This window comes from Pantoea sp. MHSD4, assembly GCF_021043305.1.
Taxonomy (GTDB): domain Bacteria; phylum Pseudomonadota; class Gammaproteobacteria; order Enterobacterales; family Enterobacteriaceae; genus Pantoea; species Pantoea eucalypti.
On record NZ_JAJNDH010000004.1, the window covers coordinates 228,200 to 458,406 of the forward strand.

Sequence of the window (230,207 nt, forward strand, 5' to 3'; positions counted from 1 at the left end):
AGAAGATGGTATCCGGCTGGCGCGTCGCAGCAGCGGCGGTGGCGCGGTATTTCACGACCTCGGCAACTGCTGTTTTACCTTCATGGCTGGCAAGCCGGAGTATGATAAAAGCGTCTCGACCGCCATTATCCTGCGTGCACTTAACGCGCTGGATGTCCCGGCGGAAGCGTCCGGACGTAACGATTTAGTGGTCAACACCGCTGAGGGACTGCGTAAAATCTCCGGTTCTGCCTACCGCGAAACACCGGACCGCGGTTTTCATCACGGCACTATCCTGATGGATGCCGATCTAAGCAGGCTGGCGGACTACCTTAATCCTGATGTGAAAAAATTGCAGGCCAAAGGGATTACGTCGGTCCGCGCAAGGGTAACCAATCTGGCAGAATTAGCACCGGGTATCAGCTATCAGGCGATCTGCTCAGCAGTGACTGACGCCTTTTTCGATCATTACGGAGAACGTTGTGAACCAGAGATGATTTCGCCTGAAGCCTTGCCCGACCTGCCGGGTTTCACAGAACAGTTCGCGCGGCAGAGTAGCTGGGCGTGGAATTTCGGTCAGGCACCTGACTTCTCGCATCTGCTTGACCAGCGTTTTGCCTGGGGCGGTGTGGAAATCCACTTCGATGTTGAACGTGGCGTGATCACTCGTTGTCAGATTTTCAGCGACAGTCTCAATCCTGCGCCGCTTGAAGCACTGGCGCAACGGATGCAAAACGTCACTTACCGCCCAGACGCCCTTGAACCGGTACTGAGTCAGCTGGTTGCGGATTTCCCGTTGCAACAGGCAGAGCTGACAGAATTGCAGCACTGGCTGGTCGCCAGCCTACGCTGAACAGTTGTTTTCATTTGCCCGTTTAGAAATCTGTCGCGGGCCATCTTCTCCTTAACAGCATTCCGTAAAAGACAAACGCAAAAAACCCGCACAAGGCGGGTTTTTATTAATTATCAATTTCAGGCTTATCTGCTCAGGCTGTTGCCGTCATCGCTATTGTAAGCGTTATTGATAACTAAGGCTTACATAGGGACTACGTTTGCCGCTGAAGGACCTTTAGCGCCGTTTTCAATCGTGAATTCGACCTGCTGGCCTTCGTCCAGAGTTTTATAATCGTTGCTCTGGATTGCAGAGAAATGTACGAATACATCTTTGCTGCCATCCTGAGGAGAGATAAAACCGAAACCTTTACCAGCGTCAAACCATTTTACTAAACCAGTCATTTTATTAGACATCGATATTTCCTTAATTTATGAGCCACTACGTGGCGAAGATGGCCTGTCTTTCAGAAGGTAACTTACCAGGCTTTTAGGAGGAGACTCACAAAGAAGGGGTATCTTGAGATATCGCTTGCACTGAGGACTGCTTTACTAAAACTGCTTTGATAAGGTCTGTGTTCCAAACCGATGACGCTATTAAGCCACGCTTTACCTATTTTAGCAAACATTGTTTTAATTTATTTTTAACATCCAGACGTCCGGAGCCCTTATAGTGTTCGGTCTCGTTTGATCCTGTCCGTTATTATTGCTTTCATTAACTGCTTATTTAACGCACAACGAATGAAGCAGCATAAAAAATAAACATTTATTGATTAAGCCGTAATAAAACGCAAAAAACCCGCACAAGGCGGGTTTTATTAATTATCAATTTCAGGCTTATCTGCTCAGGCTGTTGCCGTCGTAGCGATTATAAGCATCATTGATAATCAGGGCTTACATAGGGACTACGTTTGCCGCTGAAGGACCTTTAGCGCCGTTTTCAATTGTGAATTCGACCTGCTGGCCTTCGTCCAGAGTTTTATAATCATTGCTCTGGATTGCAGAGAAATGTACGAATACATCTTTGCTGCCGTCCTGAGGAGAGATAAAACCGAAACCTTTACCAGCGTCAAACCATTTTACTAAACCAGTCATTTTATTAGACATCGATATTTCCTTAATTTATGAGCCACTACGTGGCGAAGATGGCCTGTCTTTCAGAAGGTAACTTACCAGGCTTTTAGGAGGAGACTCACAAAGAAGGGGTATCTTGAGATATCGCTTACACTGAGGACTGCTTTACTAAAACTGCTTTGATAAGGTCTGTGTTCCAAACCGATGACGCTATTAAGCCAGACCTTATCGACTATAGCAAACATTATTTTAATTTACTTTTAACATCCAGACGTCCGGACCGCCTTTATTGATTTTCTTAGCCTTTTGAAATTTTCAGTCAGGCAGAATGATAATCTTCATTGAACGATCAGAGTAAAAGGCCTTGCTGACAATCAATGTTGAAAAATGATACGAGTAATAGTGTGAATAACGCGCAGCGATAAAATGTATCGCTGCGCCCTCTTCTCTTTATATCAGGCCAGTTGTGTCTGCTGACGGGCAGCATGTCTCGCTGTCATGACAAACACCATAAGACCGGCAACACCCAGCGCAACGCCCACCCAGGCGGTAGAGATCCAGCCGTAGCCAAGCGACACCGTCAGACCACCGAGATACGCGCCCATGGCATTAGCAATGTTTAGCGCCGAGTGGTTCATTGCGGCAGCCAGGGTTTGCGAGTCATTGGCGACATCCATCAGGCGAATCTGCAGCGACGGCAGCAACACCGAACAGGTGCCGATCAGGAAGGTCGCCAGCAGTCCGGTCGCCACATGCTGAACCAGCACCGGGAAGGCCAGCATTACCAGCACGTTCCATAACAGCGTCCAGCCAATAATATTCAGTACCGAACCATCCGCCAGACGGCCGCCGACCAGATTACCGATGATCATCCCCAGACCGAATGCCACCATCGCCCAGGGTATTAACGAGGGTGAGATGCCGGCAATATTAATTAGTGTCGGTGCGATATAACTAAAGATCGCGAACATTCCGCCAAAGCCTACCGCGCCCACCAGCAGGGTCAGCAGCACCTGTGGGTTTTTCAGCGCGCCCAGTTCCCTAAGCGGATGCGCATCTGCATCCCCTGCGACATAAGGAACATAACGACCAATCAGCAGGCAGGTCAGCAGACCAATCGCGCCCACAAAGGTGAACACCACATGCCAGCTGAAAAGTTGTCCTATCCAGGAGCCCAGCGGCACGCCGATCAGGGTCGCTACCGTCAGTCCCAGCATCAGGGACGCCAGCGCGCGGCCACGTCGCGCAATGGGTACCAGCGATGCCGCCACCAGCGAAGCCACACCGAAGTAGGCGCCGTGCGGCAAGCCTGTGAGGAAACGCGCAACAAGCAGACCGTGATAGCTATCAGCCATCGCGCTGGCGACATTACCGATGCTGAACAGCGCCATCAGGATCAGCAGCAGTGATTTACGCGCCATCCGCGCCGCCAGTACCGCAATAAACGGTGCACCTACCACCACGCCCAGCGCGTAACTGGCAATGGCGTTACCTGCCTGCGGCTCAGTGATTGCCAGAGAGCGTGAAACATCCGGCAGCAGGCCCATCATGATGAACTCACCCGTCCCGATGCCAAAGCCGCCCAGCGCAAGGGCCAGTAATGCCCAGCGGACAAAACCGGCATCGTCGGTTTTATGATTTTTTCTTAACAAAATTGATTCCCAATGGCCTGAACTGAAAAAAACGGAAGTGAGCCGGAGGGAGAAAGCAGAACATGTTCCCGTCCGGATAGAGCAGTCAGACTATAAAAAGGAAGAACGTGCTTAGCAACCCATTTTGTGATCTGGATCACTAAAAGCATTCAGTGGCGTGCAATGCCTGCTTTGCAGATTGGAACCAGACCGCCGGGAACACGTTCATGATTCGAAGGTCATTCAGGCCTGGAGAGCCCATAATTGCTTTACAGGCCAGTCATTGCGTGCCTGTATTCACCCGCCGGCCAATGTCTTTCAGCTGGGAGTATTTCTCCAGCAGCTGTGGACCATCATCCAGGCTCATGGCAAACATCCACATATAGGTCATCACCGAATAGATGTGACCCGCATCAGTGCCGCCACGGCTGGACATCACTGCAATGGTGGCAGCAAACAGCAGCGCCGCCACGCTGCCAATCGCCAGATAACCGTACGCTTCCCTGTCGGAGAGGCGGATGCGCAGGCTGGCCAGCACGCCATAGTGACGGCCAAGTGACGCGGCGTTCGCATTGCTGACAAAGCTCACCTCTTTCTCCAGCCGGTTATTCAGACGACCAAACAACGCGTCGTTTTTACGGGTAAACCCCGGCAGAAAACAGGCAAAGAACAGCAGGATCGCCAGACAGCCTGCGCCGGTCCAGAACTCGATAGCCAGCAGCATCACGGCGGCACCGGTCATCGACGCCAGCGAGGTTATCAGCACTGGAAGATGTTTCTCAAAAAAGTCGACAAATTCACGTGACAACGCCACCCGCGCGGCAATCGTTGAAGCGCTCTGGTTTTCGCTGCGCTGCGCCACGATCACCGGCACGGCCAGTTCAGCGTAGATGCGGGCAAAGGTGCGGGTATCCACACTGCGTCTTGCTGCGCCAATGGCCCACATAGTAAAGACCATCGCGGCATAGAGCACTGCATGCCAGGTCCTGCCGGAGATAATCGCATTGATCGCGAAGCCTGCCAGCAGCGGATAGAGGAGATACATGACATTCTCCGCCACCACCAGTAGCAGCGTGAGGAACAGCTTGCGGCTATGGCGACGGCCAAGCATTTTTATTGTCAGAATAGCGCTGCGGGGAGCCGCAACAGGAAGGATAGTTTTTGAGGAATGCATAGTTTCTGTTTCTGATATAGTTATTATTGAGCGGTCGCTCAAGTACAAAAAGCAGTCTATTTGAGCAACCGCTCAAAGTCAATGTAGCCATTATCGGGAGAATAATGAAAGAGTCAGCTGAAGCATTGAGCACCAGGATACTGGATGCGGCGATAGTCCTGTTTATTGAAAAAGGGATTGAAAAAGTGACTACCCGGGAGCTCACCGAATCAATGGGTATCTCACGCAGTCATATCTACCACTATTTCAGTAACTGGCAGACACTCTGCCTGGCGGCGCTGGAGCGCTTCATGCAGGTGGATTTTGAAACGTTTGCTGACTCCCTGAAAATGCTCACACCCCGCCAGCGGCTGGCAACGCTTATAGAAAGCCATCTGCCGAGCGCACCGGATGCAACCTGGCAACTCTATGCGTCGTTCTGGCAGACGGCTGCACATAACGAAGCCTATGCGGCGCTGGCCGATGAGATGACGGATGCCTGGCAGGGTTTGATGGAAGCGATTATTCGTGACGGCGTCACGGATGGGACATTGCAGTGCAGTAACGTGCCCCGTACCGCCAGACAGATCAGCGCCATGCTCAACGGCTATGCCGACCTGCTGACCATCAATCCTTCTGAAAAAAAAGCACGCGAAGCACTGGCAGACTTAAATCAATTTATTGATGCTGTCCTGTCATAAACCCGATTAACCGGTTTATTAGCGAGACGGCACCGACCAGATATTAATTAAATGTTAATAAAAGGTTTATTATTTTAATTAGTCGGCGGTTTATTGCTGCTATAAATGCAGCTTCCGCAGTCAAACAGACTTATACCTTTTCTGTCTGATAAGGCCTCTTCTTGATAGCGTTTTTACCCGGAAACAGCTGTTTACACAGATTATTATCATTGACTTAGCGCAACCGGAGTCAGGTAAGCTGGTGTTTTTACGCCAGTTATTGGAAAGCAGCTAACGAAGCGGCAAGAATAGATGCGCTCAGAATCCCACCAAATGATTGATTCCTATAGTAAAGAATCCGATATCTGATGATGAAATTAAACATTGAGTCGGACCTTAAAAACACCTATATTGGCCGCGCTTTTACATAGCCACCCATTTTAATTCATTTATTCAACAGTGACGCTACGCCCGTCCCGGTTGTAGGAGAGATATGATGACGGATAAAGTCCGTATTGATAGTTTGAATGCACAGAACGCAAACGCTACCAACGAAACGTATTTAGCCCGTCAGGCTGAATTTGAATCAAACGTTCGCAGTTATCCTCGTAAATTGCCATTCGCAATTGCGAAAGCTCAGGGTGTCTGGATTACAGATGTCGAGAATAATCAGTATCTCGACTGTCTTGCAGGTGCAGGAACGCTGGCGCTGGGACATAACCATCCCGATGTTTTGCAGAGCATTCAACATGTCATTACCAGCGGCTTGCCGTTACATACTCTTGATTTAACTACGCCTTTAAAAGATGAGTTCTCTGAGTACCTGCTCTCCTTATTACCGGGCCAGGGCAAAGAGTACTGCCTGCAGTTTACTGGCCCGTCCGGCGCAGATGCCGTTGAAGCGGCGCTGAAACTGGCGAAAAAGCACACCGGTCGTTCCGGCATTATCAGCTTCTCCGGTGCCTATCACGGTATGACCCACGGCGCGCTGTCGGTCACCGGCAACCTGTCTCCGAAAGAAGCCGTTGATGGCATGATGCCGGAAGTGCAGTTCATGCCTTATCCGCACCTTTACCGCTGCCCGCTGGGCATTGGTGGTGAAGCGGGCGTAAAAGCACTGACTTACTACTTCGAAAACCTGATTAATGACGTTGAGAGTGGCGTTCGCAAACCCGCTGCCGTCATTCTGGAAGCGGTTCAGGGTGAAGGCGGTGTTAACCCGGCGCCAGCGGAATGGCTGCAGCGTATCCGCAAAGTCACCAAAGAGCATGGCATTCTGCTGATCATTGACGAAGTCCAGGCGGGTATTGCCCGTACCGGTAAATTCTTCGCCTTTGAACACGCGGGTATTGAGCCAGACATCATTGTGATGTCCAAAGCGGTCGGTGGTGGTCTGCCACTGGCGGTACTCGGCATTAAGAAAGAGTTCGATGCCTGGTCACCAGGTCACCACACCGGCACCTTCCGTGGTAACCAGCTGGCAATGGCCACCGGCCTGACGACCCTGAAACTGCTGAAAGATAATAACATCGCTGACAAAGTCGCGGCACAGGGCGAATGGCTGAAAGGCAAACTGGGCGAGCTGCAGCAGCGCTATCCGGTCATCGGCAATGTGCGCGGTCTGGGTCTGATGATCGGTATTGAGCTGGTGAAACCCGATGAGCCTGCTGACCACATGGGCAGCTTCCCGGCAGACGGCGAGCTTTCTGCGCTGGTTCAGAAGAAATGCTTCGAGAACGGCCTGATTCTGGAGCGTGGCGGACGTCACGGCAGCGTATTACGTCTGCTGCCTTCCCTGCTGATCACGGATGCAGAACTTGACGTGTTCATGGATAAATTTGAAAACGCCCTGCTGTCAGCTGGCGTGAAACCAGTTTGAGTGGAGTGAATGCAATGTCCCGGTTAAACCCGATTCTGGCGGCCTCAGTACAGAGTACTGAGGCCTACCAGCAGGCGATTGCCCAGAGTAGCGCGGCTGTCGTTAAGTGGCTGGAACAACCTGAGATGTATCAGGGAAAAACCGTCGCAGAGCTGCGCGAGCGCATCACGCTGGACTTCAATCCTCAGGGCCTGGGCAACCAGGCCGCGATTGAACGCGCCATTGAGTACTTCCTCAAAGATAGCCTGTCGGTGCATCACCCGCAGTGTGTGGCGCACCTGCACTGTCCGAGCCTGGTTATCAGCCAGGCGGCGGAAGTGCTGATCAACGCCACCAACCAGAGCATGGATTCATGGGATCAGGCACCGTCTGCCACCCTGATTGAAATGAAGCTGATTGAGTGGCTGCGCACCCAGGTGGGTTATCAGCCCGGCGACGCGGGTGTCTTCACCAGCGGCGGTACACAGAGCAATCTGATGGGGCTGATGCTGGCACGTGACGCCTGGTTTGCCCGCCAGGGACATTCGGTACAGCAGGATGGCTTAACCGGCGACCTGAAGAAGATTAAAGTCTTCTGCTCAGAAAACGCACACTTCTCCGTACAGAAGAACATGGCGCTGCTGGGTCTGGGTTATCAGTCCGTCACGCAGGTAAAATGTGACCGCTTTGCCCGCATGGACATGGATGACCTGCGCCACAAGCTGGCCGCATCCAAAGCCAACGGCGAAAACATTCTGGCGATCGTTGCCACAGCCGGCACCACCGATGCGGGTGCGATCGATCCGCTGCGTGAGATCGCGGCGCTGGCGGCGGAAGAGAACATCTGGGTGCACGTCGATGCGGCCTGGGGTGGCGCACTGCTGCTCTCAGAAAAATATCGCGATTATCTGGATGGCATTGAGCTGGTCGACTCCATCACCCTGGACTTCCACAAGCAGTTCTTCCAGACCATCAGTTGTGGCGCTTTCCTGCTGAAGGAAGCACGTCATTATGAGCTGATGCGCTACCAGGCGGCCTACCTGAACTCTGAGTTCGATGAAGCGCAGGGCGTGCCGAATCTGGTGTCCAAATCGCTGCAGACCACCCGCCGTTTTGATGCACTGAAACTGTGGATGGGCCTGGAAGCGCTGGGTCAGAAGCAGTATGCCGAAATCATCGATCACGGTGTGACGCTGGCGCAGCAGGTTGCTCAGTACGTTGATGAACAACCTGCGCTGGAGCTGGTGATGAAACCGCAACTGGCCAGCGTGCTGTTCCGCTATCGTCCGGCGCATCTGGCGCACTTCAGCAGTGCGGATATCGCCCTGTTGAACCAGCGTATCGGTGATGCTCTGCTGGAGTCAGGCCGCGCTAACGTTGGCGTGACCGAGCACGATGGCGTGACCTGCCTGAAAATGACGCTGCTGAACCCGACAGTGACGCTGGATGATATCAAAGTGTTGCTGACACTGGTGGAAACCACGGCACAAAAGCTGGTGTAATTTCCCCGCAACCCGCAGTCCGTCGCATCAAACAAAACCAGCCGCCAGGCTGGTTTTTTCGTTCAGGCAGCTCTGTTTTCCAGTCCCAGCTTTTCAGCCAGCCGATGCACGGCAGAAGCCAAAAGGTACTCCTCTGCGATCTCCGAAAATTCCGACCAATGCTGGCTCAGAAACCAGGCCACGACTTCGCTTTCCTCTTGTGACAATTCCATATCGTCTCCCGTTAGAATCAGGAAAGTATGGTTGGCGATATATATCGGGACATCAAGCGCGTATTGCCGGATGAGCGACAGAATCGGGTCCCATTTGACCCAACATACAGCCAGGCACTGATGCAGACCTGGACGATTGCCAGATGCCCTGCCCCTGGTCTGTCTCAGCGCGCGGGTGGCTCATCCAGCATCCGCAGATGGTCATCTTTATTGAGCGTCATCAGAGCCACAATACTTACCAGTGCTGTCGCCATCACATACCAGGCGGGAATATCGGGGTTACCCGTCTCCTTAATCAGTCCGGTGATGATTAATCCTGCGCAGCCGGAAAACACCGCATTGGAGAGTGAATAGGCCAGCCCAAGCCCGGTATAGCGCACCCGCGTCGGAAACATTTCGGACAGCATCGCGGGTCCTGGCCCGGCGAGCAATCCGACTACCCCGCCCGCGATAAACACCACCAGCGCTTTTAGCAGCAATCCGGCGCTCTCTGACTGCAACACGTTTAACAGCGGCAGAGAAAGTACCAGCAGCAGTACCGCCGCCGAGACCATGACTGCCCGTCGCCCAATCCTGTCGCTCAGCATTCCGGCCGGAATAATCGTTGCGGCAAAGCCGAGGTTGGATATCACCGCAATCAGCAGCGCCTGGTTAAAGCCAGTATGCAGCGATGCCTGCAGATAAGTCGGCATGATCACCAGCCAGGTATAGCCCGCCGCCGACCACACCATCAGCCGGCAGATACCCAGCAGAATCGTTTTCAGTGTGTCACCCAGGCTGGCGTCGATTTTTGCTACAGGTTGCGCCTGCTGCTGAATAAATGCCGGCGTCTCCTCCATCTGAACCCGCAGCCAGAGCGCCAGAACGCCCAGTGGCAGCGCGACAAAGAACGGAATGCGCCAGCCCCAGCTCAGCATCTGCTCCGGCGTCAGCAGCACCGAGAGCAGCGCGACAATGCCCGCGCCTGCCAGCAAACCCAGCGCCACGGTAAAGGATTGCCATGCGCCATACAGACCCCGCTTACCGCGCGGCGCAAACTCGGTCATCAGTGAAACTGCCCCGCCATACTCGCCACCCGCGAATAGCCCCTGCAGGATGCGCAGACCGGTCACGATCAGCGGCGCCAGAATACCCAACCGGGCGTAGGTGGGAACCAGACCAATAGCCGCCGTCGCCAGCGTCATCATGATCAACACAAAGATCAGTACAGGTTTGCGCCCGATGTGGTCGCCCATACGGCCAAAGATGATCGCACCCAGCGGACGGAAGAAAAAAGCGATGGCGAATGAGGCATAGGTCAGCAGCAGCCCGGTCAGCGCGGATTCCCCTTCCAGCCGGAAGAAGTTCTGCGCAATAACGGTAGCCAGAAAGCCATAAACCGCGAACTCATACCATTCAATGAAATTTCCTACCGAACCGGCAAGCAGAGCACGTTTACGGCTGGCAGAGCTGAGCAGATTTCCAACGGGTCCGGACATGAGCGACGTTCCTTTCTAGAGCATCATCAGTTGCTTATGATTAGCACAATCACTGCATGCCTGCGCGCTCTTCTGCCCGTCACGTTAACCCGAACACATAAAAGCAGCGATGATGCGCCGCGGGTGAGCTTTTTCACCTTCAGTCCTTGCACAACCGCTTTACGATTGTCAGGATGTGCGGCATTGACTGAATCAGGCGGATAGACGATGAACGCACACACCTCAAAAGATCCTCTGCATGGCGTAACGCTGGAGATGCAGATTAACAGTTTAGTCGCGCAGTATGGCTGGGAGGAGCTGGGAAAACGGATCAACATTAACTGCTTTAAAAGCGATCCCAGCGTTAAATCGAGCCTGAAGTTTTTACGTCGTACCCCCTGGGCGCGGGCTGAAGTCGAAGCGCTTTATCTCGACTCGTTAAGTGCGCAACCGGCAGCGCGTGAAGAACCGTCAGACGCGGATCAGGCCCCTGCTGAAGATCCCTGGGGAAACTGGCGCGACAAAACGCCGGAGTAATACCGATCAGGCGGCAATAAAAAAGCCCGCACAGGTTAACCTGTGCGGGCTTTTTTTACGTCAGGTCGCTGTTACAGCGCCATATCGTGTTTCGCTGAAGGCGCAGCCTTCTCAGGCTGTGCGGCCGGCGCATCTGTGGTTTTGCCTTCCATGTTGATCACGGGCGGCGTGGTCAGTTGCAGAGTCTGAGCGGTCTCATTCCAGACCTGCTGCAGCAACGGCACGTTGTCATTCAGTTTCTGACCGTATCCTGGGATCATCTTGTGGATCTTCGCCTGCCATTCCGGTGACTTGAACTCTTCCGGGAACAGTTTCTGCATCACGCTCAGGGAGATAGGCGCTGCGGTTGAGGCACCAGGAGATGCACCCAACAGTGCCGCCACGGTTTTCTGCTGATCGGTCACAATTTCTGTACCCAGTTTCAGCACGCCACCTTTATCAGCATCTTTCTTGATGATCTGCACACGCTGACCGGCCTGAATCAGTTTCCAGTCCTCTTTCTTCGCGTCCGGATAGTATTCCTGCAGTGCTTTAAAGCGATCTTCATCACTCAGCATGACCTGTCCGATCAGGTATTTCACCAGGTCGAAGTTATCCATACCCACATCGGTCATCGGCACGATGTTATGAGTCGAGGTAGTGCTCAGCAGATCAAACAGCGAACCGTTTTTCAGGAACTTGGTGGAGAAGGTCGCAAACGGTCCAAACAGCACGACGCGTTTGCCGTCCAGATAACGGGTATCCAGATGCGGAACCGACATCGGCGGTGCACCGGTTGACGCCTGACCATAGACTTTCGCCAGGTGACGATCGGCAATCGCCTTGTTTTCAGTCACCAGGAATGATCCGCCTACCGGGAAGCCCGCATAGTTATCCGCTTCCGGGATACCGGTCTTCTGCAGTAATTTCAGCGCACCACCACCCGCACCGATAAAGACATATTTCGCGTCAACAGCACGTTCGTTGCCGTTTTTAGCGTCTTTAATGGTGACGTGCCAGGAGTTGTCGCCGTTACGTTTGAAGTCGGTAACTTCAGAAGAGGTTTCAAGACGGAAGTTATCGTTCTTTTTCAGGCTGCCGATCAACTGACGGGTAATTTCACCGTAGTTAACATCGGTGCCAACTGGCGTCCAGGTTGCGGCCACTTTCTGCTGTGGATCGCGACCTTCCATGACCAGTGGTGCCCACTGCTCGATCTGCTTGTGATCGGTAGAGAACTTCATGCCCTGGAACAGCGCCGTTTTCTGCAACGCCGCATAGCGTTTGGTCAGGAAGTCGACGTTGTCGCCCCAGACGAAGCTCATGTGTGGCGTTGAGTTAATGAAAGAGCGCGGATCGTGCATTACGCCCTCTTTAACCTGTGAGCTCCAGAACTGGCGAGAAATCATGAACGCTTCGTTAATTTCCAGCGCTTTAGAGACGTCGATAGAACCGTCTTTACGCTCAGGCGTATAGTTCAGTTCCATGTTGGCAGAGTGACCTGTACCGGCATTGTTCCAGCCGTTAGAGGATTCTAGTGCCACGCCATCCAGCTTCTCAACCATGATCTGTTTCCAGCCAGGCTGCAGCTCTTCCAGCATGGTGCCCATTGAGGCGCTCATAATGCCGCCGCCAATTAACAGGACGTCAGTTTTTTCTGGTGAGGTTTCAGCGTGAAGGGCTGAAGAAACTAACAAGGCCGCGAGGGAAAGAGTGGGAATAACTTTCTTTGAATTCATCATTTTAATCTACAGCTCAGACGGTACTGGTTAAAAAAAGTCCTCAAAGTTTAAAATAATGTTATTTGTGAGTTAATGTGAAAATAGTTATAAAATTAAAAATAGCAATTTAGCCTTATTTTAATTACAAAAGGCTTACTGAATTGCTCACATATTTTAACCACACATTAAGGGTGTCCTTTGAATTATACAATCCCCTAACACAAATATTGTTTGAGTGCGACTGCCCACGCGCAGGCCGCTAAAACTGTACTGATGCGGTGAGTTAGCGTATGTTTCCTGGCGATCTCCCATCCGTGCTGGACATTCATGAAAAGCCAAACACAGAATCGATATGCCGTGCCGAAACGACCAATGAAACTCAGTACTCTGACCACCCTGATGATGACCGCCGTTATCATCACGGTATTGGTCGCTGTCCATGTGCTCTATTTCGTTCAGATTGATAACTTTGCTCAGTCGCATCTCAAAGACAAGGCGATGGCAGTGGCTCGCACGCTGGCAGACACGCCTGAAGTTCAGCGTGGTTTGTTGTTGCCGGACGGCAGCAGTCAGATTCAGCCGCTGGCTGAAGCGGCCCGCAAGCGTAACGGTCTCCTGTTCGTGGTGGTCACGGATATGCAGGGTATTCGCTTTTCACATCCCAATGCGGCGGTGATTGGCAAACACTTTGTCGGCAATGATATCTATCCCACGCTGGACGGACGGGAAAATGTCGCCGTCAATCATGGCGTACTGGTGGAGGCACTGCGGGTATTTACGCCCGTTTATAACGCACAGCATCAGCAGATTGGCGTCGTGGCGATCGGCATCGCACTGAATGATGTGGCGGCCCAGATTGCTAAAAGCCGCTGGAATATCGTCTGGACAGTCCTGTTTGGTGGTCTGGCAGGCCTGCTGGGTATGCTTATTCTGGTCAGGCGACTAAAAACCATCTTACTGGGGCTGGAGCCGCACGAAATTTCCAGCCTGTTTGAGCAGCGTCAGGCCATTCTGAATTCCATTAAAGAGGGTGTGATTGCAGTAGACGATCAGTCGCGCGTCAGCCTGATCAACCACGCGGCTCAGCAATTGTTACATGAGACGACCCGCAAGATGCCGTCAAGCGGCGATTTGATTGCAGAAGAGAGTGTGATGCATCGTCATCAGCAGGATGCACTGCATGCAGGTAAAGCCTGGTACGACCAGGAGTTGACGCTGGGTAACCGAATCCTGATCAGCAACACCGTGCCTGTTCGCAGTCGCGACCGCATAATTGGCGCGGTGACCACCTTCAGGGACAAGACGGAGATTAGCCAGCTGATGCAGCGGCTGGACGGCATGGTAAACTATGTGGATGCATTACGTGAGCGGTCCCATGAGTTCATGAACAAGCTGCATGTGATTCTGGGCCTGCTGCACATGAAAAATTATGCGCAGATGGAAGAGTACATCCTGAAAACGGCTAACGCCTATCAGACTGAAATCGGTTCACTGCTGCAAAAGATTAAGTCGCCGATCATTGCCGGCTTCCTGCTCAGTAAAATCAACCGGGTGACCGATGAAGGCCATCAGCTGATTATTGATGAAGCGAGTTTTCTGCCTGACTGCGGCAGCGAGGAGCAGAACGCGGTTCTGATTACCGTACTGGGCAATTTAATTGAAAACTCGCTCGAGGCGCTGGACCCGGAAACTGAAGGGGAAATTCACCTCATGCTGCACTATCAGAACGGCTGGCTGGCCTGCGAAGTGAGTGATGATGGGCCGGGCATTGACGGCAACCAGCTCAGCACCATTTTTGAGCGCGGTGTTTCATCAAAAGGCGACGATCGTGGTGTCGGATTATTTCTGGTGAAGCAGCAGACCGAAAGCCTGGGCGGCAACGTCAGTGTCGAATCGGAACCGGGTGTATTTACCCAATTCTTGGTACAACTTCCGTGGGAGAGAGGAATGATTACCCAATGATCAATGTGTTAGTTGTCGACGATGATGCGATGGTAGCCGAACTTAATCGCTGCTATATCGGGCAGATCCCAGGCTTCATGTGCTGTGGCACCGCCTCGACCTTACAGCAGGCAAAAGAGCTGCTGGCTCAGGACGAGCCACAGGTTGATTTAATCCTGCTGGATATTTATATGCAGCAGGAAAACGGCCTCGACCTGCTCCCGGAACTGCGCAGTGCCGGACGTCCGGTCGATGTGATTATCATCTCGTCAGCCGCCGATGCCGCCACCATCAAAACCTCGCTCAACTATGGCGTAGTGGATTATCTGATCAAGCCGTTTCAGTTTGCCCGCTTTGAAGAGGCGCTGACCGGCTGGCGACAGAAAAAATCGCTGATGGATAACCACCAGTTCTATCAGCAGTCGGACGTTGATCAGCTGTTGCATGGAAATCCGCCAGGCGCCAGCGAGCAGAAACGCCTGCCGAAAGGATTAACGCCGCAGACGCTGCGCACCCTCTGTCTGTGGATCGATTCGCATCCTGGCACCGAGTTCTCTACCGATGAGCTGGCAACGGAAGTGAATATCTCTCGCGTCTCCTGCCGCAAATACCTGATTTGGCTGGCGCAGATTAATATTCTGTTCACCAGTATTCACTATGGTGTCACGGGCCGTCCGGTTTACCGCTACCGCCTGCAGCCGGAGTATCACACCTTACTCAAACAGTACTGTCAGTGAACCAGCCGGTACCCGGTGTCCAGTAACTGAAACGAAAAGTGACGTTGTGACGAGCAGATGATCTGCCTGTCACGGGTCACAAAGATCGCTTCAATGCCCGGTTTATCTGCCAGGCAGGCCATGCCCTTTTCGACACCTAAGCCATAGAGCAGTGTCGTGTAGATGTCACCATCCAGTGATCGTTCAGAGATCACCGTGACGCTCATCAGCTCGGTATCCAGTGGATATCCGCTGTGCGGATTGAGGATGTGGTGATAACAGATGCCATCCAGCTCGAAATAGCGCTCATAGACACCCGACGTCACCACCGAGCGGTTGTTCACGCCAATCACGCCAATCAGCTCATCGGCCTCACCAAAAGGTTTTTTCAGGCCAATTGCCCAGCCCGCCTCTTCGGGCGGCGCGCCCACCGTCTGCACGTTCCCGCCCAGATTAATCAGCGCACTGCTAACCTGCTGCTGGCGCAAAAACGCCTGTACTACGTCGGCAATATAGCCCTTGGCGATGGCACCCAGATCAATCTCCATTCCCGGCCGGGCGAGCATGACACTGCGACTTGTGGCATCAAGGATGACGTCATGGGGATTCGTCAGCGCCATGCGCATCTGAAGATCGGTTTCTGACGGGACGCTGTGTCCCTGAAAACCGATTTTCCAGCACTTCACCAGCGGCCCGATAGCAAGATTAAACAGGCTGTCCGGCAGCAGGCTGACGGCATGTGCGCAGGCGATCAAATCAAAGACTGGCTGGCTGACGACCACAGGATGCTGACCGGCCGCGTGATTAACGGCCATCACTTCAGACGCCGCGCGATTCACCGTGAAAAGGTTCTCCTGCTGTTTGATCAGGCGGAAAACCTGAGCGGCCAGCGTCTGGTTGTCTTCGAAGAGCTTCAGCAGAATGGGCGAACCCATTAAAACAGCGGAGTAAGCATAGACACGCGCATCAGTTAACATAGGCGACTCTGCTTTGAATAGGAAAAGACCGGCACCCGCAGGTGCGGATGCCGGAGACTGCCGTTAACGTCGGGCGTAAGCGGCGGCGTTACCACCCGCCAGAATACCGAAGATGATGATATCTGCCACGGCGTTACCGCCGATACGGTTCGCGCCGTGGATGCCGCCAACCACTTCACCACACGCCCAGGCACCGTTGATCACCTGCTTCTGGCTGTCCAGCACCGCTGTAGTGGTGTCGATAGTGACGCCGCCCATGGTGTGGTGGACGCCCGGAGCAACACGAATCGCGTAGAACGGCGCTTCACTCAGCGGATGACGCAGCGCGGTCTGACGACCAAAGTCTTCATCCTTCTGCATAATGACGAAGTTGTTGTAACGGGCCAGCGTTGCTTCCAGGGTGTGATGCTCACTCATGTTGAGTTTCACCGCCAGTTCCGCCACGGTTGGCGCGCTGATGACAAAGCCTTTGGCGATGTATTCATCAGCCGCTTTGTTGTTCATACGCACCTGCTCATCAAACACAATCCAGGCACTCTTTTCTGGCAGCGCGATGATTTGTGCGGAAACTTTGTCGCGGGTTTCCATTTCGTTGTAGAAACGTTCGCCCGCCTGGCTGACCAGGATGGCGCCGCCGCCGCGAATGGATTCGGAGACAAGATAAGAGGTGGTCTGCTCAACCGTTGGGTGAATCTGGATTTCACCCATATCCACGGTGCCGGCACCAATTTTTTCCAGCATCGCAATACCGCTGCCGGTGGCGCCTTTATGGTTGGTCGTCACGAAGCCATCGAGTTCAGGACGGTATTTCACCACCAGCTCACGGTTAGCACTGAATCCTCCGGTCGCCACAATCACGCTTTTGGCGTTCAGAATACGGCTGTCGTTGTACTCATCAACCACTTTCACGCCCGCGACTGCGCCATTCTCATAGAGGATCTCGGCGACGGAGGTTTCCAGCAGGACTTCAATGTTGCGGCTGTTGATATTTTTTACCAGGCCGCTAATCAGGAACCCACCCACCGCTGAGCGGTCAGCCGGACGGTGCGTACGGTCGATGCTCATCCCGCCGGTAATAGTGATGTCGTTAAGCTCAATGCCTTTATCCGCCAGCCACTCAATTGCTTCAGGTGCCAGGTCAACAAACTCACGCAACAGCACCGGATTGTTTTTGAACTGACCGCCTTTCAGCGTCTCTTCATAGAACAACTCTTTGCTGTCTTCAATGCCTTTGAGTTTCTGGAAGCGGGTTTCAGCGGCGTTCATGCCTACTGACGCTTTAATCGTGTTGCCGCCAATGGTCGGCATCTTCTCGATGATCACCACGCGCGCGCCTTCATCGTGCGCCTGAATCGCCGCCGCCAGACCGGCACCGCCGCTACCCACAATCACCACATCGTAATTCTGTGGTGCGTTAGGGTTACCGCCTTCCTCGATCACGTGTTGCTTGCTGGAGGTGGTCATCGCGCGTGAAACCGCTTTTTTAAGCGCCTCACTCTGAGTGGTTGCACCGGTAATCGCATCAACGTGTGGGCTGTTCGCCACCAGAATGCGGCTACGCAGGCTTTCAAAGGTGGTGGTGAAGTCCACATCCAGCGTGTCATCCGGCACCAGCGAGATGTCGGTGATACGGTCGGTATCCAGCGTGACGTTGATTTTCAGCTTCAGCGCTTCGGCTTCAACTTTTTCCTGATAGACGCCCGCTTTGTATTTACGGCCTGATTCGCTGGTGTCGCGGATCATCGCATCGACCAGCGAGAAGCGCCACAGCGGTTCAGGGATCTGCAGTTCTTCGCGTTTGTTGCTGTCGATGTAGAGCTCAAGGTGTTCATTGTTGATGATGCGATCGGTCCAGTTCGGATAGGCGATACAGGCTTTACCAATCGCGACCAGATCGTAGCCTTTCTCCAGCGCCAGCTCCGCATCCGCTTTGTTCACCACGCCGCCGACACCGATTACCGGTACTTTTGCCAGCGCAGGTGAGCGCATCGCGACGAATTTCTCAATCAGCGGCGTCGGGTCCTGAGTATCGACAATCGACGGACGCAGCAGCTGGCCGACAGAGAAGTGAACGTAATCGAGTCCACGCGCGGCCAGTTTTTCCAGCAGATAAAGCGTGTCATCAAAACGGATGCCGGGGACTTCGATCTCTTCCGGCGAGAAGCGATAGCCGATAATGAACGAGTTATGCGCGAAGCGCTCCGCCATCTTATGGGTGATTTCCAGCACTTCCAGCGGGAAACGCGCGCGGTTATCGCGGCTGCCGCCCCACTTGTCATCGCGCTGGTTAGAGTTGGGTGAATAGAACTGCTGAATCAGGTAAGTGTTGGCACCATGAATTTCGACACCGTCGAAACCGGCCTTGATGGCGCGGTTTACTGCGTCACCAAATTTGGTGATCATGGTATCGACCTCTTCAGCGCTCAGCGCGAGAGGCTGCGTTGCCCCTTCACGAGGCGCCGCGATGGCGCTGGGCGCAACCGGTGTTTTTCCGCCAATCAGTTCTGGCTCAACCATACGGCCGCCGTGATAGATCTGCAGAATGGCGGTTGAGCCTTCAGATTTAATTGCGTCCGCAATACGTTTGAGTCCGGGAATTTTATTGTCGCTGTCGATAGCAATGGCACCTGGAAATGCCGGGCCACGGTTATCAATAAAACAGCACTCTACAATCACCGTACCGATGCTACCCGCGCGGGCGCGATAGTATTCGACCAGCTCGCTGGTGACCGTGCCGTCGTAAAAACCGGTACAGGTGGTCATCGGAGCCATGACCAGCCGGTTTTTTAAAACAGCGCCATTGGGCAGGGTAAGTGGATTAAGAAGGGGAGTGAGAGATTTCATTGCGATAAACTCCAAAATTTAAAAAGTCTGGAAATTTTTAGCGGACGCAAATTATCGCTTAATTAAGTGGTCCGATGTCATAACGTTAATATACTCTTTTCTTTGCTTTCTTAAGCGATAACTTTACTTTTATAACTTTTAAACGATTTTTATTTTTTATTTGCCGGGAAAGTAAAACGAAGTTATATTAATTGTTAACTATCAGTTACCAAAAATCAACCATTCATTTACACAACAAATAAGTTAATTAAAATCATAGCGTTATGGAAAAAACATTTGCTTTACAGAGTCATTTTGTTGTTGATCAGCTTCACAGAGTCGTCAAATCCCTGACGCAGTAAAAATAAATTAATAATAAATGTTAAAAAACGGGAATAATGAATTAATTTCTTTGATCTGGATCAAAATTCTTATTTCTGGAAATCGCATTATATTTACATGGATTTAAAATCGCTGCTCATTATCACAGCAGCAGATTAAAAAAAATCAGTGCATCGCGGTTTATTCACACTATTAAGAATATAAAAGAAAGTCATCAGTGAAGGTCCGGGGCGCAAATCGCATTCTTATTAACTTGCAGATAAAACACTATGAAAACACTCTCAGCTGTTACTGAACCCCCAAAAGCCGATCCTGTGGCGGCGGGTAAAAAGAAAGCTATCATGCTGGCGCTGCCGGTAATCGTTGCCGTACTGCTGTTGCTTGTTCCCACCCCAGCCGGACTCGAACCCTACGCCTGGCACTTTTTCGCCATTTTCGTGGGCGTGATTGTCGGGTTGATTTTTGAGCCTCTGCCAGGTGCCGTGATCGGTCTGACTGGCGTGGTGGTCATCGCGCTGTTCAGCCAGTTTCTGCTCTTCAGCCCTGCTGAACTGGCTAACCCGAAATTTAAAGTCGCCAGTGAGTCCTTTAAGTGGGCGGTCAGCGGTTTTGGCAACTCTACAGTCTGGCTCATCTTCGGTGCCTTTATGTTCGCCGCAGGTTATGACAAAACGCAGTTCGGGCGTCGCCTTGCGCTGATTCTGGTGAAATATCTGGGTCGCCGGAGCCTGACGCTGGGTTATGCCATCACCTTTGCTGACCTGTTACTGGCACCCTTTACCCCGTCAAACACCGCGCGCAGTGGCGGCACGATTTACCCGATTATTGCTAACCTGCCGCCGCTGTATGGTTCTAAGCCTAATGACCCAAGCGCCCGTAAAATCGGCTCTTACCTGATGTGGGTCGCGATTACCGCAGCCTGTATCACCAGTTCAATGTTCCTCTCTGCACTGGCTCCTAACCTGCTGGCGCTGGCGCTGGTGAAAAGCATCATCGGTTTTGATATTTCATGGGGCATGTGGTTCCTGGCCTTCCTGCCACTGGGCTTGCTGCTGATTCTGACCATGCCGCTACTGGCTTACTGGTTCTACCCACCTGAAGTCAAAATCAACGATGAAGTGCCAAAATGGGCTATTGCTGAACTGGAAAAACTGGGCCGACTGACGCGCAACGAAATCCTGCTGCTGGTGTTTGTGGTCTGTGCCCTGCTGATGTGGATTTTCGCCACCTCGTGGATTGAGCCCGCGATGGCGGCGTTACTGGTTGTCGTGCTGATGCTGTGGACCGGCGTCCTGAACTGGAACGACATCACCAGTAATAAACCGGCCTGGAACACCTTTGCCTGGTTCGCGACCCTGGTTGCGCTGGCGGATGGCCTGACCCGTGTCGGATTCATCACCTGGTTAGGTAAAGAGGGTGGCATGCTACTGCAGGGTTATGACCCGCAGGTTTCAGCCGTGGTGCTGTTGATCGCCTTCTTCCTGCTGCACTACCTCTTTGCCAGCACCACCGCGCACACTACCGCGCTGTTACCGGCCATGCTGACCATCGCAGCATCAATCCCAGGCATCAATATGCCCGTCTTCTGCCTGATGCTGTGTACCTCTTTGGGTGTGATGGGCATCATCACGCCATACGGCACTGGCCCAAGTCCGATTTACTACGGTAGCGGCTATCTGCCTACCAAAGATTACTGGCGTCTGGGTACTATCTTCGGTGCCATCTTCTTAGGTTCGATGATGCTGATTGCTTATCCGTGGATGGTGTGGATGTTCTGACGGATACAACATGCAGATCAACGCGTTATAAGATACCATTCCAGCACTTCCTCACCGCACCCACGGTGAGGAAGCATAATAAACGATTAATTCGCCTATGATGTTGTGCCCCGCAGCCTGCACGCGGAGGTTCAGCCGGTCATTAAGTGAGAAAAAATGTCGAACAAACCTTTTGTCTATCAGAACCCTTTTCCGCTGTCCCACGAAGATACTGAATACTATTTGCTGAGTCGCGAGCATGTCTCCGTCGCCGAGTTTGAGGGTCAGGAGATCCTGAAAGTTGACCCGCAGGCACTGACGCTGCTGAGTCAGCAGGCTTTCCACGACGCCTCTTTCATGCTGCGTCCGGCCCACCAGCAGCAGGTTGCCTCCATCCTTGATGACCCGGAAGCCAGCGACAATGACAAATATGTGGCTCTGCAGTTTTTAAGAAACTCTGAAATTGCTGCCAAAGGCGTGCTGCCTACCTGTCAGGATACCGGCACCGCGATCATCATGGGCAAAAAGGGCCAGCGCGTCTGGACCGGCGGTGGCGATGAAGCCGCGCTGTCACTGGGTATCTACAACACTTATATTGAAGATAACCTGCGCTATTCACAGAATGCCGCGCTGGATATGTATAAAGAGGTGAATACCGGCACTAACCTTCCTGCGCAGATCGACCTCTACAGCGTTGATGGCGATGAGTACAAGTTCCTCTGTATCGCTAAAGGCGGCGGCTCCGCCAACAAAACTTATCTCTATCAGGAAACCAAAGCGCTGCTGAGCCCAGGCAAACTGAAAAATTACCTGGTGGACAAAATGCGTACCCTCGGCACCGCTGCCTGCCCGCCATACCATATCGCGTTTGTTATCGGCGGCACCTCGGCAGAGAGCACACTGAAAACCGTGAAGCTCGCCTCAACACACTACTACGATGGCTTACCGACCGAGGGCAACGAGCATGGTCAGGCATTTCGTGATGTGCAACTCGAGCAGGAATTGCTGAAAGCAGCGCAGGACCTTGGCCTTGGTGCGCAGTTTGGTGGCAAGTACTTCGCCCACGACATCCGCGTGGTGCGTCTGCCGCGTCACGGCGCGTCCTGCCCGATCGGCATGGGCGTTTCCTGCTCGGCTGACCGCAATATCAAAGCGAAGATTAACCGCGAAGGTATCTGGATTGAGAAGCTGGAATCAAATCCAGGCCGTCTGATTCCGGAAGCGCTGCGTCAGCAGGGCGAAGGTGAAGTGTTGCAGGTGAATCTTAACCGTCCAATGGAAGAGATTCTGGCCCAGCTCTCCGCGTATCCGGTTTCTACCCGCCTCTCACTGACCGGCACCATTATCGTGGCGCGTGATATCGCACATGCCAAACTCAAAGAGCGCATCGATAATGGCGAAGGATTGCCGCAGTACATCAAAGATCACCCGGTCTATTACGCCGGTCCGGCTAAAACGCCTGAAGGTTACGCGTCCGGTTCACTCGGACCGACGACAGCCGGACGCATGGATTCCTATGTGGACTTGCTGCAAGCCCACGGCGGCAGCAAAATCATGCTGGCAAAAGGTAACCGCAGTCAGCAGGTGACGGATGCCTGCCATAAACATGGCGGCTTTTACCTGGGCAGCATCGGTGGTCCGGCCGCGGTGCTGGCGCAGCAGAGCATCAAGAGTCTGGAATGCGTGGAGTATCCTGAGCTGGGAATGGAAGCGATCTGGAAAATCGAGGTGGAGAATTTCCCTGCCTTTATCCTGGTCGATGATAAAGGTAATGACTTCTTCCAGCACATTGAGCGTGCGCACTGCGCTAAATGCGTGAAGTAATACCTGCGTCAGCTAAGCAAAAAGCCCCTGATTCGGGGCTTTTTTGTTGATTAAAGTAAGGGCTATTGGCTGTCAGAGAGTCTGCGCAGGGAGCACGGTCAGAGGAGGAAAGCATCCCTTACCAGGGACGGTGCGGACCGAGGGTGTCATGGATGACGGCTTTTGCGTCTTTCCAAACTGACCGCGTTCCCTGAGCAGGCTCGACCCAGCAACAACCCTATCTTTCTATCCCCGCTGCAACCGCTGCAACGCCACATCAATCTGCACATCACCCTGGGTGAGTTCAATTATCTGATATTTAATCGCCGGATTCTCAATCAACCCGACCAGCGTCGCCGCCACATCTTCACGCGGGATTTCCCCATACGGAATAGCGAGATCAGCATGCACCCGCCCTGTCCCGGCTTCATCGGTCAGCGTACCCGGCCGCAGGATCACCCACTCCAGCTTGCTCGCCACCAGCACGGCATCCGCCAGACGTTTCACCCGCATGTAATTCTCAAAACCCTCTGATGGCGTTTTACCACGGCCTGCATCCGGAAACGCCGAGACCAGCAGGAAGCGCGAGACACCCGCCTGCTCTGCTGCGGCTACCGCCAGCTTCAACCCTTCACCGTCAATAGCATTGGTCAACTCGATCCCAGCACCGCCGGCACCCGCGGTGAAAACAACCACTTCGTGACCCGTCATTAAACCGGACAGTGCCGTCACGCTGAGTTGCTGAATATCACACGCAACAGGCTTCGCGCCTGCGGCCTGAAGAGTTTCAGCCTGTTCCGGTTTACGGTGCAGCGCCGTGACCGCATGGTTTCTGCTGCTCAGCTGACGCGTCAGCTTTTGGCCAACCTTGCCCGCCGCCCCGATAATGAAACATGTTGTCATCGATCTGTTCCTCCATTCACTGATTCAGTGCCTGAGTATAGTCTCTGCCAGAAACGAAACAGGCGCCTGATGCGGCGCCTGCTGGGTTATTCCGGAATCACTTTTTCCGCTTTCAGCTTATCAAACAGCTGAGTAAAAGAGTCGAGCGTGCTGCGATAGCCGGTAAAGCCCGCTTTGCGGCTCTTACTCATATCAGTAAAAGCTTCCATCGGGCGGCCCAGGTCTGCATCGGTGTGCCACCATGAAGCCAGCTTAGTCACATCTGCCTCACGCAACTGATTCTGCTCTGCAATCGCCTGCCATGCACTGGCGGCTTCCTGCATACGATTTTCCAGCGGCATCATCTGCGCCGGGTACTCCGCAGCTTCAATACCGAAATAGTCTGCCAGTTTTGGCCACATCCAGTTCCAGCGGAAGACGTCGCCGTTTACGGCATTGAAATCCTCATTTGCGCCATTTGGTGAAGTGGCAGCCCAGTGCAGCTGCTCAGCCAGCAGGCCCGCATCGGTCATATCCACAATACCGCTCCACTGCTCAGGCGAGCCTGGGAAGATAAAGGGCCAGCCCTTCTCTTTGCACAACGTCGCGTAAACCGCCAGCGTCTGCCCCATATTCATCGCGTTACCTACGGCATGACCGATGATGGTATGCGGACGGTGAACGCTCCAGCGATAGTCATACTTCTCAGCGCCCGCGAACACTTCATCTTCCTGCGCGTAATAGAAGTTATCGACTGGCTGACGACCCTGCTCTTCGCGGAACGGCGTCACCGGCACCGCCCCTTTGCCGTAAGCTTCAAACGGACCCAGATAATGCTTCAGTCCGGTGACCAGTGCCACGTGTGAACCCTTCAGGCGATCGCCGAGTGCTTCAATCACATTGCGCACCATGCCGCCATTAACGCGGATGTTCTCTTTCTCATTTTCCTGACGCGCCCAGACGCTGAAGAAAAGCGCATCCGGTTTTACCTCTTTCAGTGCGTCACGAACGGCGTCAGCGTCGGTCAGATCGGCTGTCAGACTGGCTGCGCCTTCAGGAACCGCACCGCGTCCGCGTGAAAGACCGGTAACCTGCCAGCCTTCTGTTTGTAATTTCTCTGCCAGTGCGCGACCAATGACACCGCTGATGCCAACAATCAAAGCGTGCTTTTTCATTTGATTTCTCCTCGTTTTGCGTAATTCTAAGCCTAATAGAGAATTCAGTTCTTATCTCTGGCATTTATTCACAGCATTCTTAACCTGAGTTCATCAATCAATGCACGATCATCGCCTCAAAGATATTCTGCCGTTTGTTGCCAGCGTCGAGTGCGGCAGCTTTACCGCCGCGGCTGAGCGGCTGCATGTGACCGGTTCGGCAGTCAGTAAAAGCGTCAGCCGCCTGGAGACGCGACTGGGCTCGCGGCTGCTGGAACGCACCACGCGAAGCCTGCACCTCACCGACGCGGGCAGCGCCTATTATCAGACCTGCCTGCGCATCCTGGAGGATCTGGCCGAAGCCGAGGCAGTGCTGGCGGCGCAGCGCATCATTCCGTCCGGTCGTCTGCGTCTGGCGGTGCCCACGACCTATGGCCGTCTCAACGTCATGCCGCTCTTGATGCCATTTTGCCAGCAGCACCCGGAACTGGCGCTGAGCCTGAGTTTGTCCGATCGCTTTGTGGACCTGTTTGAGGAAGGCGTGGATGTGGCAGTACGGATCGGCGGTGCGCCTGACCTCCCTGCGTCCCTGGGATGGCGCAATATGGGCCGCGAGCAGATGCAGTTCTGTGCCTCTCCTGCTTATCTGGACCGTGAAGGTCGTCCGGAGAATGAGGCGGCGCTGCTGAATCATCCCGCCATCCTTTATGAGCGCGTGGATGGCTCGACCAAACCCTGGCTGTTCACCACTGAAGATGGTCAGCCACACTGGCGCGAGGTGCCGTTCAGGCTGGCAGTGGGCGACGTTGATGCGCAACTGCAGGCGGTCATCGCCGGACTGGGTGTGGCCCAGATGCCTTCATGGCTGATTCAGCGCGCCGTAGCAGCCGGCGAACTGGAGATTATCCTGCCGCAGTTACAACCTGACGGGCTGACGCTAAGCGTGGTATGGCCACGGCGTAAACAGTTTCTGCCAAAAGTAGACGCGCTGTTATCCGCATTAAATGCACTCACCATCCGCTAACCTCAACATTCCCCTTTCTTCTGGTCAGGATATTTCATCCTGACCCTGATTCGTCACACTCTGCTTTCCCGAAATTATTCCCATTTCGCCCTGACAAAAACATCGCTTTTTTATTAACGTGAATATGAACCCTCTTTAATCTAACGATTTTTATTACGCCCTGATGGAATCCAATCAAAATAAAAAAGGCGAAAGGGTTGAGCTCACATAATGAAAACTAAGTTTCAAATATAATTTAACCCGAAATAAAAATATCAGTAGGGTGATGGCTTCTTCATGTTCTGACGTTTTGTCTTTGCCGTAATGACCAGGAGTATTCATGGAAAAAGAACTTTATATTTCGTCGAACCCGGCCTCCGGTCCCAATAGCGCCACCCGCACCGAGCCTTTTGTGAAGATTATTGCGTTGGTTGCCACTTTAGGTGGGTTGCTATTTGGTTATGACACCGGTGTGGTCTCGGGTGCGCTGCTATTTATGCGTGGCGATCTGCATCTCACACCGTTTACAACGGGACTGGTGACCAGCTCCCTGCTGTTTGGCGCGGCCTTCGGCGCACTGGCGGCCGGCCATCTGGCAGATGGCCTGGGCAGACGACGCATTATCATCGCACTGGCGCTGATTTTTGCTCTGGGTGCGGTGGGATCAGCCCTGGCACCGGACGTCACCTGGATGATCGCCTCGCGTCTGTTCCTGGGCTTTGCCGTGGGCGGCGCGGCAGCCACCGTGCCGGTCTACATCGCGGAAATCGCACCCGCTAACAAACGCGGCCAGCTGGTTACCCTGCAGGAGCTGATGATTGTCAGCGGTCAGTTGCTGGCCTACATCTCAAACGCCACGTTTAACGACATCTGGGGCGGTGAAAACACCTGGCGCTGGATGCTCGCGCTATCGATTGTTCCCGCCGTTCTGCTCTGGATCGGCATGATATTTATGCCAGAAACCCCACGCTGGCACGTGATGAAAGGCCGCAGTCAGGCCGCCCGTGAGGTGCTGGAAAAGACCCGCGCCGCTGAAGATGTTGAGTGGGAACTGGAGGAGATTGAGGAAACCATCGAAGAGAACCGCCAGCGTGGCAAAGGCCGCCTGCGCGATCTTGCGACGCCCTGGCTGATGAAAATTTTCCTGCTGGGCGTGGGCATCGCCGCCATTCAGCAGCTGACCGGCGTCAATACCATCATGTATTACGCGCCGACCATGCTGACCGCTGCCGGACTGAGCAATGATGCGGCGCTGTTTGCCACCATCGCCAATGGCGTGATTTCGGTGGTGATGACGCTGGTCGGTATCTGGTTAATCGGCAAAGTGGGCCGTCGCCCTCTGGTGTTAATTGGACAGATGGGCTGCACCTGCTGCCTTTTCTTTATCGGCCTGGTCTGCTGGCTGATGCCGGAATACCTCAATGGAACCGTCAATCTGCTGCGGGCGTATCTGGTGCTGGCGGGCATGCTGATGTTTCTGTGCTTTCAGCAGGGCGCGTTGTCACCGGTGACCTGGTTACTGCTGTCAGAAATCTTCCCCGCCCGAATGCGCGGCATCTGTATGGGCGGCGCGGTCTTCTCACTGTGGATCGCTAATTTTGCCATCTCTATGGCCTTCCCGCTGTTATTAGCCGCATTTGGTCTGGCTGGTGCCTTCTTCATATTCGCGGCCATCGGCATCGGCGGTTCTGTTTTTGTTGTGAAGTTTATTCCCGAGACCCGGGGAAGAAGTCTTGAGCAGGTTGAGCACTATTTCTATGCGTTTTATAACGGCAAAAAATAGTGCCTGCTGCGCAGTAAAAAAATAACGGCCCGCGTCATGACGCTGACGACCCGATTGCTATTAACACCGACACCCTACGTTCAAGGAAATTGTTATGAGCCTGAATATTCCCAACGCGCGCTTTTGCATCAACCGTAAAATAGCGCCCAGCCTCACCCTTCCGCAATTTTTTAACCTCGTCAGCCAGCTGGGTATTCATAATGTCGAGCTGCGTAATGATATGCCCAGCGGACGCGTTACCGACGATCTCAGCGGTGACGACGTCAGGGCCCTGGCGCGTGAGTCAGGTATTCGTATTGTCACCATCAATGCGCTCTATCCGTTTAACCAGCTGAATGAAGAGGTACTACAGCGCGCCCGCCAGTTATTAAGCGATGCACAGGCAGTTGGCGCGGAATCGCTGGTGCTCTGTCCGCTCAATGACGGTACGCCCATCAGCGCAGCCGATACCGTCGCTGCACTGAAAACCCTGGCACCGCTGTTCGCCGACGCAGGTATTCAGGGACTGGTAGAACCGCTGGGCTTTCCTCAGAGCTCACTACGTTCGGCAACTCAGGCGCAGACACTGATTCATGAAGCAGGCGTGCCGTTCAGATTACTGATCGATACCTTCCATCATCATCTGTTTGAGGATGCGGAAAAGACCTTTGAACAGGAGATCGATATCGGTCAGATCGGGCTGGTTCACCTCTCCGGCGTCACTGACCCGCGCCCGGTCAGCCAGCTCACCGACGAAGAGCGCATCATGCTCAGCGCGGACGACCGCCTGCACAGTAAGCAACAGGTTGAGCGGCTGGAGAAGATGGGCTACAGCGGCCTTTACGCTTTTGAACCTTTCTCGTCGGTAATGAACAGCTGGCAGGAAGCGGACATCACCCGCGAAATACGCGACAGCATTCGTTTGTTAAATCACTCAGCTTAAAGGATTCATCATGACAATTAACATTGGTGTTATCGGCACCGGCGCAATCGGCCGCGAACATATCCGTCGTTGCAGCACAGTGTTACAGAATGCGCGCGTGGTGGCGCTCAACGACATCAACCGCGACAACTGCCAGCAGATTGTGAATGAGCTGACGCCGGAAGCACGCATTTATGACAATGCGCTGGATCTCATTAACGATCCGCTGGTGAATGCGGTGCTGGTCACCTCCTGGGGTCCGACACATGAAGCCTTTGTGCTGGCCTGTATCGAAGCGGGCAAAGCGGTGTTCTGCGAAAAACCGCTGGCGGTCACCGCTCAGGGCTGTATGAATATTGTTGAAGCGGAGATTCAGGCGGGACGGCAGCTGGTGCAGGTCGGCTTTATGCGCCCTTATGATAGCGGCTACCGTGCGCTAAAAGCGGTCATCGACAGCGGTGAGATTGGTGAACCGCTGATGCTGCATTGCGCACACCGTAATCCGGAAGTGGGTGACAGTTACACCACCGACATGGCAATCACCGATACGCTTATCCACGAACTCGATGTGCTGCGCTGGCTGCTGAATGATGACTACGCCAGCGTACAGGTGATCTTCCCACGCAAAACCCGCAAGGCATCGTCACATCTGCGCGATCCACAAATCGTGCTGCTGGAGACAGCCAAAGGCGCGCGTATTGATGTCGAAATCTTTGTGAACTGTGAATATGGCTACGACATTCAGTGTGAAGTGGTGGGTGAACGCGGCGTTGCCCGCCTGCCGGAGCCCGTTTCTGTGCAGACACGCAGCGCGGCAAAACTCTCGACTACCATTTTGACCGACTGGAAAAAACGCTTTATCGATGCCTATGACGTGGAGCTACAGGCGTTTATCAACAACGTCATCAGCGGTGAGATGACGGGGCCCTCGGCGTGGGATGGTTACGCGGCGGCAGTCGCGGCCGATGCCTGTGTCGCGGCACAAACCTCTGGCGAGATTGTGCCGGTTAAGATGTCGGTTAAACCGGCGTTTTATCGCTGATAAAAACAACGCATGGCGGAGTCCGCCGTGCGTTCATCTTTTCCCATGGTCAGCGCATGGTCACGCGCAGGTAAATCCGACGACAAAGCAGGTGTTGGCTGCTGGTTTATCATGGTGCTGTGATCACAATGGCCACGCGGCGGTTTTGCGCACGCCCTTGCGCGCTGTTGTTGCTGGTAACCGGAGCACTCATCCCCAATCCACGCGTAACAATATTTCCACGGGGTATCGACGCACCTTCCGCCCACTGTGCCGCTACGGCATTCGCTCTTTTCAACGACAGCTGCTGGTTATAATCGGGTTTGCCATAATTGTCAGTGTGCCCATCGATGCGCACATGCTCAATACCGGTCGATGCCAGGTTTTTCGCCATCCCCTGAATATTACTTTTGCTTGAGGGAGTCAGTTCTGATTCGTTAACACCAAACAGGATTTTATCGGATAATCCCAACCCCCAGCCTTCACTATTTCGGGTAAATCCAGCACTTTTCATCGCGGCGATTTGTGCCTCACTAAAATGCTCTTTAGACTGACAACCCACCAAAGCCAGAGTCAGGAGCATCAGGGAAATATTCTTTTTCATATTCACGTCTCGTTCACGCCTTCATTAAACTTTATTTTTTCGCTTATTCTTATACATATTCATATCAGCACGTTCGAGGATCGATTCAACCGTATCACCCTGTTGTGACCACGCATATCCGATGGTCATTGAGGTTTTTATCGGCAAACCTTCTGCAATACTGATTTCTTCGCTGATGGCATCATGAATGTTCTGCATGAGTTGCTGCAATTGCTCATCACGGGTCCGGCTGCTCACCAGCATGGCAAATTCATCTCCGCCTAATCGGGCAACCAGATCCTGTTCAGATGCCTGTGATAAAAGGCGCGATCCTATCGCTTTCAATACCTCATCCCCGGCGGCATGTCCCCAGTTATCATTAATGCTCTTAAAACGATCGCCATCGAGGAATAACAGCGCAAAGCGCTCATTGGCAGATTGCAGAGCGAGGAGTTGTGTCAGCCGGGCGGAAAATGCAGTGCGGTTGGCAAGGCCGGTCAGCGGGTCTTCCAGCGCTTTAGCGGCCAGCGAGCGATTATCACGCATAAGCGAAGCCTTCAGCGATTGCATTTCCTTAAGCAGTGAATTCAGATCGTCTGAAAAGAGCTGAAACTCTTTAATTGGGCCACCCTGAATTCGCAGTGAAAAATCACCAGAATGAATCACATAGTGAATTGAGCTGGTAATGGTGCGCAGTGTTGCAACCATACCCCGATGCAGAAATTCACTCAGCAGAAGCGAGATAACCAGCACACAAAGCATGCCGCTGCTAAGAATCATAAATGAGTAACGAAGGAAGTTTAACGCGCCGGTCACCGTGCCTTCCAGCGTCAACGTCCCGACGACAGCATCAGCATGAATGATATTGACGTTAAGCGGTTTGATATAAATCCACTCGCGCAGTAAGCGTGAATACCAACCCGACGGTTCCTGTTGTGCATTCCACTGAACCAGAACAATGTGATCACGGGTAACCAGCTTCGCGGAAGCGAACATGCCTTCATTGCCAAGCCGTTCGATTTTATTACGTGCGTCGTAGCTGTCGGCAAAAACGGTAGCCGCAGTTAGCGTAGTACTTAGCGTCGAACCGATTAATTCGAGATTTCGTTTCTCATATTTTTTAATAAACAGCAGCGACGTTGATGAGAGCAATAACCAGCACAGCAGGAGTATCACTGCAGCGTTGATGGTGCTTATCTTCCGCAGTTTATTGCGGATGGACGATTTATCATGTCTTAATTTATCAAATTTCATCTTATTCGCCTCCCTCGCGGGAGAGCAAAAGCACATCAGGACTCACCCTGACACCGCTTCTGGCAAGGGAATCGAGGTTAACGGAAAAATGCGTATGATTAGGCTGAAAAATCATGCAAAACGCGGCACCCACCGTACACTCCGCATTATTCTCCGCGAGGCTAAGAACGGCCCTTCCCGTAAAATGCTGCAGAGAGTCAACCTGCTGCTGGGGCGTCTGATCGCCGAAATAAACAGCATCGCATCGGTGCATACTGAAGTCGTTAACAGAAGCAAGATACACAACAGTAAATGTCGCGGTTGAAGACGCAGGATTTTCCGGTAAAGAGAGATGTCGCGCTGAAGATAAAACACATAATTCTGGTCGTTTCACACCCGGCCAGTGGGTGAAACTGATAATACCACTGACAATGCGATTAGCTTTGCCATCCTGTATTTCGGCCCAGGCTAAATGAGGAATGACGATGAGCAGAAGAAACGTCAGGGCGATTGTGCAGATGTGTCGTAGCAGAAGCAGTAAAGCGACATGGTGATGGGTTTGATATTTATCTATCATACTGCGTTCCAGTAATACTACACACGGCAGGAAACCTGAATAAACGTCGAAATGTTAGCACAGCAGCAGTTACAAATGTTAACAAACTTCAATCACTATAATTTATAGCGGCCCTGATATTTATCTCAGCTTACACGCTCATTTGCGATTTTATCATCAGATTAAGCAAACCATCAGAAAAAGCGCAGCGTGACCTGCACGATTAAGCTTTTCCTTTGCCTCGTCTCTTCGTATCTGGCGTAAATATCGCGCATGTAATCAGTCAAAATAGGGTTTTAAAATGTCTTCTGTCCAGTGCATAAAAGCCCTGATACGCCGCGACAGATTGCGGCGGTGCGCGACCACAAATACGCGCTAAGCGGCTCGGGACGCAGATCGGGAAGCACTTCAACCAGTTCACCACAGCACACTCCCGCTCTGCTTTACTCTTCCAGACCTTGTCAGGCGCCTTTAACCGGCGTCGGTTTCCTGTGCGGGTTTTACATCAGAACAGCCTTCTGCCTGGGCAATTTTCAACAATCGATGAATAATCGCCCGCTATTCTCAGACATAGCCCATCATTTTTAACAGCGCCTGCACCTGATCCATTGCCTCGCTGCGATGAGAGACGCCCAGTTTTTGGTAGAGATTACGGATATGCGTTTTGATGGTGGTGGATGCCACCGCCAGTTCCCCGGCGATTTGATCGTTGCTGTATCCTGAATAGATCAGGCCCAGCACCTGCCACTCACGCTGCGTCAGTGGACTGGTACGTATCAGTTCCGGCACGTCAGGATGGTTGAGCAACCGGCTGACAAAACCTTCATCGAAATGGGCAAACTTATGTCGATGATATTTATTAATTTCAAGCAGGATGCGGCGGGCGCGGTGACTGTCCAGCTCATTCAGGGTATTTAGCTGAATCAGCTGCCGCAGTTGTTGCGCCATCATCTCGCCTTCAATGACAAAATGGCTGATAAATCCGGTGCTGCGTGCCAGTTTCAGCGCCTCAATCAGCACACGCTGCGCCTCCGCTTTGCGGTCAGTCTGCCAGTAGATCTGATTCAGCAGCAGCAGATTACGGTTTAAATCGCTCATCAGGCGCAGGGCACGGGCGTTCTCATTCAGTTCCTCCAGCACCACTTCTGCCTGGCTGACATCACCCAGCAGGATCTGTGCACGGGCAATGTTACGCCACTGTCCCTGCAGGAAATGGTTGTTAGCGAAAGCGGGTTTGGGTGTCTGCCGCATCCAGTCGCGTGCGTTCTGGCTGTCGCCGGTCATCTGCCAGTAGATCACCCGAACCTTATCGGCATTGGCGATCCAGTCACTGTGCCAGTTGCCGTTGTTCAGCAGGTTTTCCAGACGGTTCAGGTAGCTGCGGGCGTTATCAATGTTGCCGCGCGCCAGTGAGCACTGTACCAGCAGTCCCAGACACTGAATCTGCTGTTGCGGCTGGTAACCGTTCAGCACGTTGATCCCTTCGCGCGCCGCCTGCTCTGCCTCTTCCAGTCGGCCCCAGGCCCATAACAGCTGAGCGCGAATGCGCAGCAGAAACTCATGCAGCGGGAACTGCGCCAGATGCTGCTCTTCCACCAGCACAAAGGCGCGGCTCTGGATCTCATAGGCGGCCTGCAAAAAGCCCTGAGCAAACAGAATCTCGCTCTGTTGAATCATGCTCCAGAGCGCGTAGTGCCAAACCTCATCGCGACGCGCCATCTGTTCGGTCTGACGCATCAGCTTGAGTGAATCGTCCAGCTCGCCTTTGCAGTGCATCACTTCGCCATGTACTGAGGTCGCCACAATACGGCTGTAGTGACGGCTGGCTGGCAGGGTGTCGAGCGCCACTTTCGCCAGCCGCTCCGCTTCGTCGGTATTGCCATCGTTGATCGCAACCTGGGCGCGCAACGCATTAAATTCACCGCGCAGAGCGGCATCAATCTCGCAGCGGCTGGCCTGTTCAAAACGTGCCAGCAGACTATCGACTTCAGAAAAGCGATGCTGGGTCTGCATCAGCCACGCCTGCAGCAGCACCAGCATAGGATTCTCCAGCATCATCTCCCACGGCAGCGCTTTCAGGGAGTTCTCCAGTAACGGCAGTTCGCTCTGATTAAACAGCGTCCAGGCGTGCTTCAGCAGCACATCCCGCAGCATGCTCGCGTCACCGGAGGCGAGCGCGTGGTGAATCGCCTCGCCAGGAAACCCCTGCGCCATCCAGCTTTCAGCCGCAGCCCGATGCAGCGCAGGCAGCTCTGCGGCCAGCTCCCACTGACAGCGCTGACGCAGAAAGTTCCCAAACAGCGGATGGTAGCTGAACCAGCAGCCGGAATCGTCCATGCGCTGCAGAAATAACCCCTGACGTTCAATCTCCTCCAGCCGCATCTGGCCGTTATCTTCGTGGGTTACGCAGGTTATCAGCTCATCGTTCATTGAACGCAGCAGCGCAGTTTTGAGTAAGAAATGGCGGGTGGAGAGATCGACATTATCCAGCACCTCTTCCACCAGATAGTCAGAGAGATGGCTGGCATTAATACCTGAAAGCCGCCGGGCTGAATGCTGCGCAGAGCTGGCACCCTGTCGTGCCGACAGCACGATCAGTTGCAGTGCCGTCGCCCAGCCTGCGACATCATCACAAAGGCGGCTGCTCTCGTCGCTTTCCAGCGGCGCCGCCAGACGGCAGTCAAAGAACTGGCGCGCTTCCTGATGTGTAAATGCGAGCTGCTGGCTGCCCAGTTCAATCAGTTGCTCACGCACCCGCAGGTTAGCGATACCCAGCTGCGGCAGGTTACGCGACATCAGAATCAGCGTCAGATTCTCCGGCTGATGACGCAGGAAAAAGCGCATCGCGTCATGAATGACCGGATTGGTGATGAGATGGTAGTCATCAACGATCAGCCACAACGGCTGCTGCCACTCCACCAGTTCGATAAAAAGCTGAGAAAACAGCGCATTGAGATTCACATATTGCCGCTTCTGCGCCAGCAGCTCAGTGCGTGGACAGCCGCCGTGAGTGGCCTGTTGCAGTGCAGCTATCAGGTAATCGACAAAGCGCTCCGGCTGATTATCGCCCTCGTCTAAAGAAACCCAGCCCAGATCGCTTTTGCCCGCTGCCCACTGCGACACCAGTGTGGTTTTGCCGTAGCCCGCCGGACTGGTGACCAGCACCAGCCGATAGTTACCGGCAGCAGTGAGTTTTTGCAGCAATCTTTCACGGATGACGGTGCCATCAAGACGGACCGGGCGGCTGAGTTTGGCGGGTATTAACATGGGCGCGCGTTTCTCCATTCGTCGAGCGCATCATTATTTTACGCTTCGTAATTATTCCTTACACAGGTTCAGCATTTCGTCTGATGAATGCAAGCAAACCCATTAACTAAACTTTACAAAAGCGTGCGCAATCACACTCCTGCGTCGATTTAGGAATAGCCTCATTCTCTCCACCCTCCCTATCCTCCTGCCCTAATCCTTTTCGGGAGGATGAGTGATGATTTCCGCCCGGGCACACTGTCACCACATTGCCCCATTTTCTTTTTTTCAGGACATCAATCATGACACAGCCCGATTTTAACCCGACTCAGTTTACTGCTGCCCTGACCCGTCAGTGGCAGCGTTTTGGCCTGCACGACGCGCAGGAGATGAACCCGTCGCAGTGGTGGCAGGCCCTCAGCGGTGCACTGGCCGATATGCTGGCGGCGCAGCCAGCTTGCCCGGCTACAACTGAACTGCGCCATGTAAACTATCTGTCGATGGAGTTTTTGATGGGTCGCCTGACCGGCAACAATCTGCTGAATCTGGGCTGGTATGACGCGGTGAATGATGCGCTGGCCGCCTGGAATGTCTCACTCACCGACGTGCTGGAAAACGAAACCGATCCTGCGCTGGGCAATGGCGGTCTGGGTCGCCTGGCGGCCTGTTTTCTGGATTCCATGGCAAATGTGGGTCAGCCTGCGACGGGCTATGGTCTGAACTATCAATATGGTCTTTTCCGCCAGCGTTTCGAACAGGGCGCGCAGATTGAAGGGCCGGATGACTGGCAGCGCGATCGCTATCCGTGGTTTAACCATAACGCCGCGCTGAACGTGCGCGTCGGTCTGGGCGGTAAAGTGATCAGTGTCGAAGGTGAGCCGCAGTGGCAACCGGCAGTTGAACTGGTCGGGGAGGCCTGGGATCTACCGGTAGTAGGTTATGAGAATGGCATCAGCCAGCCACTGCGTTTATGGCAGGCGAAACATGATCAGCCGTTCAACCTCAGCCGCTTTAACGACGGCGATTTTTTGCGTGCGGAGCAACAGGGCATTGATGCAGAAAAACTCACCAAAGTGCTCTACCCCAATGACAATCATCAGAACGGTAAAAAACTGCGTCTGATGCAGCAATATTTCCAGTGCGCCTGTGCGCTGGCTGACATTCTGCGTCGTCATCATCTGGCCGGACGCAACATCGAAACCCTGGCTGACCATGAAGTGATCCAGCTTAACGACACCCATCCGACGCTGGCGATCCCGGAACTGATGCGTCTGCTGCTGGATGAGCATCAGCTTAGCTGGGATCGCGCCTGGCAGATCACCCAGCACACCTTTGCCTACACCAACCATACGCTGATGCCGGAAGCGCTGGAATGCTGGGATGTGCGACTGGTGCGCAGCCTGCTACCGCGCCATATGATGATCATTAATACCCTGAACGCGCAGCTGAAAACGGCAGTCACCGCACGCTGGCCGGATGATGACGCAAAGTGGGCAAAACTGGCACTGGTGCACAATAACCAGCTCCGCATGGCCAACCTTTGCGTCACCAGTGGCTTCGCGGTCAATGGTGTGGCGGCGCTGCACTCGAAACTGGTGGTGCAGGACCTCTTCCCGGAATATCACCAGATGTGGCCGGAAAAATTCCATAACGTGACCAATGGCATTACACCGCGCCGCTGGATTAATCAGTGCAACCCGGCGCTGAGTGCGTTGATTAGCCGAACGCTGCAAAAGCCCTGGCTGAACGATCTCGATGCCCTGCAGGGACTGGAAGCCTTTGCGGATGACGCCGTGTTCCACGCGGAGTATCGCGCCATCAAGCAGCAGAACAAAGTCGCGCTGGCGCAGTGGGTCAAACAACGGACCGGCATTGAGATCAACCCCACCGCGCTGTTTGATGTACAGATTAAGCGCCTGCATGAGTACAAACGTCAGCATCTGAGCCTGCTGCACATTATTGCGCTGTGGCAGACGCTGGTCACCGATCCCCAGGCGAACCGTGCACCGCGCGTGGTGCTGTTTGGTGCCAAAGCCGCGCCGGGCTATGCGCTGGCGAAAAACATCATCTACGCCATCAACAAAGTGGCCGAAGTGATCAATCAGGATCCGCGGATCGGCGACCGCCTGAAGGTGGTGTTTATTCCCGATTACAACGTCTCCGTCGCCGAGCGCCTGATTCCGTCCGCCGACCTTTCTGAACAAATTTCTACTGCCGGTAAAGAGGCCTCCGGCACCGGCAACATGAAGCTGGCGCTTAACGGTGCGCTGACCATCGGCACACTGGATGGGGCAAACGTCGAGATCGCCGAACAGGTCGGCAGCGAAAATATCTTTATCTTTGGGCATACCGTGGAACAGGTGGTGGCGTTAAAAACGGGCGGCTATGCCCCGGATCAGTGGCGCAAAAAAGATCCACAGCTCAATCAGGTGTTACAAGCGCTTGAAGATGGCACCTTCAGTCAGGGCGACCTCCACGCTTTTGACGCGATGCTGCACAGTCTCGGCCCGGAAGGCGGCGATCCGTATCTGGTGCTGGCTGACTTCCAGCCCTACCTGGATGCGCAGGCGCAGGTTGAACGGCTGTGGAGCGATCAGGAGGCCTGGACGCGTGCCACTATCCTCAATACCGCACGCTGTGGCATGTTCAGCTCTGATCGGGCGATCCGCGATTACCAGAAGCGCATCTGGCAAGCGAAACGCTAAGGAAAGCCATGAAAACAGAACCGGTTATGGATGATTTTTCTCTGGCAGGCATCGCTGCTGAGTATATCAATGCGCACGGCAAGCCACAGGCGATCCCGACCCTGACCCGCCAGCGTTTGCTGGCGGTGATGCAGACTCCCCATCCGCTGAGCACGCCGCTGCCACCGGCGGTGATTTTCCGCAGCGGCGATCTGCTGAGCCTGTCGCCTCAGCTGAGTGACGATGCACACTGGCATCTCACCCACGAGTCGGGTGAGATGAGCTCAGGTCGCTGCCAGCCTGCCCAGCCACTGCATCTGCCGCCGCTGCCCGAAGGCTATCATCAGCTGACGCTGCAACAGGGCACGCAGCAGTGGTCGTGCCGGGTGATTATCGCCCCGGCCCGCTGCTATGAACCGCCGGCACTGTTGAAGGGTGAATCATTGTGGGGCGCCTGCGTGCAGCTCTACACCCTGCGTTCTGCGCAGAACTGGGGCATTGGCGACTTTGGCGACCTGCGCCGGATGCTGCCAGACGTTGCGGCACGCGGCGGCGCGTTTATCGGCCTTAACCCTATCCATGCGCTGTTTCCCTCCAGCCCGGAAAACGCCAGCCCTTACAGCCCCTCGTCCCGGCGCTGGCTCAATGTGCTTTACATTGATGTGGCCGCGGTCACTGACTTTCAGTTGAGCGCGGTCGCGCAAACCTGGTGGCAACTGCCCGAAACGCAGCAGACGCTGGCGCAGGCTCGCGCAACTGAATGGGTCGATTATGCCGCGGTAACCCGGCTGAAAATTCAGGCGCTGAGCCTGGCGTGGCCGCAGTTTATCCAGCGTGATGCCGCTGATCCTGAGGTGCAGGCGTTTAATGCGTTTATCCAGGAAGGTGGCGAAAGCCTGCAGCATCAGGCGCTGTTTGATGCGCTGCATGCCGACCAGATGGCGCAGGATAGCGGGCGCTGGGGCTGGCCGGTCTGGCCGGAGGCGCTACAGCATCCTGGCAGCCCTGCGGTGCAGACCTTTTTAAAACAGCATCAGGATCAGGTGCGCTTCTGGCTCTGGCTGCAGTGGCTGGCCGCGCAGCAGTTTGAAAACTGCTGGAACAGCTGCCAGCAGCAGCAGATGCCCATCGGACTGTACCGCGATCTGGCGGTGGGCGTCGCGCAGGGTGGCGCAGAGACCTGGAGTGAGCGGGATCTTTACTGCATGAAGGCCAGCATCGGTGCACCGCCTGATATTCTCGGCCCACGCGGTCAGGATTGGGGGTTGCCGCCCATGGATCCGCAGGTGATGCGTCAGCGTGCCTGGGAGCCGTGGATTGCCCTGCTGCGCGCCAATATGCGCCACTGCGGCGCACTGCGTATTGATCATGTGATGGCGCTAATGCGGCTGTGGTGGATTCCCGCTGGCGAAGGCGCGAGGCACGGGGCGTATGTGCACTACCCGATTGACGATCTGCTGGCGATTCTGGCGCTGGAAAGCCAGCGTCATCGCTGCATGGTGATTGGCGAAGATCTCGGCACCGTTCCGGAAGCGATTGTCGATAAGCTGAGGGATGGGGGCGTTTACTCCTACAAGGTGCTCTGGTTTGAACAGACCTCAGAAGCCGGTTTTAGACCGCCCGCCAGCTGGCCACGGCAGGCGATGGCCGTTGCCACCACACACGATCTCCCGACACTGCGCGGCTGGTGGCAAAGTGACGATCTGACAACTGGCGCACAACTTGGTCTTTATCCGGACAAAGTGGTGCTGGCCGGACTGTATCAGGAACGAACGAGGGCGAAACAGGCGCTGCTGAACAGTCTGCATCGCGTGGGCGCGCTGCCGAAACGTGCCGGACGTGATGCACGCCGTACCGGTATGAGCAAAGCATTAAACCGGGCGATGCAGCGTTATCTGGCCGACAGTCACAGCGCTCTGCTGGGACTGCAACCGGAGGACTGGCTGGATATGGCCGCGCCGGTGAACATTCCCGGTACCAGCGACGAATACCCAAACTGGCGACGCAAGCTGAGCGTGCCGCTGGAAACGCTGTTCAGTAATTCGGAGACCGAAAGGTTGTTGCGCGATTTGACGGCGCGACGGAAGCGGTCAGTGCGTGGTTGAAGATTAACGCGTGACTCAGACGCGTGTCTGACGCCGCCTGATTTACATAATTTTCAATTATTACAGCGTGCGGGCCGCCAACGGCTCGCACGCTGCTATTTTACTCAGCGCCTTTCATCAGAGATGAATTACCCATGAGCAAGGCGTCTGAAAACACAAACAGGATCGTGGTCAGGATTTATGACACTTACGAGTTTGTATTATCCCAATCCTGAGATTGCTTTAACAGCAATGCCCAGTCGTCTGGTGGGTAGCCGTTATGCAACATTCCTGAAAATACCTTATAAGCGTCACGTTTACTGCCATAGGCACGTTTGGTCTCGGCGTCATTCATCCATGCAAGGATAATGGTTTTATGTTGTTCGCTGAATCTAAAGAACAAACGATACTGCATTAAAAACTTCGCACGGAACCAATGCTTATTTTGTTCTCCCAGCGTATCGCCCTGGCGAAACTTTGCATGATGTGAATCGGCGCAAATCTCACTATTGATAACTTTAAACACCGCGGCTAAAAGCTTAGTCGTCGCTTTTCGCTGGTAACTTTCAGGATATTTAGCCCTGAGTGACTCCACTTCATTGGTCAGCGCAATCAGCTGTGATTCAAAACAGGGATGAACATAAACGTGCCATCCATTCATAACCGTGCCATCTTCCATACCTGATTACTCATCGTCCATGAGTGGAGCATCCAAATCAACGTCCATACCTTCGGTCAACGAAGTAATGCGAGTTAATAATCCTCGATCCAGCGTTTTGATATTTGAAGGCGTGTTGCACATATCAGCAGCAAGAAAACTCAGAAAGCTCGCCATCACCGGATCATCATCAGTCACCGTTTCCTGACGGGTAATAAGGACTTTGCCGCCAGGCAGAACAGCGTATTCGATATTCTCACCAGGTTGCAGATTCATCGCATCACGAACTGCGGCAGGGATCGTGGTCTGGCTGCGGGCTGTCAGTTTTGATGTAGCGCGCAGAGAGATGTTGGTATGAGTCAGCGTTCCCATTTCAGATTCTCATCAGGAAAAACAAGATAACGCAACAGTAATGCAAGTGCATTGGCAATGCAAATGCATTGATCGCGACAACCACGACTGTTTTGTTACTCAGTCACCATTAAAAGTTTCTGATTACTCTTTTCCGTATCGCCTGAAAAGTGACACCCTGTTTTACTTCCTGCCAGATATCACACTCTTCGCGGCTGATATGCACAGGAGCAGAAATACTCCGACGGGTGATAACCCAGGTTCACCCGCCATCACGATACCCATGATTTCAGAAAGATATTTCGGGCCTGAGTTGCCATGTAACTTCGCCTGAAATGGCCAGAAAATTCATCCCTGAAACAGCTCAGGAAGCCTATATTCATCGAACGCTATTGCCCACAGCCTGACTTACGCAATGCGTAAAGCCACACAAAAAAAACTGCAATCAGGATCTCCACAACAAAAAAAGGTGCGCCGCAGCGCACCAGATGGGACAACATCAATAGCGTCGGGGCAGCTTCACCCCTTGCCTTTAACACTACTGATAAAGGTCTGCCGTGCAGAGGTGGAACCCAGCCGCTCGGCTTCATCCAGCAGTTTCAGCGCCTTGTCGATATTGCCGCTGTTCACCGCCTGGGTGATCTTCTGGTTAAAGTAACTCTCGGTGTCGCTCATGATCGGTTCCGCACGGGCTTTTGGCGCGGGCGCTGCAGCCGGTGCAGGCGCTGGTGCTGCGCTGTACGCTGCCGCAGGTGCAGTATTGCCGACGGTGACGGCACTCGCGCCGGATGAACCAAACAGCGGTCCGACAAGAATCGAGGAGCCGGAACTGGTCTGCATCTTCAGCTTGATCGTGCCTTCGCGGCTGTGGCTGGCGACCGGATCGGGAATATCCGGCACGGCATGGCCAGTGCCCTCTGCGTAGGCCTTGGCTGGATCGAGCAGCGTGGTGGTCTGGGTCAGATCGCTGTCGGTGGTAAACACCAGCAGGTAGATTTTTTGCTGACCCAGCGCCGGGGTCAATTTCATCACCCCTTCCAGCCGATCTGCCGCCATTACGCCCGGCTTCTGATAAGTGAAATAGCGGCTGGGGAACCAGGCCGCAGGACGCAGGTTTTCATCCAGCACCAGCACGTTCGGTGCGAAAACCTTACCGTTTGCCACTTCACTGCTCAGCGTCAGCGTCAGTTCGCCGATATTTGCCGGCAGACTGTAAGCCGCGACCGGCCCGGCAATGTGAGGTGCATTCAGCGTCTGTCCACTGTTGGCGAGTTTTGTAGTCTGCGTCTGAGAGGCCGCCAGCGGCTGCCAGCTCAGGCGTTGGAGGGATTCAGGTGCGACGACCGGTGCAGAAGAGAGATCCTGCGGCACCAGATTGACCTCCGCCAGGGCGGGAAGCGCATGTCCTGTCAGTAACGCCGCACTCAGGCAGAGTGCAGCCAGCTTTTTCATTTTCATTATGCGTACCTTATTGCAGGTCGCGGCGTGAACCAGGCAATGGCACACCGCGACCAAAGTGATCCATCAGGCGCAGGGGCGCGCCAGTCAGAACAGGGATTGGTTTACCACCAGATTTCCATCTGCGCGCCGAAGGTCACTTCGTCATCTTTACCACGGCTGTTGGTCAGGATGCCGTTGCCGGTAGAGTCCGCAGAGGCGAAGGAGGTGAGATCGCCCGAGGCATCTTTGTTGTAGCCCCACTTCTCATCCCATTTGGCGTAGGTTGCGAACAGACGCAGCGCCGGACGTGACCAGATGCTGTCACCGGCCTGCCACTGCTGTGCCAGTGTCACTTTGTACTGGCCGTTGCGCTCATTAGCCTGCTGCGATTTTACGTTGTCATAGCCCAGTTCCAGCAATGTGCTCATGATCGGCGTCCATTTGTACATCGGGCGCACACCTACGGTGTACCAGTCGGTACCCCGGTTATTGTCCAGATCGATGTTCTGGTACATAGCGACATACATCAGGTCCCAGCGTTCTGCCAGCGAAATGGCACCGTGGTCAAGCACGCGGTACATCTTGCCGTTGTTATTGAGGTTGGTGCCCTGCGGCACGCCTTTGCCCTGCGAAGTCATCGCATCTGTTGCGTATTGCAGCACAAACTTGTTGTAACCTTTCAGCATGCTCTGGGTATGTTCAGCCGTGAACATCCAGCCATCTTTCGATGCGCCATCTTCGATGCGGTAGCCGTCACGGGCATTGGCACGACCATAATCGACCCCCAGTTCCAGCACGCCGTTCGGGTTGGTTTCCAGTCCGGCCAGACGCACATCAAACACATCGTTGGCGGTGCTGGTCGCGAAGTCACGGATACGGTCGCTGGAGAACGTGTACGAGCCGCCCGCTTCAGACGAACGGGTTGCGGCGAAAGAGAGTTTACCGAAGCCGAGATCCACATCTTCCAGACCGGCGCCCGGACCCGAGATATCCCAGTAGTAGAAGTCGATCATGTGGACGTCATGACGCTGATAGAAACGCTTACCGGCCCAGATGGTCGACCCTGGCAGCGAATCAATCAGGTTTTTACCTTTGACGTTAGCCTCACGGAAAGCGGGTGAGGTCGCTTCCCAGTCATTCTGCTGCGCCACGGAGTAAGCCACGTTGGTGTCGAAATAGAAGCTCTTGTCGCCCTCTTTCCACACTTCCTGGCCTAATTTCAGTTCAGCGTAGGTTTCACATTCATTGCCCAGACGGTACTTACTTTGGGCGCCAGTGGCCTGGAAACATTGCTGTTCGCCACCGCTACCCGTCCAGCCAATGCCGGAACGGGCGTAACCGGTAAAATCAACCGCCATCGTTGGGGCGGAGAGGGTGCCCACCGCGACGGCAACGGCAATGGGAAGTTTGCGCAGAGTTAACATTTTCTATCTCCTGAGGTCATTGCTTTTATTGTTTTTGGCAGGGCTATACACCCGGCTCCTGATAAAGCCTGCGGCACGCGCTCCCGTCCTCACGGAACAGGTGACAACGCTCGGGCGGCAGGCCAATACCGAGGATGGCGCCCTCTTTCACCAGCACGACGTCCTCCTGGCGGTAGACCAGGTTTTGACGGATAGCGGGAATCTCGATGTGGATCTGTGTTTCATGCCCCAGCTGTTCCACCACCTGCACTTCCCCTTCCAGGGTGACGTCGGCGATATCGCTTGAGAGCAGATGTTCAGGGCGAATGCCCAGTGACATATTGCTGCCAACCTGTACACCGGCGCTGTCAACCGGCAGCCAGACCAGTTGCTGATTCGGCAGTCGTACCTGAACCTGATCGATGGCGGTGGCGGTCACTTTGACCGGCAGGAAGTTCATTTTGGGTGAGCCGATAAATCCGGCGACAAAGCGGTTAGCGGGATAGTGGTAAAGCTCAAGCGGTTTGCCGACCTGCGCAATGCGCCCGGCATCGAGCACCACGATCTTGTCAGCCAGCGTCATCGCTTCGATCTGATCGTGGGTCACATAAATCATGGTGCGTTTCAGGCGCTTATGCAGACGGGAGATCTCAATGCGCATCTGGACGCGCAGCGCGGCGTCCAGGTTTGACAGCGGTTCATCCAGCAGGAAGACGCGGGGTTCGGCCACCAGCGTACGGCCAATTGCCACGCGCTGACGCTGCCCACCGGAAAGGGCCTTAGGCCGGCGATCAAGCAGATGCGCCAGCTGAAGGATCTCTGCCACCTGATTGACGCGCTGATGGATCTCCGCTTTTTTCACTCCGGCCAGCTTCAGGCCAAAAGACATATTTTCCGCCACGGAGAGGTGTGGATAGAGCGCATAGGATTGAAACACCATGCCAATGCCGCGTTCAGCAGGTGGCACTTCATTCATTCGCTGGTCGCCGATTAACAGCTCGCCGCTGGTGATGGTTTCCAGACCGGCAATCATGCGCAGCAGTGTCGATTTTCCACAGCCTGATGGGCCGACGAATACAACAAATTCCCCTTCACGAATAGTGAGATCGATATCTTTCGACACCACTGTTTCGCCCCAGGCTTTCGTGACATTGCGTAACACAACGCTCGCCATGATCCCTTCCCTCTTAGCTGCATAATCGTGTCTGCTCAGCGGCAGACGGGTTCCGGGGCTCACTATGCGAGAGGAAACAATCGGTAACATCCTCCGCCGTAACGCAAACTGCTGGGGGAGGAGTCGGGAGGAGGAGAAACACGGGCTGACGCGTCAGCCCGCGCCTTGCCACGCTTTTTTGTGATCGCTAACGCAGACCCGAAGATTGTTTTGCCGCTTAAGCACCCGCTTAAGGCGCTTTTTGCCAGTGAGATCACAGAGGCAGGCTGAGGGGCGTAGAGCGGAGGAGGATGAGATGCCGGTATGGATACGCACAATGATGCCGACAGAGCATTCACCACTTCCGCTAACAGGATGGATTTATGACGACGAAAACCGGAGCACGCATTCTGGCCCTTTCTGCCCTCTCTGCTGTGCTCTTTTCAGCAAGCGCAATGGCAAAAATTGAGGAAGGTAAACTGGTCATCTGGATTAACGGTGACAAGGGCTACAACGGCCTTGCCGAAGTGGGTAAGAAATTTGAGCAGGAGACCGGCATCAAAGTCACGGTCGAACACCCTGACAAAATGGAGGAGAAGTATCCGCAGGTTGCGGCGACCGGCGATGGCCCGGACATCATTTTCTGGGCACACGATCGTTTCGGCGGCTACGCGCAGTCGGGCCTGCTGGCGGAGGTCACGCCGGATGCCAGCTTCCGCGAGAAGATCTTCCCGTTCACCTGGGACGCGGTACGCTTCGACGGCAAGCTGATTGGCTATCCGATCTCGGTTGAGGCGCTGTCACTGATCTACAACAAAAAGCTGCTGCCGAACCCGCCGAAAACCTGGGAAGAGATTGCCGGTCTTGATAAGCAACTGCGCGCCAAAGGCAAGAGCGCGATTATGTTCAACCTGCAGGAACCCTACTTCACCTGGCCACTGCTGGCCGCGGGCGGTGCCTACGCCTTTAAACTCACCGACGGACACTATGACGTGAAGGATGTCGGCGTCGATAACGCCGGCGCGAAAGCGGGCATGCAGTTCCTGGTCGATCAGGTCAAAGCCAAAACGCTGAATGCGGACACTGACTACTCCATCGCTGAGGCCGCCTTTAACAAAGGCGAAACCGCCATGACCATTAATGGTCCGTGGGCGTGGGGCAACCTGGACAAGAGCGGCATCGACTATGGCGTCACTGAACTGCCCACGCTGAAGGGCAAACCGTCGAAAGCCTTTGTCGGTGTGCTGAGTGCCGGGATCAACGCCGCCAGTCCAAACAAAGAGCTGGCGAAAGAGTTCCTGGAGAACTATCTGCTGACCGATTCAGGACTGGAAACGGTTAATAATGACAAGCCGCTGGGTGCCGTGGCGCTGAAATCCTACCAGCAGACGCTGGAAAAAGATCCGCGTATCGCCGCCACCATGAGCAACGCTAAACAGGGCGACATCATGCCAAACATCCCGCAGATGGCGGCCTTCTGGTACGCGATGCGCACCGCCACGCTGAATGCACTGGGCGGTCGTCAGAGTGTTGACGCCGCGCTTAAAGATGCCCAGGCCCGCCTGAAGAAGTAATAATCCCATGCCGGGGTTATCCCCGGCTTGAGTGACCGTTAAGGAAAACCGCATCATGTCAGGAAAACCGAAAACGCACAGTCTGTTGCTGAAAGGCGTTCTCATCGGAATCGGCTGTCTGCTGGTCGGCTATCTGCTGATACTGATGTACGCGCAGGGTGAATATCTGTTTGCGTTGCTGACGCTGATCCTCAGTGCAACCGGGCTGTGGATTTTTGCTAATCGTCGCGCCTATGCGTGGCGTTATGTCTATCCCGGCGTGGCAGGAATGTCGCTGTTTGTGCTGTTCCCCCTCGCCTGCACCATCGCTATCGCTTTTACCAACTACAGTAGCACTAACCAGCTCACCTTTGAGCGGGCGCAGCAGGTACTGCTGGGCCGCACATTCCAGGCGGGTGAAGCAGTGAGTTTCTCACTGTTTCCGGCTGGCGATCGCTGGCAGTTGGTGCTGAACGATGGCAAAGCAGACTTTGTCTCGCCGCCGTTTCAGTTTGGCCCGGAACAGACGCTGAAAATGGCCCCGGCGACCCCACCCGCTGGCGAACGGGCGACCTTAAGAGTAATCACCACTAACCGTCAGGCGCTGAGCCAGATCCGTGCAGAACTGCCGGATGGCCGTCAGCTGCGGATGAGTTCGCTGCGTCAGTTCTCCGGCACCCAGCCACTCTATCGGGTTGGCGCGCAGGATGAGCTAATTAACCAGCAAAGCGGCACGCATTACCGTGCCAATCCGCGGACCGGCTTCTATCAGGCCGTTAACGCGGACAATAAGTGGGACAACGAAACGTTAAGCCCTGGCTTTACCGTGAATACTGGCTGGAAAAACTTTGTGCGGGTGTTTACTGATGAAGGGATTCAGAAGCCGTTCCTGGCGATATTTGGCTGGACGCTGCTCTTCTCGCTGATCACCGTGGTGCTGACCGTCGCCGTAGGCATGGTGCTGGCCTGTCTGGTCCAGTGGGAGGCGCTGCGCGGCAAAGCCATTTACCGCGTGATGCTGATTCTGCCCTATGCCGTTCCGGCGTTTATCTCAATTTTGATTTTCAAAGGGCTGTTTAACCAGAGTTTTGGTGAGATCAACGTGATGCTCAGCGCGCTGTTTGGCGTGAAGCCCGCGTGGTTCAGCGATCCGACGCTAGCGCGCACCATGCTGATTATCGTGAATACCTGGCTCGGCTACCCCTACATGATGATCCTCTGCATGGGACTGCTGAAAGCAATTCCCGATGATCTCTATGAAGCCTCGGCGATGGACGGAGCAGGACCGCTGCAGAACTTCTTCCTGATTACGCTGCCGCTGTTGCTGAAGCCGTTGATGCCGCTGATGATTGCCAGCTTTGCCTTCAATTTTAATAACTTTGTGCTGGTACAGTTATTGACCAACGGCGGACCGGATCGTCTTGGCACGACCACGCCAGCCGGTTATACCGATTTGCTGGTGAACTACACCTGGCGCATCGCCTTTGAGGGCGGCGGCGGGCAGGACTTTGGTCTGGCGGCTGCCATCGCCACGCTGATCTTCCTGCTGGTGGGTGCGCTGGCAGTGATTAACCTGAAAGCCTCGCGGATGAAGTTCGACTAAGGAGTTGTTATGGCTATGGTACAACCCAAATCACAACGGCTGCGTCTGTTCACCACGCATCTGCTGCTGCTGGTATTTATTGCGGCGATACTCTTCCCGCTGCTGATGGTGATCGCAATTTCACTGCGATCCGGTAACTTCGCCACCGGCAGCCTAATCCCGGAACAGATCTCCTGGGAGCACTGGCGGCTGGCGCTGGGTTTCAGCGTTGAACATGCGGATGGAAGCGTGACACCGCCGCCCTTTCCGGTGCTGTTATGGTTATGGAACTCGATCAAGATTGCTGCAATCAGCGCGCTAGGCATCGTGGCACTTTCGACCACCTGCGCCTATGCGTTTGCGCGTATGCGCTTTGCCGGTCGTGCCAGCCTGCTGAAAGGGATGCTGATATTCCAGATGTTCCCGGCGGTTTTGTCACTGGTGGCGCTCTATGCGCTTTTTGATCGGCTCGGTCAGTATCTGCCGTTTATCGGGCTGAATACCCATGGTGGCGTAATCTTCGCCTATATGGGCGGCATCGCGCTGCATGTCTGGACGATTAAAGGGTATTTCGAAACCATCGACGGATCACTGGAAGAGGCCGCCGCGCTGGATGGCGCAACGCCATGGCAGGCGTTCCGGCTGGTGCTGCTGCCGCTGTCAGTGCCGATTCTGGCGGTGGTGTTTATTCTGGCGTTTATCGCAGCGGTCACTGAAGTGCCGGTTGCTTCGCTGCTGCTGCGCGACGTCAACAGCTACACCCTTGCGGTCGGGATGCAACAGTATCTCAATCCGCAGAACTATTTGTGGGGAGACTTTGCCGCCGCGGCGGTGCTCTCCGCGATTCCGATCACCCTGGTGTTCCTGCTGGCGCAGCGCTGGCTGGTAAGCGGTTTAACCGCAGGCGGGGTTAAAGGCTAAACGATCATCATTGTACGTTGCCACTGCTTACACAACGCCTGTTGTGGTTGAATGATTCGGCGGCCTGCGGGCCGCCTTTTTTATCCTACGCTGACTCCGATGCACTACTGCCAGTCACCAGCGCGACGACCATGGCCGTTATTGCCTGCTCGCCTTCCGGCTTAGCGACATCGCCACGTGTCACGGCGGCGGCGATAGCATCCGCGCCCCCCAGCAAGCCCCACATGCCTGCTTCCGCAATACCTTTGCTGCCCGTAAAAGGAGCAAACCAGTGCTGACAACGGGCGATAAAGTCGAGCTGATAATGACGTTTGACGGCGGCCAGTTCCGGTGAGGTGCTGAGTGCTGACAGCAACTCTGGAATCTCACGTCCTTCTGTCATCACACAATCCACATAACAGGCGGCCAGCACTTCCGCTTTTTGCTGCATCACCATCGGCGCAGCATTCATCGCCGCGTCCATTCGCTCGGTCTGGCGACGATCAAAATCGTCATACAACGCTGCCAGCAATCCATGACGGGTGGTGAAATGATCGTAAACCACCGGTTTACTGACGCCCGCCGCTTCGCCGACCCGTGCCAGCGTCAGCGCTTCGCTGCCTTCGGTTTGCAAAATCTGCCACGCGACATCCGACAACTGCCTGCGTCGGGCCTCACGTGACAGTCGTTTCCGCGGTACTTTCTCAACGGTCATGTTTTTCCTGATGGGGGAACAGACGCTGGCCCAACGCCTGCGCCAGCTGATAGTGTGACTCAGGATAACCCTCATCGCCGCTTAGCAACAGTTCACTGGTCACCACCGGCGCGCCACAGTAGTCAAAAATGCCGTGATCAATCTGATTTCGCATGCTGCCGAAATAGCCCCGCCGCAGAAAAGTTCGCGTATCCGCGCCCCCGATTGCAATCAGATGCACAGGAAGATGATTGAGGCGCTTCACTATCCGACCCTCCTGTTCATCAAAGGCCCATCCGGCAATGAAAACCCGATCTATCCAGCCTTTGAGCTGGGCAGGAAATGACCACCAGTAAACTGGATAGACCAGCACCAGCGCATCAGCGCGATTTAACCGCTGCTGTTCAGCCAGCACATCCGGCGATGCCTCCGCCTGGCCGTTGAAATGCCGGTGGTCGGTGAGCGTGAAACGCGGATCAAATCCTTCAGCTGCCAGATCGGCTTTTTCAGCCGTGTGCTGGCCGGTCGAGATAATGCCCTGCGCCAGCTGGTCCGCCACGCGGTGGGTATGCGCATCCTGATTGGGATGAGAAGTCACTATTAATGCATGCATCGTCGTCACCTTACCTGTTCAGCCATTAAGCTACCAAAGGTAAGTTACTATTGGTAGGTTATCAAGCGCCGCTGTTTACTCTTTTTGCAGACCGCATTTCAGGTTAAACGCACCTGATGCCGGAAGGGCCCGCACAACATGGTCTGAACACAGGCGGGATAAAATGCTGCCTTCCTGTTCACCGTTAAAAACAATCTGCAGAGCTCTGTGCCAGCGTCAGATATAAAACCTACCGACGATAAGCCAGTGAGCGCACCAGCCGGTCGCCGAGTTTCTGAATCAGCATCACCAGTGCCAGCAGCACCACAATGGTGGCCGTCATGATCTGGTTGTCGAAGCGCTGATAACCGTAACGAATCGCCAGATCACCCAGTCCGCCGCCACCGACCACGCCCGCCATCGCCGAGAAGCCAATCAGCATCACAATCGTCAGGGTAACGCCCGCCACCAGTGCGGGTAGCGCTTCCGGCAGCAGAACCCGACTGACGATATGCCACAGCGTGCCGCCCATTGATACCACCGCTTCTATTCGGCCGCGATCGACCTCATCCAGCGCGTTCTCCACAATGCGGGCAAAGAAAGGAAACGCACCCAGCGTAATCGGCACAATGGCGGCAGTGCTGCCCAGCGTGGTGCCGACCAGCAGACGGGTAAAGGGGATCAGCGCAATCAGCAGCACCACAAACGGCAACGCGCGTCCGGTATTGACCAGCGTATTCAGCAGCAGTGAAATCCCACGATTGGGCAGAATGCCTTTTGGCCGGGTCAGAAACAGCAGTACGCCCACCGGCAGGCCTAGCGCGACCGTGAAAAGTGCCGCCAGCAGCACCATATAGAGTGTTTCACCAGTGGCATTCAGCAGCAGTTCCTGGAACCGCTCACTACTCATGCTACGCATCGGGTTAATGCCTCATGCTGATATTTTTTGATAAACGCCCGGTCTGCTTCGCCATCCCTCAGCAGCATTTTGCGCAGGCGTCCCTCTTCACGTCCCATGATCTGGCTAAGGCTGCCGCTTTCAACCAGCTGGCCATTCTCAAGCAGTGCCGCGCCGTCACAAATCCGCTTCACCACCGCCATTTCATGGGTGATCAACACAATGGTGATGTTGAGCTGCTGCTGAATGTCGGCAAGCAAATCGAGAATCGAGGTGGTGGTTTCGGGGTCCAGCGCGCTGGTGGCCTCATCACACAGCAGATAACGGGGTCGGGCGGCCAGCGCACGGGCGATGCCGACACGCTGTTTCTGCCCACCTGAGAGTTGCGACGGCCAGGCTTTGCCAGACGATTCCAGCCCCACCAGCTTCAGCAACGAGGCCACACGCTGGCGCCGCTCCGCCGCTCGCAACCCGGCAATCTCCAGCGCCAGATCGACGTTGTCCTGTACATTGCGCGAATGCAGCAGATTGAAGTGCTGGAAGATCATCCCCATCTGCTGTCGCTGCTGACGCAGTTGCGCCAGGCACATCGCGGCGAGATCCTGTCCGTCAATCTCAATCTGACCGCTGGAAGGGCTTTCCAGCCGGTTCAGGCAGCGTAGCAGCGTGCTTTTACCCGCCCCGCTTCGTCCGAGGATGCCAAAGATGGTGCCCTCTTCGATGGTGAGTGAGATGTCGTCCAGAGCTGGCGCAGGTGCGCCAGCGTAATGTTTACTGAGATGGCTGATTTTAATCATGCTGCTCGTCCGCAACCGGAATCACAGAGCCCTGATAATTTTTACGGATAAATTCCGCCACCTGCGGCGAGCGCAGATCTTTTGCCAGCTGTAACACGCGCGGATCTTTAGCCCGTTCAGGCGTGGTCACCAGCAGGTTGGCGTAAGGGTTATGGGCCGCGGACTCCAGACCCAGCGCATCTTTCGCGGGCGTCAGCCCGGCTTCCAGCGCGTAGTTGCCATTAATCACGGCGGCATCCACATCATCCAGCGAGCGCGGCAGCTGTGGCGACTCAATCTCAACGATTTTAATATTCTTCGGGTTTTCACTGATATCTTTCGGCGTCACCAGCGTCGAACCCGCCTCGCCCTTCGCGCTTAGCTTGATCACGCCTTTATCCTGCAACAGCCACAGTGCACGGCTCAGGTTGGTGGTGTTATTCGGTACCGCAATGCTGGCACCCTCTGGCAGCGCCGCCAGTGATTTCACCTTGCGCGAGTAAATTCCCAGCGGCTCAATATGCACGCTGGCAACGACGGCAAAGGTTTTACCCAGCGCTTTCTCCTGATCTTTCAGATAAGGCAGATGCTGGAAGTAGTTGGCATCCACATCTCCGGCGGCCAGCAGTTCATTGGCATTCACGCCGCCGCTCAGCTCGACAATTTTGATATCCAGTTTAGGATCCAGAGTTTTGACATACTCCAGGATTTCCGCGTGCGGCAGGGGATCAGCCGCCACGCGCAGCGGTGCAGCCTGTAAGCTTTGAGCAATCAGCAGTGAAAGACCGGCCAGGGCCAGAAAGCGCTTTTTAATCATCATTTATCTCTTATCGTTATCAGTGAGTGTTATGTTCGGGATAGAAACGCCGCGCGACGTCCGGATGCGAACGCAGCCGGCCCTTGAGGTAGTTCCAGCCCACTTCGCGCAGCAGTGGGTTAAGCGGATCGCTGCCCGGTCCCTGCGCCAGCCGAGCCAGCTGAGGAGGCAGTTGATAGACTGGCACCACCGCATCCAGCTGGGCACCCAGGAAGAAGGCGATGGATAAGCGCTCGCTGCTTTGAGGTGGCGAGACCACGCGATGCACCGTCGCGCGCAGGTAGCCGTTGGTCGCCAGCTCCAGCAGTTCGCCAATGTTCACCACAAAGGTACCCGGCAGCGGCGACGCATCGATCCAGTTGTCCGGTGTCACTTCAACCTGCAGGCCCGGCTGGTCATCCTGCAACAGCATGGTCAGGAAGCCGGAATCTTTATGCGCGCCAACACCCTGGCGTGATTCGCCCTCGGTGCGGCCCGGGTAACGAATCAGTTTGATATGTTCGTTGGGATAGTCGCCGTAGAGGTTGTCGAAAGCGTTGCGCGGCAGATTAAGTGCCTGGGCAAAGGCGCGCAGTAACGCCAGCGCTACCTCTGTCATCTGCTGCTGCCAGCGGGTGACCACGGTTTGCAGTTCAGGTAAGCCTTCAGGCCACTGATTCGGCCCCTGCATCCGTTGCCAGGTGGGGGAATCGGCAGTAACGGGCAGCGCTTCCCGTTCCGCACCAATATCGAACTGCTCACGATAGTCGGGCTGGCTGCGGGTTATTTCCACGCCCGCCAGGTTATAACCACGAAAATGAGGCGAGTTAGCCATCGCTACTGCGGATTTTTCCGCCTGTGGCAGGGCAAAAAATTTCCGCGCGACGTCCTGAACCTCATCTGATAATTCACGGTCGATGCCGTGATTGATTAAATAGAAGAAACCGACATCACGCGCGGCCTGGCTTAACTTTTCCAGCACCTGTTGCTGCTGCTGTTGATTACCTGACAATAATGCGAAATCGATGACCGGCAATTCTGCTGTTGTTAACGCGCTCATGAGAGAGACTCTGTTGGCATGGAATAGCCTTACACTGCCATTCCCTTTATGCGTTAACTACCAACTAATCCTGCTATGGATATGCGGTGGATGGAAATATACCACCACCCCATAGCCATCCCTGCCGCAGATTACTCTGCACGCGAGATCCTCTTTTTCGGCAGTCATTGTGGCGAAAACAGCCATAAACAGATCCACACATAAAAAGAGCTATTAACAGGCAATATTTCCAAATATTTATGGCCGTAAGCACTCAGGAGTCAGAGCGCCGTGCTGAATTATCTTTCAAAGCTAGTTTTTTCGGCTGAAAACTTGCAAAACCTTACAATCGTGGTCTATGGTTAACCGGCTGCGGCTTTTGCCGCTTCACTTAAAATTTTTCGGCTTCTTATAGCTTTCATTTCCACGGTTTCTTCTGAACATTGTTTGCGGCTGCGAAAGCTATAAGACTCCTTCATTGATGCACCTGAGGAGAATATGGACACCAGAAACTCATCGTCTGAACACCCAAAGAAACATTTCTGGAACAGGAAGCCTAAAGAGCTGACTGTCGACGACATTACCGTGATCGATAACGACATGCTGAAGCGTGCGGTTGGCGCAGCGGCATTAGGTAATGCGATGGAATGGTTCGACTTCGGGGTATACAGCTATCTCGCCGTGATCATCGGCAAAGTCTTTTTCCCTGATGCCAACAACGCGGTTCAGTTGATTGCCACCTTTGGTACGTTCGCAGCGGCCTTCCTGGTGCGTCCGATTGGTGGCCTGGTATTCGGGCCGCTGGGTGACCGTATCGGCCGACAGAAAGTACTGGCGATGACAATGATCATGATGTCGATCGGGACATTCTGTATTGGTCTGATCCCGGCATACTCTTCAATCGGCATCATGGCACCCATTCTGCTGCTGGTGGCCCGCCTGATTCAGGGCTTCTCGACCGGGGGTGAATATGGCGGTGCCGCGACCTTTATCGCCGAGTACTCCACCGATAAACGCCGTGGCTTTATGGGCAGCTTCCTGGAATTCGGGACCATTGGCGGCTATCTGATGGGTGCCAGCCTGGTGACGGTCATGACGACCGTGATGTCCAATGAGGCCATGATGTCCTGGGGCTGGCGCGTGCCGTTCTTTATCGCCGCGCCGCTGGGCCTGTTTGGTCTCTATGTGCGACTGAAGCTGGAAGAGACGCCAGCATTCCAGCAGCATATGGAAAAACAGGAAGCGCTGGAGCAGAGCAAACCGCGTCTGACACTGATGCAGATGCTGAGCAAATACCGTGCGCCGATGATGAAGTGTATTGGTCTGGTGCTGCTGTTTAACGTTTCTAACTATATGCTGACGTCGTACATGCCGAGCTACCTGACCGGGATACTGGGTCTGCCAGAGTTAAGTGGCCTGCTTCTGGTGATGGTGGCGATGTTTGTGATGATGCCGCTGACGCTGCTTTGGGGTCGCTGGACTGACCGTATTGGTCGTCGTCCGGTAATTGCCTTTGGTGCGGTGGGCCTGATTCTCCTCGCTATCCCAAGCTTTATGCTGATCGGGTCCGGGAATATGTGGGCGGTATTTGGCGGACTCATGATTCTGGGTGTGTTGCATACCTGCTTCAGCGGCACCATGCCTTCGACGCTGCCAGCCCTGTTCACCACCGATATCCGTTACAGTGCGCTGGCCATTGGCTTTAACCTGTCAGTTTCCCTGTTTGGTGGTACCACACCGCTGATTACCGCATGGCTGGTGGATACCACTAAAAACACGATGATGCCGGCCTACTACATGATGGGCGCGGGTATCATTGGCCTGCTGACTATTCTGACCGTTCGCGAGACGGCCCGTCAGCCGCTGACCGGTTCTTCCCCTGCGGTGGCGACTAAGGCAGAAGCACATCGATTAATCGACAAGCTGCGCAAACGAAATAAACCCGCCGCGACAGCGGGTAAATAAGTGTTCTGACACCCTGCTCTGCAGGGTGTTTTTTTATCTGCGACCGGACGCTCCGCCCACCTTATTTAACCGCCCTTACGCGTGCCACAAGCGTTTCTTTATTCCGGGTGCAGATTATTCATTACTGAAGCGGCCCACTGTGCTGGCCGCCCCCAGCGCATGGCCTTTCAGTTGCGTGACCAACTCTGCCTGGGTTAACCCCGCTTTCAGCTGCCCCACCGGTAAATCGGTGGCGATCAGCACAAAGTTATAGTGATGCAGACCACTGCCTGCTGGCGGGCAAGGCCCGTAATAATGCAGCGTGCCTGGCGTATTTTTTCCACCGGTATAATCCTTGCCCTTTGTCAGCGCCCCCTGCGCAAACGACGTGCGGCTGGCAGGGATGTTATAGGCCACCATGTGCGTGACCCCCAGCCCTTTGGCCCCGACCGGATCGGTCATCAGCAGCGCAAAACTGCGGGTTCCCGCAGGCGCAGCAGACCAGTTGAGTTGAGGAGAAATATTCTCACCGGTACAGGAAGGGTTACTTTTATTGGCACCGGCAAACTTTTTATCCAGTAGCGCATTATCACTGAAGTCTTGTGATTGCAGCGTAAACACCGACGCCGCCAGCGTAGTCATTGGCAAAACGGCCAGCACCGTCGCGCAGAGTAATTTTTTCACCAGCTACTCCTTATCAGATTAATCAAGAGATTATGTCCCGGATGGATTGCGTCACTGCCTGTTTACTATAACGGCTTTAATACGATTGACCCGACTGACCGCCCGTTCAGGAGTAAGAAAACGGCAAATCTATGATCTCCGTCGCGCTGGCTGATAGTGCTGACGCGTTGCCCTATGGCGTATTACCCGATATAAGTTAACTCCTCTGGCTGAAGTTTCGCCTGAATCATCGTCACTGTCACCGATAAGTGGACACTATGCAGATTGAAGACCTTCGGATTTACGTTGCCGTGATGCATGCTGGCAACTTTACTGCAGCGGCTGAGCATCTGATGTTATCGAAACAGTATGTCAGCCGCCGCATGGCCGCGCTGGAGGCGTCATTGGGAGTACGACTGCTGATACGCAATACCCGTAAGCTGTCTGTAACCGATGCAGGTTTATTGTTCGCGCAACATGCTCAGCGCATTCTGGATGAGATTCAGGAAGCAGAGCTGGCAGTGTCTGAGCAGCAGCAGGCGCTGCGTGGCACCTTCCGCATTAATATGCCGATGTCCTTTGGTATGAGCCACCTGTCGCCGCTGATCGCCGAGTTCCTCAGCCACCACCCGGCATTGCAGTTTCAGATTGAGCTGGCGGATCGCTATGCGGATGTCATTGGCGAAGGCGTGGACATGGCGATACGCATCGGCACCCTGGCGGACTCAACGCTGATTGCCCGTCCGCTGGGCGAGCTGAAGCGGGTTATCTGCTGCAGCCCCCGCTATCTGGAACGTGCAGGCACACCGCAGCAGCCAGAAGCCCTGCTGCAACACGCCTGTCTGCGCTACGGACGTGAAGGTCAGAATGGCTGGGAATTGCAGGTGAATGGTAAACCGAAGTGGCTGGCGGTGCAGGGGCCGATGGTGAGTAACAATGGTGAGGTCCTGCGTGATGCCGCACTGGCAGGCTTAGGACTGGTATTGTTACCCGCCTTTATCGTTGAGACTGCCCTGCAACGCGGTGAACTGGTGACCGTGCTGGACGACTATCTGCCGTCCCCGCTCTCACTAAATGCGGTTTACCCGCAGCACCGTCAGCGCAGCGAAGTAAACCGCCAGTTACTAGCCTTTCTTCAGAGGCGTTTGGCGCCATAGGTGTGCCGGAAAGTTTAAAGCTGTTTTAACGCTGCAAACACTCTGGCCACCGCGACGGCACCCGGATCGGACACGCCGTTGAGGTTAGCACTGTTAAGATAAGATGATCGGCCCGCTTTTGCTTTCCCCATGCTGGCGGTTGCATCACTGCCCTGCTGTGCCGCATCAGCCGCATCAGTCAGCGATTTACCCGCCACCAGCGCTTCGATGGCCGGTTGCAGCGCATCAATCAGCGTGCGATCCCCGGGTTGTGCCCCGCCATACTGTTTCATCTTGTCCAGACCCTGCAGCAAGGCTGCGGGCAGTGCACCACCTTCCGCCAGCTGCTGCGCGGCAGCGGTGAAAAAGATCGCCATCAGCACGCCGCTGGAGCCGCCCATCACCGTCGCCAGTCGTTCACCCGTCACCGCGAGCAGATCCGGTAAGGCATTTAACGGCAGCTTGTTATCCGCACATTCACGCTGGATCTGACGCGCACCTGCAGCAAAGGTCGAGCCGGTATCGCCATCGCCCACCTGGGCATCCAGTTTATTCAGCTCGCTTTCGCTGGCGATCAGGGTTGAACAGATGCTGTCAACGAAAGCCGCCACCGTCGGGTTATCAGAGGGTTGGGCCGTCTGTGCTGTTGCCTCTCTGGGGGCAATAACAGGCTGCAGAGGCGCAATTTTAACAGCCGGAACCCAGCCGCTGACCTCTACCGGCGCGCAGATTGCCTCCTCGAACAGCGGTGTCAACGTCATGGAGGTGACGGAAAAGCCTTTCATGTCCAGCGCGGTCATCAGCGGAGCCGGGCCAATCAGATAATCACTGCCCCGGCTGAGCGGCGACTCAATCAGGTCCCGCGTTACCAGACTCATCTCCAGCGCGGACATGCCACCAAGATTATTGACTAACAGCGCGCGTGGCTGATCGTTGTCCGGCACCACTTTCTCCAGCAGATGCTGCACAATCTGCTGACTGTTTTGCGTCTGCATTACGTCAACACCCGGTTCGCCGTGAATCCCCAGCCCCATTTCAACGCTGCCGTCTGGCACCCGCTGGCCGGTCTGCTCATCCGGCAGATGGCAGCTTGAGAGCGCAACGCCCATAGTGGCGATAGCACGACTGGCTGACTCTGCTGCCTCGGTCACCGCCGCCAGGTCATCCCCCCTTTCTGCGACGAAGCCCGCCACTTTATGCACCAGCAACGTGCCCGCTACGCCGCGTGGCTGAGGGTTATCGGGCAACGCAACATCATCACCGACAATCACCATAGTGACGCTGAATCCCGCTTTACGCGCTTTTTCTGCTGCCAGACCGAAGTTGAGTCGATCCCCGGTGTAGTTTTTCACAATCAGCAGACATCCTGCCTCACCGGTAATATTGATGATGGCGTTGTAAACCGCGTCCACGCTGGGAGAAGCAAACACATCGCCACAGACGGCCGCCGTCAGCATCCCTTTGCCGATAAAACCGACATGCGCCGGTTCATGGCCTGAACCGCCACCGGAAATCAGCGCGACCTGCTGTTTTTGCCAGTCATTACGCATCACGATGCGAATGCGCGGATCGACCTGCAACCGGACCAGATTGCGCCACGGGCTGGCGTAAATCATGCCATCTAACGCGCTGTCGACGAGATCATCCTTTTTATTCATTACGAATCGGGTCATGTATTCTTTCCTCATAGGCATGCGGGTTTGCTGATGAAGCAGTGTTACATACCACTGACGACTGTGAGAAATCCATCAACAGGTCTATAGCCTGATTTCAGACATACCGCACGAAAACCAGCGGGCACAGGCGCAGCGATTTTTACTAATTGATTGATTTTTATCAAATGTCTTTACCTGAAAGTGAGAGGGTCTGCGCAGAACATCCACCGGAGATCACGGATGTTAAAAATCCATTTGTTAACAGAGGATGTTTTAATGACCCAACGTATGATTCTCAATGAAACCGCCTGGTTTGGTGCTGGTGCTTTGCGCCATTTGCCGGAAGAGGTACAACGTCGCGGGATGCGAAAAGCACTGATCGTTACTGACAAAGCGCTGGTCGCGGCGGGTGCGCTGAAACGGGTGACTGATCTGCTGGCGCACCATCAGCTTGACTGGGCGGTGTATGATGAGGTGGTGCCGAATCCTACCATTCGGGTTGTGCAGAAGGGTGTTGCGGTGTTCAGAGAGTCAGATGCCGACTACCTGATAGCCATCGGTGGCGGCTCACCACAGGATACCAGCAAGGCGATCGGCATTATTATTAATAACCCTGAGTTTGAAGATGTCCGCAGTCTGGAAGGCGCCAGCCCCACCCGCCATCCGTGTGTGCCAATCATCGCCATCCCGACCACGGCAGGCACAGCCGCAGAAGTGACGATTAATTACGTCATTACTGATGAAGAGAAGCGCCGTAAGTTTGTCTGTGTCGATCCTCATGACATTCCGAAAGTGGCGATCATTGATGCGGAGATGATGGCGAGCATGCCAGCTTCGCTGAAGGCTGCGACGGGTATTGATGCCTTAACCCATGCCATTGAAGGCTACATCACACGCGGCGCCTGGCCCCTGACCGATATGCTGCACCTCAAAGCCATTGAGATTATCAGCCAGTCACTGCGCAAATCGGTGGCAGGAAATATTGAGGCGGTTGAGCAGATGGCGCTGGGACAATATGTGGCCGGTATGGGTTTCTCCAATGTCGGCCTTGGTCTGGTGCATGGCATGGCACACCCGCTTGGCGCGTTTTATAACGTCCCGCACGGTGTAGCGAACGCTATTCTGCTGCCGCAGGTGATGGCGTGGAATGCCTCCTGCACAGGCGAAAAATATCGCGATGTTGCCCGCGCAATGGGTGTAAAACAGGTCGAGTCATTATCGCTGGATCAGGCGCGGGAAGCGGCGGTCGCCGCGGTTCGTCAGCTCTGTCGCGATGTGGGTATTCCCCGCTCGCTGCGTGAAGTGGGCTTAAAAGAAGTGGATATCCCAGCACTGGCACAGGCGGCGCTGGATGATGTCTGCACTGGCGGCAACCCACGGACTCCGGACCTGGAGGAAGTGATGGCGTTATATCACCAGAGTTAAGTCACACCCCTTGGCGCTGTAATATATTGCCCGCACTCGCTGGCGGGCTTTTTACATCCTGCAAACGAATAACAGAGAAGTATTCGCCAGCGGTTGTAGGAATGCATTTGCGGCGGCAGCAAAGGTTTTAGCGGCATTTTTCGGCCGGGTTTCAGCCTGAAATCGCCTGATGTGATAGTTCAGTTCAGAGTCCGAATTGCGCGCTTAATCCATGATTTCTTTAGATCCTAAACCGCGCACCTCTTGATCTGGATCACAAAAATCCGCATCATGCGCAGCGAAAACCTTAATGACGCTGCGGAGATTACGATGACACTGTACCAGGGAATGCTCATTTTCTATGCTGTTGTTGCACTGGTCGCTACGCTGATCACGTTCTTCATCGCAAAAGATAAGCTGAGTATCAAACTGCTGAGCGCCTTTTTAGTCGGTGCGACCTGGCCGATGAGTTTTCCTGTCGCCCTGATGTTTGCGCTGTTTTAATTGACAGAATCTCCTTAGCGACCACACTAAGGTAAGACGTCCCTGACCTGCAAACCTGCGATCACCGACGTAACTTTGTTCGTGACGGTTAATAAGGAGCGGCTATGCGCGTTGTCAGTGTGATGATTCTGGTTTCACTTCTTAGTGCATGTAGCGCCAGCGCCCCGTGGCACGCTGAAAAACAGGTTCCCGCAGCCGAAACCCGTCAGCAGACCTGCCAGCCCGGCACCAATCCCAGCCAGAATGACTGCGGTCACTTCCCTGAACCTGAATTTCACTGATCGGTAAAACGGCCAACAGTGCTGCGAGATCGCATTTGCGCTATCTCATAGCATTACAAGGCTTTACACTCCCCTAACCGGTCAGTAGAGTAGCGCCCAGACATCAATTCTGATGCGTAAGCGTTAACGTCAAGCAACGCCCCCGCAGCACTGCTGCCTGTGATGATCCCTGCCATGATGCCTGTACAACACGCCGCTAAATCTCCTACTGCGTTTTCAAGCGCTACGTTTTTTTTGTTCGTCCTGCTGCTTACTGCCGCGAACCTTCGCGCACCTATTACTGTCGCTGGCCCGGTATTGCAGGATATTCGTCAGACGTTTGGACTCACTGCCGGTGAAGCGGGCCTGTTTAATTTTATTCCACTTATCCTCTTTGCCCTGCTCGCCCCACCCGCCGCCTGGCTGGGAAATCAGCTTGGGCTGGAGCGGAGTTTGTGGGGTGCGCTGTGTCTGATCACGGCCGGTTCACTGTTGCGCTGGCACCCCGCCGAAGCAGCACTGTGGGGGGGAACGCTGCTGCTTAGCGCAGGCATTGCCGCCGCCAACGTGTTGTTGCCGCCACTGATTAAACGCGATTTCACCGCCCACACCGCTAAATATATTGGTCTCTATGCTGCAACGATGTCGATCACTGCCAGCCTGGCTTCAGGCATTGCCGTGCCGCTGAGCCAGCTTTCATCGGCCGGCTGGCGACTCTCATTGGTCGTCTGGGCACTGCCCGGGCTGGTGGCGCTGATTGTCTGGCTGCCGCTGTTGCGTCAGCGGCAGTCAACAGTCGCGGCAACCGATGCGCCCGTCGCGTATCGTCATCCCTGGAAATCAGCCGGGGGCTGGCAGATTGCGCTGTTTATGGCGCTGCAGTCGCTGGCATTTTTATACCCTGATCGACTGGTTTGCTATCTTTGCTCAGGACAATGGCTTCAGTCAGACCCGTGCGGGCTGGCTGCTATTCTGGTATCAGGCGATTGCGATCATTGCCAATCTGGGCTGTATGGTGGTTCTGAAGCGGGTTAAAGACGCCCGGCTCACTGCATTTATTGCCTCATCGGGTATTTTCCTTGGCATGCTGGGTTTGATGCTTAATCCGCATTGGGCCGCCATCTGGCTGACTCTGGCTGGACTGGGCGCGGGCGCATCGCTGGTGCTTTGCCTCTCGCTGTTTAATCTGCGAGCCACTCATCACCGCCAGGCCTCGCAACTGTCGGGCATGGCGCAGTGTGTGGGTTATGCACTGGCGGCATTTGGCCCTTTGTTTTTCGGCGTGCTCCATGAGCAGAGCGGTAACTGGACGCTGCCTTTCGGTGTACTGGCCCTGCTGAGCCTGCTACAGATGCTGCTGGCTCCGCTGGCAGCGCAGTCAAAACCTATCAGCTGAACCTGCGGCCCAGCCGCTATCAATTAATGATTCGCTGGTCGCGGATGCGGACAGCAAGAATCGACGGGAGAAGGTAAGTGTCTGAACTGAATAATGCTCTGCTGCAGGCGATCCTGGACCAGGTACGTCCGCTGGTCCATCAGGGAAAGGTGGCTGACTATATTCCTGCGCTGGCGGATGTGGCGGCCGACAATCTGGCGATTGCGGTTTGCCTGCGTGACGGCACGCTCTTTCAGGCAGGTGATGCTGAGACGCGCTTTTCGATTCAGTCGATCTCAAAGGCGCTCTCACTCACTGTGGCACTGACGCGCTATGACGACAGCGAAATCTGGCAGCGGGTCGGCAAAGAGCCCTCAGGTCAGCCTTTTAATTCGCTGGTGCAGCTTGAGCTGGAACAGGGTAAGCCGCGTAACCCTTTCATCAATGCCGGTGCACTGGTGATTTGCGATCTGCTGGAAACCCGTCTGACCGCACCACGGCAGCGAATGCTGGAAATTGTGCGTCAGCTCAGTCAGCAGCCCGATATTAATTATGATCGCCATGTTGCCCGTTCTGAATTTGAACACTCGGCCCGTAATGCAGCCATCGCCTGGTTAATGAAGTCGTTTGGTAATTTTGATAATGATGTCACCAGCGTGATGCAGACCTATTTCCACTATTGCTCACTTTCAATGAACTGCATTGAGCTGGCCCGCACCTTTATCTACCTGGCGAATCAGGGAAAAACGCTGGATGGCAGTCAGATGATCACGCCACGTCAGGCCCGACAGATAAACGCACTGATGATCACCAGCGGGATGTACGATGGCGCAGGCGAGTTCGCATGGCGCGTCGGAATGCCAGCTAAGTCAGGTGTGGGGGGTGGAATTATTGCTATCATTCCCGGCGAGATGAGCATCGCCGTCTGGTCACCTGGGCTGGACAGCGCGGGTAATTCACTGGCGGGAACCGCTGTGCTGGAATTGCTGACTGATAAGCTGGGGCGCTCGATATTTTGATGCTGAGCGAGAATATTTAGCTCGCCGTCATAAAACACGGCGTAATTTCAGGATGTTGGGAAAGCCGTCTGATTTGAAGGGTGCCGCGCACTGGCGATGTGAGGCACCAGTAATTATCAGAGTGCAAAAAATATCTTAGTGTGAAATTTGTGTCAGATCGTCTTCATTCAGACCGGTCATCTGCATAACCGTGTTGCGATCCATACCATTCATCAGCAGGTTACGCGCAATTCTCAGGCTCGCGCCACGAACACCTTCTTTTCGTCCCTGTTCGATGCCCTGTTCAATACCCTGTTCGATGCCTTTCTCAAGACCTATCTGCTCAAGCTGTTGTGCAATAGTCATAAGTGCGTTCTCGTGTTGGGGCACACGCCGTGCCAGCTCCCGTACAAAGGCTTTGGCGTCTGATGTTTCGCCCGCCTGTACCATGTAGTGTACCAGCGATATCACCTGTGATGAAGAGTGATCGCCTGCCATCAAAATGGATACCAGCCTGTCCATCAGCTCTGTCAGATCTCGCTGCCGGATGTGCTTTTGCAACAGGGTCAGAGCCGCCATGTTGCGGTGTTGCATGATCTCATCGTCAGGAATCACCGTGACATCGATCAGCGGAAAACTGTGGCTGTAAAGCCTGTCCGCCAGCACCGGGTCATCAAACTCATCCAGCCACCGGGTCGAATAGGGATAGGGCGTGCGTCTGCCGGTGTAAAACAGGATGGGTATCACCAGCGGCAATGTCTTATGCCCGGCTTCCAGATGGCGCTGCATAGCTGCCACTGCATAGCGCATCAGCCGAAATGCCATGTGTTTGTCAGGTGCTGACTGATGCTCAATAAGTACATGGATATATCCATCGCCAGCGGTTGTTTTAAGACTGTAAAGCACGTCGCTGAAGTACTGCCGAAGGTCATCCTCCACAAACGACCCCGACTCCAGCTTCAGGGTGCTGAGATCACAGCGTACGCGCAGCTCCGGCGGCAGGTGCAGCGCCATAAAATCCCGGGCAATATCCGGCTGAGTCAGAAATTGCCGGAATGTCGCATCATGAGGTGTGGGTGTGCTGTTCTTCTTTTTCACTGGCCAGAATCCTTTCTGTTCCTGAAGCGCTTACAACGGCTGAGTCAGCCAGTAAAAGGCGCTAATTCCTGTCGCGCACGCACGTTTAGTCACTGATGGAGATAACGAAACTAATAGCCTGATTAATAACCACTGTAAAACGTGTCACCTGAATTCTACGAGGTTGCTCTGAATATCAACGCATGTCAGACATTAAAACTATTTCCGCAAGGCCCGACTCACCACATTAACCGGCTCGCCCTGCATAAAGGCCGCGATATTGGCCATCACGCCAGTCACCAGATTCTCCACACCGCTGCGACTCGCCCAGGCAATGTGCGGCGTCAGCAGCAGAGTTGGCAGATCCGCCAGCAGCGGATTGTCGGGCGCGGGCGGCTCGCTGCTCAGCACATCCAGCGCCGCGCCCCCAATGACACCCTGTTTTAACGCCTTAGCGAGGTCGGCTTCGTTAATCAGTCCGCCGCGCGCGGTATTGATTAGCAGCGTATGCGGTTTCATTTTCTCCAGCGCCTGACGATCGATCATCTGACGAGTGCTGTCACTCAACGGGCAGTGAAGCGAAATAATATCGCTTGTCGCGAGCATCTGTTCGAAGCTGACATAACCCTCACGCACCCTGTCACTGCCTTTACGCTCGGCATACTGCACCTGCATACCCAGCGCCTTAGCCAGCCTGCCGACCGCCTGGCCAATGTCGCCCTTGCCCACGATACCCAGCATTGCGCCGCCAATATCCCCTATCGGCTGACGATGCAGACAGAAGTGCTGAGCCTGCGGCCAGTCGATGCGGGTATTGCTGGCGTAAGCCATCATCTGACGGCGCAGGGCAAAAATCGCGGCGATAACCGCCTCTGAAACGCTCTGGGTGGAGTAACCAGGAACATTACTGACCACAATACCGCGTGTATGACAGGCATCGAGATCAATACAGTCATATCCGGTCGCCGCGACACAAATAAAGCGCAGATCGGGTAAGAGTTTTAAGGTGTCGGCACGCAACGGCACTTTATTGGTGATCGCGACCGTGGCGCCCGTAAGCGCCGACACGATTTCACTGACCGAAGTCTGTGCACGAATTTCCCAGTCAGCATTCTGCTTTCCGGTCGGCAGTGAAACAGGCAGCGTGTCGCCATCCAGCATGACAATTTTCATTCTTAGTCCTTTATGGGTTCGGTTTAACTGCAGCCGAAACATTAATGTTATTTGTATGTGTTCTGGTGGTAACAACTACGTTAAATGATGCTGAAATTAAAGTGAATATGTTCAAAGAGTGCGAATTTTCTCGCTACAGAAGCCACTTTATTTAACCCTTTTATCCCCTTCGCGTTACACTGCCGCCCTGAATTCTGACCCCAAATGCCTGTTAAAATCATGCAGAGATCTGACATCCGACAGCGACTCACAGCCGGTATTGCGATACTGGCCGTGCTGCTGTTGTTTGTTGCCCCGATGATCTCTAAAAATCTGGCTGAACATCGCGCCATGATGCAGGATGCCTCTGCCATGAGCGCAGAGATGCCCATGATGGATCATCACAGCGAGATGGCGATGGCGGATCACGGGATGATGATGGGTTCGGGCTTTGCCTGTGGTTACTGCGATTTGCTGGTTCATGTGCCGCTGATGCTATGGGTCTTTATCCCGTTCATCTGGTGGATGTGCCTGATAAGCCGCGCCCCGCCTCCTTCTGCCATTAATCCGCCGCAATGGCGACGATTACTGCGCCTTCACCGACCGCGTGCGCCACCCTGTTTTGCGTCACACCGACTGCTAACTGATTCGATTGCGTGACAACGTCACCAGATCGCCTTTGTCTTTTGAAAAGTGTGGAATGCTATGTCCTCTAATCGGGAAATGTCCCCTGCACCACGCGGCACTGTTTTTAACCTGTTTCGCCGCCTGCATTTTTATATTGGCCTGTTTATTGCGCCGTTTATTTTCGTCGCCGCTCTCACCGGTACGCTCTACGTTCTTACGCCGCAGCTGGAACAGGCGATTTACCACGATGCCCTGACCACTGACGCGCAGGGTGTCGCACAACCGCTGTCAGCTCAGATTGCCGCTGCCCGTGCCCGTGCCGGTGAGTCCGCGCGCATTTACGCCGTGCGTCCCGCACCAGGCCCGCTGGATACAACCCGGGTGCAGTTTGCTGAGCCTCAGTTGGGTCCATCTGAGTCGCGCTCGCTGTTTATCGATCCCTACACCCTGCAGGTGAAAGGCGATATGACGGTCTATGGCACCAGCGGTGTGTTGCCGCTGCGAATGTGGCTGGATCAGCTGCATCGCGGCCTGTTGCTGGGAGATTTTGGTCGCAATTACAGTGAACTGGCGGCTTCGTGGCTGTGGGTCGCCGCGCTGGGTGGACTCGTTTTATGGGCCGGCACGCGGCCACCACGACACCGTAAAAAAGCGCTGAGTGGCTTTGCAGCAACGCGTCACTGGCACGTCACGCTGGGTCTGATTCTGGCCATCGGCCTGGTGTTCTTTTCAGTCACGGGGCTGACCTGGTCACAGTGGGCGGGCAACAACATTGATAAGATGCGCAGCGACTTCGGCTGGACAACGCCGCAGGTTAACACCGCGCTGAATGGTAACGTTCCTGCCGAAGCCGCCGATCCCCATGCTGACCATCGCGGTGCGATGGAAGGAATGACGATGTCCGGGATGACCATGCCAGCGAAAACCGCGCCGCCGGTGATCCTGAATCAGCCGAATGCCAGCTGGGATCAGGCCCTGGCGGCTGCACGTCAGGCCGGACTTCACGCCACAAAACTGGAACTGCGCCAGCCTAAGAACGCTGAACAGGCATGGACAGTGTCAGAGATTGATCGCAGCTGGCCGAGCCAGGTCGATGCAGTTTCCATCAATCCGGTTAATTTCAGCGTGGTCGATCGCGTTGAGTTCGCCAGCTTCCCGCTGGTGGCGAAACTGACCCGCTGGGGCGTGGATGCCCATATGGGCGTGCTGTTTGGCCTGCCCAACCAGCTGATTCTGGCGCTGTTTGGCTTTGGTCTCTGCACAATGATTGTGCTGGGCTACCGCATGTGGTGGATACGTCGCCCGGCTGTTCCTCAGCTCAGCCCATCGCAGACGCTGTTGTCCGCCTGGCTGTCACTGCCGCGCTACGCACAGGGTACCAGTCTGATTGTCATGCTGGCCCTGGGCTATGCCCTGCCCGTTATGGGTGTCAGCCTGATAGTGCTGATTTTGCTGGATATTCAGCGCTGGCGCAGTGCGCAGCGAGCCGCTATCGTTCAGGTGGAAATCGCCCCGGATAAGCAGTCGCCGCTGGCTATCGTTCAGTCGCGCTTCGCCGGTAAACGTAAAGAGATGCGTTATTTTCTGCGCAGCGTCACGGTGCTGGCGCTGATTGTCATCTCGGTAATGGCAAATGCGATGATTGGTGGCGTGATTGATCAGTATCAGATCCCTTTCAGCCACTGGTCACTGACTATGTATATCACTCAGGCGATGATGATCCTGCTCTACTCCACCGTCTTTACCGGGCTGTTGTCGATTCCACTCTGGTATTTCTTTCTGGGTGAAAGTGACGAACAGGGCAAGTAGGCTGCCAGCACGGCAAATTGTCTATTATTCAAAATAACTGACGAAGCCGGGCAAATCCCCCGGCTTCTCATTTTACGTCTGAGGTCTATGATCGTTGTTATTGGTCACTTTATTTAAGAGCTAATCATGAACATTGTGCGAGCAAATCCTGAGCAACTTTTTGAGTACGGTCCTTTCACCGTTCGTCGCCAGCGGCCCGGCGCTGCCCTGAGCCCGCTGATCAGTGTTGACCTGATGTCGTTAAAACTGGATGCCCGGATTCCGATGCAGCAGCATCAGAATGAAGAAGTGTTCACTTACCTTTGGCGCGGTTCGATGCAACATCAGGACAGCAACGGCGAGCGCACACAGCTCTCTGCAAAGAAAGTGATGGTGGTCAATGCGGGTGAAGGTGTTCAGTACGAAGAGTCGGTGCCGCTGTATGAAGCGGAGTTGTTGCAGGCTGTGATTCGGCCTTCACAGCCGGGCGGGGAAGCGATGACTCAGGTGCTGGAACGCGACCAGGGCATTATGACCAACGGCTGGACCGAACTGGCCGGGCCAGAAACGTCTGACGCGCCACTGGAACTGCGCCAGGAGGTCTATATCTACGACACGCTGCTGGCGCGCAACCATACGCTCAATGTGCCTTCAATGCCGGGATTTGTCGCTTATCTCACCGTGCTTGAAGGCATTATCCGCGTGGGCGATCACCGTCTGGGTCGTGGAGACGCAGTCAGCGGGCTGGATGACACCATTGAAATCGTGGGCGACCGTGAGGCTAATCTGGTCTGTTTCCTGGTGAAGCCCGATAATTTTGCATAAGAAAGCGCGGGACTATCCCCGCGCTGATTAAAGCGTTTTACGTTGCTGCCTCGCCTGAACCCGTTTATAGGCATGATCAAACTGACAGACATCGTCGCGCAGCCAGTGACGCTGCGTCAGCGGGGCATCATCCAGCGCCTGTGGCAGCGGCACGCCTCCCAGCGATCCCCGACAGCAAAAGGCGCGCGCCAGCGTTGGAGTTGCGATGCCAATATAACGGGCAAATTCAGGTAGCGTCATCAGTGTTGTACTCATTTCACACCTCCAGTAATCAGATCTTCCCCGCTATTTTGACTCCAGTTATTAAATGCCTTTATTGATCTGAAACATAGATGTGATACTAATCTTCTGCCTGCTGATGAGTTAGCTGGCCTACCGTAAACCAAAAAGAAGTGAGGACCCTGTGCGCCATTATGGATTGATGATAGCCCTTCTTTTTTCGGGTTTCGCCACTGCCCACACCCTGAAAACGGGTTTTCCTGTCCCCACCGTCTATGTCGCCGACAAAGGCGAAATGGTGCTGAAACAGGGCGACATTCATTATCAGCGCTGGAACAGTCAGACTCTGACCGGAAAAGTGCGTCTGGTGATTCATGTGGCGGGTCGTCTCTCTGCGAAAGATCAGAGCGAGCCTTTAATCAATGCCATTCAGCAGGCCCGACTGCCGCGAGACCGTTTCCAGACCACCACCATCGTCAATACTGACGATGCTCTGCCCGGCAGTGCCATTTTTGTAGTGCGCAGCATTGCGTCCAGTAAAAAGGCTGACCCATGGCAGCAATTCATTATCGACAGCAGTGGCGTTACCGCTCACAGCTGGCATCTTCTGCCGGAAAACGCGTCAGTGGCCGTCATTGATCCGAAGGGAATTGTGCGTTTCGCCAAAGATGGCGCATTATCTGACGAGGATGTCGCCAGCGTGATAAAAACGCTGCGCGCATTACTGGGTTGATTCAGGCAGAATGCCCCGTTAATTATCGACGTTAAATACGGAATGCTGCTGAATTTACCGACATTTTTATCTCTGTGAACTACGCTTAGTTGTAATGGAATTACCCGCCGTTCTTTGAAAACCTGCCCACTATGCAAGGGCAGTCGGGGACGATTATTGAAGATGGCATCGAAGAATTTCGACCTGCTGTGACTTCCTCTGTAGATAAGGACAGCCATGATGACGGTCTGTGCAGAACAACACGTCAATTTCAACCGCAGTGAGGCTGCGAGCCTGTTGAACGAGATTGAGCAACGGCTCGACCAGCTTTTACCGGTTGAAAGTGAACGTGACCTGGTCGGCGCTGCAATGCGCGACGGTGCGCTGGCACCGGGAAAGCGTATTCGTCCACTGCTGCTACTGCTGGCCGCGCGCGATCTCGGTTGCGACGTCACGCCCGCCGGTTTGCTTGATCTCGCCTGTGCAGTGGAGATGGTCCATGCCGCCTCCCTGATTCTGGATGACATGCCCTGCATGGATGATGCGCAGTTGCGTCGTGGACGGCCGACCATTCACTGTCAGTATGGCGAACATGTGGCGATTCTGGCCGCGGTTGCACTGCTGAGTAAGGCATTTGGCGTGGTCGCCATGGCAGAAGGCTTAACAGCGGCCGCACGAGCAGACGCCGTCGCGGAGTTATCCCATGCGGTCGGTATGCAGGGACTGGTGCAGGGTCAATTCAAAGATCTCTCAGAGGGTGACAAACCACGCAGTGCTGATGCCATTCTGATGACCAATCACTATAAAACCAGCACGCTGTTCTGCGCCTCAATGCAGATGGCCTCCATTGTGGCAGAAGCGTCTGCAGAGACCCGCGAAGAGCTGCACCGTTTTTCACTGAATCTCGGTCAGGCTTTCCAGTTGCTGGACGATCTTACCGACGGCATGGCCGATACCGGCAAAGATACCCATCAGGATGAGGGTAAATCGACGCTGGTGAATCTGCTTGGGCCTCAGGCAGTGGAAACGCGACTGCGAGACCATCTGCGTTGCGCCAGCGAGCATCTGCTCTCGGCCTGTCAGGACGGTTATTCCACACATCATTTTGTTCAGGCCTGGTTTGAGAAAAAACTCGCTGCCGTCAGTTAAGGATGCTGCATGAGCCACTACGCGGTCATCGCACCGCCCTTTTATAGCCATGTGCAGGCGCTTCAGCATCTTAGCCAGGCTTTAATCGCGCGCGGACACCAGATTACCTTTATCCAGCAGACGGACGTCAGCGCGCTTCTCACTGACCGGCGAATTGGCTTTTTCCCGCTGGGCTTAGCCTCGCATCCCGCGGGCAGTCTGGCGCATACCCTGCAGCTGGCGGCGCATCCTCTTGGCCCGTCGATGCTGAAACTGATCAATGAGATGGCGCGCAGCACCGATATGCTCTGTCGCGAATTGCCGGTGGTGCTGAACACGCTGGCGATCGATGGCGTCATCGTCGATCAGATGGAACCTGCCGGTGCATTAGCAGCAGAGTTTCTGAATCTGCCTTTCGTTTCGGTTGCCTGTGCGCTGCCGCTAAACCGTGAGGCCGATTTTCCGCTGGCCGTGATGCCATTTGACTATGCAGGGACAGATCAGGCGCGCGAACGCTATCGCACCAGTGAAAAAATCTACGACTGGCTGATGCGGCGTCACGATCGGGTGATCGCCCGCAATGCTCATGCAATGGGATTAGCACCGCGCGAAAAACTGCATCACTGTTTTTCACCGCTGGCACAGATCAGCCAGCTTATCCCGGCACTCGATTTTCCCCGCCAGACCCTGCCCGACCATTTCCACGCGGTTGGACCTCTGCGCGCTGCGGAATCGTCATCGGCTGCGTCGAAGACACGCTATTTCACGCAGGACGACAAACCGAAGGTTTTTGCTTCACTCGGCACCCTGCAGGGTCATCGCTACGGCCTGTTTAAAACCATCGTCCGTGCCTGTCAGGAGATTGACGCGCAGTTATTGCTGGCGCATTGCGGTCGCCTGTCACCGTTTCAGGCGGAGAAACTCGCGCAGGCCAGCCATGTTCAGGTGGTCGATTTTGCCGATCAGGCAGCGGCTCTGGCGCAGGCCGATCTGGCCATCACCCACGGCGGGATGAACACGGTGCTGGATGCAGTTAACCACCTGACGCCGCTTCTGGCGATCCCGCTGGCCTTTGATCAGCCAGGCGTTGCGGCCAGAGTGGTCTGGCACGGTATCGGACGTCGCGCATCACGCTTTACCACCAGCCACTCAATGGCCCGCCAGCTCCAGACCTTGCTGGCAGATGAGAGTTACGTTGAGCAGATGAAAACGCTGCGCACCGCCCTTCGTCAGGCGGGCGGGACAACACTGGCAGCGGACATTGTCGAACAGGCGATTCTGACCCGTAAACCGGTGCTTAAGAGGAGAGATTATGCCGCGGTATGATCTTATTCTGGTGGGTGCGGGACTGGCAAACGGCCTGATTGCTTTGCGCCTGCGTCAGCAGCGGCCGTCCCTGCGCATTCTCTTAATTGATGCCGAAAATGAGCCAGGCGCGCATCACACCTGGTCATTTCATGCGGAAGATCTGACTGAAACACAGCATCACTGGATTGCGCCACTGGTCGTTCATCACTGGCCCGGTTATGAAGTGCGCTTTCCTCAACGACATCGTTCCCTGAACAGTGGCTATTTTTGCGTGACCGCAGAGCGTTTTGCGCAGGTCATTCGTGACAGATTTGCGTCGGATCTGCTGCTGAACACCAGAGTGGCGAACATCGCTTCACGCTCGGTCACGCTGGAGGATGGCCGCGTACTGGACACTGACGCGGTGATCGATGGTCGTGGCTATCAGTCCGATACCGCGTTGCGTATGGGCTTCCAGTCGTTCGTCGGGCAGGAGTGGCAGCTCAGTGAACCACACGGACTGACTGAACCGATCATCATGGATGCAACGGTGGATCAGCAGGCAGGCTATCGTTTTGTCTACAGCCTGCCGTTTTCTGCCGATACAGTGCTGATTGAAGATACCCACTATATTGATCACGCCACGCTGGAAGGCGATCGCGCCCGTCAGAATATCCGTGACTATGCCGCACAGCAGGGCTGGAAACTGAACCAGCTACTGCGAGAAGAGCAAGGTGCGTTACCGATTACACTGACCGGCGACGTGGGTGCCTTCTGGCAGAAACGCGATTTGCCCTGCAGCGGGCTGCGTGCCGGGTTATTTCACCCTACCACTGGCTACTCTCTGCCACTGGCGGTCTCGCTGGCTGACCGGCTGGCTCAGATGCAGACATTTACCTCTGAAACCCTGCACGCCACCATTGCGCATTTCGCCAGTCAGGCCTGGCAGCAGCAGCGCTTCTTCCGCATGCTAAACCGGATGCTGTTTCTCGCGGGTCCGGCTGACCAGCGCTGGCAGGTTATGCAACGTTTTTACGGACTTCCCGAAGGTCTGATCGCCCGTTTTTATGCGGGAAAACTCACTATGTCTGATCGGCTGCGTATCCTAAGCGGCAAGCCACCGGTTCCCGTACTGGCGGCATTACAGGCTATTATGACTCCTCACCGTCAACAGGCGATGCAATGAATAGAACGACAGTAATTGGCGCAGGCTTTGGTGGTCTGGCTCTGGCCATTCGCCTTCAGGCGTCCGGTATTCCCACCCGACTGCTGGAACAGCGTGACAAGCCAGGCGGCCGGGCTTATGTCTATGAGGATCAGGGCTACACCTTTGATGCCGGTCCGACGGTGATTACCGATCCGAGCGCCATTGAAGAGCTGTTCACGCTGGCGGGCAAAAAGCTCTCTGACTATGTCGAGCTGATGCCGGTAAAGCCGTTTTATCGCCTCTGCTGGGAGTCTGGCAAGGTATTCAGTTATGACAACGATCAGCCAGCGCTGGAAGCACAGATTGCCGCGTTTAACCCGCGTGATGTTGAAGGCTATCGGCGCTTTCTTGACTATTCCCGTGCGGTGTTTGCAGAAGGCTATCTGAAACTCGGCACTGTGCCGTTTCTCTCTTTCCGCGACATGTTGCGTGCTGCACCTCAGCTGGCAAAATTACAGGCGTGGCGCAGTGTTTACAGCAAAGTGGCAAGCTACATTGAAGATGAACATCTTCGTCAGGCATTCTCTTTTCACTCGCTATTGGTGGGCGGAAATCCCTTTGCCACGTCGTCAATTTACACCCTGATTCATGCACTGGAACGTGAATGGGGCGTCTGGTTCCCACGCGGCGGCACTGGCGCGCTGGTTCAGGGCATGGTGAAACTGTTTGAGGATCTGGGTGGGGAAGTAGAGCTGAATGCCAGCGTTGCCCGTCTGGAGACGCTGGAAAATAAAATTACCGCCGTGCATCTGGATGACGGGCGGGTATTCCCGACCCGTGCGGTCGCCTCTAACGCGGATGTGGTTCACACGTATAGTGAATTACTGAGCCAGCATCCGGCATCTGTGGCGCAGGGGAAAACCCTGCAAAATAAGCGCATGAGTAACTCGCTGTTTGTGATCTATTTTGGCCTGAATCATCATCATGATCAGCTGGCGCACCATACGGTTTGCTTTGGTCCGCGCTACCGCGAATTAATTGATGAGATCTTCAACAAAGACGCGCTGGCAGAGGACTTCTCACTCTATCTGCATGCGCCCTGCGTGACCGATCCGTCACTGGCACCTGAAGGCTGCGGCAGCTATTACGTGCTGGCGCCCGTGCCGCATCTCGGCACCGCCGATATCGACTGGAGTGTTGAAGGTCCGCGCCTGCGCGATCGTATCTTCGACTATCTGGAGCAGCACTATATGCCGGGCCTGCGCAGTCAGCTCGTGACGCACCGCATCTTCACGCCGTTTGATTTTCGCGATGAGCTGAATGCGTATCAGGGCTCGGCGTTCTCGGTGGAGCCGATCCTGACGCAGAGCGCCTGGTTCCGGCCGCACAACCGCGATAAGACGATCAAAAATCTCTATCTGGTCGGTGCAGGCACCCATCCGGGCGCGGGTATTCCGGGCGTCATTGGTTCGGCCAAAGCCACTGCAGGATTAATGCTGGAGGATTTGGCTTGAACAGTCCGTCACTGCTCGACCATGCCGTAGAAACCATGGAAGTGGGTTCAAAAAGCTTCGCCACGGCATCGAAGCTTTTTGATGCCAAAACACGACGCAGTGTGCTGATGCTCTACGCCTGGTGTCGGCACTGTGACGACGTGATTGACGATCAGGTGCTGGGCTTCAGTAACAATACGCCGTCGCTGCAATCTGCGGAACAGCGCCTGGCGCAGCTGGAGATGAAAACGCGTCAGGCCTATGCCGGATCACAGATGCATGAACCTGCCTTTGCGGCCTTTCAGGAGGTGGCGATGGCGCATGACATTCTGCCTGCTTATGCCTTTGATCATCTTGCAGGTTTTGCGATGGATGTTCGCGAGACACGCTATCAGACGCTGGATGATACGCTGCGCTACTGTTATCACGTGGCGGGCGTGGTGGGTCTGATGATGGCGCAGATTATGGGCGTGCGAGACAATGCCACGCTGGATCGTGCCTGTGATCTCGGGCTGGCATTTCAGCTGACCAATATTGCGCGCGATATCGTTGAAGATGCTGAAGCGGGACGCTGCTATTTGCCCGCCGAGTGGCTGACTGAAGCGGGTCTGACACGAGAGACGCTGGCTGACCCGCATAATCGCCAGGCACTGAGTCGCGTGGCCCGTCGGCTGGTAGAGACGGCCGAGCCCTATTACCAGTCGTCGTTAGCCGGACTGCCCGGTTTGCCTCTGCGCTCAGCGTGGGCGATTGCTACTGCTAAACAGGTGTATCGTAAAATCGGGATGAAAGTTGTTCAGGCGGGTTCACAGGCGTGGGATCAACGCCAGTCCACCAGCACACCCGAGAAACTGGCTATGCTGGTGGCGGCATCAGGTCAGGCGGTTACTTCCCGGATGGCGCATCCTGCTCCACGTCCCGCTTACCTCTGGCAGCGCCCCGTTTAACACCGTGACGTTCCCGCAGCGTCGCCTGCAGTTTTGACAACGGCGGCGCATAAAGGAAACCAAACGAGACGCAGTCCTCTTTGCCACGTACAGCATGATGCATGCGGTGCGCCATATAAAGTCTGCGCAGATAACCCCGGCGCGGAACATAGCGGAACGGCCAGCGTTGATGAACCAGGCCATCATGCACGATAAAATAGAGCAAACCGTAAAGCGTCATCCCCGCGCCAATCCACTGCAACGGCCAGACACCTGTGCTGCCCAGATAAATGAGCAAAATCGACAGGCAGGCGAATACCACTGCATAAAGGTCGTTAACCTCAAACCAGCCTTTATGGGGTTCATGATGAGACAAATGCCAGCCCCAACCCCAGCCGTGCATAATATATTTGTGCGCCAGTGCAGCCGTTATCTCCATACCGATAACGGTGACCAGAACAATCAGGGCATTCCAAATCCACAACATAGTTTCTCCCGAGCATGCATCCTGCAAAGTGGCGCAGAGGTTCAATTTTAACAGAAGTTGGGGAAAACCGCGTTCAGGAGATAAACAGAGGATAACGGGAACGGGGCGGGCACCTTCGTGCGTGAAATATCTTTCAGGTTAAATCGTGATCCATTGGTGTGCGAAACGCGTGACGTGCAGCAACCATTAACTGACTGGCGGTTACCGTGGCGGGCAATCGCATTAAAATTTTACTCGCCTGCCAGTAACATAAGACCATGACCTCATCCTCCTCTTTTTCTGCCAGTTCATGCAATCGGGCGCGGAGTGACAACACATTGATACTCTGCTGCTCGTCCAGCATGTCTGAGATCGTCTGGTTAATGACGCGATGCAGAGTTTTCCAGGTGAGATCGGTATGCAAAATTAACCTCTTTTAACGCTTATCGGCTCGGGGCAGGCGATCAGCAGGAAAGTCGCAGAGATGGCTTCATCATGCAGATAGCAAACTCTGCGGGTAACTATAGCGCTCTTCAGTTCAGCTGACGATAAAGAGTCAGATAATGAGAATGCTAATGCCTTTAATTCTAGCGATCAATGGACCTGCCTGTCTCCTGTTACGCGCCAGTCAGTGATTGATTGATTGCTGATTTTTGTAACAATTGCGGCTGATTCTCAACTGGCTGAAATAAAGAGGATTTGCCAGAGTAAATGTCTTACCTTCCTGTTTATCTTTTAGGAGTGACCGATGTATCAGCATGCTGATGTCCTGGTGTGGGGCCATGGCCCCGAAGTGTTTGAAGTTTTCCTGGAACCTACCTGTCCTTTTTCGGTGCGTGCATTCAATAAATTAGACGCATTACTGGCGCACGCAGGTGAAGATAAAATCACCGTGAAGATCCGGCTGCAATCTCAGCCATGGCATCTTTATTCCGGGCTGATTGTCCGCTATATCCTTGCCGCCGCCTGCGAAAGTAAAGACGCAGCGAAGAAGGTGATGCAGGCGGTGGCCGATCATCGTGAAGAGTTCGAATTCACCGACCACTGCACCGGCCCGAATCGCGATACCACGCCAAACCAGATTCTGGACCGTCTTAAAGCGTACAGTGGCGTAGATGCCAGCGCCGCGTTTGATCAGCCTGACCTGCAGAACGCGATTAAATGGCACTGCAAGTATGCCCGTCAGAATGGTATCCACGTTTCCCCGACCTTTATGGTCAATGGTCTGGTACAACCTGAAATCAGCAGTGGTGACGACATCGAACATTGGTCGAGCTTTCTGATGCGTTAGTTTTACGTGCGCGGCCGCCGTTGCCGCGCCAGGCTTTAAACCACCGCTAAGAGAGCCAGTACGCCATCTCTTTCAATGTCCTGATAATTATGCCTGTTTTCCCGTAAGCAGGCCGGGTAAGCTGTACGGCTATTAGCAGCGTTTGAGCCGTTGCTACATCCTCTAAACGGCGCCGCTGGCCTGCAGTTATGCTGGTCAGGCGCTTATTTCACTAAGGATTTGCAGATGACAATGACGCTTGAACAGATACAGGACAAATATCCGGGTGCATTTACAGATGCATTTGGTGATTCTCCGGAATTAGCCAGCGAGCTTGCAACGCTGATTATTGCCGGAAAGAAGGTGGCTACCTGCGGTTCATTGCGGAGCTGGCAGGAGCAGGATGCCTTGCCTCAGCCGGGCGGTTACAGCATTCTTCTGAACGGCGAAAAGCAGCCGGTGTGTGTTATCCGCACCACCGGACTATTCCTGACGCGCTTTGACCGCGTGACGCCAGAGATGGCGATGCTGGAGGGTGAAGGCGATCTCAGCCTCGACTACTGGCGACAGGAACATCAGCGCTATTTCGAACGTGAAGGCTATTTCCACAGCGAAATGGAGCTGATCTTCGAGACGTTCCAGCTGGTCGAGGTGATTTAAACCCGCCTCCTACAGCGTATTCGCTGCCATCAGCGCCAGCCGCGTAACGCCCCGCGCGGCAAGGTTATCCGCCGCCTGGGCGGCGCGCATGCCACTGGCGCACACCAGCACCACGCGCTGATCGGATGGCGGCTGCCAGGCTGCTATCTGCTGCGGCAGAATCCGTAACACCCTATCAGCCACACTTTCAGACGCCTCCTCCAGACTACGCAACTCCACAACGCAGTCATCATCCCTGAGCATCAGACGATCGATAAAAGGCGTGCCAGGCGTGTCCGGCTCAGGTGCATCATCGAAGCGAAACTGCCTGATGTGCCAGTCCACAAAGTCACACTGGATCATGCAGCCAAGCGGCGATGGCATCAGCCTGAGTAATACACTCAGTGCCATCTGTGCCTGCATTGCACCCAGCGTCGCCACCGCAGGTCCCATTACGCCAGCGGTATTGCAGTTACCCGAGGCCACGGGCAACTGCGGGAACACTGCGCGATAGCCGGGCGCACCGCCGCAGAATCCGCCGACATACCCTTTACGCCCCAGCACCGAGGCGCAGATCAGCGGCAGGTCGCGCGGATAGCAGGCGTCAGAAAGCTGATAAGTAATGGCGAAGTTATCCGCCGCATCCACCACCAGATCGATTCCCTCCAGCGCCTGCGGTAGCTGACTGGCGCTCAGCAGGTGTGAATGCGCCTCGACAAGGCAGTCAGGATTTCGCTGCGCCAGCGCACGCTGCGCACAGTGTGCTTTAAGCTCGCCCACATCGCCGACACCAAACAACGTCTGCCGGTGAAGATTGTGCAGTTCAACACGATCGCCATCGTAAAGACGAATAAATCCCACGCCCGCACCTGCCAGTAACGGCAGCAGGGTGGCGCTGAGGCCGCCCGCGCCCACCACCAGCACGCTTGCCCTGGCCAGCCGCTGCTGCCCCGCTTCGCCAATTTCAGGCAACATGGTCTGTCGCTGATAACGCGCCATTGTCTCTCCTCAGAACTCTGCCAGACCAAAAATGGGCGTAGAGGCAGAGGCCATATCACGCTGCTCCATCAGGCCCGCCTGGAATCCCTGATGTCCACCATAAATCGCAGCAGCAAACGCACCGGCCATCCGCACCGGATCGCCTGCTTTTGCCACCGCTGTGTTGAGCAGCACACCGTCGAAACCCATCTCCATAGCCTGCGCCGCCTGACCGGGTGAGCCGATACCTGCGTCGATAATCAGCGGCACATCTTTAAACCACGCACGCATCGTGCGCAGCCCTTCGATATTGCGCAGCCCCTGACCGGAGCCAATTGGCGCGCCCCAGGGCATCAGCACTTCGCAACCCGCTTCCAGCAATTTTTCACCGACAATCAGATCTTCGGTGGTATAGGGAAAAACCTGGAAACCGTCAGCACAGAGGATGCGGGCGGCTTCAACCAGTGCAAAAGGATCGGGTTGCAGCGTGTCAGCATGGCCGATCACTTCCAGTTTGATCCATGGCGTGTCGAACAGTTCACGCGCCATTTGCGCCGTTGTCACGGCTTCTTTTACCGTGTGGCAACCGGCTGTATTCGGCAGAATGCGCTTGTTGAGCTGTTGCAGTAGCGTGCGGAAGGCACCCCCTTCGCTGCCCTCCCGTCGAAGGCTGACAGTAATGATTTCTGCACCTGAGGCGTCGATCGCCTGCTGCAGAATGTCGGGAGACGGATAGCCAGCAGTACCCAGAAGAAAGCGGGATTGCGGCGCAAATTGATAGAACATCATTAACCTCCCTGCATCGGTGACAGGATTTCCAGCTGATTACCCGCCTCAAGTTGCTGGCTGGCATACCGGCTTCGCGGCACAAACTCACCGTTCAGCGCGGCGGCGACGGAGCGCGGGTCGATCTGCTGCTCCTGCAGCAGTTCCGCCAGCGTGCCTGCATCGGTTTCAATCGTGCGTCCATTAAGTTGAACTCGCATGAGTCATCTCCTGAGTCAGTTGCAGCATGAGGTTTTCAGCCATGATCGGAGCCAGCAAAAAGCCATGGCGATACAGCCCATTGAGCGAAAAACGGCCATTCTCAAAACGAACCTCCGGCAGGTTCTGTTGATAGGCAGGGCGCAGGCCGGTGCCGCTCTCCACAATCCGCGCTTCAGCCAGCGCCGGATGCAGACTGTAAGCGGCGCTTAGCAACTCCATCATGGCTCTGGCGCTAATCGGACTGCTGTCGTGACTTTCGACCATGGTGGCACCCAGCATGAAGTGCCCTTCTGCTCGGGGCACCAGATAGCAGGGAAAGCGAGGATGCAGCAGCCGGACAGGACGGGAGAGCTGAACGTCATGCGTCTGGAGGATCAGCATTTCACCCCGTACGGCGCGCAGCTCGGGCTGCTGATCCGCGGCGTGAATGCCACGGCAGTCAATGATGGTGCCGGTGGGTTCACCACTGTGTAAGGGCACGCCAGCCTGTTGTAATTTGTCACGCAGTTGCTGCAACGCCAGGCGGGGATCGAGATGCGCCTCCGCCGCAAAATACAGACCACGGGCAAAGCGATTTTCCAGCGCCGGTTCGATATCACCCGGTACGACCCACTCATGTTTTTCCGTCATGCTGGCGAAGCGCGTCAGTTCGCGGCTATCACGCGGCGGCGCAACCACCAGCGTACCCTGCTGTTCCACGCCATCAACACGTTGCGACCACCAGCCTGCAGCGTGCTGGCCCCAATCGATCACCTGCTGAGGCGCGCTTTCCGCTTCGCACCAGGGCGCGAGCATGCCACCCGCCCAGTGTGAGGCGGCACGACAGTCAGGCTGCGTAATGATTTCGACGGTTTCGCCCCGCTCCATCAGCAGTGTGGCGACGCACAGCCCGGCCACGCCACTGCCAAGCACCGACCAGCGGCTCATGATGTCCACCGGCGAGGAAGAGAGAGATTCTGGATGAGATATTTCACTTTGGCCTCGTTATACGTTAACGAAGACCCGTGATACGGAGGGAAAAGGCAGAGGCGTCGTGCATGCGCCCCTGCGGCAAGTATCTGATGCGATACCCGTCTTCCTACGCCAGTATCAACTGGGTCAGGTTCTAAGGGTCGCTAAGCCGCGCGATGCGCTATTAGCCTCTCAGTCTCTCTGGCGAGACTCCCCTGACGGGTTTAGTTGTAAGTGAAGCGGGCAGCTTCGTCAAGCGCGCACAGGATGGCTGCTAAGAATTTTAGGGGACAGGCAAGGTTTTGCGCCAGAGTCAAATGCAATGCGTTAGCAGTAGGCAATGAGAGGGTGTTTAAACTGCAGTCGCCTTACAGCGCCTGCAGTGATTGTGTCAGCACGTCGGTGATTTCACGAATACGCGGTTCAGCACGACGATAATAGGTCCATTTGCCCACTTTGCTGGCTTCGACCAGCCCGGCACTGTGAAGTGCTTTCAGGCATAACGACGTGGCGGGCTGTGATAAGCCCGCCTTGTCCTGTATGAGGCTGGCACAGACGCCATACTGATCGAAGGGATAGAGCTGGGTATAGCCCGCAAACGCTTCTTCAGGATGCTTAAGCCACTTCAGCACTGCCACTCGGGTTGGATTGGACAGTAACTTCAGGGCATTTTCGGGGGACATGCCGCCTCACAGAGTATCAGGATTGAAAAACAGGATAGTCAGTATAACCCTTCTCCGTGCCGCCATACAGAGAGGCGTGGTCGACCTCATTCAGCGGATGACCTGATTTAATGCGTGCAGGCAAATCAGGATTAGCGATAAATGAACGACCAAAACCAAACAGATCGCCCCAGCCTTTTTCCAGTACATGCTGCGCTTTTTCAGCCGTGTAACGACCGGAATAGATGATCGGAGAGCGGAATGTTTCCCTCAATGCGACGCGGAAACTCTCGGGCATGTCCGGGCTATTATCCCAGTCCGCTTCGGCAATGGAGAGATAGCCGACTTCCAGCTCATTCAGCAGTTGCGCAGCACGGATGTAGGTGGCATGGGGATCGCTTTCAACCAGACCGAGATAAACGCGCTCTTCGTCAGTACTCGAAAACAGAGGGGCAAACCGAACGCCCACGCGATGGCTGCCAAAGACCGAGCTGACCGCCTCAACGACTTCACGCAGGAAGCGCAGACGATTCTCCGCTGAGCCACCATATTCATCCGTACGCAGATTAGTATGCTCTGAAATAAACTGGTTAATCAGATAGCCGTTAGCGGAATGCAGTTCCACGCCGTCGAAACCGGCTGCTTTGGCGTTCTCCGCTGCCTGTCGGTAAAGCGCAACGATCTCTTTAACTTCCTCTGTGGTCAGTGCCCGTGGCTCGCTGGGTGCGGTCAGTATCCCCGCGCCTGGCCCGGTTTCAATAAATACCCGGACGTTATCGGCTGCGATGGCTGAAGGCGCTACCGGTGGCTGTTTACCTGGCTGAAGTTCATTGTGTGACACGCGGCCAACATGCCAGAGCTGGCAGAAAATGGTGGCACCTTCCTGATGTACCGCCTCTGTAACCTTTTTCCAGCCCGCGATTTGCGCGTCGCTATGGATCCCCGGCGTCCATGCATAGCCCTGCCCGCGAGGCTCAATCTGGGTGCCTTCAGTGACCATCAGTCCCGCACCGGCACGCTGACGGTAGTATTCCACCATCATATCGCCGGGAATATTGCCCGGCTGTTCACTGCGGCAACGCGTCAGCGGCGGCAGGACAATGCGGTTTCGAAGTTTGAGATCGCCCAGGTTCAGGGGGGTAAAAAGTGACGGCATAACAAAAAGTCCTCTGATGTGTGAAGAGGCGCCATTATATTTACACATTTAAATTTGTAAATGTGTAATCTGTGCTTTTTGTTCCCGAACCTTTACTATTGGTGGCGTTATTACACGCTTTTTACCCGTTGAATCTCATCATTGCGGTATGCGGATGGCTTTCAGAGCTGTACTCATTTATCTTTTTCCTGACAGGATAATTCCCGGAAAATATTGTGACCACACTACTTTCTTTAGACGCGCTCGGACCGCGCATTTGTATTATGGGCCCGTCGAACAGCGGAAAATCGACTTTAGCGGACGCTATCTCCCACAAAACAGCATTACCTGCCATTCATCTGGATCAACTTCACCATCTTCCGGGAAGCCAATGGATTCCAAGAGCACCGGCTGAATTTCTCCGCTTGCACGCTGCCGCGGTGAGTCAGGAAAAATGGGTTATGGATGGGAATTACACAAAATGTATTGAAGAACGTCTCGCGCGCGCCACCGGATTCATTCTTCTGGATGTAAAAGTGCCAGTGGCGCTGTTTCGGTATATTCGCAGATGCTACTCATTCACGCCGCGAGTTGGCGGTCTCGGAATACGCAAAGAGCATGTAACCCTGGATATGCTGAAATATATTATCCTTACTGCCCCAAAGAACAGAAAGCGCCATAAGAAACTTTATGACCATGTCAGACTGCCTAAGCTTCTGCTGCATTCTTCAACTGATGTGAATGCCTGTCTGAAATACTGGGGCTTAACGTTTACGAATAACTGACCATGGCTGCTGTTATTAATCCAGTAACGTTAAGCTCGCCAATAGTGCATTCAGCGACTCAACAGGCCCGGCATGATTTGTCTCTGAACGGGTTGTGTCCCAGGGCATCGCGTCATCGGTACAGTAGTCTCCGATGCACTGCATATCGGCAGGTTCATTGAGTAAACCCACCGGGATCCAGATATAGGGCCTGTCACGCAGCGCGTTAGGTACGGTCGAACCACAGCTGGAACAAAAATCGTTGCGATAACCGGTCGGTTTACGCCAGGAAGCGAGCTGGCTTTCACCGGATAGCCAGCTAAAGTCTGTCTCATTCACCAGCGTTGCAAGATTGTAGCCGGTTCCGCTTTGCTTTCTGCAGAGTGAACAGTGGCACCGATAAAAGTGCCTGGGTGTAATCGATAGTTCAAAAGTCACGGTTCCGCAGAGACATGCGCCTTGCATTTTTTTGCCTTGTAAGTGGGGATTCTGAAATTACCCGATCATTTCAGGTTTTAAGCCAGAAGCAAAATTCTATCACTCATCATTAAAGGTCACGAGTTGCGGCTGAATATCAGTTTTAACCCTGCCAGACCAAAGCAGCAGGCTAACAGCGCATCGAGTTCCCGACGAATCCGACGGTAAAAGGCGCTCATGACGGCAGTTGAGAACAGCAGAGCATATCCGCCGAAGACAAACATGCAAATGGCCGCACAGCCGCAGATAATAATCGGTAGCGTTGACGCCATCCCCTCCGGCTTCAGTGCAAATGACATGATGGCTACCCAGGTGAGAATCGCTTTAGGATTGCCGATATGCATCAGTATTCCCTGCCGGAAAAGTCTGCCATAAGCTACACGATCATCGCTGGCGGTAAAGTCACTGGCTTCCGTGCGACGTAATGCTGATTTGCCCGCTTTAAAGGCCAGCCAGAGCAGATACAAGCCACCGCCGATTTTTAACGCAATCAGTAACTGGGCGAAGGTTGCCAGCACGGTCAGCACACCGCAGGCGGCAAGCAGCGCCCAGATCATTGAACCACTCATGACACCCGCCGCCAGCGCCAGTGCGGCACCTCTGCCCTTTTTCATTGCCGTGCCCATTATGGCCATATTGCTCGGCCCGGGACTGGCCGTGGCGACAAGATAGGTGGTGAATATCAGGACTAACTCGTGTGAAAGCGCCATCATTGCCTCGGTGATGCGTGGTTATCCGTCTGTTATATCGGCTGGTGTATGAATTTACAATTCATTCACACGATGTCGTTCAGCCTCCAAAGGATGTCCGCCATCACATGCGCGCGTTAACTTTCAGGCAGTGATAGTCATGGATGTTTGCGGTCATCCAGACGCAACTGCATAAATGTCAGATCCAGCCAGCGCCCGAATTTATTGCCGACTTCTTTCATGGTGCCCGCCTCCGTGAAGCCCAGCTTTTTATGCAGTGTGATTGACGCTACATTTTCCGATTCAATGCCCGCCACCATCACGTGCTTTTTGCTCTTACAGGCAAGCTGAATTAACGTCCGCATCAGGGCATCACCTATGCCTTGTCCCCGCGCGTGATTATGAACATAAACAGAGTGTTCAACGGTGTGGCGATATCCATCCCAGGGCCGCCAGTCACCGAATGAGGCATATCCCAGCACGCTTTCATCGTTGTCCGTTGCCACTATCACAGGAAAACCCGCCTGCTGACGACTGTGTATCCATGCGATGCGGTTCGCGACATCTACCCTGCTTTCATTCCAGATAGCCGTGGTGTTAAGCACCGCATCGTTATAAATCTCAGCAATCACATCAGCATCACTTTCAATAGCCGCACGAATAATCATGGTAGACACCCCTTTGCCCATTCACTAAAGTAGATGAATTGTACACAATGATAGTTATCCATTATGTTAGATGAAATGTCCAGTAAAGAAGATAGCCTGAATATCCGGATCGGATTAAAGGTTAAAGATGAAAGAGAAAGACGCGGCTGGTCACTGACTGACCTTGCAGGTCACTCCGGTGTATCGCGGGCGATGATCCACAAAATTGAGCGTGGAGAGAGCAGCCCGACGGCAGTGCTGTTAGCGCGGCTTTCGGGCTCTTTTGACATGAGCATCTCGCAGCTTCTGGCCCAGACCGAAGTTCAGACAGGAACGCTGGTCAGGCACGAAAATCAGCCGGTATGGCAGGATCCTGAAACCGGCTATTTGCGTCGGCACGTTTCACCGGGTGAGATGCCGGTCGATCTGGTCAGTGTCGAACTGCCCGCCAATACCGCTGTGCCGATGCCCGCTATCTCGTATATTTCGAGACGTCAGCTGATATGGGTACTGGAAGGGTCATTGACCTTCGAAGCGGGCTCCAGCACGTATGAAATGGCGGCTGGCGATTGTCTGGAACTGGGCGATCCGGCTGATTGTGTCTTCAGAAATAACACCAGCAAGGCGTGTCGATACGCTGTGATCGTCCTGCGGCCAGTCTGATCCGTTTATTGGCAGACATCCATGCTTGATGATGTATTTACACCGCGCTGTATCTGAACGGATTATCGCTGTTTAGCCGTGGTTATTTAACGATTATTCCCGGCATAGATATCAGGCCGCGTCATCGTCCAGATATAGTTCTCCCGGTTAGCCTTTTGGTCTGATTTTTTCTTGTCGGTACTGATCAGATAATGGTTATGGCGCCACTCAAATATTGTATTCATCTTCGATCCTTTTACCTGATGATTGACTGAAAATATCAGCTTTAACAACAGATATAACATGACGATATGAGTAAGGGATCAGGTAAGAAGATATTTTAACGATGAGGCTGGCGGGAAAAGAGAAGGTGCAGAAGATAGGTAGTAGCGTAATTTTAATGCTGACACGTATCCCTGTGCAAACCCACTCCCAGCACAGGGAATACTACTCAGTCCGGCTTTTGGTTTCTCACTAGCGAATCGCCAGCCGGACTGAGCCTGCTCAGGAAAAGTTTATTTTCCCAGAATCTCTCTGCGGACAATCTCTGCGCCGGCACTCAACGCATGCAGTTTGCCATTGGCCACCTGACGCGGCAGCGGGATCATGCCGCAGTTGGTAGAAGGATAGAGATTTTCAGCATCCACAAACTGCAGCGCCTTGCGCAGCGTGTTTGCCACTGCTTCAGGTGTCTCAATTTCATGGGTTGCCACGTCGATAGCACCGACCATGACTTTTTTACCGCGAATCAGCTCGATCAGGTCCATCGGAACGCGCGAGTTCTGACACTCCAGTGAAACGATATCGATAGCCGAACGCTGAAGTTTTGGGAATACCTCTTCATACTGACGCCACTCTGTACCCAGCGTTTTCTTCCAGTCGGTATTCGCCTTAATGCCGTAGCCATAACAGATATGAACGGCGGTTTCGCATTTCAGACCTTCGATGGCACGCTCTAACGCAGCAATACCCCAGTCATTCACCTCATCGAAGAAGACGTTAAACGCAGGCTCATCAAACTGAATGATATCCACGCCTGCTGCTTCTAACTCTTTGGCTTCCTGATTCAGGATTTTTGCGAATTCCCAGGCCAGCTTTTCACGACTTTTGTAGTGATTGTCATACAGGGTATCGATCATCGTCATTGGCCCCGGCAACGCCCACTTAATAGGACGATCGGTCAGTTTGCGCAGGATTTTCGCATCTTCAACAAACACAGGCTTCTGACGTGAGACTTCACCCACCACGGTCGGAACGCTCGCGTCGTAACGATTACGGATGCGGACCACTTCGCGCTTTTCAAAATCCACACCGCTGAGGTGCTCAATAAACGTCGTCACGAAGTGCTGACGGGTTTGCTCGCCATCACTGACGATATCAATACCGGCACGAACCTGATCGTCCAGACACAGACGCAGCGCATCTCTTTTGCCGTCAACTAACTCATCATCCTGCAATTTCCAGGGTGACCAGAGCACCTCTGGCTGCGCAATCCATGAAGGTTTAGGCAGGCTGCCCGCGGTGGATGTCGGTAATAAGGTTTTCATAGCAGGTGACCTTCTGGTTTTAATTAATCAAAGAACGAATTCAGCAGACCATTGTGCGAGAAGTGTCTGATTAGGCTTGATGAAATGCGCCTCAGTAAACCTGCCCTGCTCGACGGCCAGTCGGCTGCGCTCTTCGCGATCGTAAACAATACGGGTTAATGAATAATCCTGATGCTGCAGCGTGGGCTGATAGCACTGTCCGGCTGCAGAATTGGCGTTATAAATTTCCGGGCGATAGATTTTCTGGAACGTTTCCATCGTACTGATGGTGCTGATCAGCTCAAGATTGGTGTAATCGCTGAGCAGGTCGCCATGGAAGTAGAAGGCCAGCGGCGCAACACTGCCCTGCGGCATAAAGAAACGCACTTTCAGACCCATTTTTCCGAAGTAAACGTCAGTCAGGGAAGGCGCATCCTGCTGATATTCGATGCCCAGTACCGGATGATGGTTACCGGTGCGCACGTAGGTGTTTTTGCTCGACACGCTCAGGCAGATAACCGGCGATTTACTGAAGCTCTCTTTATAGGCCGCTGAATTTACAAAGCTTTTAAAAATATTGCCGTGCAGCTGACCAAAATCATCCGGCAGACTGAATTCTGACTGGCCTCTATTGTGCTCTGCAAGCACGACACTGAAATCATAATCACGCACATAGGATGAGAAGTTATTGCCGACAATCCCTTCAATGCGCTGACCGGTTTGATGATCCACGATGTGCGTTTTAAGAATTTCAATCGCCGGGAACAGCTCGTCGGAACTTTCCGGGCGAAGATTCAGCTCAGCAGAAATAATCTCAAGTTCAACAGAATAGCGATCGCTTTTAGGATTGTCCCAGTGCGCCAGCGCGTTGAAACGATTGTCGATCATCGCCAGGGCGTTGTGCAGATTTTCCTGACGTTTTTCGCCGCGCGCTAAATTAGCGAAGTTAGTCGTCGCCCGCGTATTTTTCGAAGGATTATAGTTTTCGTCGAAACGAATGCGCTTGAGGGTAAAGGCTAAATTGTTCATCGCTATCGGGTATCCTGGTCGCTGAGATGAATGGTTGTTTTAAGGGTTTTTCCAGCGTTACTATCCCTTTACAAGCATTCATATGACTCAAAGTTATTAACAATTCTTACTTTATGCCTCAACGCCGGGTTGAAAAAAAGTGATTAAATTTCAACGAACATGAAGGAAATTCATGTTGAGGTCGGGAAGTGGGGATTTTTTCATGACAAGAGCGAGGTTTTAAACGCCGGCGGGTTAAATCCGTGCATAAAAGCCTCGCTGCAGGCGGGTTAAGCTGACCGCTAAATTTTATAAAAATTATCGCACATCACTTTGTGCGCGCCTGATTTAATCGAAAGCCTGCTGGCCACCTCTTTCATCAGTTTACCCAACCCACCGTCACACGTTGTCTGCGTCAGGCGTGATGCGGGCCCGGTCAGTGCCAGCGCCGCAATCAGTTTGTCACCTTCGCCAAACACCGGTACTGAGAACGCCGCGATATGCGGATCGCGTATACCTGACGTGAACAGGGGAAGCATAGGCGCAGTGTCAAACAGAGGTTCATTCAGACCCCAGTAGCGAAGCACCTGTCCGATAGCAGAATTATCCAGCGGCAGAAAGGTGCCCGGCAGGCGCGTTTCGCGTAAACCTTCCGACGGCTCGGCTCTGAAAAGGCAGAGTCGTTGCTCATTTTCCATCACATACCATGAGGCACTTTCGCCCGTCGCGGTCGCCAGTGCATGCAGTTCAGGCTGAACAATACTCGCCAGATGGAAGGACTGCTCATAGAGCTTGCCCAGATAAAGCAGTCTGGGCCCCAGAGTGTAAACGCCATTGTCGCGGCGAATCACATAGTTCATGCGCTCAAGTGAGTTCATCAGGCGATAAACCGTCGTTTTATGGTAGCCCGACAGCTGCGCCAGGGCGGTAAGCGTCAGCGACTCCTCGCCAGGTTTGAAACAATCCAGCAGCGCCAGCGCTTTTTCTACGGCAATTACGCCTTCATTCCCCATCGGTACGTCCTCCTGTGTGCGACGGCAGGCAGTTTACCGCGCAATTTGTGATTCACATCGTATTTACATCACAAATGAACGCTTAACACTGGTGCGATCGGAATTAACATAGATATAGTTGTTTTATATTGTACAACTTGATTGCACCTGGTAAAACAAACGAGGAATGATTTATGCCTAATGCAGAGAATACCTTTATCAATCGCGATATTGTCCGTGTCGCGCCAGAGCTCGTAAAACAGGCTGCGCAGTATCAGGCAGCGATACTCGCTGATGTTGCCGGACGACGTGGAACGCTGCATGGTCGCGTTAAACCTGTCTCCCCGACGATGAAAGTCGCCGGACCGGCAATTACCGTTGAAGTCAGGCCAGGCGATAACCTCGCCATTCACGCCGCACTGGCAATTGCTCAGCCAGGTGATGTGATTGTTGTCGATGGCAAAGGCGATATCAGCTGTGCCTTAATCGGGGAAATTATGTCCACTCAGGCTGAAGCGTCTGGTATCGCCGGAATCATTATTGATGGTGCGGTGCGTGATGCCGATTCACTGAGCGCAAACGGATTCCCGGTTTTCTCTGCAGGCTTGAATCCCTGCGGCCCGACTAAATCTGTTGCGGGACGCGTTAACTTCCCTGTTTCTGTGGCGGGCGCAGCCATTCAGCCAGGCGATCTTGTCATTGGTGATATTGATGGCGTCGTGGTTCTGCCGCGTGAAGCCGTTCCCGAGCTGCTCGAACTGGCACAGAAAAAACTGGATTTTGAGACCGGCCGCATTGCAGCCATTCGTGATGGCGACCTGCGCGCACCCTGGTTAGAGAAATCGCTTCAAATCGCAGGCATGCTGCACGAGGGGGAGACACTGTGATGACAACATCATCTTCCGTCATTCTGGTGACCGGCAACGATCTGGCACCGCAGGCGCTGAATCTGCTGACTGAATTCCGCATCGTTTATGCTGGCAACCAACCTGACGAAGACACGCTGTTCCAGCTCTGCCAGCAGCATAACCCTGTGGGGATTATCGTCCGCTACGGTAAAATCAACGCCCGCATCATGGATGCCGCACCTGCCCTGCGGGTGATTTCCAAACATGGCAGCGGCATTGACGTTATTGATCAAAAAGCAGCGGCAGAACGCCATATCAGTGTCCAGTCCGCGCCGGGTGCCAACGCAGCGGCCGTGGCCGAGCATACCTGGGCGCTGATTCTGGCCTGCGCCAAATCGGTGATAACGCTGGATCAGCGTATGCGTCACGGATACTGGGATAAATCCACCCATAAGTCCATTGAGCTGGAAGGCAGAACACTGGGACTGGTGGGGCTGGGCGCAATTGGTGGTCGCGTTGCCCGCATTGGCCGGGCTTTTGGCATGAAGGTTCTCGCCTATGATCCTTTTGCCAAAACCTTCCCTGATGAGTGTGAGTCCTCCTCACTTGACGATTTGCTGCAACAGTCTGACGTCATTTCGCTGCACTGCCCGCTCACCGAACAGACGCGCCAGATGATTAACGCTGAGAAACTGGCGTTGTTTAAAAAAGGCGCCATTCTGGTGAACACCGCACGCGGCGGACTCATTGATGATGACGCGCTGAGCGCGGCGCTGAAGAATGGCACCGTGGCCTGGGCCGCACTGGACAGTTTCCACTCAGAACCCCTCACGGCACCACATATCTGGCAGAATGTTGAGAACGTAATTCTGTCGCCACACATCGGCGGCGTCAGTGATAACTCTTACGTGAAGATGGGCACTGTTGCAGCACGTAACATTCTGGATGTTCTGGCGGTAACGCTTAAGGAAGGAAGTCCAGCAGCGTAATTCTGAGTGTCAAAGATTAGACATGACTCACTCAGTGCTGTATCTCATACTGAAGGCACTCATTAGATTCAGCTAAAAGGACGATAAGGATGATTTCTAAGGAAAACGCAGAGCACTATGTATGGGGTGAAGAATGCGACGGCTGGAATCTGTTAAATCGTCAGGACATGCTGGTCATTCATGAAAAGATGCCGCCAGGCACGTCTGAAAAACGTCACTGGCACGCCGTCTCAAGACAATTTTTCTTTGTACTCAGTGGTGTTCTTACCATGGAGTCAGAGGGTGAGAAACATGACATCAAGGCTCAGCAAGGACTCGAAATCCCTCCGGGAGCAAAGCATCAGGCCAGAAATGACACCGGGTTTCCGGTGGAATTTCTTGTGATTTCGCATCCATCAACCCGTGGCGATCGTGCTGACCTCCCTGAAAACGGCTGACAACTCATGAAAGCGTGCTATCGATTATCTTCTCTTCAGGTCAGCGTTGTGAGGATCTGATTAATCTTCAGTAGCCAGTGTTCTCAGGGAGTCACCCTGCAGAGAATAACTCACGATACTGTCGTTGATCTTTCCGCCAAGTGACTGGTAAAAACGGTTTGCCCGATGGTTGGATTTTTCCGCGTTCCAGCTCAGGCTGAGACACGCCTGCTTAAGGGCAAGTTGCGCCATAAACTGCATGAGTGATTTACCAATCCCTTTGCCTCTCTCATGTTGAGAGACGAAAAGTTCTTTGATGTGAAACTCACCGCTATACCGTGGAGAAGGATAAAGAATAGTGCAACAGGCCAGCCCAACGATGTGGGTACCACAGCGCGCCCTGATAACCTGTGTGCCAGAGAGTGTGCTGAACAGTTGAGTATGAAGATAGTTTTTCAACAGTGACTCATGAATAATTCCTTTACCGTAATAATATTCTTCCATTTCAGTAAAAATGTTCACCATTGATTCCCATTCCTCTGGAGGACACAGTTCTGCAGTTACTTCCACACCTATTCCTTTTTAACAATTAAACATCCCGGTCATGGGAAGGTGTCCTTATTAAGCCGTACACCCTTCCCGTAAACCTGATTAATGAGAATACACCGCAATATGCAGAGACGTTCATTCCACCCGAGGAATCACGTTACTGACCCATTTAATTTTATCACGGCATGAGGGTGTTATTGACAGCATAAATCCTGCACTTCACATTCGCGGTATGCTCATGCATCTGACAGTTGCTAAGCGCCCTCGCAGCAGCATCTTCCGTTGTGCGCGCCCGGTAAGACACTCCCCAATCACCTCTGACATCGGTAGCAAATGCTTTTTCATAAAGCTGTGCAGATTCATATTTTCTGAATGCTAAGGTTCCTGAGGCGCTATTGAGAGTCTGCGGCAGAGGCAGTCTTTCAATGCGTGTCGCCACTATCGCCTTGTATGCCAACCGCTGTTTCTGAAGAAATTCAGCGACAGGATGCCACCAGAAATCTTCAGGTGCGGATTCTATAAAAGTATGACCGTTAGTATCATAAGGTGGCATCACGATAAAGCTGGCGAGACCACCTGCTGAAGTATAAGAATGGAAAAAAGAGATGCCGGTGAAAGGCGGGAATAATGTGTCGTTTTGCGAATAGAGCCAAAGCGAAGGAATGCGCGAAGTGGCGCCCATGGAAGCAAAGCTTTTAAGTAACCCGGCTCTGTCACACAACGACCCACCCTTTCCGGCACCCCGCCCGCCGTCAAAGTTGATGATTGCCTGAACCCCTTTTGGCTGGCGGGCCCCCGTGGCCAGGACGCCAAAACCCCCCGCTGACATCCCGGCGAGAATGGCTGAATGATGGGATGCCCAGGGCTCATGCCTGATAGCGTTGAGCGCTCCCAGCAGGTCGTCAGCATCCCGTTTTCCGGCAAGATCATGCCGCGGCTCAACACAGGTACTGCCGGTATATTCAGCACCGCCGCTTGAATACCCGTAACCTTCACGCATAACGACCACCGCCGCATAGCCGTGCCGGGCGAATGCCAGTGCCATTCCTGACATCCAGTTCGGGTTCATTTCCAGCCGATCGAACTCAGCCGTCTCCGCCGTGCCGTGGGTGATAAGGGCAACAGGCCAGCGTTTATCTCCGGCGGGTCGCGTCACGAAAGCTTCCAGGAGTGCTGGCTTACCCTCTGGTAAAGTCACAGGTAGCATGAGTGGCTCTCTGACAAGACCGTTAATCTGCTGGTTTTCTTCAGCGTTAACCGCGTTCGCATTAGGTATGGAAACTGCCAGCCCTAACGTCAATATAACTATAAGCCCGCATGCTGAATGATTCAGAGAGGATGTAAACACGTTTAGCGGCTCCGTATATCCATTTTAATTGGATAAAGTAGCCTGAGATTGTTTAAGTCAGTAGTGATGAGGAAAGGAATTTTCTTGTCAGATTGTTACTGATCTCTTTCTCGACGAGGATGAGTGTCAGATCGTTTTGTCGTCGTTTCAGCGCAGGTTCATGTGCACTTCTCTCAGACTTTTTAAAACCCGCCAGAAGGATGTGCAGCAGTATTGTGTTGCTGGTTTCATCATGCACTTTAGCGTTGAGGCTATCAGGCAATTCTCACTGGTTGAGGTGTCTGCAGCAAGCGGCGCGTTAGTTACGAGGATAAAAAGCCGGGCGGTGTGACCAGCAGACATTTTGATTAATGTCTGCTGGCCTGGTGAGATTATTTGCCGACTGGCGAAGCGTTATTCTCAACGTTAATCGCCGACTCTTTTTTACGGCCCATGACCAGCACAGCGATACCTCCAGCACCGCAGAGGATAGCCAGTGGTACCATGGCAAGAGTATGACTGCCGGTCGCCTGATTAATAATGCCGTAAACGTTAACCATCAGTCCTCCCCCAATCAGATTGGCCACCGCGCCGATTGCAGCAAGGCCCGCAGCAGCGGTAGTGGATGACATCCACCCCGATGCCAGTGCCCAGAAAGGCCCTTTCATCGAATACGCGCCGATCAGAACCAGCGACAGGATGACAACGCTGCCGGTCAGACTATTGGTGATGAAGGCGGACAGCAAACCACCCGCAATCAGAAACAGCGTTAACGCGGTGTGCCAGCGACGCTCGCCGCTGCGGTCAGAACTTCTGCCCCAGACAATCATAAGAACCGATGCCAGACCATATGGAATTGCATTGATCAAACCGGTGGTCAGGTTATCCAGACCAAACGATTTAAGCAGTTGCGGAGACCAGACGCTTAGCGTTGAGCCTGCCGCAGACGCACCTGCATAGATCAGCGCCATTACCCAGATATGTTTGTGACGCAGCAATTGCCAGAGAGAGATGTGACCAATGGCTTTCTTCTTCGCATTTTCAGCTTCAAGGGTGCTGTTCAGCCACGCTTTTTGTTCCTCATTTAACCAGCTGGCACTGGTGGGACGATTGCTTAATACGAAGAAGGCCGCAATCCCCAGAATCACCGCAGGAATGCCTTCCAGGATGAATAGCCAGTGCCAGCCACGCATGCCCAGCCAGCCATCCAGTGACAGAATCAGACCAGAAATTGGCGATCCAACAAAATTCGCTGCAGGAATAGCCACCATGAAAGTCGCAATCACGCGGGCACGGTACTTACCGGGGATCCAGTATGTCAGATACAGAATCACGCCCGGGAAAAATCCTGCCTCCGCGGCCCCCAGTAGAAAGCGCAGTACATAGAGGGTATTGGCGCTCTCTACAAAGGCGGTACAAACCGAGATGATGCCCCACGACACCATGATGCGGGAGATCCAGATTTTTGCGCCTATTTTCTGCATGGCGAGGTTGCTGGGAACCTCGAACAGGAAGTAACCGACGAAAAACAGACTGCTCGCAAAACCAAATACCGCTTTCGACAGTCCTAAATCTTCGTTCATCTGTAACGAAGCCATACCAATGTTGCCGCGATCGATAATGGCAATCAGATAACAAATAATCAGGAAGGGCAAAATGCGCCAGACCACCTTCTTAACGGTCTGCTGCTCAATATCGGCAGAGAAAGTCGTGATGTGCTGTTTTTCAGACATGATGATCCTCACAATTTTTTCATCACTTAACGCGCTAAGCGCAAAGTGCCTTGTTGTACTCAGTACAACATCAATGTACTCAGTAAAACTATTATCACGATAAAAAATCATCTCCGCCGGAAGATGTAATCAGGTTGTGTTATTTGTCACAGAAAAGTATGAGGCAGTTTTAGTTTATGTGACGGGCATGCCGTAAATGAGCAGGCAGCGGGGAATCTCTGGCGCTGATTAACGGTAATCGTCAGGAGGGACGCTGATCGTCGCGAAAGGGAAGCAGAGGTTAAGTAACGCAGGCCTGCGGAGGACGGTTAACTTCCATGAGGGTGAGTCGGTGAACTGCTGCGGGGCTTATCACCCTCCAGCTGCTGCGCTGGCAGCGGCCAGAGAAACCGTGCAGCGTTAACTATGTGTTATCCCGCAGCCGCAAGCTGCTGTCCGTTTCCCGCAGCATTCAGGCTGTGCAGCCTAGCCCCCCTGCAGCCTGACGGCCACCGGCGTGGCGTTAAGCGATCAAGCTGATATCAAGGCGACAGGTCAGCCGCACGTCTTACCGCCCCTGCCGCTGACCGTCGGGTTCGCAACTGCCGCCAATCCCGGACAGACGTGCCAGTCCGCCCCTGCCGGCAGGCGGAGCCACCGGATTTTACAGCGTCTTAATGACCATGCCTGCCGCGGCCAGCATCATAATGAAACCGGCCGATCGGAAAAGGCGTCGTTGCGCTTTTTCGCTGGTGAGGAGGTGGCGTATTCTGAGCGCCGCCAGAATGAAAACTGCGCCAATACAGAGCAGGACAAATACGGTTAGTGGCACCAGCATTCCCCCCCACATCTGCAACGAGACATTATCCAGCGAGATCACCAGAGGTAATATCGCCATATAGAAAGCGATGGTCTTCGGATTGCCCAGCGTAATCGTCAGCCCGGAAAACCACGCCGATGCCAGTTCCCGTTTTGTCGCTTTCTGATTGATGTTTATCGCCTGCGGCTGGTGGCACCAGAACTGCCATGCCAGCACGCATAAATAGAGTGAAGCAGCCCAGTTAATCAGCGTAAAAATGGAGGTGTAGTTGTGCGCGATTACCGCCAGACCAAAGACGGCAATCGATAAATAGATCAAATCCCCAAGAATGAGGCCAGCCAGCATCGTAAAGCCGGTCATCAGACCGCCACTGACGCTACGGGCGACTAATGCGGTCATCCCCGGCCCCGGAATGGCGGCCGCGAGTCCCAATGCAGCCATGTAAGAGAGTATCTGAGCAGTTCCTGACATAGTGATTCCTGTCGAAAGAGAGGGCGAAAAGTTATTTCAGCGTATTGTTCATAGCGGACCGGCTTCCGGCGACGATAGCCCGGGCAAAAACCAGATCCTGCACGGCAAGCCCCACGGACTTAAACAGCGTTCTCTGTGACACAGGGAGGTCAGGACGATCGCCTGAGGTCAGCAGGGTGCCTATTTCCGTGCCTGAAGCGTCCTGAAGTAATAATCCTTGCTGTTTTGCCTTAAGTAGGCAGGAGGAGGCGTTCCAGACGGCCTCTCTGGAATCCAAATACAGATTGACCGCCGTGTAGATATCTGGCGCCACTTCCTGAAAGCCGGGGGCAGACGCCCCCACGGCATTGATATGACAGCGCGCAGGCAGATCGCTGGCGCGAAGAAACGGTGCTTTTGCCGCTGTCACCGTACAAATGATATCCGCCTGAGCGATGGCCTGAGCAGGCGTTTCCGCAACCGTAACGGGCAGCCCGGAATAGTGCTGACACCACGCTGCAAACTGCGCCGCGCCAGCCCGGCTTCTTCCCCAGACTGAGATATACGTGATTGCACGAACGGCCATGATCATCTGAACATGTTTTCGCGCCTGAACCCCTGTTCCCAGGATTGCCAGATGGCTTGCGTTCTGGTGAGCAAGCAGGTCCGTAGCCAGTGCAGATGCGGCGGCTGTGCGTAATTCTGTCACAGACGCGGCATCAACCAGCACGATATCGCCCTCATCAGTGGCATCGTAAAGCAGGATACACCCCTCATGGGACGTAGACTGATTGTGATGATTGAAATCGACTCTGACTGTTTTGAGCCCGAATCCCGCATAGGGGCCATCCTCAATGTAAGCGGGCATGGTGCCCATCAGGGAACCCTGCTCAGAAGCGATAACACTCCGCAAAGTCTGTTTAACTTTGCCCCTGCTCATCAGGGTAAACGCCTCCCGGCTCAACTGCAGGCATGTCGCAGACGATAAAATCTGCTCAACCTGCTCACGATGGATAAATTGCATGGTGAATGTCCGTGGTTATCGCGACGAAAAGGTCTGAAAATGCGGTTCGATTTGGGTATCTGCCATGCTGTTAAGCAGCGTTGACATGGTTTTCTGGGCGACCCCAAGCACCACATCCAGCGCATTTTGCTGGCTGTACCCTGCAGCCAGAAGCGCCTTAACCGCGTTGTGCGATATCTGACCCTGAGCCAGAGCAACGTCGCGGGTAAAGTGGTATAACGCAGCCAGCTTCGCCGGCAGGGCTTCAGGTTGCTCAGTCAGCCTGCTCAGGATGTCGGCCGATACACCTTTATGCTGCGCAATCCAGCTATGCGCCTGAACCGTATAGGCGCACTGATTGAGCAGCCCTGTGGTGATCCAGACAACGGCCCGCTCCTCTTCTGTCAGCGAGCACTGAGAGAAGGCGTCATGGGCGAACTGGTAAGAAGCGAGCAGTGCGGGCGACTCTGCCATGAACGCACTTTGCCAGGGAATCCAGCCGAAACCGTCAATGGAGCTTTGCAGCAAAGGGCGGCTGGCAGCGGGTGCACTTTCAAGTGTGTGCATTTTAAACATTGTCATTTTTTATCCTTTACGAATCGTTGAGGCGAAAACAGACCAGAGCATATGTATCGGGCGGGTGCGCGAAATAAAATTAAGGTTATGCAGTCTGGCGGCAATTTCTGTTGTTAACGCAATATCCACTTCACCGCAGGCCACCGCCTGTGCTGCCGCGCTGGTAGAAGACATCTCAACAATCTTTGTAATACGTAATCCGGCCGGGAGTAATTCGGCAATCAATGGAACAGGCGCCGGATGAGAGGCAACCGTCAAAGGCCTGTCCGGTAAAACCCTGTTAGCAACCAGCCCATAAAGAGGCGTGTCATAAAGGAATGTTGCTAAGAGTTTCAGACGGGTGTCCATATAAAAATCGTTAATTTTAGGGTACGCATTGGCGACAATTAATAACCCGTTCTCTTCATCAATATTTTTTCTTGCCAGTTCATAGGAGTCATCAAGATGAATCGTATGAGAGCTGTCAGAATAATGATCACCCATCCAGCGATGGAAAAATTGTGAGGCATATTCGCTGCTTGTTCCTGAAGGGCCTAAAGTATGAATGGGATAATTCACAACATGCGTTAAGCCCATATCCATAAAATGATGGCGCATCTTTTCACCTAAATTAATGAATTAACAGACAGGGGTCAGCCAGTGATTAAAGGCAGTTAACTGACCGCGGACTAACTTTTCATACAGACCTTTAACAGACAGGGAAATACTTTTCTCATCCATGCTATTCAGCTTGCGATGGTCGATCTGAATGACAGGCGATATTTCGACGCCCGTGCCTGTTAAAAAACATTCGTCCGCCGTCAGGAGTTCTGAAGGCAATATATCCCGTTGCTCGACACGCAGATCAAGGCAGGTTGTAGCCAGTTCAATGACGGTGCTGCGGGTAATACCCTCCAGAATATGAGCGGTAACCGGCGGAGTAATGAGCGTCCTGTTTTTCACAATAAACACGTTGGATGTGGTCGCTTCGGCAACGTAACCGTGGTGGTTAAGCATTATGGCGTCATCATATCCGCCACGATGAGCCGCCTCCATTGCCAGAGCCGAATTGACGTAGCTGCCGGTAATTTTAGCCCGCGCGGGAATAGAATTATCGGCAATGCGACGCCAGCCTGAAACCGTGCACTTCACCCCCCCCTGCTTTATATAGGCGCGCATATTCAGACTATTAACCGAAAGCCCGCTACTGACGCCGGAGAGCTTTACGCCAAATCCGGTGCCAGGTAAAAGATGACGTTTATATGCTATCGGTCGGATATAGCAGTCGTCTTCGACATCATTTTTTTTCAGAAGCGCCAGCGTTAACGCCTTTAACGCCTGAGGTTCGGGTAGATCATCAATCAGCAGTAATAAGGCTGACTGAATCAGCCGGTTAATATGATCGTCCAGACGGAACACATTAACGGTGTTATCAGCATGATGCGCGTAACCACGAATACCTTCGAACACAGCGGTGCCATAATTGAAGGCCTGGGTGGTAACCGGTAACAGCGCGCTATCGGCGGTAATAAACTCGCCGTTGAGGTAGCTCCATAGATGGTGAGGCGACCGGGTTTCATCACGTTTATCAGCGTCACTGATTGTCATCATTCAAATCCCCGATTAATCAGCGCAAGTGCCGCGTCACGATCGCTGTTATCTGCCGCCGGACGCAGGTCATGAATACGTGCCGCTTTCCAGCTCACCATTGCAGAGGTGCCGGTTACGCGACTGGTTTCGCCATCAATCAGGTGAATGCTGACACCGGCAATGTTCTGTTCAATATGCCGTTTGACGTTGCTGAGTAACGAAGAAACATCGGCTTGCCGGTTAAACATCTCCACCGTGATGTTGAGCACATCTCTCCCTTCGCGGTTGTCAATCTGGATAGCGTAATCCAGACAGCCTTCCAGTTTTTCAAGAAGCGCGGCTTCAAGGTCCCAGGCACAGTAAGCCTGCCCGTTGAGCGTCAGGACATCGCGAACACGACCAATCGGCACAATTTTCTGGCTGCCATCCGGCATCAAGGTTGACCGTACCATGTCACCGGTACGGTAACGGATTAGCGGTTTCTGGCCCTTATAGAGATGCGTGATGACTAACTCACCTACCCCCTGTCCCGTGGTGATGTCACAGGCTGCGCCACTGAAAGGGTTGATAATCTCGTAGTAGTTGTTCAGCGGGACGGTGTAGAGGTGACTATCCTGTGCGCACACGGCAAGAATAGAAGACTCCTGTGAGGCATACATACAGCTATAGACTTTTGCCCCCCAGATCTCACCTATGTTTCTTAACAGAGGTGGCGTGGTCAATTCACCCACGGTAAGAATCAGCTTCACGCTGGTTGCCGATGGGTCCCCGCCCGAATCTTTAATGAAACGCGCTACAGCAATCGCCACGGCGGGCGTACAGACCAGTGCGGTTATCTGCAGTTCATTAATTAATGCCATTACCCGCTTCATTCCCACGACGGGCGAACGCGGCCACATTTTGACGACGCTGTAACCCAGACTGCGGAATACATCCTCGAAGGTATCCCCGGTCGAATGAAGTTCTGTTGGCCCCATGACGCCCACCACATGATGGGGCGCAATTTGCTCAAAGATATTACGGTAATGAATAATCAGAGGCGTATTATTATGCACCGAATCGGTTTCATTACGCGGGCACGGCGTCGGCTTCCCCGTTGTGCCTGTCGTTTCGTAATAAATCCAGCTCTGATGAAGGGGGGCAGATGCCAGCGCTGCGCCTTGCATTCTCAGATCATCTTTAGTCGTGAACGGAAGAGACGTGAGACCAGCGGTAGTTAATGATTCAATATCGGAAGACGTTAAACCTTTAAAATGCTCGCGATAAAAGGGTGAATGCTCTGCAACATATTTCACCACTTCTCGCAGTTTATTATTCTGATGAAGACCAAGCTCATTCAGGCTGATATTACCCGCATGGAAGGCGCTATGCAGATAATAAACCTCCTTCGCCTGCGCGATGACTCGTTCTTTAAAAATAGCGTACATCTTCTCTTCCTTAGTCAGGATAAATTAAAATAAAAACAGGCAGGCATGCAGGGTGAGATCGCTATGCGATCGGCTGCTTAACGCGCTTTAAGATGATTTATTTGTAGAGCGGCAGATTCCCTGTCATTCGGGTCAGCTTCTTTTTAGGCCCGATAATGCCAATGGCGACCAGCTCAATATTCTCGCTTTTCACAGACGAAATTCTTTCGCCATACTCTTCATAGGTTTTACACGACTGTGCCAGTGCGCTGAATGGCATGACATACATCTCATCATCACTTTCAGCACTGGCTTGTAATTCATGCAGATAATCACCTGAAGCTAGTAGTACCGGGAGAGGCGCGTAAATAACACCGGGGTAATTGACTTCATCGAGGCTTTGCATATCAGGTCCAACGAGATTATCGACCGTGCGTCCAAAACTGATTCCGATAACGCTTGCTGCGTTCATGGCAAGACCGGCCGGGAGATCTTTATCAATAATAATCGTACAGCGATGCTGACTGGCGTCGAACTTCATCGTAATTCCTCACTTCTCTGGAATGGATCTTAATGTGCGTGCGAAAGCGTATTCAGTACAGAGAGCAAACCACGGTTTAATGTAAAGTCGCCGGGAAATTCAATATCAACCACCTTCCAGTCCGCAATATATTTCCATTTGGCGACGCCTTTCTGATGGTCAGGGTGGATAATATAGGCGTTCAAATCTTCGCGGTTCTCAAACAGGCCAATTACGACAAAATCCGCTGCGATGTCGCGTCGGGTGATATTCCTGCCACAGCTCCAACCTTTTATTTCATTAATATGATCCGGGTGAGCACGCGTGGCTCTCTCTGCATCAATAGTCTCCAGGGATGACCAACTCCACGGACTTTTCAGCGTAAACATGACGATGTGCATTAACATAGGATCCGTTCATTCCTTGTTCCGTTGATAATATTCATTAGAAAGATGAATGTATTATGCCGTAGCGGGGCAGAAAATTGTTACCTATATCATTTACCCGATGCGGATAATTAGGTAAAAATAACCCTCTAAAGCCTCTCTGTAGAAAGGAGTTTTCCCGCATGGCCCTTAGCCCGACAGATATGAAAATACTTGAAATCCTGCAGGATGATGCGCGCGTGACGAACCAGGTGCTGGCAGAGAAAATAAGCCTTTCAGCCTCGCCGTGCTGGCGCAAAGTCCGCAAGCTGGAAGAAGATGAAGTCATTCAGGGCTACCGTGCTGTACTTGACCGCAAAAAAATTGGTCTTGGCGTGATGGTTTTCATCCGGGTCGTCATTGACAGTCACAGCGAAGCCGAGGCCCGAAAATTTGAAGAGGAAGTGACTGCGCTGGAGGATGTGGTGGCCTGCTACAGTATCGGTGGCGATGCTGACTTCCTCCTGCAGGTGGTGGCGTCAGATCTCGACTCCTACGCCGATTTTGCCATGTCCGTGGTACGCCGGTTACCCGGCATCAAAGAGATGCAGAGCATGTTTGTGCTGAAGGAGATCAAACCACTCGTGACTTATCCTATTAAGAAAATGCCTGAATAGATGATGACACCGGCCTCGCTGAGGATGGCGGTTTCAGGCCGGGCCCTTTTGCCGGTCGGCCATCGCCGGTTAAGCGGGCGTCCGCTGTCTGCGGCATCAGGGCATTGCCTCCCGGTTACTCAGCTGAGCATCGGGCAGTCAATTGACCTGCCCGCCAGAAAACCTGCCAGGGTGAATCCACATTTCCTGCCCGCAGGCACTGCTCCTGCAAAGCCTGTGCAACGAAGATCCCGTCAGTCAAGCCCGTCATCGCTGCTAATCCTAAATTTCGCATCTATAATTCAGTGACTCAGGCCCAGGCATCGCATCCGGCTGACCCGCTAAGCCGCGTTTGAGTGCCTGAACGTCAACGTGTCAGCGAACAAACGCCATTCCATCCTGCACGATGCCTGCCGGGTTAACGATGCCCATTACTGACTGAATTAAGGAAGCCTCATGATCTTTTCTCTCAAAAATCAGGTTGCGCTGGTCACCGGCGCCAGCTCAGGTCTCGGCTATGCCTGTGCTGAAGCTCTCGCCAGAGAAGGTGCCTGTGTGGTGGTTAACTACCACAGTCAGGCGGAACCGGCAGAGAAACTGGTTGAAAACATCCGTGCAGACGGTGGACGTGCCATCGCAGTTAAAGGAGATGTATCGAAAGAAGCGGACGTGCAGAACCTTTTCGACCAGACGATTGCTGAATTTGGCAGACTGGATATCCTGGTCGCAAACTCAGGGCTTCAGAAGGATGCGCCCTCCATTGAGATGACGCTTGAGGACTGGAACACCGTTATTAACGTCAACCTCACCGGCCAGTTCCTGTGCGCGCGCGCTGCGTTGCGACAGTTCCGCAGCCAGGAGCACCGCCCTCACCTCAGCCGCGCGGTGGGAAAAATTATTCATATGAGTTCGGTTCATCAGCTTATTCCCTGGGCCGGACACGTCAACTATGCCGCGTCAAAAGGCGGGGTTGATTTGCTGATGAAAAGCCTGGCACAGGAAGTGGGTGAAGATCGCATCCGCGTTAACTCCGTGGCCCCCGGCGCTATTGCCACGGCCATCAACGAGGAAGCGACTCAGGGCGAGGCAGGCAAAGAGTTATTGAAACTCATTCCTTACGGGCGCATCGGTGCAGCTGAAGACGTGGCGAATGCCGTCGTCTGGCTTGCCAGCGATTTATCTGACTACGTTCATGGGACAACGCTATTTATCGATGGCGGAATGAGCCTGTACCCTGGATTTCGCGACAACGGCTGACCGTGAGTCGCTGGTTCAGGAGATGGACGGCAGGTTTATATCCATCAGCCAGTACGAAATCCGGAACAGGAGGTCCTGATTTCGCACGCCTGCTGCTATAAATTACACGCCAGCAAGCTGAACACTCCCGTCAGTGCGTCGTGGCTTCATACCAGTGGAGCGGAAAAATAGGGACTCAATGTTCATCTTCATCCGGCGTAAGCAAACGCGTCCGGCAGACGTCCAGAATTTCGTCAGCGAGCCCGGAGTTGTCCGGACAGGCCCGCGAAAGCATTATCGCACCCACAAGATGCGCAAGGGTATTGATCAGTTCTGCGCGCGTTGCTTTTTCTGATTCCAGAATAGACAGTTGCCGTTCAAGCCCGGCCGCAAATGTCTCCTGAATGGATTCAGACTGACGGGCTGCATCAGTCCCCAGAGCCGACATGACACATCCCTTTCCTCTATCATCGCGATGCTGTCTGGAAAGATAGTATTCGATAAACGTTTCGCGACTCACACCCTGGGTTTTTTCTGCGGATTGCGCAAAACCGCAGCGCATCGCTTCGGCTAACAGATCAGCTTTAGACCCGAAATGCTTATAAAACCCGCCATGTGTTAATCCTGCGGCTGACATCAGTTCTGCAACGCCTACTCCATCATAACCACGCTCGCGAAAAAGCGCTGACGCGGTTTCAACGACCCGCAACCGGTTTTCACGAACCTGCTCTTTGGACACTTTCATATTTTACCTCCCGACACAGAGCCTGATTATACATTGATGATGATCATAATCAAACCAGTTGACATTAATGATTACGATCATCATCATTAAAAAAGTACTTTTGCCCGTTACTTCACCGAGGAATGATCATGACCAATGACGCGCTATTTCAAACTTATGAACTGGGGTCCATCACGCTGGCAAATCGCATAGTGATGGCTCCGCTGACGCGTAACCGGGCCGAAGCAGGACTGGTGCCGGGCGAACTGGCAGCGACTTACTACGCGCAACGTGCCACTGCAGGATTACTGATAACCGAAGCCACGCAGATTTCTGAGCAGGCGCAGGGCTATCAGGATACGCCTGGCATCTACACCCAGGCGCAGATTGACGGCTGGCGGAAAGTGACTGACGCAGTGCATGCGAAAGGTGGGCGCATATTTGTACAGCTATGGCACGTGGGTAGGATTTCACACGTCGATTTACAGCCCGGCGGCGCTGCACCAGTCGCACCCTCGGCCATCCGCGCTGAAACTAAAACCTTTGTGAACAACGGATTCGCTGACGTCTCTGAACCCCGCGCCCTTGAACTGCATGAAATAAACGGGATTGTCGCTGACTTCAGACAGGCGTCGGCTAATGCCATTGCCGCCGGTTTTGATGGCGTAGAAATACATGGTGCGAATGGCTACCTGCTGGAACAGTTTCTGAAGGATGGTGCCAACCTGCGGACCGATGAATATGGCGGTTCTGTAGAGAATCGTGCGCGCCTGCTGCTGGAAGTCGTGCAGGCCGTCAAAGATGAGATCGGCGCAGAGCGTACGGGCGTTCGCATCTCACCTGTCTCTCCCGCCAATGCGATTTCATGCAGCGATCCACAGCCACAATATGACTATGTGGCAGACCAGCTTAATGCTTCAGGTATCGCCTATCTGCACGTCGTTGAAGGCGTAACGGGCGGTCCCCGTGATGCAACGCCGTTCGATTACACGTCGCTGCGGCGCCGCTTCAGAAACACCTATATCGCTAATAATGGCTATGACCTGGCACTGGCATCTGAGCATCTTGCACAGGATAAAGCCGATTTATTCGCGTTCGGCCGCCCCTTCATTTCTAACCCTGATTTAGTCGAAAGACTAAAAACGGGCGCGCCTCTGGCCCCTCTCAATCCTGAAACACTGTATGGCGGTGGAGCACAAGGCTATACCGATTATCCGTCACTAAACGATACCAGCGAATAAATTCCTGGGTGTGCTTAACATACTTCGCCGACGGCGATTCTTACCCACTAACAAAGAAGATAAAATGATGAAAAAACCTTCAGTTCTTATCACCGGGGCATCCGCAGGTATTGGTGCGGTCTATGCAGAACGGTTTGCCCGCCGTGGACATGACCTTGTTCTGGTTGCTCGCGATAAAACAAAACTGGAAGCCCTTGCGAAACGGCTGCGAGAGGAACACACCATTTCCGTGGATGTTCTGCCTGCCGATCTGACTCAAGCGGGTGATTTAACCACAGTAGAAGCGCGCCTGCGTGAAGATGCGGGGATAGGTATTCTTATCAATAACGCGGGTATCGCTCAGTCCGGCAGTTTTACCGAGCAAACGCCGGATTCCATGGAAAAGCTTATCGCCTTAAACGTAACCGCCCTGACGCGACTTGCCAGTGTTGCGGCTACCCGTTTTGCCGACGCCGGAGAAGGTTCAATCGTCAATATCAGTTCAATCGTTGGACTCGCCCCGGAATTTGCTATGACGGTCTACGGCGCAACCAAAGCCTTTGTTCTGTTCCTGTCTCAGGGAATGAACGTAGAGCTGTCATCAAAAGGGATTTATATCCAGGCGGTACTTCCGGCGGGGACTTACACCGAAATATGGAATCGCGCCGGTATCGACATCACTAACGCGCCGAAAATGATGGAAGTCGGCGAACTGGTTGACGCCGCTCTGGCAGGCTTTGACCGCCGCGAGCTCGTGACGATTCCGCCTTTGCATCATGCTGAGCGCTGGGATGTGCTGGATACCGCCCGTCAGGGTCTGCTGTCAGACATCAGACAGGATGAAGCAGCAGAACGCTACAAAACGTTGTAATAAAAGTCATTTCAGCGGAACCCTCCATCAGGGTTCTGCTGAGAGTGAAGCCAATGATTAATCTGCGGCTGCGTCTTTTTTCCTGCAGAAAAATCCAAACGCAAACTTAAGGTCATACTCATCATGACAACAATACGTGTAGCACTTGTGACTGGCGCATCTTCAGGAATTGGCGAAGCCTCTGCTAATAAACTTCTTGCGGCGGGTTATCGGGTCTATGGCACAAGCCGGCGTGGTCCGGCGGCAGGTGAACACGCTTTTCCCTTACTGCCACTGGATGTGACGGATGACGCGTCGGTTAAAGCTGCCATTGAGGCGTTAATCCAGCGGGAAGGCCGAATCGACCTTCTCGTGAACAACGCGGGCTTCGGGGTTTCTCCGGCAGCCGCAGAAGAGAGTTCTATTGAGCAGGCGCGGCAGATCTTCGACACCAATTTTATGGGTATTGTAAGAGTGACACGGGCCGTGCTGCCCCACATGCGCCATCAGGGCAGTGGGCGCATTATTAACATCGGTTCGATTCTCGGCATCGTGCCATTGCCCTATGTCGCCCTGTATGCCGCCAGTAAACATGCCGTAGAGGGTTACTCGGGCGCACTCGATCATGAACTGCGCACACAGGGTATCAGGGTCTCCGTCATCGAACCGGCATACATAAAAACGCAGTTTGAAGCTCACAATATAGAACCAGACGCAAAGCTTGAAGCGTACGAACTCATTCGGGCTAAGTTAACGAAGGTGGTCAGTAAGGCAATGGCTAAAGCAGAAAGCGCTGAGGTGGTGGCAGAGGTCGTGGTTAACGCGGCGCAGAGCGCACGGCCAAAAGTACGCTATACAGCAGGAACGCTGGCTGCAAAACTCAATTTTATCCGCCGTTTTGCGCCCGCTTCATTGCTCGACAAAGTTGTGCGAAACAGCCTTCAGCTTGATGCGAGAAATGAATGATGAAAACCCGAACGATGAAAGCTTTTACGTTTAAACGCTACGGAAAATCACCTGAAATGGGGTTTGAAGAGAGCGATTATCCTTCTCACGGCGCTGAAGACATTCTGGTGAAGGTGTATGCCGTAGGTCTGAATCCCATCGATAACATGATCCCTGCGGGAACGTTCAAGCCGGTTTTGCATTTTAAGCTGCCCGCTTCGCTCGGCAGCGATCTGGCGGGTGTGGTTGTCGCAACCGGGAGTCGCGTGACGCGCTTTAAGCCGGGTGATGAGGTTTACGCCAGCATTTTCGATACCGGTACGGGTTCTCTGGCCGAGTATGCGCGGGTTCATGAAAGTCACGCCGCAATAAAGCCAAAGAATCTGGATTTCGTTCAGGCGGCTTCGCTTCCGATGGTGAGTCTGACGTCATGGCAGGCATTCACAGAGAGAACCTCTCTGCAGGCGGGACAGAAGGTCTTCATTCCGGCAGGTTCAGGAGGCATCGGCAGCTTTGCGATCCAACTGGCGAAACATCTTGGCGCAAAGACAGGAACGACGACCAGTACGGCTAATGTGGAATGGGTCAGTCGGCTGGGTGCAGATGAAGTGGTTGACTATAAAAAACAGGAATTCGAACAGGTGCTGAGGGATTATGATGTTGTTCTCGGTACGCTCCGTGGGGATGCCATTGAGAAATCCACGCAGATCCTAAAACCCGGTGGGAAAATAGTCTCTCTGATTGGACCTTTAGACGCTGATTTCGCGCGAGCCAGACACCTGAACATCGTTCTGCGGTTAATATTGAGCCTGATGAGCCGTAAGATTGTGCGACTTACAAAAAAACGTGGCCTGCATTATTCCTTTCATTTTGTGCGTCCCGATGGCAATCAGCTCAGCCATATAGCCAGCCTGATTGAAGCGGAACACATTAAGCCGGTGATCGACAGAGTTTTCCCTTTCACCAAAACTCAGGAGGCGCTTGACTGGCTTCAACAAGGGCGTGCAAAAGGTAAAGTTGTGGTTAAGGTTCAGCAGGAATAGCCCCCGACTCTCATCGGGAGCGAAAGATCATTCTGTACGCTGGCGGCAGAGATTGGCATCAGGATTACGGGTCTGTGAGCGCACTCTCTGCCGGGCACCATCTCCCTCCGCTGTTCGTGCTGTGCTACTGTTGACGCATACCGGGTTTTGCTCAGAGGAGGGTGACATGTCTCCCTTTTATCAATTTAAGGCCGCCAGCCTCAATGGTGAGCTTATCTCAATGAACGACTTCGCAGGCAACGTGGTTCTGGTGGTGAATACCGCCAGCCATTGTGGATTCACGCCCCAATACGCAGGTCTTGAAGACCTCTACAAAAAGTATGCTGCTCAGGGACTGGTGGTGCTGGGATTCCCCTGCAATCAGTTCGGTAAACAGGAGCCCGGCGGAGCCGACGAGATCGCGCAGACATGCCACATCAACTATGGTGCGAGTTTCCCGATGTTCGGCAAGGTAGAGGTTAATGGCGCCGCAGCCCATCCGATTTTTCGGTACCTGAAAGAGGAATTGCCCGGCGTGCTGGGTGGGCGTATTAAATGGAACTTTACTAAGTTCCTTATCGGGCGCGACGGCAAACCGATCAAACGATTTGCCCCAACCACCACGCCCGGGAAAATGGAAGCCGCCATTATTGCTGCCCTTTAAGGGGCTGCATTAAAGGCATGCAGCCCTGAGTGAGCAAAGCGTTTATTGCAGCGGCTCTGCCAGCGTAATAATCCACAACTCGCTGTCCGATTCAGGTTTCTCTAAGGGTTTCAGGCCAATGGTCGTTGCCACGGGCTTATCATCAATCGTGAGCGTCCCCTGCCCGGTCACCTGATAATCTTTACGCTTCTTACCTTTAACCGGATTTTGCATGACCGCTTTCACGCCGAAGTCATTGTCATTGGCGATCGCGAGCGTTTTCCTGTCGATAAGCGCCAGTCCTTCAGCCTTCTCCTGCTGCCAGCCGAGTTGACGTAAATCGGCCACCAGGGTTTTATCGGCCAGCTTAATACCGCGCTGCGCCAGCGCTTTCTCGTCATTAAATTCCGGATAGTCGCCCGGCTTATCAAAGGCTGTAAGATCGGTAGCCGGGCTGAGATCGACCTTGTAGATAAGGTTGCGCATTGTGTCGTTTTTGTCGCTGCCTTGCTCAATCAACAGGATATGCTGATTGTCTATCGCCACAATATCGCCAATTTTTGCGTCACTGTTTTTACTGTAAACCCCACTGTCGATGGGGTAGCCATACATCGCGGTTTTCCCGGTCGCCGGATCAAAGCTCACCAGACGCGTAAATCGCGCCTGCTTTTTACTTTTACCGTCAATATCCAGCGTGCTTTGTACTGCGGCGATGATGCGCCCATCCGGCATGCGGGTGATCCCTTCAAAGCCGCGATTTGGCTGACGCCATTTGAGAATATTCGGCAGACCACCCGCCAGAGCTTTCTCTCCCTCTGCGGCCTGCGGTCCGTGAATGGCCAGAATAGTGCCACGCTCATCAACGTTAATCAGGAACGGGCCATATTCATCACAGAGCCAATACCCGCCCTTTCCATCGGGCGTAATGCCTTCTGTATCCAGACCGCGATTATCGCCATGCAGCACTTTCAACGTATCACTTAGCGCGATTTCATTAGTTGACCCGATGACGTCATTCTGTAACGGCAATCCATTAATACTGCCTTTATTGTCATGCAACGGTCGGGCATCCGTGGCCTGAGCTTTGCCGTTCTGAACCCGAATTCTCATCAGCAGTGGCGCGAAGTCTGGCGTGACAAAGATTTTTGACTCTTTCTTACCCACATCAGGCGAATCAGCATTCGGCCCGCGATCGGTGACCGTTTCAAATGTCAGCGCATCCCCTTCCTTGCCTGTAAATAACAAACCTGAGCCAATGCCCACTGGCAACCCCTGAGGAAATGCACTGGCGAACGCGCCGTTGTAACTGACACGCGTTCCTTCCGGAAAACTGACGATGTAGCGTTCCACCTGCGGCTGCGCCGCGAATGTGGATAAAGAGAGCACACAACTGGTAACCAGAGATATCGCTTTTATTTTCATATTTCTTAAATCCATGAAGGGAAACGCACAGCGTGAAGAATGAAAATGACAGGAAAATGAAATAACCTGGAAACATTCACGGCTAAAAGCTTGATTATTACACCGTTGAGAAGAGTGGCTGGAAAGGGAGGAGTGTATAGCTTCAATGAAAGCCGTTCACGGCAGCATACCCGTGACGCGAATCCGGCAGGCAGATTCGATAGCACACGACGGGCATGATATCGATCTGGCCTTCTTCCGGATAACAGGAGAGGACGGGCATAGTGTCTGACAGGAATGGGGTTAATCAGCCAGGCTTGACGGCGTTATGGCTACTGTGATGACACCGTAAGATGATTGTTCGCCGGAGCAGGAGAAATGGAGAATTCAGAGAGCGTTCCTCGCCAGCTTACTGATTGGCTAAGGCGCTGCTGACTCAAAAAACTGGTAAGAACCATCACGCCGTGCTTTGGCCTGATACATCGCCTTATCCGCATTTTCGAATAACATTTTGGCCGATACCGTACCGAAGCGGGCAAGACTGATACCGATCGCTGCGCCGATGCGCACATCCATATTATTGATAGCAAATGGCGCCTGCAGACTGTCAATAATACGCTGAGCAATAGCAGATGCGGTTTCGCGATTATGACACTTCGCTGCCACGACAAACTCATCGCCGCCCAGTCGCGCTACGGAATCTCCGGGACGCATGCAGCGTTGCAGCCGTTGACTCACCTGTTGCAATAGCGCATCGCCCGTCGCGTGCCCCATCAGATCATTTACCGCCTTAAAGCCGTTAAGATCAATAAACATCACTGTGGTGTAGGCCTGATCCTCCACCTGAGACAGCATGCCGCCCACTTTCTCAATGATCCAGGCACGGTTATGCAGGCCGGTCAGCGTGTCCAGGGTCGCCAGCTTCTCAAGATCACGCATCCGCTCTTTGTCTCGCGTGATGTCGCGCGACACCAGTACGGCACCAATGTTTTTTCCCGTATTAGGATTGGTGACGCCACAGGCTTTGGTGCCCAGATTGATGTAGTGACCGTCACGATGCAGTTTGCGCACTTCCACCACATCCGGCCATACTCCCCCGCTAAAGATGCATGAGAGTGTTTCAGTGGCAGCGTCATGATCGTCGGGATGCAGGAAATCCAGTACTAACCTGCCCACCACCTCTTCGGCGGTCCAGCCAATCATTTCGCTATAAGAGGGTGAGATCGACACGTAGCGGCCTTCCGCATCGCAATGGGCAATAAGATCGGTGCTGTTTTCAATTAACAGACGATATTCTGCCGCCGTGCGCAGCGCATCCTCCAGCGCTTTACGCTGTCCGGTGACATCAAGAATGAAGCCGTTATATTGCAGATGAGATCGCCCGGGCAGGGAATCCGGCAGGCCAGACAAAAGGACACGGCGCGTCTTACCGTCCAGACAGTGAATAGGCACTTCGATATGAAAAGGCGTGAGTTCTTCAAGCGCTGCAGTCAGTTTCTGCGCAACTTTCGCATCGTCGTCAGCCTGCGCCAGCCTCAGCCATGAACTCAGCGTCACGCCTTTCAGTTCAGGCATCATACCCGCCGGGCTTGCCTGACTGGTAATGCAGATACCCTGGGCGTCAGTAGACCAAACAGCGGTAAAAGAGGGTTTGATCATTGTGTTCATGGTGGCCGACTCCGATGTTGCTGACGATATTAACTGTGCGCAATACTCGTCGCTACACACCTGATTATAACCGTAAGTCCCCGCCTGCATCTAAAACAGGCCTGGGCACAGGTTTATCATTGCAAAAATACCCGCCATAAACACTGGCTTAAACCGGCGCCACTGCGGCTACCGTTTTTGAGTCACCCTTTCCCTATGAGTCTGCGCAAAACGTCCATGACAGTATGCAGTGTCAGAAGTATCAGCCTGAGTATATCGGCGCATCGGGACAGAATCTTTAGTCACATCCCTGATATATCAGGGATGTGAAACGCTGGAGGGACAGCTTAGTTGAAAACCTTTACGCCGCCAGCGCCGTCCCTTTCCTCCTGTAACAGGGATTAGTCACTCTGGCTGGCCCTTACGGCATTCACAACAGGAGATTGACGGTAATCTGAGACACTGTGCTGGCGCGCTGTGATTCTTTAATTTTATTGCTTATAGATGGATGTTTGTCAGAGAGTTTTATTTGCGCATGTCTGACTACCCGCATCCAGTCACGAAAACCAGCTTTCCGTCCGGATAAAAAATAACATGTGATTACATCGTGATGTGGGCACTTCATCTGAAATTCAGGTCTCATTTCAAAACGCCCTTCCCGATTCACGCCACGTTAAAAATCCTGTTAGGGAAATCTTTTTCATTCCTTCAGCTTAACATTTTCTTAAGATTAATCTCATAGAATCGCTGCGATATTAGCCCATGTTGGGCTTTTCCGGAGCACGACCTCATGCAAAATAACAACACAGCCTCTCACTCCCTAAGCAAAGTTCCGGCCGTCACCGCGGCTTTCTGGTTAATCAAAATTGCAGCGACAACCCTGGGTGAAACCGGTGGTGATGCAGTGACCATGTCGATGAATCTGGGTTATCTGACCGGGACACTGATATTTGCCATCATCTTCCTGGTCGCGGTGGTGGTGCAGATTAACCGTCACAACTTCAATAAATGGATTTACTGGTTCACCGTGGTCGCCACAACCACAGTTGGCACGACGATGGCAGACTTTGCCGATCGCTCGCTGAACATTGGCTATCCAGGGGGCACGCTGCTACTGAGCACACTACTGGTTCTCTCTCTGTTCCTGTGGAAAATCACCTGCGGCACAGTCGCAGTAAGCTCAGTCAACAATGGGGTCACGGAGTGTTTTTACTGGGTCACCATTATGTTCTCACAAACACTGGGCACAGCATTGGGTGACTGGACGGCAGACACCGAAGGGTTGGGTTACGATGGCGGGATCCTGCTGTTTGTTGGGGCACTTGCTATTATCTGGGCTGCCAGTCGCTTTACGTCACTTTCCCGCACAGCGCTTTTCTGGGCAGCCTTTATTCTGACCCGACCTTTAGGTGCCGTTGTTGGCGACTTTCTGGATAAACCCCTTGCCGCAGGTGGACTGGCGCTGAGTCGATACGGTGCCTCGCTGACGCTGGCACTGATCATTATCACCTGTATGGTCGTACTGCCACAGCGACCGGCGATAAAGACGGCAACCGAAAATTAAAAAGCGCGACCCTTAGACTTACAGGTCACGCTTTTACAGATGTCATCAGGGCCGCCAGCAATGGCGGCTTTTATATTTCTGGTGCGTCATGGTTCGCAGACAGCGAAATCAGACTGAGCGCTCAAAAGAGATATTATGACCCTCGGGCGCGGCGGAGGGCACCGGCAGACTCTCTGCTGGCTCCTGCATCTTTACCCGAAATGCGGTGTTACTGGCATCAAGAAAAACGGTTCTCAGATGACGATTACAGATAAACCATATTTCATCGCGGTCATTTGAAAGAATGTAGTAAGCATCTGAAGTTTCGGAGGGGTTAAAACAGCCCAGCGCCCGATAAGCCGTCTGGGGCGTAAAACCACTCGAAAGCGGCAGCGGCCTGGGGCCATGCGCTAACTCATCAATCCGAAGGTAAAGTCCCTGTTCGAGCCACAGCATAATGTCACTCCCTGAAGCCAATGAAATCGGGCTGAATGTATCGGAGTGCCTTAGCGCGAATCAGAATGCACGTCACGACAGCATCAGATAATCGGGCAATCTGTCCGACATTCAGAATAATTATCCTGATCTGAGCATAGCAGCGGTGCGTTCTTGTGCTTTTTTATCTTCAGGAATTGTCGGGTTACTCAAGCCGGCTGGCGATCAGCCGCAACTGTTCGGCAATCTGCTTTAAATCCCGCTGCTGCTGCCCGGCGCTACCGGTTGAACTGCGCACCACCAGTTTTGCTGGCAGAATGGAAGAGGAACGCTGATCATCCTCTTCACTGGCTAACAACAGACGCGAAACCGCTTCTTTACCCTGTAAATCCAGATCCAGCGATACCGTGGTTAACGCCGGATGGAAGAAGGCGCTTTCATAGGTATCGTCGTAGCCAATCACCGAAATTTGCCCTGGCACCGCCACGCCGCGCTGATGCAGTGCGCTCAGCACACCCAGCGCCATCTGGTCATTGCCCACGAGCAGCGCGCTGAATTCCGGCGCTTCCCGCAACAGTTGCAATACACCGTTATAACCACTCTGCGCATCCCAATTGCCGTGGCTGACACTGACCGGCTTCAGACGATAACTTTCCAGCGTATCCAGCCAGCTCTTCAACCGCAGATTGGCAGAGACCGACTGCTCAGGCCCGGCCAGCAGCGCGAATTCGCGATGCCCCTGCTCATACAAATATTTGACGCTGGCGCGAGTACCGTCAGCCGGGTTAAACGAAACGTTAAACACCGAACTGTAGGGATCAACATCCAGGAACAGACAGAGTATGTCCTGATTCTCTTCCACGACCTGTTCTGCGTCAGCACTCTCCAGCGGGACGTTGATAATGACTTTATCCACACGCTGAGACTTCAGTTCATTGATACAGTCCTGCAGGCTTTGGTTGACGTTCTCATCAATCATCGCAATCAGTACCTGATAGTCCGCAGCATTGGCATAACGTTTAACGGCGGCGGCCACCTGAGAAGGCGCATGCAGGGCGAGCGATGTTGTCACCAGACCAAGCGTGGTGCTCTGCTTACCCACCAGCTGCTGCGCCAGTCTGTTAGGCACGTAACGCAGGGTCTCAATGGAGTGCTCCACCTTGCGCCGCGTTGATTCCGAGACATTTGCCGACTTATTCAAAACCCGTGAAACCGTCTGATACGACACGCCAGCATGACGGGCGACATCCTCTAAGGTGGCATTTTTTGATTTCATAATTCGCATCCCTGATGACCGAAGTCGGCATGGTATCACAGCCGCAGTGACAGCCAGGCTGCCGCAGTCACATTGCGGAAATAAAAAGTAAAAGTAATACCTTCACATAGTAAAATTTGGTGATCCAATTCACTAATCGTTACAAATAGCGCCGCTTTATTTGCAGTGCGTCACACATTATCGCGATTTTATTTGTCACTCATCTGACAAAAGACGTTTACTGCCGCTGTCATGTGAACGTATTACAAATAAAAATTGAGGATAACATGGAAACAAGGTTACGTACTGCTGCTGTGGCGCTTGCTGCGGCCCTGACCTCCCCGACACTCTATGCCGCTATCGACAACATTGATTTCCATGGCTATCTGCGTGGTGGCGTGGGCGTATCGCAGGATGGCGGTATTGAAGAGTATCAAAAAAACAAGGTCGGCCGTCTTGGCAACGAAGCCGACACCTATGGCGAGGTTGAGCTGGGCAGCGAGGTCTACAAAAAGGACGACGTGAGTTTCTATGTCGACACCATGGTCAGCATGTTCTCCGACGGCTCAAACGATAACGAAACCACCTTCGGCGATGATGCGCAGTTTGGTTTACGTCAGTTGAACCTGCAGATAAAAGGACTGGTGCCGGGAGACAAAGATGCCGTGATCTGGGGCGGCAAACGCTACTACCAGCGTCACGATCTGCATATCATTGATACCAAATACTGGAATATTTCCGGTTCAGGTGCCGGTATCGAAAACTACACCCTGGGTCCGGGCGCTATCTCGTTTGCGTGGATTCGTGGCGACGCCAATGATGTGGATTACCGCGTGGATGGCGATAACGACGTCAACATTAACTACCTCGACCTTCGCTATGCCGGCTGGAAACCCTGGAGCGGTGCCTGGACCGAGTTTGGTGTTGACTACGCCATGCCGAACACCACGAACAAACAGAAAGAATATGGTGGCCTGTATGACGCGGATAACGGCGTTATGCTCACCAGTGAGATCAGTCAGGATATGTGGGGTGGCTATCAGAAACTGGTGTTCCAGTATGCCAACAAAGGCCTGGCACAAAACATGATCTCGCAGGGCGGCGGCTGGTATGACATGTGGAACGATACCAGCAATGCCACCGGCTATCGCGTGATCAATACCGGCCTGCTGCCGATAACCGATAAATTCTCCCTGAATCAGGTCTTCACCTGGGGCTCAGCCGATGATATCACCGCGCAGACAAGCAAAAGTACGCTGCTGTCGCTGGTGGGCCGTGGACAGTATCAGTTTACACAGTATGTCCGTGGTATCGGCGAAGTCGGCAGTTTCTGGCAGAAAGATGAGAATAAAGTGGGCAGCGACTATAAAGCGGCGGGACAGAAATATACGCTGGCGCTGGGCCTGGCAGCCGGTCCCGAATTTATGTCTCGTCCGGAGCTACGTCTGTTTGCTTCTTACCTGAATGATTCAGAAGACGGACACAGCTTCAAAGACAACACCAGTAACAACACCTGGAACTTCGGCGTACAGGTCGAAGCCTGGTGGTAACAGAGCAGTCTCCTCATTGTGATCATTGTTAAGCTCTTATGCAGGGGCTTATTTGGATAACCGGCGACGGTTATCCATTTTTTTGCATCATATTTTTACAGCGGTTTATTGCTCTGGCTTAAAGAAACGTTCTTCCAGCAACTGACGCAACTGGTCAGACTGCTTACCAAAGATTGCATGTACCTCATGCCCCAGGATCACCACGCCAATCGCCCCCGCTTTCTGTAATCCCGCCGTATCAACTGCCTTCAGCGACGTTACTTTTACCCGTAGCCGGGTTAAACAGGCGTCAACCTGCTGAATATTCTCACGCCCGCCAAAACAGTTCACCAGACGCTCCAGTAGTGCGCTGTCTACCTCAAGCTCTTCCACCGTCAGCGGCTGCCGACTGAAATATTGCTTAAACGATTTCAGACTCAACATGTTGTTCTCCTTCAGATAATAAAAAAGGCGGGCAATGGCCCGCCACTCACGACTGATTAATGAAAACGCGGGGGACATGCCTGGGAACGCTCACTGAATATACACGCTTCCTGCATCTATCCTGTTAGCAGCCTCTAAAAAACCGGCTCCCTATTAACAGTTAAATTCAGACCTTAGTACAGGCAAGGCCAAAACCATAAGCGATGGGAGCCAGTGCCTGTAGCAAAGCATCACGGGCCATGGAGAATAACGCCGGGAGCGTTTCTGAACAACGCAACGCTTTGGAGCGGTAACGGACGCACCTCAGGGATGAGGTGCGTAATAGCCTGTGTTGAGCGGACAGGGGCGGCATCTTTTGTGTCTTTGCCCAGGGCGCTGGTCCTCTGCGCCTGTGCTCAAACGGCCTGCCACCGCCACTAAATTTGCCCCTGACCGCTTACTGCCTCCGGTTATACCGCTCCCTGCGCCATAGGTCCGCTCAACACTCTGCACCCCCACGGCCCCAGCGTCAGCGATCCCCCAACACTCATGCCATCCACCAAATCACTCAGCCCGGCGGGCAACGACAGCTGCTGCGTCTGAGCGGTAAAGTTCTGCACAAACAGAAACGCCTGCTCACCGTCAGTTCGGCGCTGAACCACCACGCCCGGCGGCAACTCGCCCGCCAGTGCACGCGGTAAACCCAGTTGCTTAATCAATGCGCCATAAAAATCCCGATGGAATGACAGATCGTTACGCGATGCGATATACCAGGCTTTACCCTGACCGACCCGATTCATCGTCACCGCCGGGGTGCCGGCATAAAAGTCACTATCGTAACTGGCCAGCGCAGTCGCACCCTCCAGATGAATATGTTCACAAAGCTCTCTGGCCTGATAAGGTCCGCTCAACCCCAGCTCATTGCCGCGCACACCGCGCACGCCGTTAAACTCCTCGTCGGTCAGGCTGTCGATCTCTTCTGACCAGATACCGAGCAGCGGCCGCAATGGACCCGGGAAACCGCCTGGATAACAAAGGTCACTCTCATTGACGATGCCACTCCAGTAACTGGCCACGAAATGCCCGCCCCGATCAACATGCTGCTCTGCACGCGCCGCGAAACCATCGCGCACCATATAGAGCATTGGTGCAATCACCAGATCGTAACCACTGAAATCGCTGTCGCCATTAATCACATCTACCGCAACACCCTGCTCCCAGAACGCCCGATAATGCTCGTTTACCGTGCGCTCGTAATGCAGACCCAGATTGCGCGGCCCCTGCGCGTTGTCCATTGCCCAGCGACTTTCCCAGTCGAAAATAATGGCAACACGCGCCTCGACCCGGCTCCCCATTACAGGCGTCATAGCGGCCAGCATCCGGCCCAGTTCACTCACTTCACGACCGGTGCGCGTATCCAGATGACCGACATGATCGATAACTGCGCCATGAAACTTCTCGACCGAACCCCGGCTCTTGCGCCACTGGAAATATTGCACCGCGTCCGCACCGTGGGCGACCGCCTGCAGTGAAGAGAGAATATGCATACCCGGCTTCTTTAGCTTGCTGGTCGGCTGCCAGTTGGTCGCACCCGGTGTCGACTCCATCAGCACAAACGGCTTGCCCTGCTTGAGGGTGCGCATCAAATCGTGATACATCGCGGTATAGCAGGCGAGGGTGGTCTCATCTTTCTCGTTGTGCCACATCGGGTAGCTATCCCAGGAGATAAAATCGAGCGCCGGTGCCAGCTTCCAGTAATCGTAGTCGTAGAAATATTCCATAAAATTGGTGGTCGCAGGCAGATCGGGATTGGCCTGCTTCAGCGGTTTAATCTCCTCACGACAGAAGTCAGTCACCTGATCGGTCATAAACCGCCGCCAGTCCAGATTCAGGCCATGAATCGACATCTCACCCTGTGGCGCAGGCGACACAATCTGTGACCAGTCGCTGTACGTGTGACTCCAGAAGTCGCTCCACCAGGCCAGATTCAGCGCCTCCAGCGTCTCATAACGGCGCTGCAGCCAGCCGCGAAAGGCCTCCTGACAACGATCGCAGTGACATTCACCACCATATTCATTGGAAATGTGCCAGCCGATCACCGCCGGATGGTGCGCATAACGCGCCGCCAGCCTGCTGTTCATCGCCTGCACTTTCTGACGATAAACCGGCGAGGTCATGCAATGGTTATGGCGGCCGCCATGCAACGCCGGAACGCGATCGCGCCCTGTGCGCAGTACCTCAGGATAGGCCTGCGACATCCAGGCCGGACGTGCCCCGCTGGGTGTTGCAAGAAACACCGAAATGCCTTGCAGCCACAGCGTGTCGATGACCTCATCCAGCCAGCCAAATTCATAGCGGCCTTCTTCCGGCTCCAGCTTCGCCCAACTGAAAATACCCACCGACATGACGTTACAGTTCGCCTGCTTCATCATTTCAACGTCGTCATTAATGATACCCGGCTGATGCGCCCACTGTTCCGGATTGTAGTCAGCACCATGCAGCAGCCGGTTAACCCGGGCGCTGAGCGGGGGAAATTTATTCATACCTGTTCCTCAGAGGAAGACATTAGCGTTAGCGCTAAGCGTTAATGAAAAACCTGCAGCGAAGGCAGTGCCTTGCCGTGACAGTCAAACAGCGCCTGGTTTTCGCGGGCGTTTCCCTGTTTCCATTCGTCGTGGATATATTTCATGCCAGCAGGTGTAGCCCAGGTATTGCCTGGTGCGGGGATCCACGCGGGCTCCCAATAGACCACGCCCTTGCCGCGATGGTCCGGCACCGCCAGCACCGCCTTAATCAGGTCATGCAGGTATGCCGCCTGACCCGCGACGCTGCCGGGGTAGCCACCTGCTTTCTCCTCTTTAGCCTGGAAGCTGTTTTCAGCATTGTCACAGTTTTCCAGCGTGTAGCCATAAGCGGCCTCCACCACCATGACATCCTTGTTGTAGCGCCGGGAGATATCATCCATGTTGGCTTTCAGAGCGCTGACAGGACCGTTCCAGTAGGTGTACATCGACAGACCAATCACATCGAACGGGACATCACGCTTAACGATTTCATCGAACCACCAGCGGAAAGTGTCATTTTTCGTGCCCTCGGCCAGATGCAGCATGATCTTCACCTGATGCGGATCGCTGAGGTTCTCGCGCAAACCGCTGATACCGGCCTTCAGCAAACCCGCCAGCCGATCAAACTCGCCGCCGTTCTGGCCCCAGCTCTTACCTTCTGGCCAGAGCATGCCGCCGTTAAGTTCGTTACCAATCTGCACGATATCCGGCATTACACCTTCCGCTTTAAAGCGGGCGATGGTGTCGCGCGTGTAGTCATGCACCTGGGTTTCCAGCTGCGGAAAGGTCAGCGACTGCCAGGCTTTGGGCTTGAACTGCTTGCCGGGATCGGTCCAGAAATCACTGTAGTGAATATCGAGCAGCAGCTTCAGTCCCGCTGCTTTGACCCGCTTCGCCAGCGCCAGCGTGGTCGCCAGATCGTTGCCGCCACCACCGTAGGTGTGACCGCTGCCGTCGGTGGGATCGACCCACAGCCGCAACCGGATGGTGTTGATACCACTGGCTTTCAGAATGGCGATGGCGTCCTGCTGCTGGTTGTCTGCGTTGTAAAATTTCGCGCCCTGCTTCTCCAGCTCAGCCAGCGATGAGATATCTGCTCCCTTGATAAAATCGGCTGGCCACGGCCCGGCAGAGGCGATGACAGGCTGATCGGCGGCGAGCAGCGGTGTCGCCCAGGCCAGTGCCAGGGCGAGAATCAATGTTTTTGGCGTCATGATTTATCCTTTAGTACTGCCTGAGGCGAGGCCGGAAACGAAGTATTTCTGCAGGGCCAGATAGAACACCGCGACCGGCACGGCGATCAGCACCGCGCCAGCTGCATAAGTGGTGTAACTGGCACCCATTTTTTGTGACACCAGGTTATAGAGGCCAATGGGCAGCGTGAACTGCTCCGGCGTACGCAGAATGGTGCTGGAGAGAATAAAATCACCCAGCGGCCCGGTGAAAGAGAACAGCGCCACCACCGCCAGAATCGGCTTCGACAGTGGCATGATGATCTCCACGAAGATGCGGAAATTACCTGCCCCGTCCATGCGCGCCGACTCATCCAGATCTTTGGGAATCGAGTCGAGATAGCCCTTCATCAGATAGGTGTTCATCGGGATCATCCCGCCGACATAGATCAACACCAGCGCCAGATGGCTGTTGATTAATCCCAGCAGCTGCGACAAGACGAAAATGGCGATGAGCGCCGAAAACTGCGGGATCATCTGCAGCAGCAGAAACAGCATCAGGCCGTTCTGCCGCCCCTTAAACCGAAAACGGGAAAAGGCATAGGCGGTGCAGCTGACGCTGATCAACGTCAGCACCATGGTCAGAAAACTGATTTTCATCGAGTTCCAGTACCACGTCATATACGGCACCGTGCCATTGAACAGGTCGCGGTAGTGCTGCAGCGACGCATTCTCCGGAATGATCGAACTGCTGAGCAGGCTGTTACCTGCATTCAGTGATGCCCCCACCGTCCAGACCAGCGGATAAATAATGATGGTCGAGACGGCCAGCACCACCAGCCAGGTCAGCGACAGGCGTATCCACCTTTCGCGTTTAATACTGCCGGACTTCGCCATACTTGCTTCCTTACGCCATCTCATCTTGTTTGAATGACCGGGTCGCGCGGAACTGCCACAGCGCCAGACCTACCACGAAAATCGACAGCAAAATGGTGATAGTGGCGGCAATCGCATATTGCGACGACGACATGGTGAGCTTGTAAATCCATGACACCAGGATATCGGTTCCGCCGGCATTCGACCCCGCCACGGCCGGACCGCCGTTGTTAAACAGATAGATGATGTTGAAATTATTAAAGTTGAAGGTGTATTGCGTGATGATGATCGGCGCAATGGCGTAGAGCACCAGCGGCAGCGTGATAGTTTTCAGCCGCGTCCAGGCACTGGCGCCGTCCATGATGGCGGCCTCATAAAGGTCATCCGGGATCGCCTGCAGGACGCCGGTTGTCATCGCAAACACAAACGGGAAGCCCAGCCAGGTCTGCATCATGATCAGCGCCGTTTTGGTCCAGAACGGATCGGTCATCCAGGCTTTAGGCGCGATACCAAAGAAGTCGAGAATCGCGTTGTTGATCACCCCAAAGCTGTCGTTGAACATCCCGGCAAACACCAGAATGGTGACAAAGCCCGGCACCGCCCACGGCAGGATAAAGATGGTGCGGATCAGCGGCTTAAAGCGCAGGTCTTTCTGATTCACCAGAATCGCCAGCATCACGCCCACGGTGCACTGCAGCGTCGTCGCCAGCAACGTCCAGACCACCGTCCATTGCAGCACGTCAAAGAACGTGGAGCGCCAGATCGACAGCGTGAAAATGTTGATGAAGTTTTTGAACCCCACCCAGTCCACCAGCTTCGCCGGGGGCGTGTGATAGAGGTTGTAGTTGGTGAAGGCGATGGCGAAACCAAACAGAATCGGAAACACCACCACGAATACCAGCAGAATAAAGCCCGGCGAAATCATCAGATACGGGAAGCCGTCGCGCAGCAGTAACTGATACTGCTGTCGCACGCTGTTAAGCTGCTGGCCCCTGTCGCGCCTGGCGCCATTGACCCACGCATCGCGCACAGACACGCCCCATACCGCGACGCCGAAAGCGGCAATCAGCACGCTGATAATCCCCTCAGCCAGCAGGAAAATGGAGTTATCGCGCGGAACTGATTCACCCAGCGTATACAGCCCCCAGAATCCTTCACGCAGAAAATCGTGGAAGACGCCGGTAAAGCTGCTGAGCAGAATCAGAAAGCACAACCCTTTCGCCCACTGGCGGTGGTAAAACTGGCCAAAGCCAGGCAGCAGTGCCAGCAGCGCACCGGTGGTCGCATGACGACGCGGCGGCTTAGCCGTCACCAGATGTTCATCGGAAGATATAGCCACACTCTGATCCTTATCCTGTACGGTCATCCCGCGAACCCGCATTACTGGTTGCTGGCCTGCATCGCTTCAATCTGCATGGTGATCTGCTTCACCGCGTTATCCAGCGCCGCTTTTGGCTCCTGCTTGCCTGAAACGCTCAGCTCCAGCGCCGCATTGGCCGGCCCCCACACTTCCTGCATCTCTGGTACGCCTGGCATGGCTGACGCACGTGCCGCCTGCACTGCGACCGCATTGGCCTTCTCATCATTTTTAATAATCGGATCGTTCATCAATGCTGTAACGGGCGGGATCTCCTGCGTTTTCTGATAGCGCTCTTTCACATACTGCGGCTGGTTAATAAAGGTGAGGAATTTCTGCGCCAGCGCCTGATCTTTACTCCAGGTGGACACCACATAGCCTTTTACACCCAGGAAGGAGCTCATTGGCTTGCCGTTGGGCAGTAATGGCAGCGGTGCCACGCCATAGTTGATACCGGCAGCCTGATAGGGCTGGAACGCCCATGGCCCGTTAATCACCGCCGCCGCTTTCTTCTCGGTAAACAGGGAGTCGATAGCGTTCAGGCCGTTGTCGCCCATGATGCCGCCTGGCAGTAATCCTTCGCTGAAGAAGCGCTTGAGGTAAGTCACCGCCTCCACGCTGCCTGGCGTGTTCAGCCCGATATCTTTAGTGTTAACCGCGCCTTTAGCGTCTTTGCCAAAGATGTAAGACCCCATTGGCGCCATCACGCCCCAGCTGTAGTAAATCTGGTCAAACTTCGCGAGCAGGCCATACTGTTTTGCCTCGCGCTGCTTCTGCGAGAACACACGATACTCATCCAGGGTTTTCAGCGGCGCAGGCAAAAGATCTTTGTTGTAGATCAGCACCAGCGTTTCAACCGCCTTGGGGACACCATAGACCACGTTGTTCTGAGTAAAAGCCGCCATCGCTGACGGGGTGTAGGCGCTCTGTTCTGCCGTGTCGATTTTCAGTGGTGCCAGCAGGCCCTGCACGACTGCGCTGCCAAGCTGGTCGTTGGGGATCACCAGCACATCGGGTCCGATGCCTGCCGGACCATCCAGCCGCAGCTTTTCGATCTGCTGTGCAAACGGCATCTCCTGTACTTTCACTTCAACGCCAAACTGTTTCTGAAAATCGGCGATCGCCGTTTTAATGCCGTCTGACTTTTTAATGTCTTCCCAGACGGTAAGTTGCTGAGCGGCCCAGACGGATTGATTAAGCATCAATGCTGACAGGAGTAGCGTAACGCTGATTTTAATTTTCATTGCTGGCCTCGTGTGAAGGTATGACATTTTTAGCTGTCATTTGCTGTTGTTCTTTTTTCAGACACACGCTGAATAAGGATTTATCAGGCATGTGAAGAGTGGATAACGTATCGCATTTGAGCCATAAGCTACGCGGAACAGGTGCTGCGCTCCAGCCCGTTTGCACCAATGTGTGATCGGTATTACAGAAATCAAAAACAGCGATAGGGTGCACTCTGGCTGAACGTTATAGTCAACACAGGCACCATCAGGGCTGACGTGAAAAATGATCAACTGTTATACGTCATACATTTTAGCCGCCAGACATCTTGTTGTGAGGATTAGCATGTCCAGTATCAGATTGAGGAACGTCACCAAACGCTTTGGTAAAACAGAAACGCTGAAAAATATTGCGCTCGATATTGAGGCCGGTGAATTTGCCGTCTTTGTCGGTCCATCAGGCTGCGGTAAATCCACGCTGCTGAGGCTGATTGCCGGTCTGGAAGAGATCAGTGAAGGCGAGATTTTGATTGGGGATGAGGTGATGAATGATGTCGCACCCTCGCACCGCGGCGTGGCGATGGTGTTTCAGAGTTACGCGCTCTATCCCCATATGACGGTGGCGGAGAATATCGGCTACGGTCTGAAAGTGAACGGTCTGCCAAAGGCGCAGATTCAGCATCAGGTGGAGATGGTGGCGAAGACGCTGCAGCTGGCGCATCTGCTGGATCGTAAACCTAAACAACTTTCTGGCGGGCAGCGTCAGCGTGTTGCGATTGGCCGCGCGATTGTGCGTAATCCTCGGGTGTTTATGTTTGATGAGCCCTTGTCGAACCTGGATGCGGAACTGCGTGTCGATATGCGGCTGCACATTGCTAAGCTGCATCAGGAGCTGAAAACCACCATGGTCTATGTGACACATGATCAGACGGAGGCGATGACGCTGGCCGATAAGATTGTGGTGATGAATTACGGCAAGGTGGAACAGGTCGGTTCGCCCATGGAACTCTACTACAACCCGATTAACCGCTTTGTCGCGGGCTTTATCGGATCACCTAAGATGAATTTCCTGCCCGCGCGCGTGGAGCAGTGTGGCCCCTCCGGGCTGGTCGCCCTGATAAATGACGGCGAAAACCGGCTGCAACTCCCCTCACCAATCCGTCAGCTGCAGCCCGGTGATGAGATCACGCTGGGTATCCGGCCGGAACAGTTACAGATCAACGGCGATGCGCCACTGAACATCGACTTCCACTGTGAGGTGGTTGAGCGACTCGGCAACAACACCTATCTGTTTGGTCAGAGCCACGGCCACGACGGCTTCAAAATGCTGCTGCCAGGTGATGTGCATTTCCGCCCTTATCAGACGCTGCGTCCGTCTTTCCATCCGCATCACTGCATGGTATTTGATGCCGAGGGCGCACGCATCAGTACGGATATTGAAATGCCTCAGGTGCGTGCGGCCTGAAGTGAGTATCTGGGGGAGATAACGAGAGGCCGGAAACGGCCTTTTATGTTTTAAGGCCTGGAAAAAACCGGGGACAGAGAAGGCATTACCGGCTGAGTAAACGCATGACTCACCCGTAATCCCTTCTCTTACTGACCCGCTGTCCCGGCTTATTTACCAAGAATGTTATTAACCGCTTTCAGGTGGCCAGCTTTATCTTTGTGATTTGAAACCACCTGAATAACGGTGAATTTCTTGTTGGCAACCGCCAGCAGCGTCGCCTGTTGAACATCATTACCCCCCATTTTGTCAGTGGCTTCAATGTGATAAACGGGCAGACCATTGTCATTCTCAGTTTTCTCACTGATCACCGTATAAGAAGGTGACGCCTGCTTCTGCTTGTCTTTGATAGACTTCCCGCCTTCAAGAAAATCAGCGTCACTGCCACCGCGCGCAATCAACGGGATCTCTTCTTCGCCAATGATCAAGACGCGTTTTTCCTGCTTGTTTACATACATGGTTCCAGGTCCACCGCCCGGAACAGGCTGCTTTTCATAACCCTGCAGGTTGAAAGTCTGTTTGCCATCCAGCAACGAGATCGTCTGATTCTGCGTGTTTGCAGCCTGTGCTGTTTTCGCTTCGGCTGCTGATGCGATCATCGGGGTGCTGCCAAGTGCAGCCGTCAGGCAGAGCGCACCCATAATGTTTAATGATTGACGTAATTTCACCGTGAACTCCTTCGTGTAGTGGCTATTTCCATTTCACTGACACCGAATCGGGTGTCGGCGAGGCAGAGGCGTTATCGGGTCAGGTCGTAAATACAGATCCCTGAACCGAGCAATAACAAAATTATCGGCCAGTAAAGAACGGGGATAAAAAAGAAGTTGTGGGCTTTTTCGGGGGCCATCATCGGCTCACTTTTGGTCGCCGTTGCGATGGAGTCCAGCCATTTTTCCTGCCGGAGCGCCCAGACGAAGAGCGCACAAAAGAGGGCAGCAACGATGAGCGTTGCGCCTGTCGCCCATAAATGCGCGACAAAAAAACCATCGTAGTAATAAAAATCCAGCACCCATTTACACAGCAGATAAGCAGCACAAATTAATAGTGCGACAAAAAACCCGACTCCGCTCCAGGCGATCATATTTATATCCTATAGATGGGTGAGGAACGAGAAATTATTTTCTTGAAATTAACATATTTTTATCATTGTAGCGATATTTTCTTTGGTGCTAATATTCTCCCTGCCCCGTTCAGGGCATATCAGCCCGATTCGTTATAAAACGCCTGATGCCGCCAGGATTATTTCCTGAGGTTGTTGCTTATCCCGGATCCAGTGTGCCATTAATATTGCTCGCCGGATGCGGCACTGCTGTTTGTTGCACTGCGCTATTATTTTAGTGTGAATGAATCGCGGCTGAGAAATCGCGTTTTTTAACATTTGCATCGGCTGTTTCGGTGGGAGACATTTATGCCGCTGTCATCCGGATGAAACAGTATGGTGATCGTCAGATTTCGTGTAAAGCATGGAGGTTCATATGGAACAACTCACTGAAAATAATGGTAAAGAGAACAGATCTAAAGAATACAGTGCGAGGTGGCAGGCCCGCTTTGATTTTTTCGACCGTTATGGTGCTCCCAGTTCACCCGGCTTCAGACAGGCACTGAAGCAACTGCCTTTCAGGCAAAAATTCAGAGTTAACATGAATTTAATTGCCTTCGTTCTTTGGCCCGATTTATCTGTTTGTACTCGGCCTGTGGAAGAAGAACATCATGCTGATTTTAATTATGATGGCTGTTTATATTATTTTGATCATCGCTTTAGCGATAGCGGGCATGGAGTTCCCACGATATCTTCAGGGCGGCCTGGCCTATGGCTTTAATGCACTGTACGGCATGAGTACAAATTACAATTATTACCTGAAAGAGCGAAAAGGCGATAACGGCTGGAACCCCTTTAAAGGGATGCGCTGGTAATTTTTTTCAGCGCAACTGGCAAAATATAAAATCTGGTATAGGGTCATCAGGAAGGCAGCTTTTTAAACTTCATGGCGGAGGCTGACCAAAATAAATAATAAACTTTAACTCAAATTATCGGTGTTATGCCTGAGCAACGTGAGCCGCCCGAAGAATAGCGAACGGGCAATGAAAAACATCCAGAAATATTTTCCGGGATTTTCAAAATGAGTTCAGACTGGATTATAATCTCATTGCACTCATTACACTCTCTCTGAAGCGCTTACGTGCCCCGCACGGCATAGTCGGGGCCAGGATATTCTTGTTGAGAACTTCCTGATGTCAGCAGCTTCTCCCTTTCACTGACATATAGGATGTTATTATTTTGAAATCATTAACGGAATTGAAAAAGGGTTATCTGAAGGTATTTCTCTGGCTGCTGTTCACACTGTTTCTGGTACCTGTTATTACTCTGGTTTTTGCTGAATACGGCAATGCGCAACTCGATCAGCAGTACACCCAGTTCTTTATGAACGATGCGCAGGAGCAACATCAGGATACCGGCAAACTGCAGACATTTTTGCAGCAGAACCCGCCGTCCAGCGTCTGCGGCCCGGTCGATGAAAATCTGCAGGATTACAAAAACGCCGTCTGCGCACCGCAATCCGAGTTGTGGCAGTTCTACATGATGGATAAAGTGGCTTTCTGGACGCTGATCGGCAGCGGCGTTGTCCTGCTAATGGTGCTATTGTTCAGTGCGCTGGCTTTTAAAAGCCGCCAGGGACAGGTGATCAGTCTGGCGCTGGCCCGCAAATTCCTGATGCTGGCCTGTTCACTGGAAGTTATGGTTCAGGGCGGCATGCTGGTCTGGCTCTCATTCTGGGGTACCGCTTTCTTCACGCAAACCTACTATCCAAAGCTGGTGATGGCCGTAGGCCTGCTGGTGCTGGCCGGCATGTATTACATGATTAAAGGCATCTTCAAAAAACTCCCGCCGGAAGAGAGTATTGAAGGTGAAGTCGTGACCCGCGAAGCCGCTCCGGCACTCTGGTCACAGATTGATATGCTGGCCGCCAGAGTTGGCACCACGCCCCCCGATCATATCGTTGCGGGCATCGATACCAACTTTTACGTGACGGAAGCCCCACTCAGCGTAAACGGACACCCGCTTACCGGTCGTAAACTCTATGTCAGCATTCCGCTGCTGCGTCAGCTCACCGTTGCGCAGGCTGATGGCGTGATGGTCCATGAGCTGACACACCTGCATGAAGGTGACACCGCTTCCGGCGCACTGCTGGGACCGAAGCTGCATCGCTTTGACCTTTACATGCAATTGATGGGTCAGAATCTGGCAACACTGATCGTGTACTATCCGCTCTACCTCTATCGCATGCTGTTTGAACTGGCATGGCAGCGCAACAGCCGTGAACGTGAGTTTGTGGCGGATCGCAATGCCTCAACGCTGGTCTCCCCCGCCGCGATTATCGAATCGCTGATCAAAGTATCCGCCTATGCCAGTTACCGCAGTGAAGTTGAGCGAAACTTCTTTAATAACCGGACGCTGCATGAAAATGAACTGGGGATCAGTAAAGCTATCGCTGCCGGTCTGCCTGAGCATGTCGCGTCTCCGGACTTTATCAGCGTTGTCCGCGAACAGAATGTGCCGCACCCCTTTGACTCACACCCGCCGCTGGCAGAAAGGATGCGCAACGTCGGATACAACATTGACGAAGCCGACTATGCTGCGGTCGCCGCCGATTTCCCGGCCAAGAGCTGGGTTGATTTGATGCCGGTTGCCAACGAGATCGAGCAGCAGTTGTGGCAGAAATATGAACGCGACTTCTCTTCAGTGCATGAGGAAAGCCTGGCCTGGCGTTATCAGCCTGAGGGTGAGATGGAAACCGCGCTGGTGCTGAAGCATTTCCCCAATGTGCCTTACACGCTTAAAGATGGCTCGCAGATTGTCATCACCTGGCAGGGCATCGTGTCACCGAAAACCGCCGAACTGCTGGAGTGGGATAACGTAAAAAACATCAATGTCATTCGTAATTTCGGCCGGGATAAGCTCTACCTACAGCATGAGCAGCCGAACGCTAAAGGTAAAAAGCGCAGTGAGATCCCCTTACCCGGCCTGAAGAAAGAGATTGAAGCCTTTAAAAATACTCTCGGCCTTTACTGGCATCGCCATCAGACAGTCAGGGCGTTAATGAAAGAAGAATCAGCCGAAGCGTCGCCAAGCGCATAAGCCGTTTGTCATCGGCTCCCTCATCGCAGCTGATAAGGGAGCCAATGCGAATATCCATTTCCAGTCTGTATTTCTGACCACATAAAGAAAGGACCGATCGTGTTTAAAAGAGCAAGCAGTGCCAGCATACCCGCGATGAAGGTGACTGCCCTTGTGCTGCCTGGCTATCCTGTTTACCTCACCCAATCCCGACGTGGCCGGAATGACAAAAGCGATTGATGCTTACAGTACACTGCTGAATGAGGCAGAAAAGGCAACGGCCAGCGAAGCGGGCAAGCCATTAACCTGCTCCATCTTCCAGGAGAGTGCTGAAACCTTCCTGAAAGACTGCAAAGATCGCATGCGTCGGGTCCGCGATAAAACACCTTACAGTACGGGGGATCACATAGCGCTTAAAGCAAGCAGACGCTGGGCGAGCAAGGCGCTTTACTTGTGAATCAGCCCCGGCTTTACCCGCTTTTCGACCCGTTACGCGAATTCTGAGCGATGTCGATTGTTCCGCCTGGTCAGCATGCCGCCTGGTGTCCCTACCCTTTTCGCACGCCTTTCAGGAGTATCTGCGTGGCATCAGAAGCTTTTCCGGCGCGTGAACAGACCAGCCCGAACTCACGGTGTACCGCAGGGATTACCGGCAGCACGGTCAGGCCGCGCAGCTCCGCTGGCAGAGCAGATTCCGGCACCAGTGCAACCCCCATCCCTTCTCGCACCAGCAGGCAGGCACTGATCCAGTCGCGGACTTGTACCCGCACGTCGGTAAGCTGATGGCCCGCCTGTTCGATCAGGCTTCTCCCATTCACCACGCAGCCGCCTGTCGCAAGCACAAAGGGCTGGTCTGCCAGTTCCTGCAGGGTGATGCCGTTCGCGCTAGCCTGCGAAGAGCTGGCAGGCATCACCGCAACCCAGGCGTCCTGTCCTAATATCACGTCAGCACGTCCGGGCGCGGGGTTCATCACCACCCCAAGCTCAACGGTGTCTGCTGCCAGCCACGCCTCCACTTCCTCATCAGTCCCTTCAAGCACCACCACATCCATGTCCGGATGCAGACGCTTAAAGCTCCGCAGCAAGCCAGGCAAAAGTATAGAAGTGACCGAGGGGAAGCTGGCAAGCCGGATACGTTCGCCTTTTAAACCCCTGTGCGCATCAGCCAGTTCGCGAATAGCATTGAGCTGCGCCACCATCGTTCGGGCATGTTCAATCACCTGCTCACCCAGGGCGGTTATACCGATGTGACGACGCTCCCGCACGAACAACGGGAACCCCAGCGAGGACTCTAACTGGGCAATCGCCTGACTGGCAGCAGATTGGGTCATGCCCGTCGCTTCAGCGCCGCGCGAGATGTTACTGGCATCAGCCACCGCCACCAGCAGGCGCCAGTGTTGAAGATTCATCACAGTCATCAGTAACCAGGCTTATAGTTAATTTATTAAACATTAATTTTACAGCAACAGTCAGACTGAGCACAGTGTATTCAGACACAACACACGCTACCCGCTTTCAATGTTATCGGAGAAAAGATGAAACTCTACTACGCCCCGGATACCTGTTCGCTTTCGCCCCACATCGGGCTGCGCGAACTGGCAATAGCGTTTGAGCTGGTTAAAGTGGACAACAGGAGCAAGCTCACCGCTGACGGGCATGACTTTCGCTCAATCAATCCCAAAGGCTATGTCGCTGCGCTGGAACTGGATGACGGGCAGATACTGACGGAAGGGCCAGCGATTGTGCAGTATCTCGCTGACCTGAAACCAGAAAGCAAGCTGGCACCGCCAGCAGGAAGCTGGGAGAGGGTTCGTCTGCAGGAGTGGCTTAACTTTATTACCAGTGAAATTCATGCGGGGTCTGCGCTGCTGTTTAACACGTCCCTGCCCGACAATGTTCTGACGATTTTTCGCGAGAAGCTGTTCCGGCGGTTCGATTATCTGCAGACTTCGCTGACCGATAAAGCCTTTCTGATGGGGACGTCGTTCGGCGTTGCTGATGCCTATCTGTACACCGTGCTGGGCTGGTGCAAATTCTTCAACATTGAACTGGCGCGCTGGCCAGCGCTGGTGGCTTATCGGACGAGGATCAGCGCGCGCCCTGCTGTTCAGGCGGCATTACTGGCAGAGGCGTCGCAGTAAGCGCAGCAAAGCTGCAAGGCCGGGTTCCGGAGTGGGCAAAAACTATCGTTTCACACGCGATGGGTTAGTATCACGGGACTCATGTTTCAGCAGGGAGTCGGCTTTATGATTTACAGCGAGAAGGTGGAAACCGCTGTCATCCGGCATGCCGGTAAGGATTTCGAGGTCACGCTATTAAGGGCGAAAGAGGCCAGGCAATGCATCCTTTTCGCAGCCGGTGCTGGAGGAAGTCCATTGCGTCATCTGGCGCTCTTGCAGACCTTTAACCGGAATGGTATTGCGGTGGTCGCACCGCATTTTGATCGGTTGACCTCACCCACACCCTCAAAGATTGACCTGCTGGATCGTAGCCAGAGGCTTGCCCTCGCTCTGGATAATTTTGGTCATGATTATGAATCGATTGCCGGTGTCGGGCACTCCCTCGGCGCCGTGATTCTGTTGATGCAAGTCGGCGCGGAGGCGTGGACCCGAGCCGGAGAGAAGGTGACTTTTGCAGGCAGTCAGGTTTTAAATCAACTGTTCCTGTTAGCGCCTGCGGCGGACTTTTTTAAAGCCCCCTCGGCACTCGCATCCCTCAATATGCCGGTGAAGATCTGGACAGGCGAAAAGGACACTCTGACACCGCCGTCGCAAGCGCTGTTTATGCAATCAGAATCAGAAACGGTAATTGATGTTTACGTGGTTAAGGATGCGGGCCATTTTACTTTTATGAACACGCTGCCGCCGCACATAATAGATACCCACCCTTCACGCGAATCATTTCTGCTCAGTCTGGGCGAGGAGATATCCCGTTTCGTCACGGATTATCAGGCCTGACCCGATAAAGAAACACTCTGATTAAACCGAGCCCTCTTTTTCAATAACCAGCACGCGTGCGATGCCCTGTGGGCGCGCGATATGCTCGGTTCCTTCACTGGCGTAAAAGATATCACCGGCGTTGAGAACACGGCTTTTAACTTCGCCCTGTTCCTTATATTGCATTTCAACGCATCCATCCATGACAGCAAAAACTTCCTGTCCATCGTTGATGTGCCACTTGTAAGGCTGATCGGTCCAGTGAAGTTTCACGCTGACATTATCAAAGCTGGCAATATGCAGTGAGTCCCATGCTCTTGAGCCAGTAAATTCTTTACTGCTAAAAAAATTCATCTTTTCTCCCTCAACAGACGTGCTTTAGCGTCATCAATATCAGAGAGAGTGGATGGATTCTATGCGTCCGCTTTATGTTGTCCTGATCTGTCCCCTGATTGTCTGTTTAAGGGCAGGTGAACACTAAATAATTAATTAAATAGCGTAAAATACCGGGCAGAAAGAGCAGGGTAAAAGCCTGTATTCATTCTTATTCCAAAAGGTCTGTCATCGATGAGTCTGCAAAACCTCTATCGTTCAACAAACGAGAACACCACCGCCATCTGGGCGAAAAATGCAGGAGTTGGGGATATTAAAGAGGGAAACTATTACGATCCCGTCAGGCTGGCTCTTGCCTCGGGTATACAGCCCCCTGTTTCTCTGGATGCCTCGCGTCTTATTGGTGAATTGCAGCAGCTCACAAAAGATGACTCACTTGCTGATGTTCTTCCCCCGGAGGGTTTCCATTTTACCTTCCTGCCCCTGACTCTGCCGTTCATGAACGAAAACGAGCCACTGCCAGGAAAAGTGGCAGAATTGACGAAGATCTGGACTGGATTTGATGCAAAACGAATCGTTATACGAGACCTTCGCTTGGTTGCGTTGCCCAGCCAGTTGTTGCTGGCGGGAATCCCTGACAGTACTGCAATCGCTATGCGCCAGTCCTTCTGCGAAAGCGTTTTGAATTCTCAATGGAAGAATGAATTGCAAATGCGTCACAGTGGCAGCCCATTACCTGCCCCTTTCTGGCACAGCACCCTTCTGCGCTACGGCGCCGATTTTCTACCCACCTCTCTGCGTCAGTATATTTTTGAACGCCAGTCCGTTAATTTTGGCGATGTTACCGGGGATTTAAAATTGGCGAAGGTCAACTATAACTGGACGATATGTTATCCATTGACGATTTAATCAGGGCTATTTCTCGCTTCCACCAGCCTGATGACGTTCAGCCAATGCCGCCTCATTGACATCATGTCACTTTTTACCTGAGGAAAAATTCCAGGGAAATTTAAAAATCTGCCGAGAGCTGCCGATAACCTCAGGTATCGACACTCTGTACGCAGGAAACAACATCCATGTCACCATCCGACATTCATAGTAAGCATCAGGAAATTGGCGAAATTACGGCGCGTGCTGGCCACATCCTGCGGCAGCTTCGCGACAGTCTGCAACAGCTGGGGCTTGATAAAACCATTGCCGATGTGGCGGGAAGCATTCCGAACGCCCGTGAAAGGCTGGGTTATGTCGTCACAATGACCCGCGAAGCAGCAGAGGGCGTAATCAACAGCGTGGAAATCACGCAGCCGCTGCAAACTGAGCTGGGAGAAAAAGCGGAGAAACTCACACAACGCTGGGATGCCACTTCCGGGACGCTGTCAGACAAAGAACAGACCCAGGCATTAGCTACAGATACCGTTGCCTTGCTGAATGACGTCCCTCGTGTCACGGGTCTGACACAACAGCAGCTGCACGCGATAATGATGTCGCAGGGTTTCCAGGATCTCACAGGACAAATTGTGCAGGCGATGATGGCCGTGCTGAACCAGGCGGAGCAGCAATTGATACAGGTCATCCGTGATAACGCAGGCTCACATAGCAGCGCCGAACGTAATGCGCCTTCTAAACCTGCTTCCGCATCAGAAACGCCTGCCAGTCAGGATGATGTGGATGACCTGCTGGCCAGTCTGGGCATGTAGGTCGACAGAAAGAGGCCAGGCGAACTCTCACGCCTGATAAAAAAAGGATTTGCGCCAGAGCAACCCGCCGGTCTTGATGTGAGCCCGTATTGTGCCAGAAGCGGACATTGCAAAGATCAATGTTTCAAATAAGCCGATAACGGGCTATGCCAGGTGGACTTCATTGACCGTGCTCCATCAACTCCAGCGTCTGTCCATCGGGGCTTTGTAAATAAATTACTCTGGTTCCCTGCATGGGACCTGATAAGACTGTCTGAGGTTTACCTGGTGTTTTCCAGCCATACTCCGATACTTTGCGCAAGAGCGTATCCAGATCCTCAACTATAAACGCAAGGTGAGCATAGCCGGGGATGTAGGGTGCTGAGGGTTCTGCTGGCTGTTTAATGTTATCGTATTGGAGTAATTCAATTTTGATGCCAGCCAGCTCAAGCAACGCCATTCGTACATCAGCCCCCCTTGCGCCTGTAACTTCATCAATGATGGGCCCAGACATTTTCCCTTCGCGTAATAACTCCCCTCCGAGAATATGAGTCCAGAAGAATAATGACTCATCAATGTTTTTAACTGAAAAACCGACGTGATCCACTCTTCTTATCATGAAGTTACCTGCTGAGTTTAAAAATTAAGCACCAAACTATCTGAAATCTCTGCTGTAGTACTTCACGATAAGTGCGAAGTTAGTTTACTCATTAAAACATATAGTTAAGGCTGACCTGACTGAAATATTTCTGATTATCCAGCGTGAGAGCTATGCATATTTATTAATCCCTGAGGAAAATTACGGGACTGCGTTGCAAGTTTTTATTAATCAGAGAGGTCCTGCGATCTTTCGTTTTTTGCTCATAGCGGACCTTGCAGTACGTAGGTCTGCTTTGTGCCATAAGCAGATGTTGTCGCCTTACTCGAATTAGATAGTTATGCTTAAAAATTTTATGGCACATGCAAAAGGCTCGTAGAATAAAACTCACCAGGAAAAGGGATGACAATCATGCTGGCCTGCTCCAAAAAAACTGACTGGCGGCGTTATGTCCTTATTGTCAGGATGCCCGTCGCAGGTCGTCATGAGGATGCTGTGCCTGAAGCCTGTTTTGCAGTCAAGCCTCGTGCCGAAAATTTTAGCGGGTACGGTGCATCAATAAAGCTGCTCAGACAAAGAGAGAGTTATGGCGAACATTATTGACGATAACTGGATTAGGATATCTGTGATATCAGCAACATTTAGTAGTCTCGTGGGTTCATTACTGGTTTTAATCTATCTTTCCCTGGGGAAAGACAGTGCACCGGTAATGGGCCTCATATTTATTTATTTTTTCATCGTTACGATGAGTATTATTGGGACCACGATGGGAACAATGATAATCGGCATGCCATTAGCGATGATTTCGAAGCGATTTTATCCTGATGCCGCCCTGAAGGGGAGCTTTTGTATTGTGTACTCTGTGCTCTTCATGTGGCTGTTTATACTGGCATGGCCTGTTATCAGGATATGTGAGGCGTCTTATTCGGATATTTTGCTTTTAAGCCCCTATGCTTTCTGTTCAGCTGCTGCACTTGCTTACCTGGTTTACTGGGAATGATGCGTATACATCAGATAGTGCAGACCGAAGGTAAACGGCGAACGCGCCGCCTGGCATGAACGCTGTTCAGCATATTTAATGTTGTTCCGGGCTCATGCATTCTATAGCAAAGCCCGCATTTAATTTTATATCTGCCTGCATAGCACTGTTTGTCTGGGGTAAGGAGCGTAAATGGCCAATGTCATCATTTTACCTGTTCACCTGAAGTAGAGGTCAGGCCTGGGTTGTTTACCATCCTATCGACTTGCACCGGCTGAATTCAGTCTGTGGAACAATGAGCGCCATATGATTTTCTGCCATGCACTGTTTAAAAACCTCCTTTTTGTAATCCCCTGCCTGTAAACCCAGCAGGGTGCTGGTCCGTTCGGCTGCGTTTTTTTCAATGTAATAGCCACAATTTTCTTTGAAATACTTAGCGTTATCGCTCCCAGAAATCGACCGTCTCAGCCGGGCTTCAACTGTATTAACGGACTTATCCTGTGGTACGGCTTTTGCTGATTTCAAGCCAGAATAGAGTGGATTGACCAGTAATTTCTGTGCAAATCGTTGATTTTCGGCGGTTAACTGGCCGGTTTTACACAACTGCAGATAGACCTGCGAAAGGCGTTGCTCCTCAGCGTCGGCAGCATGAGTGCATTCTTCCTGGACTTGTTCATCAGACTTAGCCGGATGTTTTTCAGTGGATCTCCAGTAACTATTTTTAAAGTCCGGAACCGTGCCTTCAAAGCTGCCAAAAGGGCATAATGCACTGGCACAACCCAGTAAAAACATGGGTACGCACGTCAGCATCAGAATACGTAACAGGTGAAAGGTTTTAAGACTGCTTTTATTCATATTATTCTCATTTTATTTAGCTTCGGAGAGAAGGTACGGACAATGTAATTATTTTGACAGACTGCGTTCAGATGAGGCCCGGTCTTCTGCACAGAGTAACATAATCGGGGCAGACCTCGCTTTTTAGGGCAAGTTCGCATATCGATCTAAGTAAAGAAGGGGGCGTGATATTTTATCAATTCTCACTCTCACACCGACTGCGTGCTATTCTGTTTCCTGCCTGCACCTTTGCTGCGTGTCGTCAGAGTGTGGCCTCATTCATTAATTTCAGATAACGGTAACCCGATATATTTCTGCCGCTAACCACGCAGACGACCTTACGTCCACTCAGTTCTTTTGCATAACGAAGGACTGCCGCAATTGCAGGTGCTCCCGAAGGTTCAATAACATGGCTGTGCTGATTCAGCATTAACAGCATCGCTGCTTTGATCCCGGCTTCTGAAACAATAAGAACACGATCAACGCGGTCGCGTACAAGGGGCCAGGTTATTGCTTCAGGCTCAATATAGCCACTGATGCCTTCGGCGATTGACGGGGATAATTCAACCGGGATCGTTCGGCCAGCCTCTTTCCAGTGTGCAAAAGTCGGGCTGGCTTCACTTTGAATTGCCCACACTTCGGCTGCAGGGTTGATAGCTTTGACGGCCGTCGCAATACCTGACGCCAGCCCGCCGCCGCCAATATTTACGAGAATGACGTCAGCGTCTGCCCAGTCTTCCATTATTTCCAGACCGACGGTGCCGGCTCCGGCTATCATCTGCTCATTATCGTAGGCGGAGACAAACGTCGCGCCGGACTCCTGCGCAGCCACAATCGCGGCCTGTCTCGCCTCTTCAATATTTTCAAAGAACGTAACCTGAGCACCATAGCTTTTCATTGCTGAGACCTTAATCGGGTCTGCTGAATAGGGCAGAAATATGGACACCGGTACACCTGCTGCGTGACCCGCGCAGGCAAGCCCCAGTCCATGATTTCCCGCCGTCGGGGCAATGACGCCGGCAATGCGCTGGTCTGCATTAAGACTGGCAATGACGTTTGCAGCCCCCCTCAGTTTAAAGCTACCCGTATGCTGAAGACTCTCCATCTTGAGCCTGACCTCTGCTCCTGCAAGAGAAGACAGCGCCTGCGAAAGCTGCAGCGGGGTTCTGCAAACCGTTGTTTTGATGCGCGCGGAAGCAGCATAAATCGCCTTCAGCGTGACACTGTCCATTGGTCTTTGTGTGTGGTTTGTCATAATATGACCTCAGAGTTTATATAGGAAAATAACTATATAGGAGGTTGGCTATATGAACAATCCTGAAACATCAATGGCAGACCTTTTCCGCGCTCTCGGCAATGAGCACCGGCTCGTGGTGGTGGAGTGGCTTTCCGATCCCAGGTCATATTTTCCGGAACAGCAGGATGGCGATCTGGTCGAGGATGGGGTGTGTGTCGGGTTTATCACCGAAAAGATTGGTCTCAGTCAGCCTACCGTGACAGGCCATCTTCAGATCCTGGCCAAGGCCGGAATAGTGACCTCGAAACGTATCAAGAACTGGGTGTTCTATAAACTCGACCGTCAGCGGATGGATGAAGCAACCGTAATGCTGTCAGGATATGGGAAGCTTAAGACGGGTCCAAATTAACAGCCACAATCGGGCAGAATGTCCATAACGAAGCGAGCAAAACCGGTAAGTAGGTATACTTCGTTTATAGTACTCCTGCCTTTCAGAGGGACATATCGAATCATCGTTATCTGCCGTCATCTTATGTGCAGTTTAAACTTCAGAAACTACACTGGCTGATAACCATCCTGCAGGTCAGGGTGCGCTTTTCGCTCTTAGCTGACGTTCATCTGATTCCGTCCACCTCGTGTCAGAAGCGGACTTCTGGGCAGGTTTTACAACGTCAGTAATCTTCATTTTACTTTTCCCTCAAGAGTCCGGATTGCAGGCTTATCTATAAACGCTCGGCAAGACAGGCGTAACATCCTTGTTTTGCGTTATGAATATGGATATAGCTCACTGACGGGTCGTCGAAAAAAAGCTTCAGCAGCATTTCCGTATCCGCACCTTCACAGATATCTGCCTGTAACATCAGATGGTTTTCACCGAAGGCCCTTAATGAAAGGAGCCTGGCAACTATCGATTCTGGTATTTTATTGATGTATATACCTTGATCATTACATCCCTCCCACAGGTAAATTGCATGGGAGCCGTGGTAAGGAGTGTAGGCTGGCTGATAAGTATGATTGAGCAAAATCGCTGTTTCACCGACAGGAATATCTCGCAGTGAAATTCTGTCAGGATAACCGGGATGGCTGTCTACCTTTATTCTTAAAGCGCCGTGACGTTTTAAGTAGTCTTCGTCCTGCTTAAAAAGATGAATAAAGGGTTCAGCATTAAGCCCTGAAATTTTAAAACCCATATCTGCCTCCCGTTGTTGTCAGAAAGACATTACCTCTTTATTTTCATTTGCTGCTCGCTGTTTTCGGACAGGGAAATAGCTGATGTAAGGCGGGCCACGGGTTGGTCTCAGGTTACTGAGACCTGTGCTTTTCATGAAGCCTCTACACGACATTAAGTTAACCGCGAATCATTTCAAGGCACAGGAAGTCCGCTCTGTGCCAAAAGCGGACGTATCCAACATCTGCATGCATTAATCTTTATAGAAGAACTCTCACTGTATAACCATGCAGACGCGCCTAAATGATCAGGGGCGTTTTTTCACGATACGGACAGGGAAAGGTGCCGGAAACGGCCCGTACGCGTCAGAAACGCGTTGAGGGCCTCTGCGGGGATGCGGCCAGACACTGTTATGCTGAATATGAGCCTGCTGGCAGGTTCAGATAAAGCTGCCAGCAGGCGGTTAAAAATTTGCTTAGCGTAGGAAAAGGTTTGCAGCGTATTCACCGTCAAAAAACACATCACACTCCTGCTCCGGGCGAGAAAAAGCATGAGTTTCCCGTTTGCACCGAGCCATTACCTTCTTGTTCTGGTAGGTAGCCAAATACACATTAGTGAAATCATTGTTGAACGCGGCAGCAAGGCTCTTGTCCTGATTTACAAAGGGTTCATTGATGATGAGAGTTTCATTCACCCACAGCTTTAGCACTCCGTTAGGCATATTTGCGCTAATCAGAAGTTGTTCCCCGCCTTGAGTGCGGTAGGGCTGTTTTGCTGAAAAATTTGTGCAGCCAGCCAGAAGCAGTGGCAGTAATAAAAATCCCGACTTCTTTATATCAAACCCTGAAAAGCACTTCATGTCTTGCCAGCTCATTTTTCTTCCTGATTTTTGAATGGAAAGAGGAACATCGGCAAACCGGGCGGTTGCTTTAGATCAGGGCTTTATAGAAAAGGATTTTTCGTTCAGTGCTGCTCTTCGTTAATAGCCATGTTGTTTTCAATCGGAGTGATCGGTAGGGTCTCATGAGAAAGAGCGGAAACTCTATTCAATGTACTGGCTGAAACGCAGAAGGTATCCATCCGGATCCTGCACGAGAAATTCTCTCTGGCAGGCGATTGTTGCGCCATTGTTGTAATGGTTATCGTTGAGACCCCGATACAGCGTTACGCTATGAGCATTTACACGGGCAAATATCAGTTCAATGTCGTCCACTTCTATCTGGAAATTTACGCCGCGTCCTAGTGGTCTGGTGAGTTCGGCCGTATTCCATCCTCTTGGGTGATATTGCTCAAGCATCAGTTGCGCTTCGCCAAGGCTGATATAGGCAAACTCTGGCTCTGTTCGCCTGATCATGACGCTGAAGCCAAGCACATCGGTATAGAAGCTCAGGGAAGCGGGAAGATCGGTTACGGTCAGCTCGGGAACCATGTGGTTCCAGTAGGGTTCGTTCGTGTCAGTCATTTTTTTCATCCTTTTTTGACTGGCGCAACATACACCAGATGGCTTGTGCGAGGTTCGTGGCCGGGATGTTATGTCTAATGTGGCATAACATCTCTATTTCATAGGCTTGACGTCCGCTTTTCGCTCATAGCGGACCTTAGAACTACGTCAGTCCGCTTTATGCCAGAAGCGGACATCAATGCACCTTTAAAAGATGACAAAACCTGATTAGCGATTATTTACTTCCTGAGCCTTTAAGAAAGCGGGGCGACTCGTTGATCTTAATATGTAGCTATCAATCTCTTCGGTGATTTCCAATCCGCACAGTTTTGCCCATAACAACGTATGAGAAAGAAAAATATCGGCCAGTGTAAAGTTGTTGCTCGCAATCCATGTTTGAGTCGGCTTAAAGCGAATCTGAGAGATGACTTTATCTGCTTCCTTACTGAAATAATTCATTAAATCCGGGGAACGCTGATTTTCGGGAGTGAAGACAATATGTTTGAGCAGACTCCATACGGGGGCTTCCAGATCGGATAGCGTGAAGCTTAACCACGAATTTACAGAGGATTTTTCTTCAGCGGTTGCGGGATAAATAGAGATGTTTTTATGTTGTTCACACAGGTAAATACAGATCGCTAAGGTTTCACTGATTGACACGTCACCATCGGTCAAAAAAGGCACTTTTCCCAATGGATGGGGTGATCTCACCTCAGAAGTAGGGTTCAAAAGATCGACTCTGATGGACTCGTAATTCACTCCCATTTCTTCAAGAGCCCAGAGTACTCTTAATGATCGGCTTTTGGGGTAGGTATAGATCTTCAATTGAATATCCCTTTGTTGTGGAAAAAATTTTATAAGGTAAGTGGGCAGCTCATGTCAAAATTTCCGCTCTTCGCTCACAGCGGACATTGGCCAGGAACCCATACCTCTATGTTGTCCCGCCTTTCAACTTATGAATTTGCTGTTCATCGCTTATCCATGTCGATGGCTTCGCTAACGCACAGGCATACTTCGGTGCCGACCGAAGCAGCGTGCCCTCATCATCATTAAACTGTCCGTAAATTAACAACGGAGCGGACCATGATTGCAGTACTTTTTGAGGCAGATGCCCTGCCAGAGGCTCAGGAAAGATACCTTCAGCTCGCTTCGGATCTGAAGCCTCTCTTATCCGACACGCCCGGCTTTATTTCAATTGAGCGTTTCCAAAGCCTGACTACGCCCGGAAAGATTCTTTCTTTGTCGTGGTGGGAGAATGAGGAGTCTGTAGCCGGATGGAAGCGGAATCTAATGCATCAGGCCGCTCAGAAAGAAGGTAAGCAGTCGATTTTTTCATTCTACAGAATACGGGTAGCCAGCGTATTCCGTGATTACTCTTCTGATAAGGGAACAAATCAGCATGTATGACATTCACGTTATTCTAAAAAACAGCCCGGGCTCACTTGGTTCACTGGGTAGTGTACTGGGTGAAAACGGAGTGGGGCTTGAAGGCGGTGGCGTATTTGCAGGAACTGAAGGCGGGCACGCACACTTCCTGGTTGAAGACGGCTATAAAGCACGCAAGGTGTTGACTGAAGCCGGTTTTGATGTGTGCAACGTGTGCCGTCCCCTGGTAAGAAAATTACCTCAGGAACGGCCCGGAGAGCTGGGAGAAATAGCTGACACAATTGCCCGGAACGGCATCAATATTCTGGTACAGTACAGCGATCACAGTAACCGGCTCATTCTCATTACGGATGATGATGCCCGGGCAGCCGAAGTAACCCGAAGATGGGCAATACCTTCTGAATGAACCTCGTTAAAACAAAGCGCGACATTGAGCCAGATGGTGTCCTTGAAACATCAATGGCAATGGTGGCTTCTGCGCTGTCTGATCCGTCAAGGGTAAGCATTCTGTGCGCCCTGATGGACGGGCGCGCATGGACAGCTACAGAACTTAGCGTAGTGGCTGGCATAGCAGCCTCTACGACCAGCGGACATCTGAACAGACTTCTCAGCAACGGTCTGGTCATTTGCCTGACGCAGGGGCGTCATCGCTATTACAGCCTTGCGGGCCATCATATCGCCGGACTGCTGGAAAACCTGATGGGAGTTTCCATGGGTACTTCCAAAGCTCCCGTTTCCAGTACGCCGGTCTATCTGCGTTATGCGCGCACCTGCTATGACCATCTGGCAGGCGAGCTTGCTGTCAATATTTATGAATTTATGCTGCAGGAAAAATGGCTTGAAGCAGATGGCTCGGAACTGACATCAGCCGGCAAAATACATTTTGAGAAAATGGGCGTTTTGCTTAACTCTCGCACACGACGCAAGCCCTGTTGCGGCTGTCTGGACTGGAGTGAAAGACGTTTCCATCTCGGCGGTGACGCTGGCTCAGCCTTGTTTACACTTTTCCTGCAAAAAGAATGGTTAACGCGTACACAGGGATACCGTGAAGTGAACGTAACCGATCCAGGCCGGGTTGCATTATATCGGCTGTTTAAGCTGAAGATCACCTGAACTTAAGTCATATACCGGTTAATTTGATGAGGTGACTCAAGATGCCTTCATCTGACTCTTCCATTTTACGTAAACGGTCCGCTCTTCGCGCATAGCGGCCGTTACAGCGCGAGTGTCTGCTCCATGCCAGAAGCAGACGTTTCCAACATCTGCATGCATTGATTTTTCAAGACGAGCACTCACTGCATAGCCATGCAGACGTATCAAAATCATCAGGCGCGTTTCTCAGGGGTATGGACAGGGAAAAGGTGCAGGAAACGGCCCTCAGGCCGCAGAAACGCGCTGAGGGGCTTTGGGGGGTGCGACCAAGCACTGTTATGGTAAATCAGGATGTAAAGTGGAGGCATTTATGGTTTTGCAGCACTTGAGGATAGCCAGGCCTGTCAGCGCACTAAGTAAAAGCTGTGAAATGTACTGTAACGGGCTTGGGTTAGAAAAAATCGGCGACTTTACAGACCACAATGGATTCAGCGGATACATGTTAGGACTGGATAGTTTGTCTTGGCATCTTGAGTTTACCCAGTGCCATGATCATCCGGTGCACCCCTCACCCTCAAATGAAGATCTTTTGGTACTGTACATTCCAGAGAAGAACAGTTGGCGAACCACTTGTAAAAATATGGATGATGCTGGCTTCGCCAGAGTTAAATCATTCAATCCCTACTGGGAACGCGATGGCGTTACCTTTGAAGATATGGATGGATACAGGGTTGTAATTCAAAACATGCATTGGGGCAAGCTCTGAGCCACAGTTTGTAACCGTAGCCTTATGTTAAAAGCGAGTGGCTGGCAGGGTCATTAAACGCGGCCAGTCGTCCGTTATTTGAGAATGGCTGTGAGGAGACTGCTGAATACGGACCCCGTTATGAAAGCGCGCTCCGTCGTCACTTCCTCTTTTCGCATATCTGCCAGTCTGGCGAGCGCGCTTTCGGCATCGGCGGCGCTAACCTCTTCAAACTGCTTTTCCCAGCCTTCACCGGCAAGTTGTGCGGCTTTTTCCGAGTCAGATCTTTCCAGGGCGGCGATGTGCTGACCTTTCTTAAAAAAGCAGAACTCCGGCATGGTGTACTCCATGAATATGGTGGCATGTCATGGGTAACATATCTGAAGTTAGCTGATTCTGTACAGCGGAGTCTGCCTGACGCGATTCGGGATCGAACTCTTATGTTAAATTGAGTGAGCTATGAAAATTTAAATCAATGACACCAGGGAACCAGCAGTGGAAAAATTTACGGTACGGCGCATCACCGAAAGCGATCTTGGCGACTTCAGAGAATTGAGGCTGGAAGCTTTACGGCTTCATCCTGACGCCTTTGGTGCCTCTTACGAGGAATGCAATCATAAGCCACTGCAGTTCTTTGCCGAACAGCTGAGAGCCAGCCATGTTTTTGGCGGATACGACCATCATAATATTCTGCAGGGCATGATTGGCGTTAGCCGCAGCTCGCTGCCTAAACTGAGCCACGTTGCAAATATCTGGGGAATGTATGTTCGCTCCGGGATGAGAGGGAGTGGCCTGTCATCTGGTCTCATGGAGGCGGCGCTGGAAGCCGCCAGCTCAGCTAAAACAGTAAAACTCACCGTGGTTACCACTAACCGGTCTGCGTATGCGCTTTATCGTTCCTTCGGATTCATCGAGTGGGCAACAGACACCGCTGCACTATGCGTTGACGGGGTATATTATGACCAGTTCCTCATGAGGAGGAACTCTGAGACCGATTCATAACAGGGATGTTATGTCTAATGTGGCATAACATCTCTACTTCATAGGCTTGACGTTTGCTTTTCGCTCATAACGGACCTTCAGCGCCGATCGTCCGCATTGTGCCAGAAGTGGACCCTGCCAGGTCCGGGCTCAGATAACCATCGGCGCGCTGGTTAATTCTGTGTCCAGCTGACATATAGACAAATCCGGTCACCATGACTGGGTTTTAAATGGCTATTACGTCAAACCTTGCATCCAAAACCGACTGAGTTCAGCAGTAGAAATATTAGTGGCAGGCAACAGTGGTTCAGGTTGTTCAGAAAAAATCTTATCAGCGAATTGTCTTCCAGTCAGCTGTGCTGCTGAGGTCTTGCTATGTCTTAGTTGGTAAAAGCTTTCCGGAACAATGTTTATATCGTCGATCTCCCTCAATAAGCGAGCCAAATGCCATGCATCTTCCAGCGCCTGGCATGCTCCCTGCCCGGAAGTCGGTAAGGAAGCATGAGCCGCGTCTCCGATCAGTAAAATATTGTCCTGATGCCAGAAAGGAAGTGGATCAATGTCATGAACAAAAATGCACTTAATTAATGCTTTATCACATGACTGCAATACATTCTGCACAGGATCAGGCCAGTCCTGAAAACGCTGATGCAACTCATCGAAATAATGCGCTCGAAGGCGTTCATCGTTAACAGGAGCGTTCCATGCACCTGCCCAATAGCACCACTCGTTATTCACCGGCACGATGCCAAAACGCTCCCCCCGGCCTCGAAAATCATCGATAGCATTGCTCAGGCTGCCCTCTCGTTGCCTGCCTACTCCTATTACGTTCACAAAGCCATGATAATGAGGAGGTATTCTCTCCGCATACAACGCCTGGCGGACGACTGAATTCATACGCCCGTCAGCCCCCACGACCAGGTCAAACTCCTGGCTTAACTTCATTACGTCTGCAGTAGTGATTGCACAACTGAATTTGATCTCGCAATCCAGACTATCCAGCGCACCGATCAGTAAGCTGAGTAGCTCACGTCGTAAGACTGTCACGCTGGGAAAACCGCATAGTGAATTTACTGCTGAAATATCGAACTCAGACTGAAGAAGACCATATCGGTCAAACTGGCGCATCATGCAGGGCGTACCACCCACCTGAATTACCTTTTTGTCCAGACCCATCTTCTGCATGACGAACATGGCATTGGGCCACAACGTCACACCCGCTCCTGAAGTGGATACGGTGCTGCCACGTTCAAATATGCTGACCTGATGGCCCTGTCTGATTGCAAGTATTGCCAGCGCCATTCCAGCAATCCCGGCCCCTACGATGGCAATTTTCTTAGGTCTGGTCATCATCTTCTTCCTGTTACGAAACGTAATAGAAATTGTAATGACCGCCTTATTACTGATAAATATGGCAATATAGTTTTATTAATCTCATTTACTGGGATAATTTATGATTGAGAAATTTGAGATGCAGTGGCTGATCTGCTTCCAGGCTGTTTATGAAAAGTTGAGCTTTAAGCTCGCAGCAGATCAGCTTCAACTGCCATCATCCAATGTCAGCCGTCATGTCGTTTTACTTGAACAACAACTTCGCGTGCGGCTGCTGGAGCGCACAACCCGCAAGATAATTCCGACCGCAGCCGGTAAACAACTATATCAATCCATTACACCGCTCACGCGCGCTTTGGACCATGCCCTTGAAGAAGTATCCCTATTCGGTGATTCACTTTCAGGCCATCTGAAGATCATTACCCCAGACCTTCCATTCATGGCCGATATCCTTGCTGACTTCTGCATCAGGCATCCACAAATACAGCTCAGTTGTGACACTCAGCTGGATCCAACAGAAGGATTACTGGACGGATTTGATCTAGTATTACGCTTTGGGCGTGGACCACTGGAAGATTCCAGCTGGGTTGCCAGGGAAATTCTGCGCTGGCCAAGCTGTGTGGTGGCCGCACCAGAACTTCTGAAACGTTACCCCTTGCCACGATCGCCAGATGAATTAGCCAACATCCCTTGCATTACCAGTATGTCGGTACTCCAGGGAACGCCCTGGAGATTTAAACAAAACCAAACCGTCCGGGTACATTCCAGTTACAAGGTGAACAGCGGACAGATGGCGAGAGCCGCTGCATTAAAAGGACTTGGCTTCGCCATTTTGCCTCTCCATGCGTGTGAATCCGAAATCGACAACGGCTCCCTTATAAAAATTAACTGTAATCGCGAACCTGAAGATCTGGTGCTCTACGCGCTGTATTCCGGCAGAAAATATCTACCTGTCAAAGTGAAGGCGTTTCTGGAACATTTGCAATTATCTATTGCCGATTTAGAGGTACGCAGCAAGGAAGGCATATAACTGACTAAACAATCCGGTATCCCGGACCGAGGTAAAAGGTCCGCTTCTCGCTCATAGCGGACCTTCAGCTAAGCCCGCCTGTCCGCTTTGTGCCAAAAGCGGACTGTTGGCATACGCCCGAAGTAAGATACCCTCTTAGCTTGCAAGTGGAGATCAGGATTTAGAAGGCCATTTTCGAGGGACAGGAAAAGTGAACGTCTGCTTTGAGCGAAGAGCGGACCTTTAAAAAAGTGATATTTGTTGGATTGATTATGTAGAACTAAATGATTAGCATCTGCTCTTTCGGACTAAGAAATGACTGTTAACGATTCCCTCTTCGCATTCTCTCTCGCAGCACTGTTACTTACCCTGACTCCCGGCCTTGATACGGCACTTATTCTGCGCACCGCTTGTGCTGAGGGCGGCAAAAAGGCTTTTCACGCTGCGCTTGGCATTGATGCTGGCTGTTTTATATGGGGCGCGTTGGTCGCGTTGGGTCTTGGCGCTCTTCTGGCGGTTTCAGAGATGGCTTACACTGTGCTGAAAGTTTGTGGCGCGGTCTACCTGAGCTGGCTGGGCTTACAACTCCTGATACGTCCTCGATCATCATTCAGTGATGATGATGACAACAACGTTTCTCAGGGGAGTTGGTTTATCAGAGGAATGCTGGGGAATGTGCTCAATCCTAAAATGGGCATTTTCTATGTCTCTTTTTTGCCACAGTTCGTACCTGCCGGTCACTCACCTTTAATATGGACTTTTATCCTGGTCAGCATCCACGTAGCGATTGGGACTATATGGTCAATCACTCTCATTTTATCCACGCAATTTGCGTCAGCCGTATTGAAGAAAGGTCGCTTCGTCCGTGTGATGGACAGAGCAACAGGGGGCTTATTTTTATGCTTCGCGGCTAAACTTGCTATTAGCACGAGGTAGCTCTGGACTGACTAGCGTCGTCCGCTTTTGGCACAGGGCTGCTGTTGCAGCCCTCAGAAATTAAACTTCAATAGACTCAGATATCTCCAAGGCATCATCCACTTCAATACCGAGATAACGGACTGTACTTTCGAGTTTTTTGTGACCTAACAGTAGCTGGATCACTCGAAGATTCTTCGTTTTTTTATAGATCAGATATGGCTTGGTTCTTCGCATAGAATGCGTACTGTACAGAGTCTCGTCGAGACCCAGCTTATCTATCCATCCATGAAAAATACGGTTATATTGCCTAGTTGAGATATGTCGTGAAGAACCGACGCGGGACTGGAACAGATAGTCGCTACTACGTAGATGAGCCATTTTAATCCACGCGGCTACAGCCTCTCTGGTTCCCTTAGTCAGTTCAAACTGAACGGGGCTTCCCGTTTTTTGCTGCAGCACTGTCGCTCTGCCCGAAACAGAGTGCCCATAGGCCACATCAGAAACTTTTAGCCTAACCAGATCACAGCCCCGAAGTTTACTGTCCAGAGCCATGTTAAACAGAGCTAAATCGCGTACTTTTCCTTCCAGCTCAAGTCTGATACGGATTCCCCAGATATGAGAGATCTGAAGAGGCCGTTTCTGGCCAATAAGACGGCCCTTGTTCCATGGGAATGTTGTCATGCTCAATCTCCTTTGGGTTAGGAGATGTGATTATGGTTGTCCAATATGAGCGAGGAGCAGACATTACTGATGCTTACTTAAGGATCTAACCTGCCTGCTATAAGTTTATACAATAACCTGACGACCCGGGTTCGAATGCGTCCAGCCTGGTTTGCCCCAGTCTTGGGCGTTTCTCAATCTTATCCCGCTAGCGTGAAGTGATGTCAGCCATATACTTTTGAGTGGCGTTAGCCTTTCCATTACCCGAAGCGTTATATTGCGCAATGCAAGTTCAGCATCAAGGTTGGAAACCTCTTTCATGCAAGTTGGGATAACATCAGTTCGTGACACCCACATACCGACTTCTCCTGTTGGTTCAAATCCATCTACAGGCAATTCATATCTGTAAATTTTTCCACTTTGAAAGCGTGATAGCCATGAACGTTCGATACAGGCTATGGCAGTAGCATGGGAGTCGCTGCCCATCCATTGTTCAACCTCCACTCTGCATGTGCCAGGCAGTGACCAGAAAACGATGCGTGGGCACTCACGAGGGAAAAGATAAAGTAGTTCATGCGCTTCATCTGTAGCCCATATAAGTGACCCATTTAGCCACTCCTGTCCGGCAGGACGGTCAACATGAACCCTTAACTGGCGGGGTTTGAATAGGGTGATATCAGGATTATCGCTGAAATGGAAAAGACGCATTTAATACTCCAGTCAAAATGTATCCAACACTACAAATAGCTCACCCTGAATGAAGAAAGTTACCTCCATATGAATAGTCTCTAATTTTAAATTTTCAGGCAGGCATTGATCAGTTCTTAAACTGGAGATGTGAAGCGTCCGCCTCTGGCACAGAGCGGACTGACGCGGGCGTGATGTTTGCTAAGAGCGAGAAACAGACATTCCTGTAAAGAGGAGAATTTTAAAACGCATTCGTCATAATATTTTTTGGACGTTATCTAACCAATCGGGAAGGTGTTCTCTATACCAGTTCAGATATTTAGAAAAGGCGGTCTTTTGCCGCATATGAAGCAGGACAATCACTTCTGTGACAATCCAGGCTTTTGCAATAGCAATTTCTCTGGCCAGCTCATTGATATTCTGGTGGAAGGATAGCTGGCAATAGCGTTCTGCAAGGTCTATAAAAATGTGTTTTGTCCCCATTCCCTTTATAAGGGGAGCAAGGTCAATAGCAGGACTTCCTTTGCCAAACCTTTCCCAGTCAAAAAGAACTAAATCACCGCTTGCTCTTCTTCCCCAGTTGCCTGCATTGCTGTCGCCTGAAACCAGGCTTTGGTAGCCAAATAACTGACCACTACACTGCTGAAAACGCCGTAGCTGCTGTGCACTTTTGTCAGGTAATGCCAAAAGTAGGAGAGAGTTTTCAAGCGCTGTTTCTGTCCAGGTATGGGTGTGATAGAGCCATTCAGAAGTCCCAGGATAGCAATGCAGGCGCCCCAACATAGCTATGGCATCATCATTTGCCACAGCGGCCTGGTTAACCTGGTAAGGAATATACTCCATTCTTAACTTGCGTAAGTTAGCATCAGCAGACAAGAGCTTAGGCGTTGCAACCTCTGCCTGGTTAAGCTCTGTTGCCGCGTATTGATAAAAGGCCCACTCAACTTCGCTGACAGGCCACTTTTCTATAACAATTTTATCGCAATCACTGTTATTCAGCACCACTTTGGCGGTGCCCATATTGGATAAATCCATCGCAGATATGCACTATCTCTTCAAAATTAGCGGGTTGGTTTTACCTGTTTTAAAGTGTAATGCAAATTGGTAGTGGTATAGGTGAAGTTATGCAACGACATCCTTGTATAATCAGCCACACAGAACAGACAGATTCTGTGTGTTAGAACCGGGGCAAAGCAGGCCGGCGACATCCTTTGGCCAGTGAGCCAGCGAATAAGATAACTGCCGCTTTGCCTCTCTTTTCAGCGTATGACCGAAGGGTATCTGTGGCCCCGCATACCGGTGAGCCTGAATTTGCAAGGTAGGTCAGCTGAACTCAACGAGGAAAAGCTATGACTGTGTATCTTGGAATTGATATTGCCAGTAAGAAGTTTGATGCAGCTGAACTCTGTGATGGGGTTTATCGGTGTAAAGCATTTGAAAACACCCCCGCCGGCTTTACAGCACTCAGTAAGTGGCTGCAGGCAGGCAATATTCCGGACATTCATGTGTGTCTTGAAGCAACTGGCAACTATGGTACTGCCCTCGCTACTTTTCTGTACAAAAAGAATCTGAAAGTCAGCATCGTTAACCCCGCAAGAATTAAGGGATTTGCGGCTTCTGAACTTACCAGAACTAAAACTGATAAAGCAGACTCCCGGTTGATTGCACGCTTTTGTAAAGCCATGCAGCCAGACCAATGGAAACCCGTAGCTGCGCCCGTCAGAAAGTTGCAGGCTCTTGTACGGCGTATCGATGCACTTAACGGTATGCTGAGAATGGAATGCAATCGTCGCGAAAATGCAGATATTGACACTCAGGATTCAGTGGAACGCATGATCAACCATCTTAAGATGGAACTTGAAGCGGTAAGGCGGCAAATTAAAGACCACATCAGTAATGATCCTGAGCTGAAAAGACAGGATGATTTGCTGCAGTCAATTCCAGGCATCGGGTCCATTTCGAGCAGTCTGGTGCTGTCCTTCATGGCCAGCAAAGAGTTCAGAAAAGCCAGGGAAGTGACCGCTTTTCTGGGACTTAATCCCCGCCATCACCAGTCCGGATCATCAGTCCGGGGCAAAACACGCATGTCGAAAATGGGAGATGCCAGACTCCGGTGCGCACTTTATATGCCCGCTCTGGTTGCGCTAAAACACAACCCGGACATCCGTATATTTGGACAGCGCCTTCTGACTGGCGGTAAGCCAAAAATGCTTGTCGTGGGGGCAGTCATGCGCAAACTTATCCATATAATTTTCGGAGTACTTAAATCGGGAACAGCTTTTAGCTCTCGTGTAGAAGTGAAGGCTACTGTTAATCAGTAATCGAGAAAATCTGACAGACATGCAACAGGCAAGATTTAACCAACTTCAGTTGGCAGACAGGCTGCTTTGTGCCAGGAGCGGACGTTGCTAACATCAATTCAGAAGTTCAACATAGAAGAAGTTGTGAATAATTTGATTGGCTTATAGTGGTAAACCACGCCAGCATATCATCATGGAGGCTGTTTAATGAGTTGCGATTGGTGCCTAAATTTATGTGTTAAATACGTTATCCGCCAACCTGAACAATTACGTAAAGCAATCCGTATTGCTAAGAATGCGCTCAGTGAAGGGGTTCTGGCCGAAATTGATGCAGCGGATGACTGGAATCAATACAGCTTTCAAGAGTGTGCTGAAAAGATGATATGGGGTGATATCGTCGATTACCATTTTGTTTGTAGGCACTGTGGAACTAAGTTTGTATTAGGTGCTGAAACTTACCATGGCAGCGGTGGGTATTGGTCGCCCGAGAATGAAAAACCATCGGAAATAATTGACTAACTTCCGCTCCTCACCTATAGCAAAACCTCAGCGCCGCAGTTTGAACTAGATCTGTGCCGGGAACGGGCGTTGCATTCCAGCGATTATTGCCTTAAGAGTTAATGTTCGATTGTGATGAGGGCAACCACTATGCTACTGGATACGTTAAAAAGACTCGAATGTTCTCTTCATGGCAGTAGGCGAAAAAATCGGGAATGGCTTGAACAGATACTCCATGAGAGATTTAGCGAAATAACGCGTTCAGGCGTATTAGTTGATCGTGCAGAAACTATTGAAGCCCTTTCGGATGAAGATAGCGTTCCAGCTCTTATTAGTAGTGATTTCCGGCTTATCAGTGCTGGAGATAAATTCGCAATACTGCACTACAGAACTGTTAATCCAGATGGTAGTCGTGCATCCCTTCGTTCTTCATGCTGGGAAATATCTGAGAACGGGCAATGGAAACTGGTATTTCATCAGGGAACACCTGAGGCACAGAGCGTGTAGATGTCAAATACAACGTCCGCTCTTCGCTCATAGCGGACATTGATCTCTGCATCAGTCCGCTTTGTGCCAGAAGCGGACACTCGGATTTTACTGCTTTAAACTCAATTTAATACCTGAACAGCCTGCCTGGTTATAAATCACCCGACAAATCAGTCCAGTTATGTGATCTCTTTAATGGTTTTTTTATTTAATCATTGATTAACCGTGATCAAGGTCAAGTATCAACTGCAAGCTACTTGTATGGTAGTAGCCGCAATAGCTATGTTACCAAGGTGTTTAAATTTTGATCTATTGTTTCCTTAAACATAACAATAATAACTACAAATAGGGGCTGGGCTCGCCAGCGGCATCAGTAGGGCTGCTGACAATAAATATTTTTCTAAGGCACCAGATATGACAACTTCCACATCTGAACAGACGAAAAAGTCGCCAAAAGAGACCTGGACTGACGGTGAACACGCTCCGCGCACCGGGCTATATCGTTTTCTCCCTAAAGCGCATCCTCTCTCCTGGTGGATGCTGGTCATTACGACTCTTGCGATCCTGATGAACTCAATTGACAGGATTATTCTTCCTACTCTGCTTCCGGCAATAATGCAGTCATTTAACCTGACCGAAGTTCAGGCAGGTTGGCTCAACTCACTTAGCTTTGTTGGAACCTTAGCTGGCGCTGTGGTTTTCGGTTTGTTCTCAGACTGGTTAGGTGCCGGGCATAAGCGCTGTTACAGCTGGTGCGTAACGGTGCTTGTGGAAATTATCTCAGGTGTTGCGACTGCCTTTTGTAAGACGCTGGGAGCGTTCCAGGTTCTGCGTGTCACAATGGGCATGGGAACCGGGGGGTCGGAACCGATAAACGTTGCTCTGCTCGGGGAGTGGTGGCAGAAAGAGAACCGTGGATTTGCTATTGGAGTACATCATACCGGATTTCCGCTAGGACAATTTATTGGTCCTATCCTGATCGCAGCCATTCTGGCTTTTGCGACCTGGCGTGAAGCATTTCTGTTTATTCCACTGATTGGCTTAGTTATTTTGGTGGCACAGTTAATCGTTGGTACACGTAAAAATCATCAGAGGGTTAATGACTGGATTGTTGATAACAATCTGACCCCGCCCGTTACGGAATCATTGCAGAACACCATTGAAAAGAGTTCGGTATGGGCTAATGCCGCATCTTGCCTGAAAAACCGCAACTGCCAATTGAGTATTCTGCTGATTTTTGGTTTTACATGGGCAGAGATGGGGATAGCTAACTTTCTGACGCTGCAACTGACGCGTGAAGTTGGACTCGACCTCTCGACCGCAGCAATCATCTCTGGTGCATCCGGATTGACTGGCTGGATTGGGCAGATTTTGTGGGGCAGCTTCTCGGATTTGAAAGGGCGTAAACGCTCTCTGGGCATCATTATTACGGGCTGGATTCTGGCAGCGGCGCTTTGCATGTTCATCCATTCCGCAACACTTGGCTGGGCCATTCTTATCTTTTGGGGCCTGTTCCGCAACTCACCTTACCCTGTGGCTTATGCTTTACTTATCGACTCATCTCCTCGTGCTGCAGCGTCCAGCATGGGATTGATGATCGGCCTCGCAGTTGGCATCGCTGGTATTCTGGTCGCACCCATTAGTGGTTGGATTATTCACAACTACGGTTTCACCGTGCACTATTTGGTTATTGTCGCGGTATTACTTATCTCATGTGTTCCACTTTGGTTCATTAAAGAAACAGTAACGTTGAAAAAGGCCTGATATGACCAGCGATCTGATCACTTTATTACGTCACCATAAACTCATTGAGTTAAACCATCTCTATGAAGAGTTCATGCCAGTCTGGCCAACCCATGGAAAATTCTTCTGCAGCCGTGCCGAAGACTACATTGCTGGTGATGGCAATTATAACTGTCAACTTAGCCTCGGCGATCATTGCGGTACTCATGTGGATGCGCCTGTTCATTTCATTGAAGGTGGAAAAACTATAGAGCAGATTGACGTGCGCCAGCTCACCGGACGGGGTCGCTGCCTGGATATGTCGCATCTGGCAGAGAACAGTGACATCACTGTAGAAATGATCCAGTCCTGGGAAGCTGATAAAGGAAAAATCATTGCAGAAGATATTGTGATATTTCGAACGGGTTATGATGAGAAGTGGAGCTGTCGTCCAAACCAGGCGCCATTTTTGCAAAACTGGCCAGGCTTATCAGGCGAAGGAGCAGATTATCTGATTGAAAAAGGCGTTACTGTTTTCGGTACAGATGCCATGTCGCTGGACAGATATAATAATGAAGCATACCCGGCTCACCTTGCCGTTCTCGGCTCTGATTGCCTGATCATTGAGAATCTGGCTAATCTTCAAGCATTGCCTTCCGAATTTATTTTCATGGCATTTCCGCTCAGGATTAAGGGGGCATCGGCTTCGCCAATCCGGGCAGTGGCGCTAGTAGAGTAAATGGCGCGGGTGTTTGCCTGAACAGGACGCAATTTTAACGAAGCTCAGGATTAATTAACGGGGAGCAGGCGATGTTTAACCTGCTCCCCGCTGATTCATACAGAACGCTTTTAGCAATGTCCGCTCCTCGCTTATAGCTGACCTGCCCTCGAATAATCTTCGACTCATACCCACGTATAAGACAGTTGCTTGCAGCTGGCGTAGCGGGTTTTCCAGGCGGCCCCTATAAGGCCGTCCCGGCACGTATCAAATACATGTCCGGGAGGGCCCACTTCTGGTTTCACTATGAATGTTGACACATGCAACATCCTGCTCACAAGAATGTGAAAATCATGCCTGAAACCGATTAAGGTTCACAAGTTGTCGCAGCATCTCGATATGAATCGGTTTATCATTAAGCGCCGGTATGTAAGTAAACGATTTACCACCCGCATGCATAAAAATCTCCCTGTTCTGCTCATCAAGCTCCTCAAGCGTTTCTAAACAGTCTGATGCGAACCCCGGGCTGATTACATGCAGGCTTTTTATTCCTTCATTCGGCAGATTTTTAATTGTCTCATCAGTATAAGGCGTTAACCATGGCTCTCTGCCGAATCTTGACTGGAACGTCATCAATATTTTCAATGACGGCATATTGATTGCTTCAATGAGTAACTTTGTCGTTAACTCACATCTTTCCTGGTATTGATCCCCCTCTTTGACAAACCTTACCGGTATACCATGATATGAAATCAACAATGCATCTGGAATGCCGTTAGCTTCGAAAGATGCCAGAACGGATGCTTTTAACGCTTCAATGTAGGCAGGAAGATCGGCATAGTCATTGATGAAATTTATGGAGGGTGTATAGCGGTTCTTCATGGTCTGCAGGTGACGGCTCACGCTATCCCAAACAGAAGAAACGGTCGAAGATGAAAACTGGGGATACAAAGGAATGACGATAATTTTATCTACGCCTTTTTCCAGTAGCCTGTCAATTGCACTACCTATACCCGGCTCGCCATAACTCATCCCCAGCTCGACGGGCAAACCTGTCACTTCTTCAAGCGCACGGGCTTGCCTGACGCTGTAAACCATGAGAGGGGAACCTTCCTCCATCCAAATCGAAGAGTATAATTTCGCCACTCGCTTCGCACGTAATGGGATAATCACGCCATGTAGAATGGGGCACCAAATGATTCTCGGTAAGTCGACCACTCTGTAGTCATGCAGAAATTTAGATAAAAATTTCTTAACCGCAGCAGGCGTTGGTTCATTTGGTGTTCCAAGGTTAACAATCAAAACACCCTGTTTATTCGTCATTAAGTGGGGCCCTCAAAGCCATTGTCACTAATTCACTCATGCCAGTCACTCCGTAGCTGCTTGTCTTCAGGCCTCAAATTGACCTCATTTTGTAGAAATATTTGCAATGCAGCTTTACGGTTTCACGGCTTATGATTCTATGCAACTGATTGCAGCCATCGCTTTGACTGAACGATCATGATTTTAGGGCATATCATCAGTAAAAACATTACTTTCTCTATCGTCAGATTTAACCGGTGCGGGGCTACGCGACGTCATTATCGAAGTCGGCGTGTGGGGGTTAGTTGGCTGGAGGAGGTGAGAAAAACCGCATCTGGATGCTCGCGCAGATGCATGCCTCAGGCTTTATCTTTTTATGCGTAAGAGTGATGTAGGCGACTGACCTGCTCCCTGTTAATTCATACAGAACGCTTTTAGCAACGTCCGCGACTTGCTGAAAAGCGGACCTTGCCTAAGACGCACTTCTGCTTTGTGCCAGAAGCGGACATACGTATTTGTGCTGAAGGATCGCGCCGAATGCCTATGACGGGATGCGGCAAATAGTCTTATGATAAATAATGCTGTCTGGCTCGCAGAAGAACACTGGCTGTCAAGCGCCCGCCTGCCCGTTAACTTCTCTATGAATGAATGGTAGCATTGCCCGGTTCACTGGCATGCCTTATAACCTGCAGGGAGCGTTTAATGCAGTTAAAGAGAATGACCTACGACGATCTAACAAAGGGCGGCGGCGAAGCAAAGCTACACGTTTACGGCGTGGGTACCTTCCCGGTATTTTCCGGCCAAAAGCCTTATACCAATGATCCAAACTGTACTTACAAGCCTAACAGTGCCATTCCGGTCGGGCGCTACTGGATTGTTCCGCGTCCTGAAGGCAGTATCGCTAACCGGATCAGAGGATAGGCCGTCGACACCTGGAACAACTCAAATCATTCTGAATGGTTTGCGCTCTTTAATTCTGAAACGATGAGTGTTTCCATCTTCATCAATGGCGTTGCCCGCGGCGGTTTCCGCCTGCATCCTCTTCGGCCAGACGGCTCCGGAGAAAGTGAAGGGTGTATCACCTTCGTGCGGCGCACTGATTTCTATACGGTAAGACAGGCGCTGCTCCGGAGAAAAACAATTCGCGAGCCGGGTTCGCGAAACAGCTTGATGGCATACGGCTACGTTGACGTTCAGGGAGAAAGTAATTTTGCAAACAGCAAAATTCGCTAGAAAAGCAGCGGGTTTTTTCGTCTGCTTTATTGCGGCCTTTATGGTATCGCGTTACGGGATGCCACTCTATCCGCTGACGGCGTGGCTCGTTGAACATTCTCATCAAATTTTCGGCAGTTATCAGGATGACGTATACGAAGCCGGTACGGATCCGGTTACGTTCTTTTCCCTTGTGACCGTTATCGCTTTTTACGCTTTAGCCATGTATTGGTTAGTAAAAATGGCAATTAAAAAAGTAAAACGTGGATAGGCTGGTTGCATTAAAAACCTGGGGTTTATATTGCCCTGCACTTCTGTCTGAAAAATCAACACCAACAAGGGTTCGCGAGCGTATCGTTATATTTGATATAGCAGAACGTCCCTATCGATACTATTTCACGTCCGCTTATCGCTCAAAGCGAACCCTGACCTTCGGAGCAGCACACTTTCTCTAAACAAGTATTAAACCTGTTAAACTCCCCCTGCCCGCCTCTGAACCCCACAGATTTTGCATAATCTATGCCTGAAATCAGCGCTCAGTCCCGCCGTGAAACCTGTTGCTTAGGTGCTCTTTGTCGCTGATTTCTCCGGGAGCGGGTAGTTATAAGCAGCGGCGGAAGTATCGCATCGGTAGCTGCCGGTATGTGCGCATTTTCGCAGGGAAGTTATTCAGCCGGGGTATTGTTCCTATATGCCTCACCAAAGATACCCCTGGATTTGTTGCCCCGACAGTCAGCAACTTGTCGCTACCCGACGCAGCAGTGATGGGTGAACCCGCTGTTATCCCTCGTCTGCCTGCATGATCAGGGCTACCGGCTGAGTCTATCCGACTCTGTGGTGTGAAGTGCCACGAATCGGTAATGCCGGTCTACCTGATATTTCCAATAAACTTATTCGTAACACCGACATTGCCAGCAGCACAGGTGTGCCCAGCATAAAATGCCGGTTACTGGCCGGGGACATTTGTCAGCAGGATTATCGTCAGATTGGTTGCCGAAAGAAGATCGTCAGTTAATTAGCCATGCCCTGGCTATAGAGGCTATCCTTCAGCGCTAAATTTTCACTTCAGGAACCCCTATGTCAGATATTGCAATTTCAAGGCGTTCTCCTTCAGTATTTTGGGGAGCGACCATCATTTGCGGCACCGTGGTGGGTGCAGGCATGTTCGTCCTGCCGGTCGTGATGGCCGGGGCATGGTTTGGATGGGCGTTACTGATACTGACGTTTAGCTGGGTCTGTATGTTAATCAGTGGTCTGATGTTTCACCGTGTGAGCCAGCATTACCCTCTGGAAACCGGCTATGACAAAATCGTCCGTGATGTATTAGGCCGTAACTGGGCTGAAGTAAATGGCCTGAGCCTGGTTTTCGTGCTGGGCATTCTGACATACGCCTATATTTCAGCGGTCGGGCCTGTTTATGATCACTCACTGAGCAGACTGACCGGCAAAACGGTTTCATCATCCGAAGCCAAAGTTATGTTAAGCCTGACCGTGGCTGCCATCGTCTGGTTAGGCACCAGCAGCATTGGCAGGATAATGTCTGTTTTGCTCATCACTAAAATTGTTCTGTTACTTATCCTGTTTGGTGGATTACTTACCACCGTGAATGTCGACTACCTGCTGGACAGTCAGAACCCGGCAGCATCCTACTGGCCCTATATGTTAGGCATCGTGCCATTCTGCCTTGCTTCATTCGGTTATCATGGAAACATTTCTGGTCTGATTAGCTATTACAATGGCGATCATCGACGTGTGAAAATATGCCTGTACACAGGCACCGCCGTGGCGCTGGTTATCTATCTTTTCTGGATAATCTGCACGATGGGTAACCTTCCGCGCTCAGCCTTTCCGGAAATTGCCAGCCAGGGCGGCGACATTGCCGCGCTAATGCACGCGTTTAGTCTGCGCGGTTATACGGCCGGAATGTCGCTGTTGTTCTCGATATTTTCGCATTTTGCCGTTATCTGTTCGTTCGTTGGGGTGACAGCGGGCCTTGTGGATTACATCAGTGACCGCCTGACTCTTCCCAGGACCAGAACGGGCCGCCTCAAAGCCACAGCGATCACGTTCCTGCCGCCATTGAGTTTATCTCTGCTTTTTCCGGATGGGTTTGTTAGCGCGATTGGTTATGCCGGGCTAATCGCGACAATTTGGGCAGTGATTGTTCCGGGATTACTTCATCTGAAAATGCGATCCCTTCATTACTCAGGCTATCAGCGCAGCCAGTGGGACGGGCTTCAGTTGTGCATGATTATGGTATTCGCCGCCCTGAACATCCTTTCATGGGCGCTGAGCGAGTTTGATCTGTTGCCGGTATTTTAACGTCATCAGAAAGGTTTGATGACATAATAATTTCCTGCAAAACAGCCTGTAATTTAATGATTAAGCCGGTCAGGAAGTGCGTCAATTGCATACTTTCTGGCCGATTGGTTAACAACACACCGTACGGCCATGAACATCGCAGGCAAAATCCCGTGCTTAACTATCTACCCCGCCACCAGCTTTGTATTAGCTGATAAAGGTCAAATTAGCAGTTCTGATTTACATCCCTTATCCTTAAACCAGAAAAGCTTTTGTAATATAACCTCCTGCATAAACAGGCTGACCTGCCCTCCGCTGATTAACACAGGCGATGTAAGTGATGTCCTCATAAGCCACCTGCGTACACCCCTACCAGGAAGCTTTTTCCGACGAACAGATCATCAGTATCCTCCGCTCAGATGAGGCTGTTTTTTCTTCCGGTGAATTCTGCCGTAAAAAGCTATTTCCGACGTCATTTTTTCACCTGGCGCAAGAAGTTTGGCGGCTTGGAGGTTCCTGAAGTGAAGCAGCTCAAGTCGCTTGAAGAGGAGAATACACGCCTCAGGAAGCTGCTCGCTGAAGCCATACTTGCCAGGGAGGCACTTCAGATGACTCTGATCCGTAAGTTCTGACAATTAATCAAAAATATGAAGTCTTGTAAGTCAAGTGTGAGGTTTCAGGTCTTTAGCACTGTCGTACCTGCGGGCTGACAAGTTTGTCCCCAATATTCGGTTCAACGCCCAGCACTTCGCTGGCCTGGTGATAGTTCTGGTTGATCCGAAACTCCACAGGACACAATGCTGCAAGCCGGCGATTAATCATGCTGATCGTCTCTATCAGTCAGACTGAATAGGTGGCAGGAATTTTTCCGCAAAGATGTCTGGTTCATACCCTGATGCCGCAAAAAGGTGCTCACGTGATTCGTCAATCGCTGCGCGAAGGCGCTCGCTGTCCACACCCAGCACTTTGCCGTTCTGCTTGACGATGCGACCGCCGATCATCACGGTATCGATGTTGCTGCGTTCAGCAGCATGCACCACCGTGCCAAACGCATTCCCGTTTGGATAGAGGTTGAGGTCAGTCGCGTTAATCAGGATCAGGTCAGCCTGTTTGCCTGGCGTCAGGCTCCCGATTTTGTCCTGCAGTCCGGCACAAAACGCGCCATCAACGGTTGCCGATTTCAGCAACTTAGCAGCCGGAAGCGTTGTCAGCGAATGCTCTGAATTACAGCAGTGCTGCTTATGCATACCCATCACACGCTGCAGATAGAACGCCACGCGCATTTCTGTAAACATATCGGTGCTGTAAGACGTTTCATTGTCCACGCTAAGTCCAGGATTGATGCCATGACGCTGCGCGGCTTCAATGGCGAACATCCCGCTTTCGATCCCATAGTGCGAATCTGAGCGCGGGCAGACGTTGACCCGGACACCGGCGTCGCGCAGGATTTCCCATCCCTCATCAGGCAGGGCTGTGCAGTGGTTAAAGATATTGTCCGGGCCAAGAAGACCCTGCTGATGCAGTGATTCGAGCTCGGAGGCCATTTCAGCACCAAAGAACTCGGTGACAATCGGCAGCCCCAGTCTGCGGGCCTCAGCCCACAATTCCGGATCCAGCTGAGCCATGACGCCCAGCGTCACAAGACTCTCTGGATTATCCCTGAAATATTTTTCCTGCAGACGCTGCCAGTTGCAAGGCCAGTGCGCATTATCCCATTCACCCGCAACCGGTGCGCCGGAAGCATGGATAGCGCGAATACCGCTATCAAACAGGGCCTCGACTGCGGCATCGGCGTGTTCTGCGGTGCGGCTGTTATGCGAATTATCAATCATCGTGGTAATGCCCGCGTCAATCGCACCCAGCGCCGTCAGCAGGTTACCGACATAGATATCTGCAGGGCGGTAATATTTAGCGAACGAGAAGTGCGTGGCGTTGCTGTAGTCGTCCAGACAGGTGGCGTTAGGGTTAATGCGGCGCAGCTGACCTTCCCAGGCGTGACGATGGGAATCAACCATACCCGGCATGACAATCATATTTTTGGCATCAATGACGTGAGCGCCCGGAGCGTCAAGGTTCTGACCCACAGCGTTAATCGTTGAACCGTTGATGAGAATATCACCGCGCTCAATGTTACCGACGCTCTCGTCCATGCTCAGTATCGTGGCACCACGAATCAACATAGCCTGTGAAGTGACATTCTGATTGCTAACAATATTTCTGATATACCCGGTCATTAACTTCCCTCTTTCCTGATCAATGTGGAAACGATACGCCACGCCATTATCCTGAAAAAGGTGCTTAAACCGTTTTCATAATTCATAATTTGCGAATAATCAGACTCAATTTTTACCCATGGGAAGGATGATGGATCGGATTCAGGCTATGCAGATTTTCATACGGGTTGCTGAGGCCGGGAGCTTTGTACGCGCGGCAGAAACGCTGTCACTGCCTTCTTCCACTGTTACCAGTACTATTAAAAACCTGGAGAAATACCTGCAGGTGCGTCTGCTGAACCGCACGACAAGACGGGTCAGCCTTACGCCTGAAGGCCTGCAGTATCTGGCGCAATGCCGGGAGATTCTGGCCTTAATTGAACATACTGAAGCCAGTCTGGCTGATTCGAACAGGCGGCCCCGTGGGCGCCTGAGAGTTGATATGCCCGGTGGGATCGCGCATTTCATCGTCCTGCCCAACCTGAAAGACTTTTACCGACTTTATCCGGATATTTACCTGATGATTGGTGTGAGCGACCGGCAAGTCGATCTTGTGCAGGAAGGTGTGGATTGCGTCATACGAACCGGTGAATTAACTGACTCCACACTGGTTGCACGTCCGCTTGGCCGTTTTCGCTGGTTGACCTGCGCCTCGCCGGACTATCTCAGGGAATACGGTATTCCTGAGACGCCGGAGGCGTTATCGCAGCATAGGGCGATTCATTACTTTTCCGGTTCGGGAAGACGCACTAATGAGCTACGTTTTATACGAGGCGCTGAGGCCTTCTCTGTTCCGGTTGAGGGGGATACAGCCGTCAACGAAACGGGACTTTACATCAGACTGTGTCTTGAGGGTTTTGGTCTGGCGCAGCTTGCTGAGAATGTGATTTCAAAGAATCTGCAGCAAGGCAAACTGGTCGAGGTTCTTGCGGACTGGCAGCCACCCTCCGTGCCGGTGACGATGCTCTATCCGCATCAGCGTTTTCTCTCTCCCGCCGTGCGTGCTTTTGCTGACTGGGTCGCCGGGCTTTTCAACGAAGGCGCAGGTGAAAAGCAGTTTTCCCCATAGAAAACGGCTCAGGCAGCGCGTTTATTACAATGTTCAGAAAAACATAGGGTAAATAACCGACGCAATATTTTTCGACTACAGACTAATGCAAAAAGATACAAACCAAATTTTTAAAAAATAACGTTAGCGTCAGCTCCTCGCCTTAAGCGGACGTTGGCCATGCATCAGTCCGCTTTGTGCCAGAAGCGGACATTAAAACCTTGATCCAATACAAAGGCCCTCCCTAACTAAGTTAGGGCCATCACTTTACGTTCTGGCCTTTTTAGCATACTTGGGCCAATCGTCTTGTCAGCAAAACTGCCAGGAAATTTTTTTCGGTGAAATATAGAGCAATATATTAACGACATCGGTATCAGACTTTGGCACGCACCGCGTAATGTTGTGCTTTTGTCAGTACCGGACTGCTACATTCCATGCTGTTTTGCAAGCCACTGACGGGCCGTTGTAGTTGCAATCCCCTGACGTTGATTGTAAGTATCGCTCTTATTCCAGGCTAGTCCGTCAGGCCGTGCGAAAGCAAGTCGGTAATTTGCCCCGACATCCTGCGGATTATGTTGCACATCATCCTGGAGCTTTTGCCTGTCCAGTAATTTTCTGTTTACTTCAGCACCCCAGTGGTCACGCATTAAATCAGCAAGTTCACTATAAGTAAGCGTATCACCTGCAATATAGATAATCTCGTTTTGGAAAGTGGGCTGATGGAAGAAAATGTCCGCTGTCAGTTGGCCGATATCTTCAGGTGTGGTCAGCGTTACGGCGTGCTGCCAGTCTCCCAGAGCACAGACAGTTTTACTTTTTGCGTCAATCACACCAAAATCATGCTCAAACAGATAGCTGGTAAAAATACCTGTAGATACAATGACCCATCCTGTCACATTCTGCTGGCGTAGAAGGTGGCGAACTTCAAGCTGTTCATCCCAGACTTGTTGCCCGCTGCCTTTACCCACAACGTCATAATCAACGCCAAACTGCCATGGAAAGTAGCGAGCTACAGCCGCTTTCAATATCGCCTGCGTAATTTTTATCTGCGTTCCCGGGCCGCCAACAAAACCACTGCAGTTGATGACGGCGTCGAAAGAAGCAAATAGCTCACTCAGTTCATCAATACTGTTTTCCTGCAGATCGCCCTCCACCACAGCGATCCCAAGCTTCATCAGTTCATCCAGCCGTGCCCTGCGTGAACCAGAAACAGCATGAGCGGCTTCGCGTCTGAGTAACACGCTAATTTTTACATGAGTATGCGCCTGCGCTTTATTGCTCATCGCTCTCAGTACCTGAATACCAAGCTCTCCAGCACCCAGTATAAGAACAGTGTTTATAGGTTTTATGTCGAAATTCATTCTTGCTTCCTGTTGTATTAAAACGTCATCCTGACAGCTGACATAGCCTGGTTCAATTAGGCACACACATGATACCGGAGGTGATATGGAGTCTGAACGGGAAGCACTGTTGCAATTTTCAAAGGAGTTTTGTGAAGAATTAAGCAACGATGATGAGGGACTGAAACGTGAGATCCTGGCGCATGCAGGTAATCGCTGGTCGCTGGGCGTGCTGCATATTCTTGGTACCAGCGGACCTCTTCGCTATGGTGAGTTACGCCGCTACCTTACGGATGTCACTCAAAGAATGCTGACGCGAACATTACGCCATCTGGAGCGGGACGGGCTTATATCCCGCTGTGATTACGAGGAAAAATTGCCCCGGGTGGTTTATGCGATTACCCATATGGGAAAAGAAATGCTTATGCGGATGTTACCTTTATGGTCCTGGATTATCACCTCCTCCAGCTATTTTCGGGTAGCAAGAGAACAGTACGACGGTGATTGAATGTTCAGGTGACAAACTGGCAGGCAGAGAACAGAGGACTTTATGAATGTTGAAACTCTAATCAAAGCAGACAGTTCAACATACTCTCTTTCAGAAAAAATGCCGATTGGCTAATCGCTATGAATATTGTCTTCATTAACATGATGCAGGATGCAGGATACCTCACTGCACAATAAATCAGCATAATGGTATTGCAGCCTACATTCTTAGCCTACAGGTCCGCTCTTCGCTCAAAGCTGCCAGTCAGTTCCTTTGATATCCTGAAGATTTTCCAGTCGCCGTTCTGCAAACCTGCTCAGAAACGCAGTGTGTCCAGGCGGCATGGATTTAATGTAATGTCTCTGATTTACGGTTTGATTACGCCAGGACTATACCCTGGCCGGCATTCCTGTAAAAAAGGTTCACTGGACAGAATATGTGGTCAATCCACAAGATGACTGTATTAACGCGCTGGGTCTCTGAGGCAGAGATGGTGGGTGACTTTTTCTATGCCAGTTAAAGCAACAAAGCCAGCTCGTTCATAAAAAATGAATGCCAATGGAGGAGCGTTTGTGTTGATAAAATCAAACCAGCGGTCAGAATCCTTAATTATCTCACTGAGCAGGGCACTGCCGATCTGCCTTTTTCTCCATCCTGAGTCTACATAGAGATGTCGCAGACGTCCGATGCCAGTTTCTGGGGTAAATGGATCGATGTTAAGTCCACAAACGCCAACCATTAATCCATCTATAGATGCCCCAATTAGTTTTTCTCCTGGTCTATCAAAGCGATTCTGTCCGCTAAGCCAGTTATCTTGCAGTCGGCGTAACATGTTAAATCCTTCAGCCATGCTCTGCGATCTTAACTCAGCAAATCCTGGGCTGTCCGGGGTAACGCTTGTGAGTTGGATGTCCATAATTCTTCCTGTGATTTCAATTTGCATGGTCTGGACAGAATCATAATTGTGTCCAGTATGACAATTGCACCCTCTCATGGCTAATGCCATCAATGTTCGCTTTGTGCCAGAAGCAGACGTTACTCCCTACCTGTATTTCTGTTCCCGAAAACGACTATGCCAGTCAAGACACTGCAATTCAGTTACCTGAAACATCAGTTTTTTTCTAATTAAGTTCATCTTTATGCCGATAGATATGCTGAATATTTTCAAATAGACAGCCCATATCATTAACCACTTAAAAAAGCAGGAATAAAGATGACAATTACACAGCGATTATTGCTCACCTTTTCACTTCTCTCTACCGCGCTGGTCGCGATGGTTATTGTGGCCGTCTTCGTTGCTGGCGGATTTCAGTCCCGCTTTCAGTATGTGCAGGAAAACACGGTTCCATCGCTTCTGGATCTGGGCAAACTGATTGACGACAGTAATACGCTAATTATCTGGCTGTACCGCCACCAGAGTGCAACAGAACCCCGGCGCCAGGCTGAAGTTGAAAAAAAAATTGATGAAACTATCAGCAATATCAAATCCATGAATCAGTTTTACCTCAGCAACGACATTTCCAATGAGGAAGACCGGCAGTTAACTGAGGATGCATTCTCTACCATAAAAAAAATTGACGCCTCACTTCCGGAGTTTCTTGCTGGCTCACGCGCACAGAATGACGCTGTTGCGCTAGGCGCGCTTCAAAGTAATGACGGCCTTGGCGAATGGGCACGCCAGTTGATTGCAGGATACAAGAAACAGCTTCAGCTTAATGTGGACATCAGTAAAGCCCTGAGAAAAGAGAACGACCGGAGTTATCAGGTGACACTCTGGAGCCTGATGGGTGGCTCCGCGCTGGCTATCACTATTCTTGCATTCTTTGCGTTGAAAACTATTTTCGCCATCCGTAGTCAGCTGAATGGTATGCGGAAGACCATGGAAACAGCCAGCGAGAAGCTTGACCTTACCCTCAGGGTGGACGAGTCACGCCGGGATGAAATCGGCATGACGGCGAAGGCCTTCAATCAGCTCATCGGCAATGTCTCAGCCTCGCTTTCAAAAGTAGAAGCTTCTGCTCAGTCGGTCAGCTCAGCCTCGGCGCAGATATCTGCCGGTAACGAAGATCTCTCATCCCGTACTGAGGAGCAGGCTGCCTCACTGGAGCAAACGGCTGCCAGTATGTCTGAGTTGAGTGAGACCGTCCGTCAGACCGCAGAAAACACGCGTCTTGCCAGCCAGCTGGCAAAAAATGCGCATGAAATCTCAGAGGACAGTGAAGGTCGTGTGCACACTCTGCTGTCAACAATGAGCGATATCCGGGGAAGCTCATCGAAAATCACCGATATCATTTCACTGATCGAGGGGATTGCTTTTCAGACCAATATTCTGGCCCTCAACGCCGCTGTAGAAGCTGCCCGTGCTGGTGAGCAGGGCCGTGGCTTTGCCGTCGTGGCCGGTGAAGTCCGCAATCTTGCGCAGCGTTCATCGTCTTCAGCGCGTGAAATCAAGGCGCTTATCGAATCGTCTATGGGCTTTGTTCAGGCTGGCTCAGCACAGGCAGAAGGTGTGGGCGAAAATATTGCCAGAATGAACGATGCCGTTCGTCAGGTTACTCATCTGGTCGATGAAATATCCGTGGCGGCCAGTGAGCAGTCTCAGGGGATCGGACAGGTTCATCAAGCCGTGGATCAGATGGACGATGTAACACAGCAAAACGCCGCGCTGGTTGAAGAGGCTTCTGCAGCCTCACGTTCGCTGATGGAGCAGGCGGCGTCACTTAACCAACTGGTTAATACTTTCACGCTCGCTTCATCGTCTGTCCCTGCGTCGCCATCACACAGCAATGTAAACCGCCCGGTACCGGCCGCACCCGTTTTGCGCACAGGTCCTGCCGTCGCGGCAGCAGGTGATCAGAACTGGCAAAGCTTTTGATGATTCAGCGCTTTAATCTGTTTTAATATTAATTCGTCTTGCAGAATTTGCGTTTTCTTCCAGGCTGAAATGTGCCACTTCACTGCTGGAGCTGGCGCCTGGAATAAAACTTGAACGACTTAACTGTTCAACCCGCTGAAGATGGCGGGTTTTTTATCATTAACTGAGAACCTTTCACAATTAAATTGAGAGTAACCAGCCGTTTTACGGTCAGGTTACCTTCGCGCTTTTATCCGCTGCGGATAACATCGCTCTCTGCGGCCCTGCCGTATCCGCTCTGATGCATGCCCACAAGGTATTCTCAGGTCTGCCTGAAGCGTAACCGAATCTGCCCACGTTGACGTTATCAGACGCGCTGATGTTTCACTGATTACTCCCACCCTCTTCTTTGGTAAACGGTCCCTGCTGCGGGTCCGGCAGAATCTCCAGAACCCCCTCCGACGGACGACAAAGCTTTGTGCCGAGCGGCGTCACCACCACCGGACGATTAATGAGGACAGGATGAGCCAGCATGGCATCAAGCAGTTCATCATCGCTGAACTTGTCCTCTGCCAGCCCCAGTTGCTCATACGGTTCCGTGTTTTTGCGCAGTAATTCGCGCACGCTTATTCCCATATCTGCAATCAGTTTTTGCAGCTCGTCGCGGGTCGGCGGCGTCTCCAGATACAGAATCACTAAAGGCTCTACACCACTGTTGCGGATAAACGCCAGGGTGTTACGAGACGTCCCACAGGCCGGGTTGTGATAAATAGTTATGTCAGTCATTAGCGATGTTCCTTTAAGACGGTGCGTGCACGCAGCGCCAGATTAAGGTTAAACAGAGAGACGCAGGGCCAGCGCGGCCAGCGTCACAAAAAGCACCGGCAGGGTCATGATAATGCCCACGCGAAAGTAATAGCCCCAGCTGACGCTGATGTTTTTCTGTGCCAGAACGTGCAGCCACAGCAGGGTTGCCAGGCTGCCAATCGGAGTGATTTTCGGGCCGAGGTCGCAGCCAATGATGTTGGCATATATCATCGCCTCCTTCACCACACCCTGAGCGGTGCTGCCGTCAATGGAGAGCGCTCCGACTAAGACCGTTGGCATGTTGTTCATCACTGATGACAAAAAGGCTGTGAGAAAACCGGTACCCATCGTCGCACCCCAGACGCCGTGCTCCGCAAACCGGTTCAGTGCAGCCGATAGGTAATCCGTGAGTCCGGCATTGCGCAGGCCATACACGACGAGGTACATGCCCAGCGAAAAGATGACTATCTGCCAGGGCGCACCTTTCAGCACTTTACCGGTATCAATAACCGCCCCTTTTCGGGCAACCAGCCAGAGGATAAATGCCGCCACCGCCGCAACCAGACTAACCGGCACGCCGAGCGGCTCCAGACCAAAAAAGCCGGCCAGCAGCAGGAGCAGAACCAGCCAGCCGGCTTTAAAGGTTCGCCTGTCACGAATGGCTTCCCGTGGACGCTTCAGCCTGGTCAGGTCATAGGTGACCGGAATCTCTTTGCGGAAAAACAGATGCAGCATTCCCAGCGTGGCGGCAACAGAGGCGATATTCACCGGAACCATGACGGACGCATACTCACTAAAGCCCAGCTTAAAGAAATCCGCCGTCACGATGTTGACCAGGTTCGAGACGATAAGCGGCAGGCTGGACGTGTCCGCGATAAAGCCGGCCGCTATAACAAATGCCAGCGTGGCAGCCGGACTGAAACCCAGCGCAAGCAGCATAGCGATGACGATGGGCGTCAGGATAAGTGCAGCACCGTCATTGGCAAACAGCGCCGCCACCGCCGCGCCCAGCAAAATAATGCAGGTGAACAGCAGTCTGCCTCTGCCGCCTCCCCAGCGGGAAACATGCAGAGCCGCCCACTCAAAAAAGCCAGACTCATCTAACAGCAGGCTGATGATGATGACCGCAATAAACGTGGCCGTGGCATTCCAGACAATCTGCCAGACAACCGGAATATCATCGATATGCACCACGCCGGTGAGCAGTGCCAGCGCAGCACCAATAACGGCGCTCCAGCCAATACTGAGCCCTTTCGGCTGCCAGATAACCAGTACCAGTGTCAGGATAAAAACTGCACCCGCCAGAAACATACACTCTCCTTTAATACTGCGCCTGTCATAACGGGCACAGCAATTCAAAATACATATGAAAAAACATATGTGTATGTATAAAATTTTTAAATGCAGACAGATTTGCCGTTAGTGGTCACGTTGTCCCGTTCAGCCTGCTTGCTGAGATCCAAAATGTCATCCCGCTGACAAAGATAAGCCTGTTCAATCACTGCTGCCGCCCAGGCGGGCATGTGAGGTGACAACCGGTAATGAATCCATTTGCCCTCTCGCCTGTCAATCAGCAGGCCTGTATCTCTGAGTAAAGCGAGATGCCGCGATATCTTGGGCTGGCTTTCTTTCAGTATAAGCGTCAGCTCGCACACACAGAGTTCGCCTTTTTCGCGCAAAAGCAGGACAAGGTTTAAACGCGTTTCGTCCGACAGCCCTTTGAAGAGCTGAAGAGGAGAAAGCTGGGGCATGATAGAGCTCCCGATAACAGGGGTAAAAAAACAGTGTGACTTTCTATCTCTGTGCCGTCAACACACATGCATCATTCCACATATATTGTTCAGCTGGTTTCACATATTACTGTGCTATGCCCCGGATGGCGCGTACCTGCATGCCCGTTTCTGCGGCTGTCACCGACACCCTTCTGCGCGCTCAAATGTTGACCTCACATCCCTTTCGTTTATAGTTGATTGCCTGTCCGGATAAGAACGGACATCACCGTCAGCGCAGCCTCCACCGTCTCTGCTGGCTAAATTCAGTCCTGCAGGCACCTTTTTGCCTTAAAGGAGAACTCAAAAATCATGCGTCTTACGCCACCCTGAGTCTTCACCCTCCCCTGTCGCACTGAGTAATCTCAGTCGCACACTCGAAAACATCCCGTCTGCGGATGTGCTTTTTTGTACCTGAAACTTTTTGCCCTCCCGGGCTGACTGTATTCAAAATCTGAGAAATTACTATGCTGCTGTCCTCGACGCGTAAGGACTGGCTGGGCAACGTCCGTGGTGACGTCCTTGCTGGTATTGTTGTCGCGCTCGCACTCATTCCAGAAGCGATCGCCTTTTCTATTATCGCTGGCGTAGATCCGCAGGTTGGACTCTACTCCGCATTCTGTATCCCCATCGTCATGGCTTTCTTTGGCGGCCGTCCGGCGATGATCTCTTCTTCAACCGGCGCAATGGCGCTGCTGATGGTCACGCTGGTTAAGGACCACGGGCTGCAGTATCTGCTTGCTGCCTCGGTAATGACCGGCATATTGCAGCTGCTCGCCGGCTACCTGAAACTCGGCAGCCTGATGCGCTTCGTATCCCGTTCGGTCGTGACCGGCTTCGTCAATGCGCTGGCGATACTGATCTTTATGGCACAACTGCCAGAGCTCACAAACGTCACCTGGCACGTCTATGCGCTCACCGCCGCAGGCCTGGCAATCATCTACCTCTTTCCCTACCTCAATAAAACCCTTCCCTCCCCGCTGGTCTGCATCGTGGTGCTGACCGCCATCTCCATGTGGCTGCATTTAGATGTGCGCACCGTAGGCGACATGGGCAAGCTGCCGGATAGCCTGCCGGTGTTCCTTATCCCGGACATTCCACTGAACATGGATACGTTGCTGATAATCCTGCCTTACTCCGCCGGCCTTGCCGTTGTAGGGCTGCTGGAATCCATGATGACCGCCACTATTGTGGACGATATGACCGACACCCCGAGCGATAAAAACCGCGAGTGCAAGGCGCAGGGTATTGCCAACGTCTGTACGGCATTTATTGGCGGCATGGCGGGCTGCGCCATGATTGGTCAGTCAGTGATTAACGTGAAGTCGGGTGGACGGGGGCGGCTTTCCACTCTCACGGCCGGCGTGGTGCTACTGTTGATGGTGATCTTCCTGCGCGATTGGGTGTCTCAGATACCCATGGCGGCGCTGGTTGCGGTGATGATTATGGTTTCCATCGGCACCTTCTCATGGCGATCAATTACGAACCTGCGGACCCATCCGGTTTCAACCAGCATCGTAATGCTGGCGACCGTTGTCGTGGTGGTGGCAACCCACAATCTTGCGTTTGGTGTGCTGACCGGCGTGCTGATTGCGTCACTGAACTTTGCCACAAAAGTGGCCCATTTTATGACAGTCAGGTCGTCACTGGAGGGTGATACCCGAACCTACACAGTGACAGGCCAGGTCTTTTTTGCCTCAGCAGATCGTTTTACCCGCCACTTTGATTTTCAGGAAACTCAGGAAAGAGTGGTGATTGACGTAACGTTCGCGCATTTCTGGGACATTACGTCGATCAACGCGCTGGACCGCATCGTGATTAAATTCCGCCGCGAGGGTGCCAAAGTGGAAATCCGGGGCATGAACGACGCAACCCGCACGCTCATTGACCGTTTTGGTGTGCATGACAAACCTGAAGAGGTTGAACGGATAATGGGTGGCCATTAATACACATGAGATCACTGGCGTGCCAATCCGCACGCCCTATTCCGCGAAACTGAGAAAGCTTAATGCGATGAAATGAATACCGACGCTGGCTGCGGAGGCGGGACAACAAAATGACGCTGCATACGTTTTATCTCCTCTGCTGGCGGCAAGCCAAACAGGCGTTTGAACTCGCGATTAAATTGCGACGGGCTTTCATAACCAACGGCATAACTCGCGGCGGCCGCGGTGATCTGCTGGCGTACCATCAGCATGCGCGCCTGATGCAGGCGTATCGATTTCACATACTGCATCGGCGGCATCCGGGTTATCGCTTTAAAATGATGATGGAACGTCGGTACGCTCATTCCCGTCTCCATCGCCAGTTGTGTCAGCGTTAACGGCTCCGCGTAAGTGGCATGGATGCGCTGTAACGCTTTGCCGATTTTGCCAAACTGGCCCTGTAAGGCCAGCGCGGCACGCATTGCGTTGCCCTGTACGCCTGTCAGCACGCGAAAATAGAGTTCACGAAGGCCTGCAGGACCCAGGATCTCCGCCTCAAGCGGATCATTCAGGACTTCGAGCAAGCGCAGCACAGCCGTTTTTACCCTGTCATCCATCATGCTCGACATCATGCTTTGCGGCACTGCCGAGGGATGCGGGGTGCCATGCTTCTCAATCTGCAGCATCAGTTCAGCGGCAAGCTGAAAGTCCAGATGCAGATACATCGCCAGTAACGGATGTTCTGCCGACGCGTCGGTTTCCATCACAAAGGGTACGGGCACTGAAACCGCCAGATAGTGCTGCTCATCATATAGATAAGTCTGCTGACCGAAATAACCGCATTTACTGCCCTGGCAGACGATCACAATGCCCGGATCGTAAAGGACAGGCGTTCTCCTAAGCGGTCGGTCGGAGCGCAAAATGCGCACATCGGGTAAGGCAGTGAGGTTGTATCCCTCCTGCACCGCAAGTGTTTTCACCAGAGAAATGATTCCTGACATCCCGCCACCTCATAAAATCAGGCAAGAAAAAGAGAAGATACGGCCTAAGAATGCGGCGATACTGAGAATACCATGCAACCTTCACACTGTATGGGAGTTCTTTTTATGACATCTGCAAAAACCATTTTAATCACCGGCGTCAGCAGTGGCTTTGGTCTCGCGCTGGCACGGGAAGCACTTGCCGCAGGCCATCAAGTCATCGGTACTGTGCGCAACCGCGAAGCCCGACAGGCTTTTGAGGCGCTCGATGCACAGCGCGCCTTTGGACGACTGCTTGATGTCACGGACGTTGAGCGTATTGATAAAGTAGTCAATGAGATTGAGTCCGACGTCGGGCCCATTGAGGTCCTGGTAAATAATGCCGGTTATGGCCATGAGGGCATTCTGGAAGAATCACCGCTCGCTGAGATGCGACGGCAGTTTGACGTGAATGTGTTTGGCGCAGTCGCGATGATCAAAGCTGTCCTGCCGGGAATGCGCCATCGGCGCCGTGGACACATCATTAATATCACCTCAATGGGCAGTTTCATTACCCTGCCCGGCATAAGCTATTACTGTGGCAGCAAATTTGCACTGGCAGGAATATCGGAGACATTAAGCAAAGAGCTGGCACCCTTTAATATACATGTGACTGCCGTGGCGCCCGGCTCGTTTCGCACGGATTGGGCCGGGCGTTCAATGGTGCGCAGCGACCGCAGTATCCCGGACTATGACGCTTTATTCGACCCCATTCGTCAGGCACGTCAGGAAAAAAGTGGTAAGCAACCCGGTGATCCCGTCAAGGCTGCTCACGCCATCCTGACATTGATTAACAGTCAGAATCCACCCAGGCATTTGTTATTAGGCAGTGATGCATTAACGTTAGTACGGCAGGATCTCGCTGCATTAGGTCGGGAAATAGATCAATGGGAAAACCTCACCCGCTCAACGGATGGGTAAACCGTTACTGATACAAAGCGTTCCCTGAATAATGATGGCCGCTCGCACCAGCGGCCATTTCACTCCGGCGCTTTACTGATCTTTATGCTGCCCTTTATTTAAGATGTCATGCGCCTGCACGTCCTGTATTTGGGCACAGCGATGTCTTAATTATCCGTTGCATAACATCATTTCTCCTGTCGAAATAAAACACTGCTGGCTGCATTAACTGATTACGACTGTGGTGATGAGCATAGTTTTCATATACGCCTTCTCAAGACGCGCAATTCCGCGTCGATACCCGTACTCTCTGACCGCTTTGGGCTGAAAGACAGAAGAACGGGGAAAACAGTTGGGCGCTCACCTTCCGACAGGAGGTTTAGTGACCAATAATCGTTGTGTGGATTGCGTGAATAGTTCCCTTTACCGGGTTCAGGAAAAATAATCCGCAAAATTACGTCAGTGCGCCATATTTAATGACTGATCGAATTCAAAAAGGATTTACCGGTATGATGCACTCTCAACCTTCCCGCCTGGGCGGCTTACTCATGCTACTCGCCGCCGTGATTGGCTTCGCGGTCGCTTTGTATGCGTGGCTCACACCACTGACCGGCGTGACTGGCACCATCGGAGCGCTGGGTGTGGCTATTGCCAGCGTAGTACTGGCGTTGCTGACGTTTCTTTTGCGTGGCGCATCCAGGCGTGGTGCGCGCATTACGTTAATGGTGCTGACTTTACTCCTGTTGATCGGTATCGGTTTTGCTGCTGCGCTGCTGCATCAGTACATCATTACCGCAGCGATGGTGATCGGCCTGATTGGCCTGATTACACTTAACAATCACTCCGCCCGCCATCGCGTCAACGCCTGAGGAACCCCCTGTGCAAAACAATCACTATTCTCCACTCATGAAAGTCAGTATGACGGCACTGGCGCTGCTGCTTGCGCCGCTCACTCTCCATGCGCAGGATAAAGCCGCAGAAGCCTCAATGGGCGCGCGCGAAAAAGTCGATGCTGAGGCGGCCAATCAACAGTCGCCAGGCACGACAAAAACGACTGATGAAGCATCAAGCGGTACGCATAGTGCAGAAAATGTCGTCTCTGCGGATAATCCCGCCACCCCATTGGTTCCCGCCTCTGCCACCTGGGATAGCTTTCATGGTCAGCTGAATGCGCAGAAATACAGTCCTCTTAAACAGATTACCGCTGACAACGTCAGCAAACTGAAGAAAGTCTGGGAGTTTCATACCGGCGATGTCTCCGATGGTAAAGGCGATACACCCGCTACCGTCTGGTCAGCAACACCCATTTTTGCCAATCAGACACTCTATATCGGTACACCGTTTGATCGCCTGATCGCGCTTGACCCAGGCACAGGTAAAGAGAAGTGGCACTATGACACTAAATCATCCCGTAAAGCGCTGACTCAGCCGGTTCTGAAAAACCGTGGCGTCTCCTACTGGCAGGCTAAAAATCCGGTTGCCGGCCAGGCCTGTCAGAAGATCGTCTACATGGGAACCGTGGATGGCAAACTTTTTGCGCTGGATGCGGATTCCGGTAAGCCGTGCAGCGATTTTGCGGAAAATGGCATATTAGATCTTAATCAGTGGAACACTGTGAATGCCAAATACCCGCTGTCGGTGCTACAGCCACCCACGGTTGTCGGTAACCATCTTCTGATTGGCTGGGCAGGTAAAGACTGGGCCTATGCTGAAGCCCCTCCAGGCACCGTTTTTGCCGTCAACGCGCAGACCGGCAAACGTGAATGGACATTTGAAGCCATTCCGGCGGAGGTTCGCAAACGCACCGGTACGGCTAACGTCTGGACCCATATGTCTGCCGATGAAGCGCACGGTCTGGTCTATCTGCCTGTCTCGTCGCCGTCTCCTAACTACTGGGGCGGTAACCGCACCGCGCCTATTCCACTAGGTACTTCGACCACGGCACTGGATATTAATACCGGTAAAGTTGTCTGGTCCCGCCAGTGGGTACATCACGATGTGTGGGATTACGACATCAACTCTGCGCCAACGCTGATGGATATCACCGTCAACGGTAAACAGATCCCGGCACTGATTCAGGCCACCAAGCAGGGCTTTTTGTTTGTGGTTAACCGTCTGACCGGCGAGGATGTCTGGCCGATTGAAGAGCGACCGGTGCCTCAGGGTGATGGATCCGTAGAGGGTGAAGTGCTCTCGCCAACCCAGCCATTCCCAACCAAACCTGCGCCGCTGCTCGATCAGTCGAAAAAACCAGCGATCTGGAAACTGGCGGATGTGGTGGGTGCCGGTCAGTGTTCACGACTGTGGGATAAGCTGACCTATGAGGGTATGTATACGCCGCCAACGACCAAAGGCGAAGGTGCACTGACCTACCCGGACAGTGCCGGTGGCGTACAGTGGGGCGGCGTGGCGTTCGATCCACAAAAACAGATTGCTATCGTTAACACCTCTCACATTGTGCAGTATGTGAAACTTTACAGCCGCAAAGATTATGAAAAAGCGGATAACGGTTCCGGCAATGAAAGCGGTTTTGCCCCTCAGGAAGGCGCGCCCTACGGCCTGCGCCTGATGGTTGCAAACAACTGGCTGGGTATGCCGTGCTGGCAGCCGCCATTTGGTGAAATCGTCGCAATTGATATGCACACCGGTGACGTGAAATGGCGTCGTCCTGTTGGCGCATCACAGCAGTATGGCTTCTTTATGCCAGAAAGCTGGGGCTCCCCGACGATTGGCGGCCCGGCTGTAACGGCAGGTGGCGTCATTTTCATCGGTGCTTCAATGGATGCAAAAGTTCGCGCCTACTCTGTTGAGAGCGGCGAAGAATTATGGTCCGATCAGGCAGAAGCCCCTGCGGTAGCTAACCCATCGGTCTACGAGTACAAAGGCCGTCAGTATGTGGCGTTTGTCGCGGGTGGTAATACCATCCTGAAAGATCAGGTGGGTGATCAGGTGGTGGTTTACGCCCTGCCTGAATAACAGACGCCGAAGAAACGCTAAGTAGCATGGGGCCTCAGGGCCCCATTTTTTTTCGTCCAGGCATCACGTGCCTGTTAAAACCAGACCATTTAACTGCGTTTTGGCCGTAATCCTGTGAAATTTTTACAAGCCTTGTTGACTGATGAGGTGCAGTTCATTTGACCGATTAAAGCACCCCGTTAGCTTTGTTACTGCGCCAGCTTAACCAACCCCGCTTTAGCATGCTTTTTAACCAGCTCTGTAATGGACGATGACGCAATGTTGTCGATCAGGGCTCTGAAATGCACCATTACTCCTGGCCTCGCGGCGCAATTCCTTCCATAAGTGTGTGATGCCTGTCAGTAAGGTTGATATCAGTGATGGCGCATCTGCTCCTCACTTATTGCGAACAGGGTCTGTTGCCCTGTCAGCTTGATCGATGACTTCTGAAATAGACGGCAACTCTTCTATCGTTCCGGATTGAAGAAGCGATCAGATTCCCATGCATAGGCTGTGCACCACTTAAGTGAAAACAGAGAGTCTATCTGCTGGCCGCTGCAACGCAGCCAGCTGAGCCTGCTAGTTACCGTTGGGATACGCGGGCCGGGCTCGCGGAGCGATCCGAGCCGGATAAGCCGGGTACACAGTGCTGCCCCGATAGTCAGGCAGGCGACCATTATGAGAAGCGAAATGAGAAAGGCATGGGTAATGGCTGCGCCGCTGTGACGGCTCTGTCGCATTAGCGTAGACAAGTCAGCAAAAGTGGCATTGCCGATTTATTAAACAGCCAACAGATAAAATTGCTCTGCCGGTGACAATTCACTGTTGGCTGAATGATGAAATTGCCCCTTGCGTATCATGTGCATTAACTCAATGCCAGCCAGTATCGTCTGCGCTCGCCAAATGATTTGAATACCAGCATGGGCCGTATCCGGCGCTTGATATTTCGGTGATCCTGTTCCACCAGTTGTTCAGGTGCTTACTCTGTCTGACCCTGATGCTTCCATCTGCTGGTTTACCGGCGTTGAGTATGGTCAACGCTGCCGTATTGGCGCCACTTTTATCAATGGTCACAACCTCCGGTTCACCGTGGTGGCGCATGGCCTTGCGGAAAAAACGTAGTGCTGCCGCTGCATCCCGTTTAGCCGTCAGCAGAAAGTCGATGGTCTGACCATCAGTGTCAACTGCCCGGTACAGGTATTTCCACTCACCTTTAACTTTTACGGAGGTTTCATCCATCCGCCATCGACGACCCACTGTGCGTTTACATCTGCGAAACGCCCTGTCCAGCCGGGGTACCATGCGGATGACCCAGCGGTGAAGTGTGGAGTGATCAACAATAATACCCCGCTCAGCCATCATCTCTTCGAGGTTGCGCAGGCTGAGTGAGTACGCCAGATACCAGCGGACACACTGCGCGATAATATCAACGGGATAATGGAGGCGTCGGAAAGATTTTTGGATCAAGGACATATTCGGCAACATTACAAAAAAAAACAGCATGTTACCTGACGGCTCCTTAATGCGACAGAGCCTCCAGCCGGACCTGCAGGCGGCTAATGTTTTCGGTTATCTCAGCGGTTCTGTCCGCCAGTTCGCGAATTTCACTGGCAATAACGGAAAAGCCCCGCCCCTGTACGCCTGCTCTTGCGGCCTCAATGCTGGCGTTCAATGAGATGAGTTTGATCTGAGCAGCGATATTTGCATTTTCGGAGACCAAATCAGCAATTTCACTGACAGACGCTGCAGCCTCATGTCTTCGTTGACGTTCATGCTCAGCCTGAGCTTCCCGGTCTTTCAGTGTCTGGATATCAATCAGGGCCCCGACCGCCCGCAAAGGTACGCCGTCTTTGTCGCGTCGGGTCTGACCGCGGGCCCGGAACCATCGGTAATTGCCGTTTTTGAGTTTGACGCGGTAGTCAACGTCATAACCTGTTGCGCCTGAATGATCGTTAAGGTGTTTTATAAAGGCATCCAGCGTGTGATGGCTGTCGTCCGGGTGAAGACGCGAAGCCCAGCTGTCAATCACATCAGGAAACTCTTCAACAGTTTCGAATCCGAGCAGTTTCCTGAACTGTGGAGACCACCAGAACACATTTTTCGGATGTAAAGGGTCACCATTAATAATCTGAAGATCCCAGAGGCCGTCATTCAGCATTTCACGCGACAGGTTAAAACGGGTCATGGCAATGTCGTATTCACTTTCGTGCGCAACATCATCGTTAATGTTCAGCAACATTCCAGTCAGTCTTTGACTCTGGCTGTCCGGGCTGCGCTCACGTTTTACCGCCACCTGAAACCACTCATAACTTCCGTCCGCTGTCATAAAACGGCATTTTTGCTTTACGTCGGGAGAAACAGGGGCCTGCGGGTTTCGTAAAAGATGCCTGAAATGGCTTTTATCTTCTTCATGAACAAGGGAACAGAGCGCTGAGAGCGTCGTGGTATTACTGCTTCCGCGTGACAAAGCTAACGGCGCTGCCGATGAAATCCATAGCGGCGTGCTGTCGTTAATGTCTTTACCCTCACATATCCATAATACTTCTGGCACCAGGCCCAAAAAACTGTCCAGACGTTCGGGTAGCTGACTACGTGGCTGAAACTCTTCAATTAACACTTCAGGCACTGTGGATGAAATGACCTCTGCTGCGGAGGGTGATTTTCTGAATAATTTACCTAACATAACGGCTCCCGGTGAGAAAAAATAAATGGCAGTCATGTTATCGGCCCGATCACAGCTTATATAAGCGAGGTAAATCTTTAAATTTTCTATTGTTTAATGTAGCGGCATTTTGTGCAGATGATTTCATGAAAGGCCTGCCCCTTCTCCCGGTTTTGAGGTGCCCGTCTCTTTTAAAGTAGAAAACAGAAGCATTACAGGGCTACATGACATGATGTGATGTGATGACAAAGAACAGAACGGAATGCCTGTTTAATAAGTGGCTGACAAGAGGCAGGGTGGCTTGCTGAAACAGAGCAAAATAATGACGGGATACGCAATGGTATCCCGTCGGCACTTCAGCATTTCTACGATTTTTCCTTACCGGCCAACCTATGTTATGGCTTCAGGATAACCTTCGTCCATCCTTCATCGCGGTCGTCAAAGTGCTTATATCCCGCAGGCGCTTCTTCAAGCGAAAGACGGTGTGAGATTATATCTCCCGGGCTGGCTTTACCTTGATGAATCAGGCGTGACAACTGACGATTATAGGCTTTGACATTAGCCTGACCGGTGCGGATTGCCTGTCCTTTAAACCAGAAACTCCCGAAATCAAAGGGCATCTTACCTTCTTTAGCAAGGTCCGAAGAAGCTCCCGGATCCTGAGGAACAAATACGCCAACAACACCGATTCCCCCGGTTGCTTTCGTTGACGCAACGAGACTGTTCATGGTGACTGAATTGTCTTCATGGCCATGTTTGTTACAGCACTGATAACCCACACATTCACAGCCACAGTCGGTGCCACGCCCGTCCGTCAGGTCGAGAATTTTCTGCACGGCCTCATCACCAACAGCATTGATGGCCGTTGCCCCCAGTTTTTCTGCCAGCGCTAAACGGTCTTTATGTGTATCCACAACGAATACCTGTGAAGCACCTTTTATGATGGCTGAGTGTGCAGCCATCAAACCCACCGGCCCCGCGCCATAAATGGCAACGCTTTCGCCGGGCTTTAATCCGGCAAGTTCTGTTGCATGCCAGCCGGTAGGGAAAATGTCCGAGAGCATCACATAGTCATCTTCTTTCTCTGCTGCGTCAGGCGGAAGCACGAGGCAGTTAAAATCTGCAAAAGGAACCCGAAGCAGTTCCGCCTGACCGCCTTCCCAGGAGCCCATTTCAGCAAACCCATAGGCCGCTCCCGCTGTACCTGGATTGGCGGTAAGGCAATATCCCGTCAGACCTTTTTCACAATTCTCGCAAAAACCGCATCCGATATTGAATGGCAGACAGACATAGTCACCGACCTTAATACGCTCAACACCCGAGCCAATTTCAACCACCTCACCCATGTTTTCGTGCCCCAGAATACGTCCCTGCTCAAAGCTGGTCCGGCCCTCATACATGTGCAGGTCAGACCCACAGATGTTAGTGGTGGTAATGCGGACAAGGACATCTGTAGGACGAACAATTTTCGCATCAGGGACATCTTTAACTTTTACATCATAGGGACCGTTGTAAATTACTGCTTTCATGATCTTCTCCTGCTTGCGTCCGGATGTGGACTCTCTTCCGGCCGGGTGATTGTCAACTAAGCTTAGCTGCCATGGCTGATAACGCGATCGGCAGCACAGTAATCGGGATATTTCCTGGCTGGCTATGTTGAGGCGTGCTGATGCGGGGATGACGGACAAAGGCAGTCTGAGAAAGATGACGCTTTCAAATCTTTGTTGAGTCGGCGATCACTGGCAGTATTAACAGTGTGAGCCCAGGCAAAAAAAAGGTGAAATGAAATAATTCAGTTCACCTTTTCGTAATGATTTCATTTTTAGTCAGATCGCATAAGCGCTGACCACCCTTTTACTGCGAATGGGAACACCAGTTTCTTAACGGATTAATACCGCCATCAGGTGATGTAAACCCAGAGCAACCTAAAATGCTGTCAAATAGCTTTTCATGAAACACCGGTATTTTTTTGTCCTGCAATTGTCTTAATTTTTCAAAAGAGGCGTTGTTATCTTTATCCTCAAGGAATTTGTCAGAGGCCCAGACCATCACAGGAATAGTGCGCTGAGCTAAGGGTGCATGATCGCGCGGTGTACCATGGAAATGCATATTCTCAGAAATCGACTCGCCGTGGTCTGATGCGTAAAAAACGATGGCATTTTTATCCCTCAGGGTGTCCAGTGTCTGTTTAATAAAGTAGTCCATATATAGCAGACTATTATCATAGGAATTCACCATCTCCTGTGTACTGCAGGCATCATCGATCCCCTGACATTCAGGTTTAAAACGTGCAAATTCACGCGGATAACGCTCTGTATACATGTAGTGTGAGCCTTTCGTATGCAGAATGACGATATGTTTTCCTTTGGGATGCTGTTGTATTGAATCCTTTAATTCACTCACCAGAGCCATATCATCCACCGGCTGACCGGTGTGACGTTTCTCGGCCTGAATAGATTCCCTGAGCGAGTAACTGTCCGCCATGACCTTGTTATAAAACCATGCCTCACTTTGCATGGAGTATAAGTCTTCAGTAAAACCTTGCTTTTTCATTACCGTAAATACGTTCATCTCTTTTAAGGTGCGCTGTGGTGCTTCGGATGCGCCTCCCATTCTGACAAACATGCAGCGGAGCGAGAGCTTGGTCGAGGTATCGCATGAGTAACCCTGCAGGTGAACCAGATTTTTTTCACGATCGAGATAAGGCGTATTATCGCGGGCATAACCGTATAACCCCATATGGTCACGCCGTGCGCTCTCACCAATAATGAACACAATATATAAATCATCTGATTTTTTGGGTGTAACATATCGGAAATGTTCGGAAGGATCGAAAAGATTATGATTATCTTCAGCCTGACTGAGCGAACTGTATGCCAGCAATCCGATGCCTGACAACCAGTTAGATGGAGAATAAGTACCTGCAACAATGCCGCCATAACTCGCCATCATTCGATTGGTTTTTTTATCCTGTTCGTTCTGAAGTTTTCCCATGACATTTAAGGGCAGCCAGAAGCATAAAGCGGCGATGAAAAATACAGCACTTCTGCAATACCAGTCGCGCTTTTTTGTATTTTTTGAAGCAGGAAGCGTACGCGTTCCGCGCCAGACTGCCCACAGGGGCGGGATGCTAACTAAGATTAACCAGATAATAAAATGCCATCCAACAGACTCTTTTGAAAGATCTAAGGAGTCAGTTGCTAAAACGGCAGCAATAATGCCATAACCAATATCAACGTTATAAAATATCATGTAGTAACTGGCAGCACTTGAAAAAATAACAAGTAACGTCAGGAGTACGCGTGTCAGAATTTTTCCTGTCAGGGAAATCAGCAGCGTTAATGACATGACAAAAAAGAAGGCAGCTATAACTTCGAAAGTTAACGCAAGTTTATTATCAAAATGCAGTTGATTATAACGGCGGATAAAAACAGGCGTGTTTAATAAGACACCAATATAAAAAGAAATGAATGCTGGCATGTAAAATTGCTTTAGCCACTGCCTTTGAAACATTATGATGCACCTCGTCCTTAAATTCTTAAAATCAGTCAGTTACCCACTGGTCCTGAGACGACAGATTAAAGAAAGGGTTCAAATATGCGACATTTTTAGTTACGTTATAATGTAACAATAAATAATAGCCATCAAGATCACAGTTCAACTAAATGAAAAATAACGTTATTTCCAGAATGGCAATTGCAGGCATTACCCTTTTGAAAACCTCTGAACGAATGTCGTTTTCAAAATTTTTCATCTTCATACGCTGATAAGCGGGGGATACATAACGAAGGAAGCATCATTAACAGGAGAAATTGAGATGACTAAATGCACGATCAGCAGACGACCACTTTTCTGATGCCATCAGGTTCACAGATGGCCGTAGTGCGCTCGCAATTGCAAGTTACTCTGTTTCGGCCAGGCGCACAGAACTCACCCATGAAGATTAACGCCGCAAAGCATCAGAGAAACATTTGAATGGTAAGAAATGACTAGCGGACTGCCACAACTTGTGACAAAACGGCCGGAAAATATCTGTCGGTGTTAAAATCGGGCTGTTACATCCGGCTCTTTTACAGCAGGTGATGCAATTAAGGAACACAGCCCGGGTTAGGGATATCGTTTATTTAAGCGGTTCCGCTAGTGTTACGATCCACAACTCGCTATCCACCTCAGGTTTCTTCAGCGGCTTCAGGCCGATTGTCGTGGCCACCGGCTTATCATCTACCGTCAGTGTCCCCTGATCCGTCACCCGATAATCTTTGCGCTTCTTGCCTTCAACCGGATTTTGCATGACTGCTTTCACACCGAAGTCGTTATCATTCGTGACCGCCAGCATTCTATTATCGATCAATGCCAGTCCTTCGGCCTTTTCCTGCTGCCAGCCGAGTTGACGTAAATCGACCACCAGCGATTTCGCTGCGAGCTTAATACCGCGCTGCGCCAGCGTTTTCTTGTCGTCGAACTCCGGATAGTCGCCAGGCTTATCAAATGCTGAAAGCTCGGTAGCCGGACGCAAATCTACCTTGTAGACAAGGTTACGCATCGCGTCATTTTTGTTGGTGCCTTGCTCTATCAGCAGAAGATGCTGATTGTCGATTGCCACGATATCGCCAATTTTTGCATCACTGTTTTTACTGTAAGCCTCGCCGTCGATAGGGTAACCATACATCGCGGTTTTTCCGGTCGCCGGATCGAAGCTAACCAGCCGTGTAAAGCGCGCCTGCTTTTTACTTTTACCGTCGATATCCAGCGTGCTCTGCACCGCAGCGATGATTCGCCCATCTGGCATGCGGGTGATTCCCTCAAAACCACGATTAGGCTGACGCCATTTGAGTATGTTCGGCAGTCCGCCCGCGATGGATTTTTCACCGTCTGCTGCCTGAGGGCCATGCATCGCCAGAATTTTACCGTGCTCATCAACGTTAATCAGGAACGGGCCATACTCATCGCACAGCCAGTATCCGCCCTTCCCATCCGGCGCAATGCCTTCTATATCCAGACCGCGGTTATCTCCCTGCAGCACTTTCAGCGTATCGCTTAATGCGATTTTATTGGTTGCTCCGATGACGCCATCCTGCAACGGCAATCCGTTTACGTTGCCCTTATCGTCATGCAACGGTCGGGCATCCGTGGCTTCGGCTTTGCCGTTCTGTACACGAGTATTCATCAGCAATAGGGCGAAATCTGGCATGACAAAAATTTTTGACTCTTTCTTACCCCTATCAGGCGAGTCGGCATTCGGTCCGCGATCGGTGATGGTCGCAAAGGTCAGCGCATCCCCTGCCTGCCGGTAAAAAGCAAACCTGAGCCGATACCCACCGGCAAACCCTGGGGAAACGCGCTGGCGAAGGCGCCGTAGTAGCTGAAATTGCGGCGGGTGAGTTAGGGGCGGATTATGCAACAGCTTACAAAGTAGGGGTAACCGTTGATCTTGCCGTACCCTTTATTTTCGCCTCAGCCGCGGGTGCTGCAAGAGTTGCTTCGGTGTATTCTGGCCGTATCAGGCTGACTGAGCATGAGGGCGGAGTGCTGGGACATACGATTGCGCGTCACGTAGGAAGGACACCGGAACAACTGATAGCCCGTTTTTCATAAACCCGCGCGCCCCATGTATCTAGTAGCTTCAAAAATCTCAGGCAGGCAGAGCTGGTCATATCTGAAGTGCTATCTGTTAAAAGAACACAGATTGAGTATGCTTTGAAGTATTCACATGCACGCACGACGCTTGTTTATGCGCACAAGTTCAATTTTCCGATCGGTACATACATTGAGCGGGGGGCGACAGAGGTTAAGAAAGCCTATGGTGTCCGAATAGTCATCAGGCCCACGACTTTCAATGGTAAGCAATATTATCTTGTTACTGCGTTTCCTACGCCATAAGGAGTTATATGGATACTGATATGACTAAATCTTGCGAGATGGATAATCTCGTTGTGGCGTATTATGGTCAGGATTGTGATATTTTCGACCCTGATTGTGATTTTGATAACCTGCTAAATGAATATCTTGCCACTTCCAACCCTTTCAATCTGAGAATGCTACTGGCTAATATTCAGGATTTTGAACAGGAATCTGATGGCCTAAAGGTTTTTTCCGAGCGGTACAGGTATGACTTTGCACCGGACAGATGGGATATGACAGCAGCGCAATGGCTCAGTATCGTTAAGGAAAGAGTGATCGAACACCTTCACGCTAACGGCCATTCCTCAGAGTTGTCGAAGTTTTGAGTGATCTCAGCGCGCTTTAGCCATGTGCATGTCTATGCTGCATGAATCCGCATGATCCCACAAAGATCGTTTACCCTTCAGCCCGACAGTACTGGCGGGCTTTTGTTTGTGTCATGCAGGTGCATGAAAACCACTCCATAAAGCGGGCAGGCGTGGCGGGGCTACAAGCGCGCGCTTAGAAGTAAAATAGAGCTTTCCATCTAGTAAATATCAGAATAGAAAAAAGCCGCTAACTGCGGCTTTTAATCTAATCAAGGGTGTATTTGTTAAATTTAATTATATCATCATCAATCCATTCATTTAATTCTTCAAAACGTTTTTGCAATGGCATGAGTTCATTACGCACAAACACTTTGCTTGCCTTTTCCACGTCACCGAACCCGCCCGTGTTGCTGGGGATAATCCCCATCAGCTGAGGTGGAACCCGATGCACGGCCAGCATGTCGTCACGGCTCACGTTTTTGATGTTCAGAAATTCATCCTTCGCCGCCACCTCAGACAGCGGGATGATCTGGATGCCGTTTTTTTCCCGTTCGGGCTGTACATAAACAGGTTACGGAAGTTGCCAGGGCCCTTTGCGCTTTTCATGGCACCGCGGATGTTGTCCACGTCCTGCTGGCTCTGCGCCGGGTCAGTCATGTACATGATGAACCCCGCATGGCTGCCGTTAAGGTAATACTTGCGGCGGAACAGTGTAGCCGACTCATTCAGCAGCGCCGACGGGATAGCCGACAGGTAGCCCGGTAGACCGTAAATCTCCTGATTAATGTCCGGCTCCATCAGGTGAAACACGCTGCCCTTCTCAAATTCATACGTCTCCGTGTTAATGCCATAGTGCGCATACCAGTACGTGTCCAGGTCGAGTCCGCGCCGGGTGAACTTCGCCAGCGACGGTTCCAGCTTCAGCACGCTGCCTAGGCGGCTGGTCCGCTTCTCCAGGTAGGCATTACCGAAAATCAAATAATCCAGCGCAAAGTGGCTAAACGCCTGCTGACTCAGCAGCCGATGTGGGATAAAGGTACTCGCCAGAATATTGCACTTTACGCTGATGGGTGAGCTGTGAAGCACGGCGGCGCGGAACGCGCGCGCCAGCCCGTCAACGCTGACAGGCAGTTCATACCAGCGATCATTGATAACGCACTCCAGGTAGTCCAGCAGTTCGCGGCGGTCCAGTACCGGGTTCGGGTCGCCAAAGGTAAAAGCCTCCGACGCTGCCCCGCTGGTCATGTTATCCGGCCGCGGCATGGGCTACGAGCGGATGCGGTTACTGCGTTTGCTCATCAGTAAATTTCCACAATGTTCTGCATTCTGCGTGTGTGCCGCCTGTCCCTGCAGCGGCTCGTTTGCCAGCGCGTGCATGGTCGCCCAGGCTAAATCGCCGTGGCTGACTCCTTCGCTGCGGCTGGCGTCAAACTCCAGCCGCCCGCTGGCGATGGTGTCGTAACCCTTCAGCACCAGGGTGTTCTTAACATTTGGGTTATAGACAAACTCCTTCACCTGCGGGAAAAATGCTTTGACGTTCTCATATACACCCAGCCCAACGCCGGTGAAGTCTATGCCGATATAGATACCCCGATGAGAAAGCAGGATGAATCTGTCTGTTCAGACACAATGGTCCGGATTTTTACATCAGTAAACGCAGATGTTTCTGGTCTGCGATACTCATGATCATAAGCATGCGGCGGATCGCGCAGAGTTCCCCCCTCGCCTTTGATTTACACTGTTATATCCCGGAAAAGATGTTTACATTTGTTCTGCAAAATTATCTGCCGCTCAGCAGAGCTGATACATGGATTGATCGCAGGGAAAAGCAGTGGTTAACGTCATCATTAAAGTCACACCGCAAACAGAGGCAGGGAAAGTATGAGGGAGATTGCACCTGATGGCATAACCGGGATGCCGTCACGGACGGCAGCGTATCTGTGCCGTCAGATCGCTGGGCTGGTGAAAGGCGGGAGCCTGACGCCGGAGACCTGCCAGCGTATCTATACTTTCTGTGGTATCAGGCCGTCAGATAATCAGTGGCGTCAGTTTCTTATCCCGGTGCTTTGCTTTCTGGGCTTACTGTCATTGGTTGCTGGCGCGGTGTTCTTTATTGCCTGGAACTGGGTCTGGCTGCCGAAGATGGCGAAATTTGCCCTGGCCGAACTGCTGATAGTCGCGCTCTCGGTGTTGGTCTGGTGGCGATGGTATAGCACGCTGGCTCGCAGCGCACTGCTGGCGGCAGGTTTAGGGTTCGGCGCCCTGTTTGCACTCTATGGGCAGATTTACCAGACCGGAGCTGACAGCTGGGAGCTATTCAGGGCCTGGTTATGCGTTCTTTTGCCGCTGGCGCTGATTGCCCGGCAAAACAGCCTGTGGTTTTGCAGCTGGCTGGTCGCTAACCTGGGGTTTCAGCTCTATTACACCACGTTACCCACGTCACTGCTGGATCTCGCTGTCTTTGACAACGTTCCCCGGATCCCGACGGCTGTGCTTCACAGCTATCTGGCGCTGCTGGCAGCCTGCCTGCTTGTCCGGGAAGCGCTGGCCTGGCGGGCGATTACGCATCATCCTGAGAGCTGGCTGGCAAGCCGCTGGTTATCACGCGTTATGGCAGGATTTTTACTGTTGCTGCTGACCACCATCGTGGCCGGAAATCTTTCTGACTGGGAAGGGGCTAACCACGTTACATCTGTCACGATAGGCTGGATGATCACCCTGCTGGCAGGCTATTACCTGTACCGTTATCGCTACGTGGACCTTTGCATGCTGACGCTGGGTGTTGCCAGTCTGACCGTTGTGGGCTGCGCGCTGATCATGCAGCTTTTCCTGCTGGCCTATGATACGGGTGACCTGTTTCTGACCGGTGCACTGATGATTTTCTGGGTATTGGTAAATGGTTCTATCCTGCTGAACTGGCAACGCAAACTGGCTGAAAAGCGGCCAATCGATCTGGTTCCGGCCAGGCTGACCTTACTGACAAGCACCTTGCGTCAGCAGGGTTTGCTGAGCGCCTCGCAGATTGAGGAAATTAAGCAACGCGGTCACGCATCGGATCTGCCCTGGTATCTGAGGCTCGCGCTGAGTGTCGGAGGCTGGATCGCAGCCATCATCATTCTGTTACTGATGGCGCTGGTGCTCTATGCCGCTGACTTACTCGACAATCCGAATTCTGCCACCCTTATTCTGCCTTCACTGCTGCTCGCCGTCATTGCGCGAGGCCTGTTACGCAATGAGCGTGATGGTAAACATCACCTCGGGCTGGCGTGGGCCATTGCGGCAACGTGCGGGCTGATCTTCGGCGTTCTGCTGCAAATCCAGAGCAGTGACTTCAGCTTTATGATGTCTGGTTCATTGTGTGCCTTGCCGATTCTTGCCGTGATGGCCGTGTCGATGCCGGACCGCTCCTACCGTTTTATGGCCATCACGGCCATGACCTTTTTTCTGGTGCTGGCGGGCTATTCACTGGCCCGGCTGACCCTGTCGCCGACGGCGGGTCACCTTGCTGTTTCTATACTGGTGGCGGCGGTCATATTTCTGTGGCTATGGATTGTCAGCCATCAACTGAGGTTACAGGCTGGGCCATATGCTGAAGCGGTACCTCCCCTGCTGTATGGCATTCCGGCTGGTCTGATGATGCTGAGTTTCCTGGGAATAAATGCGGCGTTTATGACGGATATGTTCTGGTCCGCTGCGCAGTTTGCTACGCTTCAGTCTGCTATGGGCACAGGGATCGCGGCAGGTTTAATGCTGAGTGTGCTCAGTCAGAGAAGGAACGGCCAGCCGCTGTTTTCGATAATCACACTGCCCGCGGCCCTGATCTGCGGTGCTGCTGCTCTTTTCGCACCGGGTATCGGGCTGGGCTTGTGGCTGATTCTGATGGCGCGTTATCAGGGAAGTCCGGGATTGCTGGTGGTCAGTAGCGGTTTCATGGTGCTGTATGTCATTGGCTGGTATTACTTCCTGGAAGTTACGCTGTTGCAGAAATCCCTGCTGCTGCTGGCGGGCGGTCTGGTTTTACTGGGCCTGGCATGGGGAGTCAAAAAAGTGTTGCCTGCACAGATTGGAGGTGCCAGTGAGAATGCGTAAACAGAGCCGTTGGCTGGCAGCCGCGGTAATAGTGCTGGCGCTGATAGCCGTCAATGTCAGCATCTGGCAAAAAGAGCTGTTGCTGAAACAGGGCGCGGTCATGATTTTACCTCTTGCCCCGGTTGACCCACGATCCCTGATGCAGGGCGACTACATGGCACTGAATTATGCCCTTACCCGCCCTCTGGAGTTGACGTTGTATCAACAGGCTGAGGCCTGCGGTGCGACACTGTCAGCGCCATGTCTGCCCACCAGCGGAACCCTGATTGTTGATCTCGATGCGCAGCGTCATGCGACTCAGGCCCGGTTTGATCAGGGTGAATCTCTGCAACCCAATCAGCTGCGGGTGAAATACCATCAACATTATGGTTCGCTGACCGTCGGCACTAACGCTTATTTCTTTCAGGAAGGCCATGGCGAGCGTTTTGCGCAAGCTCGTTTCGGAGCCTTCCGGGTGGGGAGCGATGGCACGGCACTCCTGACGGATCTGCTTGATGAGCAGGGTAAGGTGATTCAGCCTTAAGGGTAAGGGATGCTTGCGGGTCTGACTGAATTTTAGCTCTGTTCCGCGCGCGGTATTTAAAATCCTGTACGTCGCTGGCAATTCATTAACCAGAAGTCCAGACCCCCGGCTCTCTTCGCTGCGAACTGAATACCGGAATGACTGGCGTGCCATCCGGTTTTTCCCAAAGCTGAATTGATATATTCTCACCCGCCTTCAGTTCGACCTTACCCTCACCCATTTTCCGTCCGGAAGTACAAGGGAGGTAAAGCGATGACGCCAAAAGTACCCGTTAAAATTCAGGTCGTTCTGCTGGATGATCGGCCGCCAGTTTTAAAGCGGTCTCCAGTTTGGTTTCCTCTTCATAAGACATCAAAGCCACCTTTCGCAGGATTAGAATAGAAGCAATTTAACGAGGCGCTATGAGCATAATCGTGACGCGTATTGCTCACCAGACTCCAGCCTGTGCTGGAGGTTTCCTTTAACACCTCGTTACTTTAAATGAAGGCGTGGAGTTGAATAGATAAAACAGAGACAGGCACTCGCGGGATTTTTTCCGTTTTATTGACGCTTCCCTTAAACTACACCGTACTGATCTCAATCCATGCGCTCATACGGCCTCAGCGAACGACGTAAGCTCAGCTTTATCAGGTAAAAAACATGCTTTTGGCAAGTACCCGCTATATAAACTCCCCGACTCCCATGTCATTGGGATCATGAATCGTCAGCTGTTTGTGACTCTGGATGGGCCCAAGGGAACCGGTAAAACCACCCTGCTGGAGTCCATTACGCAAGTGCTAAGAGCAGATAACAGGAAGGTGATCCGGCTTAGCGAGCAAAAAAGCGATCCCTTCAGGGCGGAATCCATGGCGCTGGTCAACCGACTTGCCAGAGATCCCTCCGTCGATCTGGAACGGGAGATTTGTGAACGCTTTGCTTTAAGCCGTGCCTGGATTTCACAGAACGTACTCACTAAGCAGCCTGAGAACTGCATTATTCTGATGGATCGCTGGTATCCGTCGGATGCCGCATTTCGACGAATGGTGCCTTTCGCGGAGATAGTGCAGCTAAATATAGAGCACAACGTGCGAGCACCAGACCTGCATGTCGGGGTGGTCACGGCACCAGAGGTATCATGGGAAAGAGCCGCAGCGCGTTCGCGGGGTCTGGGAAGTACGGTGATTCACCGCCTGGAAGAACATGTCGCCTGTACCCGTGCTTTTGAGCTTGAGGTTGCCAGGCACGGCTGGTTTTTATGCCGCAATGAAGGAAGCATTGAAGAGGCCACAATGCAGGTAGTCGCTGAAATTAACAGAGTGCTTTGACGCCCTACAGGCATCTTTGCGATGCTCTCCCCCTCTTTACCTGTTGAGTAATAATCATCCACCGGAATTTTACTTGTCTGAAATCAACAATAGTCAGATTACCGCTGGCACAGTTATCCCACTTTCCCTTATAAAAATTGCTTTATTTTTCAAATAAGGCACAGGGAATTGCGCTATTCATCAATACCGTTCAATCATAATCATTCAGGCTGACCTGCGGGTGAGTCATGTTTCCCCTCGCAACCTATGCTGCGGGGGGATATCACCGCCGACTGGGTCATTGTCGGCGCGGGATTTGCCGGTGTCGCCTTTGCGCGCCGCCTGGCTGAAATTAATCCCACCCTGAAAATCATCATCGTCGACGCGTACACCACACGGGAAAGCGCATCCGCACGCAACTCCGGGTTTGTTATCGGGCTGCCTCATAATATTGGCAGCTCAACGGCCGAACTAAAAAAGGCCAACGCTTACCGTAACCTGCTTCAGGAAGGCATTCGTCAGCTGGAGCAGGTCATTTCAGAGCATGATCTTCAGTGCGACTGGGAACAGGTCGGTAAATATCACTGCCAGGCGGAGCGTGGCAATGATCGTATATTGAAGGAGTACGCCAGCCATCTCGATTTAATGGATGAGCCGTGGCAGATGTTAAGCAGTGAAGAGCTGTACCCTAAACTTGGCACGCGCTTTTACAGGAAAGGGATATTCACGCCGGGATGTGTGCTGGTTAATCCGACGCAGCTGATTGCCGGCCTGAACCATTATTTTCCTGAAAATATTCAACGTTACGATAATACACCAGTACTGGGTATTCGTTATGGCAGCGTGGCTGAAGTGCTGACGCCATTTGGCGTGATCAAAACACCAAAAGTGATGCTGGCTACCAATGCACTCTCGCCAGAGCTGCGTCCGGGACTCTCGCGTCAGGCCGCTATGGCCACGTTTGCCAGCATTACCGATCCACTGAAAGATGAACAACTCGCGACCCTTCCTCCTATGCAGAGTTGGGGGCTGACGCCCGTCAATGCCATTGCCGGAGCAACCTTCCGTTTCACAACAGATCGCCGCTTCCTGATTCGCCAGCATGTAATACCCGCGCTTAAAGGTCAGGTGAGTACCGCCAGGACTTACCTGGCAACTCAACTGCATCAGCGTTTATTTAATAAAGTCTATCCGACCCTGAGCAGTGTCAAGTTATCTCACACGTGGTCCGGTACCATCAGCGTTACGCGGAACGGGGCGCCTGAATGGGGCATGCTGAACAAACTTGTTTGCACAGCGGGTGGCTGTAACGGTGCTGACGTTTCTAAACAGACCGTAGCGGGCAGTCTGCTGGCAGATTTCATTATGAAGCAGGAAAACCCGCATATTGCGGATATGCTGTCGCTGGGAAAAGCCAGTTTTATGCCACCCTCACCGGCGCTGGATATCGGCATTGCATTTCTCTGATGAAAGAGCGTTTTTCTGGACGAAAAGAGGTGTAACTGTTCCTGGTAAAAACGGACGGGGAAACCCGTTCGCTTTCTATCCGGATTGAGCCTTTTCTGATGAAGCCGATTGCGTATGACGCAGGGCTAATATTACAGAGAATAGACTGAACGGGCGCTGACTCTTTTTATTTTATAGGTTCCTGTCAGATACCAGACGTTCAGCGTCTCTCAAATTGTTCTGTAATCCCCCAGCCACACTAATCAATTTCAGGACCTCAGTTTAATTAATGAGATACAGATCACAAAAACCCAAGATATACCGCACAAACTGTAGCAATAAGTTCATTTTAGCTTCACATTAGCTAATGTGAATATGCAAACTTTCAGGCGCCAGCCATGCTCAAATTTTCATTAAGCGAATGTTTTTCTTTGGCTATTTCAGTATTTACTGTGCTGAGCTTCATCTATATGTGGTATACGGCACATAGTTTTTATTAATTTTTACTAATCAATTTTAAAAACAATCTTTTTGGATCCACTTCTTCAAGGTTACGGAATACCTTTATGGCACGCTTCAGAATGAGTCAGCCTGTATTGCCCCGCATTACATTCATCCTGTTATTCTCACTCTATATTTCTGTTTTTCTCAATTTCGCCTTTTACCGCCAGGCTTACTCGCTTATAGAGATGAACGGGCTTAGCAAATATCTTTTTTTCCTCTCCATGCCAATCGTCGCTTTCTGCGTCATTAATATTGTGCTGACGCTTGCCTCATTTTTGTGGCTGGACAGGATAACCATTGCACTGTTTGTCATTGTCTCCGCTGCGGCTCAGTACTTTATTCAGCACTATGGCATCGTCCTTGATCGCTCGATGATCACCAATATGGTGGATACCACGCCAGCAGAAAGTATGGCGCTGCTGACACCAAAGATGATTGCGGTGATATTTTTTACCGGTATTTTTATGGCTGCTCTGGCCTTCTGGCCTGCGTTTAAAAAGTCGGTTCCGGTATGGAAAGGCGTGATTCAGCGCGCGGTGAGTCTGGTGATTTCTGTTGCACTGATAGCCATCATAGCCATGTTGTTTTATAAGGATTACGCCTCACTGTTTCGTAACAATCACGAGCTGGTGAAATCCCTGAGTCCGTCGAATTTCATTGCTGCCTCGCTCTCCTACTATAATCACCGCGAGCGGGCCAATCTTCCGCTGGTGAAAATAGGTGAAGATGCCCATCAACTTCCGGTCATGCTGGATGGCCCTAAAAAGAACCTGACGATTCTGGTGGTGGGTGAAACGTCTCGTGCCGCCAATTTTTCTCTGGGCGGTTATCAACGACCGACCAACCCCTTACTGGCGAAAGAGGACGTTGTCTATTTTCATGACTTCTCCTCCTGTGGCACCTCCACGGCGGTCTCTGTTCCCTGCATGTTTTCAAACATGCCGCGCAGACATTATGATGATGCGCTGGCCAGCCATCAGGAAGGATTGCTGGATGTGATTCAGCGTTCAGGTCTGAGTGTTCTATGGCATGAGAACGATGCGGGATGCAAAGGGGCGTGCGATCGCGTGCCTAATCAGGATATGACCGCGCTGAATCTTCCGGGAATGTGCATCAAAGGCGAGTGCTATGATGAGATTCTTTTCCATGGCCTGGAGGAGTATATCAACCAGCTTCAGGGCAGTGGCGTGATCGTGCTGCACACTATCGGCAGTCATGGCCCGACCTACAATCACCGTTATCCTCCGGAATTCGGCAAATTTAAACCCACCTGTGAAACTAATCAGATTCAGGAGTGTTCGCAGGAACAGTTGGTTAATACCTATGACAACACCATCCTGTATGCGGACTATATCGTCGATAAAGCGATTGAATTACTGAAAGCCCATCAGGAGAAGTTTACGACCAGTCTGGTTTACCTGTCTGATCACGGTGAGTCACTGGGTGAAAAAGGTGTTTATCTGCATGGCCTGCCCTATGCTATCGCGCCTGAAGTCCAGACCCGCGTGCCGCTGCTTATCTGGCTGTCGCCCGATTACCAGCAGCGTTATGCCGTGGACTACACATGTTTGAGCCATCAGGGTTCGACGCAAAAATACTCTCAGGACAATCTGTTTTCTACCATGCTGGGTATTACCGGCGTTCAGACTCGGGAGTATGTTGCGACGGACGATATACTGGCGACATGCAGGAATAAGCCTGGTGGAAAATAAAAATCATTAAGCCTCGTTTCGGGGCTTTATTCAGGCTGGATGTTAGCAGCGGAACCGGGCTAACCGGCCAGTTTATGGCGCGGTTGTTTTCGATAATATCCTGAGGAGAAGGTGTACTACCCAGCTTTGCGAAGCTGGCGTAAAGCAGTGGCAACCGGGCCTGACATTCTCCCTCGTTGGTTACCACCTGAGTACGCAGCATAACGGATGCTTTCCCGGTCACAGCAGTAACAAGGCTGCTGACGCCATGATTCCGCGATCGGCACTGAGTACACGGGTTCAAAGCCGGTATCGTTGACCGGAGACATAGCAGTTTGCACCGCGTCATAATGATCTCCGGCTACTGAGTGCTGGCAGCGGAATGGCGTGAATGACGGCTTCCACGTCAGTGTCTGAGCGCATGCCACTTCATCATCCAGAGGTCACCTGAACGAGTCATATCCACTGCACGCCACAAAAATCGCTCTTCATGCGTGCTGTCGAAATCGGGATCCACGTAGATGTGAATCCGCTTAATTGATCCCGTAACAGCGCTGGCGGATAATTCGGTAACCGGGCAGCCCCGTTACATCGACATGTGCTGGGCGGACGTCAGATGCTGTTCTACAACAGGGGTGTGTGCATCGGCCAGCGCCTTCACATCGGGATCCTTTATCTTCGTCGCGTCACTTTTCAACGTCGCCAGCACCTTCTTATGGTCCATTACACCGGCATTTTCCATATACATTTTGTCAAAATTACCACCGCTCTGCTTTTCCAGTTTGTCGGCCATGGCCTTATGTTTAGCATCTGGTGCAGTAGGTAATGCCACCTCTTTTTGCTTAGCAACCGCCTGAACTTTTTTCAAGGCACTGCCATGATCTTCAACCATCTTCTGCGCAAAGGTTTTAACTTCTGCGCTTTGTGTCGTGTTCAGCGCAATTTTGGCGGCGGCAATTTCATTGATATTGGCCTGAGCCATATCCTTCAGTGCTTTTTCGTCACCAGGACTGAGCTTGTCATTCTTAATGGTCTGCGGTGTATTCCCACCCTGCGGGGCGCTTGTCTGCGTCTCAGCCTGCACGCTGGCAGTGCTGAAGAGAGCGACAACGGCTGATACAGCCAGCCATCCTTTATAGCTTTTATTAATTTTCATTTTGAACTCCTGAATATTATGGGGAGACCGGTATCAGAAAACTCAGCTCAGCCTGATAGTGAAATAAGTCAGGTATCAGTTCGCGCGTGAACTCGCGTATTGCTAAAGCCGTTCAGATTTTTAATACAGGAAATGGTAGCTGGCAATCACGGTAGAAAGAGATGAAACTTGCAGGTGCGAAGTGTCGGCCAGAGCCGCCTTTGCTTTCCGCTTCTTCAGTCCGCTGCGGGTTTTCCAGGAAATTACCTGATCCGCCTCGATGAATCGTCATCTTTTCTACCTCGCTTAAGGTGCCATATATTGCAGAGTTATTAAGCGTCGTAGTAATTTCAGGTAATCGCAAATATATACAATGAATTGCAGCATTATAAAAATAATGAAAAGGCATTCCGCCTCGCTTAAAGCCGGATTTTTATCTATTACAAGCAAAGGCTTCAGCATGAAATTCATACAAAATATCAAAACACGGTACAGCTTTTTAGGATTTTTTTTGAGATAATTCTTAAGATTGCTATGCGCTTGTCGACCGTTTAATGCTGGGTAATAATGAACAGGTGGAATAATAATGTGATGAGGTTGAACTCATGTCACCTCCTTACATCGCTTTTTAATGTCCTGGTTCAGAATATTGAATAATATTAAGGAAAGATAACATGATCAAATCTCGCGCTTTAAAAGCCGCATTTGCGGTGGTTATATCCTGTACCGTGCTTGCTGCACCAGTTTCTGCAAATCCGGGCAACGGCAACGGTGGTGGCGGTCAGGGTAATGGTAATAGCGGAACCCAGGGTAATAACGGCAAAAGCGGAGAGCACGGAAACAAGGGGCATGGTAATGCGGGTGCGAAAGACAAACATGGAAATCGTAAGAACCCTGGACGACCCGATCACGTCGGGTCAGATATCAACTACTCTCTAGCACGTAACCTTGCCGTCAATTATGGCCTTGTCGGCTATCAGTCTTTGCCGCCAGGAATAGCAAAAAAAGTTGCTCGTGGTAAACCTTTGCCGCCGGGTATTGCCAAAAAAACGTTGCCTCCATCAATGATAAATGAACTGCCCTATTATCCTGGCTACGAGTGGCGAGCCGTAGGAGATGACCTGGTGCTTATTGCTCTAAGCACCGCTATCGTAACCGCCGTCATCAATGGTGTCTTCGACTAACCACATTTTAGTGATTCAGTGTAATTAAGCCTGAACCTGACTGAATGTCCTGTTACTGTTATTTAGCTGCCATGGGTAGTCACGATTATAACTCTGTTATTTACCGGGATTGCCTGTCGCATTCAGTTGCGCAGAAATTATAAATCACTCGACATTTAATGGGTTAGTCCATGAGGCGTCGTTATTGAGCGTAAATGAATAGCGCAGCTAAAAGTAAGCAACAGGCTTTCTCTGAAACCGTTACGGGCGAATCACCGTCAGCTTAAAGGGACCGCTATTTTCAGCGGCATGCGTGATGGCGCGATTAATATCACCCAGTGCAAATTCCGTAACCGCGTAATGGCTGAGATCCAGTAATCCTGCCCGGATCAGCCCCACGAGCGTGTACACAGCCTGAGGTTCATACATCCACTGTCCTTTAATGGTGATGAGATTGCGCATGATCCACGGATAAGGCAGCGCCAGATCATCCCCACCCAGCATGCCGACGCCCCCCATCAGCACCGCGCGACCATAGGGTCTCACCGACATAATGGCATTGCGCGCCGCGGATGCCGGAGCTGAAGGCGGGAGCAAGTCCAGCACCGCATCAATGGGACCCTCCGCAGCACTTTTCATTGCAGAAATATCTTCATCAGCGACACCGCTGAGCGTGACGGTTTCAATCCGCGAGCCAAACCGTTTCCTGAGCTCCTGCAAAACCCGCGGGTTGCGTCCGGGCGCGATGACTTTACTGACTCCCATGGCGAGGGCAGCCAGCACGGCTGAACTGCCAAAATTACCGGTGGCCCCACTAACCAGTAAGTTCTCACCGGCTTTAAGTTCCATCGCCAGTAAACCACCATAGGCCACCAGTAACGTATTGATGGCGCACCATGCAGCGGCTTCAGCAGGATCGATATCACCCATTGCCACAGCATTTTCAGTGGGCACACGAATCTGTTCAGCGAAGCTGCCATTCAGATGGTATTGCTGGATTTTTTGTCCGCCTTCCCCCCGTGCACTCCAGCCCTGTAACACGATTTCAGGCGACTGCGCGTTATCTCTTGATCGGACGGTGGGATCGCAAAAAACCCAGTCACCCGGTTTAAGCCATGCAGCATCGGGCCCTGTTTCGCGCACCCGGCCAATGGCCCCACACCCAGGAATAACCGGTGGAGGTAAAAGATATCTTCTGGCGCCACTGAATACTTCGCTGGCGTAGGAAAGAACGGGAGCGGCTACAACATCCACGATCACCTCCCCTGTTCCGAGGATCGGCGGCGGGACATCCTGAATGCTGAGTGGATTACCGAATGATTCGAGTACAGCTGCTTTCATAGTGTTACCTCTCATCTGCTGTAGAGAACACGACTATAAAAGGGCTTAACGGTGGCGAAAATAGACTAGTTTTATAGGGGTATAAATCACGACCAGGTTAACTCATGCAGCCAAAAAGTGAATTAAGTCATTTCCTGCGTTCGCGCCGCGCCAGGACCAGGCCTGACAGCAGGGATTTAAGAACCCGTGAAAGGCGTCGCACGCCGGGATTACGGCGTGAAGAGGTCGCAGCAAGAATTGGCATCAGTACAGAATGGTATACAAAAATCGAACAGGGCCGGGTAGACACGCTCTCAGACCGGATCGTCAGCGCGCTGGGCCGGGCGCTGGAGCTTGATAAGGTCGAGGTGCTGCATCTGCAGTCGCTTACTCGCCGGAAAACAGAGACTGAGAACGACGGCGTTATTCCGGAGGGCGTAATCAAACTGATTCGGAGCTTAGCCGAGCCCGCCTACGTCACTAACGCACACTGGGATGTGCTGATATGGAACAGCGCTGCTGCAGAGCTGATCACCGACTTCGGCCAGTTATCGGTCAAAGACAGGAACATCCTGATTTTCATGCTGACCACAGCTGAGGCCCGTGCCCTGTTCGGAGACACCTGGCATAAAGAAGCCCAAAGAATGCTGGGCCTGTTTCATGCTGACTACGATCGAAATGCGCATAACCCCGCATTTCCATCACTCATTAGCCGGCTTGAGCGCGAGTGTCAGGAATTCAGCGAATGGTGGAACGAGCATGTGATAGCTGCTCCTGTCTCCGGGACAAAATGCCTGACAGGCAAGGATGGCGTGAAGCGAAATTTCAGTTATTCCAGCTTCATGTCGAATGATGCGCCCTCGCTGAAGATGTCGATTTATGTGCCTGAAGGATAATGTTCATCGCGACAGCGGAATCAGGCTGGTCTCCTGATAGGTCATAATCAGGCTATCGAAAAGGTTAATATCCTGACGCGTGCGGGCAATTAATTGCGCACCGGCCACTGCGGTGTAGATCGCCAGTCCGCGCTGAGCATTTTTCCCGGTATTATCAGGTTCCTTTTCATTAAGGACCTGCGTCAGCCACTCAACGTTCGCCTCAACGAAACACTGCACCTCGCGCTTCACTTCCTCCGGCAGATCGTCATATTCCGCTGCCATAAAGCTGGAGAGACAGAGCCGGTTGGCATCTTCCAGCGACATACGGAAAATCTGCGGATAACGCTGCAGCGCCTCATCCGGTGACGCACTTTGTTCGCGGATGGTTTTTAAATTCTGCGCCGTGTCCTGACAGTATCGGTTAGCGACGGCGGCCCCCAGGTTGGCTTTGCTGGCGAAATGATAATAGATACTGGCATTCTTAATCCCCACCTCATCAGCGATGCTGCGAAAATTAATCCCGTTATAGCCATGATTCTGAGCAGCACTCTTTGCGGCTGCCAGAATAGCTTCACGTGCGTTCAGGCTCATCAGTCGTTTTTCCTTATTGAAGTTTAAACCCATTATAAAGAAAAAATTTTACCTGCCAACTGATAGACAGGTCTTGACAGGATAAAAATCTGGCGCCACTATCTATCTACCAATTGACAGGTAGGTAGCTTAATCATGACTGATATCAACAATGCATCTGCAGCTTCTTCACTCCCCTCGATGAAAATCTATGACTGGTATGATGGCCCTTATCCTGCTCGGGTAAGAATTGCCCTGGCGGAAAAAGGATTACTTTCTCAGGTGAAATTTATTCCGATCAATCTGTGGAAAGGCGAGCACAAAAAGCCTGAATTTTTAGCGATCAATTACTCAGGAACCCTGCCAGTATTAGCGCTGAAAGATGGAACGCTGATCGCAGAGTGCACCGCGATTACGCAATATCTGGACGTGCTGGATGAAAACCCTGTTCTGACGGGCGTCACGCCGGTAGAAAAAGGCGTTATCCATATGATGACCAAACGGGCTGAAATCGAATTTCTTGATGCGGTCAGCGTCTATTTCCACCATGCCACCGCAGGATTAGGGCCAGAGGTTGAGCTCTATCAGAATGCGGAATGGGGTGAGAAGATGCGTGAAAAGGCCATCCGTGGCATGCACTATTTCGATGGCGTTTTACGCTCACAGCCTTATGTCGCGGGCAATACGTTTACTATGGCCGATATCGCCGTAACAGGCGGCATGATCTTCGCGGCTCTGGTGAACCTTGCTGTGCCTGACGAATGTACTGCTCTGAAAGCGTGGTATTCAAACATCCAGCGCCGTCCCAGCTATCAGCAGTGGCAGGCACTGGTTGAAGCGGGCCGCCCTGTTTTCAATCCTTAATTTCAGGATACTGCTTTACAGGCTCATCTGAATCACCCAGCCTGGCTGAAAAAAACCCCGGAAATGCTTCCGGGGTTTTCTGGTTTTAAGACGCGCAGTCTCAGGGCCGCCGTCAGATTTCGTGGCCCTTGTCACTCTGGCCTGCATTACGCTCAAAGTGGCTGTTCACGAAGGTTCGGCAGCGTGGCGAGATGGGGTCAAGGAACACCTGCTCCGGCGAACCGGACTCTTCAATCATGCCCTGATGCAGAAACACCGCTTTGTTCGACACGTCACGCGCAAAGCCCATTTCATGCGTCACGATAATCATGGTACGTCCCTCTTCTGCCAGGCTACGTATCACTCGTAATACTTCCCCCACCAGCTCCGGATCCAGCGCAGAGGTCGGCTCATCAAACAGGATCGCTTTCGGCTGCTGCGCCAGCGCCCGGGCAATTGCCACGCGCTGCTGCTGTCCGCCGGATAGTTGCGACGGCCAGGCGTCGCGTTTTGCATAGAGTCCCACTTTATGCAGCAGCGCTTCGGCTTCTTCAACTGCCTCTTTATGACTGCGCTTTTGCACATGAACCGGCGCTTCGATGATATTTTGCATCACGGTTTTATGCGGCCACAGGTTGAAGCTCTGAAACACAAAGCCGAGCTGCATTCGCATCAGCTTGATGCGACGTCGCTGCTCGCGGCTCAGTTTCTCATCGGTGTTATCCAGCGTGACGTTAATGTCGCCCACCGCAACTTCACCCGCCTGTGGCACTTCAAGAAACGGAATACAGCGCAACAGTGTACTTTTGCCCGACCCGCTCGCACCAATCAGCGAAATCACATCGCCATCCTGCGCGGTCAGGCTGATGTCGTGCAGCACTTCATGTCCCGCATAACTCTTTCTGAGATGACTCAGCATGATGGTTGGTGCGGTCATGAGCGTGCTCCAAAATAGTAAGGTGATAAGCGTCGTTCCAGCATCGATACCCCTTTGCTGACCAGCATGGTGAGTATCAGGTAGATCACCGCCGCGCTCAGGAACACTTCAAGCGCGCGGAAAGTGGAAGAGACTATTGAGTCAGCAATACCGGTCATCTCCATCAGGCTGATGGTGCTGACCAGCGACGTCGCTTTAATCATCGAGATGATTTCATTGCTGTAAGCCGGTAGCGCCTGTCGAATCGCAATCGGTAAGGTGATGCGGGTAAAGATCTTATAGGACGACATGCCCGAGACTTTGGCAGCCTCCAGGGATTGCTGACTGACCGCGCGCAGCCCGCCACGCAGGATCTCCGAGGTGTACGCCGCATCGTTGAGGATCAGCGCCAGCAAACCACACCAGTAAGGATCGCGCAGCAGCGGCCAGAACAGGCTTTCACGCACCGCCAGTAAACTGCCGAGGCCGTAATAGACCATAAAAATCTGGATCAGCAGCGGCGTACCGCGAAATAGCCAGACGTAGAAACGACAGAAAAAACTGCCGACGCGCGTCATGCGCAGCAGATTAAGCAGCAGCGCCAGCACGCCCCCGCCCAGTAGCGAGAGCAGCGCCAGGTTGATAGTCAGCGGTAATCCTTTCAGCAACGCCACCAGCGTCTGCTGTAAAAACATCATATCCACGTGGACTCCTTACCCCTTCACGCGCTGTTGACCGCGCATCGCAAACTTTTCCACGTAGCGGAAAACCATATCGGAACAGGTGGTGATAATCAGGTAGATCACCGCACCCACGCTGTAGAAGAAAAAGGACATTTGGGTGGAGTTGGCTGCCGTGGAAACCTGATTCATGGTTTCGACCAGTCCGGTGACAGAGACCAGCGCCGACTCTTTGATAACAGATTGCCACTGGTTGCCCATGCCCGGCAGCGCAGTGCGTAACGCCTGCGGCACGATAATGCGGCGAAACATCATCAGCCGCCCCATGCCGGTTACCGTCGCGGCTTCCAGCGTACCGCCCGGAATGGCGTAGAACGCGCCGCGAAACACACCACTTTGATAGGCGCCGGAGATCAGCCCGATAGCGATCGCACCCGCGACAAAACCGTTCACATCGAACGGTCCCTGGAATCCCAGCGCGGTGCCCACGGTGGAGACCACCTGGCGTCCACCAAAGTAGAACAGATAGATCACCAGCAGTTCCGGCACGCCGCGAAACAGTGTGATGTAGCCTGCCGCAAGCCGCTGCTGCCAGCGCGATCCAGCAATCTGCATCCAGCAAAGTACGCTGCCCAGCATCGCTCCCAGCAACCAGGCGCAGAGCGATACGCTGACAGTAACGGCGGCGGCGCTAAGCAGCACGCCACCCCAGCCCTCATCCCCGAAACCCAGTATCTGCCAGTCAATATTCATCAGCATCAGTGGTTACGCTTTTGGCGCGACATCTTCGCCAAACCATTTCATCGACAGTTTGCTCAGCGTTCCGTCTTTGATCATGGAATCCAGCGCCTGATTCAGCACCTGCTGCAGCTCGCTGTTGCCTTTACGCAGACCAATGGCCGATCCCGCACCCAGCACGCCACCGGAGAAGCCGTAGCCGCTGCTACTGATCGCATCGCTGTTTTTTTTCACAAAGGCGTTAAGGTTGGTGCGCGAAGCCATGACGGCATCGACGCGGCCATTCATCAGGTCGGCGAAGGTTTCAGGACCGGCCTGATACGTGCGAATGGTGGCGACATCGCCCAGATATTTTTGCAGGAAGTCCGCCTGAATGGTGGCAACCTGTACCGCGATCGTTTTTCCTTTAAAGGTGGTTTTCAGATCGTCGATCGCTTTTTTCATGCCAGCGGCATCATCCGCCGTCACAACCGTGCCACTGCCTGGCAGCGTGGCCAGTGGGCTTTTTTTGGCGGTCACAAAACTTGAGACGCTGACGGTGTACTGATGGGTGAAATCGATCGCTTCAGCACGCTTTGGCGTCACAGTCACGGCGTCGACCACTGCATCATATTTACCGTCGATCAGGCCAGGAATCATGCCCGACCATTTCTGCGCGATGATTTCATATTTAAAGCCTGCACGCTTTGCCAGTTCCGCCACCATATCCGGTTCATAGCCCACGATTTTACCGCTCGGCGTAGTCTGGTTAAACGGAGGATAGGCCGCTTCGGTAGCAAACTTCAGTGTGCCGAAATCTTTCGCCTGGCTGAATGCGGAAGTGGCGAGCAGTGTCACGGTCAGAGAAGCCGTGAACAGACGGTTGCGCATCATCATAGAAACCTCATTTATTTATTATTAAGAGAGCAAATCAATTGCAAGGCGGGTCAGCGCCTGCGTCCCGGCGGTAATGCTTCGTTCATCAGGCTGATAATCGGAATTATGCAGATGATCGTCCCGGCCTGGCGTGGCCGAACCAATATGGATCTGGCAACCCGGAACCCGTTCGGTGAACAGTGAAAAATCTTCGGCGCCAAAGCTGGCGCTGGGCTGCGCGATGATCGCTTTATCAAACTGATGCGACAGAATCTCTTCCAGTGAATCAATCAGGCGATCGTCATTCATTAATGGCGGCACACCACGCTGGAAGTTAACCTCCACGCGCACGTTCTGTGCCAGCGCCACCCCTTCGCACATCCGCTTAAATGAGGCTTCCATGGCAGCACGCACTTCTGGCGATTTGGTGCGGATGGTGCCCTGGAACAGACAGCTGTCAGGAATGATATTGTGGGTAGTCCCACCCTGAATGTGCCCGATAGTCAGGACGGCAGAGTGTGCAGGATCGCGTTCACGAGAAATGATGGTCTGCAACTGGCTGATAAGATGCACGGTGGCGAGTATTGGATCGGTGCCCATGTGCGGACGTGCCGCGTGTGTGGATACGCCGTGTACCGTGACATCGAATTCGTCGCTGGAGGCGGTGCTGGCACCGCGTGTCAGGGCAACTTCCCCCGCCGCCAGTTCAGGCTTGTTATGCAAAGTGACAGCCCAGTCGATGCCCTCCGCTACGCCGTCCGCGATCATCGCTTCAGCACCACTTTCGGGTGTCTCTTCTGCAGGCTGGAAAATCAGCCGGACGCGCCCTTTAAGCTGCTGACGATAGCGTGGTAATAACGTTGCCACACCCAGCATCGTCGCAGTGTGAATATCGTGACCGCAGGCGTGCATTTTACCAGGATAGCGGCTGGCAAAAGGTAAACCGGTCTGTTCCTGGATCGGCAGCGCGTCCATGTCGGCGCGCAACAGCAATGTTTTGCCCGGCTCTGCACCGTCGATATCCACCACCACACCGCTGCGACCTACACCGGTGCGGGGATGAAGTCCCAGCGCCTGCAGACAGTCGGTGACCAGACTGGCTGTGCGCAGCGTATCAAAGCCTAATTCCGGATGCGCATGGATATCACGTCGAATCGCCACTAATTGCGATTCCAGTTCATTAACTCCGGCTTTAATTTCTCCGGCCAGTCGTGCCTTTTCCTGATTCATCGCAGCCCCGGCAATATGCTATCGGCAGTCTGCTGCCGACGGTTTTATTTAACTCATCCTGAAGGTGGATGATAATGACGGTTTATTTATTCACAGCACGACTCAGAAAGCAACGCGGAATAACCCACAGTTAGTGATTTAAAATCAATAAGATAGACATATTTACTGGAAAGGCGTATGAGATAGCAGCGGATCAGCAAGAATATTAATAATCCGCTGCACACTATTACTTTCCCTTATTTACAGAGGCGTTAATTCGCTTTTATTCGTTGTGTGAGTAAAAAAGTTTGCCAGTATTTCCGCTAATTTCACCGGTTGTTCGTCAGGAATAAAATGACCACAGTTAAGGATAATTTGACTGCTAACCTGGTGCGCAACGGCGCGTAACGGCGCGTAACGGTGTAGCCATATCAGGAATCGATCCCTGATCGGCGGTAATTGCCAGCAGTGGCACTGCCAGTTTACCTTTTCGCGCACGCTGGCGATTCGGCTCTGCCGACTGCGCAAAGGCCCGGTAAAAAGCCAGCCCGCAATGCGCCGGGTTGCTGAAAAACACGCAGATATTCATGACGGGCCGCCGCATCGATGCGATGTGGATTGGCTGACTTACGGTTAAAAAACCAGTCGGAATAGATCGCTTCTCTGCCGGTAATCAGTGCTTCCGGTAAATCATCCACGCAGTGAAAACCCAAATGCCAGGTTTTCCAGGCGCTTATGGTGCAGCTTATCTTTACTGAAGAAACCGGGTGATGGGACCGTGCTGATTAACTTGCAGACCGCCGCGATCCACATCCCGACGCCGGGCGATAAATTACGGGTTATCGTCCTGACATTGCTCCATTCGATGTCACTCTTACTGCTGCTATTGCGTATTCCCGGCATCCGGAAGCTGTTCAGCCTGTAGTCGCTGTGCGGCACGCATGGTTGCGGCCCGGCGCGTAGCAATAAACGCCGCCATCTTCGCCTTTGCCTGCTCGACTTCCTGTGGCGGTGCGGTCTTAGGGGAACCGCTGGTGAATGGCGGTTGTGGATCATATTCCATCTGTAGCTGAACCGCTTTCGCCACTGCGTCACCTGCAATTTCTGCCACCAGCGTCAGGGCAAAATCGATGCCTGAGGTCACACCTGCCCCGCTGATGCGATTACGGTCACGCACCACCCGCTGACTGACCGGATCCGCACCCAGCAAGGCCAGCTGATCGATGGAACTCCAGTGCGAGGTCGCGCGATATCCTTTAAGCAATCCGGCAGCTCCCAGCACCAGCGACCCGGTACAGACCGATGTAATCCACTGTGCCTGAGCGGCCTGCTTTTGAAGGAAGTTCAGCGTAACGTCATCTGACATCAGGGCGATTTGACCCGGTCCGCCGGGCACACAGATCACATCCAGTTGCGGGCATGTATCAAACGTCATGGTGGGCAATACAGACAGGCCTCGATCGGAACGCACTGGCTGTAGATCTTTCCAGACCAGATGACAACTGGTGTCGGGCGTGCGCGCAAACACCTCCCAGGGACCGGTTAGATCGAGTTGTGTGACATCAGGAAAGAGTAAAAGGCCAATCTGTAACGGACGATTCATAGGTGAACTCCGATCAGGTGATAAACACTCATCATGCCGTTATGCCCATGCAGATAGCAATCCTGGACGGGACGCAGTTAAGCAGCCACAGGACAAATCAGCATCAGGATACGCCAAGGAAACGTAACAGCGCCGTCATCACCGCCGCCCCCAGAATAATCACAATCAGCGGAGCCCGACGCCACGCCAGTAATAGCGCAAAGCCTACGCCAGCCACACGAGCCACACCGGCAAAATGGTGCCCCTCAAACAACGTGGTGGTCGCAGCTACCGCCAGCAGCAAGACAGTGGCAGCGTCAGAGAGTATCTGCTGGGTGCGCTCGCTGACAGGCAGACGGTTTCCCAGCCTGACGCCTGCGAAACGCATCAGATACGTCCCTGCGGCCAGCATAGCAATGCCGGCAATGATCATTCCCTGATGCGTCATTTGCGCGATCTCCATGTCAGCAGGCCCAGCAGTGAGAACAACACCGGCATGCCCGCCGGAACCAGTGGCGTCGCCAGCAGCGAGAGTAACGCCCCGACAGTGGCAGGGATCCGGGTTCGTCGCTGTCGCAGCGCGGGAAAAATGAGGGCAATCAGAATGGCCGGGAATACCGCATCCAGCCCAATCACCGAGACATCAGGAATAAACTGCCCTATCGCCGCGCCGGTCATCACGCTGACAGGCCAGATAAAGCCGATGCCGATGCCGCACAGCCAGTAAGCGCTACGACGCTGAGCCAGTTGAGGCTGAGAGATTCCGAATACCACGCTTTCATCGTTCATGATGTGACAGCCAAACCAACCCCGCGGGCCCGTTCCCACCAGATCTTTTACCGCAATACCGAACGGCAGATGACGCGCGTTCACCAGCAAGCCCGCAGCGGCGGCGGTAAAGGGGCTGCCGCCACCGGCCACAATGCCAATAAACAGAAACTCTGACGCCCCCGCCAGCACCAGCGTTGAGAGCGCCAGTGGCACCCAGAGCGGAAATCCGTCGGCGGAGGCCAGCGAGCCATAAGATAAACCGACGATCCCATCAGCCAGGCAGACCAGGAAAATCGCTTTAATTACCCCTTTGTCCAGCAACTGCATTTGCGGAAAACGCATCACTCTGTCTCATAATGAACGTATAATCCGATATAATGAACATCGCCACGGCGATTTACAAGATGAACGTTATGTTCGATATAAAAAACACTTTGAGTTTCGGGAGTGCATTTGAATACCCCTATCAGCATTATTGCTAACGCTTTAGTGCGTGAACGTCAGCGAGCAGGTCTGTCACTGGCTGAAGTAGCACGCCGCGCAGGGATCGCCAAATCTACGCTGTCACAACTGGAAGCGGGAAATGGTAATCCGGGCATTGAGACGCTGTGGTCGTTGTGCGTGACGCTGAATATTCCCTTTTCACGTCTGCTGGAACCTGATGCACGTCGCCTGCAGGTGATACGACGTGGAGAAGGTCTGTCGGTTACCGCCGATCTGGCCGATTATCAGGCCGTTTTGCTGGCATCCTGCCCACCCGGCGTGCGGCGTGATATTTATCTGCTGGAGGTCCAGCCGGGGAGCGAACGCATTTCACAGCCTCACATCCCCAATACCATTGAGCATATTATTATTGCCAAAGGGCGTGCGCTGGTTGGTCCGGTAGAGAGTGCTGTGGAGCTGGATGTGGGTGATTACATTACCTATCCGGGCGATGAGCTCCATATCTTCCGGGCACTGGAAGCCGATACGCTGGCACTGCTGGTCATTGAGCACAGTTAATTAGCGTTCGGCGAGCTTTACCTGAGTTTCGGCGGGCGTGAGGTGTGTGATCAGCTGCACCTCACTGCTCAGACTGATCTCTGGATAGTGTTCGCGCATCCCCGCCAGCAGCACCGCATCCGGCCATTCAGCCTCCTTCCCCAGCCGTGCGGCGATGTGATTCAGGCGCAGCGTTTCGATCCTCGTCACCCATACAATTACCGTGTCGGTTGCATCCTCCTGATTGACCAGTTTCAGTGGACCGGTGACGACATCACCTTCCTGCCAGCGTATCGTTGAGGTTTTCACGCCGCTTCTGACGTCCGGTACAAGACGCGGCACCAGAGTGAGTGTTTGCATCACTTCTCCTTCTTTTTAACTATTTTCATTATCAAACAGGGGAAGAGAAATCGCGATTGAAAAGAGGCTGATTAATGTTATGTTATAACATATATATTAATCACTACTGACAGGTAACACTATGCCACTCTCCCTCCTGACATCCGAGGATCCCCGACTGCCGGTTACCGTTCTCTCTGGCTTTCTCGGTGCCGGTAAAACCACCCTGCTCAACCATATTCTTAATAACCGCGAAGGACGGCGGATTGCGGTCATCGTCAATGATATGTCTGAAATTAATATCGACGCTGCGCTGGTGCGCGACGGCGGCGCACAGCTGTCACGTACCGATGAAAAGCTGGTTGAAATGAGTAACGGCTGCATCTGCTGCACGCTGCGAGAAGACCTGCTGCTGGAGGTGAAACGTCTGGCGCAGGCCGGTCGCTTCGATCATCTGGTAATTGAGTCTACCGGGATCTCTGAACCGCTGCCGGTTGCTGAAACCTTTACGTTTGAAGATGAAGAAGGTGAAAGTCTGTCGGCTTATGCGCGTCTGGATAGCATGGTTACCGTGGTAGATGGCTTCAATTTTCTGCGAGATTATCGTTCAGTCGATGATCTTCAGTCCCGCGGCGAGTCACTGGGCGAGGAGGATACGCGTTCTGTGGTTGATTTACTGGTAGATCAGATTGAGTTCTGTGATTTGCTGGTACTGAACAAAACGGATCTGCTCAGCCAGACGCAATTGCATGAACTGCAGGGCATGCTGCGTGCGCTCAATCCAGATGCCCTTATTGTGAACAGTGAGTTTGGCCAGGTTCCGCTCGATTGCCTGCTCAATACCCGTCGCTTTAATTTTGATCGTGCAGCACAGGCACCAGGCTGGTTGCAGACCCTGCGCGGTGAGCATCAACCGGAATCGGAGGAGTATGGCATTCGCAGTTTTGTCTATCGCGCCCGCCGTCCGTTCCATCCGCTGCGTTTCTGGGAAGTTGTTAATCACCAGCTTGACGGTGTTATCCGTTCTAAGGGCTACTTCTGGCTCGCCAGCCGGCCTGACTATGCTGCGATGTGGTCGCAGGCGGGCGCTGTGGCTCGTCAGGGTTATGCCGGGCGCTGGTGGGTAAGTGTGCCGCGGATGGACTGGCCACAGGATGCGGATAATCTCAATTTCATCGCTGAACACTGGCAGGAAGGGACTGGCGATGCGCGCCAGGAGCTGGTTTTTATCGGCATTGAAATGGATGAAAAGCGCATTCTTTCCGCGCTCGACCACGCACTGCTGACACCCTATGAGATGGCTGCGGGCCCTGAGCAGTGGATCAATCTGCCCGATCCTGTGCCTGACTGGTTTGATGAAGCCACTATCTGAAGCTGCGGTTGACGTCCTTTGTCGACTTCGCAATAGTGAAACGACCCGGCGGGAAGCAGTTTTCCACTCATCCCTGTTCAGGAGAGACCAGATATGCCACAACGTATTGCCGTAATCGGTGCAGGCGTGCTGGGTTTAGCCGTCGCGCAATCATTGTCGCGACGGGGCGCGCAGGTCACCGTCTTCGATAAAAACTATCCTGGCAGCGGAACCAGTCAAATCAGCTATGCCTGGGTTAATGCCAACGGCAAGGAACCCACCAGCTACCATGATCTGAATGCCCATGCGATAGAAGAGCACAAGCGCTGGCAGGCCAGTCATCCTGCATCACCCCAATGGCTGCTGGAAACCGGCACGCTGGAGTGGGCAGCCGATCAATCGTCCCTGTGCCAGCTGGCGCGACGCGCAGCAAAGCTCACAACGCTTGATTATCCCGTTGAAAAACGTAGCCGCGCCGCACTTCTGGATGCTCTGCCCGCGTTGCGGCTCGATCCCCGCATTCAGCACGCATGGTTTTTCCCGTCGGAGTGCCTGCTCTATCCGAGCTTGTTTATCGCCTCTCTGCTGGCGGACCTGCGCGCCAGTGGCGGACAGCTGGTCTGCAACAATGAAGTGACAACGCTGACTGAAACAAATCGGGATGTGCATCTGACACTGGCCAGTGGTGATGAATGGCGTGGCGATCAGCTGGTACTGGCGACTGGCCGCTGGGCACCGGAACTCATGAGTCAATGTGGGCTTGAACTGGCGATGACCGATGCAAATCGCGCCGATCCTGTTGCCTGTAGTTTTCTGGCGCAGACGCAGCCTCTGCCGATCCCACTTAAATGCAATTTGATAACCCCGGAACTGAATGTACGGCCGGATGGCGGCGGCCGCCTGATGCTGCAGGCGCTGGATCTGGATCAGCATGCCGATCCGGCACGGCCGGTCTCGCCGGATGGACTGATCGGTAAAGAGATGCTGCGCCGATTACGTCGGCTGTTTAGAAACGCGGAAGGTGCGAGAATTGAGCGGATTGAAACAGGACAGCGGTCGCGTCCGGCTGATGGCTTACCGGCAACAGGCTACATCAGCGCGTCAGCACGCGTTTATCTGATGGTCAGCCATAGCGGAATGACCCTTGCCCCGTTGCTGGGCAGGCTGGTGGCTGAGGAGATGCTGAGCGGCACAGCGTCACCGATGCTGAGTGCGTTTGCACCGGATCGGTTGCTGCGTCCGCTCAGTGCGGTCGCTAAAGCAGCGCCCGCTTATCTTCCATCGGCGCAGTAAGAACTAGCGGCGGTCTTTCCACACGGTCTGCACGTTACAGAATTCGTGCACACCAAAGTGCGACAGCTCACGGCCGTAGCCGCTTTTCTTCACGCCACCGATGGTAACGCGCGGATCGGACGCGCCGTTGCCATTGATAAACACCGCACCAACCTCCAGCTGCAGCGCCAGTTGATCGGCAATCTCTTCGTTACCGCTCCAGACGGTAGCACTGAGGCCAAACTCACTGTCATTGGCGATCTCCAGTGCATGTTGAGGATCCCGTGCCACAGCAATAGCGGCGACCGGGCCAAACAGCTCCTGTCTGAATGCGGTCATGTTACTGGTGACATCTGCGAGAATGGTCGGCGCATAGTAGTTACCCTGCCCTGCTACTTTTTCACCACCCAGCACCAGACGTGCGCCTTCGCTCAGTGTCGCTTTAACCTGTCCATCCAGTTCGTCACGCAGATCGGCGCGAGCCATTGGGCCCAGGAAGGTGTTTTCATCCAGAGGATCGCCCATGGTGAGCGCCTGAACCGCGGCCGTGAAACGCTTTTCAAACTCTTCTGCAATTGGCGCTTCAATAATAAAGCGTTTAGCGGCCATGCAGACCTGCCCGGTATTCTGGAAACGCCCAATGACAGCAGATTTAACCGCTTCATCAAGATCGGCATCTGCCAGCACGATAAAGGGATCGGATCCGCCCAATTCCAGCACGGTTTTCTTCAATGCTGCACCTGCCTGTGCGGCGATGGCTGCGCCAGCCCGTACGCTGCCGGTTACGGCGACGGCAGCAATACGATCATCTTTGATGGCGACTGAGACACCGTCGTTGTCGACGTTGACCAGGTTGAAGCCACCCGCTGGCAGATCGGTTGCGCTGAACAGCTCAGCCATCAGTGTGGCGCTGCCCATGACGTTAGGCGCGTGTTTCAGCAGATAGGTGTTACCTGCCAGCAACATGCTCACTGCGCCTCGCAGAACCTGCCACAGTGGGAAATTCCATGGCATCACCGCCAGGATCACCCCGATGGGACGGAATCGTTGCCATGCATCAGCAATCTGGGTGGGCTGGTCGGTCAGCATTGCAGGGCCATGCTCAGCATACCAGTCGCATAAGTTGGCGCATTTAAGGACTTCAGCGCGTGCCTGCGAAATGGGTTTTCCCATCTCCGTTGTGATCATACGGGAAAGATCAGGCTCTCGCAGACGCAGTTGCTCACTAAGCTGGCGTAATACGCGAACCCGATCGGTCATGCTGCTGTGTTTCCATGTGGCAAAAGCTGATGCGCTGGTTTCAAGCGTCTGCTCCAGCTCTGCCGGGTTTTGCAGTGGATAGCGTGCCAGAATTTCACCAGTTGCGGGGTTACGTGATAGGGCATGTTCAGTCATGGTGCCGTTTTCCTCATTCTGTCAGTGATGGAGAGACGATACGCGCTGTAGTTGATGATGAAAAATGAATAATAGTGAGGAAGTTGTTTATTATATGAGAATCTGGAATTTGTGGTGCCAAGATTCAGTCAAGTAATCTGCTAATTGCTAACAATCATTTGCTGATAAATAACATGTACGAAGATTACGTTTTGAAGCAGTTTTCCACTTATACAGTGACCAGATCCTAAAAGACGATCCTTAATAGATCATAGAGAGATCCTAAGAGATCCCCGATCGTCGCAGGCCGCGCCCACCAAGGGCTAAAAGGGTGATCGTGTTCACTATAATCAGTAAAGTGTTCACTGTAATCAGTACTTTATTCACTGTACCAGGTAGAATGTTCACTGTAAACAGTGCTAATGTTCACTGTAGTCAGAAAACGATCCCTTTCATCCACAGAATGAAGATCTTACGCCATGGCAGATAAAGACAACGAAAACAAAGCGTTACTAGAACCTTTTCTGTCTGTGACAAAAAACAGTGGTGAAGTTATCCAGCTTCATCCCAACAAGAATAATACCGTTCAGCCCGTCGCATTAATGCGTCTCGGGCTCTTTGTGCCAACGCTGAAATCGACCGCTCGCGGGAAATCCGGGGCGATGGCCTCAACAGATGCGACGAAAGAGCTAAAGAACCTGACGCTGGTGAAAGCGGAGGGTTACGAAAAGATTACCATTACCGGCGCGCGGCTGGATATGGATAACGATTTCAAAACCTGGGCAGGTATTATTCAGTCATTCTCGCGTTATCCGACCAAAGGCGACACGGTCACCCTGCCGTTTATTGATTTTGTGAAGATGTGCGGCATTCCCTCTGCTAACTCTTCTGCTGCGCTACGAAAACGCCTTGATGCCTCGCTACGACGTATTGCGACCAATACCCTCTCCTTTGAAGGCAATGGCAAGGCGTATCATACCCACCTGGTGCAGTCTGCTTATTACGACCGTGAAAAAGATATCGTCCGCATTCAGGCTGATCCTAAGCTGTTCGAACTTTATAATTTCGACCACAAAGTACTGCTTCAGCTCCGGGCCATCTCCCGCCTCAAGCGTAAAGAGTCTGCGCAGGCGCTCTACACCTTCCTGGAGAGTCTGCCGACCAATCCGGCACCCATCTCCCTTGCACGTTTGCGTATGCGTCTTAACCTCGGTTCGAAGACCACTACGCAGAACCACGTGGTAAGGCGCGCGATGGAGCAGCTAAAAGAGATCGGTTATCTGGATTATTCAGAAGTGAAGCGCGGCCGCTCTGTGTTTTTCATTATTCACAGTCGCACGCCTAAGCTTGATGGTATCGGTAATCTGGAGAGCATTGATTCGCTGGATGAGATCGAGTTTGAAGATTAACGCCTGACGTTCACTGTAATCAGCATGCCTGCGTGGCAGTGTCACTTCCTCTGAGCAGGATGACATTGCTTCCATCACTTCACCCTTCACTATAATCAGTACTCCTCAGGCATTCACTGTAATCAGTATTGTTCATTGTAATCAGTAAAGGCTATGTGATGACCCGCGCCCCGATGTTAGCCTGCAACTCTCTACTCGTTTATTTATAAGGCCTTTAGAGTAAGTGTGTACTTACATACTTTATTGCTAGTATCTGTCTTTGACCTGTTTACTGATTACAGTGAATGTATGGATTCAGGCTAAGGGCACGTCTCTCTTTTACCGATTACAGTGAACGCTACTGATTACAGTGAATGTTAGTACTCTGTTGTGCCACTCAGGCTCATCGCGGGACCGTGCCTCCCAGTCAGTGATGACGGACAGGCCAGGCTGTTGATCAACGTGACACTGTTACTGATTACAGTGAATGTATGCAGGCTGACATCGTCCTCTTTCCTGCGCATTGCAGCCATCCCGTTTGCCATCTGGTCTACTGATTACAGTGAACGTTTATACCTGAAGCCCCATTCAGGGCAGTCCAGGTTGCTATGATTGAGCAGCGACGTCCTGCTGATTACAGTGAACGTTCTACTGAATACAGTGAATCTTTGTTGAGAGGATAGACGACCTGGAGCTTCCGCTACTGATTATAGTGAATGTTACGTCACAAGAGTCATGCCCTTATTGATGTGCAAAAGCAGAGGACCGCCTGCTCCAGGCTTGTCAGTCATAGCGTACACGTTGAAAGTCATAGTTTGTTTGTCACGGCTGGGCACCGGTTGGCGCTGTAAGAACGCGCACTCTCGACTGAACTACAGTGAATGTTTGTGAAGTCCTTCCTGTGTCTACTGACTATAGTGAATGTCGTTCGCTTCAGTCGGGATTTACTGATTACAGTGAACGCAGACGAACCCTTATCCTCTTCACCATCTGCCATCACAGCCTGGAATTTGGCGATGTCTGGCCTTTCATTTGGTCCCAATGCTTTATGACCCACTCACATTTAAATAGCCGGATATTGCTGACTACAGTGAACGTTTATGTCGCCCTACTCTTTCACGCTGACACCTGAAGGACGCATCTACTGACTACAGTGAACGTTCTTCCTGGCAAGACGCCACCCGGAGCAATTCTACTGATTACAGTGAACGTTTATACAGACAACGTTCAAATTCAGCATAGTGGGTGGAGCAACTGGCTACGTACCCACTAATCTCTTTAAAATACAGCTCATGACTGACTCACAAATCATCTGATATGACGTGGATTTGCTGATTACAGTGAACGCTTAATGAGTATTGAGAGATACCCTGAACTCGTCTGCTCTCGTTTTGCATCAGGTTTTCGTATTCCACTCCCTGTTTATCTGCTCACTACAGTGAATGATCTGCTGATTACAGTGAATGCTCTGCAAATTTTATCTGCAAAGACTATTCATACAGAATCAATAATGTGATGAAGCTCACCAAAAACCGTGTGCTCACATAAAAACGCATATCATGTTGAGATGATAATTTATTGCCTCACGTGCAGGATTTCTGTATAAAGTCATAAATCCTACATGTTTGGAGCAACCATGGCTAACGATGACAAACAGGTGATGAAAGTTGCACAGCGTTCAGAACGCATGCTTCTTAGCCTTACCGACCAGATTCAGGCGCAGAAGCAGGAACTGCATGAAAATACGTACTATCAGGTCTATGCCAAAGCGGCGTTAGCAAAGTTGCCCAAACTGACCCGTGCCAGCGTCGATTACGCGGTGAATGAGATGGAAGAGAGCGGTTATCAGTTTGATAAACGGGCTGCCGGTTCTTCTGTTAAATATGCCATGTCGATTCAGAATATTATCGATATCTACCATCATCGTGGCGTGCCGAAATACCGGGATCGTCATAGTGATGCTTTCACTATTTTTGTGGGTAATCTCAAGGGCGGCGTTTCCAAAACCGTCTCTACGGTTTCACTGGCCCATGCGCTTCGTGCCCATCCTCATCTCTTATATGAAGATTTACGCATTCTGGTTATTGACCTCGACCCGCAGTCATCGGCAACCATGTTTTTGAATCACGAGCGTTCCGTTGGGCTGGTAGAAGCCACTGCCGCACAGGCGATGTTGCAAAACGTCTCCCGTGATGAACTGGTTAATGAATTTATTGTTCCGTCGATTATCCCTGGTGTGGATGTGCTGCCTGCTTCGATTGATGATGCTTTTATCGCCTCAAGCTGGGACCAGCTTTGTGCTGAGCATCTGCCAGAACAGAACGTTCATGCTGTGCTGTACGACAATGTGATTGCCAAACTTAAAAAAGATTATGACTTCATCTTTATCGACAGCGGCCCACATCTTGATGCTTTCCTGAAAAATGCGATTGCCGCTTCAGATCTCCTGATGACGCCGGTGCCACCCGCTCAGGTTGACTTCCATTCAACATTAAAATACCTGACACGTTTGCCGGAACTGATTGCGATTATCGAAGACTCCGGCGCCACCTGTCGCCTGCAGGGCAACATTGGCTTTATGTCAAAGCTCTCTAATAAAGCTGACCACAAACTCTGCCATAGCCTGGCAAAAGAGATTTTTGGCGGGGATATGCTCGATGCCGCCCTACCCCGCCTGGATGGGTTCGAACGTTGCGGTGAATCGTTTGATACGGTTATCTCAGCCAATCCGTCAACCTATGTCGGTAGCAGCGAAGCGTTGAAGAATGCACGTTCCGCGGCAGAGGATTTTGCAAAAGCCGTCTTCGACCGTATCGAATTTATTCGCCTGAACTGAGGTTTGTATGAGCGCAAAAAGAATTACGATTGGCAGAACCTTCAGCCAGACTCCACTGGAAAATGACACGAATGACAGCCAGCATAACCAGACATTTGTACTGGCAACGGGCAAGCGCGCCCAGTTTCGTTTTGAACGTATTGCGGCAAGTGATGTTGAAAGTAAGACATTCGTCACGATGGAAACGAATGGCCGCGATCAAACAGGACTGACACCTGACTCACTGCGCGACATTATTCGTACCATCAAGCTGCAGCAGTTTTTCCCGGCTATTGGCGTAATGCGTGATGAGCGCATAGAAATCCTGGATGGCTCTCGCAGACGTGCAGCCGCGCTTATCTGTAAAACCGGGCTGGACGTGCTGGTTACTGATGCTGCAATTACACCGGATGAAGCACGCAGACTGGCACAGGATATTCAGACTGCTCGCGAACACAATTTGCGTGAAGTGGGAATGCGACTGTTAACGCTTAAAGATGGCGGTCTGTCGCAGAAAGAAATCGCTGAAAACCAGGGCTTATCACAAGCGAAAGTCACACGTGCGCTTCAGGCCGCCAGTGTGCCGTCAGATTTAATTGCACTCTTTCCTAATCAGGCTGAGCTTACCTATCCCGACTACAAAGCACTGCTTCAGGCTGCTGACAAATTGAGTGAGTCCGGACAAAGCACAGAAGCCCTGATTAAATCGATCTCGCGAGAAATTGATGTCGTCTGCGCCCGTGACGGGCTGGCTGAGGATGAGCTTAAAAATCACATTCTGCGTTTGATTCGACAGGGAAGTCAGACGCTGATGAAAGAACCGGAAAAAGACAAAACGCAGGCGACTGCGCTATGGTCATTTGCTGATAAAGATCGCTTTGCCCGTAAAAAGGTACGCGGTCGTATGTTTAGTTATGAATTTAACCGGCAATCAAAAGAGTTGCAGGAAGAGCTTGATAAAGTCATCGCTGAAACGCTCAAGAAATACCTTAACCGTTGAATCAACCTCACACCAATCAGCCAGCGCTTAACGCTGGCTTTTTTATTGGGCCTGAGAGCAATTAAAGGGGATGCAGAATCATGAATTTCAGGCTGAAATCGCCAGCCCGGAGCAAGGTGGTTTTTGTTTAAGCTTATGATTATTATTGGTTTTATAGAGTTTTCCCAGTCTTGCTGGCGCCTGAAATCGCCATATTATGTTGTCATGTAGTCAGAGCTGAAAATTATGAGTTAGCCGGCTGGAATACAATGAATAACAAAAGCGAATTTAATCTGATACAACAATAATCAACTTGCATCGATGTCAGCCTTCACTGAAAAAATAGTGTTAATGCAAGCACGTATTTTTCTGCTGGTTCATTAGTAACCAGTAACCTGAGATTTAACTTCTCCATAACTCGCTCCCTGAGGATAATGCGTAGCTCCCTCTGCGAAACTTTTGTCTGCAAAAGCCTCCGCCAGTATAATGTTCTATTAAATCATTGTTTTTAAATGTAAATTGCAGTTAATTTCAGCCTGAAATCGCCACTTGGTTAATGGCTATTCTTTGTTGAAACTGCACATGCCTGGAAAAATGAGAGCCTCTATGAATCTCACATTACGGTCAGAGAGGTCATGGATAGTGCATGAAAAAAGATACTCATAAAATATCCCTCACTTATCCACAGAAAAAGTGGATAACTTTTTTCTCGTAACAAACTTATTTTCTGAGCAATAGCATGTTCACGGTGTGGATCTCAGCGTAAAGGTATCAGGAATGGGGTTAGAGTAACGAAAGTGTCAGTGTTGAATCACAACCTGAAACCCGGTAAGCATCAGATTCACTATGTTGTGTAGACTCACTGAGCATCGCCAGCTAAACCCTATGCAGATGTCATTAAGCAGCATGAAAACAAAAACTATAAACAATCGCTGTTTACAGTGAATCTGGCATTACGCCGTTCTCAACGTAACCATCCCCTTTATCAGTGCCAGTTTACCCGCACTATCAGAATCAGGCGGCAGATAAACCCGCTGACCACTGCAATCAGTAAACAGAGTGTTGTGCAGCGTTGCACCACAGCACTTTTTATCATCCTGTGATATTTCATAAAGCAGGCTTTAAAGTGGCGAATAGATTTTAATGCTCAGCATCTCAAAAACATCTGACTTCTATATCCCACCAATATGTCTATTCCTTTACCCGCTTTGAGCTCACCTCGCGACCTTATCCCAGTCAGCAAGCAGTAATCAGGATTGTTGATTTGATTCGCTCGTTGCTAAGGGCTTCCCCACTGATTAAGCGGCGAACCAGGCAACCGTCACGTCTTCAGTAGTGGATGGTTAGCTGAGAATGAGCTGCGCAGCGGCACTCAGCAAACAAGAAACGGCATGGTTAGCGCGTTTAATAGAGCTGTGAACACAGACCTGTGCTGCTTCACAGCATGGCGAGTCTGTGGCGCATTCCAGTCGGTACGTCAGGGATTCGAAGTCAGAAAAGACGTTCAGGTGGTCACGGTTACTCCAGTCTCTTTCTTTAATTATTTATCTCCCCCTGAAAGGCGTATTGCTAAAGCTAACTTTCAAATACCGTCTACACTTCGTTGCCCAATCGGTAAATATGTTCCATTTCTATTCCGTATGAAATGTAATCAAACGGATGTTTAACTAATTAATGGCAGGAATATTATGAGTACGAATACACCAGACTCTGGTGAAGCAGGCGATCACGCGCCTGCGGATACGGTACGCCAGCGCATTTTTCTCGTGGTGCTGGTTGCCACTATGGGCGCGCTGGCTTTTGGCTATGACACCGGGATTATTTCGGGTGCGTTACCTTATATGAGTTCACCACCCGGTCAGGGCGGCCTGGGACTGAATTCATTTACTGAAGGCCTTGTAGCTTCTTCGCTGGTGTTCGGCGCCGCCATCGGTTCTTTCCTGAGTGGTTTCTTTTCTGATCGTTTTGGTCGCCGTATTACGTTACGCAGCCTGGCTGTGATTTTTGTTCTGGGTTCACTGGGAACGGCACTGGCGCCCTCAGTGAATATTATGGTGGCGATGCGCTTCCTGCTGGGGATTGCTGTCGGCGGTGGCTCTTCAACTGTACCGGTGTTTATTGCCGAGATTGCCGGACCGCGCCTGCGTGCACCTCTGGTAAGCCGCAATGAGCTGATGATCGTGACCGGACAGCTTATTGCCTATGTCGCCAGTACGCTTCTGAGTTATCTGCTGCATGATGAACATCTGTGGCGTTACATGCTGGCGATTGCGATGGTACCGGGATTCCTGCTGTTCATCGGCACGTTCTTCGTTCCTGCGTCCCCACACTGGCTGGTGGCGGAAGGGCGCTTAAAAGAGGCGAAAAAGATCCTGAAGTATCTGCGTGAAACGCCGCGCGAAGTGCGTCATGAGATGGCGCAGATGAAGAAGCAGGCGAGGGCGGCAGAACGCGGGCCGGATGCGAAAACACTGATCCGTGAGAAGTGGGTTATCCGTCTGATGATTATTGGTGTCGGACTGGGCTTTGTCGCGCAGTTTACTGGTGTCAACGGCTTCATGTACTACACACCGATCATTCTGAAGTCGACTGGTCTGGGGACCAGTGCCTCAATAGCCGCCACCATCGGTAATGGCGTGGTTTCTGTTCTGGCCACGTTTGTCGGTATCTGGGCCATTAGTCGCTTCCCGCGTCGCACCATGCTGATTACGGGTTTATGTCTGGTCATCACGGCACAGATCATGCTGGGCAGCGTGTTGACCTTTATGAGCTCCAGTGTGATGCAGAGCTATCTCGCCCTGGCATGCATTCTGATGTTCCTGTTCTGTATGCAGATGTGCATCTCGCCGGTTTACTGGCTGATGATGTCGGAGCTGTTCCCGATGCAACTGCGTGGCGTATTAACCGGTGGTGCTGTCTCACTACAGTGGATATTTAATGCTGTGGTGGCATTTGGTTTCCCACCTGTTATGGAATATGCAGGCAGCACGACCTTCTTTATCTTTGCCGCAATTAATGTCGGGTCGCTATTCTTTGTGATGGCGATGGTGCCCGAGACGCGGGGCAAGAGCCTTGAAGAGATTGAGTCCCACATGAAAGAGAAGTTCGGTGAAAAGCGCAGAGAGGCTGAAGCGTTATAACCCCTCAACGGATTCGGCCTGCCGGCCGGATCCGGTTTTACGTCGTTACCATTTCCCGCTAATTCATCCCTAAGCGCTTCCCTTCATCTCCAGGCCGCCAAAGCATTCACTGTAATCAGCAAATATTCTGTTCTATTTTTATACAGCGCTGGCGATTTCAGGCTGAAATCGCCAGCGTCTCTCTCTGCATTTTTCCGCTAAGTCTTTCTGTAAATCCGGATTAAGCTAGCATGACTACTGACAATGATCGCATCCCACTCTCCGCTATAATCGCAGCTTTTTATTCGCGTGGTGTCATTATGGGTTTTAATTTTTCAGGAAAGGACGTATGAACCGGAAGTGGAAAACGGCTAAACGCAGACTCTGGCGGCTGGGGATAGTGACGGGGCTGGTATTACTGTTACTTCTGATTATCCGCATTTATGAAGCCGAGCGCGGACCGGAGTTAAAGCGCTGGCACACCTGGATTCCCCATGAGCTGACCGCGAGCCAGCTGGATAACGCAACTTATGCTGATTATCTCAATGCCGAAGACCATCTTTTTAATGAGATGAAGCAGCAGGTCAGCGACAAACTTGAAGCTGAAGACAAAACGCCACTTAATCGATATTACGCCGGCAGCATGATCTACCCTGGCCGTTTCGTGCAGGACTGGAACCGTTCTTATATCCTGCGACCAACGGGCACCCCGCGCGGTGCCGTTGTCCTGTTACATGGTCTGACCGACAGTCCCTATAGCCTGCGCCATGTGGCAGACGTTTATTATCAACAGGGTTATGCGGTTGTCGCGATAAGGTTACCGGGTCACGGTACGGTGCCTGCCGGTTTGACGGATGTAGACTGGCAGGACTGGATGGCCGCCACACGTCTCGCAGTAAGAGAAGCGACCCGTCTGGCAGGCACGCAGACGCCGCTGCATCTGGTCGGTTTCTCTAACGGTGGGGCGCTGGCGGTAAAATACGCGCTCGACAGCCTGGATGATCACACACTGCGTCGTCCGCAACAGCTCATACTGTTATCGCCGATGATTGGTGTAACGCGTTTTGCCCGCTTTGCCGGTATTGCCGGGCTGCCCGCTGTATTTCCGGCGTTTTCAAAAACCGCGTGGCTGAACATCGTGCCGGAGTTTAATCCCTTTAAATATAACTCTTTCCCGGTTCACGCTGCCCGTCAGACCTATTTGCTGACGCAGGCGCTGCAGAAAGAGATCCAGCATTACGCACGGAATAAACAGCTGTCTGCCTTCCCGCCGGTACTCACTTTCCAGTCGGTTATGGATTCTACTGTCAGCACATCCTCGGTGATCCGCTCGTTGTACAATTTCCTGCCGGAGAATGGCAGTGAGCTGGTGCTATTCGATATCAATCAGGCGGTCAGCGTTAGTCCGCTATTTCGTCACTCCTCATACACCGCGGTAAATCAGCTTTTGCCCGCTGCCCGTCGCCGTTATGCCTCAACGGTTATCACTAATGCCTCAGCGACGTCGCTGGAAATGGTAACGAAAAGCGTGCCTGCCGGTGAGATTCAGGAACAGATTAAACCGCTGGCAATTGATTATCCGGCAGGTCTCTACTCGCTGTCGCATGTTGCCATTCCATTCCCTGCTGAGGATGGTTTATATGGCAGTGCACCCGCTAAGAAGAATGAGTTTGGTATTAGTTTTGGGACGCTTTCACTGCGCGGAGAGAGTGCCGTGCTGATTGTCGGGCTGGACTCGATCATGCGTGCTACCTCCAACCCGTTTTACCCTTACATGATTGAACAAATTGATCACCACATCAGTTGCAGCGACAAGCCGCCACTGGCAGCCTGCCTGAGCCATTTCTGAACCACCAGAGAATCAGGCCCGCAAATTGCGGGCCTGATGTTATATCGCGTTCAGCTTTTCCATCACCTCATCTGACAGTTGCAGACTGGCACTGGCGAGGTTTTCTTTAAGGTGTTCCGGCGATGACGTACCCGGAATCAGCAGAATATTGGGCGAGCGCCGCAGTAGCCACGCGAGTGCGACCTGCATCGGCGTAGCCTTCAGGGATACTGCGACCTCATTAAGCCGATCCGATTGCAGCGGGGAGAAACCGCCCAGTGGAAAAAACGGCACGTAAGCGATGCCCTGTTGCGCCAGCTGATCCACCAGTTCATCATCCTGTCGATGCGCGAGGTTATACATATTCTGCACGCAGACAATCGGTGTGATGGCCTGCGCTTCTGCAATTTGTGTGGCAGTGACGTTGCTCAGGCCAATGTGCCGAATCAGTCCCCGAGCCTGTAACGCCAGCAACGCCTCCAGCTGTGGCATCAGGGAGCCCTCTTTAGGTTTAGCCGGATGCAACATACTGCGCAGGTTCACGACCTCAATCACGTCCAGCCCAAGGTTGCGCAGGTTATCTTCCACTGCCTGCGTCAGCGCCTCGGGTTCCATCGCCGCCTGCCAGCCACCTTTCGCATCGCGACGGGCGCCTACTTTGGTGACAATGCAGAGATCCTGAGGATAAGGATAGAGCGCCTTTTTGATTAACTGATTGGTTTCATGCGGCCCGTAAAAGTCGCTGGTGTCGATATGATTGACACCAGCCGCGATAGCGTCGCGCAGAACCTGTATTGCCCTGGCTTCATCTTTCACTGGGCCGAAGACACCTGGCCCGGCTAATTGCATCGCGCCGTAACCAAGACGGTTGACTTCACGATCGCCTAACGGATAAGTCATGGTGGTATTTGACATGAAAACCTCCTGCGTGAATGTAGATCAATTGTAACGGTGATTTAGCTGTGCAACTATCGGGTGAAATCAGGACGGACTGTACGGGGTGGTGCACAATGGCGATCGATATGGCGCTGCTTGATGCTGTAGTCGCGGTAGCAAAAGCAGGAGGATTTCGGGAAGCGGCGCGCGTGACCGGAAGCAATGCCTCACGGCTCAGCGATGCGGTGCGCCGGGCAGAACAGCAACTGGGTATCCGACTGTTTCACCGCACCACCCGCACCGTCGTGTTAACCGAAGCGGGCAGGGCGCTGATGGAACGTCTGCTGCCTGCGATGAACGAAGTTAATGCTGCACTGGATGCGGTCAATCGCTACCGTAATACGCCTGGTGGGACGCTGCGTCTGAATGTCCCGGTTAGTGCCACCCGGCTGATACTGCCCGCGCTGGTACCGGAATTTCTGCAGCGTTATCCTGATATCCGGCTGGAAATCGTTGCGGAAAGCAATGTACAGGATGTTTTTCGTGACGGCTGTGACGCCGGGATTCGCTACGATGAGCGGCTGGAGCAGGATACGGTGGTGATACCCATAGGCCCGCGTCTGCAGCGTTTCGCGCTGGCAGCCTCACCGGCCTATCTTGCTGAATATGGCCGCCCGGAACATCCACGCGATCTTATCCATCATCGCTGTCTGCGGGGTCGCTACGCCAGCGGCATCATGGCGGAGTGGACCTTCAGCCGCGAGGGTGAGGAAATCAGTGTTGAAACCAGCGGGCCGCTGGTGGTCACCGTCGGGGGTGCTATGGATCTGGCGGTAGACGCGGCCATTGCCGGAAGCGGCATAATTTATCTGTTTGATGAGTGGCTCCGTCCAGCCCTGGACAGCGGCAAACTGGAACCGCTGCTGCAGTCCTGGTGGCTGACCTTTTCCGGCCCGTGGCTCTACTACAGCGATCGGCGTCTGATTCCGGCGCCGCTTAAGGCTTTCATCGACTTTGTACGCGAAACAAACGAGCGCGAAAAAACTCAGCTATACCAGCTGAAGCCTTGCGGCACGCGTGAAAATCCGGCGTGACGCAGTGCGTTAAGCAGCGATGACTGCATCACCGGTTCCCCATCTACCGTTTCCAGGGTAAAACTCGCCGACTTATCCCGTTTCAGCGCCATGCCCAGCACCGCCACCGCCGTCTGAAGCCGCGCGGGCTCTTCACTGAACGTCAGTAACTCTTTACCTGCTGGGGTCAGATAAAGTATCAGCGCACCGCCTGCGATCACAACCCGGCCACCCTGACGACGGGTCGGGCGAATACCGCTGGCATGGACCGGCCAGCTCAGCATTGCCCCAAACGGATTAGCCGGGTCGAGTGCGCTGAGTGCTACAGCCTCTGTCAGCGTTTCCGGGTTATCGGCCAGCACCCGAAGCCGCTCAATGGTCGGTTGGTCGGCAAACTGCGCACCGCCTGCCCCGGCGACAAACTGACCGCGCAGCAGCCGACCGGCATCTTCCATGCCACGTAAAACCGGCTGCAAAGCCGGAAATCCCCCGGGGATCTGTTCCGATACCGCGCAGCCACGGGTGATCACCCCGTAACGGTCGAGCAGGTTTTCTGCCAGTGACAGGCCAAGCCGGGCAGGCGTAATTTCCTGTCTGCGAATCCGCGACCAGCGACCCGCCAGCCTATTAACCGCAGGCCGGCGGGCGGGAAGCGCGCCTGGAGATAAGCGCTGTCCAAATCGGGTGCGCAGAGAACGCGTTGGGCGCGAACGGGTCATGACTGGTGTGGTCAGTAATCCACGTACCGCAATCCAGCTGTCGGAACTGACGTAGCCCTGCCACACCAGCTGCCACAGGGCATCATTGATTTCAGTGGGATGGGTCTCCTCATTTTCCATCTGCGCCATGATCTCATGAACAAACCACGAGCCACCGCGGCTTAATGCGTCGATAGTTGCTTGTTGTATCGATGTAAGGGGCTGGGTTGTGTCAATGACCGGCAGCGTTTCATCAGCAAATTCAGTCAGGTGAAACGAGATCAGACCATCACTCTGGCCCAGCGCTTTATGTCCGCACCAGATTACTTCGCCATTGGCTAACAGTTCGTCGAGCATCGCAGGCTGATAGTCGACTATCCGGGCGCGCAAAATTTGTGACTCCCACAACGAGGCAGGCAACGGCACACCCGCCAGTTGCTCGATCACCCGTAATAGCCCGTTGGTGCCCGATAGCTCTTCACGCTGCGCGCTAAGCAAGCCGTGACGCTCCAGCAGCAGACTGCCCCAGGCGGTGGGTGAAACAGGTCGGGTTGCTTCGCGTGCTGACTGCAGTGAACGTAAGCGCAGCCGTTTGAAGATGTCTGAGGAGACCCACTCTGTTTCCGATTTGTCCGCTACTGTGCCCATATTCAGCAGGCTGCCCTGCTGAAGCAGGGTAAACAGCACCTCATTCACTACGGCCACTCCCAGTCCAAAATGTGTAGCCAGCTGTTGAGCGTTAAAGAGCGTATGGGTCCGTGCGTAGCGGTTAATCAGATCGGGTAGTGGAGCAGCTTGTGGCACCAGAAATGTCGCGGGCAGGTCATCAGGCAATACCACGGAAAGCGCATCACGCAGGCGAGCCGCATCTTCAATCACCGCCCAGCGCAGTTCACCCGCGAGGATAACCGGAATGATTCGCCGGGCCGCAGAAAACTGCGCCAGTGCTTCTTTGATCTGCGTATCGTTGCCGCTAAAACGTGCCGCGATATCAGCAAGGGAGAGAGGACCGAGGTCGCGGAGCAGGTCGATGAGGCTTTCGGCATGCTGTGCGTCATAGCGGGTGTCAAAACGCTGCAATTCCTTTTCAACCTGTTCAACAACGTCTGGTGCCAGTAAATCACGCTTGCTGGTCTGGCCAAGCAGTTCACCCAGTAGATTACTGTCGAGCGCCAGCAATGACGCGCGCCGTTCTGCCTGGGGTGCATCGCTGGCATAGATAAACTCGGCGACATAGCCGAAAAGCAGTGGCGCAGCGAAAGGGGAGGGGTGTTCGGTCGTCACCTCTACCATTTTTATCTGGTCCAGAGCCAGCTTTTCCATGAGCTGGTGCAATGCAGGCAGATCGTAGACATCCTGCAGGCATTCGCGGGCGGTTTCGATCAGGATCGGGAAGTCGTCAAACTGACGGGCGACTTCCAGCAACTGACCTGCACGCAACCGCTGCTGCCAGAGCGGCGAACGCTTGCCCGGATTACGCCTCGGCAGCAACAGCGCGCGTGAGGCACATTCCCGGAAGCGGGCGGCAAACAGCGCCGACTGGCCGACACTCTGAGTGACCTCCTGAGTAAGCGAGTCGGCATCGAACCGGAACAGGTCAGCGGCGGGTAAATGCCCCTCACTGGCAGGAAAGCGGGCTACAATGCCGTCATCGCTGGCCGCAACAGAGGCATCGATACCCATACGTTGCTGGATACGAGCAGCAATCGCCAGCGCCCAGGGCGCATTAACCCGTTTTCCCCACGGCGAATGCAGGATGACCCGCCAGTCGCCGATTTCATCACGGCAGCGTTCTATCAGCAACGTGCGATCATCCGGCACGACACCGGTAGCCGCGCGCTGTTCAGCCAGTAAAGTCAGCAGATTCGTTACTGCACGGGCATCGAGTCCCAGCGCGTGAAGCTGTTGCTGTGCATCGTCCGGTGATGCCGCGTTTAGCTGACGCAAAAACATTCCCAGACTTGCCCCCGAATCCGCCGAGCGACCCACGCCTTCTCCTCTCCAGAAGGGCAGACGAGCGGGACGACCAGGTGCGGGCACTACCTGCACCTGATCATGGGTAATCTTCTGGATTCGCCATGACGTCGCGCCCAGGGTAATGATGTCGTTGACCCGCGACTCATAAACCATCTCTTCATCCAGTTCGCCAACCCGGCGGGATCCCGCCTGTTCTTCACCTTCTGGCAGAATGACGCT

The 230,207-nt window shown here is 52.5% G+C and carries 211 protein-coding genes, 10 pseudogenes and 1 riboswitch (2 of these 222 running past the window's edge); of the genes and pseudogenes, 103 read left to right on the top strand and 118 right to left on the bottom strand.

Features of this window, described 5'->3' with window-relative positions:
- Positions 1–832, top strand: the 3' portion of a protein-coding gene (locus LQK91_RS14085) for a lipoate--protein ligase A (RefSeq protein WP_003855204.1). It extends 185 nt beyond the left edge of the window; 832 of the gene's 1,017 nt are visible here — the last part of the coding sequence; its start codon lies beyond the left edge, outside the window; it ends in the stop codon at positions 830–832.
- 182 nt (positions 833–1,014) lie between these two features.
- Here LQK91_RS14085 and cspE (LQK91_RS14090) read toward each other — a convergent pair whose 3' ends face one another.
- The 4 genes from cspE (LQK91_RS14090) to LQK91_RS14105 form a co-directional block, all read right to left on the bottom strand.
- Positions 1,015–1,227 (bottom strand): transcription antiterminator/RNA stability regulator CspE, encoded by a 213-nt coding sequence (gene cspE, locus LQK91_RS14090; RefSeq protein WP_003855207.1) that lies wholly within the window; start codon positions 1,225–1,227, stop codon positions 1,015–1,017.
- Positions 1,228–1,704: 477 nt separating this feature from the next.
- Positions 1,705–1,917 (bottom strand): transcription antiterminator/RNA stability regulator CspE, encoded by a 213-nt coding sequence (cspE, locus tag LQK91_RS14095; RefSeq protein ID WP_003855207.1) that lies wholly within the window; start codon positions 1,915–1,917, stop codon positions 1,705–1,707.
- Between the two features lie 422 nt (positions 1,918–2,339).
- Positions 2,340–3,536 carry an MFS transporter gene (locus tag LQK91_RS14100; protein WP_105099715.1) on the bottom strand — a complete coding sequence of 399 codons (1,197 nt, stop codon included), beginning with the start codon at positions 3,534–3,536 and terminating at the stop codon, positions 2,340–2,342.
- 259 nt (positions 3,537–3,795) lie between these two features.
- Positions 3,796–4,689: an ABC transporter six-transmembrane domain-containing protein gene (locus tag LQK91_RS14105; RefSeq protein ID WP_105099714.1), complete on the bottom strand. Its 894-nt coding sequence runs from the start codon at positions 4,687–4,689 to the stop codon at positions 3,796–3,798.
- A 104-nt stretch (positions 4,690–4,793) separates the two neighbouring features.
- On the opposite strand from LQK91_RS14105, the gene LQK91_RS14110 reads away from it, so the two are divergent.
- The 3 genes from LQK91_RS14110 (at position 4,794) to LQK91_RS14120 (ending at position 8,708) form a co-directional block, all read left to right on the top strand.
- The gene (locus tag LQK91_RS14110; protein ID WP_039661407.1) at positions 4,794–5,369 is read left to right on the top strand and encodes a TetR/AcrR family transcriptional regulator; all 576 of its coding nucleotides are present in this window, start codon (positions 4,794–4,796) and stop codon (positions 5,367–5,369) included.
- A 472-nt stretch (positions 5,370–5,841) separates the two neighbouring features.
- Positions 5,842–7,227, top strand: a complete 1,386-nt coding sequence (locus tag LQK91_RS14115; protein WP_003851454.1) for a diaminobutyrate--2-oxoglutarate transaminase — start codon at positions 5,842–5,844, stop codon at positions 7,225–7,227.
- Positions 7,228–7,241: 14 nt separating this feature from the next.
- Positions 7,242–8,708, top strand: coding sequence for a pyridoxal phosphate-dependent decarboxylase family protein (locus tag LQK91_RS14120; protein ID WP_105099713.1), 1,467 nt, complete (start codon positions 7,242–7,244; stop codon positions 8,706–8,708).
- Positions 8,709–8,770: 62 nt separating this feature from the next.
- On the opposite strand, the gene LQK91_RS14125 is transcribed toward LQK91_RS14120, so the two are convergent.
- A complete protein-coding gene (locus LQK91_RS14125) occupies positions 8,771–8,920 on the bottom strand; it encodes a hypothetical protein (RefSeq protein ID WP_008924703.1) in 150 nt (49 codons plus the stop codon).
- Between the two features lie 164 nt (positions 8,921–9,084).
- The gene (locus LQK91_RS14130; protein WP_105099712.1) at positions 9,085–10,398 is read right to left on the bottom strand and encodes an MFS transporter; all 1,314 of its coding nucleotides are present in this window, start codon (positions 10,396–10,398) and stop codon (positions 9,085–9,087) included.
- Positions 10,399–10,605: 207 nt separating this feature from the next.
- On the opposite strand from LQK91_RS14130, the gene LQK91_RS14135 reads away from it, so the two are divergent.
- Positions 10,606–10,914, top strand: a complete 309-nt coding sequence (locus tag LQK91_RS14135) for a VF530 family DNA-binding protein (RefSeq protein ID WP_003851462.1) — start codon at positions 10,606–10,608, stop codon at positions 10,912–10,914.
- 71 nt (positions 10,915–10,985) lie between these two features.
- Here LQK91_RS14135 and mqo read toward each other — a convergent pair whose 3' ends face one another.
- Positions 10,986–12,635 (bottom strand): malate dehydrogenase (quinone), encoded by a 1,650-nt coding sequence (gene mqo, locus LQK91_RS14140; protein WP_105099711.1) that lies wholly within the window; start codon positions 12,633–12,635, stop codon positions 10,986–10,988.
- A 306-nt stretch (positions 12,636–12,941) separates the two neighbouring features.
- Between mqo and LQK91_RS14145 the strand changes: the two genes are divergently transcribed.
- Together LQK91_RS14145 and dcuR are read left to right on the top strand one after the other, a co-directional pair.
- Positions 12,942–14,576 (top strand): sensor histidine kinase, encoded by a 1,635-nt coding sequence (locus LQK91_RS14145; RefSeq protein WP_008924707.1) that lies wholly within the window; start codon positions 12,942–12,944, stop codon positions 14,574–14,576.
- Complete coding sequence (gene dcuR / locus LQK91_RS14150) at positions 14,573–15,292, top strand: two-component system response regulator DcuR (protein WP_105099710.1); 720 nt, start codon at positions 14,573–14,575, stop codon at positions 15,290–15,292. Before LQK91_RS14145 ends, dcuR begins: the two co-directional genes overlap by 4 nt.
- Here dcuR and LQK91_RS14155 read toward each other — a convergent pair.
- A complete protein-coding gene (locus tag LQK91_RS14155; protein ID WP_105099709.1) occupies positions 15,286–16,248 on the bottom strand; it encodes an FAD:protein FMN transferase in 963 nt (320 codons plus the stop codon). The two genes, dcuR and LQK91_RS14155, sit on opposite strands and share 7 nt — an antisense overlap.
- A 63-nt stretch (positions 16,249–16,311) precedes the next feature.
- The gene (locus LQK91_RS14160; RefSeq protein ID WP_105099708.1) at positions 16,312–19,092 is read right to left on the bottom strand and encodes a flavocytochrome c; all 2,781 of its coding nucleotides are present in this window, start codon (positions 19,090–19,092) and stop codon (positions 16,312–16,314) included.
- A 590-nt stretch (positions 19,093–19,682) separates the two neighbouring features.
- Here LQK91_RS14160 and LQK91_RS14165 point away from each other — a divergent pair.
- Positions 19,683–21,191 carry a DASS family sodium-coupled anion symporter gene (locus LQK91_RS14165; protein WP_105099707.1) on the top strand — a complete coding sequence of 503 codons (1,509 nt, stop codon included), beginning with the start codon at positions 19,683–19,685 and terminating at the stop codon, positions 21,189–21,191.
- 156 nt (positions 21,192–21,347) lie between these two features.
- Positions 21,348–22,994, top strand: a complete 1,647-nt coding sequence (gene fumA / locus LQK91_RS14170) for a class I fumarate hydratase FumA (protein WP_039661400.1) — start codon at positions 21,348–21,350, stop codon at positions 22,992–22,994.
- Positions 22,995–23,219: 225 nt separating this feature from the next.
- On the opposite strand, the gene LQK91_RS14175 is transcribed toward fumA, so the two are convergent.
- Both LQK91_RS14175 and LQK91_RS14180 read right to left on the bottom strand, forming a co-directional pair.
- Positions 23,220–23,876, bottom strand: a complete 657-nt coding sequence (locus tag LQK91_RS14175) for an SDR family oxidoreductase (protein WP_105099706.1) — start codon at positions 23,874–23,876, stop codon at positions 23,220–23,222.
- An 86-nt stretch (positions 23,877–23,962) separates the two neighbouring features.
- A complete protein-coding gene (locus LQK91_RS14180; RefSeq protein WP_008924711.1) occupies positions 23,963–25,030 on the bottom strand; it encodes an SDR family oxidoreductase in 1,068 nt (355 codons plus the stop codon).
- Between the two features lie 100 nt (positions 25,031–25,130).
- Here LQK91_RS14180 and LQK91_RS14185 point away from each other — a divergent pair, with 100 nt between their 5' ends.
- The 4 genes from LQK91_RS14185 to LQK91_RS14200 all read left to right on the top strand — a co-directional run bounded on the left by LQK91_RS14185 (position 25,131) and on the right by LQK91_RS14200 (position 29,738).
- A complete protein-coding gene (locus tag LQK91_RS14185) occupies positions 25,131–26,033 on the top strand; it encodes a LysR family transcriptional regulator (RefSeq protein ID WP_008924712.1) in 903 nt (300 codons plus the stop codon).
- Between the two features lie 319 nt (positions 26,034–26,352).
- A complete protein-coding gene (locus LQK91_RS14190; RefSeq protein WP_105099705.1) occupies positions 26,353–27,795 on the top strand; it encodes a sugar porter family MFS transporter in 1,443 nt (480 codons plus the stop codon).
- 94 nt (positions 27,796–27,889) lie between these two features.
- Entirely contained in the window at positions 27,890–28,717 is an 828-nt protein-coding gene (locus LQK91_RS14195) for a TIM barrel protein (RefSeq protein ID WP_008924714.1), read from the top strand.
- A gap of 10 nt (positions 28,718–28,727) precedes the next feature.
- Positions 28,728–29,738 carry a Gfo/Idh/MocA family protein gene (locus tag LQK91_RS14200; protein ID WP_003851488.1) on the top strand — a complete coding sequence of 337 codons (1,011 nt, stop codon included), beginning with the start codon at positions 28,728–28,730 and terminating at the stop codon, positions 29,736–29,738.
- Between the two features lie 109 nt (positions 29,739–29,847).
- Here the strand turns inward: LQK91_RS14200 and LQK91_RS14205 are convergent, their stop codons facing one another.
- The 5 genes and pseudogenes from LQK91_RS14205 to malT all read right to left on the bottom strand — a co-directional run bounded on the left by LQK91_RS14205 (position 29,848) and on the right by malT (position 35,356).
- Complete coding sequence (locus tag LQK91_RS14205) at positions 29,848–30,321, bottom strand: OmpA family protein (RefSeq protein ID WP_008924716.1); 474 nt, start codon at positions 30,319–30,321, stop codon at positions 29,848–29,850.
- A gap of 24 nt (positions 30,322–30,345) precedes the next feature.
- Positions 30,346–31,554, bottom strand: a complete 1,209-nt coding sequence (locus LQK91_RS14210) for a diguanylate cyclase domain-containing protein (RefSeq protein WP_008924717.1) — start codon at positions 31,552–31,554, stop codon at positions 30,346–30,348.
- A gap of 1 nt (position 31,555) precedes the next feature.
- On the bottom strand, positions 31,556–32,110 hold the full coding sequence (locus tag LQK91_RS14215; RefSeq protein ID WP_105099704.1) for a YfiR family protein: 555 nt from the start codon (positions 32,108–32,110) through the stop codon (positions 31,556–31,558).
- Positions 32,111–32,368: 258 nt separating this feature from the next.
- A pseudogene (locus LQK91_RS14220) lies at positions 32,369–32,511 on the bottom strand (transcriptional regulator); the annotation flags it as partial.
- A 142-nt stretch (positions 32,512–32,653) separates the two neighbouring features.
- Entirely contained in the window at positions 32,654–35,356 is a 2,703-nt protein-coding gene (gene malT / locus LQK91_RS14225) for an HTH-type transcriptional regulator MalT (RefSeq protein ID WP_105099703.1), read from the bottom strand.
- 281 nt (positions 35,357–35,637) lie between these two features.
- On the opposite strand from malT, the gene malP reads away from it, so the two are divergent.
- On the top strand, positions 35,638–38,040 hold the full coding sequence (gene malP, locus LQK91_RS14230; RefSeq protein ID WP_105099702.1) for a maltodextrin phosphorylase: 2,403 nt from the start codon (positions 35,638–35,640) through the stop codon (positions 38,038–38,040).
- A gap of 8 nt (positions 38,041–38,048) precedes the next feature.
- Entirely contained in the window at positions 38,049–40,124 is a 2,076-nt protein-coding gene (gene malQ, locus LQK91_RS14235) for a 4-alpha-glucanotransferase (RefSeq protein ID WP_105099701.1), read from the top strand.
- A 187-nt stretch (positions 40,125–40,311) separates the two neighbouring features.
- On the opposite strand, the gene LQK91_RS14240 is transcribed toward malQ, so the two are convergent.
- The 5 genes from LQK91_RS14240 to malK all read right to left on the bottom strand — a co-directional run bounded on the left by LQK91_RS14240 (position 40,312) and on the right by malK (position 45,129).
- Positions 40,312–40,782 (bottom strand): type II toxin-antitoxin system YhaV family toxin, encoded by a 471-nt coding sequence (locus LQK91_RS14240; RefSeq protein ID WP_105099700.1) that lies wholly within the window; start codon positions 40,780–40,782, stop codon positions 40,312–40,314.
- 6 nt (positions 40,783–40,788) lie between these two features.
- Positions 40,789–41,133: a type II toxin-antitoxin system PrlF family antitoxin gene (locus LQK91_RS14245; protein WP_003851503.1), complete on the bottom strand. Its 345-nt coding sequence runs from the start codon at positions 41,131–41,133 to the stop codon at positions 40,789–40,791.
- Positions 41,134–41,631: 498 nt separating this feature from the next.
- On the bottom strand, positions 41,632–42,570 hold the full coding sequence (gene malM, locus LQK91_RS14250) for a maltose operon protein MalM (protein WP_105099699.1): 939 nt from the start codon (positions 42,568–42,570) through the stop codon (positions 41,632–41,634).
- Positions 42,571–42,674: 104 nt separating this feature from the next.
- On the bottom strand, positions 42,675–43,976 hold the full coding sequence (locus LQK91_RS14255) for a maltoporin (RefSeq protein WP_105099698.1): 1,302 nt from the start codon (positions 43,974–43,976) through the stop codon (positions 42,675–42,677).
- 43 nt (positions 43,977–44,019) lie between these two features.
- Entirely contained in the window at positions 44,020–45,129 is a 1,110-nt protein-coding gene (gene malK / locus LQK91_RS14260; protein ID WP_003851511.1) for a maltose/maltodextrin ABC transporter ATP-binding protein MalK, read from the bottom strand.
- 362 nt (positions 45,130–45,491) lie between these two features.
- On the opposite strand from malK, the gene malE reads away from it, so the two are divergent.
- The 3 genes from malE to malG are packed head-to-tail and all read left to right on the top strand — an operon-like array spanning position 45,492 to position 49,164.
- A complete protein-coding gene (gene malE / locus LQK91_RS14265; protein ID WP_105099697.1) occupies positions 45,492–46,682 on the top strand; it encodes a maltose/maltodextrin ABC transporter substrate-binding protein MalE in 1,191 nt (396 codons plus the stop codon).
- Between the two features lie 55 nt (positions 46,683–46,737).
- The gene (gene malF / locus LQK91_RS14270; protein WP_105099696.1) at positions 46,738–48,264 is read left to right on the top strand and encodes a maltose ABC transporter permease MalF; all 1,527 of its coding nucleotides are present in this window, start codon (positions 46,738–46,740) and stop codon (positions 48,262–48,264) included.
- 9 nt (positions 48,265–48,273) lie between these two features.
- Positions 48,274–49,164, top strand: coding sequence for a maltose ABC transporter permease MalG (gene malG / locus LQK91_RS14275; RefSeq protein ID WP_003851518.1), 891 nt, complete (start codon positions 48,274–48,276; stop codon positions 49,162–49,164).
- Positions 49,165–49,249: 85 nt separating this feature from the next.
- Here the strand turns inward: malG and LQK91_RS14280 are convergent, their stop codons facing one another.
- The 6 genes from LQK91_RS14280 to LQK91_RS14305 form a co-directional block, all read right to left on the bottom strand.
- Positions 49,250–49,858 (bottom strand): TetR/AcrR family transcriptional regulator, encoded by a 609-nt coding sequence (locus LQK91_RS14280; RefSeq protein ID WP_105099695.1) that lies wholly within the window; start codon positions 49,856–49,858, stop codon positions 49,250–49,252.
- Positions 49,848–50,450, bottom strand: a complete 603-nt coding sequence (locus tag LQK91_RS14285; RefSeq protein WP_039661385.1) for an NAD(P)H-dependent oxidoreductase — start codon at positions 50,448–50,450, stop codon at positions 49,848–49,850. The genes LQK91_RS14280 and LQK91_RS14285 overlap by 11 nt, the downstream gene beginning before the upstream one ends.
- A gap of 229 nt (positions 50,451–50,679) precedes the next feature.
- Positions 50,680–51,348, bottom strand: a complete 669-nt coding sequence (locus LQK91_RS14290) for a methionine ABC transporter permease (protein ID WP_105099694.1) — start codon at positions 51,346–51,348, stop codon at positions 50,680–50,682.
- The gene (locus tag LQK91_RS14295; protein WP_105099693.1) at positions 51,336–52,124 is read right to left on the bottom strand and encodes a methionine ABC transporter ATP-binding protein; all 789 of its coding nucleotides are present in this window, start codon (positions 52,122–52,124) and stop codon (positions 51,336–51,338) included. The genes LQK91_RS14290 and LQK91_RS14295 overlap by 13 nt, the downstream gene beginning before the upstream one ends.
- On the bottom strand, positions 52,117–52,920 hold the full coding sequence (locus tag LQK91_RS14300; protein WP_105099692.1) for a MetQ/NlpA family ABC transporter substrate-binding protein: 804 nt from the start codon (positions 52,918–52,920) through the stop codon (positions 52,117–52,119). The genes LQK91_RS14295 and LQK91_RS14300 overlap by 8 nt, the downstream gene beginning before the upstream one ends.
- 19 nt (positions 52,921–52,939) lie before the next feature.
- On the bottom strand, positions 52,940–53,959 hold the full coding sequence (locus LQK91_RS14305; RefSeq protein WP_105099691.1) for an isopenicillin N synthase family dioxygenase: 1,020 nt from the start codon (positions 53,957–53,959) through the stop codon (positions 52,940–52,942).
- Positions 53,960–54,436: 477 nt separating this feature from the next.
- On the opposite strand from LQK91_RS14305, the gene proP reads away from it, so the two are divergent.
- Positions 54,437–55,903, top strand: a complete 1,467-nt coding sequence (gene proP, locus LQK91_RS14310; RefSeq protein WP_039661383.1) for a glycine betaine/L-proline transporter ProP — start codon at positions 54,437–54,439, stop codon at positions 55,901–55,903.
- Positions 55,904–56,017: 114 nt separating this feature from the next.
- Here the strand turns inward: proP and LQK91_RS14315 are convergent, their stop codons facing one another.
- A complete protein-coding gene (locus tag LQK91_RS14315; RefSeq protein WP_105099690.1) occupies positions 56,018–56,566 on the bottom strand; it encodes a YbhB/YbcL family Raf kinase inhibitor-like protein in 549 nt (182 codons plus the stop codon).
- 257 nt (positions 56,567–56,823) lie between these two features.
- Here LQK91_RS14315 and LQK91_RS14320 point away from each other — a divergent pair, with 257 nt between their 5' ends.
- On the top strand, positions 56,824–57,702 hold the full coding sequence (locus tag LQK91_RS14320) for a LysR family transcriptional regulator (protein WP_105099689.1): 879 nt from the start codon (positions 56,824–56,826) through the stop codon (positions 57,700–57,702).
- 14 nt (positions 57,703–57,716) lie between these two features.
- On the opposite strand, the gene LQK91_RS14325 is transcribed toward LQK91_RS14320, so the two are convergent.
- Entirely contained in the window at positions 57,717–59,354 is a 1,638-nt protein-coding gene (locus LQK91_RS14325; protein ID WP_105099688.1) for a dihydroxyacetone kinase subunit DhaK, read from the bottom strand.
- Between the two features lie 258 nt (positions 59,355–59,612).
- Between LQK91_RS14325 and fucO the strand changes: the two genes are divergently transcribed.
- The 5 genes and pseudogenes from fucO to glsB all read left to right on the top strand — a co-directional run bounded on the left by fucO (position 59,613) and on the right by glsB (position 63,898).
- Positions 59,613–60,761 (top strand): lactaldehyde reductase, encoded by a 1,149-nt coding sequence (fucO, locus tag LQK91_RS14330; protein WP_033762474.1) that lies wholly within the window; start codon positions 59,613–59,615, stop codon positions 60,759–60,761.
- Positions 60,762–61,070: 309 nt separating this feature from the next.
- Positions 61,071–61,244 (top strand): GhoT/OrtT family toxin, encoded by a 174-nt coding sequence (locus LQK91_RS14335; protein WP_008924737.1) that lies wholly within the window; start codon positions 61,071–61,073, stop codon positions 61,242–61,244.
- 104 nt (positions 61,245–61,348) lie between these two features.
- Positions 61,349–61,525 carry a hypothetical protein gene (locus LQK91_RS14340; protein ID WP_008924738.1) on the top strand — a complete coding sequence of 59 codons (177 nt, stop codon included), beginning with the start codon at positions 61,349–61,351 and terminating at the stop codon, positions 61,523–61,525.
- 174 nt (positions 61,526–61,699) lie between these two features.
- Positions 61,700–62,900: pseudogene (locus LQK91_RS14345) on the top strand (CynX/NimT family MFS transporter).
- A 77-nt stretch (positions 62,901–62,977) separates the two neighbouring features.
- Positions 62,978–63,898 (top strand): glutaminase B, encoded by a 921-nt coding sequence (gene glsB / locus LQK91_RS14350; RefSeq protein ID WP_008924740.1) that lies wholly within the window; start codon positions 62,978–62,980, stop codon positions 63,896–63,898.
- Between the two features lie 135 nt (positions 63,899–64,033).
- Here the strand turns inward: glsB and LQK91_RS14355 are convergent, their stop codons facing one another.
- Both LQK91_RS14355 and LQK91_RS14360 read right to left on the bottom strand, forming a co-directional pair.
- Positions 64,034–64,975 carry an Rpn family recombination-promoting nuclease/putative transposase gene (locus LQK91_RS14355; protein WP_105099687.1) on the bottom strand — a complete coding sequence of 314 codons (942 nt, stop codon included), beginning with the start codon at positions 64,973–64,975 and terminating at the stop codon, positions 64,034–64,036.
- Between the two features lie 198 nt (positions 64,976–65,173).
- Positions 65,174–66,127, bottom strand: coding sequence for a D-2-hydroxyacid dehydrogenase (locus LQK91_RS14360; RefSeq protein ID WP_105099686.1), 954 nt, complete (start codon positions 66,125–66,127; stop codon positions 65,174–65,176).
- A gap of 219 nt (positions 66,128–66,346) precedes the next feature.
- Here LQK91_RS14360 and LQK91_RS14365 point away from each other — a divergent pair, with 219 nt between their 5' ends.
- From LQK91_RS14365 to LQK91_RS14375, 3 genes are all read left to right on the top strand, one after another.
- Entirely contained in the window at positions 66,347–66,766 is a 420-nt protein-coding gene (locus LQK91_RS14365) for a DUF2946 domain-containing protein (RefSeq protein WP_008924742.1), read from the top strand.
- A gap of 45 nt (positions 66,767–66,811) precedes the next feature.
- Entirely contained in the window at positions 66,812–68,542 is a 1,731-nt protein-coding gene (locus tag LQK91_RS14370; RefSeq protein ID WP_039661378.1) for a DUF2534 family protein, read from the top strand.
- Positions 68,543–68,668: 126 nt separating this feature from the next.
- A complete protein-coding gene (locus LQK91_RS14375; RefSeq protein WP_008924744.1) occupies positions 68,669–69,346 on the top strand; it encodes a pirin family protein in 678 nt (225 codons plus the stop codon).
- 27 nt (positions 69,347–69,373) lie between these two features.
- Here the strand turns inward: LQK91_RS14375 and LQK91_RS14380 are convergent, their stop codons facing one another.
- Positions 69,374–69,601, bottom strand: a complete 228-nt coding sequence (locus LQK91_RS14380; RefSeq protein ID WP_003851555.1) for a hypothetical protein — start codon at positions 69,599–69,601, stop codon at positions 69,374–69,376.
- Between the two features lie 166 nt (positions 69,602–69,767).
- On the opposite strand from LQK91_RS14380, the gene LQK91_RS14385 reads away from it, so the two are divergent.
- The 6 genes from LQK91_RS14385 (at position 69,768) to crtB (ending at position 76,279) form a co-directional block, all read left to right on the top strand.
- Positions 69,768–70,298: a YtfJ family protein gene (locus tag LQK91_RS14385; protein ID WP_105099685.1), complete on the top strand. Its 531-nt coding sequence runs from the start codon at positions 69,768–69,770 to the stop codon at positions 70,296–70,298.
- Between the two features lie 219 nt (positions 70,299–70,517).
- On the top strand, positions 70,518–71,426 hold the full coding sequence (locus tag LQK91_RS14390; protein WP_033762527.1) for a polyprenyl synthetase family protein: 909 nt from the start codon (positions 70,518–70,520) through the stop codon (positions 71,424–71,426).
- A gap of 9 nt (positions 71,427–71,435) precedes the next feature.
- Entirely contained in the window at positions 71,436–72,731 is a 1,296-nt protein-coding gene (locus LQK91_RS14395) for a glycosyltransferase (protein ID WP_105099684.1), read from the top strand.
- A complete protein-coding gene (crtY, locus tag LQK91_RS14400) occupies positions 72,718–73,878 on the top strand; it encodes a lycopene beta-cyclase CrtY (protein ID WP_105099683.1) in 1,161 nt (386 codons plus the stop codon). Before LQK91_RS14395 ends, crtY begins: the two co-directional genes overlap by 14 nt.
- Complete coding sequence (locus LQK91_RS14405; RefSeq protein ID WP_105099682.1) at positions 73,875–75,353, top strand: phytoene desaturase; 1,479 nt, start codon at positions 73,875–73,877, stop codon at positions 75,351–75,353. Before crtY ends, LQK91_RS14405 begins: the two co-directional genes overlap by 4 nt.
- Complete coding sequence (gene crtB / locus LQK91_RS14410) at positions 75,350–76,279, top strand: 15-cis-phytoene synthase CrtB (RefSeq protein ID WP_039661374.1); 930 nt, start codon at positions 75,350–75,352, stop codon at positions 76,277–76,279. Before LQK91_RS14405 ends, crtB begins: the two co-directional genes overlap by 4 nt.
- Here the strand turns inward: crtB and LQK91_RS14415 are convergent.
- Together LQK91_RS14415 and LQK91_RS14420 are read right to left on the bottom strand one after the other, a co-directional pair.
- The gene (locus LQK91_RS14415; RefSeq protein ID WP_033762477.1) at positions 76,218–76,745 is read right to left on the bottom strand and encodes a sterol desaturase family protein; all 528 of its coding nucleotides are present in this window, start codon (positions 76,743–76,745) and stop codon (positions 76,218–76,220) included. The genes crtB and LQK91_RS14415 overlap by 62 nt on opposite strands.
- 133 nt (positions 76,746–76,878) lie before the next feature.
- Positions 76,879–77,148 (bottom strand): hypothetical protein, encoded by a 270-nt coding sequence (locus LQK91_RS14420; protein WP_003851569.1) that lies wholly within the window; start codon positions 77,146–77,148, stop codon positions 76,879–76,881.
- A 324-nt stretch (positions 77,149–77,472) separates the two neighbouring features.
- On the opposite strand from LQK91_RS14420, the gene LQK91_RS14425 reads away from it, so the two are divergent.
- Both LQK91_RS14425 and LQK91_RS14430 read left to right on the top strand, forming a co-directional pair.
- Positions 77,473–78,015, top strand: coding sequence for a DsbA family protein (locus LQK91_RS14425; RefSeq protein ID WP_008924751.1), 543 nt, complete (start codon positions 77,473–77,475; stop codon positions 78,013–78,015).
- Positions 78,016–78,240: 225 nt separating this feature from the next.
- Complete coding sequence (locus tag LQK91_RS14430) at positions 78,241–78,654, top strand: ASCH domain-containing protein (RefSeq protein WP_105099681.1); 414 nt, start codon at positions 78,241–78,243, stop codon at positions 78,652–78,654.
- 9 nt (positions 78,655–78,663) lie between these two features.
- On the opposite strand, the gene LQK91_RS14435 is transcribed toward LQK91_RS14430, so the two are convergent.
- The 6 genes from LQK91_RS14435 to LQK91_RS14460 all read right to left on the bottom strand — a co-directional run bounded on the left by LQK91_RS14435 (position 78,664) and on the right by LQK91_RS14460 (position 83,367).
- Positions 78,664–79,632 carry a HesA/MoeB/ThiF family protein gene (locus LQK91_RS14435; protein WP_105099680.1) on the bottom strand — a complete coding sequence of 323 codons (969 nt, stop codon included), beginning with the start codon at positions 79,630–79,632 and terminating at the stop codon, positions 78,664–78,666.
- 9 nt (positions 79,633–79,641) lie between these two features.
- A complete protein-coding gene (locus LQK91_RS14440) occupies positions 79,642–80,397 on the bottom strand; it encodes a thiazole synthase (protein ID WP_003851577.1) in 756 nt (251 codons plus the stop codon).
- Positions 80,398–80,399: 2 nt separating this feature from the next.
- Positions 80,400–80,597, bottom strand: coding sequence for a sulfur carrier protein ThiS (thiS, locus tag LQK91_RS14445; protein WP_003851578.1), 198 nt, complete (start codon positions 80,595–80,597; stop codon positions 80,400–80,402).
- Positions 80,581–81,525, bottom strand: coding sequence for an FAD-dependent oxidoreductase (locus tag LQK91_RS14450; protein ID WP_105099679.1), 945 nt, complete (start codon positions 81,523–81,525; stop codon positions 80,581–80,583). The genes thiS and LQK91_RS14450 overlap by 17 nt, the downstream gene beginning before the upstream one ends.
- A 131-nt stretch (positions 81,526–81,656) precedes the next feature.
- A riboswitch (TPP riboswitch) is annotated at positions 81,657–81,776 on the bottom strand.
- 141 nt (positions 81,777–81,917) lie between these two features.
- Positions 81,918–82,232, bottom strand: coding sequence for an ArsR/SmtB family transcription factor (locus LQK91_RS14455; RefSeq protein WP_008924754.1), 315 nt, complete (start codon positions 82,230–82,232; stop codon positions 81,918–81,920).
- Between the two features lie 16 nt (positions 82,233–82,248).
- Entirely contained in the window at positions 82,249–83,367 is a 1,119-nt protein-coding gene (locus LQK91_RS14460; protein ID WP_105099678.1) for an alkene reductase, read from the bottom strand.
- Positions 83,368–83,582: 215 nt separating this feature from the next.
- Here LQK91_RS14460 and LQK91_RS14465 point away from each other — a divergent pair, with 215 nt between their 5' ends.
- Positions 83,583–84,131: an AAA family ATPase gene (locus LQK91_RS14465; RefSeq protein ID WP_085980545.1), complete on the top strand. Its 549-nt coding sequence runs from the start codon at positions 83,583–83,585 to the stop codon at positions 84,129–84,131.
- Between the two features lie 15 nt (positions 84,132–84,146).
- On the opposite strand, the gene LQK91_RS14470 is transcribed toward LQK91_RS14465, so the two are convergent.
- From LQK91_RS14470 to LQK91_RS14480, 3 genes are all read right to left on the bottom strand, one after another.
- Positions 84,147–84,575 (bottom strand): GFA family protein, encoded by a 429-nt coding sequence (locus LQK91_RS14470; protein ID WP_105099677.1) that lies wholly within the window; start codon positions 84,573–84,575, stop codon positions 84,147–84,149.
- An 89-nt stretch (positions 84,576–84,664) separates the two neighbouring features.
- Positions 84,665–85,297 (bottom strand): LysE family translocator, encoded by a 633-nt coding sequence (locus LQK91_RS14475; protein ID WP_105099676.1) that lies wholly within the window; start codon positions 85,295–85,297, stop codon positions 84,665–84,667.
- 137 nt (positions 85,298–85,434) lie between these two features.
- Positions 85,435–85,944, bottom strand: a complete 510-nt coding sequence (locus tag LQK91_RS14480; RefSeq protein ID WP_008924758.1) for a GNAT family N-acetyltransferase — start codon at positions 85,942–85,944, stop codon at positions 85,435–85,437.
- A gap of 63 nt (positions 85,945–86,007) precedes the next feature.
- On the opposite strand from LQK91_RS14480, the gene LQK91_RS14485 reads away from it, so the two are divergent.
- Complete coding sequence (locus tag LQK91_RS14485; protein WP_008924759.1) at positions 86,008–86,586, top strand: helix-turn-helix domain-containing protein; 579 nt, start codon at positions 86,008–86,010, stop codon at positions 86,584–86,586.
- Between the two features lie 86 nt (positions 86,587–86,672).
- Here the strand turns inward: LQK91_RS14485 and LQK91_RS14490 are convergent, their stop codons facing one another.
- The 4 genes from LQK91_RS14490 to LQK91_RS14505 form a co-directional block, all read right to left on the bottom strand.
- Entirely contained in the window at positions 86,673–86,810 is a 138-nt protein-coding gene (locus LQK91_RS14490) for a hypothetical protein (RefSeq protein ID WP_003851592.1), read from the bottom strand.
- 270 nt (positions 86,811–87,080) lie between these two features.
- Complete coding sequence (locus tag LQK91_RS14495) at positions 87,081–88,112, bottom strand: methionine synthase (protein ID WP_003851594.1); 1,032 nt, start codon at positions 88,110–88,112, stop codon at positions 87,081–87,083.
- A gap of 27 nt (positions 88,113–88,139) precedes the next feature.
- Complete coding sequence (locus tag LQK91_RS14500) at positions 88,140–89,120, bottom strand: DUF1852 domain-containing protein (protein WP_105099675.1); 981 nt, start codon at positions 89,118–89,120, stop codon at positions 88,140–88,142.
- Between the two features lie 281 nt (positions 89,121–89,401).
- Complete coding sequence (locus LQK91_RS14505; protein WP_008924761.1) at positions 89,402–90,112, bottom strand: IclR family transcriptional regulator; 711 nt, start codon at positions 90,110–90,112, stop codon at positions 89,402–89,404.
- A gap of 173 nt (positions 90,113–90,285) precedes the next feature.
- Here LQK91_RS14505 and LQK91_RS14510 point away from each other — a divergent pair, with 173 nt between their 5' ends.
- The 3 genes from LQK91_RS14510 to LQK91_RS14520 all read left to right on the top strand — a co-directional run bounded on the left by LQK91_RS14510 (position 90,286) and on the right by LQK91_RS14520 (position 92,365).
- The gene (locus tag LQK91_RS14510; protein ID WP_105099674.1) at positions 90,286–90,978 is read left to right on the top strand and encodes an RraA family protein; all 693 of its coding nucleotides are present in this window, start codon (positions 90,286–90,288) and stop codon (positions 90,976–90,978) included.
- Positions 90,978–91,928, top strand: a complete 951-nt coding sequence (locus tag LQK91_RS14515; RefSeq protein WP_105099673.1) for a hydroxyacid dehydrogenase — start codon at positions 90,978–90,980, stop codon at positions 91,926–91,928. Before LQK91_RS14510 ends, LQK91_RS14515 begins: the two co-directional genes overlap by 1 nt.
- Positions 91,929–92,017: 89 nt before the next feature.
- Positions 92,018–92,365, top strand: coding sequence for a cupin domain-containing protein (locus LQK91_RS14520; protein WP_105099672.1), 348 nt, complete (start codon positions 92,018–92,020; stop codon positions 92,363–92,365).
- 60 nt (positions 92,366–92,425) lie between these two features.
- On the opposite strand, the gene LQK91_RS14525 is transcribed toward LQK91_RS14520, so the two are convergent.
- The 11 genes from LQK91_RS14525 to LQK91_RS14575 form a co-directional block, all read right to left on the bottom strand.
- Positions 92,426–92,803: a GNAT family N-acetyltransferase gene (locus LQK91_RS14525; RefSeq protein WP_425590761.1), complete on the bottom strand. Its 378-nt coding sequence runs from the start codon at positions 92,801–92,803 to the stop codon at positions 92,426–92,428.
- A gap of 268 nt (positions 92,804–93,071) precedes the next feature.
- The gene (locus LQK91_RS14530; RefSeq protein ID WP_105099670.1) at positions 93,072–94,241 is read right to left on the bottom strand and encodes an alpha/beta hydrolase family protein; all 1,170 of its coding nucleotides are present in this window, start codon (positions 94,239–94,241) and stop codon (positions 93,072–93,074) included.
- A gap of 371 nt (positions 94,242–94,612) precedes the next feature.
- Positions 94,613–95,953 carry an MFS transporter gene (locus LQK91_RS14535; RefSeq protein WP_003851611.1) on the bottom strand — a complete coding sequence of 447 codons (1,341 nt, stop codon included), beginning with the start codon at positions 95,951–95,953 and terminating at the stop codon, positions 94,613–94,615.
- 643 nt (positions 95,954–96,596) lie between these two features.
- Positions 96,597–97,223, bottom strand: coding sequence for a LysE family translocator (locus tag LQK91_RS14540; RefSeq protein ID WP_003851614.1), 627 nt, complete (start codon positions 97,221–97,223; stop codon positions 96,597–96,599).
- Between the two features lie 31 nt (positions 97,224–97,254).
- Positions 97,255–98,226, bottom strand: a complete 972-nt coding sequence (locus tag LQK91_RS14545) for an ornithine cyclodeaminase family protein (protein WP_003851617.1) — start codon at positions 98,224–98,226, stop codon at positions 97,255–97,257.
- Positions 98,227–98,241: 15 nt separating this feature from the next.
- On the bottom strand, positions 98,242–98,787 hold the full coding sequence (locus LQK91_RS14550; RefSeq protein ID WP_003851618.1) for a carboxymuconolactone decarboxylase family protein: 546 nt from the start codon (positions 98,785–98,787) through the stop codon (positions 98,242–98,244).
- 3 nt (positions 98,788–98,790) lie between these two features.
- Entirely contained in the window at positions 98,791–99,378 is a 588-nt protein-coding gene (locus tag LQK91_RS14555; RefSeq protein WP_105099669.1) for a bacilysin biosynthesis protein BacA, read from the bottom strand.
- 21 nt (positions 99,379–99,399) lie between these two features.
- Positions 99,400–100,371: a branched-chain amino acid transaminase gene (locus LQK91_RS14560; RefSeq protein ID WP_003851622.1), complete on the bottom strand. Its 972-nt coding sequence runs from the start codon at positions 100,369–100,371 to the stop codon at positions 99,400–99,402.
- Positions 100,368–101,777 carry a phenylacetate--CoA ligase family protein gene (locus LQK91_RS14565; RefSeq protein WP_003851624.1) on the bottom strand — a complete coding sequence of 470 codons (1,410 nt, stop codon included), beginning with the start codon at positions 101,775–101,777 and terminating at the stop codon, positions 100,368–100,370. Before LQK91_RS14565 ends, LQK91_RS14560 begins: the two co-directional genes overlap by 4 nt.
- 97 nt (positions 101,778–101,874) lie before the next feature.
- Entirely contained in the window at positions 101,875–102,297 is a 423-nt protein-coding gene (locus LQK91_RS14570; protein ID WP_003851626.1) for a DUF2000 domain-containing protein, read from the bottom strand.
- Positions 102,298–102,326: 29 nt separating this feature from the next.
- Positions 102,327–102,683: a Dabb family protein gene (locus LQK91_RS14575; RefSeq protein ID WP_003851627.1), complete on the bottom strand. Its 357-nt coding sequence runs from the start codon at positions 102,681–102,683 to the stop codon at positions 102,327–102,329.
- A 161-nt stretch (positions 102,684–102,844) separates the two neighbouring features.
- Here LQK91_RS14575 and LQK91_RS14580 point away from each other — a divergent pair, with 161 nt between their 5' ends.
- Complete coding sequence (locus LQK91_RS14580) at positions 102,845–103,318, top strand: Lrp/AsnC family transcriptional regulator (protein WP_003851630.1); 474 nt, start codon at positions 102,845–102,847, stop codon at positions 103,316–103,318.
- 435 nt (positions 103,319–103,753) lie between these two features.
- Positions 103,754–104,554 carry an SDR family oxidoreductase gene (locus tag LQK91_RS14585; RefSeq protein ID WP_003851631.1) on the top strand — a complete coding sequence of 267 codons (801 nt, stop codon included), beginning with the start codon at positions 103,754–103,756 and terminating at the stop codon, positions 104,552–104,554.
- Positions 104,555–104,729: 175 nt separating this feature from the next.
- Here LQK91_RS14585 and LQK91_RS14590 read toward each other — a convergent pair whose 3' ends face one another.
- On the bottom strand, positions 104,730–105,278 hold the full coding sequence (locus tag LQK91_RS14590; protein WP_105099668.1) for a TetR/AcrR family transcriptional regulator: 549 nt from the start codon (positions 105,276–105,278) through the stop codon (positions 104,730–104,732).
- 128 nt (positions 105,279–105,406) lie between these two features.
- On the opposite strand from LQK91_RS14590, the gene LQK91_RS14595 reads away from it, so the two are divergent.
- From LQK91_RS14595 to LQK91_RS14615, 5 genes are all read left to right on the top strand, one after another.
- Positions 105,407–106,498 carry an alkene reductase gene (locus tag LQK91_RS14595; RefSeq protein ID WP_105099667.1) on the top strand — a complete coding sequence of 364 codons (1,092 nt, stop codon included), beginning with the start codon at positions 105,407–105,409 and terminating at the stop codon, positions 106,496–106,498.
- Positions 106,499–106,565: 67 nt separating this feature from the next.
- Positions 106,566–107,348 (top strand): SDR family NAD(P)-dependent oxidoreductase, encoded by a 783-nt coding sequence (locus LQK91_RS14600; protein ID WP_033762532.1) that lies wholly within the window; start codon positions 106,566–106,568, stop codon positions 107,346–107,348.
- A gap of 123 nt (positions 107,349–107,471) precedes the next feature.
- Entirely contained in the window at positions 107,472–108,293 is an 822-nt protein-coding gene (locus LQK91_RS14605; RefSeq protein WP_105099666.1) for an oxidoreductase, read from the top strand.
- Complete coding sequence (locus tag LQK91_RS14610; RefSeq protein WP_105099665.1) at positions 108,293–109,315, top strand: NADP-dependent oxidoreductase; 1,023 nt, start codon at positions 108,293–108,295, stop codon at positions 109,313–109,315. The genes LQK91_RS14605 and LQK91_RS14610 overlap by 1 nt, the downstream gene beginning before the upstream one ends.
- A gap of 166 nt (positions 109,316–109,481) precedes the next feature.
- Positions 109,482–109,958 (top strand): glutathione peroxidase, encoded by a 477-nt coding sequence (locus LQK91_RS14615; protein ID WP_008924774.1) that lies wholly within the window; start codon positions 109,482–109,484, stop codon positions 109,956–109,958.
- Positions 109,959–110,000: 42 nt separating this feature from the next.
- On the opposite strand, the gene LQK91_RS14620 is transcribed toward LQK91_RS14615, so the two are convergent.
- Together LQK91_RS14620 and LQK91_RS14625 are read right to left on the bottom strand one after the other, a co-directional pair.
- Positions 110,001–111,359, bottom strand: coding sequence for an esterase-like activity of phytase family protein (locus LQK91_RS14620; RefSeq protein WP_128755145.1), 1,359 nt, complete (start codon positions 111,357–111,359; stop codon positions 110,001–110,003).
- 399 nt (positions 111,360–111,758) lie between these two features.
- The gene (locus LQK91_RS14625) at positions 111,759–113,006 is read right to left on the bottom strand and encodes a sensor domain-containing diguanylate cyclase (RefSeq protein ID WP_033762496.1); all 1,248 of its coding nucleotides are present in this window, start codon (positions 113,004–113,006) and stop codon (positions 111,759–111,761) included.
- 769 nt (positions 113,007–113,775) lie between these two features.
- On the opposite strand from LQK91_RS14625, the gene LQK91_RS14630 reads away from it, so the two are divergent.
- Complete coding sequence (locus LQK91_RS14630) at positions 113,776–114,549, top strand: COG4705 family protein (RefSeq protein ID WP_003851656.1); 774 nt, start codon at positions 113,776–113,778, stop codon at positions 114,547–114,549.
- A 108-nt stretch (positions 114,550–114,657) separates the two neighbouring features.
- Here the strand turns inward: LQK91_RS14630 and LQK91_RS14635 are convergent, their stop codons facing one another.
- The gene (locus LQK91_RS14635) at positions 114,658–114,984 is read right to left on the bottom strand and encodes a hypothetical protein (protein ID WP_105099663.1); all 327 of its coding nucleotides are present in this window, start codon (positions 114,982–114,984) and stop codon (positions 114,658–114,660) included.
- A 184-nt stretch (positions 114,985–115,168) separates the two neighbouring features.
- On the bottom strand, positions 115,169–116,239 hold the full coding sequence (locus tag LQK91_RS14640) for a LacI family DNA-binding transcriptional regulator (RefSeq protein ID WP_003851659.1): 1,071 nt from the start codon (positions 116,237–116,239) through the stop codon (positions 115,169–115,171).
- 266 nt (positions 116,240–116,505) lie between these two features.
- On the opposite strand from LQK91_RS14640, the gene LQK91_RS14645 reads away from it, so the two are divergent.
- Entirely contained in the window at positions 116,506–117,768 is a 1,263-nt protein-coding gene (locus LQK91_RS14645; protein WP_003851661.1) for a maltoporin, read from the top strand.
- A 105-nt stretch (positions 117,769–117,873) separates the two neighbouring features.
- On the opposite strand, the gene LQK91_RS14650 is transcribed toward LQK91_RS14645, so the two are convergent.
- From LQK91_RS14650 to LQK91_RS14675, 6 genes are all read right to left on the bottom strand, one after another.
- Complete coding sequence (locus tag LQK91_RS14650) at positions 117,874–118,191, bottom strand: glucose PTS transporter subunit EIIB (RefSeq protein ID WP_003851663.1); 318 nt, start codon at positions 118,189–118,191, stop codon at positions 117,874–117,876.
- Between the two features lie 449 nt (positions 118,192–118,640).
- Positions 118,641–120,713 (bottom strand): beta-galactosidase, encoded by a 2,073-nt coding sequence (locus tag LQK91_RS14655; protein ID WP_105099662.1) that lies wholly within the window; start codon positions 120,711–120,713, stop codon positions 118,641–118,643.
- A gap of 41 nt (positions 120,714–120,754) precedes the next feature.
- Positions 120,755–121,948, bottom strand: a complete 1,194-nt coding sequence (locus LQK91_RS14660; protein WP_105099661.1) for a glycoside hydrolase family 53 protein — start codon at positions 121,946–121,948, stop codon at positions 120,755–120,757.
- Positions 121,949–121,951: 3 nt separating this feature from the next.
- Positions 121,952–122,803, bottom strand: coding sequence for a sugar ABC transporter permease (locus tag LQK91_RS14665; RefSeq protein WP_003851665.1), 852 nt, complete (start codon positions 122,801–122,803; stop codon positions 121,952–121,954).
- A gap of 10 nt (positions 122,804–122,813) precedes the next feature.
- Positions 122,814–124,163, bottom strand: coding sequence for a carbohydrate ABC transporter permease (locus tag LQK91_RS14670; RefSeq protein ID WP_370640817.1), 1,350 nt, complete (start codon positions 124,161–124,163; stop codon positions 122,814–122,816).
- A complete protein-coding gene (locus LQK91_RS14675; protein WP_105099660.1) occupies positions 124,163–125,383 on the bottom strand; it encodes an extracellular solute-binding protein in 1,221 nt (406 codons plus the stop codon). The genes LQK91_RS14670 and LQK91_RS14675 overlap by 1 nt, the downstream gene beginning before the upstream one ends.
- Positions 125,384–125,708: 325 nt before the next feature.
- Between LQK91_RS14675 and LQK91_RS14680 the strand changes: the two genes are divergently transcribed.
- Positions 125,709–126,827 carry an ABC transporter ATP-binding protein gene (locus LQK91_RS14680; protein WP_003851670.1) on the top strand — a complete coding sequence of 373 codons (1,119 nt, stop codon included), beginning with the start codon at positions 125,709–125,711 and terminating at the stop codon, positions 126,825–126,827.
- Between the two features lie 149 nt (positions 126,828–126,976).
- Here the strand turns inward: LQK91_RS14680 and LQK91_RS14685 are convergent, their stop codons facing one another.
- Positions 126,977–127,534, bottom strand: coding sequence for a hypothetical protein (locus LQK91_RS14685; protein WP_105099659.1), 558 nt, complete (start codon positions 127,532–127,534; stop codon positions 126,977–126,979).
- 71 nt (positions 127,535–127,605) lie between these two features.
- Positions 127,606–127,947: a hypothetical protein gene (locus LQK91_RS14690; RefSeq protein WP_105099658.1), complete on the bottom strand. Its 342-nt coding sequence runs from the start codon at positions 127,945–127,947 to the stop codon at positions 127,606–127,608.
- A gap of 629 nt (positions 127,948–128,576) precedes the next feature.
- On the opposite strand from LQK91_RS14690, the gene LQK91_RS14695 reads away from it, so the two are divergent.
- From LQK91_RS14695 to LQK91_RS14705, 3 genes are all read left to right on the top strand, one after another.
- Positions 128,577–128,780, top strand: coding sequence for a hypothetical protein (locus LQK91_RS14695; RefSeq protein ID WP_231001632.1), 204 nt, complete (start codon positions 128,577–128,579; stop codon positions 128,778–128,780).
- A gap of 364 nt (positions 128,781–129,144) precedes the next feature.
- Complete coding sequence (locus LQK91_RS14700; RefSeq protein WP_039661351.1) at positions 129,145–131,004, top strand: M48 family metallopeptidase; 1,860 nt, start codon at positions 129,145–129,147, stop codon at positions 131,002–131,004.
- A 193-nt stretch (positions 131,005–131,197) separates the two neighbouring features.
- Positions 131,198–131,440, top strand: a complete 243-nt coding sequence (locus LQK91_RS14705; RefSeq protein WP_258317756.1) for a YiiG family protein — start codon at positions 131,198–131,200, stop codon at positions 131,438–131,440.
- Positions 131,441–131,531: 91 nt separating this feature from the next.
- Here LQK91_RS14705 and LQK91_RS14710 read toward each other — a convergent pair whose 3' ends face one another.
- Positions 131,532–132,392 carry a LysR family transcriptional regulator gene (locus tag LQK91_RS14710; RefSeq protein WP_105099829.1) on the bottom strand — a complete coding sequence of 287 codons (861 nt, stop codon included), beginning with the start codon at positions 132,390–132,392 and terminating at the stop codon, positions 131,532–131,534.
- 126 nt (positions 132,393–132,518) lie between these two features.
- Here LQK91_RS14710 and gstA point away from each other — a divergent pair, with 126 nt between their 5' ends.
- Positions 132,519–133,124, top strand: a complete 606-nt coding sequence (gene gstA / locus LQK91_RS14715) for a glutathione transferase GstA (RefSeq protein WP_105099657.1) — start codon at positions 132,519–132,521, stop codon at positions 133,122–133,124.
- 105 nt (positions 133,125–133,229) lie between these two features.
- Positions 133,230–133,940, top strand: coding sequence for an alpha/beta fold hydrolase (locus LQK91_RS14720; protein WP_105099656.1), 711 nt, complete (start codon positions 133,230–133,232; stop codon positions 133,938–133,940).
- 21 nt (positions 133,941–133,961) lie between these two features.
- Here the strand turns inward: LQK91_RS14720 and LQK91_RS14725 are convergent, their stop codons facing one another.
- Positions 133,962–134,273, bottom strand: a complete 312-nt coding sequence (locus tag LQK91_RS14725) for a cupin (RefSeq protein WP_003851688.1) — start codon at positions 134,271–134,273, stop codon at positions 133,962–133,964.
- Between the two features lie 213 nt (positions 134,274–134,486).
- On the opposite strand from LQK91_RS14725, the gene LQK91_RS14730 reads away from it, so the two are divergent.
- Together LQK91_RS14730 and LQK91_RS14735 are read left to right on the top strand one after the other, a co-directional pair.
- The gene (locus LQK91_RS14730) at positions 134,487–135,161 is read left to right on the top strand and encodes a hypothetical protein (RefSeq protein ID WP_105099655.1); all 675 of its coding nucleotides are present in this window, start codon (positions 134,487–134,489) and stop codon (positions 135,159–135,161) included.
- A 167-nt stretch (positions 135,162–135,328) separates the two neighbouring features.
- On the top strand, positions 135,329–135,949 hold the full coding sequence (locus tag LQK91_RS14735; protein WP_003851694.1) for a protein phosphatase CheZ: 621 nt from the start codon (positions 135,329–135,331) through the stop codon (positions 135,947–135,949).
- Between the two features lie 160 nt (positions 135,950–136,109).
- Here the strand turns inward: LQK91_RS14735 and LQK91_RS14740 are convergent, their stop codons facing one another.
- Complete coding sequence (locus tag LQK91_RS14740; protein WP_008924790.1) at positions 136,110–136,547, bottom strand: VOC family protein; 438 nt, start codon at positions 136,545–136,547, stop codon at positions 136,110–136,112.
- Positions 136,548–136,928: 381 nt separating this feature from the next.
- Between LQK91_RS14740 and LQK91_RS14745 the strand changes: the two genes are divergently transcribed.
- Positions 136,929–137,129 carry a hypothetical protein gene (locus LQK91_RS14745; RefSeq protein WP_008924791.1) on the top strand — a complete coding sequence of 67 codons (201 nt, stop codon included), beginning with the start codon at positions 136,929–136,931 and terminating at the stop codon, positions 137,127–137,129.
- Positions 137,113–137,526 (top strand): hypothetical protein, encoded by a 414-nt coding sequence (locus LQK91_RS14750; protein ID WP_008924792.1) that lies wholly within the window; start codon positions 137,113–137,115, stop codon positions 137,524–137,526. Before LQK91_RS14745 ends, LQK91_RS14750 begins: the two co-directional genes overlap by 17 nt.
- A 228-nt stretch (positions 137,527–137,754) precedes the next feature.
- On the opposite strand, the gene LQK91_RS14755 is transcribed toward LQK91_RS14750, so the two are convergent.
- Together LQK91_RS14755 and LQK91_RS14760 are read right to left on the bottom strand one after the other, a co-directional pair.
- Entirely contained in the window at positions 137,755–138,360 is a 606-nt protein-coding gene (locus LQK91_RS14755; protein ID WP_105099654.1) for a hypothetical protein, read from the bottom strand.
- A 241-nt stretch (positions 138,361–138,601) separates the two neighbouring features.
- Positions 138,602–139,594, bottom strand: a complete 993-nt coding sequence (locus LQK91_RS14760; RefSeq protein ID WP_008924793.1) for a threonine ammonia-lyase — start codon at positions 139,592–139,594, stop codon at positions 138,602–138,604.
- A 52-nt stretch (positions 139,595–139,646) separates the two neighbouring features.
- On the opposite strand from LQK91_RS14760, the gene LQK91_RS14765 reads away from it, so the two are divergent.
- Complete coding sequence (locus LQK91_RS14765; RefSeq protein ID WP_003851702.1) at positions 139,647–139,985, top strand: ArsR/SmtB family transcription factor; 339 nt, start codon at positions 139,647–139,649, stop codon at positions 139,983–139,985.
- A 313-nt stretch (positions 139,986–140,298) separates the two neighbouring features.
- Here LQK91_RS14765 and LQK91_RS14770 read toward each other — a convergent pair whose 3' ends face one another.
- From LQK91_RS14770 to LQK91_RS14785, 4 genes are all read right to left on the bottom strand, one after another.
- Positions 140,299–140,766: a DUF1203 domain-containing protein gene (locus LQK91_RS14770; protein ID WP_008924794.1), complete on the bottom strand. Its 468-nt coding sequence runs from the start codon at positions 140,764–140,766 to the stop codon at positions 140,299–140,301.
- A 453-nt stretch (positions 140,767–141,219) separates the two neighbouring features.
- Positions 141,220–141,618, bottom strand: coding sequence for a hypothetical protein (locus tag LQK91_RS14775; protein ID WP_231001634.1), 399 nt, complete (start codon positions 141,616–141,618; stop codon positions 141,220–141,222).
- A gap of 168 nt (positions 141,619–141,786) precedes the next feature.
- Positions 141,787–142,206, bottom strand: a complete 420-nt coding sequence (locus LQK91_RS14780) for a bleomycin resistance protein (RefSeq protein WP_105099653.1) — start codon at positions 142,204–142,206, stop codon at positions 141,787–141,789.
- A gap of 207 nt (positions 142,207–142,413) precedes the next feature.
- Positions 142,414–143,010 carry a glutathione S-transferase family protein gene (locus tag LQK91_RS14785; RefSeq protein ID WP_105099652.1) on the bottom strand — a complete coding sequence of 199 codons (597 nt, stop codon included), beginning with the start codon at positions 143,008–143,010 and terminating at the stop codon, positions 142,414–142,416.
- A gap of 258 nt (positions 143,011–143,268) precedes the next feature.
- Here LQK91_RS14785 and LQK91_RS14790 point away from each other — a divergent pair, with 258 nt between their 5' ends.
- From LQK91_RS14790 to LQK91_RS14805, 4 genes are all read left to right on the top strand, one after another.
- Complete coding sequence (locus LQK91_RS14790; protein ID WP_105099651.1) at positions 143,269–143,592, top strand: antibiotic biosynthesis monooxygenase family protein; 324 nt, start codon at positions 143,269–143,271, stop codon at positions 143,590–143,592.
- Positions 143,585–143,977 carry an amino acid-binding protein gene (locus LQK91_RS14795; RefSeq protein WP_105099650.1) on the top strand — a complete coding sequence of 131 codons (393 nt, stop codon included), beginning with the start codon at positions 143,585–143,587 and terminating at the stop codon, positions 143,975–143,977. Before LQK91_RS14790 ends, LQK91_RS14795 begins: the two co-directional genes overlap by 8 nt.
- Positions 143,974–144,684, top strand: coding sequence for an ArsR/SmtB family transcription factor (locus tag LQK91_RS14800; RefSeq protein ID WP_105099649.1), 711 nt, complete (start codon positions 143,974–143,976; stop codon positions 144,682–144,684). The genes LQK91_RS14795 and LQK91_RS14800 overlap by 4 nt, the downstream gene beginning before the upstream one ends.
- A gap of 349 nt (positions 144,685–145,033) precedes the next feature.
- On the top strand, positions 145,034–145,429 hold the full coding sequence (locus LQK91_RS14805) for a VOC family protein (RefSeq protein WP_105099827.1): 396 nt from the start codon (positions 145,034–145,036) through the stop codon (positions 145,427–145,429).
- Between the two features lie 74 nt (positions 145,430–145,503).
- Here the strand turns inward: LQK91_RS14805 and LQK91_RS14810 are convergent, their stop codons facing one another.
- The gene (locus LQK91_RS14810) at positions 145,504–145,746 is read right to left on the bottom strand and encodes a hypothetical protein (RefSeq protein ID WP_105099648.1); all 243 of its coding nucleotides are present in this window, start codon (positions 145,744–145,746) and stop codon (positions 145,504–145,506) included.
- Between the two features lie 157 nt (positions 145,747–145,903).
- Here LQK91_RS14810 and LQK91_RS14815 point away from each other — a divergent pair, with 157 nt between their 5' ends.
- Positions 145,904–146,410, top strand: coding sequence for a GNAT family N-acetyltransferase (locus LQK91_RS14815; RefSeq protein ID WP_231001635.1), 507 nt, complete (start codon positions 145,904–145,906; stop codon positions 146,408–146,410).
- A 216-nt stretch (positions 146,411–146,626) separates the two neighbouring features.
- On the opposite strand, the gene LQK91_RS14820 is transcribed toward LQK91_RS14815, so the two are convergent.
- Positions 146,627–147,742: an FAD-dependent monooxygenase gene (locus tag LQK91_RS14820; RefSeq protein ID WP_231001636.1), complete on the bottom strand. Its 1,116-nt coding sequence runs from the start codon at positions 147,740–147,742 to the stop codon at positions 146,627–146,629.
- 100 nt (positions 147,743–147,842) lie between these two features.
- Here LQK91_RS14820 and LQK91_RS14825 point away from each other — a divergent pair, with 100 nt between their 5' ends.
- On the top strand, positions 147,843–148,751 hold the full coding sequence (locus LQK91_RS14825; protein ID WP_181405303.1) for a LysR family transcriptional regulator: 909 nt from the start codon (positions 147,843–147,845) through the stop codon (positions 148,749–148,751).
- 294 nt (positions 148,752–149,045) lie between these two features.
- Positions 149,046–149,666 carry a LysE family translocator gene (locus LQK91_RS14830; protein WP_105099646.1) on the top strand — a complete coding sequence of 207 codons (621 nt, stop codon included), beginning with the start codon at positions 149,046–149,048 and terminating at the stop codon, positions 149,664–149,666.
- Between the two features lie 60 nt (positions 149,667–149,726).
- Here the strand turns inward: LQK91_RS14830 and LQK91_RS14835 are convergent, their stop codons facing one another.
- The 3 genes from LQK91_RS14835 to LQK91_RS14845 form a co-directional block, all read right to left on the bottom strand.
- The gene (locus LQK91_RS14835) at positions 149,727–150,329 is read right to left on the bottom strand and encodes a site-specific integrase (RefSeq protein ID WP_105099645.1); all 603 of its coding nucleotides are present in this window, start codon (positions 150,327–150,329) and stop codon (positions 149,727–149,729) included.
- A gap of 105 nt (positions 150,330–150,434) precedes the next feature.
- Positions 150,435–151,016 (bottom strand): DUF6886 family protein, encoded by a 582-nt coding sequence (locus LQK91_RS14840; protein ID WP_105099644.1) that lies wholly within the window; start codon positions 151,014–151,016, stop codon positions 150,435–150,437.
- Between the two features lie 234 nt (positions 151,017–151,250).
- Positions 151,251–152,039: a phosphotransferase family protein gene (locus LQK91_RS14845; protein ID WP_105099643.1), complete on the bottom strand. Its 789-nt coding sequence runs from the start codon at positions 152,037–152,039 to the stop codon at positions 151,251–151,253.
- 305 nt (positions 152,040–152,344) lie between these two features.
- On the opposite strand from LQK91_RS14845, the gene LQK91_RS14850 reads away from it, so the two are divergent.
- From LQK91_RS14850 to LQK91_RS14870, 5 genes are all read left to right on the top strand, one after another.
- The gene (locus tag LQK91_RS14850) at positions 152,345–153,316 is read left to right on the top strand and encodes an IS110 family transposase (protein WP_105099642.1); all 972 of its coding nucleotides are present in this window, start codon (positions 152,345–152,347) and stop codon (positions 153,314–153,316) included.
- A gap of 186 nt (positions 153,317–153,502) precedes the next feature.
- Positions 153,503–153,814, top strand: coding sequence for a hypothetical protein (locus tag LQK91_RS14855; RefSeq protein ID WP_105099641.1), 312 nt, complete (start codon positions 153,503–153,505; stop codon positions 153,812–153,814).
- A gap of 129 nt (positions 153,815–153,943) precedes the next feature.
- Complete coding sequence (locus tag LQK91_RS14860; protein WP_105099640.1) at positions 153,944–154,300, top strand: DUF4440 domain-containing protein; 357 nt, start codon at positions 153,944–153,946, stop codon at positions 154,298–154,300.
- Between the two features lie 393 nt (positions 154,301–154,693).
- On the top strand, positions 154,694–156,043 hold the full coding sequence (locus tag LQK91_RS14865; RefSeq protein ID WP_105099639.1) for an MFS transporter: 1,350 nt from the start codon (positions 154,694–154,696) through the stop codon (positions 156,041–156,043).
- A 1-nt stretch (position 156,044) separates the two neighbouring features.
- Entirely contained in the window at positions 156,045–156,740 is a 696-nt protein-coding gene (locus LQK91_RS14870) for a cyclase family protein (RefSeq protein ID WP_003851719.1), read from the top strand.
- Between the two features lie 330 nt (positions 156,741–157,070).
- Here the strand turns inward: LQK91_RS14870 and hemH are convergent, their stop codons facing one another.
- A complete protein-coding gene (gene hemH, locus LQK91_RS14875) occupies positions 157,071–158,042 on the bottom strand; it encodes a ferrochelatase (RefSeq protein ID WP_008924801.1) in 972 nt (323 codons plus the stop codon).
- A 696-nt stretch (positions 158,043–158,738) separates the two neighbouring features.
- On the opposite strand from hemH, the pseudogene LQK91_RS14880 reads away from it, so the two are divergent.
- The 4 genes and pseudogenes from LQK91_RS14880 to LQK91_RS14895 form a co-directional block, all read left to right on the top strand.
- Positions 158,739–159,254, top strand: a pseudogene (locus LQK91_RS14880) (DUF2778 domain-containing protein).
- Positions 159,232–159,504: a hypothetical protein gene (locus tag LQK91_RS14885; protein ID WP_105099638.1), complete on the top strand. Its 273-nt coding sequence runs from the start codon at positions 159,232–159,234 to the stop codon at positions 159,502–159,504. Before LQK91_RS14880 ends, LQK91_RS14885 begins: the two are co-directional and overlap by 23 nt.
- Positions 159,505–160,310: 806 nt before the next feature.
- Positions 160,311–161,555 (top strand): aromatic amino acid transporter, encoded by a 1,245-nt coding sequence (locus LQK91_RS14890; RefSeq protein WP_105099637.1) that lies wholly within the window; start codon positions 160,311–160,313, stop codon positions 161,553–161,555.
- Between the two features lie 376 nt (positions 161,556–161,931).
- A pseudogene (locus LQK91_RS14895) lies at positions 161,932–162,192 on the top strand (transposase); the annotation flags it as partial.
- 178 nt (positions 162,193–162,370) lie between these two features.
- Here LQK91_RS14895 and LQK91_RS14900 read toward each other — a convergent pair.
- Positions 162,371–163,768 (bottom strand): amidohydrolase family protein, encoded by a 1,398-nt coding sequence (locus LQK91_RS14900; protein ID WP_105099636.1) that lies wholly within the window; start codon positions 163,766–163,768, stop codon positions 162,371–162,373.
- A 130-nt stretch (positions 163,769–163,898) separates the two neighbouring features.
- On the opposite strand from LQK91_RS14900, the gene LQK91_RS14905 reads away from it, so the two are divergent.
- Complete coding sequence (locus tag LQK91_RS14905; RefSeq protein WP_008924807.1) at positions 163,899–164,816, top strand: LysR family transcriptional regulator; 918 nt, start codon at positions 163,899–163,901, stop codon at positions 164,814–164,816.
- Between the two features lie 404 nt (positions 164,817–165,220).
- Here LQK91_RS14905 and LQK91_RS14910 read toward each other — a convergent pair whose 3' ends face one another.
- Positions 165,221–166,156, bottom strand: coding sequence for an aromatic alcohol reductase (locus tag LQK91_RS14910; protein ID WP_039661336.1), 936 nt, complete (start codon positions 166,154–166,156; stop codon positions 165,221–165,223).
- An 85-nt stretch (positions 166,157–166,241) separates the two neighbouring features.
- Between LQK91_RS14910 and LQK91_RS14915 the strand changes: the two genes are divergently transcribed.
- Positions 166,242–166,643 (top strand): winged helix-turn-helix transcriptional regulator, encoded by a 402-nt coding sequence (locus LQK91_RS14915; RefSeq protein ID WP_008924809.1) that lies wholly within the window; start codon positions 166,242–166,244, stop codon positions 166,641–166,643.
- A gap of 442 nt (positions 166,644–167,085) precedes the next feature.
- On the opposite strand, the gene LQK91_RS14920 is transcribed toward LQK91_RS14915, so the two are convergent.
- Positions 167,086–167,538, bottom strand: coding sequence for a GNAT family N-acetyltransferase (locus tag LQK91_RS14920; protein ID WP_105099635.1), 453 nt, complete (start codon positions 167,536–167,538; stop codon positions 167,086–167,088).
- Positions 167,539–167,835: 297 nt separating this feature from the next.
- Between LQK91_RS14920 and LQK91_RS14925 the strand changes: the two genes are divergently transcribed.
- Positions 167,836–169,497, top strand: coding sequence for a methyl-accepting chemotaxis protein (locus tag LQK91_RS14925; RefSeq protein ID WP_105099634.1), 1,662 nt, complete (start codon positions 167,836–167,838; stop codon positions 169,495–169,497).
- Between the two features lie 363 nt (positions 169,498–169,860).
- Here the strand turns inward: LQK91_RS14925 and arsC are convergent, their stop codons facing one another.
- From arsC to LQK91_RS14940, 3 genes are all read right to left on the bottom strand, one after another.
- Complete coding sequence (gene arsC, locus LQK91_RS14930; protein ID WP_039661333.1) at positions 169,861–170,262, bottom strand: arsenate reductase (glutaredoxin); 402 nt, start codon at positions 170,260–170,262, stop codon at positions 169,861–169,863.
- A 48-nt stretch (positions 170,263–170,310) separates the two neighbouring features.
- Positions 170,311–171,594 carry an arsenic transporter gene (locus tag LQK91_RS14935; protein WP_105099633.1) on the bottom strand — a complete coding sequence of 428 codons (1,284 nt, stop codon included), beginning with the start codon at positions 171,592–171,594 and terminating at the stop codon, positions 170,311–170,313.
- A gap of 86 nt (positions 171,595–171,680) precedes the next feature.
- Positions 171,681–172,034 (bottom strand): metalloregulator ArsR/SmtB family transcription factor, encoded by a 354-nt coding sequence (locus LQK91_RS14940; RefSeq protein WP_008924815.1) that lies wholly within the window; start codon positions 172,032–172,034, stop codon positions 171,681–171,683.
- Positions 172,035–172,519: 485 nt separating this feature from the next.
- Here LQK91_RS14940 and LQK91_RS14945 point away from each other — a divergent pair, with 485 nt between their 5' ends.
- Complete coding sequence (locus tag LQK91_RS14945) at positions 172,520–173,998, top strand: SulP family inorganic anion transporter (RefSeq protein WP_105099632.1); 1,479 nt, start codon at positions 172,520–172,522, stop codon at positions 173,996–173,998.
- 59 nt (positions 173,999–174,057) lie between these two features.
- Here the strand turns inward: LQK91_RS14945 and LQK91_RS14950 are convergent, their stop codons facing one another.
- The gene (locus tag LQK91_RS14950; RefSeq protein ID WP_105099631.1) at positions 174,058–174,978 is read right to left on the bottom strand and encodes an AraC family transcriptional regulator; all 921 of its coding nucleotides are present in this window, start codon (positions 174,976–174,978) and stop codon (positions 174,058–174,060) included.
- Between the two features lie 105 nt (positions 174,979–175,083).
- Between LQK91_RS14950 and LQK91_RS14955 the strand changes: the two genes are divergently transcribed.
- The 3 genes from LQK91_RS14955 to LQK91_RS14965 all read left to right on the top strand — a co-directional run bounded on the left by LQK91_RS14955 (position 175,084) and on the right by LQK91_RS14965 (position 178,872).
- The gene (locus LQK91_RS14955; RefSeq protein WP_105099630.1) at positions 175,084–175,917 is read left to right on the top strand and encodes an oxidoreductase; all 834 of its coding nucleotides are present in this window, start codon (positions 175,084–175,086) and stop codon (positions 175,915–175,917) included.
- Positions 175,918–176,405: 488 nt separating this feature from the next.
- Positions 176,406–176,765, top strand: coding sequence for a hypothetical protein (locus tag LQK91_RS14960; protein ID WP_008924819.1), 360 nt, complete (start codon positions 176,406–176,408; stop codon positions 176,763–176,765).
- Positions 176,766–176,814: 49 nt separating this feature from the next.
- A complete protein-coding gene (locus tag LQK91_RS14965; protein ID WP_255694450.1) occupies positions 176,815–178,872 on the top strand; it encodes a pyrroloquinoline quinone-dependent dehydrogenase in 2,058 nt (685 codons plus the stop codon).
- Positions 178,873–179,630: 758 nt separating this feature from the next.
- Here the strand turns inward: LQK91_RS14965 and LQK91_RS14970 are convergent.
- The 5 genes and pseudogenes from LQK91_RS14970 to LQK91_RS14990 all read right to left on the bottom strand — a co-directional run.
- Positions 179,631–180,324: pseudogene (locus LQK91_RS14970) on the bottom strand (IS6 family transposase).
- Between the two features lie 46 nt (positions 180,325–180,370).
- On the bottom strand, positions 180,371–181,534 hold the full coding sequence (locus LQK91_RS14975) for a PAS domain-containing protein (RefSeq protein ID WP_105099629.1): 1,164 nt from the start codon (positions 181,532–181,534) through the stop codon (positions 180,371–180,373).
- A gap of 374 nt (positions 181,535–181,908) precedes the next feature.
- On the bottom strand, positions 181,909–183,042 hold the full coding sequence (locus LQK91_RS14980) for a glutathione-independent formaldehyde dehydrogenase (protein ID WP_105099628.1): 1,134 nt from the start codon (positions 183,040–183,042) through the stop codon (positions 181,909–181,911).
- Positions 183,043–183,367: 325 nt separating this feature from the next.
- Entirely contained in the window at positions 183,368–185,026 is a 1,659-nt protein-coding gene (gene eptB, locus LQK91_RS14985; RefSeq protein WP_105099627.1) for a kdo(2)-lipid A phosphoethanolamine 7''-transferase, read from the bottom strand.
- Between the two features lie 607 nt (positions 185,027–185,633).
- Positions 185,634–186,877, bottom strand: a pseudogene (locus LQK91_RS14990) (esterase-like activity of phytase family protein); the annotation flags it as partial.
- A 252-nt stretch (positions 186,878–187,129) separates the two neighbouring features.
- Here LQK91_RS14990 and LQK91_RS14995 point away from each other — a divergent pair.
- Together LQK91_RS14995 and LQK91_RS15000 are read left to right on the top strand one after the other, a co-directional pair.
- A pseudogene (locus LQK91_RS14995) lies at positions 187,130–187,393 on the top strand (RNase A-like domain-containing protein); the annotation flags it as partial.
- A gap of 8 nt (positions 187,394–187,401) precedes the next feature.
- Positions 187,402–187,740: a contact-dependent growth inhibition system immunity protein gene (locus LQK91_RS15000; protein ID WP_105099626.1), complete on the top strand. Its 339-nt coding sequence runs from the start codon at positions 187,402–187,404 to the stop codon at positions 187,738–187,740.
- 247 nt (positions 187,741–187,987) lie between these two features.
- Here the strand turns inward: LQK91_RS15000 and LQK91_RS15005 are convergent.
- Together LQK91_RS15005 and LQK91_RS15010 are read right to left on the bottom strand one after the other, a co-directional pair.
- Positions 187,988–188,985 (bottom strand): annotated as a pseudogene (locus tag LQK91_RS15005) (phage portal protein).
- Between the two features lie 3 nt (positions 188,986–188,988).
- A pseudogene (locus tag LQK91_RS15010) lies at positions 188,989–189,306 on the bottom strand (hypothetical protein); the annotation flags it as partial.
- 297 nt (positions 189,307–189,603) lie between these two features.
- Here LQK91_RS15010 and LQK91_RS15015 point away from each other — a divergent pair.
- Together LQK91_RS15015 and LQK91_RS15020 are read left to right on the top strand one after the other, a co-directional pair.
- The gene (locus LQK91_RS15015; RefSeq protein WP_105099625.1) at positions 189,604–191,811 is read left to right on the top strand and encodes a DUF4401 domain-containing protein; all 2,208 of its coding nucleotides are present in this window, start codon (positions 189,604–189,606) and stop codon (positions 191,809–191,811) included.
- Positions 191,804–192,334 carry a GDYXXLXY domain-containing protein gene (locus LQK91_RS15020; protein WP_105099624.1) on the top strand — a complete coding sequence of 177 codons (531 nt, stop codon included), beginning with the start codon at positions 191,804–191,806 and terminating at the stop codon, positions 192,332–192,334. The genes LQK91_RS15015 and LQK91_RS15020 overlap by 8 nt, the downstream gene beginning before the upstream one ends.
- An 85-nt stretch (positions 192,335–192,419) precedes the next feature.
- Here LQK91_RS15020 and LQK91_RS15025 read toward each other — a convergent pair whose 3' ends face one another.
- Positions 192,420–192,596: an SseB family protein gene (locus LQK91_RS15025; RefSeq protein WP_255694377.1), complete on the bottom strand. Its 177-nt coding sequence runs from the start codon at positions 192,594–192,596 to the stop codon at positions 192,420–192,422.
- A 433-nt stretch (positions 192,597–193,029) separates the two neighbouring features.
- On the opposite strand from LQK91_RS15025, the gene LQK91_RS15030 reads away from it, so the two are divergent.
- The 3 genes and pseudogenes from LQK91_RS15030 (at position 193,030) to eptA (ending at position 197,279) form a co-directional block, all read left to right on the top strand.
- On the top strand, positions 193,030–193,638 hold the full coding sequence (locus LQK91_RS15030; RefSeq protein ID WP_008924439.1) for a dTMP kinase: 609 nt from the start codon (positions 193,030–193,032) through the stop codon (positions 193,636–193,638).
- Positions 193,639–193,806: 168 nt separating this feature from the next.
- Positions 193,807–195,119, top strand: a pseudogene (locus tag LQK91_RS15035) (NAD(P)/FAD-dependent oxidoreductase).
- Between the two features lie 510 nt (positions 195,120–195,629).
- A complete protein-coding gene (eptA, locus tag LQK91_RS15040) occupies positions 195,630–197,279 on the top strand; it encodes a phosphoethanolamine transferase EptA (protein ID WP_105099623.1) in 1,650 nt (549 codons plus the stop codon).
- Positions 197,280–197,844: 565 nt separating this feature from the next.
- Here eptA and LQK91_RS15045 read toward each other — a convergent pair.
- Both LQK91_RS15045 and LQK91_RS15050 read right to left on the bottom strand, forming a co-directional pair.
- Positions 197,845–198,414 carry a DUF4142 domain-containing protein gene (locus LQK91_RS15045; protein ID WP_008924444.1) on the bottom strand — a complete coding sequence of 190 codons (570 nt, stop codon included), beginning with the start codon at positions 198,412–198,414 and terminating at the stop codon, positions 197,845–197,847.
- A gap of 112 nt (positions 198,415–198,526) precedes the next feature.
- Positions 198,527–198,685 carry a general stress protein gene (locus tag LQK91_RS15050; protein ID WP_167518484.1) on the bottom strand — a complete coding sequence of 53 codons (159 nt, stop codon included), beginning with the start codon at positions 198,683–198,685 and terminating at the stop codon, positions 198,527–198,529.
- 382 nt (positions 198,686–199,067) lie between these two features.
- Between LQK91_RS15050 and LQK91_RS15055 the strand changes: the two genes are divergently transcribed.
- A complete protein-coding gene (locus LQK91_RS15055; protein WP_039661775.1) occupies positions 199,068–199,577 on the top strand; it encodes an anti-virulence regulator CigR family protein in 510 nt (169 codons plus the stop codon).
- A 240-nt stretch (positions 199,578–199,817) separates the two neighbouring features.
- On the opposite strand, the gene LQK91_RS15060 is transcribed toward LQK91_RS15055, so the two are convergent.
- Positions 199,818–200,897, bottom strand: coding sequence for an alcohol dehydrogenase catalytic domain-containing protein (locus LQK91_RS15060; RefSeq protein WP_105099622.1), 1,080 nt, complete (start codon positions 200,895–200,897; stop codon positions 199,818–199,820).
- Positions 200,898–201,001: 104 nt separating this feature from the next.
- Here LQK91_RS15060 and LQK91_RS15065 point away from each other — a divergent pair, with 104 nt between their 5' ends.
- On the top strand, positions 201,002–201,772 hold the full coding sequence (locus LQK91_RS15065) for a helix-turn-helix transcriptional regulator (protein ID WP_008924447.1): 771 nt from the start codon (positions 201,002–201,004) through the stop codon (positions 201,770–201,772).
- A gap of 3 nt (positions 201,773–201,775) precedes the next feature.
- Here the strand turns inward: LQK91_RS15065 and LQK91_RS15070 are convergent, their stop codons facing one another.
- Positions 201,776–202,345 (bottom strand): TetR/AcrR family transcriptional regulator, encoded by a 570-nt coding sequence (locus LQK91_RS15070; RefSeq protein WP_008924448.1) that lies wholly within the window; start codon positions 202,343–202,345, stop codon positions 201,776–201,778.
- Positions 202,346–202,480: 135 nt separating this feature from the next.
- Between LQK91_RS15070 and LQK91_RS15075 the strand changes: the two genes are divergently transcribed.
- Positions 202,481–203,188: a glutathione S-transferase gene (locus LQK91_RS15075; RefSeq protein ID WP_008924449.1), complete on the top strand. Its 708-nt coding sequence runs from the start codon at positions 202,481–202,483 to the stop codon at positions 203,186–203,188.
- 112 nt (positions 203,189–203,300) lie between these two features.
- On the opposite strand, the gene LQK91_RS15080 is transcribed toward LQK91_RS15075, so the two are convergent.
- The 9 genes from LQK91_RS15080 to LQK91_RS15120 form a co-directional block, all read right to left on the bottom strand.
- Complete coding sequence (locus LQK91_RS15080; RefSeq protein ID WP_105099621.1) at positions 203,301–204,104, bottom strand: ABC transporter ATP-binding protein; 804 nt, start codon at positions 204,102–204,104, stop codon at positions 203,301–203,303.
- A complete protein-coding gene (locus tag LQK91_RS15085; protein ID WP_105099620.1) occupies positions 204,101–204,787 on the bottom strand; it encodes an ABC transporter permease in 687 nt (228 codons plus the stop codon). Before LQK91_RS15085 ends, LQK91_RS15080 begins: the two co-directional genes overlap by 4 nt.
- A gap of 9 nt (positions 204,788–204,796) precedes the next feature.
- On the bottom strand, positions 204,797–205,522 hold the full coding sequence (locus LQK91_RS15090; RefSeq protein ID WP_187513384.1) for an ABC transporter permease: 726 nt from the start codon (positions 205,520–205,522) through the stop codon (positions 204,797–204,799).
- 6 nt (positions 205,523–205,528) lie between these two features.
- Positions 205,529–206,377 (bottom strand): transporter substrate-binding domain-containing protein, encoded by an 849-nt coding sequence (locus tag LQK91_RS15095; RefSeq protein WP_008924453.1) that lies wholly within the window; start codon positions 206,375–206,377, stop codon positions 205,529–205,531.
- Positions 206,378–206,398: 21 nt separating this feature from the next.
- A complete protein-coding gene (locus LQK91_RS15100) occupies positions 206,399–207,586 on the bottom strand; it encodes a M20 metallopeptidase family protein (RefSeq protein ID WP_105099619.1) in 1,188 nt (395 codons plus the stop codon).
- Between the two features lie 361 nt (positions 207,587–207,947).
- Positions 207,948–208,154, bottom strand: coding sequence for a hypothetical protein (locus tag LQK91_RS15105; protein WP_003855859.1), 207 nt, complete (start codon positions 208,152–208,154; stop codon positions 207,948–207,950).
- 294 nt (positions 208,155–208,448) lie between these two features.
- On the bottom strand, positions 208,449–209,168 hold the full coding sequence (locus LQK91_RS15110; protein ID WP_105099618.1) for a DJ-1/PfpI family protein: 720 nt from the start codon (positions 209,166–209,168) through the stop codon (positions 208,449–208,451).
- A 103-nt stretch (positions 209,169–209,271) separates the two neighbouring features.
- Positions 209,272–209,595 (bottom strand): AzlD domain-containing protein, encoded by a 324-nt coding sequence (locus tag LQK91_RS15115; RefSeq protein ID WP_003855852.1) that lies wholly within the window; start codon positions 209,593–209,595, stop codon positions 209,272–209,274.
- The gene (locus LQK91_RS15120; RefSeq protein WP_003855851.1) at positions 209,592–210,260 is read right to left on the bottom strand and encodes an AzlC family ABC transporter permease; all 669 of its coding nucleotides are present in this window, start codon (positions 210,258–210,260) and stop codon (positions 209,592–209,594) included. Before LQK91_RS15120 ends, LQK91_RS15115 begins: the two co-directional genes overlap by 4 nt.
- Before the next feature lie 111 nt (positions 210,261–210,371).
- On the opposite strand from LQK91_RS15120, the gene LQK91_RS15125 reads away from it, so the two are divergent.
- Positions 210,372–210,920: a helix-turn-helix domain-containing protein gene (locus LQK91_RS15125; protein WP_003855850.1), complete on the top strand. Its 549-nt coding sequence runs from the start codon at positions 210,372–210,374 to the stop codon at positions 210,918–210,920.
- On the opposite strand, the gene LQK91_RS15130 is transcribed toward LQK91_RS15125, so the two are convergent.
- Positions 210,921–211,259, bottom strand: a complete 339-nt coding sequence (locus LQK91_RS15130) for an ASCH domain-containing protein (protein ID WP_003855849.1) — start codon at positions 211,257–211,259, stop codon at positions 210,921–210,923.
- Between the two features lie 121 nt (positions 211,260–211,380).
- On the opposite strand from LQK91_RS15130, the gene zigA reads away from it, so the two are divergent.
- Both zigA and LQK91_RS15140 read left to right on the top strand, forming a co-directional pair.
- A complete protein-coding gene (gene zigA / locus LQK91_RS15135; RefSeq protein WP_008924457.1) occupies positions 211,381–212,610 on the top strand; it encodes a zinc metallochaperone GTPase ZigA in 1,230 nt (409 codons plus the stop codon).
- A 93-nt stretch (positions 212,611–212,703) separates the two neighbouring features.
- Positions 212,704–213,882, top strand: coding sequence for an NAD(P)/FAD-dependent oxidoreductase (locus tag LQK91_RS15140; RefSeq protein ID WP_008924458.1), 1,179 nt, complete (start codon positions 212,704–212,706; stop codon positions 213,880–213,882).
- Positions 213,883–213,885: 3 nt separating this feature from the next.
- Here LQK91_RS15140 and LQK91_RS15145 read toward each other — a convergent pair whose 3' ends face one another.
- Positions 213,886–215,256 carry an aldehyde dehydrogenase family protein gene (locus tag LQK91_RS15145; protein ID WP_105099617.1) on the bottom strand — a complete coding sequence of 457 codons (1,371 nt, stop codon included), beginning with the start codon at positions 215,254–215,256 and terminating at the stop codon, positions 213,886–213,888.
- A 458-nt stretch (positions 215,257–215,714) separates the two neighbouring features.
- Here LQK91_RS15145 and LQK91_RS15150 point away from each other — a divergent pair, with 458 nt between their 5' ends.
- The 5 genes from LQK91_RS15150 to LQK91_RS15170 all read left to right on the top strand — a co-directional run bounded on the left by LQK91_RS15150 (position 215,715) and on the right by LQK91_RS15170 (position 225,385).
- The gene (locus LQK91_RS15150) at positions 215,715–216,644 is read left to right on the top strand and encodes a RepB family plasmid replication initiator protein (RefSeq protein WP_003855845.1); all 930 of its coding nucleotides are present in this window, start codon (positions 215,715–215,717) and stop codon (positions 216,642–216,644) included.
- Positions 216,645–218,259: 1,615 nt separating this feature from the next.
- Positions 218,260–219,459, top strand: coding sequence for an AAA family ATPase (locus LQK91_RS15155; RefSeq protein ID WP_003855844.1), 1,200 nt, complete (start codon positions 218,260–218,262; stop codon positions 219,457–219,459).
- A gap of 7 nt (positions 219,460–219,466) precedes the next feature.
- Complete coding sequence (locus tag LQK91_RS15160) at positions 219,467–220,438, top strand: ParB family protein (RefSeq protein ID WP_003855842.1); 972 nt, start codon at positions 219,467–219,469, stop codon at positions 220,436–220,438.
- 1,667 nt (positions 220,439–222,105) lie between these two features.
- Positions 222,106–223,557, top strand: coding sequence for a sugar porter family MFS transporter (locus LQK91_RS15165; protein WP_003848221.1), 1,452 nt, complete (start codon positions 222,106–222,108; stop codon positions 223,555–223,557).
- Between the two features lie 328 nt (positions 223,558–223,885).
- Positions 223,886–225,385 (top strand): alpha/beta hydrolase, encoded by a 1,500-nt coding sequence (locus LQK91_RS15170; RefSeq protein ID WP_105099616.1) that lies wholly within the window; start codon positions 223,886–223,888, stop codon positions 225,383–225,385.
- Between the two features lie 39 nt (positions 225,386–225,424).
- Here LQK91_RS15170 and LQK91_RS15175 read toward each other — a convergent pair whose 3' ends face one another.
- Positions 225,425–226,279 (bottom strand): aldo/keto reductase family oxidoreductase, encoded by an 855-nt coding sequence (locus LQK91_RS15175; RefSeq protein WP_008924462.1) that lies wholly within the window; start codon positions 226,277–226,279, stop codon positions 225,425–225,427.
- Positions 226,280–226,374: 95 nt separating this feature from the next.
- Between LQK91_RS15175 and LQK91_RS15180 the strand changes: the two genes are divergently transcribed.
- On the top strand, positions 226,375–227,334 hold the full coding sequence (locus LQK91_RS15180) for a LysR family transcriptional regulator (RefSeq protein ID WP_105099615.1): 960 nt from the start codon (positions 226,375–226,377) through the stop codon (positions 227,332–227,334).
- Here the strand turns inward: LQK91_RS15180 and LQK91_RS15185 are convergent.
- Positions 227,286–230,207 carry the 3' portion of an ATP-dependent helicase gene (locus LQK91_RS15185; protein WP_425590762.1) on the bottom strand. Its footprint extends 1,608 nt past the window's final position, so 2,922 of the gene's 4,530 nt are visible here — the last part of the coding sequence; its start codon lies beyond the right edge, outside the window — the gene reads right to left on this strand; it ends in the stop codon at positions 227,286–227,288. The genes LQK91_RS15180 and LQK91_RS15185 overlap by 49 nt on opposite strands.

What these genes read in the sequence shown, in the direction of transcription:
- LQK91_RS14550 (WP_003851618.1), bottom strand. Translation starts at nt 98,787, where the DNA reads ATGACAATGTTTAAAATGCACACACTTGAAAGTGCACCCGCTGCCAGC.
- LQK91_RS14280 (WP_105099695.1), bottom strand. Translation starts at nt 49,858, where the DNA reads ATGACCGTTGAGAAAGTACCGCGGAAACGACTGTCACGTGAGGCCCGA.
- LQK91_RS14200 (WP_003851488.1), top strand. Translation starts at nt 28,728, where the DNA reads ATGACAATTAACATTGGTGTTATCGGCACCGGCGCAATCGGCCGCGAA.
- LQK91_RS14295 (WP_105099693.1), bottom strand. Translation starts at nt 52,124, where the DNA reads ATGATTAAAATCAGCCATCTCAGTAAACATTACGCTGGCGCACCTGCG.
- LQK91_RS14775 (WP_231001634.1), bottom strand. Translation starts at nt 141,618, where the DNA reads ATGAGCTGGCAAGACATGAAGTGCTTTTCAGGGTTTGATATAAAGAAG.
- LQK91_RS14385 (WP_105099685.1), top strand. Translation starts at nt 69,768, where the DNA reads ATGATAGCCCTTCTTTTTTCGGGTTTCGCCACTGCCCACACCCTGAAA.
- LQK91_RS14300 (WP_105099692.1), bottom strand. Translation starts at nt 52,920, where the DNA reads ATGATTAAAAAGCGCTTTCTGGCCCTGGCCGGTCTTTCACTGCTGATT.
- LQK91_RS14570 (WP_003851626.1), bottom strand. Translation starts at nt 102,297, where the DNA reads ATGAAGTTCGACGCCAGTCAGCATCGCTGTACGATTATTATTGATAAA.
- LQK91_RS14890 (WP_105099637.1), top strand. Translation starts at nt 160,311, where the DNA reads ATGTCAGATATTGCAATTTCAAGGCGTTCTCCTTCAGTATTTTGGGGA.
- malP (WP_105099702.1), top strand. Translation starts at nt 35,638, where the DNA reads ATGACACAGCCCGATTTTAACCCGACTCAGTTTACTGCTGCCCTGACC.
- LQK91_RS15045 (WP_008924444.1), bottom strand. Translation starts at nt 198,414, where the DNA reads ATGAAAATTAATAAAAGCTATAAAGGATGGCTGGCTGTATCAGCCGTT.
- LQK91_RS14765 (WP_003851702.1), top strand. Translation starts at nt 139,647, where the DNA reads ATGAACAATCCTGAAACATCAATGGCAGACCTTTTCCGCGCTCTCGGC.
- mqo (WP_105099711.1), bottom strand. Translation starts at nt 12,635, where the DNA reads ATGATGAATTCAAAGAAAGTTATTCCCACTCTTTCCCTCGCGGCCTTG.
- LQK91_RS15150 (WP_003855845.1), top strand. Translation starts at nt 215,715, where the DNA reads ATGGCAGATAAAGACAACGAAAACAAAGCGTTACTAGAACCTTTTCTG.
- LQK91_RS14325 (WP_105099688.1), bottom strand. Translation starts at nt 59,354, where the DNA reads ATGACCCGATTCGTAATGAATAAAAAGGATGATCTCGTCGACAGCGCG.
- LQK91_RS14360 (WP_105099686.1), bottom strand. Translation starts at nt 66,127, where the DNA reads ATGAAAATTGTCATGCTGGATGGCGACACGCTGCCTGTTTCACTGCCG.
- LQK91_RS15155 (WP_003855844.1), top strand. Translation starts at nt 218,260, where the DNA reads ATGGCTAACGATGACAAACAGGTGATGAAAGTTGCACAGCGTTCAGAA.
- LQK91_RS15095 (WP_008924453.1), bottom strand. Translation starts at nt 206,377, where the DNA reads ATGATGATGCGCAACCGTCTGTTCACGGCTTCTCTGACCGTGACACTG.
- LQK91_RS14620 (WP_128755145.1), bottom strand. Translation starts at nt 111,359, where the DNA reads ATGAAAATAAAAGCGATATCTCTGGTTACCAGTTGTGTGCTCTCTTTA.
- LQK91_RS14585 (WP_003851631.1), top strand. Translation starts at nt 103,754, where the DNA reads ATGATCTTTTCTCTCAAAAATCAGGTTGCGCTGGTCACCGGCGCCAGC.
- LQK91_RS14860 (WP_105099640.1), top strand. Translation starts at nt 153,944, where the DNA reads ATGCTACTGGATACGTTAAAAAGACTCGAATGTTCTCTTCATGGCAGT.
- LQK91_RS14460 (WP_105099678.1), bottom strand. Translation starts at nt 83,367, where the DNA reads ATGCCGTCACTTTTTACCCCCCTGAACCTGGGCGATCTCAAACTTCGA.
- LQK91_RS14850 (WP_105099642.1), top strand. Translation starts at nt 152,345, where the DNA reads ATGACTGTGTATCTTGGAATTGATATTGCCAGTAAGAAGTTTGATGCA.
- LQK91_RS14165 (WP_105099707.1), top strand. Translation starts at nt 19,683, where the DNA reads ATGAAAACACTCTCAGCTGTTACTGAACCCCCAAAAGCCGATCCTGTG.
- LQK91_RS14865 (WP_105099639.1), top strand. Translation starts at nt 154,694, where the DNA reads ATGACAACTTCCACATCTGAACAGACGAAAAAGTCGCCAAAAGAGACC.
- LQK91_RS14365 (WP_008924742.1), top strand. Translation starts at nt 66,347, where the DNA reads ATGCAGAGATCTGACATCCGACAGCGACTCACAGCCGGTATTGCGATA.
- malT (WP_105099703.1), bottom strand. Translation starts at nt 35,356, where the DNA reads ATGTTAATACCCGCCAAACTCAGCCGCCCGGTCCGTCTTGATGGCACC.
- LQK91_RS14840 (WP_105099644.1), bottom strand. Translation starts at nt 151,016, where the DNA reads ATGCGTCTTTTCCATTTCAGCGATAATCCTGATATCACCCTATTCAAA.
- malG (WP_003851518.1), top strand. Translation starts at nt 48,274, where the DNA reads ATGGCTATGGTACAACCCAAATCACAACGGCTGCGTCTGTTCACCACG.
- LQK91_RS14640 (WP_003851659.1), bottom strand. Translation starts at nt 116,239, where the DNA reads ATGAAATCAAAAAATGCCACCTTAGAGGATGTCGCCCGTCATGCTGGC.
- LQK91_RS14645 (WP_003851661.1), top strand. Translation starts at nt 116,506, where the DNA reads ATGGAAACAAGGTTACGTACTGCTGCTGTGGCGCTTGCTGCGGCCCTG.
- eptB (WP_105099627.1), bottom strand. Translation starts at nt 185,026, where the DNA reads ATGTTTCAAAGGCAGTGGCTAAAGCAATTTTACATGCCAGCATTCATT.
- LQK91_RS14145 (WP_008924707.1), top strand. Translation starts at nt 12,942, where the DNA reads ATGAAAAGCCAAACACAGAATCGATATGCCGTGCCGAAACGACCAATG.
- fumA (WP_039661400.1), top strand. Translation starts at nt 21,348, where the DNA reads ATGTCGAACAAACCTTTTGTCTATCAGAACCCTTTTCCGCTGTCCCAC.
- LQK91_RS14735 (WP_003851694.1), top strand. Translation starts at nt 135,329, where the DNA reads ATGTCACCATCCGACATTCATAGTAAGCATCAGGAAATTGGCGAAATT.
- LQK91_RS14575 (WP_003851627.1), bottom strand. Translation starts at nt 102,683, where the DNA reads ATGTTAATGCACATCGTCATGTTTACGCTGAAAAGTCCGTGGAGTTGG.
- LQK91_RS14760 (WP_008924793.1), bottom strand. Translation starts at nt 139,594, where the DNA reads ATGACAAACCACACACAAAGACCAATGGACAGTGTCACGCTGAAGGCG.
- LQK91_RS14915 (WP_008924809.1), top strand. Translation starts at nt 166,242, where the DNA reads ATGGAGTCTGAACGGGAAGCACTGTTGCAATTTTCAAAGGAGTTTTGT.
- LQK91_RS14755 (WP_105099654.1), bottom strand. Translation starts at nt 138,360, where the DNA reads ATGAATAAAAGCAGTCTTAAAACCTTTCACCTGTTACGTATTCTGATG.
- LQK91_RS14490 (WP_003851592.1), bottom strand. Translation starts at nt 86,810, where the DNA reads ATGAATACAATATTTGAGTGGCGCCATAACCATTATCTGATCAGTACC.
- LQK91_RS15100 (WP_105099619.1), bottom strand. Translation starts at nt 207,586, where the DNA reads ATGAATCAGGAAAAGGCACGACTGGCCGGAGAAATTAAAGCCGGAGTT.
- LQK91_RS14120 (WP_105099713.1), top strand. Translation starts at nt 7,242, where the DNA reads ATGTCCCGGTTAAACCCGATTCTGGCGGCCTCAGTACAGAGTACTGAG.
- LQK91_RS14425 (WP_008924751.1), top strand. Translation starts at nt 77,473, where the DNA reads ATGTATCAGCATGCTGATGTCCTGGTGTGGGGCCATGGCCCCGAAGTG.
- LQK91_RS14435 (WP_105099680.1), bottom strand. Translation starts at nt 79,632, where the DNA reads ATGGCGCGTTATCAGCGACAGACCATGTTGCCTGAAATTGGCGAAGCG.
- LQK91_RS14595 (WP_105099667.1), top strand. Translation starts at nt 105,407, where the DNA reads ATGACCAATGACGCGCTATTTCAAACTTATGAACTGGGGTCCATCACG.
- LQK91_RS14520 (WP_105099672.1), top strand. Translation starts at nt 92,018, where the DNA reads ATGATTTCTAAGGAAAACGCAGAGCACTATGTATGGGGTGAAGAATGC.
- LQK91_RS15075 (WP_008924449.1), top strand. Translation starts at nt 202,481, where the DNA reads ATGACTGATATCAACAATGCATCTGCAGCTTCTTCACTCCCCTCGATG.
- LQK91_RS14635 (WP_105099663.1), bottom strand. Translation starts at nt 114,984, where the DNA reads ATGCTGTGGCTCGAACAGGGACTTTACCTTCGGATTGATGAGTTAGCG.
- LQK91_RS15175 (WP_008924462.1), bottom strand. Translation starts at nt 226,279, where the DNA reads ATGTCAAATACCACCATGACTTATCCGTTAGGCGATCGTGAAGTCAAC.
- LQK91_RS14285 (WP_039661385.1), bottom strand. Translation starts at nt 50,450, where the DNA reads ATGCATGCATTAATAGTGACTTCTCATCCCAATCAGGATGCGCATACC.
- LQK91_RS14710 (WP_105099829.1), bottom strand. Translation starts at nt 132,392, where the DNA reads ATGAATCTTCAACACTGGCGCCTGCTGGTGGCGGTGGCTGATGCCAGT.
- LQK91_RS14335 (WP_008924737.1), top strand. Translation starts at nt 61,071, where the DNA reads ATGACACTGTACCAGGGAATGCTCATTTTCTATGCTGTTGTTGCACTG.
- LQK91_RS14305 (WP_105099691.1), bottom strand. Translation starts at nt 53,959, where the DNA reads ATGAGCGCGTTAACAACAGCAGAATTGCCGGTCATCGATTTCGCATTA.
- LQK91_RS14160 (WP_105099708.1), bottom strand. Translation starts at nt 19,092, where the DNA reads ATGAAATCTCTCACTCCCCTTCTTAATCCACTTACCCTGCCCAATGGC.
- LQK91_RS14665 (WP_003851665.1), bottom strand. Translation starts at nt 122,803, where the DNA reads ATGGCGAAGTCCGGCAGTATTAAACGCGAAAGGTGGATACGCCTGTCG.
- LQK91_RS14935 (WP_105099633.1), bottom strand. Translation starts at nt 171,594, where the DNA reads ATGTTTCTGGCGGGTGCAGTTTTTATCCTGACACTGGTACTGGTTATC.
- LQK91_RS15160 (WP_003855842.1), top strand. Translation starts at nt 219,467, where the DNA reads ATGAGCGCAAAAAGAATTACGATTGGCAGAACCTTCAGCCAGACTCCA.
- LQK91_RS14660 (WP_105099661.1), bottom strand. Translation starts at nt 121,948, where the DNA reads ATGACGCCAAAAACATTGATTCTCGCCCTGGCACTGGCCTGGGCGACA.
- LQK91_RS14655 (WP_105099662.1), bottom strand. Translation starts at nt 120,713, where the DNA reads ATGAATAAATTTCCCCCGCTCAGCGCCCGGGTTAACCGGCTGCTGCAT.
- LQK91_RS14780 (WP_105099653.1), bottom strand. Translation starts at nt 142,206, where the DNA reads ATGACTGACACGAACGAACCCTACTGGAACCACATGGTTCCCGAGCTG.
- LQK91_RS14615 (WP_008924774.1), top strand. Translation starts at nt 109,482, where the DNA reads ATGTCTCCCTTTTATCAATTTAAGGCCGCCAGCCTCAATGGTGAGCTT.
- LQK91_RS14450 (WP_105099679.1), bottom strand. Translation starts at nt 81,525, where the DNA reads ATGAGCCGCTGGTCGGTGCTTGGCAGTGGCGTGGCCGGGCTGTGCGTC.
- LQK91_RS14630 (WP_003851656.1), top strand. Translation starts at nt 113,776, where the DNA reads ATGCAAAATAACAACACAGCCTCTCACTCCCTAAGCAAAGTTCCGGCC.
- LQK91_RS14515 (WP_105099673.1), top strand. Translation starts at nt 90,978, where the DNA reads ATGACAACATCATCTTCCGTCATTCTGGTGACCGGCAACGATCTGGCA.
- LQK91_RS15015 (WP_105099625.1), top strand. Translation starts at nt 189,604, where the DNA reads ATGAGGGAGATTGCACCTGATGGCATAACCGGGATGCCGTCACGGACG.
- LQK91_RS15115 (WP_003855852.1), bottom strand. Translation starts at nt 209,595, where the DNA reads ATGACGCATCAGGGAATGATCATTGCCGGCATTGCTATGCTGGCCGCA.
- LQK91_RS15105 (WP_003855859.1), bottom strand. Translation starts at nt 208,154, where the DNA reads ATGAATATCTGCGTGTTTTTCAGCAACCCGGCGCATTGCGGGCTGGCT.
- LQK91_RS14125 (WP_008924703.1), bottom strand. Translation starts at nt 8,920, where the DNA reads ATGGAATTGTCACAAGAGGAAAGCGAAGTCGTGGCCTGGTTTCTGAGC.
- LQK91_RS14955 (WP_105099630.1), top strand. Translation starts at nt 175,084, where the DNA reads ATGACATCTGCAAAAACCATTTTAATCACCGGCGTCAGCAGTGGCTTT.
- LQK91_RS15165 (WP_003848221.1), top strand. Translation starts at nt 222,106, where the DNA reads ATGAGTACGAATACACCAGACTCTGGTGAAGCAGGCGATCACGCGCCT.
- LQK91_RS14500 (WP_105099675.1), bottom strand. Translation starts at nt 89,120, where the DNA reads ATGAACAATTTAGCCTTTACCCTCAAGCGCATTCGTTTCGACGAAAAC.
- LQK91_RS14740 (WP_008924790.1), bottom strand. Translation starts at nt 136,547, where the DNA reads ATGATAAGAAGAGTGGATCACGTCGGTTTTTCAGTTAAAAACATTGAT.
- LQK91_RS14255 (WP_105099698.1), bottom strand. Translation starts at nt 43,976, where the DNA reads ATGTTAACTCTGCGCAAACTTCCCATTGCCGTTGCCGTCGCGGTGGGC.
- LQK91_RS14290 (WP_105099694.1), bottom strand. Translation starts at nt 51,348, where the DNA reads ATGCGTAGCATGAGTAGTGAGCGGTTCCAGGAACTGCTGCTGAATGCC.
- LQK91_RS14770 (WP_008924794.1), bottom strand. Translation starts at nt 140,766, where the DNA reads ATGGGTTTTAAAATTTCAGGGCTTAATGCTGAACCCTTTATTCATCTT.
- LQK91_RS14950 (WP_105099631.1), bottom strand. Translation starts at nt 174,978, where the DNA reads ATGTCAGGAATCATTTCTCTGGTGAAAACACTTGCGGTGCAGGAGGGA.
- LQK91_RS15110 (WP_105099618.1), bottom strand. Translation starts at nt 209,168, where the DNA reads ATGAATCGTCCGTTACAGATTGGCCTTTTACTCTTTCCTGATGTCACA.
- LQK91_RS14370 (WP_039661378.1), top strand. Translation starts at nt 66,812, where the DNA reads ATGTCCTCTAATCGGGAAATGTCCCCTGCACCACGCGGCACTGTTTTT.
- LQK91_RS14380 (WP_003851555.1), bottom strand. Translation starts at nt 69,601, where the DNA reads ATGAGTACAACACTGATGACGCTACCTGAATTTGCCCGTTATATTGGC.
- fucO (WP_033762474.1), top strand. Translation starts at nt 59,613, where the DNA reads ATGACCCAACGTATGATTCTCAATGAAACCGCCTGGTTTGGTGCTGGT.
- cspE (WP_003855207.1), bottom strand. Translation starts at nt 1,917, where the DNA reads ATGTCTAATAAAATGACTGGTTTAGTAAAATGGTTTGACGCTGGTAAA.
- LQK91_RS14545 (WP_003851617.1), bottom strand. Translation starts at nt 98,226, where the DNA reads ATGCAATTTATCCATCGTGAGCAGGTTGAGCAGATTTTATCGTCTGCG.
- LQK91_RS14870 (WP_003851719.1), top strand. Translation starts at nt 156,045, where the DNA reads ATGACCAGCGATCTGATCACTTTATTACGTCACCATAAACTCATTGAG.
- LQK91_RS14215 (WP_105099704.1), bottom strand. Translation starts at nt 32,110, where the DNA reads ATGATAGATAAATATCAAACCCATCACCATGTCGCTTTACTGCTTCTG.
- LQK91_RS14745 (WP_008924791.1), top strand. Translation starts at nt 136,929, where the DNA reads ATGACAATCATGCTGGCCTGCTCCAAAAAAACTGACTGGCGGCGTTAT.
- LQK91_RS14175 (WP_105099706.1), bottom strand. Translation starts at nt 23,876, where the DNA reads ATGACAACATGTTTCATTATCGGGGCGGCGGGCAAGGTTGGCCAAAAG.
- proP (WP_039661383.1), top strand. Translation starts at nt 54,437, where the DNA reads ATGGACACCAGAAACTCATCGTCTGAACACCCAAAGAAACATTTCTGG.
- LQK91_RS14560 (WP_003851622.1), bottom strand. Translation starts at nt 100,371, where the DNA reads ATGATGACAATCAGTGACGCTGATAAACGTGATGAAACCCGGTCGCCT.
- LQK91_RS14910 (WP_039661336.1), bottom strand. Translation starts at nt 166,156, where the DNA reads ATGAATTTCGACATAAAACCTATAAACACTGTTCTTATACTGGGTGCT.
- LQK91_RS14555 (WP_105099669.1), bottom strand. Translation starts at nt 99,378, where the DNA reads ATGCGCCATCATTTTATGGATATGGGCTTAACGCATGTTGTGAATTAT.
- LQK91_RS15120 (WP_003855851.1), bottom strand. Translation starts at nt 210,260, where the DNA reads ATGCGTTTTCCGCAAATGCAGTTGCTGGACAAAGGGGTAATTAAAGCG.
- malE (WP_105099697.1), top strand. Translation starts at nt 45,492, where the DNA reads ATGACGACGAAAACCGGAGCACGCATTCTGGCCCTTTCTGCCCTCTCT.
- LQK91_RS15145 (WP_105099617.1), bottom strand. Translation starts at nt 215,256, where the DNA reads ATGACTGAACATGCCCTATCACGTAACCCCGCAACTGGTGAAATTCTG.
- LQK91_RS14195 (WP_008924714.1), top strand. Translation starts at nt 27,890, where the DNA reads ATGAGCCTGAATATTCCCAACGCGCGCTTTTGCATCAACCGTAAAATA.
- LQK91_RS14730 (WP_105099655.1), top strand. Translation starts at nt 134,487, where the DNA reads ATGAGTCTGCAAAACCTCTATCGTTCAACAAACGAGAACACCACCGCC.
- hemH (WP_008924801.1), bottom strand. Translation starts at nt 158,042, where the DNA reads ATGACGAATAAACAGGGTGTTTTGATTGTTAACCTTGGAACACCAAAT.
- LQK91_RS14510 (WP_105099674.1), top strand. Translation starts at nt 90,286, where the DNA reads ATGCCTAATGCAGAGAATACCTTTATCAATCGCGATATTGTCCGTGTC.
- LQK91_RS14680 (WP_003851670.1), top strand. Translation starts at nt 125,709, where the DNA reads ATGTCCAGTATCAGATTGAGGAACGTCACCAAACGCTTTGGTAAAACA.
- LQK91_RS14540 (WP_003851614.1), bottom strand. Translation starts at nt 97,223, where the DNA reads ATGTCAGGAACTGCTCAGATACTCTCTTACATGGCTGCATTGGGACTC.
- LQK91_RS14245 (WP_003851503.1), bottom strand. Translation starts at nt 41,133, where the DNA reads ATGGGAACGCTGACTCATACCAACATCTCTCTGCGCGCTACATCAAAA.
- LQK91_RS14580 (WP_003851630.1), top strand. Translation starts at nt 102,845, where the DNA reads ATGGCCCTTAGCCCGACAGATATGAAAATACTTGAAATCCTGCAGGAT.
- LQK91_RS15050 (WP_167518484.1), bottom strand. Translation starts at nt 198,685, where the DNA reads ATGACGATTCATCGAGGCGGATCAGGTAATTTCCTGGAAAACCCGCAG.
- LQK91_RS14800 (WP_105099649.1), top strand. Translation starts at nt 143,974, where the DNA reads ATGAACCTCGTTAAAACAAAGCGCGACATTGAGCCAGATGGTGTCCTT.
- LQK91_RS14830 (WP_105099646.1), top strand. Translation starts at nt 149,046, where the DNA reads ATGACTGTTAACGATTCCCTCTTCGCATTCTCTCTCGCAGCACTGTTA.
- malK (WP_003851511.1), bottom strand. Translation starts at nt 45,129, where the DNA reads ATGGCGAGCGTTGTGTTACGCAATGTCACGAAAGCCTGGGGCGAAACA.
- LQK91_RS15070 (WP_008924448.1), bottom strand. Translation starts at nt 202,345, where the DNA reads ATGAGCCTGAACGCACGTGAAGCTATTCTGGCAGCCGCAAAGAGTGCT.
- LQK91_RS14455 (WP_008924754.1), bottom strand. Translation starts at nt 82,232, where the DNA reads ATGTCCCCCGAAAATGCCCTGAAGTTACTGTCCAATCCAACCCGAGTG.
- zigA (WP_008924457.1), top strand. Translation starts at nt 211,381, where the DNA reads ATGCCACTCTCCCTCCTGACATCCGAGGATCCCCGACTGCCGGTTACC.
- LQK91_RS15020 (WP_105099624.1), top strand. Translation starts at nt 191,804, where the DNA reads ATGCGTAAACAGAGCCGTTGGCTGGCAGCCGCGGTAATAGTGCTGGCG.
- LQK91_RS14960 (WP_008924819.1), top strand. Translation starts at nt 176,406, where the DNA reads ATGATGCACTCTCAACCTTCCCGCCTGGGCGGCTTACTCATGCTACTC.
- LQK91_RS14185 (WP_008924712.1), top strand. Translation starts at nt 25,131, where the DNA reads ATGCACGATCATCGCCTCAAAGATATTCTGCCGTTTGTTGCCAGCGTC.
- LQK91_RS14440 (WP_003851577.1), bottom strand. Translation starts at nt 80,397, where the DNA reads ATGTTCTATCAATTTGCGCCGCAATCCCGCTTTCTTCTGGGTACTGCT.
- LQK91_RS14395 (WP_105099684.1), top strand. Translation starts at nt 71,436, where the DNA reads ATGAGCCACTACGCGGTCATCGCACCGCCCTTTTATAGCCATGTGCAG.
- LQK91_RS15030 (WP_008924439.1), top strand. Translation starts at nt 193,030, where the DNA reads ATGAATCGTCAGCTGTTTGTGACTCTGGATGGGCCCAAGGGAACCGGT.
- LQK91_RS14805 (WP_105099827.1), top strand. Translation starts at nt 145,034, where the DNA reads ATGGTTTTGCAGCACTTGAGGATAGCCAGGCCTGTCAGCGCACTAAGT.
- LQK91_RS15065 (WP_008924447.1), top strand. Translation starts at nt 201,002, where the DNA reads ATGCAGCCAAAAAGTGAATTAAGTCATTTCCTGCGTTCGCGCCGCGCC.
- LQK91_RS14965 (WP_255694450.1), top strand. Translation starts at nt 176,815, where the DNA reads ATGACGGCACTGGCGCTGCTGCTTGCGCCGCTCACTCTCCATGCGCAG.
- LQK91_RS14470 (WP_105099677.1), bottom strand. Translation starts at nt 84,575, where the DNA reads ATGCAAGGCGCATGTCTCTGCGGAACCGTGACTTTTGAACTATCGATT.
- gstA (WP_105099657.1), top strand. Translation starts at nt 132,519, where the DNA reads ATGAAACTCTACTACGCCCCGGATACCTGTTCGCTTTCGCCCCACATC.
- LQK91_RS14695 (WP_231001632.1), top strand. Translation starts at nt 128,577, where the DNA reads ATGCTGATTTTAATTATGATGGCTGTTTATATTATTTTGATCATCGCT.
- LQK91_RS14590 (WP_105099668.1), bottom strand. Translation starts at nt 105,278, where the DNA reads ATGAAAGTGTCCAAAGAGCAGGTTCGTGAAAACCGGTTGCGGGTCGTT.
- malQ (WP_105099701.1), top strand. Translation starts at nt 38,049, where the DNA reads ATGAAAACAGAACCGGTTATGGATGATTTTTCTCTGGCAGGCATCGCT.
- LQK91_RS14475 (WP_105099676.1), bottom strand. Translation starts at nt 85,297, where the DNA reads ATGGCGCTTTCACACGAGTTAGTCCTGATATTCACCACCTATCTTGTC.
- LQK91_RS14720 (WP_105099656.1), top strand. Translation starts at nt 133,230, where the DNA reads ATGATTTACAGCGAGAAGGTGGAAACCGCTGTCATCCGGCATGCCGGT.
- LQK91_RS14945 (WP_105099632.1), top strand. Translation starts at nt 172,520, where the DNA reads ATGCTGCTGTCCTCGACGCGTAAGGACTGGCTGGGCAACGTCCGTGGT.
- LQK91_RS14920 (WP_105099635.1), bottom strand. Translation starts at nt 167,538, where the DNA reads ATGGACATCCAACTCACAAGCGTTACCCCGGACAGCCCAGGATTTGCT.
- LQK91_RS14900 (WP_105099636.1), bottom strand. Translation starts at nt 163,768, where the DNA reads ATGACCGGGTATATCAGAAATATTGTTAGCAATCAGAATGTCACTTCA.
- LQK91_RS14690 (WP_105099658.1), bottom strand. Translation starts at nt 127,947, where the DNA reads ATGATCGCCTGGAGCGGAGTCGGGTTTTTTGTCGCACTATTAATTTGT.
- LQK91_RS15130 (WP_003855849.1), bottom strand. Translation starts at nt 211,259, where the DNA reads ATGCAAACACTCACTCTGGTGCCGCGTCTTGTACCGGACGTCAGAAGC.
- LQK91_RS14480 (WP_008924758.1), bottom strand. Translation starts at nt 85,944, where the DNA reads ATGATTATTCGTGCGGCTATTGAAAGTGATGCTGATGTGATTGCTGAG.
- LQK91_RS14605 (WP_105099666.1), top strand. Translation starts at nt 107,472, where the DNA reads ATGACAACAATACGTGTAGCACTTGTGACTGGCGCATCTTCAGGAATT.
- LQK91_RS14610 (WP_105099665.1), top strand. Translation starts at nt 108,293, where the DNA reads ATGAAAACCCGAACGATGAAAGCTTTTACGTTTAAACGCTACGGAAAA.
- LQK91_RS14835 (WP_105099645.1), bottom strand. Translation starts at nt 150,329, where the DNA reads ATGACAACATTCCCATGGAACAAGGGCCGTCTTATTGGCCAGAAACGG.
- eptA (WP_105099623.1), top strand. Translation starts at nt 195,630, where the DNA reads ATGGCACGCTTCAGAATGAGTCAGCCTGTATTGCCCCGCATTACATTC.
- arsC (WP_039661333.1), bottom strand. Translation starts at nt 170,262, where the DNA reads ATGACTGACATAACTATTTATCACAACCCGGCCTGTGGGACGTCTCGT.
- LQK91_RS14565 (WP_003851624.1), bottom strand. Translation starts at nt 101,777, where the DNA reads ATGTACGCTATTTTTAAAGAACGAGTCATCGCGCAGGCGAAGGAGGTT.
- LQK91_RS14795 (WP_105099650.1), top strand. Translation starts at nt 143,585, where the DNA reads ATGTATGACATTCACGTTATTCTAAAAAACAGCCCGGGCTCACTTGGT.
- malF (WP_105099696.1), top strand. Translation starts at nt 46,738, where the DNA reads ATGTCAGGAAAACCGAAAACGCACAGTCTGTTGCTGAAAGGCGTTCTC.
- LQK91_RS15080 (WP_105099621.1), bottom strand. Translation starts at nt 204,104, where the DNA reads ATGACCGCACCAACCATCATGCTGAGTCATCTCAGAAAGAGTTATGCG.
- LQK91_RS14405 (WP_105099682.1), top strand. Translation starts at nt 73,875, where the DNA reads ATGAATAGAACGACAGTAATTGGCGCAGGCTTTGGTGGTCTGGCTCTG.
- LQK91_RS15180 (WP_105099615.1), top strand. Translation starts at nt 226,375, where the DNA reads ATGGCGATCGATATGGCGCTGCTTGATGCTGTAGTCGCGGTAGCAAAA.
- LQK91_RS14485 (WP_008924759.1), top strand. Translation starts at nt 86,008, where the DNA reads ATGTTAGATGAAATGTCCAGTAAAGAAGATAGCCTGAATATCCGGATC.
- LQK91_RS15140 (WP_008924458.1), top strand. Translation starts at nt 212,704, where the DNA reads ATGCCACAACGTATTGCCGTAATCGGTGCAGGCGTGCTGGGTTTAGCC.
- LQK91_RS14670 (WP_370640817.1), bottom strand. Translation starts at nt 124,163, where the DNA reads ATGCGGGTTCGCGGGATGACCGTACAGGATAAGGATCAGAGTGTGGCT.
- LQK91_RS14905 (WP_008924807.1), top strand. Translation starts at nt 163,899, where the DNA reads ATGGATCGGATTCAGGCTATGCAGATTTTCATACGGGTTGCTGAGGCC.
- LQK91_RS14110 (WP_039661407.1), top strand. Translation starts at nt 4,794, where the DNA reads ATGAAAGAGTCAGCTGAAGCATTGAGCACCAGGATACTGGATGCGGCG.
- LQK91_RS14180 (WP_008924711.1), bottom strand. Translation starts at nt 25,030, where the DNA reads ATGAAAAAGCACGCTTTGATTGTTGGCATCAGCGGTGTCATTGGTCGC.
- LQK91_RS14130 (WP_105099712.1), bottom strand. Translation starts at nt 10,398, where the DNA reads ATGTCCGGACCCGTTGGAAATCTGCTCAGCTCTGCCAGCCGTAAACGT.
- cspE (WP_003855207.1), bottom strand. Translation starts at nt 1,227, where the DNA reads ATGTCTAATAAAATGACTGGTTTAGTAAAATGGTTTGACGCTGGTAAA.
- LQK91_RS14750 (WP_008924792.1), top strand. Translation starts at nt 137,113, where the DNA reads ATGGCGAACATTATTGACGATAACTGGATTAGGATATCTGTGATATCA.
- LQK91_RS14940 (WP_008924815.1), bottom strand. Translation starts at nt 172,034, where the DNA reads ATGCCCCAGCTTTCTCCTCTTCAGCTCTTCAAAGGGCTGTCGGACGAA.
- LQK91_RS14155 (WP_105099709.1), bottom strand. Translation starts at nt 16,248, where the DNA reads ATGTTAACTGATGCGCGTGTCTATGCTTACTCCGCTGTTTTAATGGGT.
- thiS (WP_003851578.1), bottom strand. Translation starts at nt 80,597, where the DNA reads ATGCGAGTTCAACTTAATGGACGCACGATTGAAACCGATGCAGGCACG.
- LQK91_RS15090 (WP_187513384.1), bottom strand. Translation starts at nt 205,522, where the DNA reads ATGCTGATGAATATTGACTGGCAGATACTGGGTTTCGGGGATGAGGGC.
- malM (WP_105099699.1), bottom strand. Translation starts at nt 42,570, where the DNA reads ATGAAAATGAAAAAGCTGGCTGCACTCTGCCTGAGTGCGGCGTTACTG.
- LQK91_RS14535 (WP_003851611.1), bottom strand. Translation starts at nt 95,953, where the DNA reads ATGTCTGAAAAACAGCACATCACGACTTTCTCTGCCGATATTGAGCAG.
- LQK91_RS14190 (WP_105099705.1), top strand. Translation starts at nt 26,353, where the DNA reads ATGGAAAAAGAACTTTATATTTCGTCGAACCCGGCCTCCGGTCCCAAT.
- LQK91_RS14205 (WP_008924716.1), bottom strand. Translation starts at nt 30,321, where the DNA reads ATGAAAAAGAATATTTCCCTGATGCTCCTGACTCTGGCTTTGGTGGGT.
- LQK91_RS14505 (WP_008924761.1), bottom strand. Translation starts at nt 90,112, where the DNA reads ATGGGGAATGAAGGCGTAATTGCCGTAGAAAAAGCGCTGGCGCTGCTG.
- LQK91_RS14725 (WP_003851688.1), bottom strand. Translation starts at nt 134,273, where the DNA reads ATGAATTTTTTTAGCAGTAAAGAATTTACTGGCTCAAGAGCATGGGAC.
- LQK91_RS15060 (WP_105099622.1), bottom strand. Translation starts at nt 200,897, where the DNA reads ATGAAAGCAGCTGTACTCGAATCATTCGGTAATCCACTCAGCATTCAG.
- LQK91_RS14415 (WP_033762477.1), bottom strand. Translation starts at nt 76,745, where the DNA reads ATGTTGTGGATTTGGAATGCCCTGATTGTTCTGGTCACCGTTATCGGT.
- LQK91_RS14240 (WP_105099700.1), bottom strand. Translation starts at nt 40,782, where the DNA reads ATGGAAGATGGCACGGTTATGAATGGATGGCACGTTTATGTTCATCCC.
- LQK91_RS14625 (WP_033762496.1), bottom strand. Translation starts at nt 113,006, where the DNA reads ATGAACACAATGATCAAACCCTCTTTTACCGCTGTTTGGTCTACTGAC.
- LQK91_RS14340 (WP_008924738.1), top strand. Translation starts at nt 61,349, where the DNA reads ATGCGCGTTGTCAGTGTGATGATTCTGGTTTCACTTCTTAGTGCATGT.
- LQK91_RS15170 (WP_105099616.1), top strand. Translation starts at nt 223,886, where the DNA reads ATGAACCGGAAGTGGAAAACGGCTAAACGCAGACTCTGGCGGCTGGGG.
- LQK91_RS14675 (WP_105099660.1), bottom strand. Translation starts at nt 125,383, where the DNA reads ATGAAAATTAAAATCAGCGTTACGCTACTCCTGTCAGCATTGATGCTT.
- LQK91_RS15055 (WP_039661775.1), top strand. Translation starts at nt 199,068, where the DNA reads ATGATCAAATCTCGCGCTTTAAAAGCCGCATTTGCGGTGGTTATATCC.
- LQK91_RS14390 (WP_033762527.1), top strand. Translation starts at nt 70,518, where the DNA reads ATGACGGTCTGTGCAGAACAACACGTCAATTTCAACCGCAGTGAGGCT.
- LQK91_RS14115 (WP_003851454.1), top strand. Translation starts at nt 5,842, where the DNA reads ATGATGACGGATAAAGTCCGTATTGATAGTTTGAATGCACAGAACGCA.
- LQK91_RS14980 (WP_105099628.1), bottom strand. Translation starts at nt 183,042, where the DNA reads ATGAAAGCAGTAATTTACAACGGTCCCTATGATGTAAAAGTTAAAGAT.
- LQK91_RS14855 (WP_105099641.1), top strand. Translation starts at nt 153,503, where the DNA reads ATGAGTTGCGATTGGTGCCTAAATTTATGTGTTAAATACGTTATCCGC.
- LQK91_RS15000 (WP_105099626.1), top strand. Translation starts at nt 187,402, where the DNA reads ATGGATACTGATATGACTAAATCTTGCGAGATGGATAATCTCGTTGTG.
- LQK91_RS14105 (WP_105099714.1), bottom strand. Translation starts at nt 4,689, where the DNA reads ATGCATTCCTCAAAAACTATCCTTCCTGTTGCGGCTCCCCGCAGCGCT.
- LQK91_RS14210 (WP_008924717.1), bottom strand. Translation starts at nt 31,554, where the DNA reads ATGAAATTTGATAAATTAAGACATGATAAATCGTCCATCCGCAATAAA.
- LQK91_RS14375 (WP_008924744.1), top strand. Translation starts at nt 68,669, where the DNA reads ATGAACATTGTGCGAGCAAATCCTGAGCAACTTTTTGAGTACGGTCCT.
- LQK91_RS14495 (WP_003851594.1), bottom strand. Translation starts at nt 88,112, where the DNA reads ATGAAAACCTTATTACCGACATCCACCGCGGGCAGCCTGCCTAAACCT.
- LQK91_RS14975 (WP_105099629.1), bottom strand. Translation starts at nt 181,534, where the DNA reads ATGTTAGGTAAATTATTCAGAAAATCACCCTCCGCAGCAGAGGTCATT.
- LQK91_RS14650 (WP_003851663.1), bottom strand. Translation starts at nt 118,191, where the DNA reads ATGTTGAGTCTGAAATCGTTTAAGCAATATTTCAGTCGGCAGCCGCTG.
- dcuR (WP_105099710.1), top strand. Translation starts at nt 14,573, where the DNA reads ATGATCAATGTGTTAGTTGTCGACGATGATGCGATGGTAGCCGAACTT.
- LQK91_RS14600 (WP_033762532.1), top strand. Translation starts at nt 106,566, where the DNA reads ATGAAAAAACCTTCAGTTCTTATCACCGGGGCATCCGCAGGTATTGGT.
- LQK91_RS14925 (WP_105099634.1), top strand. Translation starts at nt 167,836, where the DNA reads ATGACAATTACACAGCGATTATTGCTCACCTTTTCACTTCTCTCTACC.
- LQK91_RS14790 (WP_105099651.1), top strand. Translation starts at nt 143,269, where the DNA reads ATGATTGCAGTACTTTTTGAGGCAGATGCCCTGCCAGAGGCTCAGGAA.
- LQK91_RS14825 (WP_181405303.1), top strand. Translation starts at nt 147,843, where the DNA reads ATGATTGAGAAATTTGAGATGCAGTGGCTGATCTGCTTCCAGGCTGTT.
- LQK91_RS14135 (WP_003851462.1), top strand. Translation starts at nt 10,606, where the DNA reads ATGAACGCACACACCTCAAAAGATCCTCTGCATGGCGTAACGCTGGAG.
- LQK91_RS14430 (WP_105099681.1), top strand. Translation starts at nt 78,241, where the DNA reads ATGACAATGACGCTTGAACAGATACAGGACAAATATCCGGGTGCATTT.
- LQK91_RS14810 (WP_105099648.1), bottom strand. Translation starts at nt 145,746, where the DNA reads ATGCCGGAGTTCTGCTTTTTTAAGAAAGGTCAGCACATCGCCGCCCTG.
- LQK91_RS14820 (WP_231001636.1), bottom strand. Translation starts at nt 147,742, where the DNA reads ATGATGACCAGACCTAAGAAAATTGCCATCGTAGGGGCCGGGATTGCT.
- LQK91_RS14320 (WP_105099689.1), top strand. Translation starts at nt 56,824, where the DNA reads ATGCAGATTGAAGACCTTCGGATTTACGTTGCCGTGATGCATGCTGGC.
- crtY (WP_105099683.1), top strand. Translation starts at nt 72,718, where the DNA reads ATGCCGCGGTATGATCTTATTCTGGTGGGTGCGGGACTGGCAAACGGC.